Annotated in this window: 211 protein-coding genes, 2 tRNA genes and 1 pseudogene; 108 read left to right on the forward strand and 106 right to left on the reverse strand. The window is 54.1% G+C overall.

Going from position 1 to position 228968, the window contains the following annotated elements; translation table 11 throughout:
- Window positions 1-214: SRPBCC domain-containing protein (locus TH30_RS11635; protein WP_181850253.1), on the forward strand; the 214-nt coding region annotated here is incomplete at its 5' end.
- A gap of 142 nt (window positions 215-356) precedes the next feature.
- On the opposite strand, the gene TH30_RS11640 is transcribed toward TH30_RS11635, so the two are convergent.
- From TH30_RS11640 to cysE, 14 genes are all read right to left on the reverse strand, one after another.
- Window positions 357-785, reverse strand: a complete 429-nt coding sequence (locus TH30_RS11640) for a hypothetical protein (protein WP_114098277.1) — start codon at window positions 783-785, stop codon at window positions 357-359.
- Between the two features lie 378 nt (window positions 786-1163).
- Window positions 1164-1240 (reverse strand) — tRNA-Met (locus TH30_RS11645).
- Window positions 1241-1407: 167 nt separating this feature from the next.
- Entirely contained in the window at window positions 1408-2553 is a 1146-nt protein-coding gene (gene mnmA, locus TH30_RS11650; RefSeq protein WP_114098455.1) for a tRNA 2-thiouridine(34) synthase MnmA, read from the reverse strand.
- A gap of 116 nt (window positions 2554-2669) precedes the next feature.
- Entirely contained in the window at window positions 2670-3374 is a 705-nt protein-coding gene (gene tenA / locus TH30_RS11655; RefSeq protein WP_114098278.1) for a thiaminase II, read from the reverse strand.
- A 140-nt stretch (window positions 3375-3514) separates the two neighbouring features.
- Entirely contained in the window at window positions 3515-3712 is a 198-nt protein-coding gene (gene iscX / locus TH30_RS11660; protein WP_068518522.1) for a Fe-S cluster assembly protein IscX, read from the reverse strand.
- Window positions 3713-3768: 56 nt separating this feature from the next.
- Window positions 3769-4104, reverse strand: a complete 336-nt coding sequence (locus TH30_RS11665; RefSeq protein WP_101247649.1) for a ferredoxin family 2Fe-2S iron-sulfur cluster binding protein — start codon at window positions 4102-4104, stop codon at window positions 3769-3771.
- Between the two features lie 154 nt (window positions 4105-4258).
- Window positions 4259-6157 (reverse strand): Fe-S protein assembly chaperone HscA, encoded by a 1899-nt coding sequence (gene hscA, locus TH30_RS11670; RefSeq protein ID WP_114098279.1) that lies wholly within the window; start codon window positions 6155-6157, stop codon window positions 4259-4261.
- A 31-nt stretch (window positions 6158-6188) separates the two neighbouring features.
- A complete protein-coding gene (gene hscB / locus TH30_RS11675; RefSeq protein WP_114098280.1) occupies window positions 6189-6809 on the reverse strand; it encodes a Fe-S protein assembly co-chaperone HscB in 621 nt (206 codons plus the stop codon).
- 143 nt (window positions 6810-6952) lie between these two features.
- Window positions 6953-7294, reverse strand: coding sequence for a HesB/IscA family protein (locus TH30_RS11680; protein WP_068518526.1), 342 nt, complete (start codon window positions 7292-7294; stop codon window positions 6953-6955).
- Between the two features lie 44 nt (window positions 7295-7338).
- Window positions 7339-7737, reverse strand: coding sequence for a Fe-S cluster assembly scaffold IscU (gene iscU / locus TH30_RS11685; protein ID WP_114098281.1), 399 nt, complete (start codon window positions 7735-7737; stop codon window positions 7339-7341).
- Window positions 7738-7797: 60 nt separating this feature from the next.
- A complete protein-coding gene (locus TH30_RS11690; RefSeq protein WP_114098282.1) occupies window positions 7798-9021 on the reverse strand; it encodes an IscS subfamily cysteine desulfurase in 1224 nt (407 codons plus the stop codon).
- A gap of 28 nt (window positions 9022-9049) precedes the next feature.
- On the reverse strand, window positions 9050-10177 hold the full coding sequence (locus TH30_RS11695) for a cysteine desulfurase family protein (protein WP_114098283.1): 1128 nt from the start codon (window positions 10175-10177) through the stop codon (window positions 9050-9052).
- A gap of 49 nt (window positions 10178-10226) precedes the next feature.
- Window positions 10227-10709, reverse strand: coding sequence for an Rrf2 family transcriptional regulator (locus tag TH30_RS11700; RefSeq protein ID WP_114098284.1), 483 nt, complete (start codon window positions 10707-10709; stop codon window positions 10227-10229).
- 87 nt (window positions 10710-10796) lie between these two features.
- On the reverse strand, window positions 10797-11534 hold the full coding sequence (cysE, locus tag TH30_RS11705) for a serine O-acetyltransferase (RefSeq protein WP_114098285.1): 738 nt from the start codon (window positions 11532-11534) through the stop codon (window positions 10797-10799).
- 245 nt (window positions 11535-11779) lie between these two features.
- Here cysE and TH30_RS11710 point away from each other — a divergent pair, with 245 nt between their 5' ends.
- Entirely contained in the window at window positions 11780-12418 is a 639-nt protein-coding gene (locus TH30_RS11710; protein WP_114098286.1) for an alpha/beta hydrolase, read from the forward strand.
- A gap of 43 nt (window positions 12419-12461) precedes the next feature.
- On the opposite strand, the gene TH30_RS11715 is transcribed toward TH30_RS11710, so the two are convergent.
- The gene (locus TH30_RS11715; RefSeq protein ID WP_114098287.1) at window positions 12462-13589 is read right to left on the reverse strand and encodes an anhydro-N-acetylmuramic acid kinase; all 1128 of its coding nucleotides are present in this window, start codon (window positions 13587-13589) and stop codon (window positions 12462-12464) included.
- Window positions 13590-13776: 187 nt separating this feature from the next.
- Between TH30_RS11715 and tyrS the strand changes: the two genes are divergently transcribed.
- The gene (tyrS, locus tag TH30_RS11720; RefSeq protein WP_114098288.1) at window positions 13777-15030 is read left to right on the forward strand and encodes a tyrosine--tRNA ligase; all 1254 of its coding nucleotides are present in this window, start codon (window positions 13777-13779) and stop codon (window positions 15028-15030) included.
- Between the two features lie 77 nt (window positions 15031-15107).
- Here tyrS and TH30_RS11725 read toward each other — a convergent pair whose 3' ends face one another.
- A complete protein-coding gene (locus TH30_RS11725) occupies window positions 15108-18653 on the reverse strand; it encodes a YhdP family protein (RefSeq protein ID WP_114098289.1) in 3546 nt (1181 codons plus the stop codon).
- A 273-nt stretch (window positions 18654-18926) separates the two neighbouring features.
- On the opposite strand from TH30_RS11725, the gene TH30_RS11730 reads away from it, so the two are divergent.
- The 5 genes from TH30_RS11730 to adhP all read left to right on the forward strand — a co-directional run bounded on the left by TH30_RS11730 (window position 18927) and on the right by adhP (window position 25660).
- Window positions 18927-21905 carry a bifunctional [glutamine synthetase] adenylyltransferase/[glutamine synthetase]-adenylyl-L-tyrosine phosphorylase gene (locus tag TH30_RS11730; protein WP_114098290.1) on the forward strand — a complete coding sequence of 993 codons (2979 nt, stop codon included), beginning with the start codon at window positions 18927-18929 and terminating at the stop codon, window positions 21903-21905.
- A 131-nt stretch (window positions 21906-22036) separates the two neighbouring features.
- Window positions 22037-22501, forward strand: coding sequence for a thioredoxin-dependent thiol peroxidase (gene bcp / locus TH30_RS11735; RefSeq protein ID WP_114098291.1), 465 nt, complete (start codon window positions 22037-22039; stop codon window positions 22499-22501).
- Between the two features lie 238 nt (window positions 22502-22739).
- Window positions 22740-23510: a response regulator gene (locus TH30_RS11740; RefSeq protein ID WP_114098292.1), complete on the forward strand. Its 771-nt coding sequence runs from the start codon at window positions 22740-22742 to the stop codon at window positions 23508-23510.
- A gap of 157 nt (window positions 23511-23667) precedes the next feature.
- On the forward strand, window positions 23668-24492 hold the full coding sequence (locus tag TH30_RS11745; protein ID WP_114098293.1) for a ferritin-like domain-containing protein: 825 nt from the start codon (window positions 23668-23670) through the stop codon (window positions 24490-24492).
- A gap of 145 nt (window positions 24493-24637) precedes the next feature.
- A complete protein-coding gene (gene adhP, locus TH30_RS11750; RefSeq protein WP_114098294.1) occupies window positions 24638-25660 on the forward strand; it encodes an alcohol dehydrogenase AdhP in 1023 nt (340 codons plus the stop codon).
- A gap of 88 nt (window positions 25661-25748) precedes the next feature.
- On the opposite strand, the gene TH30_RS11755 is transcribed toward adhP, so the two are convergent.
- The 5 genes from TH30_RS11755 to TH30_RS11775 all read right to left on the reverse strand — a co-directional run bounded on the left by TH30_RS11755 (window position 25749) and on the right by TH30_RS11775 (window position 29577).
- Window positions 25749-26381 carry a glutathione S-transferase family protein gene (locus TH30_RS11755; protein WP_114098295.1) on the reverse strand — a complete coding sequence of 211 codons (633 nt, stop codon included), beginning with the start codon at window positions 26379-26381 and terminating at the stop codon, window positions 25749-25751.
- Window positions 26382-26514: 133 nt separating this feature from the next.
- Window positions 26515-27036, reverse strand: coding sequence for a methylated-DNA--[protein]-cysteine S-methyltransferase (locus tag TH30_RS11760; RefSeq protein ID WP_114098457.1), 522 nt, complete (start codon window positions 27034-27036; stop codon window positions 26515-26517).
- Complete coding sequence (locus TH30_RS11765) at window positions 27036-28526, reverse strand: DNA-3-methyladenine glycosylase 2 family protein (protein WP_114098456.1); 1491 nt, start codon at window positions 28524-28526, stop codon at window positions 27036-27038. Before TH30_RS11765 ends, TH30_RS11760 begins: the two co-directional genes overlap by 1 nt.
- Window positions 28527-28599: 73 nt before the next feature.
- Entirely contained in the window at window positions 28600-29205 is a 606-nt protein-coding gene (locus TH30_RS11770; protein ID WP_114098296.1) for a nucleoside deaminase, read from the reverse strand.
- A gap of 117 nt (window positions 29206-29322) precedes the next feature.
- The gene (locus TH30_RS11775; protein WP_114098297.1) at window positions 29323-29577 is read right to left on the reverse strand and encodes a hypothetical protein; all 255 of its coding nucleotides are present in this window, start codon (window positions 29575-29577) and stop codon (window positions 29323-29325) included.
- A 296-nt stretch (window positions 29578-29873) separates the two neighbouring features.
- On the opposite strand from TH30_RS11775, the gene TH30_RS11780 reads away from it, so the two are divergent.
- Window positions 29874-30773 carry a TIR domain-containing protein gene (locus TH30_RS11780; RefSeq protein ID WP_114098298.1) on the forward strand — a complete coding sequence of 300 codons (900 nt, stop codon included), beginning with the start codon at window positions 29874-29876 and terminating at the stop codon, window positions 30771-30773.
- 63 nt (window positions 30774-30836) lie between these two features.
- Here TH30_RS11780 and prfB read toward each other — a convergent pair.
- The 4 genes from prfB to TH30_RS11800 all read right to left on the reverse strand — a co-directional run bounded on the left by prfB (window position 30837) and on the right by TH30_RS11800 (window position 37858).
- A protein-coding gene (gene prfB / locus TH30_RS11785) for a peptide chain release factor 2 (RefSeq protein ID WP_114098299.1) occupies window positions 30837-31965 on the reverse strand; the annotation gives its coding sequence in 2 pieces (ribosomal slippage) (window positions 30837-31895 and window positions 31897-31965; 1128 coding nt in all).
- A gap of 169 nt (window positions 31966-32134) precedes the next feature.
- Window positions 32135-33694, reverse strand: coding sequence for an alkaline phosphatase D family protein (locus tag TH30_RS11790; protein ID WP_114098300.1), 1560 nt, complete (start codon window positions 33692-33694; stop codon window positions 32135-32137).
- Between the two features lie 255 nt (window positions 33695-33949).
- A complete protein-coding gene (locus TH30_RS11795) occupies window positions 33950-36376 on the reverse strand; it encodes a penicillin-binding protein 1A (protein ID WP_114098301.1) in 2427 nt (808 codons plus the stop codon).
- A gap of 267 nt (window positions 36377-36643) precedes the next feature.
- Window positions 36644-37858: an N-acetylmuramoyl-L-alanine amidase gene (locus tag TH30_RS11800; RefSeq protein ID WP_258548698.1), complete on the reverse strand. Its 1215-nt coding sequence runs from the start codon at window positions 37856-37858 to the stop codon at window positions 36644-36646.
- 714 nt (window positions 37859-38572) lie between these two features.
- On the opposite strand from TH30_RS11800, the gene TH30_RS11805 reads away from it, so the two are divergent.
- The gene (locus TH30_RS11805) at window positions 38573-41575 is read left to right on the forward strand and encodes an Rne/Rng family ribonuclease (protein WP_114098302.1); all 3003 of its coding nucleotides are present in this window, start codon (window positions 38573-38575) and stop codon (window positions 41573-41575) included.
- A 118-nt stretch (window positions 41576-41693) separates the two neighbouring features.
- Complete coding sequence (locus tag TH30_RS11810; RefSeq protein WP_114098303.1) at window positions 41694-42089, forward strand: hypothetical protein; 396 nt, start codon at window positions 41694-41696, stop codon at window positions 42087-42089.
- On the opposite strand, the gene TH30_RS11815 is transcribed toward TH30_RS11810, so the two are convergent.
- A complete protein-coding gene (locus tag TH30_RS11815; RefSeq protein ID WP_114098304.1) occupies window positions 42061-43212 on the reverse strand; it encodes a pyridoxal phosphate-dependent aminotransferase in 1152 nt (383 codons plus the stop codon). The genes TH30_RS11810 and TH30_RS11815 overlap by 29 nt on opposite strands.
- 78 nt (window positions 43213-43290) lie before the next feature.
- A complete protein-coding gene (locus TH30_RS11820) occupies window positions 43291-44679 on the reverse strand; it encodes a gamma-glutamyltransferase (protein ID WP_114098305.1) in 1389 nt (462 codons plus the stop codon).
- On the opposite strand from TH30_RS11820, the gene TH30_RS11825 reads away from it, so the two are divergent.
- The 3 genes from TH30_RS11825 to TH30_RS11835 all read left to right on the forward strand — a co-directional run bounded on the left by TH30_RS11825 (window position 44666) and on the right by TH30_RS11835 (window position 47563).
- Window positions 44666-46021 carry a M48 family metalloprotease gene (locus TH30_RS11825; RefSeq protein WP_258548699.1) on the forward strand — a complete coding sequence of 452 codons (1356 nt, stop codon included), beginning with the start codon at window positions 44666-44668 and terminating at the stop codon, window positions 46019-46021. The genes TH30_RS11820 and TH30_RS11825 overlap by 14 nt on opposite strands.
- Window positions 46022-46113: 92 nt before the next feature.
- Entirely contained in the window at window positions 46114-46725 is a 612-nt protein-coding gene (locus TH30_RS11830; protein ID WP_258548700.1) for a hypothetical protein, read from the forward strand.
- Window positions 46726-46801: 76 nt separating this feature from the next.
- On the forward strand, window positions 46802-47563 hold the full coding sequence (locus TH30_RS11835; RefSeq protein WP_114098307.1) for a DsbA family protein: 762 nt from the start codon (window positions 46802-46804) through the stop codon (window positions 47561-47563).
- Window positions 47564-47692: 129 nt separating this feature from the next.
- Here TH30_RS11835 and thiS read toward each other — a convergent pair whose 3' ends face one another.
- On the reverse strand, window positions 47693-48688 hold the full coding sequence (gene thiS, locus TH30_RS11840) for a sulfur carrier protein ThiS (RefSeq protein ID WP_114098308.1): 996 nt from the start codon (window positions 48686-48688) through the stop codon (window positions 47693-47695).
- Between the two features lie 286 nt (window positions 48689-48974).
- On the opposite strand from thiS, the gene TH30_RS11845 reads away from it, so the two are divergent.
- From TH30_RS11845 to TH30_RS11865, 5 genes are all read left to right on the forward strand, one after another.
- On the forward strand, window positions 48975-49343 hold the full coding sequence (locus TH30_RS11845; RefSeq protein ID WP_114098309.1) for a type II 3-dehydroquinate dehydratase: 369 nt from the start codon (window positions 48975-48977) through the stop codon (window positions 49341-49343).
- 11 nt (window positions 49344-49354) lie between these two features.
- On the forward strand, window positions 49355-49807 hold the full coding sequence (gene accB / locus TH30_RS11850) for an acetyl-CoA carboxylase biotin carboxyl carrier protein (protein ID WP_114098310.1): 453 nt from the start codon (window positions 49355-49357) through the stop codon (window positions 49805-49807).
- Window positions 49808-49824: 17 nt separating this feature from the next.
- A complete protein-coding gene (accC, locus tag TH30_RS11855) occupies window positions 49825-51174 on the forward strand; it encodes an acetyl-CoA carboxylase biotin carboxylase subunit (protein ID WP_114098311.1) in 1350 nt (449 codons plus the stop codon).
- A 214-nt stretch (window positions 51175-51388) separates the two neighbouring features.
- Entirely contained in the window at window positions 51389-52036 is a 648-nt protein-coding gene (aat, locus tag TH30_RS11860; protein WP_114098312.1) for a leucyl/phenylalanyl-tRNA--protein transferase, read from the forward strand.
- 72 nt (window positions 52037-52108) lie between these two features.
- Complete coding sequence (locus tag TH30_RS11865) at window positions 52109-52591, forward strand: GNAT family N-acetyltransferase (protein ID WP_114098313.1); 483 nt, start codon at window positions 52109-52111, stop codon at window positions 52589-52591.
- An 81-nt stretch (window positions 52592-52672) separates the two neighbouring features.
- Here TH30_RS11865 and serA read toward each other — a convergent pair whose 3' ends face one another.
- Window positions 52673-53914 carry a phosphoglycerate dehydrogenase gene (gene serA, locus TH30_RS11870; RefSeq protein ID WP_114098460.1) on the reverse strand — a complete coding sequence of 414 codons (1242 nt, stop codon included), beginning with the start codon at window positions 53912-53914 and terminating at the stop codon, window positions 52673-52675.
- Between the two features lie 242 nt (window positions 53915-54156).
- Here serA and TH30_RS11875 point away from each other — a divergent pair, with 242 nt between their 5' ends.
- Complete coding sequence (locus TH30_RS11875; protein WP_114098314.1) at window positions 54157-55317, forward strand: GNAT family N-acetyltransferase; 1161 nt, start codon at window positions 54157-54159, stop codon at window positions 55315-55317.
- Between the two features lie 70 nt (window positions 55318-55387).
- On the opposite strand, the gene TH30_RS11880 is transcribed toward TH30_RS11875, so the two are convergent.
- Window positions 55388-57070, reverse strand: coding sequence for a methyl-accepting chemotaxis protein (locus TH30_RS11880; protein ID WP_114098315.1), 1683 nt, complete (start codon window positions 57068-57070; stop codon window positions 55388-55390).
- A gap of 11 nt (window positions 57071-57081) precedes the next feature.
- A complete protein-coding gene (locus tag TH30_RS11885; RefSeq protein ID WP_258548702.1) occupies window positions 57082-57735 on the reverse strand; it encodes a hypothetical protein in 654 nt (217 codons plus the stop codon).
- Between the two features lie 120 nt (window positions 57736-57855).
- Between TH30_RS11885 and TH30_RS11890 the strand changes: the two genes are divergently transcribed.
- Window positions 57856-58122, forward strand: a complete 267-nt coding sequence (locus tag TH30_RS11890) for a hypothetical protein (protein ID WP_114098317.1) — start codon at window positions 57856-57858, stop codon at window positions 58120-58122.
- A 103-nt stretch (window positions 58123-58225) separates the two neighbouring features.
- Here the strand turns inward: TH30_RS11890 and TH30_RS11895 are convergent, their stop codons facing one another.
- The 5 genes from TH30_RS11895 to TH30_RS11915 form a co-directional block, all read right to left on the reverse strand.
- Entirely contained in the window at window positions 58226-58765 is a 540-nt protein-coding gene (locus TH30_RS11895) for a hypothetical protein (RefSeq protein ID WP_114098318.1), read from the reverse strand.
- A 102-nt stretch (window positions 58766-58867) separates the two neighbouring features.
- Window positions 58868-61189, reverse strand: a complete 2322-nt coding sequence (gene clpA / locus TH30_RS11900) for an ATP-dependent Clp protease ATP-binding subunit ClpA (protein ID WP_114098319.1) — start codon at window positions 61187-61189, stop codon at window positions 58868-58870.
- Between the two features lie 3 nt (window positions 61190-61192).
- A complete protein-coding gene (clpS, locus tag TH30_RS11905) occupies window positions 61193-61519 on the reverse strand; it encodes an ATP-dependent Clp protease adapter ClpS (protein ID WP_008890601.1) in 327 nt (108 codons plus the stop codon).
- 293 nt (window positions 61520-61812) lie between these two features.
- Window positions 61813-63078 (reverse strand): phasin family protein, encoded by a 1266-nt coding sequence (locus tag TH30_RS11910; protein WP_181850255.1) that lies wholly within the window; start codon window positions 63076-63078, stop codon window positions 61813-61815.
- A gap of 382 nt (window positions 63079-63460) precedes the next feature.
- A complete protein-coding gene (locus tag TH30_RS11915; protein WP_258548703.1) occupies window positions 63461-64213 on the reverse strand; it encodes a hypothetical protein in 753 nt (250 codons plus the stop codon).
- A gap of 180 nt (window positions 64214-64393) precedes the next feature.
- On the opposite strand from TH30_RS11915, the gene TH30_RS11920 reads away from it, so the two are divergent.
- Entirely contained in the window at window positions 64394-65695 is a 1302-nt protein-coding gene (locus tag TH30_RS11920) for a D-alanyl-D-alanine carboxypeptidase family protein (RefSeq protein ID WP_258548704.1), read from the forward strand.
- A 110-nt stretch (window positions 65696-65805) separates the two neighbouring features.
- On the opposite strand, the gene pgmG is transcribed toward TH30_RS11920, so the two are convergent.
- The 6 genes from pgmG to TH30_RS11950 all read right to left on the reverse strand — a co-directional run bounded on the left by pgmG (window position 65806) and on the right by TH30_RS11950 (window position 72154).
- Window positions 65806-67221, reverse strand: coding sequence for a phosphoglucomutase/phosphomannomutase PgmG (gene pgmG / locus TH30_RS11925; RefSeq protein ID WP_114098321.1), 1416 nt, complete (start codon window positions 67219-67221; stop codon window positions 65806-65808).
- A gap of 8 nt (window positions 67222-67229) precedes the next feature.
- Complete coding sequence (locus TH30_RS11930; RefSeq protein WP_114098322.1) at window positions 67230-68546, reverse strand: UDP-glucose dehydrogenase family protein; 1317 nt, start codon at window positions 68544-68546, stop codon at window positions 67230-67232.
- A gap of 81 nt (window positions 68547-68627) precedes the next feature.
- Complete coding sequence (gene galU, locus TH30_RS11935) at window positions 68628-69515, reverse strand: UTP--glucose-1-phosphate uridylyltransferase GalU (protein WP_114098323.1); 888 nt, start codon at window positions 69513-69515, stop codon at window positions 68628-68630.
- Window positions 69516-69627: 112 nt separating this feature from the next.
- Window positions 69628-70464, reverse strand: coding sequence for a J domain-containing protein (locus TH30_RS11940; RefSeq protein WP_114098324.1), 837 nt, complete (start codon window positions 70462-70464; stop codon window positions 69628-69630).
- Window positions 70464-71186: a VWA domain-containing protein gene (locus TH30_RS11945; RefSeq protein WP_114098325.1), complete on the reverse strand. Its 723-nt coding sequence runs from the start codon at window positions 71184-71186 to the stop codon at window positions 70464-70466. The genes TH30_RS11940 and TH30_RS11945 overlap by 1 nt, the downstream gene beginning before the upstream one ends.
- Window positions 71187-71254: 68 nt before the next feature.
- Window positions 71255-72154: a division plane positioning ATPase MipZ gene (locus tag TH30_RS11950; RefSeq protein ID WP_114098326.1), complete on the reverse strand. Its 900-nt coding sequence runs from the start codon at window positions 72152-72154 to the stop codon at window positions 71255-71257.
- Between the two features lie 194 nt (window positions 72155-72348).
- Here TH30_RS11950 and TH30_RS11955 point away from each other — a divergent pair, with 194 nt between their 5' ends.
- From TH30_RS11955 to TH30_RS11970, 4 genes are all read left to right on the forward strand, one after another.
- Window positions 72349-73374 carry a hypothetical protein gene (locus tag TH30_RS11955; protein WP_114098327.1) on the forward strand — a complete coding sequence of 342 codons (1026 nt, stop codon included), beginning with the start codon at window positions 72349-72351 and terminating at the stop codon, window positions 73372-73374.
- 51 nt (window positions 73375-73425) lie between these two features.
- Entirely contained in the window at window positions 73426-74562 is a 1137-nt protein-coding gene (locus TH30_RS11960; protein ID WP_114098328.1) for an NAD(P)/FAD-dependent oxidoreductase, read from the forward strand.
- A 32-nt stretch (window positions 74563-74594) separates the two neighbouring features.
- Window positions 74595-75770: a hypothetical protein gene (locus TH30_RS11965; protein WP_258548705.1), complete on the forward strand. Its 1176-nt coding sequence runs from the start codon at window positions 74595-74597 to the stop codon at window positions 75768-75770.
- A gap of 146 nt (window positions 75771-75916) precedes the next feature.
- Window positions 75917-76507 (forward strand): 2-hydroxychromene-2-carboxylate isomerase, encoded by a 591-nt coding sequence (locus TH30_RS11970; protein WP_114098329.1) that lies wholly within the window; start codon window positions 75917-75919, stop codon window positions 76505-76507.
- A gap of 110 nt (window positions 76508-76617) precedes the next feature.
- On the opposite strand, the gene TH30_RS11975 is transcribed toward TH30_RS11970, so the two are convergent.
- Window positions 76618-76851 (reverse strand): hypothetical protein, encoded by a 234-nt coding sequence (locus tag TH30_RS11975; protein WP_114098330.1) that lies wholly within the window; start codon window positions 76849-76851, stop codon window positions 76618-76620.
- A 586-nt stretch (window positions 76852-77437) separates the two neighbouring features.
- Here TH30_RS11975 and TH30_RS11980 point away from each other — a divergent pair.
- Window positions 77438-78496, forward strand: coding sequence for a Glu/Leu/Phe/Val dehydrogenase dimerization domain-containing protein (locus tag TH30_RS11980; RefSeq protein WP_114098331.1), 1059 nt, complete (start codon window positions 77438-77440; stop codon window positions 78494-78496).
- 93 nt (window positions 78497-78589) lie between these two features.
- Here TH30_RS11980 and TH30_RS11985 read toward each other — a convergent pair whose 3' ends face one another.
- From TH30_RS11985 to putA, 3 genes are all read right to left on the reverse strand, one after another.
- Window positions 78590-78823: a (2Fe-2S)-binding protein gene (locus TH30_RS11985; RefSeq protein WP_114098332.1), complete on the reverse strand. Its 234-nt coding sequence runs from the start codon at window positions 78821-78823 to the stop codon at window positions 78590-78592.
- A 157-nt stretch (window positions 78824-78980) separates the two neighbouring features.
- On the reverse strand, window positions 78981-79610 hold the full coding sequence (locus TH30_RS11990) for a BON domain-containing protein (protein ID WP_114098333.1): 630 nt from the start codon (window positions 79608-79610) through the stop codon (window positions 78981-78983).
- Between the two features lie 300 nt (window positions 79611-79910).
- Entirely contained in the window at window positions 79911-83714 is a 3804-nt protein-coding gene (putA, locus tag TH30_RS11995; RefSeq protein WP_114098334.1) for a bifunctional proline dehydrogenase/L-glutamate gamma-semialdehyde dehydrogenase PutA, read from the reverse strand.
- 203 nt (window positions 83715-83917) lie between these two features.
- On the opposite strand from putA, the gene TH30_RS12000 reads away from it, so the two are divergent.
- The 7 genes from TH30_RS12000 to TH30_RS12030 all read left to right on the forward strand — a co-directional run bounded on the left by TH30_RS12000 (window position 83918) and on the right by TH30_RS12030 (window position 91278).
- Window positions 83918-84391: an Lrp/AsnC ligand binding domain-containing protein gene (locus TH30_RS12000; protein ID WP_068518581.1), complete on the forward strand. Its 474-nt coding sequence runs from the start codon at window positions 83918-83920 to the stop codon at window positions 84389-84391.
- Between the two features lie 123 nt (window positions 84392-84514).
- A complete protein-coding gene (locus TH30_RS12005) occupies window positions 84515-85135 on the forward strand; it encodes a 2-hydroxychromene-2-carboxylate isomerase (protein WP_114098335.1) in 621 nt (206 codons plus the stop codon).
- 285 nt (window positions 85136-85420) lie between these two features.
- Window positions 85421-87031 (forward strand): carboxyl transferase domain-containing protein, encoded by a 1611-nt coding sequence (locus TH30_RS12010; protein ID WP_114098336.1) that lies wholly within the window; start codon window positions 85421-85423, stop codon window positions 87029-87031.
- Between the two features lie 7 nt (window positions 87032-87038).
- Window positions 87039-87851, forward strand: coding sequence for an enoyl-CoA hydratase/isomerase family protein (locus TH30_RS12015; RefSeq protein WP_114098337.1), 813 nt, complete (start codon window positions 87039-87041; stop codon window positions 87849-87851).
- Window positions 87851-89854 (forward strand): acetyl/propionyl/methylcrotonyl-CoA carboxylase subunit alpha, encoded by a 2004-nt coding sequence (locus TH30_RS12020; RefSeq protein ID WP_114098338.1) that lies wholly within the window; start codon window positions 87851-87853, stop codon window positions 89852-89854. The genes TH30_RS12015 and TH30_RS12020 overlap by 1 nt, the downstream gene beginning before the upstream one ends.
- The gene (locus TH30_RS12025; RefSeq protein WP_114098339.1) at window positions 89854-90783 is read left to right on the forward strand and encodes a hydroxymethylglutaryl-CoA lyase; all 930 of its coding nucleotides are present in this window, start codon (window positions 89854-89856) and stop codon (window positions 90781-90783) included. Before TH30_RS12020 ends, TH30_RS12025 begins: the two co-directional genes overlap by 1 nt.
- A 3-nt stretch (window positions 90784-90786) precedes the next feature.
- Window positions 90787-91278, forward strand: coding sequence for a GNAT family N-acetyltransferase (locus TH30_RS12030; protein WP_114098340.1), 492 nt, complete (start codon window positions 90787-90789; stop codon window positions 91276-91278).
- Window positions 91279-91309: 31 nt separating this feature from the next.
- Here the strand turns inward: TH30_RS12030 and TH30_RS12035 are convergent, their stop codons facing one another.
- The 4 genes from TH30_RS12035 to TH30_RS12050 form a co-directional block, all read right to left on the reverse strand.
- A complete protein-coding gene (locus TH30_RS12035; RefSeq protein ID WP_258548706.1) occupies window positions 91310-92980 on the reverse strand; it encodes a methyl-accepting chemotaxis protein in 1671 nt (556 codons plus the stop codon).
- Window positions 92981-93204: 224 nt separating this feature from the next.
- Window positions 93205-93732, reverse strand: a complete 528-nt coding sequence (locus TH30_RS12040; protein WP_114098341.1) for a DUF934 domain-containing protein — start codon at window positions 93730-93732, stop codon at window positions 93205-93207.
- Window positions 93719-95374, reverse strand: a complete 1656-nt coding sequence (locus TH30_RS12045) for a nitrite/sulfite reductase (protein ID WP_114098342.1) — start codon at window positions 95372-95374, stop codon at window positions 93719-93721. Before TH30_RS12045 ends, TH30_RS12040 begins: the two co-directional genes overlap by 14 nt.
- A gap of 11 nt (window positions 95375-95385) precedes the next feature.
- Window positions 95386-95679 carry a DUF2849 domain-containing protein gene (locus TH30_RS12050; RefSeq protein WP_114098343.1) on the reverse strand — a complete coding sequence of 98 codons (294 nt, stop codon included), beginning with the start codon at window positions 95677-95679 and terminating at the stop codon, window positions 95386-95388.
- A 229-nt stretch (window positions 95680-95908) separates the two neighbouring features.
- Here TH30_RS12050 and TH30_RS12055 point away from each other — a divergent pair, with 229 nt between their 5' ends.
- Window positions 95909-96325, forward strand: coding sequence for a DUF1489 family protein (locus tag TH30_RS12055; protein WP_114098344.1), 417 nt, complete (start codon window positions 95909-95911; stop codon window positions 96323-96325).
- An 18-nt stretch (window positions 96326-96343) separates the two neighbouring features.
- Here TH30_RS12055 and TH30_RS12060 read toward each other — a convergent pair whose 3' ends face one another.
- Window positions 96344-97285, reverse strand: a complete 942-nt coding sequence (locus TH30_RS12060; RefSeq protein WP_114098345.1) for a transcriptional regulator GcvA — start codon at window positions 97283-97285, stop codon at window positions 96344-96346.
- 137 nt (window positions 97286-97422) lie between these two features.
- Between TH30_RS12060 and TH30_RS12065 the strand changes: the two genes are divergently transcribed.
- The 3 genes and pseudogenes from TH30_RS12065 to TH30_RS22655 form a co-directional block, all read left to right on the forward strand.
- Window positions 97423-97686 carry a DUF1127 domain-containing protein gene (locus TH30_RS12065; RefSeq protein WP_181850256.1) on the forward strand — a complete coding sequence of 88 codons (264 nt, stop codon included), beginning with the start codon at window positions 97423-97425 and terminating at the stop codon, window positions 97684-97686.
- A 240-nt stretch (window positions 97687-97926) separates the two neighbouring features.
- Window positions 97927-98964, forward strand: a complete 1038-nt coding sequence (ppk2, locus tag TH30_RS12070) for a polyphosphate kinase 2 (RefSeq protein ID WP_114098347.1) — start codon at window positions 97927-97929, stop codon at window positions 98962-98964.
- A gap of 118 nt (window positions 98965-99082) precedes the next feature.
- Window positions 99083-99955 (forward strand): annotated as a pseudogene (locus TH30_RS22655) (NAD(P)-dependent oxidoreductase); the annotation flags it as partial.
- Between the two features lie 77 nt (window positions 99956-100032).
- Here TH30_RS22655 and TH30_RS12080 read toward each other — a convergent pair.
- Window positions 100033-101502, reverse strand: coding sequence for a S41 family peptidase (locus TH30_RS12080; RefSeq protein WP_114098464.1), 1470 nt, complete (start codon window positions 101500-101502; stop codon window positions 100033-100035).
- A gap of 437 nt (window positions 101503-101939) precedes the next feature.
- On the opposite strand from TH30_RS12080, the gene TH30_RS12085 reads away from it, so the two are divergent.
- From TH30_RS12085 to rsmA, 7 genes are all read left to right on the forward strand, one after another.
- On the forward strand, window positions 101940-103712 hold the full coding sequence (locus TH30_RS12085) for an acyl-CoA dehydrogenase family protein (protein ID WP_114098349.1): 1773 nt from the start codon (window positions 101940-101942) through the stop codon (window positions 103710-103712).
- Between the two features lie 194 nt (window positions 103713-103906).
- A complete protein-coding gene (lptF, locus tag TH30_RS12090; RefSeq protein ID WP_258548707.1) occupies window positions 103907-105025 on the forward strand; it encodes an LPS export ABC transporter permease LptF in 1119 nt (372 codons plus the stop codon).
- A complete protein-coding gene (gene lptG / locus TH30_RS12095) occupies window positions 105022-106125 on the forward strand; it encodes an LPS export ABC transporter permease LptG (RefSeq protein WP_114098350.1) in 1104 nt (367 codons plus the stop codon). The genes lptF and lptG overlap by 4 nt, the downstream gene beginning before the upstream one ends.
- A 4-nt stretch (window positions 106126-106129) precedes the next feature.
- Complete coding sequence (locus TH30_RS12100) at window positions 106130-108322, forward strand: LPS-assembly protein LptD (RefSeq protein WP_114098351.1); 2193 nt, start codon at window positions 106130-106132, stop codon at window positions 108320-108322.
- Window positions 108323-108328: 6 nt separating this feature from the next.
- Window positions 108329-109609 carry a peptidylprolyl isomerase gene (locus TH30_RS12105; RefSeq protein ID WP_114098352.1) on the forward strand — a complete coding sequence of 427 codons (1281 nt, stop codon included), beginning with the start codon at window positions 108329-108331 and terminating at the stop codon, window positions 109607-109609.
- Window positions 109610-109631: 22 nt separating this feature from the next.
- Window positions 109632-110648, forward strand: a complete 1017-nt coding sequence (gene pdxA, locus TH30_RS12110; RefSeq protein WP_114098353.1) for a 4-hydroxythreonine-4-phosphate dehydrogenase PdxA — start codon at window positions 109632-109634, stop codon at window positions 110646-110648.
- A 5-nt stretch (window positions 110649-110653) separates the two neighbouring features.
- Window positions 110654-111523 (forward strand): 16S rRNA (adenine(1518)-N(6)/adenine(1519)-N(6))-dimethyltransferase RsmA, encoded by an 870-nt coding sequence (rsmA, locus tag TH30_RS12115; RefSeq protein WP_114098354.1) that lies wholly within the window; start codon window positions 110654-110656, stop codon window positions 111521-111523.
- 24 nt (window positions 111524-111547) lie between these two features.
- On the opposite strand, the gene gmk is transcribed toward rsmA, so the two are convergent.
- Entirely contained in the window at window positions 111548-112180 is a 633-nt protein-coding gene (gmk, locus tag TH30_RS12120; RefSeq protein ID WP_114098355.1) for a guanylate kinase, read from the reverse strand.
- 23 nt (window positions 112181-112203) lie between these two features.
- Window positions 112204-113088 (reverse strand): YicC/YloC family endoribonuclease, encoded by an 885-nt coding sequence (locus TH30_RS12125; protein ID WP_114098356.1) that lies wholly within the window; start codon window positions 113086-113088, stop codon window positions 112204-112206.
- A 194-nt stretch (window positions 113089-113282) separates the two neighbouring features.
- On the opposite strand from TH30_RS12125, the gene TH30_RS12130 reads away from it, so the two are divergent.
- Complete coding sequence (locus TH30_RS12130; protein ID WP_114098357.1) at window positions 113283-114074, forward strand: SDR family NAD(P)-dependent oxidoreductase; 792 nt, start codon at window positions 113283-113285, stop codon at window positions 114072-114074.
- Between the two features lie 79 nt (window positions 114075-114153).
- On the opposite strand, the gene mltG is transcribed toward TH30_RS12130, so the two are convergent.
- The 6 genes from mltG to TH30_RS12160 form a co-directional block, all read right to left on the reverse strand.
- Window positions 114154-115128 (reverse strand): endolytic transglycosylase MltG, encoded by a 975-nt coding sequence (gene mltG / locus TH30_RS12135; RefSeq protein WP_114098358.1) that lies wholly within the window; start codon window positions 115126-115128, stop codon window positions 114154-114156.
- Window positions 115129-115161: 33 nt separating this feature from the next.
- Window positions 115162-116421 carry a beta-ketoacyl-ACP synthase II gene (gene fabF, locus TH30_RS12140; protein WP_114098359.1) on the reverse strand — a complete coding sequence of 420 codons (1260 nt, stop codon included), beginning with the start codon at window positions 116419-116421 and terminating at the stop codon, window positions 115162-115164.
- Window positions 116422-116508: 87 nt separating this feature from the next.
- Window positions 116509-116745 (reverse strand): acyl carrier protein, encoded by a 237-nt coding sequence (locus TH30_RS12145; protein ID WP_007090351.1) that lies wholly within the window; start codon window positions 116743-116745, stop codon window positions 116509-116511.
- Between the two features lie 170 nt (window positions 116746-116915).
- On the reverse strand, window positions 116916-117656 hold the full coding sequence (gene fabG, locus TH30_RS12150) for a 3-oxoacyl-[acyl-carrier-protein] reductase (protein ID WP_114098360.1): 741 nt from the start codon (window positions 117654-117656) through the stop codon (window positions 116916-116918).
- Window positions 117657-117698: 42 nt separating this feature from the next.
- On the reverse strand, window positions 117699-118640 hold the full coding sequence (gene fabD / locus TH30_RS12155; RefSeq protein ID WP_114098361.1) for an ACP S-malonyltransferase: 942 nt from the start codon (window positions 118638-118640) through the stop codon (window positions 117699-117701).
- A 265-nt stretch (window positions 118641-118905) separates the two neighbouring features.
- Entirely contained in the window at window positions 118906-120597 is a 1692-nt protein-coding gene (locus tag TH30_RS12160; RefSeq protein ID WP_220150310.1) for a chloride channel protein, read from the reverse strand.
- 548 nt (window positions 120598-121145) lie between these two features.
- On the opposite strand from TH30_RS12160, the gene rpsF reads away from it, so the two are divergent.
- The 12 genes from rpsF (at window position 121146) to TH30_RS12220 (ending at window position 132380) form a co-directional block, all read left to right on the forward strand.
- Entirely contained in the window at window positions 121146-121523 is a 378-nt protein-coding gene (gene rpsF / locus TH30_RS12165) for a 30S ribosomal protein S6 (protein ID WP_068518611.1), read from the forward strand.
- 22 nt (window positions 121524-121545) lie between these two features.
- Window positions 121546-121779: a 30S ribosomal protein S18 gene (gene rpsR / locus TH30_RS12170; protein WP_114098362.1), complete on the forward strand. Its 234-nt coding sequence runs from the start codon at window positions 121546-121548 to the stop codon at window positions 121777-121779.
- Between the two features lie 47 nt (window positions 121780-121826).
- A complete protein-coding gene (locus tag TH30_RS12175) occupies window positions 121827-122765 on the forward strand; it encodes a DUF2232 domain-containing protein (protein WP_114098467.1) in 939 nt (312 codons plus the stop codon).
- A complete protein-coding gene (rplI, locus tag TH30_RS12180) occupies window positions 122765-123373 on the forward strand; it encodes a 50S ribosomal protein L9 (protein ID WP_114098363.1) in 609 nt (202 codons plus the stop codon). The genes TH30_RS12175 and rplI overlap by 1 nt, the downstream gene beginning before the upstream one ends.
- A 220-nt stretch (window positions 123374-123593) precedes the next feature.
- The gene (locus TH30_RS12185; RefSeq protein WP_114098364.1) at window positions 123594-125132 is read left to right on the forward strand and encodes a replicative DNA helicase; all 1539 of its coding nucleotides are present in this window, start codon (window positions 123594-123596) and stop codon (window positions 125130-125132) included.
- A gap of 49 nt (window positions 125133-125181) precedes the next feature.
- Window positions 125182-126303, forward strand: coding sequence for an alanine racemase (gene alr, locus TH30_RS12190; protein WP_114098365.1), 1122 nt, complete (start codon window positions 125182-125184; stop codon window positions 126301-126303).
- 59 nt (window positions 126304-126362) lie between these two features.
- Complete coding sequence (locus tag TH30_RS12195; protein WP_114098366.1) at window positions 126363-127136, forward strand: MlaE family ABC transporter permease; 774 nt, start codon at window positions 126363-126365, stop codon at window positions 127134-127136.
- Window positions 127137-127153: 17 nt separating this feature from the next.
- Complete coding sequence (locus TH30_RS12200) at window positions 127154-127930, forward strand: ABC transporter ATP-binding protein (protein ID WP_114098367.1); 777 nt, start codon at window positions 127154-127156, stop codon at window positions 127928-127930.
- Between the two features lie 66 nt (window positions 127931-127996).
- Entirely contained in the window at window positions 127997-129409 is a 1413-nt protein-coding gene (gene radA, locus TH30_RS12205; RefSeq protein ID WP_114098368.1) for a DNA repair protein RadA, read from the forward strand.
- A gap of 49 nt (window positions 129410-129458) precedes the next feature.
- Window positions 129459-130145, forward strand: a complete 687-nt coding sequence (locus tag TH30_RS12210; RefSeq protein ID WP_114098369.1) for a CvpA family protein — start codon at window positions 129459-129461, stop codon at window positions 130143-130145.
- Between the two features lie 64 nt (window positions 130146-130209).
- Window positions 130210-131670 carry an amidophosphoribosyltransferase gene (purF, locus tag TH30_RS12215; protein ID WP_114098370.1) on the forward strand — a complete coding sequence of 487 codons (1461 nt, stop codon included), beginning with the start codon at window positions 130210-130212 and terminating at the stop codon, window positions 131668-131670.
- Entirely contained in the window at window positions 131667-132380 is a 714-nt protein-coding gene (locus TH30_RS12220) for an SDR family NAD(P)-dependent oxidoreductase (RefSeq protein WP_114098371.1), read from the forward strand. Before purF ends, TH30_RS12220 begins: the two co-directional genes overlap by 4 nt.
- A gap of 50 nt (window positions 132381-132430) precedes the next feature.
- On the opposite strand, the gene TH30_RS12225 is transcribed toward TH30_RS12220, so the two are convergent.
- Window positions 132431-133336 carry a LysR family transcriptional regulator gene (locus TH30_RS12225; RefSeq protein ID WP_114098372.1) on the reverse strand — a complete coding sequence of 302 codons (906 nt, stop codon included), beginning with the start codon at window positions 133334-133336 and terminating at the stop codon, window positions 132431-132433.
- Between the two features lie 106 nt (window positions 133337-133442).
- On the opposite strand from TH30_RS12225, the gene TH30_RS12230 reads away from it, so the two are divergent.
- Both TH30_RS12230 and TH30_RS12235 read left to right on the forward strand, forming a co-directional pair.
- Window positions 133443-134480 (forward strand): aldo/keto reductase, encoded by a 1038-nt coding sequence (locus TH30_RS12230; protein ID WP_114098373.1) that lies wholly within the window; start codon window positions 133443-133445, stop codon window positions 134478-134480.
- A 138-nt stretch (window positions 134481-134618) separates the two neighbouring features.
- The gene (locus TH30_RS12235; RefSeq protein WP_258548708.1) at window positions 134619-135107 is read left to right on the forward strand and encodes a c-type cytochrome; all 489 of its coding nucleotides are present in this window, start codon (window positions 134619-134621) and stop codon (window positions 135105-135107) included.
- Between the two features lie 83 nt (window positions 135108-135190).
- On the opposite strand, the gene der is transcribed toward TH30_RS12235, so the two are convergent.
- The 3 genes from der to TH30_RS12250 all read right to left on the reverse strand — a co-directional run bounded on the left by der (window position 135191) and on the right by TH30_RS12250 (window position 138891).
- Entirely contained in the window at window positions 135191-136717 is a 1527-nt protein-coding gene (gene der / locus TH30_RS12240; RefSeq protein WP_114098374.1) for a ribosome biogenesis GTPase Der, read from the reverse strand.
- Window positions 136718-136834: 117 nt separating this feature from the next.
- Entirely contained in the window at window positions 136835-138127 is a 1293-nt protein-coding gene (locus tag TH30_RS12245; RefSeq protein ID WP_258548709.1) for an outer membrane protein assembly factor BamB family protein, read from the reverse strand.
- 113 nt (window positions 138128-138240) lie between these two features.
- Window positions 138241-138891 (reverse strand): DUF2659 family protein, encoded by a 651-nt coding sequence (locus TH30_RS12250; protein ID WP_114098376.1) that lies wholly within the window; start codon window positions 138889-138891, stop codon window positions 138241-138243.
- 533 nt (window positions 138892-139424) lie between these two features.
- Between TH30_RS12250 and TH30_RS12260 the strand changes: the two genes are divergently transcribed.
- The 3 genes from TH30_RS12260 (at window position 139425) to TH30_RS12270 (ending at window position 141178) form a co-directional block, all read left to right on the forward strand.
- Window positions 139425-139850, forward strand: a complete 426-nt coding sequence (locus tag TH30_RS12260) for a hypothetical protein (RefSeq protein WP_114098378.1) — start codon at window positions 139425-139427, stop codon at window positions 139848-139850.
- A gap of 171 nt (window positions 139851-140021) precedes the next feature.
- Window positions 140022-140378: a DUF2794 domain-containing protein gene (locus TH30_RS12265; RefSeq protein WP_114098469.1), complete on the forward strand. Its 357-nt coding sequence runs from the start codon at window positions 140022-140024 to the stop codon at window positions 140376-140378.
- Between the two features lie 23 nt (window positions 140379-140401).
- On the forward strand, window positions 140402-141178 hold the full coding sequence (locus TH30_RS12270; RefSeq protein ID WP_258548710.1) for a tetratricopeptide repeat protein: 777 nt from the start codon (window positions 140402-140404) through the stop codon (window positions 141176-141178).
- A 62-nt stretch (window positions 141179-141240) separates the two neighbouring features.
- On the opposite strand, the gene fliN is transcribed toward TH30_RS12270, so the two are convergent.
- Window positions 141241-141543: a flagellar motor switch protein FliN gene (gene fliN / locus TH30_RS12275; protein WP_114098379.1), complete on the reverse strand. Its 303-nt coding sequence runs from the start codon at window positions 141541-141543 to the stop codon at window positions 141241-141243.
- A 225-nt stretch (window positions 141544-141768) separates the two neighbouring features.
- Between fliN and TH30_RS12280 the strand changes: the two genes are divergently transcribed.
- Together TH30_RS12280 and TH30_RS12285 are read left to right on the forward strand one after the other, a co-directional pair.
- Window positions 141769-142881 (forward strand): PLP-dependent cysteine synthase family protein, encoded by a 1113-nt coding sequence (locus TH30_RS12280; protein WP_114098380.1) that lies wholly within the window; start codon window positions 141769-141771, stop codon window positions 142879-142881.
- Between the two features lie 148 nt (window positions 142882-143029).
- Window positions 143030-143806 carry a hypothetical protein gene (locus TH30_RS12285; RefSeq protein ID WP_114098381.1) on the forward strand — a complete coding sequence of 259 codons (777 nt, stop codon included), beginning with the start codon at window positions 143030-143032 and terminating at the stop codon, window positions 143804-143806.
- Window positions 143807-143872: 66 nt separating this feature from the next.
- On the opposite strand, the gene TH30_RS12290 is transcribed toward TH30_RS12285, so the two are convergent.
- Window positions 143873-144316 carry a hypothetical protein gene (locus tag TH30_RS12290; RefSeq protein ID WP_114098382.1) on the reverse strand — a complete coding sequence of 148 codons (444 nt, stop codon included), beginning with the start codon at window positions 144314-144316 and terminating at the stop codon, window positions 143873-143875.
- A gap of 146 nt (window positions 144317-144462) precedes the next feature.
- Window positions 144463-144966, reverse strand: coding sequence for an Hsp20/alpha crystallin family protein (locus tag TH30_RS12295; RefSeq protein ID WP_114098383.1), 504 nt, complete (start codon window positions 144964-144966; stop codon window positions 144463-144465).
- 306 nt (window positions 144967-145272) lie between these two features.
- Between TH30_RS12295 and TH30_RS12300 the strand changes: the two genes are divergently transcribed.
- Window positions 145273-146367, forward strand: coding sequence for an NADH:flavin oxidoreductase/NADH oxidase (locus tag TH30_RS12300; protein WP_114098384.1), 1095 nt, complete (start codon window positions 145273-145275; stop codon window positions 146365-146367).
- A gap of 129 nt (window positions 146368-146496) precedes the next feature.
- Here the strand turns inward: TH30_RS12300 and groL are convergent, their stop codons facing one another.
- The 3 genes from groL to TH30_RS12315 form a co-directional block, all read right to left on the reverse strand.
- Window positions 146497-148149 carry a chaperonin GroEL gene (groL, locus tag TH30_RS12305; RefSeq protein WP_114098385.1) on the reverse strand — a complete coding sequence of 551 codons (1653 nt, stop codon included), beginning with the start codon at window positions 148147-148149 and terminating at the stop codon, window positions 146497-146499.
- A gap of 60 nt (window positions 148150-148209) precedes the next feature.
- The gene (groES, locus tag TH30_RS12310; RefSeq protein ID WP_181850257.1) at window positions 148210-148497 is read right to left on the reverse strand and encodes a co-chaperone GroES; all 288 of its coding nucleotides are present in this window, start codon (window positions 148495-148497) and stop codon (window positions 148210-148212) included.
- A gap of 320 nt (window positions 148498-148817) precedes the next feature.
- On the reverse strand, window positions 148818-150293 hold the full coding sequence (locus TH30_RS12315; RefSeq protein ID WP_147251982.1) for a hypothetical protein: 1476 nt from the start codon (window positions 150291-150293) through the stop codon (window positions 148818-148820).
- A gap of 101 nt (window positions 150294-150394) precedes the next feature.
- Between TH30_RS12315 and rfbC the strand changes: the two genes are divergently transcribed.
- Entirely contained in the window at window positions 150395-150952 is a 558-nt protein-coding gene (gene rfbC / locus TH30_RS12320) for a dTDP-4-dehydrorhamnose 3,5-epimerase (RefSeq protein WP_147251985.1), read from the forward strand.
- Window positions 150953-151003: 51 nt separating this feature from the next.
- Here rfbC and TH30_RS22100 read toward each other — a convergent pair whose 3' ends face one another.
- The 5 genes from TH30_RS22100 to glmU form a co-directional block, all read right to left on the reverse strand.
- On the reverse strand, window positions 151004-151153 hold the full coding sequence (locus TH30_RS22100; RefSeq protein WP_181850259.1) for a hypothetical protein: 150 nt from the start codon (window positions 151151-151153) through the stop codon (window positions 151004-151006).
- A gap of 66 nt (window positions 151154-151219) precedes the next feature.
- Window positions 151220-152143 (reverse strand): dTDP-4-dehydrorhamnose reductase, encoded by a 924-nt coding sequence (gene rfbD / locus TH30_RS12330; protein ID WP_114098389.1) that lies wholly within the window; start codon window positions 152141-152143, stop codon window positions 151220-151222.
- Window positions 152136-152369 (reverse strand): NAD-dependent epimerase/dehydratase family protein, encoded by a 234-nt coding sequence (locus TH30_RS12335; RefSeq protein ID WP_114098471.1) that lies wholly within the window; start codon window positions 152367-152369, stop codon window positions 152136-152138. The genes rfbD and TH30_RS12335 overlap by 8 nt, the downstream gene beginning before the upstream one ends.
- 239 nt (window positions 152370-152608) lie before the next feature.
- Window positions 152609-154432 (reverse strand): glutamine--fructose-6-phosphate transaminase (isomerizing), encoded by a 1824-nt coding sequence (glmS, locus tag TH30_RS12340; protein WP_114098390.1) that lies wholly within the window; start codon window positions 154430-154432, stop codon window positions 152609-152611.
- 85 nt (window positions 154433-154517) lie between these two features.
- Complete coding sequence (glmU, locus tag TH30_RS12345; protein WP_114098391.1) at window positions 154518-155864, reverse strand: bifunctional UDP-N-acetylglucosamine diphosphorylase/glucosamine-1-phosphate N-acetyltransferase GlmU; 1347 nt, start codon at window positions 155862-155864, stop codon at window positions 154518-154520.
- Window positions 155865-156117: 253 nt separating this feature from the next.
- Between glmU and TH30_RS12350 the strand changes: the two genes are divergently transcribed.
- Window positions 156118-156795, forward strand: a complete 678-nt coding sequence (locus TH30_RS12350; RefSeq protein ID WP_114098392.1) for an HAD family hydrolase — start codon at window positions 156118-156120, stop codon at window positions 156793-156795.
- Window positions 156796-156839: 44 nt separating this feature from the next.
- Window positions 156840-157388: a hypothetical protein gene (locus tag TH30_RS12355; RefSeq protein ID WP_114098393.1), complete on the forward strand. Its 549-nt coding sequence runs from the start codon at window positions 156840-156842 to the stop codon at window positions 157386-157388.
- Between the two features lie 70 nt (window positions 157389-157458).
- On the opposite strand, the gene araD is transcribed toward TH30_RS12355, so the two are convergent.
- From araD to chvE, 4 genes are all read right to left on the reverse strand, one after another.
- A complete protein-coding gene (gene araD, locus TH30_RS12360; protein ID WP_114098394.1) occupies window positions 157459-159207 on the reverse strand; it encodes an L-arabinonate dehydratase in 1749 nt (582 codons plus the stop codon).
- 153 nt (window positions 159208-159360) lie between these two features.
- A complete protein-coding gene (mmsB, locus tag TH30_RS12365) occupies window positions 159361-160545 on the reverse strand; it encodes a multiple monosaccharide ABC transporter permease (protein WP_114098395.1) in 1185 nt (394 codons plus the stop codon).
- A 10-nt stretch (window positions 160546-160555) separates the two neighbouring features.
- A complete protein-coding gene (mmsA, locus tag TH30_RS12370; protein ID WP_114098396.1) occupies window positions 160556-162079 on the reverse strand; it encodes a multiple monosaccharide ABC transporter ATP-binding protein in 1524 nt (507 codons plus the stop codon).
- Between the two features lie 227 nt (window positions 162080-162306).
- Window positions 162307-163386 (reverse strand): multiple monosaccharide ABC transporter substrate-binding protein, encoded by a 1080-nt coding sequence (gene chvE / locus TH30_RS12375; RefSeq protein ID WP_114098397.1) that lies wholly within the window; start codon window positions 163384-163386, stop codon window positions 162307-162309.
- Window positions 163387-163615: 229 nt separating this feature from the next.
- Here chvE and TH30_RS12380 point away from each other — a divergent pair, with 229 nt between their 5' ends.
- The 5 genes from TH30_RS12380 (at window position 163616) to msrB (ending at window position 167559) form a co-directional block, all read left to right on the forward strand.
- On the forward strand, window positions 163616-164602 hold the full coding sequence (locus TH30_RS12380; RefSeq protein ID WP_114098398.1) for a LysR family transcriptional regulator: 987 nt from the start codon (window positions 163616-163618) through the stop codon (window positions 164600-164602).
- 104 nt (window positions 164603-164706) lie between these two features.
- Entirely contained in the window at window positions 164707-165753 is a 1047-nt protein-coding gene (locus tag TH30_RS12385) for a hypothetical protein (protein ID WP_114098399.1), read from the forward strand.
- Between the two features lie 184 nt (window positions 165754-165937).
- Complete coding sequence (locus tag TH30_RS12390) at window positions 165938-166492, forward strand: AAA family ATPase (protein ID WP_114098400.1); 555 nt, start codon at window positions 165938-165940, stop codon at window positions 166490-166492.
- Window positions 166493-166502: 10 nt separating this feature from the next.
- Complete coding sequence (locus TH30_RS12395; protein WP_114098401.1) at window positions 166503-166979, forward strand: thermonuclease family protein; 477 nt, start codon at window positions 166503-166505, stop codon at window positions 166977-166979.
- Between the two features lie 139 nt (window positions 166980-167118).
- Complete coding sequence (msrB, locus tag TH30_RS12400) at window positions 167119-167559, forward strand: peptide-methionine (R)-S-oxide reductase MsrB (protein ID WP_114098402.1); 441 nt, start codon at window positions 167119-167121, stop codon at window positions 167557-167559.
- 62 nt (window positions 167560-167621) lie between these two features.
- On the opposite strand, the gene TH30_RS12405 is transcribed toward msrB, so the two are convergent.
- Genes TH30_RS12405 through TH30_RS12430 form a run of 6 tightly spaced genes read right to left on the reverse strand, consistent with a single transcriptional unit; the run spans window position 167622 to window position 173628 of the window.
- Window positions 167622-168122 (reverse strand): phosphatase domain-containing protein, encoded by a 501-nt coding sequence (locus tag TH30_RS12405; protein ID WP_258548711.1) that lies wholly within the window; start codon window positions 168120-168122, stop codon window positions 167622-167624.
- On the reverse strand, window positions 168119-168709 hold the full coding sequence (locus TH30_RS12410; RefSeq protein ID WP_114098403.1) for a histidine phosphatase family protein: 591 nt from the start codon (window positions 168707-168709) through the stop codon (window positions 168119-168121). Before TH30_RS12410 ends, TH30_RS12405 begins: the two co-directional genes overlap by 4 nt.
- Before the next feature lie 44 nt (window positions 168710-168753).
- On the reverse strand, window positions 168754-169842 hold the full coding sequence (locus TH30_RS12415; protein ID WP_114098404.1) for an MBL fold metallo-hydrolase: 1089 nt from the start codon (window positions 169840-169842) through the stop codon (window positions 168754-168756).
- Window positions 169842-170927: an ABC transporter ATP-binding protein gene (locus TH30_RS12420; RefSeq protein ID WP_114098405.1), complete on the reverse strand. Its 1086-nt coding sequence runs from the start codon at window positions 170925-170927 to the stop codon at window positions 169842-169844. Before TH30_RS12420 ends, TH30_RS12415 begins: the two co-directional genes overlap by 1 nt.
- Window positions 170915-172651: an ABC transporter permease gene (locus TH30_RS12425; protein WP_114098406.1), complete on the reverse strand. Its 1737-nt coding sequence runs from the start codon at window positions 172649-172651 to the stop codon at window positions 170915-170917. Before TH30_RS12425 ends, TH30_RS12420 begins: the two co-directional genes overlap by 13 nt.
- The gene (locus TH30_RS12430) at window positions 172651-173628 is read right to left on the reverse strand and encodes an ABC transporter substrate-binding protein (protein WP_181850262.1); all 978 of its coding nucleotides are present in this window, start codon (window positions 173626-173628) and stop codon (window positions 172651-172653) included. Before TH30_RS12430 ends, TH30_RS12425 begins: the two co-directional genes overlap by 1 nt.
- A gap of 199 nt (window positions 173629-173827) precedes the next feature.
- Here TH30_RS12430 and TH30_RS12435 point away from each other — a divergent pair, with 199 nt between their 5' ends.
- Window positions 173828-174610, forward strand: coding sequence for a DeoR/GlpR family DNA-binding transcription regulator (locus TH30_RS12435; RefSeq protein ID WP_114098407.1), 783 nt, complete (start codon window positions 173828-173830; stop codon window positions 174608-174610).
- 19 nt (window positions 174611-174629) lie between these two features.
- Here the strand turns inward: TH30_RS12435 and TH30_RS12440 are convergent, their stop codons facing one another.
- Complete coding sequence (locus tag TH30_RS12440; RefSeq protein WP_114098408.1) at window positions 174630-175406, reverse strand: class II glutamine amidotransferase; 777 nt, start codon at window positions 175404-175406, stop codon at window positions 174630-174632.
- 197 nt (window positions 175407-175603) lie between these two features.
- Here TH30_RS12440 and TH30_RS12445 point away from each other — a divergent pair.
- The 8 genes from TH30_RS12445 to TH30_RS12480 all read left to right on the forward strand — a co-directional run bounded on the left by TH30_RS12445 (window position 175604) and on the right by TH30_RS12480 (window position 181589).
- A tRNA-Thr gene (locus TH30_RS12445) sits at window positions 175604-175679 on the forward strand.
- A gap of 287 nt (window positions 175680-175966) precedes the next feature.
- The gene (locus tag TH30_RS12450; protein ID WP_114098409.1) at window positions 175967-177622 is read left to right on the forward strand and encodes a hypothetical protein; all 1656 of its coding nucleotides are present in this window, start codon (window positions 175967-175969) and stop codon (window positions 177620-177622) included.
- Entirely contained in the window at window positions 177622-178107 is a 486-nt protein-coding gene (locus TH30_RS12455) for a hypothetical protein (protein WP_114098410.1), read from the forward strand. The genes TH30_RS12450 and TH30_RS12455 overlap by 1 nt, the downstream gene beginning before the upstream one ends.
- A gap of 291 nt (window positions 178108-178398) precedes the next feature.
- Window positions 178399-179727, forward strand: coding sequence for an RNA polymerase sigma factor (locus TH30_RS12460; RefSeq protein WP_181850264.1), 1329 nt, complete (start codon window positions 178399-178401; stop codon window positions 179725-179727).
- 230 nt (window positions 179728-179957) lie between these two features.
- On the forward strand, window positions 179958-180281 hold the full coding sequence (locus tag TH30_RS12465) for a RebB family R body protein (protein WP_068518667.1): 324 nt from the start codon (window positions 179958-179960) through the stop codon (window positions 180279-180281).
- 236 nt (window positions 180282-180517) lie between these two features.
- Window positions 180518-180853: a RebB family R body protein gene (locus TH30_RS12470; RefSeq protein WP_114098412.1), complete on the forward strand. Its 336-nt coding sequence runs from the start codon at window positions 180518-180520 to the stop codon at window positions 180851-180853.
- 125 nt (window positions 180854-180978) lie between these two features.
- The gene (locus TH30_RS12475) at window positions 180979-181278 is read left to right on the forward strand and encodes a RebB family R body protein (RefSeq protein WP_114098413.1); all 300 of its coding nucleotides are present in this window, start codon (window positions 180979-180981) and stop codon (window positions 181276-181278) included.
- An 11-nt stretch (window positions 181279-181289) separates the two neighbouring features.
- On the forward strand, window positions 181290-181589 hold the full coding sequence (locus tag TH30_RS12480) for a RebB family R body protein (protein WP_114098414.1): 300 nt from the start codon (window positions 181290-181292) through the stop codon (window positions 181587-181589).
- Here TH30_RS12480 and TH30_RS22105 read toward each other — a convergent pair.
- Window positions 181586-181741: a hypothetical protein gene (locus TH30_RS22105; protein WP_181850266.1), complete on the reverse strand. Its 156-nt coding sequence runs from the start codon at window positions 181739-181741 to the stop codon at window positions 181586-181588. The genes TH30_RS12480 and TH30_RS22105 overlap by 4 nt on opposite strands.
- Before the next feature lie 59 nt (window positions 181742-181800).
- Here TH30_RS22105 and TH30_RS12485 point away from each other — a divergent pair, with 59 nt between their 5' ends.
- The 4 genes from TH30_RS12485 to TH30_RS22560 all read left to right on the forward strand — a co-directional run bounded on the left by TH30_RS12485 (window position 181801) and on the right by TH30_RS22560 (window position 183421).
- Window positions 181801-182025, forward strand: coding sequence for a RebB family R body protein (locus tag TH30_RS12485; protein WP_114098415.1), 225 nt, complete (start codon window positions 181801-181803; stop codon window positions 182023-182025).
- A 107-nt stretch (window positions 182026-182132) separates the two neighbouring features.
- Window positions 182133-182456 (forward strand): RebB family R body protein, encoded by a 324-nt coding sequence (locus tag TH30_RS12490; RefSeq protein ID WP_114098416.1) that lies wholly within the window; start codon window positions 182133-182135, stop codon window positions 182454-182456.
- Window positions 182457-182515: 59 nt separating this feature from the next.
- Window positions 182516-182782 carry a RebB family R body protein gene (locus TH30_RS12495; protein ID WP_114098417.1) on the forward strand — a complete coding sequence of 89 codons (267 nt, stop codon included), beginning with the start codon at window positions 182516-182518 and terminating at the stop codon, window positions 182780-182782.
- 87 nt (window positions 182783-182869) lie between these two features.
- Window positions 182870-183421, forward strand: coding sequence for a hypothetical protein (locus TH30_RS22560; RefSeq protein ID WP_258548712.1), 552 nt, complete (start codon window positions 182870-182872; stop codon window positions 183419-183421).
- Window positions 183422-183507: 86 nt separating this feature from the next.
- Here the strand turns inward: TH30_RS22560 and TH30_RS12505 are convergent, their stop codons facing one another.
- The 3 genes from TH30_RS12505 to TH30_RS12515 all read right to left on the reverse strand — a co-directional run bounded on the left by TH30_RS12505 (window position 183508) and on the right by TH30_RS12515 (window position 187374).
- Complete coding sequence (locus TH30_RS12505; RefSeq protein ID WP_114098418.1) at window positions 183508-184812, reverse strand: adenylate/guanylate cyclase domain-containing protein; 1305 nt, start codon at window positions 184810-184812, stop codon at window positions 183508-183510.
- Window positions 184813-185008: 196 nt separating this feature from the next.
- The gene (locus TH30_RS12510) at window positions 185009-186652 is read right to left on the reverse strand and encodes an ATP-binding protein (RefSeq protein ID WP_114098419.1); all 1644 of its coding nucleotides are present in this window, start codon (window positions 186650-186652) and stop codon (window positions 185009-185011) included.
- Window positions 186649-187374, reverse strand: coding sequence for a response regulator (locus tag TH30_RS12515; RefSeq protein ID WP_114098420.1), 726 nt, complete (start codon window positions 187372-187374; stop codon window positions 186649-186651). Before TH30_RS12515 ends, TH30_RS12510 begins: the two co-directional genes overlap by 4 nt.
- A gap of 207 nt (window positions 187375-187581) precedes the next feature.
- On the opposite strand from TH30_RS12515, the gene TH30_RS12520 reads away from it, so the two are divergent.
- Together TH30_RS12520 and TH30_RS12525 are read left to right on the forward strand one after the other, a co-directional pair.
- The gene (locus TH30_RS12520) at window positions 187582-188262 is read left to right on the forward strand and encodes a hypothetical protein (RefSeq protein WP_114098421.1); all 681 of its coding nucleotides are present in this window, start codon (window positions 187582-187584) and stop codon (window positions 188260-188262) included.
- A 211-nt stretch (window positions 188263-188473) separates the two neighbouring features.
- Window positions 188474-188938, forward strand: coding sequence for a GNAT family acetyltransferase (locus TH30_RS12525; protein WP_258548713.1), 465 nt, complete (start codon window positions 188474-188476; stop codon window positions 188936-188938).
- Between the two features lie 5 nt (window positions 188939-188943).
- Here TH30_RS12525 and TH30_RS12530 read toward each other — a convergent pair whose 3' ends face one another.
- The 4 genes from TH30_RS12530 to TH30_RS12545 form a co-directional block, all read right to left on the reverse strand.
- On the reverse strand, window positions 188944-190737 hold the full coding sequence (locus TH30_RS12530; protein ID WP_114098422.1) for a Na/Pi cotransporter family protein: 1794 nt from the start codon (window positions 190735-190737) through the stop codon (window positions 188944-188946).
- Window positions 190738-190936: 199 nt separating this feature from the next.
- Window positions 190937-192481 carry a glycerol-3-phosphate dehydrogenase gene (glpD, locus tag TH30_RS12535; RefSeq protein WP_114098423.1) on the reverse strand — a complete coding sequence of 515 codons (1545 nt, stop codon included), beginning with the start codon at window positions 192479-192481 and terminating at the stop codon, window positions 190937-190939.
- A gap of 255 nt (window positions 192482-192736) precedes the next feature.
- Window positions 192737-194677 (reverse strand): asparagine synthase (glutamine-hydrolyzing), encoded by a 1941-nt coding sequence (gene asnB, locus TH30_RS12540; protein ID WP_114098424.1) that lies wholly within the window; start codon window positions 194675-194677, stop codon window positions 192737-192739.
- A gap of 239 nt (window positions 194678-194916) precedes the next feature.
- The gene (locus tag TH30_RS12545) at window positions 194917-196815 is read right to left on the reverse strand and encodes a sigma-54-dependent Fis family transcriptional regulator (protein WP_114098425.1); all 1899 of its coding nucleotides are present in this window, start codon (window positions 196813-196815) and stop codon (window positions 194917-194919) included.
- Window positions 196816-197179: 364 nt separating this feature from the next.
- Here TH30_RS12545 and exaC point away from each other — a divergent pair, with 364 nt between their 5' ends.
- Window positions 197180-198700, forward strand: coding sequence for an acetaldehyde dehydrogenase ExaC (gene exaC / locus TH30_RS12555; protein ID WP_114098427.1), 1521 nt, complete (start codon window positions 197180-197182; stop codon window positions 198698-198700).
- Between the two features lie 74 nt (window positions 198701-198774).
- Window positions 198775-199182, forward strand: a complete 408-nt coding sequence (locus tag TH30_RS12560) for a DUF779 domain-containing protein (RefSeq protein WP_114098428.1) — start codon at window positions 198775-198777, stop codon at window positions 199180-199182.
- A gap of 164 nt (window positions 199183-199346) precedes the next feature.
- Here the strand turns inward: TH30_RS12560 and TH30_RS12565 are convergent, their stop codons facing one another.
- A complete protein-coding gene (locus TH30_RS12565; protein WP_114098429.1) occupies window positions 199347-200357 on the reverse strand; it encodes a YeiH family protein in 1011 nt (336 codons plus the stop codon).
- A gap of 109 nt (window positions 200358-200466) precedes the next feature.
- Here TH30_RS12565 and TH30_RS12570 point away from each other — a divergent pair, with 109 nt between their 5' ends.
- The 4 genes from TH30_RS12570 (at window position 200467) to TH30_RS22465 (ending at window position 204074) form a co-directional block, all read left to right on the forward strand.
- The gene (locus TH30_RS12570) at window positions 200467-201360 is read left to right on the forward strand and encodes a LysR family transcriptional regulator (RefSeq protein WP_309471221.1); all 894 of its coding nucleotides are present in this window, start codon (window positions 200467-200469) and stop codon (window positions 201358-201360) included.
- A gap of 211 nt (window positions 201361-201571) precedes the next feature.
- Window positions 201572-202957 carry a cytochrome ubiquinol oxidase subunit I gene (locus TH30_RS12575; RefSeq protein ID WP_114098430.1) on the forward strand — a complete coding sequence of 462 codons (1386 nt, stop codon included), beginning with the start codon at window positions 201572-201574 and terminating at the stop codon, window positions 202955-202957.
- 2 nt (window positions 202958-202959) lie between these two features.
- Window positions 202960-203952 carry a cytochrome d ubiquinol oxidase subunit II gene (cydB, locus tag TH30_RS12580; protein ID WP_443082643.1) on the forward strand — a complete coding sequence of 331 codons (993 nt, stop codon included), beginning with the start codon at window positions 202960-202962 and terminating at the stop codon, window positions 203950-203952.
- The gene (locus tag TH30_RS22465) at window positions 203952-204074 is read left to right on the forward strand and encodes a DUF2474 domain-containing protein (protein ID WP_220150312.1); all 123 of its coding nucleotides are present in this window, start codon (window positions 203952-203954) and stop codon (window positions 204072-204074) included. The genes cydB and TH30_RS22465 overlap by 1 nt, the downstream gene beginning before the upstream one ends.
- Before the next feature lie 92 nt (window positions 204075-204166).
- On the opposite strand, the gene TH30_RS12585 is transcribed toward TH30_RS22465, so the two are convergent.
- The 5 genes from TH30_RS12585 to TH30_RS12605 all read right to left on the reverse strand — a co-directional run bounded on the left by TH30_RS12585 (window position 204167) and on the right by TH30_RS12605 (window position 209005).
- Window positions 204167-205384: an aminotransferase-like domain-containing protein gene (locus TH30_RS12585; protein ID WP_114098432.1), complete on the reverse strand. Its 1218-nt coding sequence runs from the start codon at window positions 205382-205384 to the stop codon at window positions 204167-204169.
- A gap of 156 nt (window positions 205385-205540) precedes the next feature.
- Window positions 205541-206356 (reverse strand): hypothetical protein, encoded by an 816-nt coding sequence (locus TH30_RS12590; RefSeq protein ID WP_114098433.1) that lies wholly within the window; start codon window positions 206354-206356, stop codon window positions 205541-205543.
- A gap of 153 nt (window positions 206357-206509) precedes the next feature.
- Window positions 206510-207349, reverse strand: coding sequence for a hypothetical protein (locus TH30_RS12595; protein WP_114098434.1), 840 nt, complete (start codon window positions 207347-207349; stop codon window positions 206510-206512).
- 8 nt (window positions 207350-207357) lie between these two features.
- On the reverse strand, window positions 207358-208194 hold the full coding sequence (locus TH30_RS12600; RefSeq protein ID WP_114098435.1) for a hypothetical protein: 837 nt from the start codon (window positions 208192-208194) through the stop codon (window positions 207358-207360).
- Between the two features lies 1 nt (window position 208195).
- Window positions 208196-209005 (reverse strand): hypothetical protein, encoded by an 810-nt coding sequence (locus TH30_RS12605; protein ID WP_114098436.1) that lies wholly within the window; start codon window positions 209003-209005, stop codon window positions 208196-208198.
- 347 nt (window positions 209006-209352) lie between these two features.
- On the opposite strand from TH30_RS12605, the gene cysD reads away from it, so the two are divergent.
- The 3 genes from cysD (at window position 209353) to TH30_RS12620 (ending at window position 213163) form a co-directional block, all read left to right on the forward strand.
- Window positions 209353-210246 (forward strand): sulfate adenylyltransferase subunit CysD, encoded by an 894-nt coding sequence (gene cysD, locus TH30_RS12610; protein ID WP_258548718.1) that lies wholly within the window; start codon window positions 209353-209355, stop codon window positions 210244-210246.
- Window positions 210246-212165, forward strand: coding sequence for a sulfate adenylyltransferase subunit CysN (cysN, locus tag TH30_RS12615; protein ID WP_114098438.1), 1920 nt, complete (start codon window positions 210246-210248; stop codon window positions 212163-212165). Before cysD ends, cysN begins: the two co-directional genes overlap by 1 nt.
- A 278-nt stretch (window positions 212166-212443) precedes the next feature.
- Window positions 212444-213163, forward strand: coding sequence for a GNAT family N-acetyltransferase (locus TH30_RS12620; RefSeq protein ID WP_114098439.1), 720 nt, complete (start codon window positions 212444-212446; stop codon window positions 213161-213163).
- 68 nt (window positions 213164-213231) lie between these two features.
- Here TH30_RS12620 and TH30_RS12625 read toward each other — a convergent pair whose 3' ends face one another.
- Window positions 213232-213687: a TRAP transporter large permease subunit gene (locus TH30_RS12625; RefSeq protein WP_258548714.1), complete on the reverse strand. Its 456-nt coding sequence runs from the start codon at window positions 213685-213687 to the stop codon at window positions 213232-213234.
- Here TH30_RS12625 and TH30_RS12630 point away from each other — a divergent pair.
- From TH30_RS12630 to TH30_RS12645, 4 genes are all read left to right on the forward strand, one after another.
- Window positions 213671-214024 (forward strand): aspartate/glutamate racemase family protein, encoded by a 354-nt coding sequence (locus TH30_RS12630; protein WP_181850271.1) that lies wholly within the window; start codon window positions 213671-213673, stop codon window positions 214022-214024. The genes TH30_RS12625 and TH30_RS12630 overlap by 17 nt on opposite strands.
- A gap of 129 nt (window positions 214025-214153) precedes the next feature.
- The gene (locus TH30_RS12635; RefSeq protein ID WP_114098442.1) at window positions 214154-215089 is read left to right on the forward strand and encodes a glucosaminidase domain-containing protein; all 936 of its coding nucleotides are present in this window, start codon (window positions 214154-214156) and stop codon (window positions 215087-215089) included.
- 105 nt (window positions 215090-215194) lie between these two features.
- Complete coding sequence (locus tag TH30_RS12640) at window positions 215195-215830, forward strand: CDP-alcohol phosphatidyltransferase family protein (RefSeq protein ID WP_114098443.1); 636 nt, start codon at window positions 215195-215197, stop codon at window positions 215828-215830.
- A 109-nt stretch (window positions 215831-215939) separates the two neighbouring features.
- Entirely contained in the window at window positions 215940-217043 is a 1104-nt protein-coding gene (locus tag TH30_RS12645) for an ABC transporter substrate-binding protein (RefSeq protein ID WP_114098444.1), read from the forward strand.
- A gap of 75 nt (window positions 217044-217118) precedes the next feature.
- On the opposite strand, the gene TH30_RS12650 is transcribed toward TH30_RS12645, so the two are convergent.
- From TH30_RS12650 to TH30_RS12660, 3 genes are all read right to left on the reverse strand, one after another.
- Entirely contained in the window at window positions 217119-217466 is a 348-nt protein-coding gene (locus tag TH30_RS12650) for a hypothetical protein (protein ID WP_114098445.1), read from the reverse strand.
- Window positions 217467-217582: 116 nt separating this feature from the next.
- Window positions 217583-217858 (reverse strand): GIY-YIG nuclease family protein, encoded by a 276-nt coding sequence (locus TH30_RS12655; RefSeq protein WP_114098446.1) that lies wholly within the window; start codon window positions 217856-217858, stop codon window positions 217583-217585.
- A 150-nt stretch (window positions 217859-218008) separates the two neighbouring features.
- Window positions 218009-218788, reverse strand: a complete 780-nt coding sequence (locus TH30_RS12660) for an SDR family oxidoreductase (RefSeq protein ID WP_114098447.1) — start codon at window positions 218786-218788, stop codon at window positions 218009-218011.
- Window positions 218789-219089: 301 nt separating this feature from the next.
- Between TH30_RS12660 and TH30_RS12665 the strand changes: the two genes are divergently transcribed.
- Window positions 219090-220733 carry an inverse autotransporter beta domain-containing protein gene (locus TH30_RS12665; protein WP_114098448.1) on the forward strand — a complete coding sequence of 548 codons (1644 nt, stop codon included), beginning with the start codon at window positions 219090-219092 and terminating at the stop codon, window positions 220731-220733.
- 78 nt (window positions 220734-220811) lie between these two features.
- On the opposite strand, the gene TH30_RS12670 is transcribed toward TH30_RS12665, so the two are convergent.
- Together TH30_RS12670 and TH30_RS12675 are read right to left on the reverse strand one after the other, a co-directional pair.
- A complete protein-coding gene (locus tag TH30_RS12670) occupies window positions 220812-221471 on the reverse strand; it encodes a 2-dehydro-3-deoxy-6-phosphogalactonate aldolase (protein ID WP_114098449.1) in 660 nt (219 codons plus the stop codon).
- 4 nt (window positions 221472-221475) lie between these two features.
- Window positions 221476-222447, reverse strand: a complete 972-nt coding sequence (locus TH30_RS12675; RefSeq protein WP_258548715.1) for a 2-dehydro-3-deoxygalactonokinase — start codon at window positions 222445-222447, stop codon at window positions 221476-221478.
- 489 nt (window positions 222448-222936) lie between these two features.
- Between TH30_RS12675 and katG the strand changes: the two genes are divergently transcribed.
- From katG to TH30_RS12695, 5 genes are all read left to right on the forward strand, one after another.
- The gene (gene katG / locus TH30_RS12680) at window positions 222937-225120 is read left to right on the forward strand and encodes a catalase/peroxidase HPI (RefSeq protein WP_114098451.1); all 2184 of its coding nucleotides are present in this window, start codon (window positions 222937-222939) and stop codon (window positions 225118-225120) included.
- A 281-nt stretch (window positions 225121-225401) separates the two neighbouring features.
- A complete protein-coding gene (locus TH30_RS22110) occupies window positions 225402-225593 on the forward strand; it encodes a hypothetical protein (protein WP_181850268.1) in 192 nt (63 codons plus the stop codon).
- Window positions 225594-225640: 47 nt separating this feature from the next.
- Complete coding sequence (locus tag TH30_RS12685; RefSeq protein ID WP_147251987.1) at window positions 225641-226234, forward strand: ABC-three component system protein; 594 nt, start codon at window positions 225641-225643, stop codon at window positions 226232-226234.
- Window positions 226231-226746 (forward strand): ABC-three component system middle component 5, encoded by a 516-nt coding sequence (locus tag TH30_RS12690; protein ID WP_114098453.1) that lies wholly within the window; start codon window positions 226231-226233, stop codon window positions 226744-226746. The genes TH30_RS12685 and TH30_RS12690 overlap by 4 nt, the downstream gene beginning before the upstream one ends.
- Entirely contained in the window at window positions 226733-228649 is a 1917-nt protein-coding gene (locus TH30_RS12695) for an AAA family ATPase (protein ID WP_114098454.1), read from the forward strand. The genes TH30_RS12690 and TH30_RS12695 overlap by 14 nt, the downstream gene beginning before the upstream one ends.
- Window positions 228650-228968 lie beyond the last annotated feature (319 nt).

Consider the following 228968-nt stretch of genomic DNA (forward strand, 5'->3'; position numbering starts at 1 on the left):
CTTTACCGATGAAACCGGCATCGCAAATCCTAGTTTGCCACGTTCTCACGTCACCATGACCTTCACCGATCAGGGCGAACATACGCTTACCGAGACAGTGGTGGCCTATAACTCTGCAAAAGACCTGCAAACGGTCATTGACATGGGTATGGAGGCTGGCCTGGCCTCAACGCTCGAACGGCTGGATGAGTTGTTGTTGAAATTAACGGCCTAAGCTGCCGTCCAAAACGCAAAAAGGACCGGAAATGCCCGGTCTTTTTTGTTTCGTGCCGCATAATATCGCTCGGGTTTCACTGCCCGTGCTAAGAGTTACAGGAAACAGCTCCCTTCTTTAAGAGTCTTGTTATGGACTACCTCTACCCTTTTTGACACCGCTCTTCACCTCTACCTGAAATCACAAATAAAACCGCATACGTAAAATAGGACACGCTATACACGAGGAAAATTTCTGTTAAATCCAATATAAACAACCAACAAAGGATACAAATAAAGCCACCCATTGATGATATAAGAGTCCGACTATCTACATTTCTGTATCCGCGACCGTTACTTAGTGAAAAAACAAGTCCATCGTACTTCTCGGGGTCTCTCATCATGAATTCAACATGCAAGACAGACAATACAAGAGCAACAAAACCAATTAATTTTCCAAGCGCCCCATACAAAATCGCTAGATTAAAAACCAGAACGTCTAAAATCCCAAAAACAAATGAAAACAGCAAAAAGCTGTAGACGACCACCTCTTTCCCTACGATTTTCTTAAATATTTTCAATATTTTACCCATTCACAACCACATCACTGCAGAGGATCAAGACAATACCGGACAAGAACTCATCTGCCTAACAAGCGAGAACTTTGAGAATCTTATTTATTCCCATTCTGACGCTCTTGCCCAAACCAATCCAGACCCAAGCAAGACGCGAGACAAACTCTGGAAGGTCAAGTTCACGACTTGATTAGCTGGAAGCCGAGGAGGGAATTGTAAAAACCAGCCTTTGGGCTGCTTTTTATCCTTGGGCTTTGCCCTGCGGACCATCGCCCGGAGGGCGATGTCTCTCGAAAGCTGCGTACCTCGCTTTCTCGCGAACCAGGGGGTTCAAGCCCGATCCTTGGCGTAAAAATTAAAGAAGCCCCGTACCGAATGGTACGGGGCTTCTTTAATTGGTAGCCGAGGAGGGACTTGAACCCCCGACACGCGGATTATGATTCCGCTGCTCTAACCAGCTGAGCTACTCGGCCACAGGATATTCTGTGGTGTTCCGCAATGTTCGGAACGAGGCGGTTTTTAAGTCAGGGAGCCGTCCCCGTCAAGCGCCTTTTTGACGTTTTTATCAAAAAAGATTTCCACAAAACCAGCGGGCGAGGAACATGCACCCTCGCCCACCACACTCGTTGATCAGGCCACCTTAGGCAGCAGTCGCCGAATTGGCCAGAAGCTCTTCACGGGTGATCCAGCCGCCACCAAGGACACGTTCCCCCTGATAGAACACACCCGCCTGCCCCGGTGCGATCCCGAACTGGGCATCGTGAAGCTCGATCCGGGCTTCACCGCGGGCTTCGGGGAAGACGGTTGCCGTGGTCGGCTGCATGGCCGAGCGCAGTTTGACTTCGACCTCGACCCCCTTTTCATCGATCTGGTCGCCATCAAGCCAGTTGAGGTCTTTGACATAGACCATTTTCTTGGCAAGGGCGGCTTTGGGGCCAACCACGACCTGACGTTTTTCCGGCACCAGCTTGACCACATAAAGCGGTTCTGCCGTGCCACCGATATTAAGCCCGCGACGCTGCCCGACCGTGTAATGGATCAGGCCCCGGTGATCGCCCATGACATTGCCATCAATATCAACGATCTGGCCCGGCTCTCCCGCCTCGGGACGGAGGCGTTCGACCAGACGGGCATATTTGCCATCCGGGACAAAGCAGATGTCCTGACTGTCGGGCTTGTCGGCAACTTCAAGGCCGAACTTGGCCGCAAGGGCACGGGTTTCGGCCTTGCTCATCAAATGGCCCAGCGGGAAGCGCAGGAAATCGAGCTGTTCCTGGGTGGTGGTGAACAGGAAATAGCTTTGATCACGGTTCGGATCGGCGGCACGGTGCAACTGGGCACGGCCATCGGCACCAAGTTTGCGCTGCACGTAATGGCCGGTCGCCATGCAATCCGCGCCAAGATCATGCGAGGTTTCCAGCAGATCACGGAATTTGACGGTCTGATTGCATTTCACACACGGGATCGGAGTTTCGCCGCGCATATAGCTGTCGGCAAAATCATCGATCACTTCTTCGCGGAAGCGTGATTCGTAATCAAGCACGTAATAGGGAATGTCGATATCCTCGGCCACTTTGCGCGCATCATAAATATCGCGCCCGGCACAGCAGGATTTCGCACGGGTCGGTGCATTGGCACCCATATCATAAAGCTGAAGGGTGATGCCCACCACGTCATAGCCTTCTGATTTCAGAAGGGCCGCGACCGCGGAGCTATCGACACCGCCCGACATGGCAACAACCACGCGGGTATCTTCGGGGGCTTTATCAAAGCCAAGAGAGTTCATTTTTCCCACCCATCTGCGGGTCAAGGCCGCAGCGACAAGAAGTTGATCCAAAAAGCAACGGGCGGCATTGCCGCCACCCGCACGTTATATTTCGAGCTTATATAGGCGATGTTGGCCTATTTTGCCAGATCAAGTCCCATCTGCCAGAAATCGGCTTCAAGGCGGCTTGCCATGGCAAAGGTATCCACCAGACCGTCGATGCGATCATGACCGCCACGTTTGGCAACGGTATGTTCGAGCAAGTCGATCTCGGCCCTGGCCACGTCCTGGAATTCGGCGGACGCATACATTTCAATCCATGCCCGGTACGGATTGTTATCAAGCCTTGTATCAGAACTTGCCATCAGGCGGTTTGCGATTTCGGCATAGCCAACCATACAGGGCATCAGGGCAACCTGAAGATCAACCACATCGCCCTGCATGCCGCGATCAAGCACATAGCGGGTATAGGTGACACAGGCGCGCGCCTCCGGTTCGGCGATGATGTCGGCTTCAGTCAGGCCCCAGCCTTTGCAGAAATCAAGATGCAGGCTCATTTCCATATCAAGGATGGCATGCACTGTGCCCGAAAACTGGCGCATGGCGGTCAGGTCTTCGGCCTTGTAGACCGCAAGGGCATAGGCGCGCGAAAACTGGATCAGAAACAGGTAATCCTGAATAAGGTAATGTTTGAAGGCGGCCTCGGGCAGGGTTCCATTGCCAAGCTGTTTTACGAAATCATGGCAGACATAGCTTTCCCAGGCGTCACTTGCGCGTGCGCGCAATTTGCCAAACAGGCTGTCGGCCGGAATGATGTCGGTAAAGGTGGCGGTCTGGCTCATGGATATTTCGTCCCGTTTTATGGTTTTGGCAGGCCGGTTTTGGCACAAACAAAAACGGACCAGCCCGCAGATGCAGGCTGGTCCGTCATTTTTCTGGTCAGGGTGCAGGCCGCAAGGCGCACGTCTCAACCCTTCCGAAATCAGTCTTCGCGTTCGTCGATCCAGGCCATCTGGATGGCTTCGAGAATCTTTTCGTTCGATTTCTCGGGATCGTCTTCGAAACCTTCAAGCTCGCAAACCCATTTATGCAGGTCGGTAAAGCGAAGGTTGAGGTTATCCTTGTCTGGATGTGCTTCCTCAAGCTCGATCGCGATGTCCTGAATATCTGTCCAACGCATATTCGTCTCCTTTGACGCCCGGCATGCAAACGCATCCGGACAACAGAAGGTCAAACTTACTTGTCGACCATCATGTTGCGGGTCGCAGCCGGCAGCTTGACGCGCAGGCCGTCGAGTTCGTCGCTCATGATGATCTGGCAGCCAAGACGCGAGGTCTCGGTCAGGCCGAAAGCAAGATCAAGCATGTCTTCTTCGTCTTCAGACGGCTCGTCCAGTTTGTCGAACCATTCTTCGTCCAGAACGACGTGACAGGTCGAGCAAGCCAGCGAACCTTCGCATGCACCTTCAAGGTCGATGCCGTTCTTATGGGCAGCTTCCAGAACGGACAGGCCGTCGGCAACTTCGAATTCCTTTTCGGTGCCATCGGTCTCAACAAAAACGATCTTAGGCATCTGTGCCTTTCTCCTCGGTAATACTTTTCGTTCGATCTCTGTTTGATGCGCTGCCCCGGATACCCGAAAGCAACACATTCGTCCGGCCCTGACCTTGGCGGTTGTTCGGGACAATCGCCGCAGATGACCGGTTTGTCAATTCCACCGGTGTCGATTAATTCACTTCATCAACATTCTGGCCGGCAAGTGCCTGCCGGATCCGGCTATCCATTCGGGCTTCGGCGAAGGGACGCGATGCATTTTCAAGGGCCTCGGCGGCCTCGTTGATGGCATCACGGTCATCGCCCGCCATTGCAGTTTCAAGGGTGGCAATGGCGTTATTGATAGTCTCCTCATCCTCAGGCGCCAGTAACGCCCGATCCGCTTCCATTGCCGCACGTACAGCCAGGATATTGCGCCGCGCTTCAACGCGCGCCTCGGTCAGGACGCGCAGTTCCATATCTTCACGGGCATGCACCATACTGTCGCGCAGCATATTGGCCATATCGACTTCGTTGATGCCATAGGTCGGCTTGACGGCGACTTCCTGTTCGGTGCCGGTGGTTTCCTCGCGGGCCGAGACGGTCAGAAGACCATCCGCATCCACATTGAACTGTACGCGGATACGGGCCGCCCCGGCGGCCATCGACGGGATACCGGTCAGGACAAAACGGGCAAGCGATCTGCACTGATCAACCATTTCGCGTTCGCCCTGCACCACATGGATCATCATGGCCGACTGGCCATCCTGATAGGTGGTGAATTCCTGTGCCTTGGCGACCGGGATCGGGGTATTGCGGTCAATGACCTTTTCAACAATCCCGCCCATGGTTTCCAGACCAAGCGACAATGGCGTGACATCCAGAAGAAGGTTGTCAGAACCACCCGTGAGTGCCTCGGCCTGAAGGGCGGCACCAAGGGCGACAACCTCGTCCGGGTCGATATCAGACAGCGGCTCCTGTTCAAACAGGTCTGCCACCGCCTTGCGCACGGCCGGAACACGGGTTGAACCGCCGACAAGCACCACGCCCTTGACGTCTTCGGGCAGGATATCGGCATCGTCAAGAACCTGTTCGGTGATCGCGGTTGTGCGCGATAACAGCTTGGCGATCATCGCCTCGAACGCGGCACGCGTGACGGTGTGGGTGGTTTTGCTGCCATTCAGGTCAACAACGACTTCTACCGCATCCTGATCGGTCAGGCCTTCCTTGACCTTGCGTGCGGTTTTCAGAAGGCGCTTGGCATCGGATGCGTCAATCGCATCAGCCGCCCCGCCATCCTTGCGCTCGGCCAGAAGATGTTCGGCAATGGCATGATCGAAATCGTCACCGCCAAGGGCGGCATCACCGCCGGTTGCCTTGACCTGGAAAACGCCCTTTTGCATTTTCAGAAGCGAGATATCAAAGGTCCCGCCGCCAAGATCGTACACGGCGTAAAGCCCTTCTGCCCCGTTATCAAGGCCATAGGCAAGGGCAGCCGCAGTCGGTTCATTGACCAGACGCAGGACTTCAATCCCGGCAAGCTTGGCCGCATCCTTGGTCGCGGTACGTGCCGCATCGTCAAAATAGGCCGGAACCGTGATCACGGCCTTTTCGACCGTCTTATCAAGGCTTTCCTCGGCACGTGCCCGCAATGCCCGCAGGATATCAGCCGAAACTTCAACCGGGGTCAGAACGCGCCCCCCGACATTAAGGCGCACCATCATCGGTTCGCCCGCGCCGTCTTCGGTACCTTCGGGAACTTCGACGTCATAGGGCAGTGTACCGGCCACCGATTTCACATCCTCAAGACCACGGCCCATCAGGCGCTTGACCGAGGACACGACGCGATTGGCATCGGTATTGATATGTTCGCGGGCTTCTTCGCCGACCACCGGAGTACCATCGCCATAATAGACAACCGACGGCACGATGGCGTTGCCACCGGATTTGTCGCGGAGCACTTCGGGCTTTTCATCGCGTGAAATCGCAACGACCGAGTTGGTGGTTCCAAGATCGATACCAACCGCGATCTGGCGCTCGTCCTCATGGGGGAGCGGCGTTTCGCCCGGTTCGTGGATTTTAAGCAGAGCCATGAATTCTATCCGTATCGGTTATTTGAAATGATCAGGCAGCGGCAAGGCGCGATTTCTTCGCGCGCGCTTCCTCGGTCATTTTCATGAGATATCTCAGACGGGTGGTAAGCTTTTTGGCCGTATCAAAGGCATTGCCGTCAATCGCATCGCCAAGGTCCTTTTCGCAGGCACGGGCCTGCTTGCGGGTATCCTTGATCATCGCATCAATGGTGCCCTTGTCTTCGGCATCATGAAGCGCTTCGCGCATTTCCATCGCTTCCATCAGAAGTTCCGGATCATTGACGGTATGGCCTTCGCCACCTTCGGGTTCGATCCCGGCCAGACGCAGCATGTAATGGGCACGCGCCACCGGATTTTTAAGGGTCTCGAAAGCCTCGTTCAGGCTGGCAGCCTGTTGCGAAGACAGGGCCTGCTCACGGCCGGATTTCGACGCAAAGCGGTCGGGGTGCAACAGCTGCTGCTGTTTGAGATAGGTGGCCTCCATCGCGTCAATATCAACGACAAAGGACCGTTCCAGACCAAACCGTTTGAAATGGTCGAGCTGACCCGGGGCCTGAATGGCGTTGCAGGTGTCACAAAACAGTGCGCTGACTTCAACCGGCCCCTTGCAGGACCAGCAAGCTTTGTGTGCCGGATGTTCTGTATTGCTCACGCGGTGCACTTCCGAGGATTAAAATCAAAAAACAAATAGCAAGGCAGTCGGACTTGATGCGATCCGACCACCCTTTTCAGTCGATGGCCCCGGCGATGAAGCCGGGGCCATGACCAATCAGAAAGCAGGGAAAGCCCGGCCGATCAGACGTGGAAGGATTCCCCGCAACCACAACGACCTTTTTCGTTGGGGTTCCGGAAAACGAAACCTTCTTCCATTTTATTGACCTCGTAATCCATCTCGGTGCCGAGCACGAACATGATGGCTTTTGGGTCGATCAGGATTTTCACGCCGTCTTCCAGCTCGACAACTTCTTCGAAGCCGCTGGCATCGTCAGCATATTCAAGCGTGTAAGACAGGCCCGAACACCCTTTACTGCGCACACCCAGACGAATGCCATGCGACGGTTTGCCGCGGCTATCGAGCAACGCCTTGATATGATCAAGCGCAACTGGTGTGACAGAAATCGGTGACGGTAGAGCCATGGTATTCTCCCAAATTCCGGAAAACGCAGCGGTAGGGACGTTGCTTATTCAGCAGCGTCCGCCACACCGTTTTTGGATTTGTAGTCGCTGATAGCAGCCTTGATGGCGTCTTCAGCGAGGATCGAGCAGTGAACCTTGACCGGCGGAAGAGCCAGTTCTTCGGCAATCTGCGAGTTCTTGATCGAGCCGGCTTCATCAAGCGACTTGCCCTTGACCCATTCGGTGATCAGCGAGCTTGACGCAATCGCCGAACCGCAACCAAAGGTCTTGAACTTTGCGTCTTCGATGATGCCTTCCGGGGTGACCTTGATCTGCAGCTTCATCACGTCGCCACAAGCCGGTGCACCAACAAGACCGGTACCAACGGACATTTCGTTTTTGTCCATGGAACCAACGTTGCGCGGGTTTTCGTAATGGTCGATCAGCTTTTCACTATAAGCCATGATTTCTCTCCAATATTCTTTTGGTCTCTCGCGAGACAATGACGTTAATTCAGGCGCTTCTTAGTGCTCAGCCCACTCGATCGACTTGATGTCGATGCCTTCCTGGGCCATTTCCCAAAGCGGGCTCATCTCGCGGAGACGCTCCACCGCGGTGCAGATTGCATCTACAGCGGTGTCGAGTTCTTCCTTGGTCGTGAAACGGCCAAGGCCGATACGCAGCGAGGTGTGTGCGAGTTCTTCGTCAACACCAAGCGCACGCAGAACGTAAGACGGTTCAAGCGATGCCGACGTACATGCCGAACCCGAAGAAACAGCAATGTTCTTGATGTCCATCAGAAGGCTTTCGCCTTCGACATAGGCAAAGGAAACATTGAGGTTACCGCAAACGCGGGCTTCTTCGTCACCATTCAGATAGATGTCGTCAAGACGATCGCGGAAACGTGCCAGCGTGTAGTCACGCAGTTCGGTCAGGCGTGCATTTTCTTCTGCCATTTCGTTCGACAGAATGTCACATGCCTTGCCAAGACCCACGATCAGCGGGGTCGGGAGCGTACCCGAACGCATACCGCGTTCCTGACCACCACCGGTGATCTGGGCGATAACGCGAACGCGCGGACGACGACGGACAAACAGCGCACCGATGCCTTTCGGGCCATAGATCTTGTGGCCGGAAATCGACATCAGGTCGATATTCATGTCTTCAACATCAAGGTCGATCTTGCCAACAGCCTGTGCGCAATCGGTGTGGAAGAACACCTTGCGTTCACGGCAGATGGCACCGATTTCCTTAAGCGGCTGAATGACACCGATTTCGTTGTTCACGCCCATGACGGAAACAAGTGCAGTTTCATCGGTGATCGCAGCTTTAAGTTCTTCAAGGTCGATCAGGCCATTATCCTTAACGCCAAGATAGGTCACTTTGTAACCTTCCTGCTCAAGGTGACGGGCACTGTCGAGCACGCATTTATGCTCGGTCACGACCGTGATCAGATGCGGCTTTTTCTTGCCATAGAACTTCATCACACCTTTGAGTGCGAGGTTGTTCGATTCAGTCGCACCCGAGGTAAAGATGATTTCTTTTGCCGATGCGCCAATGATCTTGGCAACCTGACCACGTGCAATTTCAACCGCATCTTCGGCTTCCCAGCCAAAGCTGTGGTTACGCGAATGCGGGTTACCGAACTTCTCGGTGAAATACGGCAGCATCGCTTCGACGACACGCGGGTCGGTCGGCGTCGTGGCCTGGTAGTCCAGATAGATCGGCTTTGCTTTAAGCTCGTTCATATTAAAGGCTTCCTCACTCACTCTCTTGTCAGGCAGCGTGACGCGCTTTCTTACGCGCTGCATTGCCCCTCATCCGGCTCCAAACACGGATAAATGTATCAATATCCTCGTCGGTGGTTTCCAGTCCCAGACTGACCCTGATGGCCGATCCGGCATCCGAAACCCCCATTTCCCTGAGCACGTGGCTTTCACGCACCTTGCCTGACGAACAGGCTGATCCCGAACTGATGGCAACACCTGCCAGATCCAGCGCCATAACCTGGGTTTCCCCCGGCATTCCCGGCAAGATCAGGCAACTTGTATTCACCAGTCGCTCCGTTCCCTTACCAGCGATCAGAAGCTCAGGCGCCTCTGATGCCAATTCCGTTTCAAGGCGATCACGCAGGGCTGCGACATTCGCCATGTTTGCCATTTTGGCCTCTGCCCGTTCGGCTGCGGCGGAAAAGCCTGCAATACCCAGAACGTTCTCGGTGCCGCCACGGCGGTATTTTTCCTGTCCGCCCCCGCGGATCTGCGGCACCAGCATCACGCCGGGCGCGATCGCAAGTGCGCCAATTCCCTTGGGTCCGCCGATCTTATGGGCCGAAATCGACACCATATCAACCAGCAAGCGCCCCATATCCACCGGCATCCGGCCCAATGCCTGAACGGCATCACAATGGACCTTTGCCCCGTATTCGCGGGCCAGCAGGGCCACTTTGGCCACCGGCTGGATCACACCGGTTTCATTATTGGCCAGCATGACCGAAACCAGAACCTTCTGCCCGGCGTCCGATGCTTCCTTGAGCATCGCTTCAAGGGCATCAAGATCAACCACACCGTTGCCATCCACCGGGATGCGTTTTGCATCAACGCGCCCTTCGATCACCGAGGGATGTTCAACCGCGCTTGTGAAGACAGTGACGTCTTCAAGACCGTTCAGCGCGAGGTTGTTGGCCTCGGTACCGCCACTGGTGAAGATGATCCGTTCTGAATCACCACCGACCAGTTCGGCAATGGTGCGACGTGCATGGTCGACAATCTTGCGTGCAGCACGGCCGCTGGCATGAACCGATGACGGATTACCTGCAACATCCATCGCAGCGATCATGGCCTGCCGTGCTTCGGAGCACAGCGGCGCGCTTGCGTTGTAGTCGAGATAAACCTGGTCGGCCATCAGTTTGTAATCATCCTTATTCGCATCTACCCTCGATATAGAGGAGCATTCACTGTGCCGCAACCTGCGACGGTTCTTCTATTTGCGTTGTTTTACCCGGAAAAACCCGAAGAGAACCGGTCACGTTGCGATCCACCACATCAGCAAGGCTGACAGAAGCCAGATAAAGATAAATCTGGTTGCCCAGTTCTTCCCACAATTCATGGGTCTGGCAGCGGCCCTTGTTGGCCTTGCAGCCCTTGGGGGAACCTGATTTGCAACGGGTTGCACGGATCGGTTCATCAACAGCAAGAATGACATCGGCCACACGGGTTTCGCTGGCAGTTCTTGCCAGCAGATATCCACCACCCGGGCCACGCACGGAACGGACAAGCCCGCCCTTGCGCAATTTGCCAAACAGCTGTTCAAGATAAGACAGCGAAATTTCCTGACGGTCCGCAATATCGGCAAGTGCGACCGGTCGGTCCTTGCTGCTTTCAGCGAGATCGACCATCGCCATAACGGCATAGCGGCCTTTGGTACTCAGCTTCACGGTGCGTCCTCCTGCCTTGCTGGTTCGGTTCTGTTGCTCATGAACCTGACAGCGGGCTGTTCATTCAAGTTGCGCGATACGCGCAAATTATTCCGATGATGCGACGATACGCGGTTTTTCCGGCGTCGCATCCCCGCCCGGCTTTCCTGCAGCACCCGACTTTTCGGCTTCAAGTGCGGTGACCTGATTGCGCAGCGCCTGTACTTCGCGACCGAGTTCTTCAAGAGCGCGCGCCACCGGATCGGGCAGATCGCCAAGCGGCGTACCATAAGCACAGAAACGATCATCGGTCTCGCGGCGAACGATCTTGGCCGGGATACCAACCACAGTCGCCCCTTCGGGCACTTCGGAAAGCACAACGGCATTGCCGCCGACACGGGCATTCTTGCGCACGGTGAACGGACCAAGAATCTGCGCGCCCGAACCAACGATCACACCATCTTCAAGTGTCGGATGGCGTTTGAGGCCGCGCTGGCCATCGCTGTTTACGCTGGGCGATGTTCCGCCAAGGGTAACCCCCTGATACAGGGTCACATCGTCGCCAATCTCGGCGGTTTCACCAATCACGACACCCATGCCATGGTCGATAAAGAACCGCTTGCCGATCTTGGCACCCGGGTGAATTTCAATCCCGGTCAACCAGCGGAAAATCTGGGAAAAGAAGCGTGCTGTAATGCGAAAACCACGCTGCCAGAGCCAGTGTGTTGCGCGGTATCCCATGATCGCATGAAACGCCGGATAACTGATCACGACTTCCCAACGGGATCGGGCCGCGGGGTCGCGGGCAATCATCGCGTCAATTTCCTGACGAATTATCTTGAACATGGGGCGGTCCACTGTGTAATTAGTAGCTTCGATTCCCGGCAGCCACGTCCACGCCCGGCCCTGCATCACCTGCAAGATCGGGTTAAGTCGGCACCAACGGGTTAGCCGGAATATAGGATAACCGAGTAACTTGGTCAAGTATTTGCCCAAAGCAATTTATGCGCAAACACGAAAAAACTTACAAAAACACTCGGATATTTTTGTTGCACACATCATTCCATTCGTGGACAGGAGCAGTCTGATCCATGCCTGAGGTCATTTTTAACGGCCCCGAAGGTCGCCTTGAAGGTCGCTACCACCATAACGGCGCTGACGATTCGCCCATCGCACTTATCCTCCATCCGAACCCGCAACAGGGTGGCACAATGAACAACAAGTTGTGCTTCAACATGTTCAACATGTTCAAGGATCGTGGCTATTCTGTCATGCGGTTCAACTTCCGCGGTGTCGGTCGCTCGCAGGGCGTTTACGATCAGGGAATCGGTGAACTGTCGGATGCGGCATCTGCGCTTGACTGGATGCAGACCTATAATGCCAATGCACGTGCAACCTGGGTTGCCGGTTACTCGTTCGGTTCCTGGATCGGCATGCAGCTTCTGATGCGCCGCCCGGAAATCGACGGATTTATTTCGGTTGCAGCACCGGCAAGTGAATATGACTTCACCTTCCTTGCCCCCTGCCCGTCGTCGGGTATCCTGATCCACGGATCGCAGGACAGCAACATTCCGGTATCGTCGGTTAACAAGCTTGCAGACAAACTCAATGCCCAGAAAGGCATCGAAGTTGACATGTGCACGATTGACGGTGCCGATCACTATTTTGCCAAACAGCAAGATGACGTGATCAAGCATTCGATCGCCTATCTGGACAAGCGCGGCGCATAATTGCCCGCCAGCATGTCAGACAATCACGAAAAAGGCCGCCTGATCAGGCGGCCTTTTTCGTTGTATATAATTTACCACCACAACATGGCGCGGGCACGCCCGTCGTCCCGGGAAAACTTAGCGGCAAGCCATGCAGGTGACGCACGGCAAGATAGCCGAAACATTCTGCCTCGACCGCATCCCCGTCCCAGTCCAGTTCATCAACCGAACGCACCGGAACCCCAAGACGGCTTGCCAGCGTTTCCATGACATAATGATTGTGTCGCCCGCCACCGCAGACAAACCAGCTTTTGGGTGCAACCGGCAGATGGTTCACCCCGGCAACAATGGCGGCGACCGTGCAATTGGCAAGGGTTGCCGCCCCATCTGAAACACCAAGCTTTGCCTCGGTCACCAGACTATCAATCCGGGCAGCCATATCTTCGCGATCGAGTGATTTCGGCGGGACACGATCAAAATACGGGTCTTCAAGGAATTTGACCTCGACCATCAGGTCCCCCTTACCTGACGCCGCCGTTGCACCGTTCAGATCTACCGGATTGCCGGTATGGCGCAACATCCAGTCATCAAGACGTGCATTGCCCGGCCCGCAATCGAAGGCAAGGATATCATCGCCCTCGCCGATCCATGTGACGTTCGAGACGCCACCGATATTAAGCACAGCAACAGGCACTTCCACTCCTGCACTTTTCATCAGGGCTGCGTGGTAAACCGGAGCCAGCGGTGCGCCCTCGCCGCCTGCGGCAACATCAGCAAGACGAAAATCTGCGACCACCGGAATACCGGTTTTATCAGCCAGCATATCTGGCGTGCCAATCTGACGGGTCAGGCCCGACGCCGGTTCGTGAAACACGGTCTGGCCATGAAAACCGATCACCCCGATATCACCCGGCGTCATGCTGGTTTTCTCCAGCAGCATGTTAACAGCATCAACATGAACCTGCGTCAGATCATCGGCGACCACATGTTCGGAGTTGGTCGCACTGCGGTTGCCAAAACAGGCCCGCATTCTTTCGCGTAATTCCGGCGCATAAGGCACAAAAACAGACTGATCCAGACGCCTAACCTCGACACCATCGGTTTCAATCAGCGCCGCGTCCACGCCATCAAGCGAGGTGCCGCTCATCATTCCAATTGCCGTGATCCAGCCCGGTGTCCTGCCCTGTGTCATATCTTGCTCCGCCTGATCTTTTTGTGGTTGCAAAAGCAGGTTAGATCGAAATTCTGGCGAAATCGTTACCCTGATTGCATATCTGTTCGCCGATGCGTTGCCCAGCGCATGTTTTCTGTGCTAGATCATCGCCTCCGCACATTATGCGGCCCGAATTTTCTATCACAACCAACATAGCGCAAAAACCATGACTGAACTGAAGTCTGATTTTCTCCGCGTCATGAATGACCGCGGTTACATCCACCAATGCACTGATCTTGAAGGCCTTGATGCCTATGCATCGGAAAATACGGTGGTGTGCTATGTCGGTTATGACTGCACCGCAGACAGCCTGCATGTCGGATCGCTTGTCTCGATCATGATGCTGCGCTGGTTGCAGAAAACCGGTCACAAGCCGATTGTTCTGATGGGTGCCGGTACGACGCGCGTTGGCGATCCGACCGGTCGTGATGATGCCCGCCCGGTTCTGACCGATGAAGTCATTGCAGCCAACATGGCCGGTATCAAAAAGGTCTTCCAGCAGTTCCTGACTTTTGGCGACGGCCCGACCGATGCAGTTATGGTCAACAATGCCGACTGGCTCGACAAGCTGAACTATATCGAATTCCTGCGTGATTTCGGTCGCCATTTCTCGGTCAACCGTATGCTGAGCTTTGACTCGGTCAAGCTGCGTCTGGAACGTGAACAGTCGCTGAGCTTCCTTGAATTCAACTATATGATCCTGCAGGCCTATGACTTTGTTGAACTGAATCGCAATTACGGCTGCATGTTGCAGATGGGCGGTTCGGATCAGTGGGGCAATATCGTTAATGGTGTTGAGCTTGGCCGTCGCGTTGACGAGAAATCACTGTTTGGCCTGACCACACCGCTCATGACCACCGCGTCAGGTGCCAAGATGGGCAAAACCGCCGCCGGGGCGGTATGGCTGAACGAGGAACGCCTGTCGTCCTATGACTATTACCAGTTCTGGCGCAACACCGAAGACGCCGACGTTATCAAGTTCATGCGCCTGTTTACCGAAATGTCGCTTGAGCAGATTGACGCGTTCGCCAAGCTTGAAGGGTCGCAGATCAACGAAGCCAAAAAGGTTCTGGCATTCGAAGCCGTCAAGCTGTGTCGTGGCGAAGAAGCGGCCCTTGCCGCAGCCGAAACGGCGCGCAAGACCTTTGAAGAAGGTGTTCTGGCCGATGACCTTCCGACCGTTGAAGTCGCAAGGGCCGAACTTGATGCCGGTATCCCGGCCTTCGATCTTTTCCGCCGTGCAGAGCTGGCCAATACGGGTGGCGAAGCCCGTCGCCTGATTAAAGGTGGCGGCGCAAAAATCAATGACGAGAAAGTCAGTGATGAAAACGCCAATATCACATCAGACGCCCTGAACGCCGATGGCGTCATCAAGGTTTCCGCAGGCAAAAAGCGCCACGTACTGATCAAACCGGTCTGATCAGGTCGCCCCCTATCAAATACAAAAGCCCCGCAGCTCAGGCTGCGGGGCTTTTTGTTTGTCGATAACAGGCATGACTAGCCGGGTTCGGCCCCGGTGATCAGATTGCGAAACACGCCGGGCACAAAGGTCGAAAGCGGATTGACCGTGACGTCCGGTTCGCCCAGATCACCCTCAATCGTGTAGGTCGGGGCAAAGATACCGCCACCTTCCTCACCAACCAGAAGATCACCAAGGATCGGGATCACCCCAAGTGCCGAGTTGATCGCATAGATCGGCACAATAGACCCGGCAAGACGGATTTCCGATTTTGCCAGATCAATTGATCCGTTTGCTGTTACGCCAACCGCCGTTCCATTTGCGGCGACCTTGGCCAAGGTCAAAACGTCATTCACATAGGTGAAATCACCATTAAGTTCGGCAAAGGCGATACCATTGCCTTGCAGCACGTCGTTCAGGCCCGATAGCGATGCTGCGCCAAGAACACGGGCGGCAATCGGGGCATTAACAACCCGGAATTCGGTGATATTGACCTTTCCGGCAAAGGGTTGTGCAACGTCGCTTTCATCGACCGTGCCTTCGATCGACATGTTGCCGCCCAGAAGGTTGTCATACATATCAAGCGCGCGCAGGAACTTGCCTGCATCTTCGGCGGTCAGCATGACTTTGCGGGTCGCGAAATCTTCGCGGCTGACTTGTGCGAAAACGGTCGCGCGATCCGCCAGCGACCCGTTTAACACCAGACGATCCCATTCCTGCCCGACTACATGGATCGATCCTTTGACGTCACTGAACAGCTCGCCATTGGCCATAACCAACTGTTCGATATTCAGGAAGATTGCAGTTGAACCGCCCTCGCGGCTGGCGCGCTGACCGATACCGCCACTATTGGGGGCCGCACTTTCCCCGGATTTGGGACTGTCGGTCTCATCATTGACAATCCAGGGCGTTGCAATCAGCTGACGTGCAGAAATTTCGATTTCGCGGCTGTCATTCGCCTGATTGAATGTGACTTTGCCGTCATTAAGAAGCGGGTCGGCCCCCTTAAGCAAGAAACTGTCCCCTGTCAGGGTGACAATAACATTGCGCAGATCAGCCTTGTCATCTCCAGTCACCTCAGCAGGTTCGGATGATGTGTCCTTTTCAACGAAGGGACGCAGATCAAACTGCGCGCCACGAAGATCAACCGTCAGCTTGTCATCATTGGCAAGGCGGATAGAGCCTTCGAGCCCGGTATTTTCGCGAAAACGTGTATCTTCGATCTCGAACGCCCATTGATCGGCAATCGGATTATCGCCGCGCCAGTTCCCGCGCCCGGAAGCCTCAAGTGCCGGCGCCGTAATCGCAAAGGATTTCAGTTGCCCGCCCCCCTCATAGAGGACTGCAGCATCGAACTTTGCGTTTGCCTCTGCCCCGGCCTGTTTGACATAGGCGAGTTCCTCAAGCGGGAGCGAAATCGCGACATCCTTAAGGCCGACATCGCCTTTAAGCTCTACCTGGTCGGGCAAGACCCTGATATCAAGCTTGCCCTTGCCCATTCCGGAAAGATATGGCGACACATCAAGTTCGACATCGGGTAGAACGGCCAGGTCCAGGTCACCCGAAAGGGTGTAATGGCTTCTGACCCTGGCCGCGGTATCGAAACTTTCGACCCAGTTGATTGCCGTCTTGCCCTTACCAACGGATGCCGTACCGTTCAGTTCAAGCCCCTTGGTGTTGACCTGCAATTCGAAGCTGCCGTTTTTGACATCCAGCTCGCGGAATGCATTGGTGATACTGGCCTTCTCGATCCGCGATGCTGCGGCGACCTCGACATCATCGAAAGTCACAGCGCGAAGCAACGGGAAATGCAAACGAACACGGGTTGCCTGTTCCCCTTCAATCTGCGCGGGATCAATACCAAGACGGGTGGCAAATCCAAGCGGCTGTGCCTCGATCAGTTCAAGTGCCTTGCGCGCACTGCCATTGGCAACAACCTCGATATCGGCCGAGGGAACCGGTTCATCAAGCTTGGTAAACAGGATACTGGCATCGGTCACGGTCAAGCCATCCGCCTGTCCGCGATTAGCATAAATCCTGAAGCTGGTTTCATCGAATTCGGCATGGCCGGCTGCATCAAGCACCTCGGGCATGTCACCAAGATAATGCACTGTCACACCCGACATGGTCATTTGACCACCCAACGCGTCAAGAACCACCTCGCCTGCTTCATCCTGATGAAGTTCGGTATGCATGGTTGCCTGATGGACGATGCCTTCGGACAGGTTCGTGACAACCCATGTCCGCGCATCGATGCCGACATTTTCCGGCCACAGGCGATCAAGATCATTGGTGGCCACATCGGTCGCCCGCGCGTCAAGACTGACCCGCCATTGCCCGAACGGATCAAGAACCACCCCGGTAACTGTCGCGGTTGCGTCGCCGACATTCAGGGTCACGTCATCAACACTGAAGCGGCCCGGCACAAAGCTTGTCACAATGCGCCCGTCGGTCACGCGATAGGTTGCACGCATCTCGTCCGGGAAGGAAATCACACCGCTCCCGACCACAAGATCGGTTGCCGCAGAGACCAGTGTACCATCGACATCGTACCGGGCCTTGATCGCACCCGACACCGGCACATAGGCATCGCGCAGTGGCTCAAAGATATCGGAGATACTGACCAGATCTGAAAGTTCGACCTCGCCCAATCGCGCTTCAAGATCGATTTCACCTGTCCTGGTGCTGTAATCGCCGGTGATATTGACACGCGTTGACAGGGCACCTGCACTGACCTGCAAGGATGCCTCGGCACCAATGCCAAGCGGCTTGCGCGACAACAGAATATCAGCCTGTGGTGCGGCCCAGACAACGCCAAGCTGTTCGTCGCGCACCTGCAAGTCGGCATTCACGATGCCAAAGCTTTCAAAATAGGCTGCCGCCGGAAAGTCCGTCCGTTCGCCCGACAGGATTGAGACAACATCGCGCAGCATTTCGCTACCGGATCGTTCAATCGGCTCGCCTGCCTGTTCCAGCCCAGTCTTTCCGTCAGACCCCGTTGTTGCTACCGGGGTGTTTTGCTCAATTGGCGCAGATGGCTGGGCATTCTGACCAGCTGGCAGATCAATGATTACGGATGTGCCGCGTCCGGACTCATAGGTTTGGTCAGGCGGATTACCTGAGTTGTCATCTGATACGGCCTCGCCGGACGCAACATTATCCGTCACATAACCGATATCGATCTGACCATCGGCGCGACGTTCAAGGCGAATACGTGCCCCGATCAGGTTCATTTCGCGCAGGGCAAGGACACCTTCAAACAAGGCCTTGCTGGAAAACACCACGTCGGCTTCGGGGATGTGCAGCAATTCACGGTCATCACCACCGATGATGACAACATCTCGAAGCCCGACATCAAACTTTTCCGCCCAGCCGCGCCAACGCAGAACAACGTCACCGACCGCAAGCCGGTTGTCGCCCATCGACTTGTTCAAATGATCAACGATATAGGGAGTGATGCGGTGCAGGGACACAGGTTCCTGTGACAGTCGCCAGATGGTGACTGCTGCAAATACGCCAACAAACAGGACGACCGCCGATAAGGTCAGCGCCAGCCATCCAGCGAAGATTTTAACAAGGCGCACTCTTATTTATCCTGTCTTCCCGATAACATATGCAGCAATAGCAACAATCAGCGCAGTCTGGTATTCATATCGACCATATGAACAGCACATACTTGGTCAAAAGTACCAGACGCTTACCGATCTAATCTCTTTTTGTCCGATCACAGAAAAGCTAAATATAGATCGTCACCCTTTTGAGCGGGGCTTCGAAGTTCTTGCCGGAAGTATGCGATCACGCACAGTTCTGTGCATAGCCCGTTTCGTTACCGTTTCGCAATACAAGGAACGCAAAAAGTGTCTCTTTCCTGGATTTCACAGGACCTGCCCCAACCCTTTGATGCCGAACGTGTTCGCAATGCGTTTGAACGCTGGAACATATTAGGAGAACGTCCGGCATTCGAAAATCTTGCATCAAAAATTGGCGACATTGCGTCCGATCCCCAAAGCAGGACCGTTCTCGCGGCACTTTTTGGCAACAGCCCCTATCTGACCAATCTGTGTTTGCGCGATCCCGATATTGTCTGTGATGTCTTTGATAACGGGCTTGATCATGCCTTTGGTGTGGCACTTGATCCGGTCCGGGTCAGTGCAGAAGCGCGCAACATCGATCAGGCAACAACCATGACCATCGTGCGCAAGGCCAAACGCCGTGCAGCACTGGTCATTGCGATTGCCGATATCTGCAAGGCATGGCCACTGGCCAAGATAACCGCTGCGATCAGTGAAACCGCCGAATGCACCCTTGATTTCACCATGGCCCATTGCCTGTCAGCCATGGCGCGTCAGCGCAAATACGACCTGCCCAACCCGGAAAATCCGCTGGACGGGTCGGGTATCTTTGCGATTGGCATGGGAAAGCTTGGTGCTTGCGAGCTGAACTACTCGTCCGATATCGATCTGATCTTCCTGTATGATCAGGATGTTGTGACCTATCTTGATCCGGATCGCCTGCAACAGGATCTTGTCCGAATGGTCCGTGACATCACGCGCGTCATGGAAGAACGCACAGGCGACGGCTATGTCTTTCGAACCGACTTGCGTTTGCGCCCCGACCCTGCCTCAACCCCGCCGATCCTGTCGATGATTGCAGCGGAAACCTATTATGAGACGGTCGGGCAGAACTGGGAACGTGCGGCCATGATCAAGGCCCGGATCGTCGGAGGCGATCGCCCGGCCGGCAATGCATTTCTGGAAATTCTGCGTCCGTTTGTCTGGCGCAAGCATCTTGATTTTCTGGCCATTCAGGACATTCATTCGATCAAGCGCCAGATCAATGCCCATAAGGGCGGCAGCAAGATCAATGTGCCGGGCCATAACATCAAGCTCGGTCGCGGCGGTATCCGCGAAATCGAATTCTTTGCCCAGACCCAGCAATTGATATGGGGGGGACGTGAAGTTGCCCTGCGTGGCAAGGCAACCTGCGACACCTTGCATACGCTGACCAAATTCGGGCAGGTTTCAGAAAAAGTCCGCGACGAAATGCTTGCCGCCTATGCGTTTCTGCGCACGGTCGAGCATCGTCTGCAAATGATCAATGATCAGCAGACCCAGACATTACCGGAAACCGACGAGGGATTGCTCGCCCTTGCCACCTTCCTTGGCTATGCGACCCTTGATGATTTCAGGGCCGATTTGCTGCTTCATCTGCGCAATGTCGAAAACAATTATGCCGAACTGTTTGAAGACGACACACCGCTAACCGGTGACAGCAAGACGGGCAACCTTGTCTTTACCGGCACCGAAGATGATCCCGATACCCTTTCGAACCTGCGCGAGATGGGGTTTGAGAATGCCGAAAATGTATCGGTGACAGTACGCGGATGGCATCACGGGCGGTATCGTGCGACCCGGTCACGCCGTGCGCGTGAAATCCTGACCGAACTGATGCCGACATTGCTTGGTGCGCTTTCCAAAACCACCAACCCCGATATGGCATTCCGTGCCTTCGACGAATTCCTCAAAGGCCTGCCTGCCGGAGTTCAGTTGTTCTCGCTGTTTACAGCCCATCCCGAATTGCTGGAATTGCTGGCACAGATTGCCGGAACAGCACCACGCATGGCGAAATATATCGGACGCAACGCATCGGTTCTTGATTTCGTTCTGATGTCAGGCTTCCACGAACAGCTTCCCGATGCCGAAACCATGCTTGCCGATCTTGACGCCCGCCTGTCGCGCGAAGACATGGTCGAAGACTGGCTCGATGCCGCACGGCGCTGGGCCAATGATCAGAAATTCCAGATCGATGTTCAGACCATCCAGAATCGCCAGACCCCGCATGAAGCAGGCCGGGCCCTTGCCGATGTGGCCGATGTGGCGATCCGCGCCCTGTTCCCGCGCATTGCCGATGATTTTGCCGCCAAGCATGGCACGTTCACAGATGGTGGACTGGCCGTGTTTGCCCTTGGCAAACACGGCGGTCAGGAACTGTCGCCGGGGTCGGACCTTGATATGGTCTTTATCTATGATGTTCCCGAAGAGGCTGAAGAATCAGATGGCGAAAGGCCACTTTCGCCCGGTCATTATTTCATCCGGCTCAGCCAGCGCTATATCAACGCCCTTTCCGCCCCGACGGCCGAGGGGGTTCTGTTTGAAACAGACCTGCGCCTGCGGCCAAGCGGATCTAAAGGCCCGCTTGCAACCCATTTCAAAAGTTTCGAGACCTATCAGAATAATGAAGCCTGGACCTGGGAGCATATGGCACTGACCCGTCTGCGCGCGGTCTTTGGTCCGCAATCGCTGTGCGACAAGGTTCTTGCGACAACCAATGCCGTCCTGCGCAAACCACGCGACCCCGACCAACTGGTCCGCGAAGTATTTGACATGCGAAACCGCATGGATGCCGGCAAGGGTGACAATCACCCCTGGGCCATCAAGATGCGCCGTGGCGGACTGGTCGATCTGGAATTCATTGCGCAATATTTGCAGCTGCGTCACGCGCATGAACATCCCGAAATCCTGTCACCGACCACGCGTGAAGTATTCAAACGCCTTGGCACTGCGGGCATTCTTGATGCAGAGGAGGCAGAATTTCTTGCCAATGCCGGGGCGTTCTGGCTGGCCCTTCAGGCGATGTTGCGCCTGACGACCGAGGGACCGTTTGATCCCGAACGGGCAAGCACCGATTTGCAGCAGATGTTGGCCCGGGCCGGAAAATGTGACGATTTCGCCAGCCTGAAGGAAAAGATCGAAGCCACCGCCACCCGGATCAAGGCAATCTATGACCGCATCATTGCAGAACCGGCTGAAAAGGTCGCCCCGCCAGCCGAAGCATAAAACCCGAACGGACAACACAGCGAATAAGTGTTCGTGCCAATGATCCACGTGATCTTGCCATCCTTATAAAGGATTGTATTTTCAGCGCGGATACGGATCGCACGACAAACCGAACAGATAAAGGATGGAACATGACCCTCAATGTAGGTGACAAGGCCCCTGATTTCGAACTGCCGACCGATGGTGACAACAGTGTCAAATTGTCTGATCTGGCAGGAAAACCGGTGGTGATCTATTTCTATCCCAAGGACATGACCCCGGGCTGCACCACTGAATCCTGCGAGTTTCGTGACGCCGAACCTGATTTCAGCGCCGTCAACGCCCAGATCATCGGCATTTCCAAAGACAGCGTCAGTCGCCACGACAAATTCAAAGCCAAGCACGACCTGAATTTCATTCTGGCATCCGACGAGAACGGCACTGTCTGCGAGGAGTTCGGTGTCTGGCAGGAAAAAAGCATGTATGGCAAGAAATTCATGGGGATCGAACGGTCGACCTTTGTCATTGATGGCGATGGCGTGATCCGCAATGCATGGCGCAAGGTCAAGGTCAAAGGCCATGTCGCCGAAGTTCTTGAAGCAGTACGCGCGCTTTGAGCGCCGCAGAGAACTGATTTTTCAGAACATATGCCAGGCCCGGCAAGTATTTGCCGGGCCTTTGTTTTTGGCATTTTCTGACTTCAAAATTTCATACCGATGCGCATTGAACAACGCATTGAATTTGTTGCCTTGGGTTACATGTCAGGATAACAATTTACATATGGGAGTATGGGTGAAGAGGCTTTTCACCTGTTAAGACAAAACAAACCGGCACGCCGGCAAAGCAGGTATTGCAATGAACAAGAATGTTGTTGATCTCGACGATCAGATGCTTGCGGACTTTCGCGATGAAGCAAATGACATCATCAATTCGATTGATGTCCATCTGCAAAATGCCCGAGGCAAAAGCGACCCCGCCCATCTGACCGCCATCCAGCGCGAAGTTTTCAATCTGCGTTACAAAGGCAAGTCGGTTGCAGCGCCGCTGATCAATCTGACCAGCCATCGTCTGGCAGATTACGTCACCACCTGCAAGGAACTGAACGAAGGTTCCATTGATGATATTCAGGCCTTTGTCGACAAAATCCAGACCCTGCTTGAAGGCGACATGACGGCGGGTGGTACGGATACCGCCGAATTTGTGCGTGAATTGCCTTCAAAGCGTGCACCTGACATCGATCCCAACTGGTTGAAACAGGCCAATGTCGAAGCATTGCTGGTCATTCCGCAGCGCTCCATGGCAACGATCCTTGAACGTGAACTGGCGGCTTGCGGATATCGCAGCTCGGTTACGCAAACGTCGTTCGAAGCGATTGAACTTGCCGTTCGCACCCGTCCGGATTTCATCATTGTTGCCAAAACCATTGATGAGCTCAGCGGTGTTGATCTGGCCAATGCATTGCAAGCGATGCCCAAAACGCGTGCAATTCCGACCGCTGTTCTGACATCGGATGCCCCCAACCACCCGTCTCTTCAGGATTTGCCATGCCGCACGGCAATCATCCGCAAAGGCAATGCGTTTGGCGAAGATCTGGCCGAGGCACTGGCGCGATTTAACATCACCTGATGAAGCGTCCGGAACGCCGAACATCTCCGGGCATATTCAAATCCCAAAGGGCGATCAGGCATGTTATGGCGGATCGCCCTTTTCCTTGCCCATTGACCGGGTGCCCGGCAAATGGCAGACACAGGCACCAGACATCTTCACAACCACCCGGACAATCATGACCAAGCTCACCCTCGCCGAAGCCGCCAAACGGGCGCTTTTGACCGAAGACGCCACCGAGAAAGCCGATATCACGGCCGAACTCGCCGCAATGTGGCGCAATGGCGAGATTACCGAAATCGGATCAACCGATCTTCCTGATCGTCCCGGACGTCCGGCAAAGCCGGAATTGCTGGCCCCCAACAAAATGCCCAAGCGTAAAAAGGGCAGCGTTCAGGGCCGCATCGGGCTTTTGCATGCGTTGGCCCATATCGAGCTTAATGCGATTGATCTGGCGTGGGATTTGTGTGTGCGCTTCCCCGAAGCAGACATGCCGCGCGATTTCCATGATGCCTGGGTTCAGGTTGCCGATGACGAGGCGCGCCATTTCAAGATGATCAACAAGCGCCTTGGTGAAATGGGTGCGGCCTATGGTGATCTGCCTGCCCATGACGGCCTTTGGCAGACGTCAATGGATACGGCCTATGACATCCTGCCGCGCCTTGCCGTCGTACCGATGGTGTTTGAGGCCCGCGGCCTTGATGCCACGCCGCCGACCATCGAACGACTTCTGGCCCATGGCGATACGGAAAGTGCGCGCATCCTTAAAATCATTGCCCATGATGAAATCGCCCATGTGGCAGCGGGCCGCAAATATTATGAATATGTCTGCGATCAGCGGGACCTGCCCTATTACACCACCTGGCATGACATGCTGCGCAAACATTTCCGCGGGCCCCTAAAACCGCCCTTCAATGACGAAGCCCGGTATGAAGCAGGCATGCCGCCTGATTACTATCAGGATTATGTTCTGGAACTTCCCGGAGAAGCCGACGACCTCTGAGTCGTTCAGGGTTGGTACGCTGATTCAGATTTAGCGAATTTGACCCACCGCAATGCGTGCATAAGAAAACAGGTTTATTCCTTTTGCGAGAATGAGACAGCCGCGACAAGGCGGCTATTTTTGCATTCCGTCAGGAGGCACGATCATGCCACGCACTATGAAGGCCGCCGTCGTTCGCGAGTTTGGCAAACCGCTTTCCATCGAAGAAGTCACTGTTCCCGAAGTTTCACCGGGCAAGATACTTGTAAAGATCGAGGCATCCGGTGTCTGCCACACCGATCTTCATGCCGCCGAGGGGGACTGGCCGGTCAAACCAAACCCGCCTTTCATTCCGGGCCATGAAGGTGTCGGCATTGTTGCCAAGGTTGGCGAAGGTGTCACATCCGTCAAGGAAGGCGACCGGGTTGGCGTGCCCTGGCTGCATTCGGCCTGCGGGCATTGTCATCACTGCATTACCGGCTGGGAAACGCTTTGCGGTGAACAGCTCAACACTGGCTACTCCGTTAATGGCGGCTTTGCCGAATATGTTCTGGCTGACCCGAACTATATCGGGCATCTGCCACCCGCCCTTGAATTTGGCAATGCAGCCCCTGTGCTATGTGCCGGGGTAACGGTCTATAAGGGGCTTAAGGAAACCGAATGCAAGCCGGGCGAAACGGTTGTGATTTCGGGCATTGGTGGTCTGGGCCATATGGCCGTGCAATATGCCAAGGCCATGGGCATGAAGGTGATTGCGGTCGATATCGGCGAGGACAAACTGAAACTTGCCCGTGATCTTGGCGCGGACTGGACACTGAACGCTGCCGAAACCGATGTCATATCCGAAGTGCAAAAGCAGATGGGCGGCGCCAATGGCGTGCTTGTCACGGCGGTATCGCGCGCGGCCTTCAAACAGGGCGTTGGCATGCTGGGCCGTGGCGGGACCATGGCGCTGGTCGGTTTGCCACCGGGAACGTTCGAGCTTGATATCTTTGATACGGTTCTGTCGCGCAAAACCATTCGCGGTTCCATCGTCGGCACCCGTGCCGATCTCCAAGAAGCCCTTGAATTCGCAGGCGATGGCAAGGTGCATTCACACTTCACCACCGAACCGATGGAAAACATCAATTCGATCTTTGATCGCATGCGCGACGGCAAGATCGATGGCCGCATCGTGATGTCGATCTGATTTTCGCTTTGCATGATTTGCATATTGTTCCCTGTGTCCGAGGCCTGTTTCAAATGTGCCTTCAGACACAGGGAATTTTTTCTTGGCGCTAAAGATCATCTGTGCTGTGAGGATCTTCGGCGTAATAGCGCACTGGCACCTCATTCCCGACAATGGTGTGAACCCGGTCGATCCAGCGCCTAATCGCTGCGTACGGTGCCATATCAATATCTGCCTCGTGGGCCAGGTGGACATATGCATAAACGGCGATATCAGCGATGGTATAGCGATCACCAACAAGGAAGCTTTTATCAGTGAGGTACCGATCCAGATTTCCCAGAACCCCGATGGCGCCAAGCCGTCGCTTTTCAAGTTGATGCTGATTGCGCGCGTTCTTTCCGGTCAAGTTCCAGTAGCGCAGGGTTGCGATTGTTGATTGCACGTAATCGGCTTCGAAAAATAGCCACTGGTGGACCTTGGCACGTTCATAGCGATCATCTGGAAAATAGGCACTGCCCTCGGCCAGATAAATCATGATCGCGTTGGATTCAGCAATACAGCGCCCGTCCTCAAGTTCCAGCACCGGCACAGCGCCCGCCGGGTTGCGTTCAATGAACGCATCGGTGTGGCTTTGCCCTTCAAAAATAGACAGCCATTCCGCATCATATGCAATTGACAAATGCGCGCATAGTTGCCGAACTTTCCAGGCATTTTGCGATCCGGGATAATCATAGAGCTTCATGGTACTTGCTTTCAAAAAGGCAACGAAATGGCGTTCTGACCAAGACGCTGGTCAGTTGGCAGTCTCCGGTTTTGCGTGAATTTTCGTTGGGGTAGCCCACGCGCGCAGGGCTTATGGGCCGTAGCTAAGAGGATCAGAAGGTGCTTGCGGCAATGGCGGCTTCGTGATCAAGCAACCATTTCTTGCGATCCAGCCCACCGGCATAGCCGGTCAATGTTCCGTTTGATCCGATCACCCGGTGGCATGGCACAATGATCGAAACCGGGTTCAGTGCATTGGCGCGTGCAACCGCGCGAACGGCATTTGGCTTTCCAAGCTGAACCGCCAGTCCGGAATAGGACACGCTTTTGCCATTGGGAATGGTAATCAGGGCATCCCAGACAGATTTCTGAAAATCGGTCCCGATCATGGTAAGAGCATCTATCGGCGGTTTGATCGCCGCGCCCTCGAAATAGGCATCAAGCCAGTCAATCACCGATCCGGGCGCAGAGCCACCTTCCATCCAGTCGAGCTTTTTAAAACGCCGCGTCTGAATGGTTTTCAGACGATCATCGTTATCTTCAAAATCAAGATGCACAAGCTTGCCATCGACCGAGGCAAGCGACAGTTTGCCAATCGGGCTTGGATAACGGATCACATTGATCGTGGTTGTCATCATCCTTCTCCTTCCAATGCAGACCAAAGATATTGCGCGGCATAGGCCCGCCAGGGTCGCCAGCTTTCCGACAGGGCATCAAGTGCCTTGGCCTTGTCCGGGCCGCCGCCCATGCTTGATGCCTTGAGGATGCCAAGATCGGCCGCCGGAAAGGCATCCGGGTCGCCAAGTCCGCGCAGGCCGAAATAGTTCAATGTCCATGGACCTATTCCCTTGATCGCGGTCAGATCGGCAATCAGGGTTTCACCCGCCTTCTGATCGCAACCGGGATCGGCAAAAAGATCAGTCACATCGGCCAGTGTCTGCGCACGGCGGGTTGTAAGCCCGATGGATATCAGTTCCTGATTGGCAAGTTGTGCCGGGGCGGGAAACAGATGCGTGACACCGGTTCTGGCAACCAGATCATCGGGCAGTGCCTTGCCAAAGCGGGCGACAATACGCCCTGCCAGTGTTCTGGCCGCAGCAACCGATACCTGCTGTCCCAAAACGGCGCGCATGGCCAGTTCAAACCGGTCCCAACACCCCGGCACACGAAGGCCCGGGCGTTTTTCAATCAGTGGCGCAAGCAACGCATCATCGGAAAACTGTGCCGTGATGGACGGAACATCCGCATCAAGATCAAACAGGCGCCGGACCCGCGCACCAATTTCAAGCACGGCTTCACGCGCCGGGCCGCGCAGGATCACCTCCACCCCGCTTTGATCCGGGCTGAAATGGCAGATCATCAGGCCAACCTGATCGCCCATGGCAAATCCGCGTGCATAGATGCGATCACGGACTGCTTCCAACCCCGGAATGGCGCGCGCCCGGAAAAAGGCCAGAAGATATTCCGCATCAAACGGCTGTCTGGCACGCAGACGCAAAACAAGATCATCATTGCGCGGGGCAAATGGATCGTCGTCCTTTACCGGGCTCGACGTTCTGGGTTTTACGCCGCGCCGGAATGCCGTCGGTGCCTGACCATAGGCCTGCTTCATCGCATCGTTGAACCGCCGCAAGCTGCCGAAACCGGCAATATCAGCAATCTCGATCATCGACAGGTTACTGTCCACAATCAGCTGGCGCGCCCGCAAAAGGCGTCTGGCCTTGGCGTGTTCCTGCGGGGTGACGCCGGTATGTTCCTTGAAGATACGGCGCAGATGCCGATCCCCGACACCAAGCCGCTCGGCCAGATCAGCAATCGATCCGGTTTCAAGCACGCCCTGATCAATCAGGCGCACAGCACGGGCCACGGTTGCATGAACACCGGCACTGGCAGGACTTCCGGGGGCAGCTTCGGGACGACAGCGCAGGCACGGCCGGAAGCCATGGGCAATTGCCGCCTCCGCACTGGGATAGAATTCCACATTGGCACGTTTTGGCGTGACTGCGGGGCAAATCGGGCGACAGAAAATCCCGGTGGTCAGAACGGCGGTATAAAACCGCCCGTCAAACCGACGGTCCCGGGTTTTGAGTGCCTGATAGCATATATCGTTATTGAGCTGTTCCATGCCCGGCAGTTTACCAGAACCGGCAATCAAAACTCGCCAGATTCGGACTCAAACGTAAAATCGTCTGATTGCCCTAGTTCAGGGGAATGTCGTTATCGGATTTACCATCCTGATATTGCGCCGACAGACGATCATATTCGTCTGAAATCGCCTTGGCCCGGACAAGGTACCCTGCCCGCGTGTCTTCCGGCAGTTCGGCGACCATGCCCATCATCGAATGACTGTCCCAGAATGCGTTGGACTTGTTGTATTCGCCGTCATCAAGCGTGAAGACCTCCTTCATGATTTTCAAATCATGGGGAATGGCAAAGGCATCGCGGGAATCTTCGTAGGAAAAGAAATAATAGAAATTATCAAACCCGGCCCAGGTAATTGCCGACAGGCACATCGAACAGGGTTCATGGGTTGAAAGGAATATCAGCTCCGAGGTTACCGGGCGCTGATCAGCAGGAATTTCATAAAACCGCTTAAGACAATGGACTTCCCCATGCCAAAGCGGGTTTTCGGTTTCATTGTTGGTTTCAGCAATGACCAGAGAATGATCGGATTTTCGAAGGATCGCTGCCCCGAACAGCTTGTTGCCACCCGCAACACCTGCGCGCGTTTTGGGAAGAATGTCGTTTTCCAGAACGGAGAACAGCTTTTCCAAAAGGTTCGGGCTGGCGGTGGTCTCTGGCATGATGGCGGCCCCTGAAGTACTGATATTTGTTTGTACCATTTCACCGTGTCAGGGCCGCCATGCCAACCTGTTTTTCATCTCGCAGGTTGCAAAACAGTCTGCTGCACTGCTTTACAATCAGATACCGCGTAATATCCCGTCATTGTCGGGCATCTGGCGGTTTTCCGGCGCAACCGGAAGATAGAAGTCACGATTTAAAAGGGTGGTCACCGCGATCAGTGTCGGGGATTTGGTATCGCGCACTTTGGTGATCAGGGCATGATCGACCGGTGCCATCTGACGGATTTTGACAACCTCGAAAACCGGACCGTTCGGAGTTGCGAGTTTGAACTGGTCGCCGACTGCGACCGGACCAAGAGAGTTCTGGGCCATTTGGGACTACCTGACAAAAGATGTTTGCTCTGAGGCAAGCCTGCCAGTCTCCAGCCATTGTCTGGGGTTTGTTATTGCTTGGCAGGTCTCGCTTGACCTCACCATGGCAAAGCTATCCGGCAATTGTGTGACAGAAATGGGACTTTTGGGGGCAAGATGTCCGACATAGCTCAAAACACTGGGCAAGGCACAACCACTGGATGTACGTTAAGGAAAATTGATGTCTGCCCATCGTGTGAAGGTCAACAATGCAGCAATGTCCCTTTTGCGGAAATACACTCAACAATGACATTAGAATGATCGGTACCGCTGATCGCTATTTGTTCGATTGCCCTTTTTGTGGAAAATATCAAGTTTCTGGTCTGGTTAAGCATTTTATTTCTTCACCGGACGAGAATGCAGAAAAGTCATACGCATTTTTTCCTTACGCCTTGCATAAGATGCGTTCACCACAACAACCACTCCCCTATCTAAATCAAGAAATCTATGAAAAGCTGATTAAGAACCCAATAAAAGCAAACCCAAAAGAGATATCAGATAATCTTATTCTTTTACTGGGAGACCAACAAACGTCCGCCGGATCATGGGTTCATTTAAGTTTTGAAGTTGATGGTGGAAGCCTTGGCTGCGTCACAGAAGATGACTTGGAATTTGTATTAAAATCTTTGGAAGATAAGGGACTAGTTGAAGGACGGGCACCACTAATGTACCGCCTGACTTTCTCGGGTTGGGAACACCTTCATCAAATTATCCAAGGCGAGGAATCCGTTGACACAGTTTTCATCGCAATGAGTTTCGGAGACACAGAACTCAATAGAATTGTGGATGAGCACATTCGCCCTGCTATTACACGCACAGGTTTGAAACTACGAAAGCTAAATGATCCCGATGGTCAAAAAGCTGGCCTAATTGATGATAGACTTAGGCTCGAAATCAAGATGGCAAAGCTTGTTCTTGCAGACCTTACACACGACAACAACGGTGCATACTGGGAAGCTGGCTACGCCGAGGGTATTGGAAAACCTGTAGTTTACTTGTGCGAAGAGAATACTTTCAACAAACGCACTGGAGGTACTCATTTCGATACGAACCATCATCTCCACATTTTATGGTCCTCTGAAAAGATTGACCAAGCCGTGGAGCAACTCGTTGCGTGCATTAGAGCAACCCTACCAGATGTAAAACAAATCGATTAGAAAAAACACCCCGCCGAATAATCAGCGGGGTGTTCTAGATTTCAAGCAGTTATCGGCAACCGATCAATCGATGTCTTCGATCTCGCCAGCCGAACCGGTAACCTTTGCGGCCAATGCAGCTGCCATGAAGGCATCAAGATCGCCGTTCAGAACACCCTGGGTATCGGATGTTTCGGTCCCCGTACGCAGGTCCTTGATCATCTGATAGGGCTGCAGAACGTAGGAACGGATCTGATGCCCCCAACCGATGTCGGTTTTGCTGTCCTCAACCGCCTGTGCCTCGGCTTCGCGCTTTTTAAGCTCGGCCTCATAGAGGCGGGCTTTGAGCATCTTCATCGCCGTATCGCGGTTTTTATGCTGCGAACGGTCATTCTGACACTGGGCAACGATGCCGGTCGGAATATGGGTAATACGAACAGCGGAATCCGTCCGGTTAACGTGCTGACCACCGGCACCTGATGCACGGTAGGTATCGACACGAAGATCCTTATCAAGGATTTCAATCTCGATATTGTCATCAATGACCGGATAGACCCAGACCGACGAGAAGCTCGTATGGCGGCGCGCAGAACTGTCATAGGGCGAAATACGCACCAGACGATGCACACCCACTTCGTTCTTGAGCCAGCCATAGGCATTATGCCCGGTGATTTTGTAGGTAACCGATTTGATACCGGCTTCCTCGCCATCACTTTCTTCGAGCATCTCAAGCTTGTAACCCTTGGACTCCGCCCAACGGTAATACATGCGTGCCATCATCGATGCCCAGTCCTGTGCTTCGGTACCACCAGCACCGGCATGGATTTCAAGATAGGCATCATTGGCGTCGGCTTCGCCCGAAAGCAGGCTTTCGAGTTCGCGCTGTGCGGCAATCTCGCGGATTGCGCGCAGGCCTTCTTCGGCCTCGGCAACCGTTTCTGCATCGCCCTCGGCTTCGCCAAGTTCGATCAGTTCAATGTTGTCTTCAAGCTCCTGGGCGAGCTTTTTATAACCATTGATGGCATCATCAAGCTGGGTACGTTCACGCATGACTTTCTGCGCATTGGCGGCGTTGTCCCAAAGGGTCGGGTCTTCGGCCAGTGCGTTCAGTTCGTCCAGGCGTCTAAGAGCGTTATCCCAGTCAAAGATGCCTCCTCAGCAGTACCATCGACTGCTTGATTTCATCGACCAATGCCTGTGCTTCGGCGCGCATTGATGTCTCCGTTATTCATCTGAAATTTGTGGCCACAGTTTGACTGCGGCAAACTCGGCGCCGCTTATAGCAGTTTTTGCCGCAGTTGAAACCCCTGCAACCATGCAAAAACCCGGCAGCGGGTTGCTACCGGGTTTCGCATCAAAGATAAGGCAGGGTAATTCAGAGATCACTCCAATACCGGATCGAGTGTCACGGTATAAAGTTCATCGTCAGCAACATCGCGCAACGAGACCCGGAACTGTTCGGTTTCGGCATCAATATCGACCAGACCAAAGAACTGCAAACCAAAGGATGGCGGCAGATTAACGCCCTGTTCCTTGGTCGGGTGTTTGGTGAATTTTACCTGCGGACCAAATGTGTTGTCCATCTCGCTGGGACCGAACGTTCCGGCGTGGAGCGGACCGGAAACAAATTCCCAGAACGGATCGAAGTCCTGGAACTGGGCCTTGTTCGGATCGTAATAATGAGCTGCGGTGTAATGAACATCGGCTGTCAACCAGACCGTGTTGCGGATTTTGGCGGTTTTGATGAAACGCAGCAGTTCCGCCATTTCCAGTTCACGCCCCATCGGCAGACCATCGCCATTGGCACCGTTCTCAAAGTTGTCGCCGTCACGCACGATCATGCCAATCGGCATGTCAGCAGCAATGACTTTCCAGGTCGCTTTGGAATTCAAAAGGCCACGTTTGAGCCACTCGACCTGCGTGCGCCCGAGGAAATCGGTATTGTCGGTTGGCACCGGGCTGTTATTGGCATCATTGGTGCCACGATAGGTGCGCATATCAAGGAAGAAGATTTCCAGCGACGGTCCATAGGACACCTTGCGATATACACGGCCGGGTTCGGATGCATGTTCGGTAATCGGCAACATTTCCCGGAATGCACGGTTGGCACGGGCAGCCAGAATAAGCGCCGATTTTTCCGTGTAGCGATCATCATTGACCAACATTTCGCCCGGATACCAGTTATTGGTCACTTCGTGGTCGTCCCACTGGTAATAGACCGGGATCAGGCGATTGAATTCGCGCACATTGCGATCAAGCATGTTGTATTTGTAGTTGCCGCGAAACTCGTTGATGGTCTCGGCCACCTTGGCGGTGTCATCGGTCGTGATGTTTTTCCAAATTTGCCCGTCGGGCGTTTCCTTGGTCTCGGCAAACGGTCCATCGGCATAAATCGTATCGCCGGAATGAATGAAGAAATCAGGATTGTGTTTGGTGATCGTGGCATAGGTTTTCATGCCGCCGCGATCTTCGTCAATCCCCCAGCCCTGACCACCGGTATCGCCGGACCAGCCAAAGCGGATGTTGCGTTTCGCCGCAGGTGCCGTACGGAAATGGCCGATCACCGGTTCGGAAGACGCGCGACCATCATCAAGGTTCTCGAAATGGATCTTGTAGAAAATATCCTGACCAGCTGGAAGATCATTCAATGCGAGCTTGCCGGCAAAATCGCGCTGGGCCAGAACATCGACATGGGGAATACGGACCGAATTCCTGAAGCCTTCAGTGGTTGCGATTTCGGTTACCATACGCGAAGCCCGATCTGCACGTCCCCAGATGCAGGCGGTGTTGGCAGTCACATCACCACTTTGAACACCATGCGTGATGACCGGACGGTCAGCCGCACGCGAGATTGACGGCATAAAGAAACCACCCATGGCCGTTGCGGCACCGGCGGTCGCACCTGTTGCAAGAAACTTTCGGCGGGAAAGACGAAATGACATCTCTGGAACCTCTTTAATGCATGAACTAAATCCCTGGAGATCATGACAAATTCCGATGACAGACCAATGTCATCGCGTTGATTCTTTTGTCACTGTTTGATGACAGATCATCTTTCCAAATGGCCTGATCTGAAAACAGAAAGTTTCAGATGAAAGACCCCATGGTCAAAAAAAGCCGGATGCTGATTACATCCGGCTTTTATCACATTTGGACTGCAATATTTGGATCATCGCAATTAAGTATATCGGGGTTGATCAGTAAATCCCGCCCGGTCCGGAAACAGCACCGCCATTTCTGCTGTCAGAGCCGCCAAACTCGTTATATCCACCATCAATAACATTGTCGTTTGATGCCGGAATGGTGCCGGGTTTGAAGGCTTCCCAGATCACGTCCTTATCGCCCGGACGAGCCGGAATACCGGTGCGGGCCTCGACACGGACCATGCGAATGCCCGGTGGAGTACGGAACGGAATGGCTTTGGTTCCTGCAAGGGCACCACGCATGAATTCTTTCCAGATCGGAGCCGCAGCACTGGCACCCTGCTCCTTGTCGCCAAGCGATCTGTTATCATCAAAGCCGACATAAACCCCGACCGCCAGATCCGGCGAGAAACCGACAAACCATGCATCACGTGAATCATTGGTCGTTCCCGTCTTGCCTGCCAGCGGGTAGCCAAGTTCGGCAATGGTCCGGCCGGTACCGCGTGACACCACACCTTCCATAATATGAACCATCTGGAAGGCACTGGTCGGATCGGTCAGCTGTTCGCGGGTATCGGGAAGATCAGGCGGCATCTGATTGCGGAACGCCACATCCTGACACTGCGCACAATCGCGCTCGTCCCGACGATAGATCACATTACCGCGACGGTCCTGAATACGGTCAATCAGGGTCGGTGTGATTTTCTTGCCCCCATTGACCAGTTCGGCATAGGCCGCCGTCAGGCGCATGACGGTCGTTTCCGCAGCGCCAAGCGACATCGAAAGCACTTCTGGCAGCTCATCAACAATGCCAAAGCGCTCGGCATAATCGGCAACAGTAGGCATTCCGATGGTCTGTGCCAGTCGCACCGTCATCAGGTTACGGGACTTCTCGATCCCGAGGCGCATGGTCGATGGGCCATAGAACTGGCCGCTATAGTTGCCCGGCTTCCATTTCCCAAGCCCCGGTCCCTGATCAATCACGAAAGGCGCATCAAGCACCAGCGTTGAAGGGGTAAAGCCCTGATCAAGGGCGGCCAGATAGACAAATGGCTTGAATGCCGAGCCCGGTTGACGGCGGGCCTGGGTTGCGCGGTTGAATTTCGACAGATCGTGCGAAAAACCGCCAGACATCGCAAGAACACGGCCCGTATGCGGATCCATCGCCACCAGACCACCATTCACATTGGGAATCTGGCGCAGGCCATAGGTGTTTGGTGGCAGTTTCTCGCCATCAAGTTCTGCGAAATGTTTGACATAGACAACGTCGCCCGGATTAAGCACATCCGACGGACGGTTCACCACAGCACCCAGTGTCTGGCCCTTTTGCCACGGACGCGCCCAGGTCAGGAAACGCAGCGGAATACGGCCCTGCTCGCCTGATTGCAATCCAAGGGTCGCTTCGTTGGCATCTGTTTTAAGTACAACAGCCAGATCCCATGGAATGTCACCGGGCTTTTCAACTTCGCGCAGTTTCTGCTGCCAGTTGCCATTCAGGTCAATCTGTGTGATCGGGCCGCGCCAGCCGTGGCGACGGTCATAGGCAACCAGACCTTCAAACAGCGCCTTGTCCGCAACCGTCTGCATGTTCGGATCAACGGTTGAACGTACCGAAAGACCGCCATCATAAAGCATGCCTTCGCCGTAACGGTCGACCAGCTGACGACGGACTTCCTCGGCAAAGAAATCGGCCTGATAGGTATCAACCGACTCACGCGATTTGCTAACCAGTGGTGCTGACCATGCGGCCTGTGCTTCGGCCTCGGTCACGTATTTTTCCTCGAGCATCCGGCCAATCACCCAGTTACGGCGCGCCTTTGCTTCGTCGTGATTACGGACCGGATGATAGTTCGACGGGGCCTTTGGCAAGGCCGCAAGATAGGCTGCCTCTTCGACGTTAAGTTCATCAAGCGACTTGTCGAAATAACGCAGCGATGCGGCAGCAACCCCGTATGCGCCACTGCCGAGGTAAATCTCGTTCAGGTAAAGCTCAAGGATATGCTCCTTGGAGAACGCACGCTCGATACGGAACGACAGGATCGCTTCCTTGATCTTGCGTTCATAGGAAACTTCGTTGGTCAGAAGGAAGTTCTTGGCGACCTGCTGGGTGATGGTCGATGCCCCGACCGGACGACGTCCGGTGCCAAGATTGACCACGTTGGTCACTGCAGCACGGAGAACCGACGCAAAATCAATCCCGGGATGGGAGAAGAAGTTTTTGTCCTCGGCTGCAACAAAGGCATCAATTACCTTGTGCGGGATGGCAGTGATCGGAACGAATACACGTTTCTCGCGGGCATATTCAGCAATCAGCGCACCATCGGATGCATGAACACGCGTCATGACTTCGGGTTCGTAGTTTTCAAGCTGGGTATAGTCGGGCAAGTCCTGACCAAAATGCCAGAAGATGGCCAGAACACCGGCACCGCCTGCGATCCCCATCAAAAACAGAAAGCCGAAAATACTTAGTAAAATGCGCATGTAAGCAGGTCTTTTTCGATTTGTTGGCCTGATCCGACGAGGGCGCATATTCATGCACAATCACCGGAAATGCAATGTCCCAGCAGATTATCGACCTTGTCTGGTCGATCTACCGCAGTTATGCCGACTATAGCGGCAAAAAAGTGACAAGGTTGTGACGACACGCACGCTGCGTATCTTTTTGTTCATTCCGTGCGAATATACGCATCAAACTGCCCTGCCCCAAACATTGGAAATGCGGGGCAAAGCCTTTGCTGCGTTCCAGTTCTAGAATTTGTGTTTCTCGAAATAGATATCAATTGCCCGCAAGACTGCTTCGGCAATCTTTTTACGATGGGCCGGGCTTTGCAGGAGCTTGGTATCTGTTGCATTGGACAGATACCCCATTTCAAACAGGGCAGACGGAATATCAGGCGCCTTGAGAACCGCAAATCCGGCAAAGCGATGGGTTCTGCGTTGCAGTTCGATGCTTTGTGACAACTGGCTTACCATGTTGGCAGCCAGCGTTGCCGACAGGTTCATGGTTTCGCGCTGAGCCAAGTCGATCAGAATGCTTTGTACCAGCGAGTTTTCATCAGAGAGATCAATACCGGCAATGACGTCGGCCTTGTTTTCCTTGGAAGCAAGGGCTGCTGCCTCCTTGTCCGATGCGTTTTCAGACAGGGTATAGACCGATCCGCCGCGATGCTTCGGATTGGCAATAGAGTCTGCATGCAGCGAGATGAAAAGATCGGCACCATTTTTACGCGCAATTTCAACACGCTGGCGCAATTTAAGGAACACATCCTTGTCGCGTGTCAGAAGCACACGATAACGCCCCGACGCGGTCAGGGTATCTGCAAGCTGACGGGCTGCGGCCAGCGTCAGGTCCTTTTCATAGACATTGCCAACCCCGATGGCACCGGGATCAACGCCACCATGTCCGGCATCAATGGCGATCAGCGGCTTTTCCTCGCCGCCACGGCCGGATTTTACACCGACATCAACACTTTGTTCTGTGGCACTGGTATCATTGCGGCTGCGCGCGGAATAGGCTGCCATGCTATCGCGCGATGCATCCAGAAAAGCCTGACGTTTTGCCGGTTTAAGGTCGACAACCAGACGATTGGGCTTCCCGCCGGATGCCGGTAATGCAAATATCTTGGACACCAGCGATGGTTCGGCAACATCAAGCACGACACGGAATGTACCGGGCTTGAACAGGCCATAGCGCAGCCCGGAAATCAGCCCCCCGCCCGAGGTCACCTTGCCCGGAGGGGCGCTCCAGTCGATTTCCGGCATATCGATAATGATGCGATACGGATCAGGCAGCAGGAAATAGGTAAAATCCACATCCCGGTCGAGATCGATTACGAAACGCGTATAATCGGGATAGACGCCAAGTCGCGCGCCAAGGACCTTGGCGGCCTGTGCATTGGCCGTCGACGTAACCATCTGGGCAGAAAAAAGCAGCAAAAACAGCGAGATCGCAAATCTTGTCAATTTACGATACACCGTAACCCACGGTGCAGGTCGCATATTGGAATGTGATGTTGCATGCGGTGAATTCATCTGTCGTGCTTGCGCCTGTTTACCCTGCCAGAGCTGAGATCAAAGGTTATAACAACGCGTTGGTTAACGGGCAATTGACCAAAGCAAGAAGTTAGACGCACCCCTGATCAACCTGCCTTTAATGGTCGCGACACAGCCAGCAGGTCAAAAGCTTTGCTTTTTCATATATTTGACAGCAATTGATCGTCATAGGCGAAAATGCGCGGAAATCTTCGCCTTTTGACAGGCCGGTGTCAGAAAGTCATCGTCTGATGTAACAAAACTGTTTGTCGCAGGCGAATAAACCGGATATGTTGCACCCGAGATTCCTATGCTTTGTGGTATGTACCTAAAACGCCACCAGGCTGAGGACGCGACTAGATCAGTTCTTACGGTCGGTGTCTCGGTGACGCGGCAATTCCCGCTCCCGATAGAGCCCTCCTTAAAAAGGCTGCCTTGGCGCGCTCGAAAATACACAACCTATTTTGTTTCAACATCAAAACCAGGTCCGAACCGGAAGAGCAGCCGACACGCGATGAACCAGAGACAAACAGGACATATCGCGACCCTATTGGACGGCGCCTCCGGTCACGCCGGTTTGTTTGCATATCAGCGCAGTAATGCGCGTAGCATTGAACTGGCGGGGCCTCCAGGAACAGGTTCCGAATGGTTAAACGCATGCTTATCGATGCAACGCACGCGGAAGAAAGCCGTGTCGTTGTTATTAATGGAAATCGCCTAGAAGAATACGATGTCGAGACTTCGACAAAAAAACAAATCAAGGGAAACATCTACCTCGCGAAAGTGACGCGTGTAGAACCCTCTTTGCAGGCGGCCTTTGTTGATTATGGTGGAAACCGCCACGGTTTTCTTGCCTTCAGCGAAATCCACTCTGACTACTACCAGATCCCGGTTGCCGACCGCGAAGCCCTGAGTCAGGGCGGCGCACAGGTCAAGGACGCTGAAATTGTCGAAGACAATATCGGCGAAACCGAAGACAGCCCTAAAAAAGAAAAGAAACCTGCCCGTTCACGTTCGCGTCGCAAACCGCGCGCAAAGGACAAGGACGAAACGGCTGAACCGACCGAAGGTGATGCAGCCGAACTCGAAGCAGGTGCCGAGGCAGAAACCCCGGCCGATGCTGCTGACGCAAGCGATGCACAGGCATCTTCCGAGGAAGAAGACGCCAAGCCGCGTCGTCGTCGCACCCGCAATCGTCGCAAAAAGTCCGATGATGTCGAAGCATCAGCAACCGAAGCGTCATCTGATGATGCCCCGGCCGCAGAAAGCAATGATGGTGACGACAACGGTTCTGACGACACCCCGACCGGCGGTAATGCCGCAATGTCGGCAGAAGTCGCAGAACTGACCGTTGACATTGATGCCGACGGTGAAGGCGACGACAATGATGACGGGGCACCGTCTGCGGATGCCGGTGGCGAAGAAGAAGAAATCGAAGACCTTGGTGGCGACGATGCCGACGAATTCGTCGAATCACACAGCCGTCAGCTTCAGAAACGCTACAAAATTCAGGAAGTGATCAAACGCCGCCAGATCATTCTGGTTCAGGTCGTCAAGGAAGAACGCGGCAACAAGGGTGCGGCACTTTCGACCTTCCTGTCGCTGGCGGGCCGTTATTGCGTTCTGATGCCAAACACCCCGCGTGGTGGCGGCATTTCGCGCAAAATCACCAATGCCCAGGACCGCAAGCGTCTGAAATCCATTCTGGCCGAGCTGGAGATTCCGGACGGCATGGCCGTGATCGTTCGCACCGCCGGTGCAGAACGGACCAAAGCCGAAATCAAACGCGACTTCGACTATCTGATGCGTCTGTGGGATCGTATCCGCGAAACCACCCTTCAGAGCCAGGCACCTTGCCTGATTTACGAAGAAGCCGATCTGATCAAGCGTTCCATCCGTGACCTTTATGCACGCGATGTTGATGAAGTTCTGGTCGAAGGTGACGAAGGTTACCGGATCGCCAAAGACTTCATGAAAATGCTGATGCCATCACATGCCAAGCGCGTGCAGCCCTATAAGGATCAGGGCGTGCCACTGTTCCACCGTTTCCAGGTGGAAAGTCAGCTTGATGCGATGCTCAACCCGGTCGTACAGCTTAAATCCGGTGGTTATATCGTCATCAACCCGACCGAAGCACTGGTCGCGATTGACGTGAACTCCGGCCGCTCGACCCGCGAACGCAATATCGAAGAAACCGCATACAAGACCAACCTTGAAGCGGCCGAGGAACTGGCACGCCAGCTGCGCCTGCGTGACCTTGCCGGTCTGATCGTTGTCGACTTCATCGACATGGAAGATCACCGCAATCAGGCATCGGTTGAACGCAAGCTTAAAGAAGCGATGCGCAATGACCGTGCACGTTTGCAGATTGGCCGTATCAGCCCGTTTGGCCTGCTTGAAATGTCGCGTCAGCGCCTGCGTCCGTCGCTTGTTGAAAGCGCGTTCGAGGTTTGCTCGCATTGCCGTGGTGTCGGCCTTGTCCGTTCGATAGAAAGTGCAGCCCTTCATCTGCTGCGTGTCATCGAAGAAGAAGGCATGCGCCGTCGCTCTGGTGCGCTCACCGTTCATGTCGCCAGCGAAGTCGCCCTTTACATCCTGAACCGTAAACGTGATTCGCTTGCTGAAATCGAACAACGTTACGGCTTCACCGTGATGATCTTTGGCGATGACAGCCTGATTTCCCCGGATCACCGTATCGAGCGCACCCGCGCGAAAAAAGGTGACGAGCAGGAAGAGGTAAGCCCGGTTCTCAATACCGACAGCGTGTCGCTGACGGCAATTGAAAGCCCGGTTGAAGACGACGAAGACGAAGATGAAGACATTGTTCGTGGTGATGATGACGATCAGGGTGGCAAACGCCGCCGTCGTCGCCGTCGTCGTCGCGGTCGCAACGATGATCGTGATGATCGCAACGATACCCAGCAGGAAGCGGCAGATACCGACGCCGAAGATGCTGATGGTTCGGATCACGGCAACCTTGATGACGATGATGAAGAAAGCCAGCGCAAGCGTCGCCGTCGTGGCAAACGTGGTGGCCGTCGCCGTTCGCGTCGTCAGGATTTCGATACCAACCGTACCCGTTCGCCCAATGATGATCCGGCCCTGACATCTGCGCGTCGCAACCGTGATCACGAAGCACCGGATGGTTCTGAAGAAAACAGCGTGATCGACGCCGAAAGCGACGGTCAGGATGCTGACAGCTTTGATCAGGAAGGCGTTCGTGTCGGTCGTGTGCGCAGCACCACGGCACCGGCCCCGGCCCGTCCGCGTCGGGATCGCAACGACAACCGTCGCAACCGCCGTGACCGCAATCCGCGCTCGGATCGCCCTGAAGGCAGCAATGATCGTGGTGATGTGAAAAATATCCCGATCCAGAGCGGCCCGGCACCGGAGGCCGTTGCTGAAAGCAAACCGGAAACCACCGTTGCCGCACCGGCAGCTGCCCCGGCAGAAGTCGCAGCACCGGCACCGAAAGCAGAAGCACCAAAGGTTGAGGCACCTGTCGAAAAACCGGCAGCACCAAAACCGGCTGAACCGGCCAAAACCGAGGCCCCTGCCCCGGCACCGGAAGCAGCCCCTGCAGCCGAACCGGCAAAGGACGAAAAGCCCAAGTCGAAAAAACGCGGCTGGTGGAGCCTTGGTCGCTAACCCGATCAAAGTCGCTAAAAGAAAAAGACCGCTGAAATTCAGCGGTCTTTTTTTTGTTTAAACCTATAAAGGTTTTAGCAATGATAACTGTCAGCGTTGAGGGATCAGATCGGTCACAATGAGCAAAAAACTATTCCATCCTCAGATGACTTACAGACGATGGGGTAAAATTATCGGCATCATCGTTGCCCTAGACATCGCTGCCGCTCTCATTGTCTATGGCTTGCTCTCAATGACGGCAGCAACCATCAAGAACTTCTCGATACCGATCACAATTCTTGTCTTTGCGACGCTATCATCACTTTTCTTGTGTTTGGGTTCGGTGCTGCACAGTCACTTCTATGCGTTTTTCTCCAGACGTGGCATCCACTCGATGACTGACAAAGTTCGACAGACACCTCTCACACTGTATCTCATCAAGGATGTTGTCGAAAACGCCGACAGAAAAGGACTAGATGGTCGCTACCAGCGGAATGCAACGTCGTCTAGCGTTTCCAATTCTGCAACGCCTTGACGGCACCGATCATGGTTGCCTCGCTATGCGCGAAAGAGAAACGTACATAGCCCTTGCCACGCATCCGGTCAAAATCCGTGCCCGGTGTGGTGGCCACACCGGTTTCCTCGAGCATCCGGCGACAGAAAACTTCGCTGTCATTCGTCAGCTCGCGGACATCGGCATAGAGATAAAATGCACCATCCGCCGGGGCGAATTTGGTGAAGCCTGCCTTCGGCAGACCTTCAAGCAGGATTTCGCGATTGCGCGCATAGGCCGCGATATTGGCCTGAAGTTCATCTTCGCAATCAAAGGCGGCGACGGCTGCAATTTGCGACAAAGCCGGGGCGGAAATGAACAGGTTTTGCTGCAAGCATTCCACCGCACGCATCAGATCAGGCGGCACAATTGCCCAACCCAGACGCCAGCCGGTCATCGAGAAATATTTCGAAAAACTGTTGATGATGATGGCGTCATCCCCGAATTCAAGGGCGGTGCATTCCTTGACATCCCCGAACGAGATACCCTGATAAATCTCGTCACTGATCAGGCGAATGCCGTTTTCGCGGCAATAGGTTGCCAGCTCACGATAGGTTTCGACATCGATCATGCTGCCTGCCGGATTGGACGGGCTGGCAACGATCAGGCCATCAACCGGCTCTTCAAGATCACGGAGCATCTGAACGGTCGGCTGATAATGGGTTTCCGGGCCCGCAGGCAGGTTGACCGTATCAATACCAAGCGCGCTGAGAATATTGTGGTAGGCCGGATATCCCGGTGCTGCCATCGCAACACGGTCGCCCGCATCAAAGGCCGCGAGGAACGCCAGTACAAAGATCGACGACGATCCACTGGCAACGCAAACGCGCGACGGATCAACCGACACACCAAATTTTGTTTTGTAATGTCCGGCAATGGCTTCGCGTAGCGGATCGATGCCCATGGCGTTGGTATAGCCGATCAGGTCGGCTTCAAGCGCCTTGGCAGCTGCTTCGCGGACCTTGCGCGGGGCCGGTGTCCCCGGCTGTCCGACTTCAAGATGATAAACAGCTTTTCCCTCGGTCTCGCGCGCATTGGCTGCACGCATCACATCCATGACGATAAAGGGCGAAATTGCGCCGCGCAGGGATTGTTTCAAAGCCATTGTGTGGGGTCCCAATTCGTTTTAACTACGATTAAGTGCAACAGGGCAGGATGATCCCTGCCCTGTTGAAATGTCCTGTTAGCGAACACCGGCCATGCCACCGCCCGCCGGATCAGCCACGAACTGACAACTTTCCGGATGAGGTGGCACGCCTTCAAGGCAGCGGATCACATTGACAGAAGACGCACCCTGGGAATTAAGGGTAATTCCCGATGCCGCCCCGGCACCAATCAGATCTTCGGCCATGGTGGCAATTTGTTTGGTTGCACCGGCCGGTGTGCCCGTCCCGGCAATGCCATAATAATATTCCCAGACAAACGGGTTCACCATCAGGGCCGGGCCGATCAGTGGCGTAGCCGCCTGTGCGGCATCACCAGTGGCAAGGTTAAGACCAAAGGCATCTGCACCAAGGCCCGCACCAAACGGCGTATTCATGGTCATCATACAGGCAACAGCATTGGCAGCACGATCGACGACAACAAAGCCACTGCGACCCGAAAGTGCCTGCCCGGACAAATCCCCAGACGCGATATCGGCAAGATAACGGTTCAGGATTTCGGCAACATCACTGCCATCGGTAATGACGGATGGTCCGCTTGCTGAACGCGGCGGATAGGCAAGATAGACAATTTCATTGCCATGTTTGACTTCGGTCGCCGCTTTCCATTCCGGACGATAATTGCGCAAATCGTCAGCCGTAAGCGTGCCACCGGCATTCTGGACGGCTGCGGCAATATCTGCACCAAGCGCACCGTTATAGAAATCACCTGGTCCCTTGACACGCAGCGATGTCAGCAGTGCTGCAAGATTGACCGAACGGATACGATCACCAACTTCAAGCAACTTGCCGTCGGGCATGAATGTCTTGCGCAAGGCCGGGCTAGCTTCGATGCGCGCACGGTTGGCCTGAATATCGTTCACAAGTGAGCGCGATACCGGCACACCAAGGCGGGCATATTGTTCAGCCGCACTTAGAAGTGACGCCCATTGCAGGCGCCCAAAGCGCGCACTAAGTGCATATAGACCACGCGGAACGGCCGGAATCGTGGTTGCGGTTTGACCTGCACTGGTTCGAGTCCCCGGACGCGGCCAGAAATCAAGAACCTCGACCTTTTTGCCTGCGCGTTCGTGAACGACACACACACCGCCGCCGCCAATTCCGGCAACAGATGGTTTGGTTACTGTCATGGTCGCATACAGCGCGACAGAAGCATCCGCAGCGGTACCGCCAGCAGACAGGACGTCGCGCGCAACCCTTACTGCCCGCGGCTCATCGGCGACAACACCACCGAAATATCCGGTAACTGCCCCTATTTGACCAAGATTTTCTGTATTAGTACTACTGCAGGCAGCAAGTCCGGCAGTCATTGCGATTGCAAACGCGATCCGCCATGATGGCTTGCGCGTCGGCACGGAACCGACATCAGTCGAACGAAAATATGGAACGCACATTTTGCTCAGACGCATTTTAACTCTCACTGCCATTTTCCTTGTTGCCCTGCCTAGCATGGTTTTGGCGCAGGGTCGTTCTTTTATCCGCGATACCGAGATCGAGGATACCCTTCGTCTCTATGCCACACCTATCTTCAAGGCAGCGGGGCTCGATCCGAACGGTGTGTCTGTTTATATCGTTTCTGACAACAGCTTGAACGCATTTGTTGCCGGTGGACAAAAGCTTTTTATCAATACTGGGCTGTTGTTAAAAGCAGAGACTCCAGAACAGGTTATCGGGGTCATGGCCCACGAGACCGGTCACATCACCGGCGGCCACCTTTCGCGCGTGCATGATCAACTGCGCAATGCCTCTGCAATCTCGATCCTGTCGACCATTGCCGGTGTTGCTGCCGGTGTTGCCGCGGGCAGATCCGATGTGGGGACGGCGGCGATTCTGGGCGGTCAGAATATTGCGACGCGTAACTTTCTGGCCTATTCCCGTACACAGGAAAGCAGTGCCGATCAGGCCGGTGTAAAATATCTGACAGCAGCAGGCATCTCTGCGCGTGGCATGATGGAATTCATGGAAACGCTTGAAGGTCAGGAATTGCTGAGCACGGCAAGTCAGGATCCGTATATGCGCAGTCACCCGCTGACCACCGAACGTGTCGAGTTTCTGGAAAATTACGTTGCCAATTCATCACTGAAAGATGCCAGGGTCAGCCCCGAGTTTTACGAGCGCCATGCCCGTATGCGCGCCAAACTTTATGCCTTTACCAACCATATCCAGAACACGCTGCGCATCTATCCTGAAAGCGATACCAGCATTGCCGGCCAATATGCGCGCGCCATTGCCTATTACCGGAATTCCGAACTGGATCCGGCACTTGAGATCATTGAAAAACTGATCGCGGTTGAGCCGTCCAACCCCTATTTCGAGGAACTCAAAGGTCAGGTTCTTCTGGAATTCGGTCGCGCCAATGACGCAATAGCGCCGCTTGAAAAATCGGTCGAACTTTCGAACGGCGCCCCTCTGATACGTCTTTTGCTGGCGCATGCGATGATCGAAACCGGTGATAATGCGTTTCTTGAGCCAGCGAAAACCACCCTGATGGGCGTTTTGTCGCGAGAGCGTGGCAATGCATCTGCCTGGCGTTTCCGTGCAATTGTTGAAAGCCGTCTTGGTAATGAGGGCGAGGCATCGCTGTCACAGGCCGAATACAGCCTTCTGACCGGTGACCGTCAGGCTGCAAGCTATCACGCGGTACAGGCCGACCGGAAACTTGAAAAAGGAACCGCAGCATGGCTACGCGCACAGGATATCTTGCAGGCGACCAATCCTGACGGAACACCGGGCAGGGATGCGCCGAAGTGATCGGTCGTCTGCTGCGTCGCGCAGGATTCAAAATATCTTTGGCAAGATTCACGGCATTTAGACGCATAACATATTTATCATGCTCGATATTTGTGTCTGCATCAGTCGCCGGATGTTCGCTGCCCGATGCCGGGGTTGATGCCGCAGGTGATCTGAAACTGTTATATGCGCCCTTCTCGCTTGACCGTCCGCCGCCTTACTGGACCGTCAGCCAGAAAATCAACCCGGGACAGCTTTCCAGCGCCGATACACCGCTTCAATGGGTCGATAAGAACGGGAATATCGCCCTGGCAGTGCGTCCGGGCGTCGGATCATTCGAGATCGGACGCAGAACCAATGTGGTTGTTCTGGCTTCACCCTATTTGTCGTTTGACTGGCAGTTCAACAGCACAGCACAGGTCGGGGACATTGAGCTTGAGCTTGGTTTTCGTAAACAGGATCAGGGCAACTGGAATGAAAGCGATCTGGGATCGGGCAAACCGTTCATGGATCAACTTGTACGTATTCCGATTGGTCAAAGCACCGTACAATATGGAGAATGGCAGCGCGAATACTTCGACCTTTCAACCCTTTACCGCCACTACTGGCCGGATACCCCAAATGACGAAGTCCGGCTGGTCTGGATCGGTATTGTGCCCGGTCGCGACCACAGGGCGTCTGTGAGTGGGATCACCTATCTGACGCAAATTTTACTTTCCCGTTAGACACCTGATCACGTATCACAGAACCAACACACTAATTCCAAGGCCATAAGCGGCCACAGTCACAGAAGGACTCCCGATGAATTCCCAGATTGTTAAACGCTTCCTTGGCTGCAGCGCGATTGCAACGACCATGCTGTTTGGTGCATCGATTGCGCAGGCTGACGAAGCCCTTAATGCAGGTCAGAAGGCCGAAGTCGAAAGCGTGATCGAAGACTACCTGATGAAGAATCCCGAAGTTCTTCTGCGCGCCATTCAGAATGTCCAGATCTGGCAGGCAACCGAAAAAGCCCGCCAGCAGGCAGAGGCCATCACACCTGTCTGGGATGCACTGGTTGCCGACAGTTCTGTACCGTCTATCGGCCCGGTTGATGCACCCGTTACAGTCATCGAGTTCTTTGACTATCATTGCGGATATTGCAAAAGTGCATTCGATGGCGTGATGGACATTGCCAAGGAACATGACGGCAAGGTTCGTACGATTTTTGTCGAATTCCCGATCCTGCGAGAAGAGAGTGCCACAGCCGCGCGTGCTGCGCTGGCGGCCGACAAGCAAGGCAAATACATGGAAGTCCACGAAGCCTTCATGAGCAACCGTGGTCTTCTTGATGATGTCCGGATTGACGAGCTTGCTGCTGGTGCTGGCGTCGATGTGACCAAAATGCGCGAAGATATGAAATCGCCGGAAATCGGCGGCATGATTGCCCAGTATGCCGCAATGGCACGCACCGTTGGCATCAGTGGCACACCGGCCTTTATCATTAATGGCAGTCTGGTCTCCGGTGCGGATATGGAACGTGTCAATGCGCTTGTGAAAGCCGGTCTCGAAGAGGCATCGTGATTGTCGCAATGATCACGCGCGACAGAGACGGACTACATCTGTAGTCACGCCATTTCGGTCTGCGAACAAAAAACAAAGGCCCGTTTCGATTTCGAAACGGGCCTTTGAGCTATTTGCCAAACTCGAAGATCAGATGATGCCTGCCAAGGGTGAAGATGGGTCGGCATATTTCTTCTTGGGCATCCGGCCGGCAAGGAAGGATTCACGGCCCGCAATAATTGCATGCTTCATCGCGCGAGCCATTCGGATCGGATCCTTTGCCCCGGCAATCGCGGTATTCATAAGAACCCCGTCACAGCCAAGCTCCATGGCAACCGCGGCATCAGACGCCGTACCAACTCCGGCATCGACGAGAACCGGCACATTGGCATGTTCCTTGATCAGGGCAATATTGACCGGATTGAGAATCCCCATGCCCGACCCGATCAGTGATCCTAGCGGCATGATGGCGCAGCACCCCATGTCTTCAAGCATCTTGGCCTGAATGGGATCATCGCTGCAATAAACCATGACATCAAAGCCATCCTTGATCAGGGCTTCAGCCGCCTTGAGCGTTTCGGGCATATTGGGATAAAGCGTTGCCTGATCCCCGAGCACTTCAAGTTTTACAAGGTTCCAGCCACCTGCTTCGCGCGCAAGGCGCAGGGTCCGGACGGCATCATCGGCCGTAAAGCAACCCGCTGTATTGGGCAGATAGGTATATTTCTTCGGATCGACATAATCGACCAGCATCGGCTGGTTGGGATCGGTCAGATTGACACGACGCACAGCAACCGTGACGATTTCGGCCCCTGATGCCTCAATTGCGATTTTGGTTTCTTCAAAATCCTTGTATTTTCCGGTACCGACCAGAAGACGCGAGGAGAACTTCTTGCCCGCAACGACGAACCCGTCGTCATCCGCTGCGGCAAGATCCGCCTCCTGCGAACCGCCACCAATGAAATGGACGATCTCGAGCTTGTCACCATCAACAAGAGGCGTCTCGCCATAGGCTGTTTTGGGAACGATTTCGAGATTGCGTTCAACCGCGACCTTGGTTGCAGCAATGCCCAGCTCACCAAGCAATTCGGCAACGTTTACGGCATTCTCGATATTGCGGTCTTCACCGTTGATCGTCAGAAGCATCTTTTTCGTTCAATCCCTGTGGTATTAAAATCTTCATGATTGCCGCGCAGTATGCGCAGCGACCCGGCCTGAGGCAAGTCGTCATCCAAGGCTTTTAAGCATTCATGTGCGGAAAGTCATCCCGAAGACGATGAAGAATGGCAAACCGGTTATGCAATGCTGCATTGCCAAGACTATTGCAAAGTTGCGTCAGACTTTGGTCGTGTTATAAACGCAACACCAAAAGTTGGACATAAGGTGCCAGATCGGAACCGGATGCGATAACCGAATGGATGTCTGAGGTAAGATGACATTGCACGTGATCAACGATCGATGTGAAGTCAATGACACGGCTGAGCGCCTTAGGGCCATCTGCCATGAAGACAACAAAGAAGGTGAACTGGTTGACTGGTTTCAGGAAACCCGACAAGAAGAGTCTGGCATTCTTTGCAATGCTGGGGCATATACGCACACATCGGTTGCGATCCTCGATGCGATTGGGGCATCAGATATGCCGATGATCGAGGTCCATCTGTCCAATATTCAAAAGCGGGACGCATTCAGACTAGAAGCAAACGTCTCGAAAGCTGCAAACGGTATGATCTATGGCTTTGGCTCCCAGAGTTATAAACACGCCCTGGATGCCATGCGCGAATTGATCCACACACCATCATAAAAGATATCGAAATGAGCAAGTTCAACATCGACAATGACGCCATTCGCCAGCTCGCCGAGCTGCTGGACGACACCAATCTGACCGAAATTGAAGTTGCCGCTGGTGACAACCGCATTCGCGTTGCCCGCCAGGGCACCATGGTTGCTGCGGCTCCTGCAGCCCCGGTTGCGGCGGCTCCGGCACCGGTTGCTGCCTCTGTTGCAGCGGCTCCGTCTGATGCAGCTTCGCATCCGGGCGCTGTAAAATCACCGATGGTCGGTGTTGTTTACTTCGCACCGGAACCGGGCGCTGCTCCGTTCATCTCGGTCGGGTCGAGTGTTTCCGAAGGTCAGACCGTGATGCTGATCGAGGCGATGAAAACCTTCAACCCGATCCGTGCGCCGAAATCAGGCAAAGTAAGCCAGATTCTGGCGACCGACGGCCATCCGGTCGAATATGACGAACCGCTGATCATTATTGAATAAGCCGGGGTAAGAACCGCATGTTCGACAAAATCCTGATTGCCAACCGCGGCGAAATCGCGCTCCGTATTCAGCGCGCCTGCCGTGAAATGGGCATCAAAACTGTTGCGGTGCATTCCACCGCCGATGCTGACGCAATGCATGTGCGTCTGGCCGACGAATCGGTTTGCATCGGCCCGCCTGCATCCAAAGACAGCTATCTGAATATCCCGGCCATTCTTTCGGCTGCTGAAATCACCGGCGCCGAAGCCATCCATCCGGGTTACGGCTTCCTGTCGGAAAACGCCGATTTCGCAGCCATGGTCGAAGAACACGGCTTTGTCTTTATCGGCCCGACCGCGGAACATATCCGCATGATGGGTGACAAGATCACGGCAAAACAAACCGCCGAAAAACTTGGCATTCCGTGCGTTCCGGGCTCTGATGGTGAAATCACTACCGTTGACGAAGCCCGCACATGCGCCAAGGAAATCGGCTATCCGGTCCTGATCAAGGCATCGGGCGGCGGCGGCGGCCGTGGCATGAAAGTCGTTGAACGCGAAGAAGACCTTGCAGAAGCCTTCTCCATGACCCGTAAGGAAGCATTGCAGAACTTTGGCAATGCTGCCGTTTACATGGAAAAGTACCTTGGCAAACCGCGTCACATCGAATTGCAGGTCATTGGTGACAGTCACGGTAATGCTGTTCACCTGTTTGAACGCGATTGTTCGTTGCAACGTCGTCACCAGAAGGTTCTCGAAGAAGCACCATCTCCGACCCTGACGGTCGAAGAACGCCAGCGGATCGGCTCCACGGTTGCCAATGCCATGATCGGCATGGGCTATCGCAATGCCGGTACCATCGAGTTCCTCTATGAAAATGGCGAGTTCTATTTCATTGAAATGAACACCCGTCTTCAGGTGGAACACCCGGTCACCGAAATGATTTCCGGCGTTGACCTTGTGCGTGAACAGATCCGCGTTGCTGCGGGCCTTGAACTGTCATTCAAACAGGAAGACCTTGAAATTCACGGTCACGCCATTGAATGCCGCATCAACGCAGAAGATCCGCAGACCTTTGTCCCGTCACCGGGCAAGATCAAGGAATATCATGCACCGGGCGGCCTTGGCGTACGCGTCGACAGTGGTATCTATACCGGCTATTCGATCCCGCCCTATTACGACAGCATGATTGCCAAGCTGATCGTTCATGGTCGTGATCGCGAAGAATGCATGATGCGCCTGCGCCGTGCACTGGCTGAATATGCGATTGGCGGTATCAAAACCACCATTCCGCTGCATCAGACCCTTCTTGCCAACCCAGACATCCAGAAAGGGGATTATGACATCCACTGGCTGGAAAAGTTCATGGGCATGAGAAAGACCCTCTGATCACAAATGATACAGATTTCAAACGGGAACCTTCGGGTTCCCGTTTTTTTGTCTGCATATTTCATCAAATCAGCATCAAAAAAATAATCGATCCGGGCCTAACCTGATGGTATCGCGCGTCTAGATTTGACAAGATCCCTTGTCTGGCTTGCCCGCGTTCTCATATGTAAATTGACCCCAGATAGACAGGACAGAAACAATTATCACTGCGATCATGTCGAACCAGCTGACCCCTGATCTTTTGATCCGCGCTTATTCCGTCGGTCTGTTTCCCATGGCCGAAAGCCATGACGATCCAACCCTTTACTGGATTGATCCGGAATGGCGAGGCGTATTGCCGCTTGACGGGTTTCATGTCCCGCGCAGCCTCAAAAAGGCTGTGCGCAAAGGCACTTATAAAATCCATGTAGATCGCGCCTTTCCCGATGTCATCCGCGCCTGCGCAGAACAAACCGAAACCCGCGATGACACATGGATCAACAGCAATATCCTTGAAGCCTATTGCGCGCTTCACAAAATGGGCTGCGCGCATTCGATAGAGGCATGGAAAGACGGCGAACTGGTCGGCGGACTTTATGGTGTCAGTCTGGGCAAGGCATTCTTTGGCGAAAGCATGTTTTCGCGCGCAACCAACGCGTCCAAGGTTGCCCTTGTCCATCTGGTTGCCCTGATGCGGCAGGGCGGCTTCAGCCTGCTTGATACACAGTTTGTGAATGATCATCTCAAGCAGTTTGGCGTTCTGGAAATCCCGCGTGAAAGATATCGCAACGAACTTGCCAAGGCCTTGGCAGGGCGGGCAAATCTTCCGTTCGAGGTCGAACCGGAATTCCTTGAACAAACCCTTTCAGGCGGCGATAGTTAAGCTGCCCGCACCTTGCGAAATCAGCGTACCTGCAAGCACCCTGCTCCACATATCAAACGAGCCACCCGCATCATGAATATCCGCCCCGCCACCAGGCAAGATATCCCGGCCATTCTTGAGATCGTTGCCCCGACCCTGCGTGCCGGTGAAACCTATGCCATCGACAGCAATATGGATGATGATCAGGTCATCGCCTACTGGATGGGGCCGGACAAGGTCACGCTGGTCGCCGAAGAAGACGGCGAGATCGTTGGCACCTATTACATCCGCAAAAATCAGGGCGGCGGCGGATCGCATGTATGTAACTGCGGTTATATGACATCCCCCAAAGCAACCGGACGGGGCATAGCCCGACGCATGGGCGAGGATTCGTTTGTACGCGCCAGAGAACTTGGCTACCGCGCAATGCAATACAACTTCGTAATTGCCAGCAACGAAGCCGCCGTGCATCTGTGGCCAACGCTTGGCTTTGAAATTGTCGGACGCCTGCCCGGTGCTTTCATGCATCCCAAACTGGGCGAAACCGACGCACTGGTGATGTATCGCAAGCTCTAGGATATTCAGTCTGAAAAGAACAAGGGCGGGTACCATCTGGCACCCGCCCTTTTCATGTTTTTTGTCTAACGGCTCTGAAAATCAGAACAGGAAGCGGACACGCAGCGTCCCCTCGATAGCCGCGAGTTCCTTGCGAACGCCGGCTCCCGGTTTGATTTCCTCGTCGACTTCGACGACGACATAACCAACACCACCTTCAGAACGCAGATACTGACCGCTGATATTGATGCCGCGCGATGCGAAGACATCGTTGATTTTCAACAGCACGCCCGGAACGTTGCGGTGAATATGCAGGAAACGGGTGTGCGAGCGATCCTTGACCGGAAGCGAAACTTCCGGGAAGTTGACCGCACCGAGAGTTGATCCGTTATCGGAATAGGTGATCAGCTTGTCAGCAACCTCGATCCCGATATTTTCCTGTGCTTCCTGGGTGGAACCACCGATATGCGGGGTCAGGATGACATTATCCATACCACGCAGCGGGCTTACGAATTCTTCGTCCTTGCCTGCCGGTTCAACCGGGAATACGTCAAGGGCAGCGCCGGCCAGATGGCCGCTTTCCAGGGCCGCGGCCAGATCATCAATGACGATGACATTGCCACGTGCAGCATTGATCAGATGCGCACCCTTTTTCATTTTCGCGATTTCGGCTGCGGTGATCATGTTTTTGGTCTGCTCGTTGGCCGGAACATGCAGCGACACCACATCGGATTTCGCAAGCAGTTCATCCATTGATGCACAGGCCGTCGCATTGCCCATCGCAAGCTTGTTGATCACGTCAAAGTAAATGACGTTCATGCCAAGCGATTCCGCCAGAACCGACAGCTGCGAGCCGATATGACCATAACCGATAATACCAAGGGTCTTTCCGCGGGCTTCGTATGAACCCTTGGCATTTTTAAGCCATCCGCCCTTGTGGGCTGCGGCACTACGCTGCGGAACACCGCGAAGCAGCATGATGATCTGACCAAGAACCAGTTCAGCAACCGAACGGGTATTCGAATATGGTGCGTTAAATACCGGAATGCCACGCATGGCCGCGGCCGTCAGGTCAACCTGATTGGTACCGATGCAGAAACAGCCAATCGAGGTCAGCTTGGAAGCAGCTTCAATAACTTCTTCGGTCAGTTTGGTGCGGGAACGGATGCCCAGGAAATGCGCATCGGAGACAACGGACTTGAGTTCGTCCGCGTCGAGCGCAGCTGGGTAGTGGTCGACATTAGAGTAGCCGGCCTCTTTGAACATCTTTACAGCGTTTTCATGGATTCCTTCGAGCAGGACGATCTTGATCTTGTCCTTCTCCAACGAAAGTTTGCTGTTCACGGCGCACCATCCTTTTCTTCGCGAGGGCGACACGGGATCATCCCCGAGCCGTTTGTCAGGCCGTTCCATAACGGCCCGTGGACCAATGAAATAGGGCCTTGAAGCGCGTCCGTCAAAGGCTTTCCCTTGCGTAAATATGCATTGCCCCTATCTTCTGAACGCATATACCGGCTAATGCGTACAAAAACAAAGGCCCGCCAGGGGGTCACTGCCAGATCGTTGCCTGTTCAGGGGATAAAATCTTGTCTGCCGAAATCAAGACCGTCACCGATATCCACGCAATCGGCCAAGCCCAATGGGACAAATGCGCAGGCACAGACAATCCCTTTGTCAGCTTCGCATTCCTTTCGGCAATGGAAGACAGCGCATCGACGACCGCCCAGACTGGCTGGCAACCGTTTCATCTGGTTTTGAATGATGAGGCCGGTCAGGCGGTTGGCATTGTGCCGCTTTATGTCAAAGCCCATTCCTATGGCGAATATGTTTTCGACTGGAGCTGGGCAGAGGCATATGAGCGCACCGGGGGGCGTTACTATCCCAAACTGCAATCATCCGTGCCCTTTTCCCCGGTGCCCGGCCCGCGCCTTCTGGTCGCAGACGATCACCCGGATCCTGATCGTGTGCGTCGTATCCTGATTGATGGCCTGGCGATGCTGCCCGAAAAACTCGGCATGGCGACGTTACATGTGACCTTTTGCAGCAGTGACGAGAGCCGGTTGATGGAGGATGCGGGTTTCCTGCGTCGAACCGGCATCCAGTATCACTGGCATAATCGCGGCTATCAAAGTTTTGATGACTTCCTCGGGGCCTTGAATTCGCGTAAACGCAAGAACCTGCGCAAGGAACGCAAGCAGGTTCTTGACGCCGGTTACCGGTTTGAAGCATTGCGCGGGGATGACCTTAAACCCCGTCACTGGGACCGATTTTATCAGTTCTATCGCGATACATCCGACCGAAAATGGGGACAGGCCTATCTGAAGCGTGAGTTCTTTGAACTTATCCATGAACGGATCGGCGATAAAACCGTTCTGGTCGCTGCATTTCGCGATGAGGACATGGTTGCGGGTGCCTTGAATCTGATCGGATCAAACACGCTTTATGGGCGCAACTGGGGGACGATTGATCGCACCCCGCTTCTGCATTTCGAGACCTGCTATTATCAGGCGATTGATATTGCGATTGCCCATGGCCTTGCAACGGTCGAGGCCGGGGCACAGGGCGAACACAAGATCCAGCGCGGCTATGAACCGGTGATCACACATTCAGCCCACCTGATTGCTGATGAAGGCCTGCGACGTGCCGTTGCCCAGTTTCTCAAGCAGGAACTGAGCCATATCACGCAAGACCGCGACTATATCCTTGCCGAACACAGCCCCTACCGCAATGCAGAGCCAAACAAGTAGGCAGGCCGTTCAGATATGAAAAAGGCGCAAGGTTTATACCTTGCGCCTTTTTTCTGGATGTTTTCAGCAATCAGACGGCACGGACGTCATCAAGGAAGCCATTCACATGGCTGCGCAACTCGTCATTGGCCGCGGCAAGCTTGCCAACACTGTCAAGCTGGCCATTGGAAAGATCACCGCTTTCAGTTGTCGCATCGGCAACATTTTTGACCGCATTTGAAATGGCGACATTACCGTTTGCCGCCCCTTCTACACTGCGCGAGATTTCCTCGGTTGCTGCGCCCTGTTCTTCGACCGCACTTGCGACCACCGACATCAATTCATCGATTTTTTGAATTGTTTCGGCAAAGCCGCGAACTGCTTCGGACGCAGCACCGGTTTCGCTTTGCATTTCGGCGATCTTGGCCGTGATCTGTTCGGTCGCCTTGACCGTCTGGGAGGCAAGATTTTTAACCTCGCCAGCCACAACGGCAAAGCCTTTGCCCGCTTCGCCGGCACGGGCAGACTCAATGGTTGCGTTTAGCGCCAGAAGATTGGTCTGATCGGCAATGTCACTGATCAGGTTGACAACCTCGCCAACACTTTGTGCCGCATCATTAAGCTTCTCGACCCGTTCATTGGTCCGTTCGGTTTCACCAACAGCAAGCTGGGTGATTTCGGTAACCCGTGCGATCTGCGACGAGATTTCCGAGATCGATGCCGAAAGCTGTGCCGTGGCCGAGGCCACCGTTTCGATATTACTTGATGATTCCTGTGCCTGTTCGGCCACGGACTGGGCATCCTGATTGGCGCGAACCGCATGCGATGTCAGGGTTTCCGAAGCAGAACGGACCTCATCAAGGGCGGCATTTACCGAGGTCAGAACATCCTGGATTTTTTCATCAAATCCCTTGGTCAGGACTCCCATGCGTTTACTGCGCGCGACCTGGCGTTCGGCCTCGACTTTTTCCTGCTCGGCCATACGGGCACGTTCACGGGCATTTTCCTTGAAAACCTCAAGCGACTTGGCCATCGCACCGACTTCGTCGTTGCGCTTCATGTCAAGGGTTTCAATATCCAGATTACCTGAGGCAAGGCTTCCCATCGCTTCGGTCATCTTGCGGATTGGCGTTGCGATCATTCGTGACAAAGTGCCCCCGAACAGGGCCGCCATCGCAATCAGCAAAACCACTCCAACCCCGAGCGTTACCTGGAAAATCCGCATGGCCTGATCGACCCTGCTTTCGACATCTAGGACCATTTGGTCAATCACTTGCGCCAGCTGGCTTGCAAGAGCACTCACCTGATCAGAGAGTTCGCGGGGCTCACCTGATGCTTCAATCGCACGCGCATGGTTGACCGTCAGATAATGGCGCATCAGCTTTGCCTGCTGACCGGCGATTTCTTCCCAACGATCAATTGCCCCGTCCATTGCTTCAATCAGACCGGCGACTTCGCTGTTGATTGAAGCATAGGTTTTAATAACGTCCGTGCGGGTGTCGATTTCCTCAAGCGACTTTTCATAGCTCACAAGACCGGCACGATCACCGGTTGTCAGGAAATAGATCAGTTCCTGACGTGCCATGAGATATGCGCGATCAAGGTCTCGATAATCCCGTTCAAAGGTTGACAGGTAGTCACGTTGCTCGTTTGCGGATTTGACCTGCATCGTCGCAAACATGCCAGCCGCTGCAACCATAAGGATCACAGCGATCATGATCGCAAAGCAGGTCGTCAGCTTGGCAGGAATGGAAAGGTTCTTAAAGAAGTTCATGACGTTTCTCCCTACTGGCCACCACGACGCGCAAGTTCATTCAAATTGACCTCAATGGTCACGGCGCCGATGGGCTGCCGGTTCTCATCGCTCATGGTCATGTTCAGTTGCGATCGCCAGGTATCTGACTCTTCGTTATATTCGGCTTCATCAATGAAAACCGCGCTGGGACCGTTGGGATAAGTATTCTGGAACTTGCCTTCATCTCCTTGCCAGAAGTCCGACGTAATCGAGCTTTGCCCGACATTGAGTCCCTTTGAATCCATGACAAAAATCTCGGCATACAGCCCGCCTGAACGGGCCTGCACCTGTGTCAGATAACTCGATAACGGGTTGGTCAGGATCGCGGCAACAAGAGGCTGATCATCCGCTTCGCGCTCAGCCCGCCATTGCGCATCTGCTGCATCAATCTGATCCTGTGTCATATCTGTTCTCAGACGGTTCTGGGAATTGATCGACAAAGAAACAACAGGATTTGCAAGCCATTCCCGAATATCTTTGATCATCTTGTCGGTTATAAGGACATTCGGATCACCAGGTAGCTCTGCCTTGGCCATTGCTGCATGCGGTGCCGCAAACAAAGCCGCCGCGAAAAAGCCCGTCAAAACCTTACTTTTGCAGGACATCATCGGTCTCTCTCCCGAATTTTGTTTTTCTTGCGTCAAGGGGAACTAACTTAAAGTATAGGTTTTTATACCAAAGTAATAATTCCCATACAACTAATTTTAGAAACAGACCCTTGACCGCAGCGCACAAGGGCAGCTCCACACAAGTTCATATGTGGATTGCGCGCGCAGCAACAAGACCGCAACTGGAATGATTTGAAATCCGGGAAAGAAAAAAGCGGCGGTAAAACCGCCGCTGAGTTTGGTTGGGACACGAGCAAACTGCAGAAGATTACGTTGTTCCAGGCGCAAAGCGCCCCTGCAAAGAACAACTGTCCACAATCCTATAAGCAGGAAGCGTGCCAACTTTTTAAATCCATGAAAAACCATATTTTCTTAGGGGATTTAGCCAATCCAAAACCTGAACGAATAGACAGCTTTAAATGATCTTTGCATTTCAAAACGCAAAAATTGCAAAACGCAAAGATCCTTTGTTGCATTTTGCAAATTGCAATTCTGTCAGAAGACCAAGGCCTGCGCAAAAACCGGTTTACTGGCGGCGCTTTTTCTTGCGCGCCCCGAAATTCAGCAAGGCGGGAGCCTTCTCAATGATCTCTTCCAGGATGGATTTTGCCGTATCAAGATCCTCGCGCGCTGTCTCGTCAAGCTGACTGATATAGCGCGGGTCAGAGATCATGCGCTCGGCTTCGTACAGGGTTCGAAGTTCGCTCTGGAACATTTCGCGCGCACCAAGCGGCAGATGTTCCTTGGCACTCATGACAAAGAAGAACTTAAGACTGGTTTTGATGACAAGACGCAACATAAGAACCTGAAGCTTGTGAAACTGTCCTTCCAGCTCTTCCTTTTTCGGATGTTTTTCAAGCCTCTTGAGGCGCTCGGAAATCACAAGTGACAGAGCCTTGAAATTATCAACCTCCTCGCGGAATGGCCGATATCCGGTCACGTCCATTTTGTCCGTGGTCTTATCCATATTATCAGCCAGCGCAACCAGCTTGCGCGCACGTAATTCAAGCCGGGACAGAAACTCCTCGACCTCTGTTCGATATTGTCGTTGTGCTGCTTGGCTCATTTTGCTCTGGCGTTCTTATTCTAAAATCGTGCCCGGGGAACAACTCCCCGGGCACAATCTAACCGCCAATGATTAACAACACCCCAAGTCCGGGGCAAGACATCAACCTTCGACCATCTCGGGGCTCTTTTTGGCCTGCTTCTTGTCACCATCCTCTTCGGGATAGCGGAAGACAACAACGTCATCCTCGATATCCACAAGAACCGCACCACCCTTGGAAAGCTTCCCAAACAGAAGTTCTTCGGCAAGCGGCTTCTTGACATATTCCTGAATAACACGACCAAGCGGACGCGCCCCGAAGGCCGCATCGTAGCCACGCTCGGCAAGCCATGCACGGGCCGCCTCGGTCAATTCAATTGACACATTCCGGTCAGCAAGCTGCACCTCAAGCTGCAAGATGAACTTGTCGACCACCATCTTGACCACTTCCGGCTGCAGGTTGGCAAACGGAATAACAGCATCCAGACGGTTGCGGAACTCCGGCGAGAAAGTGCGTTTGATCGCCTCCTCGTCTTCTCCGATACGCATTTCGCGCTTGAACCCGATTGGCGGCTTGGCCATGTCAGATGCACCGGCATTGGTCGTCATTACCAGCACAACATTTCGGAAATCAACCGTCTTGCCGTTATTGTCGGTCAGCTTGCCGTGATCCATGACCTGCAGCAGAATATTGAACAGGTCCGGATGGGCCTTTTCAATTTCATCAAGCAGAACCACCGCATGCGGATGCTGATCAACGGCATCGGTCAGAAGACCACCCTGGTCAAACCCGACATAGCCCGGAGGGGCACCGATCAGGCGTGAAACGCTGTGGCGTTCCATATATTCCGACATATCGAACCGGATGAACTCGATACCCATAACGGTTGCCAGCTGTTTGGTGACCTCGGTTTTACCAACCCCGGTCGGACCAGAGAACAGATAGCTACCAATCGGCTTTTCAGGTTCGCGCAGACCGGCACGGGCGAGTTTGATCGCACTTGCGACCGACTCAATGGCCTTGTCCTGACCAAACACAACGGTTTTAAGGTCACGCTCAAGATTTGCCAGCGCCTTGCGATCATCGGTCGAAACCGATTTTGGGGGTATACGGGCAATTTTCGCGACGATTTCCTCGACATCGCGCTTGCCCACCGTGCGTTTGCGCTTGCTTGGTGCCATCAACATGCGCGATGCCCCGACCTCGTCGATCACGTCAATCGCACTGTCAGGACGTTTGCGGTCATTGATGTAGCGCGATGCAAGCTCGACCGCCGAACGAATAGCTTCGTTGGTGTATTTGACCTTGTGATGGTCCTCGTAATAGGGCTTCAGCCCCTTGAGGATTTTCACGGTATCTTCTTCGGACGGTTCCTCGACATCGATTTTCTGGAAGCGACGCACAAGGGCGCGGTCCTTTTCAAAGTGGCCACGGAATTCCTTGTAGGTCGTCGACCCGATGCACCGCAACGAACCACTTGCCAGCGCCGGTTTCAACAGGTTGGAGGCATCCATTGCCCCGCCTGACGTTGCCCCGGCACCGATAACAGTGTGGATTTCATCAATGAACAGAACAGCACCTTCATACTCTTCAAGTTCCTTGACCACCGCCTTGAGACGTTCTTCAAAGTCACCGCGATAGCGGGTTCCGGCCAGAAGTGCCCCCATATCAAGCGCAAAGATCGTTGCATCGGCCAGAACTTCAGGCACATCACCGTCATTGATCCGACGTGCAAGACCCTCGGCGATGGCGGTTTTACCAACCCCGGGATCCCCAACATACAACGGATTGTTTTTGGTACGACGGCACAGAACCTGGATCGTGCGCTCAATTTCACTTTGACGCCCGATCAACGGATCAATCTTGCCTTTTTGCGCTTTGACATTGAGATTCACACAATAGGCCTTAAGCGCCTCGCCCTCGGCCGGGCCGCTATCATCCCCTTCTGGCGGAATACCGGCAACCGGTTCTTCGTCTGCCCCCCGCGGGATGCGACGTTCATTAAGCTCGGACGCCTTGGCAATACCATGCGAAATGTAGTTGACCGCATCAAGACGGGTCATGTCCTGAAGTTGCAGATAATAGACAGCATGCGATTCCCGCTCAGAGAACAGGGCAACCAGCACATTCGCACCGGTAACTTCTTCGCGGCCGGACGATTGCACATGGATTGCGGCACGCTGGATAACGCGCTGGAACCCGGCAGTTGGTTTGGGATCAATCAAGCGTGCGCTGATCAGGCCGGACAGCTCACTATCTGCAAATTCCAGCAAATCCGATCGCAACCGATCAATATCGACCCGGCATGCCTTAAGCACAGCAAGCGCGTCCTGATCTTCGGTCAGGGACAACAGAAGATGTTCAAGAGTGGCATATTCGTGCCGACGCTCCGACGCATATGCGAGCGCACGGTGCAGGCTTTCCTCAAGATTGCGCGATAGCATATGTCACTCCTTCTCTAAGGTACACTGCAGCGGATGCTGATTCTGGCGGGCCAGGTCCATGACCTGGTTAACCTTGGTTTCCGCAATTTCGTAAGTGAACACACCACATACTCCAACGCCCTTGCGGTGAACCTGAAGCATGATTTCGGTGGCTTCTTCGCGACCCTTTTCAAAAAACCGTTCCAATACGTGAACAACAAACTCCATCGGAGTGTAGTCGTCATTCAGTAACAGCACCTTGTACATGGACGGCTTTTTCGTCTTGGGCCGTGTTTTTGTTACGATCCCCGTGTTCGGCAGATCAGTGCCGTCATTATCCTGTTCAGTCATTGTTTACTTACCGGAACCCTTATTTCCTGCATGAACTTCATGATAGGTCATTGTCAGGCTCTTTCAAAGGCCGCAGCTTAAAATCGTGTCACTAATTTATCGTCTATCTTCAATTCATTTAGGCTGCGATTGAGCCGCTGCAAGATCAATCCGTAAACTTCGTGCGAACCCGCGTGATCGCGGCACTCGAAACCCGAACAAACCGGCCATCGCGCCAAAAGAAAACGGGCACAACCAATGTCATGCCCGTTTCCATATTCAAAGCAAGGTCCGAAAAACCGGTTGATCTGCCGTCATTTCATGACAGCACTGGCGGCTTTGGACATTGCGTTAAAGCTATCTGACATTGCCGAGAACATGATTTCCTGAATCTTTTCGCCCTCGGCAACGCTGCTTTCGACATAGCGCGTCAGAATTTTCGATTGCAGTTCCTGAATGTCGGACAGGCTTTCAGCCTTGGTTAGCGCATCAAGATCATCCTGAGATGCCTCGATCTCGCGCTGCATCCAGGCTGCAAGCTCTGCACCAATACCACCAGTTTTCTCGAACACAGTCCTGGAAGCCAGCCAAGTTTCTTCCAGATTTTTCTGGTGCATATCGACCAATTCTTCACATTGGGCCGCAATGCGCGATCCGGCATCAGAAATCACGTCCGACTGCCCGGTCATTGCATCAAACAGCTTGGCAAACGCATCGTTTGCGACAGCTACGCTTTCTTCAAGCGCATCATTTCCGGCTTCGACGATCGCGTCAATTTCGGGCGCTTTCCAGAGCTCCAGATAACTTTCCATCGCATCGGGCGCCATGAACATCTGACCAAACCCGAACAGATCATCCCCTTTTGGCGCAGCGGGTTTCGAAGCCTGCTTCGGCGCCTCCTCCTTGCTTGCAACCGGCTTTTCGGCCGACTTGCTAGCAGATTTTGCAACAGACGGGGCCTCTGCGGGAACCTTTTTCGGGGCCGTGGCTTTTTTCGGGGTGGTCGAGGCTGTTGCTTTCTTGGTCTCAGTTGCGGACTTGCTTGTCGTAGTCACAGTGCTGGCCCTTTCAGTTTCAGAAGACGTTACCGGCTTGGACGAGGATGCAGCGGTGGCTGTTGCAACCGGTTCCGGTTTGACATCAGATTTCGCCTGAACAACGGCTGGTTTCGACGCTGGCCTGGATGACGACTTGGGAACAGCCGTCACAGGGGCAACCTTTTTGGTCGCCGACGTTACTTTTGAGGCTGCCACCTTGCTCGGCGTAGCCTTCACGGCGGGCTCGGGCACAGAAGGTGCATTTTCAGTCAGCTTGACTGGCGCTGGCGCTGGCGCCCCTGCCTCATCAATCGTGGTGCCCGATACCGAAGCACCATCCTTTGCCGTTACCGGGGCGTTCTTTGGCGTCGAAACATCTTCCACAACGGCATCGCTTTTGGGCACAGGAGCATCATCTACCTGCTTTGCCGCGGCTTCTATCTCTGACGAGGTCATCACCACCCGCTTGGCTGGCAGCTCTGCACCTGTCGAAGCAGTACCGGTGGTCGATTTTGATACTTGCCCGGAAGCTACAGATGACACCGGTGCTGCGGGCGCTGTGGCCCTGGCGGGAGCAGGTGCTTTTTTACCTGATTTCCCAGAGGTCTTTTGTTTTGAAACAGCCATTGTCTCCAACCTCATACTTGCCGGGGCGAACGCCCCAAATTCATGCTGCATCGCAACATAACCCTAGATGGAATTCCCCCCAAAGGTCAAGCACAGTTTGGTAACAAAACAGCGACCCAGTCACAGCATCCGTATTTGGAAACGTTACAAATTCGTGCCCGGACGTTGCTGCGCCGACAAAAGATCAGCAGCAACAAAGTTCTAGCGACAAACTTGATTTCGCAATGCGGCATAAATGCAAACGGGGATGCATCTTCATGCATCCCCGTTTGAAGACATTTCCAATCCGGTCCACGCCTTAGCGCAGCATATTTCCACGCACAGTCCGGTAAAATGTACCAGACTCGCTATTTTGAATGGTTTGAAGCTGTGCAGCTGATTGCGAACGCGCTTTATCCTTCGCTGGCGGCTCCGGCAGCTTTGTTTCGATGCTCGACAAATTCGTTAACACGGCCGGGAACGTAAGTGCGCGCAAATCATCAACGCCGGACATCCATGTCCCCAGCGTTACGTAGCCAGATGAGCATCCAAGTGCGACCCAGTAAAAATCATCGGAATATAATCGGACACCATCGCGGCCCTGCTGGGTTCCAAATCCGTCCTTTTGCAAGGCATCGGTGACCGCGAGATAGTCATCGCGTCCGATCACATCAACACTCTGCTCTCCCCCGAACACTCCCAAAGGCGCATTGATCTCGACATTGATTTCACTGACCTGAGCAGGTCCGAACACACGCGTTGTCAGATCGAATTGCTGGTTGCCAGCTTTGGGCTCAAGCTCGAAGACACGAACTTCTTTATAGTAGTCGGCATTATAGATGATGCGAATCCGGCCCTCTGCATCACCGGCAGAACAGGCCGTGCGCAAATCATCTGCGTTCAAATACGAAAACCAGGCCGACTTGCGCACCAGCGGATTACTGACGTCACTATTTTCCGTGAAAGCGCACCCGGCCAGCCCGACGGCAGCAAGTGTAAACACCCCCACCCCTGCCAAACTGGCACGTTTCATGCTTATCGTTTTGAGAAGTGGGGCAATTCTTTTCACCATTCGATCCTCGATTTTTTGCCGATCAGGAGATATAAAAGTGACATTGGCGCAGAAAGATGGTCACAGAATGGCCGCGATTAGAAAAGCCGAAAATTGACGGTCTTAAACATTTGTTTAAGTCTGTGATGCCAGATTGGTCATATTTAGTTCTTGGGGACTACCGAAAGCCGAGCCCGAATAATGCGTTTAATGACCCCTTCCGGGCCAAATGCGTTGGCCAAGACACCGCTTTTGACACGCAGCCGTTTTCTGCGTGCCTGTTTGGCTGCGTTTTTGTGTCTGACAGCAATCACGCTTTCTGCGACCCTTGTCCCGAACAAGGCGCTGGCACGAACCTATACCGCCATGGTCATCGATGGTGATACGGGCGACGTACTGCATGAATATCGTGCAGACCATAAAGTGTACCCTGCGTCCCTGACCAAAATCATGACGCTTTATATGCTGTTTGACGCCCTTGATAGCGGAAAGGTATCGCTTTCAACTCCAATGAAAGTATCCAAGCGTGCATGGGGACAGGCGCCGTCCAAACTGGGTGTTCAGCCCGGTGACACCATTTCAGTCAAGGACGCCATTCTTGCACTGGTAACGAAGTCGGCCAACGATGTTGCCGTCGTTGTTGCTGAACATCTTGGCGGCACAGAAATCAAATTTGCCCAGATGATGACGGCCGAAGCGCGTCGGATTGGCATGAAACGGACGACCTTCCGCAATGCATCGGGCCTGCCCAATCGCGGCCAGATGACTACAGCGCGTGATATGATCACGCTTGCAGTTGCGCTTCGCAAGAATTTTGGCAGCTACTACCACTATTTTGCCACCCAGAAGTTTCGTTTCGGTGACCGTACCTATGGCAACCACAACAACCTTCTGGCGTCCTATTACGGAACCGACGGGATCAAGACCGGCTATATCAATGCTTCGGGCTTTAACCTTGTTGCATCGGTCAACCGTAATGGCAAACGCCTGATCGGCGTCGTGTTTGGTGGCAGAACCGCCCGTACCCGTGACGATCAGATGAAAAAGCTCCTTGATAGCGCCTATGTCGAACTGACGAAGGAAGGCGAAATCAGGGTTCCGCGTCCACGCGTCAGCCCGGAAGATAAAATTCTTCCCGCCGATGCCCAGCTTTTGATGGCCAAGCGTGAAACCATGCGTGAAGCAGAGCAACCCGGCCGCATTGATACACAGACCGTGGTGACCCGTATGAAGCCGGAAACCAATGGAAGCTGGGCCATTCAGGTTGGTGCGTTCAGCGATCAGCGTCGGGCACAGGAAGCTGTTCTTGCAGCCGCCCGTACGGCCCCGGATGTGTTGCGTTTGACCCGCGCGGCTGTTGAACAGCAGGCAAGCGGAACCGGTGTCGTTTACCGCGCACGTCTTCTTGGTTTTGACGGTGAAAGCGAAGCCCGCGCCGCTTGCGCAGCACTGCGCCGTGAAAAACTGGCGTGTATCCCGGTTAATTCCGGCGGCGCTGGTTAAACAACTCGCACAATATCAAGATACAACAAAGGCTGTCAGAGCAATCTGACAGCCTTTGTTTTTGTCCAAAATCCCGTGTCGACATCAAGCCGTCGGGGGTTATGGCCGGATCAATGCCCGCCACCGGGGGCAAAGAAGTCATCTAATGCCAGTCCACTTTTAACCAGCTGATCTGTTACCTGGGCCTTGAGCCGGATCAGGCCATCGTTATCTGCTGCCTCGCAGCGCGCAACGATGGCTGGCTGGGTATTGGAGGCACGCAGCAACCACCAGCCATCCACAGTACTGACACGTACGCCATCAATGCCGCTAACCTCTGCACCAGCCTCGGCAAGGCGCGCACGCACTTCTTCGATCAGGGCAAATTTGCGATCATCCGGACAATCAATCCTGGTTTCCGGTGTATTGACTGCAACCGGCATAGCTTCGCGCCATTGCGCAAGACTCTTACCGCTTTGGACCAGAATACGGTACAGACGAACCGCCGCGTACGTTGCGTCATCATAGCCATAATAGCGCTCAGCAAAGAAGATATGGCCGCTCATTTCGCCTGCAATCGGGGCTTTTGCCTCGATCATTTTGGTCTTGATCAACGAGTGACCGGTCTTCCACATAATGGCATTGCCACCAAGGCGGGTAACCTCGTCAAACAGGGTCTGGCTTGCCTTGACATCGGCAATAATCGACGCACCTGGCTGCCGTTCAAGAACATCGGCGGCATAGATCTGAAGCAACTGATCACCCCAAAGGACATTGCCCTTGCCATCAATCACACCAATACGGTCGCCATCACCATCAAAGGCAACACCCCAATCAGCATTATGCTTGGCCACGGCGGCCTTGAGATCAACCAGATTGGCTTCAACCGTCGGATCAGGATGGTGGTTGGGGAAAGTGCCATCAATGTCGTCAAACAACAAATGATGCGTTCCCGGAAGCTGGGCCGTCAGCTTGCGAACAACATCACCGGCGGCACCATTGCCACAATCCCAGACGATGGTCATCGGATCGGGAACGTCACAATCAAGTTCCGCCAGAAGACGGGCAACAAACCGGTCCTCGACATCAATTTCGGTTGCGGTTCCCTGCCCGGTCTCGAAATCCCCGGCAGCGGCAATTTTACCCAGTTCCTGAATGGCGGCACCAAAAACAGACTTGCCGGCATTGAGCATCTTGAACCCGTTATAGTTTGACGGGTTATGCGATCCGGTAACCATGATACCTGCATCGGTTTTTTCGTCATAAACCGTGAAGTAAAGCATCGGGGTCGGGCCGCGGCCGACAAGCACGACATCACAGCCGGTCGAAAGAATGCCGTCTGCCAGCGCCGAAGCAAGTTCGGGCGAGCTCAGACGCCCGTCACGCCCCAAAGCGACGCGCTTGCCTCCTGACCGACGCACCATGGTCCCGAACGCCTTGCCCAATGCATTGGCATCTGCTGCATGAAGGGTATCCCCGACAACCCCGCGTACGTCGTATTCACGCAATACCGAACTGTCAAACTTGTGTGCTGCGGAATTCGTCATAGCCTGGGTCAGCCTCCAATAGTTGCACGTCCGACGCAGGAATAGCTAAAACCGTTTTCAGCCATTTCGGTCGGGTCATAAACGTTACGCAGATCAACCACGGTCGGGTGAACCAGCGCATCCTTGATACGATCAAGATCCATGCCGCGGAATTCGTTCCATTCGGTCAGAACGACCATGGCATCAGCACCGGAAATCGCGTCGTACGCGCCATCGCAATATTCGATGCCATCAAGAAGCTTTTTGGCCTCGCCCATGGCTTCGGGATCGAATGCCTTGATCTTTGCACCCGCTGCAATCAGGGCCGGAACGATATCAAGGCTCGGTGCATCGCGCATGTCATCGGTGTTTGGCTTGAATGCCAGACCGAGGATACCGATGGTCTTACCAGCCACAGAACCACCACAGGCAGAAATCACACGATCAGCCATGGCTTTCTTGCGTTTGGCATTCACGTCAACAACCGTCTCGATGATACGAAGCGGGCTGCCATGTTCCTGTGCGGTACGCACCAGCGCAAGCGTGTCCTTCGGGAAGCACGATCCGCCATAGCCCGGACCGGGATGCAGGAATTTTTTGCCGATACGGCCATCAAGACCAATGCCGCGGGCAACGTCATGCACGTCTGCACCGACCTTCTCACAGAGATCGGCGATCTCGTTGATGAAGGTAATCTTGGCAGCAAGGAATGTATTGGCCGCATATTTGATCATTTCCGAAGTTTCACGCGTGGTGAAGACAATCGGTGTTTCAATCAGATAAAGCGGACGATACAGATCAGACATGACTTCGCGAGCACGCTCGTCGCTCGTACCGATAACGACACGATCCGGGCGCATGAAATCGCCAATCGCCGATCCTTCGCGCAGGAATTCCGGGTTGGAAACCACTGCAAATTCGGCATCAGGACGCTTTTCACGAATAATGCGCTCAACTTCACGACCGGTTCCGACCGGAACCGTCGATTTGGTCACAATGACGGTAAAACCTTCCATTGCGTCTGCGATTTCTTCGGCAGCAGCATAGACATAGCTGAGATCAGCATGACCGTCGCCACGACGGGTTGGTGTTCCTACCGCAATAAAGACAGCATCAGCCCCTTTGACCCCTTCCTTGAGGTCGGTGGTAAATGTCAGACGACCTGCCTTGACATTGTTTTCGACCAGAACATCCAGACCAGGCTCGTAGATTGGCATGATACCGTCTTCAAGACGGGCGATTTTTTCCACATCCTTGTCGACACAAATAACATCCGTGCCAAACTCGGAGAAACAGGCACCGGAAACAAGTCCAACATATCCGGTCCCGATCATTGCTACGCGCATGGAGGTTTAATCCTAGTAAGAGGAGACTGACCAAAACAGATCATCGAACCATTTCGGTCAGTTATCGTTGAAATCAAATGATTATTCTGCTGCTTCGCCTTCGGCGAATTCGTGAATGAGCTGGCGGACATCGTCCTTCATGTCTTCGCGCGCCAGGGCAAATGCCATTGTCGCCCGAAGAAAACCGATCTTGTTGCCGCAATCAAAACGGCGGCCTTCAAAACGATATCCGTAGAACGGAACTTTACCGATCATCGCAGCCAGTGCATCGGTCAGCTGAATTTCGTTACCCGCTCCACGCGGAATATTTTCGAGAGTTTCGAAGATGCCCGGATCCAGAATATAACGGCCAATCGCCGACAGCGTTGAGGGTGCGTCTTCGGGTTTTGGCTTTTCCACCATCCCGCACGCACTGACCAGACGGCCGTTGGTGCCTTCGACTTCAAGAACGCCATAGCGCTGGGTTTCTTCACGCGGAACATCCATGACGGCAACCATGTTACCGCCTGTGCGACCATAACTTTCGACCATCTGCTTCATGCAAGGTGTCTTTGCCTGAATAAGGTCATCGGCCAGAAGAACCACAAACGGCTCATCCCCGACCAGCGATTTGGCGCACAAAACAGCATGACCAAGGCCCAGCGGATTGCCCTGACGGGTATAGGTCACACGACCATTTTCCGGGATCATTGCAAGGGCCGTCTCAAGCGCGTCGGTTTTTCCGCGTTCGGTCAGGATCGCTTCAAGTTCGGCAGAGCGATCAAAATGATCTTCAATGGCAGTTTTGCCACGGCCGGTTACGAAAATGAATTCTTCAATCCCCGCAGCAATGGCCTCTTCGACAGCGTATTGGATAAGGGGCTTATCAACAACCGGAAGCATTTCCTTGGGCATTGCCTTGGTTGCTGGCAAAAAGCGGGTCCCCATACCTGCAACCGGAAATACAGCCTTCTTGATTTTTCTCGACATTCAAACACTTCCCTTTTCAACCGCTGCACGCCCAGTCTGATCGAAAGTACGGCATGTATGCTTCTGCCACATTTCCGGAACTCCGATCAAGCGAGCGTAAGAATAATTCACGCTAATCTTTACATAGCCGTAACAAAAGGCTGCGCGCGGTGTTGAGTTTTGCGGCCAGATAATCTGATCCACCATGATCGGGGTGCACCGCCTTGATCTGGATCTTGTAAGCACGATTAATCTCTTCGCGTGATGCATTCGCATCCACACCAAGGATTTTTCGCGCTTCCTCCGCACTCATGTCAGCCGCGCTTTTGCTCCTGCTATTGCCATGGTTCCTATCGCCATTGTTGCGGTCGTTTCCTCCGGAATGTGCATCCTGACTGCCAGTATCGTTGCGGGACCATTCCTGCCATCCCCTACAGTCGGGACGACGTTCAAGATAAGCCTCAAGAACCGTCTGGCTTTGGTCGGTTGCGTAACAACAGTCAACAAAAAGCAACTGCAGGTCGTCAACCCCCAAGCTGTCCAAATCTGCACCGGCATAGGTTCCGCTTATGACAGAGCCCTTCATTTGTCCGGTTTCAAGATCAAGCAGCATATGCAGAATTTCCGTTCGAATTTCCGATGTCCTGCCAGAACCGGCAGAACCATTTGAACTCCCCCCCATGTTGCCCGGCCGGGCACGACGGCGGGAATAGGCAAACACCCGTCGAAACAATGGCCATAAATAACCAAGCTTCATCATCCGAACTAAAAATGGCGATGTTACGGCCAAAGCCGCCGACATTGCGGCAATTTTGCCAGTCAAAAGAAGCCACAACGCCAACAGGATCAGAAGGCCGACAATAAGGAACAATCCGACTTTTCGGACATCCTTCGGTTCAGCCTCGCTCATCCAGCGGATGAAAAAGCCCACACCAACAAAAAGCGCAATCCCGATCAGAACCCACTGCATTACCGGGGCTTTCGCAATTGATGACCAAGACGCAAAACTTCTTGCGATCCGGTTTTCTGTTGATAAACGGAAAGACCGTTATCCCCGCCAACCGCATAACTCGCCACCGCGCCGAGCAAATCCCGAAGTCTGGATGCGGAACTCGCATCAAATTGCATGAATGCGCCGCCAGTTATGCGTGCAATCTCGCCAAAGGCAAAGCTGGCATCCCTGTCATAGCCCTCCTGAAACATGAAGGCCTTAACACCTTTGAGTGCAAGGTTTCCTGCAATCGGCGCCAAATGATCGGGGTTCTCTTCAATGCAATCACCAACATAAATCAGTGCATCAATTTTTTTGCTGCTGGCTTCTCGTTCGACATGCGCCAGCACACGCTCGATCTGAGTATGCCCGGCATGGCAACTGACCTTGGAGATATAATCGCGGAGCGCCTTGGCATTGCGGCACCAACCGCTTGCCTTGCACTCGGACAGCCCGCGAAAAAACACAAGCTGGATATCAAGCGCACCTATTCCGTCAACCGCATCAAACATCTCGGCCTGAATTTCGGCCGCCCGGTCCCAGCTTGGCTGGCGACTGGCTGTCGCGTCCATTGCAAAGACCAGTCGCCCCATTGCCGGACCAGATGTCGGCGCACGCACAGAAAGACCACGCGCACGATGCAGGAAGTCATCGACTTCCTGTCTGCTCGATGTATCCGAGATGATGTCTTTGCGTCCCAAGAAAACCTGCCTGCTTCATATACTGTGTGGGCACGAATAGCGCCCCTTAAGATATAGGCCGCAGGCAGTCAGATCGGCAACTCTTCACCTTCGGCCGGTTTGAACCCGATCACTTCAAGCAGGGATCGAACTTCCTGACGGGCAGCCATGTGGGACATGCTCATCGGAATGCCGACCCCTTTTTCACGCAAGTCAAGAAGGGTCAGACCTTTGAGGAAAAGTTCGCGATAAATGACACGTTCGCCAAAGCCCGGCGCAGAACGGAAACGGATACGCTCGCCCAGTTTTTCAACGATTTCAGCAATGTCGCGCTTGTTGCGGGCATCAAGATGCGACAGGCGGTTGCGCATGACAATCCAGTCAATTGTGCCACCATCGATGGCGGCACGGCGTTTGCGCGCATCCCAGACCATTTCGGCATAAATACTCGGCCCCTTGATCGCAAGGCTGTCAGGATCAATCCGCGCAAGCATATCAAGATCAATGAAGCTGTCATTGATCGGCGTAATAAGCGTATCGGCACAGGCATGGGCAAGGCGCGACAGATAATTGTCACTCCCCGGACAATCCATCACCACGAAATCGCACGCCAGCACCATCTCACCCAGCGCAGTCGTGAAGCGTTCGCGCTCGTCAAGCTTGGCCTCGTTGGCATCGGGAAGTTCACTGCGATAGATCGGACGATGATCGGGCACAGGAAGTTGAAGACGTTTTTTCTCGTTGAATGCTTGCCGGTTCTCGACATAACGGGTCAAAGTTCCCTGCCGCGCATCGATATCAAGCGATCCGACCCGAAATCCCATCTTCATCAGGGAAACAATCAGATGCATCGCCGTTGTCGATTTGCCTGATCCCCCCTTCTCGTTACCGATCACGATCACATGGGCGCGTTTGGACGACGGCTGTTTTTCCGTCGCGGTCTGCTGGCCTGCGCTGTCCCCGTTTGCGCTGGTCTCGTCCACCGTCATGAATGTCTGCTCCGTTATTCAGGCTTATTGGTTGTGTCCCCATGACCAATCTCCCCCAATGAGCCACTTTACCAGTAAAAATCAAGGTAAAAGAAACCCATCTGACTGAAGTCGTGTGACTGATCACTAGCCAATCTATGAGCACAAAGGTAAAGATAAGGGTAGCGCAGCACCAAAATGCGCATGAAAACAAGATGAAAGGACGCAATGTGAGGTATCGGGCGGCGGCGGTTGGCGGCATATTGGCCAGTTTGATGATGATGGCCACATCTACGGCCTTTGCACAGCAAGCAGCCGGGTTTGAACAGATTCCCGACGATCAGAGCCCCGTCTCATATACAACCCGCATTGATGGCCAGCGCGCGTTCCTGCGTCAATATCGCGATAACAGCACAGTCTTTGTCGCCCGTTGGTTTGCGCCGCGCACTGAAAAGGAACCACAGAACACAGCAAGCGACCTGTATCTTGAAGCCGTCTATACGACGTCCGCTCCGGGTTTTCGGTTTAGTACCGCGATGGCCCCCGAAAATTTGCTTGAGATGTTCCAAAGCTTGAAAGACCGCACCAGCATTAATGGTCAGGGATTTGTACAGGATACCCGCTTCGGCCCTGTTGCCCTTACCCCGTTTGTTCGTCAGGGTTCCCAATGTATTGCCTTTGTCGGGCAATGGGACCCTCAAACACAAACACAGCGCGGCAGCCGAATTCTTGGCTATTACTGCACTCCCGCACTACTACAAGCGCAAACGGGTGCAGTATCCCCGCAAAACAGTCTTCCCGTGATTGATGCCCAGGAATTTGCCGCTGCCTTCTTCAGTCGCCTGGCAATTAAGCTGCTGGAAAACTCACCGGTCACGGCAGAGGTTGCCGCAACCGTGGATACACCCGTGTCAACAGATTCCGTTGCCCCGGCACCGGCTGATGGCATTGCAATCACCACCAACTGGCAGGGTGTACGTGGCACCGGTAAACTGCATTTTGATCAGCCATCTGGCGAAGGCACCATGATCCTTGATGACGACCAACGCCATTGCGAGGGTATCTGGCGCCACGAAGGCGGTGCATATCAAAGTGGCACATTGCCCTTTGGCAGCTGGTATGTGTACTGCAATGACAGCAGCTTTGCCCGCGGTCACTATACCAGCGAAACGACTGCAACCGTTACAGGTGACGGACAGGACAATCAGGGACAGGCAGTCTATTTCCGCCAGGCCAACTGATCCCGAACGACCGAAAACCCAACTCATTTTGCCCCAAAGAATCAAACGAATATGACCGCAGATATCCAGACCATTGTAATTGGCGCAGGCGTTGTCGGACTTGCATGCGCACGTTCGCTTTCCCGAACCGGCCGAGAAGTTCTGATCATTGAACAACATGATGCGATCGGCACCGAAACCAGCGCACGCAATAGCGAAGTCATCCATGCCGGTATCTACTACCCGAAGGGCAGCCTGAAAGCCAAATTGTGCGTTTCCGGTCGCGAAATGCTGTATCGCTATTGTGCCGAAAACGGCATCAGCCACAGACGCACCGGCAAACTGATCGTTGCAACAGCACAGGATCAAATCGAAGCTCTTCATGGCATCGAAAGCAAGGCACGTGAAAACGGGGTGACCGATCTTGTGTGGCTAAGCCAGCAAGAAGCACTGGAACGTGAACCGGCACTGAACTGTGTTGGCGCATTGCACAGCCCGTCGACCGGCATAGTCGATTCTCACCAGTTGATGGTGACCTTGCTGGGCGAGGCCGAGAATAATGGCGCGACACTGGCCCTTAACACCAAGGTCGTCTCGGTCGATCACGCAAACGGTCTCTACACACTCACCACCCGCGACGCCGATGGCGAGGAAATGAGCCTGACCTGCGCAGAACTTGTCGTCGCAGGCGGTCTTCACAGCCAGACCCTTGGCCGGAACTTTGCGGGCTTGCCGCAAGATACCGTCCCGCCACAACACTACGCGCGCGGTTGTTACTTTACCCTGTCGGGCAAGGCACCATTTTCGACCCTGATCTATCCCGCCCCTGAGCAGGCCGGCCTTGGGATTCACCTGACCCTTGATCTGGGGGGACAGGCACGTTTTGGTCCGGACGTAACATGGGTCGACCAGCCCGACTATGACGTCCCGGAGGAACGCCGGGCGGCCTTTGCCCAAGCCATTCGCAAATATTACCCCGACCTCAATGAGGATGCGCTTCAGACCGGCTATGCAGGCGTTCGCCCCAAAATTCAGGCACCGGGAGAAGCCGCACGCGATTTCATGATTGCTGATGAAAAGCTGCACGGTCTTAATGGACTTGTAATGCTCTATGGTATTGAATCACCTGGTCTGACGGCATCCATAGCCATTGGAGAACGCGTTTCAGACCTGATTACGCAACAGGGCAATTTTCAAGCGGCATCTTGATGTCGTTCTCTGAGAACAGCGACGAGTGGAACATGACCAAGTCACGCCGCAACATGACGACACATAGCCAGAACGAGATTGCGACACCCAAACCCGCGCAATCAGTTGGCGGTCTGTCGCGGCGACGTTTCCTTGCGGGCAGCATGCTGGGATTGGGCGGTGCGGTTCTGGCATCCAGCCCGCTTGCCCTTCATGCCCAGCAACTTGAACCCTTTACTCTTGCACCGAACAGTCTGACCACAGGACGCGGTCTTGGCAGCGATAGCAGCAAGCCCAAAGTCGATTTTACCGACAAGATGCGGGAATACGTTATTGCGCTTAGCCGGTGGGCGAAAAGTTATCGCAGCGACTTTTCCATCGTCGCGATGAACGGGTTGGAGTTGACCGAGTATCTGGAAACCACGTTATTTGCTGCTCGCGGCACGGCAGAGCCGGCACGGGATTATCTGCGCGCCCTTGATGGCATCCTGAGCGAAGCCCCGTTTTTCGGCTATGAGAATTACGGCGAGCCAACCAATGGCGAGGAAAGCAAATATATCCTTGGCTATCTCGACCGTCTGAAGCTTGAGGGCCTGAAATATCTGATCGTCGATTACACCAACAAGATCGAGAACATGCAGGCGGCTCGCAAGCAACTTTCCGGGCTTGATGCCATTTACTATGCTGCCCCGCCACCGGGAATGCAGTTATCGACCCTTGCCAAGGTCCCGCGGACGCCAATCGGGTCAAACCCGCACGTGATCGACAATCTGCGTCAGGCAAAGAACTTTGCCATGGTGCTCGACAGTTCTCCTTATGGCACCAAAGACGCCTATATCAATGCGCTGGCCGAAACCAATTACGACACGTTGATCATTGATCCGTTCCACCGCGGCACCATCCCGCTGACCTATGACGATATGAAACGGTTGCGCTACAAGAAGACCGGAACACCCCGGACACTGATGGCCTATATCAATATCGCCACAGCCGAAACCTATCGTTATTACTGGAAAAGCAACTGGCGCACCGGATCACCCGATTTCATCGGTGAAGGCAATTTACTTGCCCGCTGGGGGCAGGAACATCATGTCCATTACTGGACACCGAAATGGCAGAGCCTGATATATGGCAGCGAAGCAAGCTACCTTGGCGGCGTCATGAAACTCGGCTTTGACGGTGTCCTTCTGGGTGGGTTGGATGAACATTCCTGGTGGCTTGATTACTGACCCGGTCAGATCTCCTCACGACCATCACGAATTTATGATCACATGCCCGAGCAACCATATGACTGGTTATTTGACGACCTATCTGTGCTTGGGCACTGTAGCTCATTGATAAAAGACAATCTGCGCTGCAGAAACAGGAGGTCATCTTGTCCGAGCCCATCATTCATTATTTCTTTGTCCAGTCACCCTGGTCATTCTTCGGATTTCGGCGTGTTGTCGAAATTGCCCGCAAACATGGTGTCGATATCATTCATAAACCCTGCCGGGCAGCGGATGTGTGGGAACATGGTGGCGGTGTCCCGCTGGCCAAACGTCCCAAACCCCGTCAGGACTATCGACTGGTCGAACTCAAACGCTGGTCTGAATTCCTGAACATTCCGATTAACCTGCATCCCAAATATTTCCCGGTTGATGAAACACGCGCAGCGCGGACCATCATTGCGGTTCAGGAAGATGGCAAGGATGTATTGCAACTGACCGAAACCCTGATGGGTGATATCTGGTTGCGAGAACGCGACATCGCAGATGCAGCCGTCATACGCGAAGCTCTGATCGCAAACGGACTGTCCGCAGAATACCTTGAAAATGCCGACCTGCCCGAGATCGCCAATATTTACGATGGCAATTCCCAGTCCGCACGTGATCACAACATTTTCGGAGTCCCGACCTATTTTATCGGCAACGAGATGTTCTGGGGCCAGGACCGGCTCGATTTCGTTGACCGGGCACTCGGCTGATCTGCCCCGACAGTACTGAACGGATTGCTTAAAACGAACGGGGCGGGAAAATTTCCCGCCCCGTTCGTTTTGGTCTTTGATCAGATCAATAAACCAGAATTCCTGTTCCCCTAGCCAAGGCGTTTGACGTGATCGACAACAAACCCGTCAGATGACGGATAAGTGTTTTCGATCATGGCAAGGGCCTTATGCTCGTCACTTGCGGCGACTTCATGGGTCTGCACATCTGCCCAGCGATCGTCAAAAATCTCGTGGGAACGATTTTCTTTGACACATTCGCGAACGGCTTGGTTGTGCAGTTCAACTTCGAAAACGGTCTGGCGATGGTCTGTGAATGCAGACATTTCCGCCGATCTCCTTACTTTTTGTCCGGCGGCGCCGCCCAGACGCCGTCGTGTCCTGAACCGGGAATCTCAACCACAAGACACCCAACCTCCAGCTTACGTTTCGCGCCTTAACGAGCCGTAAATTGTCCGGTTAATTTGTATTTCTAGATTAATTGCTCCGGTTTCAAGTGCGAATTTGTCATAGCTGCATCACCGGCAAACGCCGGTCAGGCGCCGGTCAGCACAAATCACGCCGGGATCGCTATTCTGCGCAATAAATCGTCTGTTTTAAATGCCACACAATACCAAGTTGCTGCTTTTATCGATCCTCGACAGACGCATTAAGAATCATCCTGCCCGGGGTTTTGCACCATTTTGATCATTTGCGGTTATGTTGCAGCGCACAGGTCGCGCAATAATATTACAAAGCTTTTCTGCAGTGATCATAAAATTCCACACTGTCGCCCCCACCCCAACCGAAACGTTCTTTTTTAAGCATGTGATGAATTTGAAATTGATCGGACGAGCAATGCATCAAACATAAAAGGATAAGCAGGCATCAGCCTGCATCAGAACAATGATGCTGCCAGGAGGCTGCAAGAGGATGAACGTCTTTTCCGATACCGCATTTGATGGCCATGAACAGGTCGTGTTTGCCAGTGACGAAGCCACTGGTCTGAAAACCATCATCGCCGTCCACAATACCAATCTTGGTCCGTCGCTTGGCGGGTGCCGCATGTGGCCCTATGCAAGCGAACAGGAAGCCATTCATGATGTGCTTCGTCTGTCGCGCGGCATGACCTACAAGTCAGCTCTTGCCAATCTTCCGCTTGGCGGCGGGAAATCCGTGATCATCGGCGATCCACGCAGTCAGAAGACCCCTGAACTGTTCCGCGCCATGGGCCGCGCTGTCGAACAGGTTGGCGGCCGCTACATCGTCGCCGAAGATGTCGGAACCAGCCCCGAAGACATGGAACAGATTGCAAGCCAGACCAAACATGTTGGCGGGATCAATGATGGCTCGGACCCGGCCCGGACAGGTGACCCGTCCCCCTTCACCGCCTATGGGGTATTTATAGGCCTGAAGGAAGCTGCTCGTTTCAAATACGGCACCGACGACCTTAAGGACCTTCGCGTTGCCGTTCAGGGACTGGGACATGTTGGCTATCATCTGTGCCGGATGCTGTTTGCGGCAGGTGCCAAGCTTATTGTCGCTGATCTCAACAAGAACAGCGTGATGACCGCTGTGAACGAGTTTGGCGCAACTGCGGTATCTGTGGATGAAATCCTGTCAGTCGATGCCGACATTCTCGCCCCTTGTGCGCTTGGCGGAGTGATCAACGACAGAAGTATCGAAAAGCTCCGTGTTGGCATTATTGCCGGTGCGGCCAATAACCAGCTTGAACATGACCGGCATGGCGACATGCTGCGCGAAGCGGGCGTCCTCTATGCGCCGGATTACGTGATCAATGCCGGTGGCGTCGTCGAGGTTCATTATTGCCGCGAAGGCAAACCGGTTAGCGAAACCAATAAACATATCGAGGGCATCGCTGGCACCGTGCGCGAAATCTTTGATCGCGCCAAACAGCAAAACCTGTCGACCGGCTTTGTCGCCGACCGCCTTGCCGAGGAACGGTTCGGCCTGGTTCGCAAGGCAGCCTGACGGCCACAAAATCCACAAAAACAAAAAGGCGAGGCCCACATGGCTTCGCCTTTTTCATTTAACCGATTGTATGCATTCAGATCAGAGAGACGGTTATTCTGCCGCGATCGGCGCAACATTTGCGGTCACAGCCGCTGCATCTTCACAATCACAATTGCCACAGGTTTTCGACTGAAGCAATTCTGCGCGCATGTGACAGGCACATTTGCCGCATTGAGGTGCACAGCCATGGAAACGAAATACTTCCGCCGGACGCGTGGCACCACCTTCCTCGGCGGCACGACGAACGTCTTTTTCCCTTAACGCATTACAAATGCAGACATACATAGGTGCGATTGCAATCAGTTATTAATTACGTGCACACAGATGTAGGATAAATGCGAATAGTTTTCAAACACTTTTGCAAACACCAGATCAAAAAAAATCCCCTGCAGGTTTGGATTTCTGCAGGGGATTTTGGGAAAGCTGTTTACTTACAAGAAGATCAGGCAAGACTTATGTGACTTACAACCTTTGCCACACCTTTGATACGACGCACGATGGATAGCACTTTATTGAGCTCCTCATCGGTCTGTGCTTCGCCCATGATGTAGACAATGTTCTGAACAGACTGCCAACGATAGTTGACCGAACTCACGCCTTTTTCGGCCAATAACAATGCCTTGATCTGACTTTCGATCCAGACATCGGAAACAGATTGGGTCGCCGAATCCGCCGGTACGGCATTCTTGCCATATTCGTCTTCGGCCCGGTGATAGGCGTCAATGGTTTCCTGATCGGCAATCACAAGGTGATCATAAACGGTCTTGATCCGGTTATCCTGTCTGACCAGCGACATCACGTCATAATATTTACCTTTGGAATCAACCAGACCGGTGACCATGACATTCTGTTTCCAGATGTCGACATTCACATCGAGCAAATAGGTATGATCCACTTTGGAAAACTCGCCAAGGATGCCTGACTTGATCTGTGTATCAAGCCACTGATCATTGCCTGTGCGGTCTTCAAGCGGCATTTGAAGCGGCCCGCATGCGGCAAGAGGTGCTGCCAAAACTGCACAGATGGAAAGCGTCTTGAACACACTGCGCAAGCCTCGGTTAACCTTGATCATCAATGTTCTCCTTTTCATGCCCGTGTGGCATGGTTCAAAATATTTGGCGACCGGCAATTATCGCTGCTTTATCAGTGTTTCTGATCAAACGCGCAAAATCCTGATCGGTTCCTGTCTTTATCTATTACAGTGAATTTTGACAAAAAAAAGCCCGACGCAAATGCGCAGCGGCGCATCTTACATAAAAGAAAGTGAATGAAAGAAAAATGGACCGAAAATTTCTTTCCGGTCCAAGGTCTGGATATTGCTATCTCGGGGGCTCATCGTCCGGCTTTCCGGACACGCCGTGCTCCTTCGAACTCAATTCTCCTCCATCGACATCAGGGATGCGTTACCCCCTGCGGCCGTGGTGTTGATGGTGATGGTTTTCTCGGTGGCAAAGCGATGCAGGAACGCTTCATCAGGAAGCGCACCGTCATCCTCAGCCCCGCTATCGGAAATCAGCGACAGGATCGCGCCATCACGCTTGGCAAGCAGCTGTTTGAACGATGTGACGCGATCAAGCGGCGCGATACAGGACACACCGGCAATATCGCCATCATACATCGCGCCCAGACCGGTATTGGCACCAACAACCTTCACCAGTCTGGCCGGAAGTCCGGCTTCGTTCGCCAGCGCGGGAATGTCAGCAAACCATTTCAGATCACCGGCAAGGATCACAGAGTTCCCTGCTGCCAATGCCGCACCAAGATGGCGGATCACACGGGTCGGCTCGGCATCCTTGTCGGCCTGCACCAGATAGACACCCCGTCCCAGACAATAAAGATCGTTGGTTTCACCAGTCGGCCCGGGCATCCGTTTGGGGGCAACAAATCCGTTTTCCGACAGGGCTGCAAAGCTGGCCACATGGTTTGCACCCGCCACCAGCTCATCCTTGCCAGACTCATTGAGCTTTGCCGCAAGCGTCTCAAGAATCCGGACGCGTTCATTGCCATCAACCGCCTGCCACTCTTCCTGCGCGGACAGCATCGCGGCATATTCGGCGGTCGGTATCACATCCTTGACGATGATCGGCGCACGATCCTCAAGGACGGCATCATGAGCCGCACCATGTGCAACAGCAATCGGCTTGGCAAAGCGTTCGACATAGTGCGGCCCACCGGCTTTCGGACCGGTACCCGACTTGCCCTGACCACCGAACGGCTGAACACCGACAACGGCTCCGATCATGTTACGGTTCACATAGCAGTTGCCGACACGCAGCTTCTGCGAAATCTGGCGAACCGTGCCGTCGATACGCGAATGAATCCCCATCGTCAGGCCGTAGCCAGATGCATTGATCTGATCAAGAATCTTGTCGAGATCACGGGCCTTGTAGCGAACCACATGCACGACCGGACCAAACACTTCGCGTTCAAGAACGTCAATCGACGGAATCTCAAAGCAATGCGGGGCAAAGAAAGTACCGTCCTTGCATTCCGGCAGAACGTCACAGGCATGAAGCAGCTTGGCTTCTTTCTTCATCCGCTCTGCATGTGCTTCAAGCGTCTTGCGCGATTTTTCGTCAATGACCGGCCCGACATCGATATCAAGGAATTTCGGATCACCAACGCGCAGTTCCTTCATCGCACCGACCAGCATGTGGCACAGCTTGTCTGCGATATCTTCCTGAACAAACAGGACACGCAGGGCCGAGCAACGCTGACCAGCGGACTGGAAGCCGGAAATGATCGCATCCTGAACGACCTGCTCGGGAAGCGCGGTCGAGTCAACGATCATGGCATTCTGCCCACCGGTCTCTGCAATCAACGGCAAGGGCACACCCGGACGCTTCGCAAGCGCCTGATTGATGACCTGTGCGGTCTCGGTCGAACCGGTAAAGGCCACACCGGCAATCCGCGGATCATTGATCAGCTGATTCCCAATCACCCGACCCGGTCCGGGAACCAGATTGAACGCAGCACCGGGTACACCCGCTTCAAGGATCAGTTCTGCGGCACGGGCCGCAACCAGAGAAGTCTGCTCTGCCGGCTTGGCAATGACAGCATTGCCTGCTGCCAGTGCGGCAGTCACCTGACCAAGGAAGATCGCAAGCGGGAAGTTCCACGGACTGATACAGACAATCACGCCACGGCCTTCAAGTGCTGTTCCCTCGCGGAAGGTTTCCTCGGCACGGTTTGCATAGTAACGGCAGAAATCAACGGCCTCGCGAACTTCGGCAACACCATCGGAATAAAGTTTGCCTGCTTCGCGCTGACACAGCGCGATGAACTCGTCCATATTCGCTTCAAGCAGATCGCCCAAACGACGCAGAGCTGCTGCTCGATCAGTAGCCGGTGTTTTGTTCCAGATGCCATATCCTTTGACAGCAGCAACAACTGCTGCTTCCACGTCATCACTGGTGGCCTGCACCAGATTACCGACCTTCTCAGCCAGTTTTGCCGGATTCACGACATCAACCGGGGTTCCGGAAACCAGTTTGCCGTCGATCAGCGGGGCCGCGTTCCAGGTCTTGCCCTGAATTTCGGCAAGCTTGGCATTAAGCGGCAGCAACATATTGGTATCGGTCAGGTCAATACCACGCGAATTGACGCGCCCTGCACCATAAAGATCGACCGGTGCCGGGATCTTCGGGTGGCCCTTACGCGGAAGTGCCGCCATCTTTTCAATCGGATCGGCGATCATTTCCTCGATCGGCAGCTGTTCGTCCTGAATACGGTTCACGAAGCTGGTATTCGCACCGTTTTCCAGAAGACGACGCACCAGATAAGCCAGAAGGTCTTCATGTGTGCCGACGGGGGCATAAACGCGACACGGAACATTTTCGCCAGCCTTGTCGACGATCTGCTCATAAAGGGCCTCGCCCATACCGTGCAAACGCTGGAATTCAAAGGTACGGTCATTGCCCGCCATTTCAAGGATGGAGGCAACCGTATGCGCATTGTGGCTTGCGAACTGGCAATAGAATGCATCGCGACGTGACAGCATCAGTTTGGCGCATGCCAGATAGGAAACGTCGGTTGATGCCTTGCGCGTGAAGCACGGATAGCCTTCAAAACCGTTTTCCTGACTGAATTTGACTTCGGTATCCCAATAGGCCCCCTTCACAAGGCGCACCATCATTTTGCGACCGACCTTGGTCGACAGGTCTGCCAGCCATTCCAGCACATAATATGCACGTTTCTGATAGGCCTGAACCGCCAGACCATAACCTTCCCAGCCATCAAGTTCAGGGTCGGCAAAGACCGCACCAATCACATCAAGTGACAGGTCAAGACGGTTGGCTTCCTCGGCATCGACGGTGAAACCGATGTCATATTTCTTGGCAAGCAGTGCGAGCTGTTTCAGACGCGGCGTCAGTTCGTTCATGACGCGGTCATAATTGGCGAAATCATAACGCGGATGGATCGCCGACAGCTTGACCGAGATACCCGGGCTGTGGATCGGACCACGACCATTGGCGACACGGCCAATATCGTTGATCGCGTCTTCATAGGCCTTGTAATACCGATCTGCGTCTTCCATCGTACGGGCTGCTTCGCCCAGCATGTCGTAGGAATAGCGATAGCCCTTTTCCTCGTTCGCCTTGGCACGAACGGCGGCCTCGTCAATGGTGCGGCCCATAACGAACTGGCGCCCCATGATGCGCATCGCATGGTTGAATGCCTTGCGAATGACCGGCTCGCCCGACCGCGCAATCATGCGTTTCAGCAAACGGCCCGGATCGGCCTTTTCCGCCTTGCCAAACTTGATGACCTTACCGGTCAGCATCAGCCCCCAGGTCGAGGCATTCACAAAGAAGCTGTCTGAATGTCCCAGATGGCTCTGCCAGTTTGCGTCGAACAGCTTGTCCTGAATAAGCTTGTCAGCCGTCACCGCATCGGGCACGCGCAGCAGCGCCTCGGCCAGACACATCAGAATGACGCCTTCCTTGCTTGAAAGCTCGTATTCGTGCAGCAGCGCATCAATGCCGCTTTTGCCGTTATCGGCCTTACGGACATTGGCGACCAGCTGATAGGCCTTGGCCTGCACACGTGCAGTCTGTTCGGGGCTCAGACGCGCCTTTTCGATAAGGCGCTCGACCGCGGCTTCTTCGTCGGCACGATAGGCATCACGGATCTGGCTACGGATGGCATTCGGTTGGGGCAATTCAGTGCGGAACATCTAGTTCGACCTCTCCCTGCAGTATTGACTTTCACGGGCTCCGTCACAGGACAAAGTGCTGTTTTCAGAGCCTGATGGCACCTCTATGACGACAGACATTATTATTTCACCCAAAAAATGTGCTGCCAATTTTCGGTAAAATACGATATATCATCCAAACAATTCGACTTTAAGCAGTCACAAACACTGGTTAGTTTATTATTATGCAGAAGAACCAAAAGAGCCTCGACAAGATCGACAAGCAGATCCTGCGGGAACTCCAGAACGACGGACGGATGTCCAATGTGGAACTGTCGCGCCGGGTCAATCTCAGCCCGACGCCCTGCCTTGAACGTGTACGTCGCCTCGAACAGCACGGCTTTATTACCGGCTATATGGCGACCCTTGATCCGCGCAAGCTTAACCAGTCTCTGGTCGTCTTTGTCGAAATCACCCTGGATCGCACCACCCCGGACGTTTTTGACGTATTTGCCGCCGCCATTCGCAAGCTGCCGGAAATTGAAGAATGTCATATGGTCGCTGGCGGCTTCGATTACCTCGCCAAACTGCGAGTTGAAGACATGTATGCCTATCGCGAGTTTCTTGAACGCCTGTCATCAGTGCAGGGTGTGAGCCAGACTCATACATATGTCGTCATGGAAGAAGTAAAAGTCCGTCCGGGCATCACGATCCCCTGATCGACTGTTTTTTGGTTGCTTTGCAATAGCTTAATGCGCACAATCCGTGAAATTCAAACAGGATGAAAACCTGTTAGGGTCGGCTATTGCCCAAAAGAAACCAAACAAGTCAGGCGCAGGAAAATGTCAGAAGTCAGTTTCTATTTCGATTTTTCTTCACCCTACGGTTATCTCGCTGCCGAGCGAATGGAAGAATTCGAATCGCGTGTCGGGGTTACGGTCATCTGGCGTCCCTTCATGATTGGTGCTGCCTTCAAACAGACAGGACAAAGCCCGCTGCTTAGCCAGCCGATTCGTGGCAAATATTTCCGCCACGACATGGAACGATGTGCGCGCCTGCAAGGTACTCCCTTCAATATCCCCGACAACTTCCCCTATTCGGCACTTGTTCCAACACGGGCATTCTACTGGCTTGAGTCGCGGTCCCCGGCCCTTGCCCGGCGTTTTGCCAAGGACATCTATCGCGGCTATTTTGCCGACGGGCTTGACATGGCAAACCCGGAAAACGTTTTTGCCGCGGCCACACGTCATTCGATCAATCCCGGTGAAATGCGTCTGGCCGTTGAGTCGCAACGCTGGAAAGACCGCACCCGTGAAGTCACCGACGAGGCCATTGCCCTTGGCGCATTCGGATCCCCCTTCTTCTTTTACGAGGACGAACCGTTTTTCGGGAATGACCGCCTTGATCAACTCGAACAGTGGATTTCATTGCGCCGAAGCACAGCAAACAGCCTGCCTGGCTAACCAACCGTGATCTTTGCATATTGACCTTTCCAGATGCCGGATTTGACAAAACCCGGCTGAATATTGATGCGAACAGATACGCTTTCGCGCGAAACAGGCAGCGCCAGAGAGCATATAAAACCGCAGAATACTGCGCATAAATCGTGATCACGCCTCATATATACAAATCCGGTACTGAAATACCGATTTAATATTGACGTTTACGTAAACTTCACCCATAACAACAGCCATAAACACCACTCACTCGGGCGACCGATTGCCCATAACAAACGGTGCAGACGGACAATGACGGTACTGAAATCTGCGGTGAATTCCCGTTCCGAAGAGTTCCGCAACAATGCCGAACACATGGAAAAACTGGTTGCTGATCTTCGTGAACAGATCGCGACGGTAAAGCTGGGCGGCGGCGAACGCGCCCGCGAGCGTCACACAAGCCGCGGAAAGCTGCTGCCACGCGAACGTATTCGCCAGCTTCTTGATATCGGATCGCCGTTTCTCGAACTCTCCCAGCTTGCGGCATATGGCATGTATGGGGATGAGGACGTCCCGGCAGCCGGCATTATCACCGGCATTGGGCGGGTTTCCGGCATCGAATGCGTGATTGTTGCCAATGATGCGACGGTCAAGGGTGGTTCCTACTACCCGATGACGGTTAAAAAGCATCTTCGCGCTCAGGAAATTGCGCTTGAGAACAATCTGCCCTGCATCTATCTGGTTGATAGTGGCGGTGCCAACCTGCCGCGTCAGGATGACGTATTTCCTGATCGCGATCATTTCGGGCGCATCTTCTTTAATCAGGCAACCATGTCGTCGAAGGGCATCCCGCAGATCGCCGTTGTTATGGGGTCTTGCACCGCGGGCGGTGCCTATGTTCCGGCCATGTCGGATGAAAGCATCATCGTGCGCAAGCAGGGCACCATCTTCCTGGGTGGTCCGCCGTTGGTAAAAGCTGCAACTGGTGAAGTTGTTTCAGCCGAAGACCTTGGTGGTGCGGATGTGCATTGCAAAACGTCCGGTGTCACTGATCATTACGCACAGGATGACAATCATGCGCTTTCGATTGCGCGCGATATCGTCAAGAACCTGAACTGGACCAAGAACCCCGGCCTGACTTTGACCGAGCCCCGTGCGCCTTCCTACGACCCGCGCGAGATTTATGGCGTGGTGCCAACCGACACCAAGAAACCCTATGACGTGCGCGAAATCATTGCCCGCATCGTTGATGGCTCGGACTTTGATGAATTCAAGGCGCAGTACGGGACAACCCTTGTCACCGGCTTTGCCCGTATCTTTGGCTATCCGGTCGGGATCATCGCCAATAACGGCATCCTGTTTTCCGAAAGCGCGCTTAAGGGGGCGCATTTCATCGAACTTTGCGCCCAGCGCGGCATTCCCCTGGTGTTTCTGCAAAATATTACCGGCTTCATGATTGGCCGCAAATATGAAAGCGGCGGAATTGCCAAGGATGGCGCAAAGCTTGTCACCGCTGTTGCCACCGCCAATGTGCCAAAATTCACCGTTCTGATCGGTGGATCATTTGGTGCTGGCAACTATGGTATGTGTGGTCGTGCCTATAGCCCGCGCTTCCTGTGGATGTGGCCAAATGCCCGAATCTCTGTGATGGGCGGCGAACAGGCCGCAAATGTTCTGACCCAAATTCGTGCCGATGCCGCCGAGAAACGCGGGGAAACCTGGCCCGAGGCCGAACAGGAAGCATTCAAGGCCCCGATCCGCGATCAGTATGAAGAACAAGGCCATCCCTATTACGCCTCTGCCCGCTTGTGGGATGATGGCGTGATTGATCCGGCTGATACCCGCATGGTTCTTGGCCTTGGCCTGTCGGCAGCACTGAACAAACCGGTCGAAGAAACCCGGTTTGGCGTGTTCAGAATGTGAGGCCGCCATGACCAATGTAAACACCAATAACATTTCTGATGCCGCCATCTGCGAAATTGCGGAAAACGGCGTTGCCACCATCACGCTCAACCGTCCTGACATTCATAACGCCTTTGACGATGTTCTGATTGCCGACCTGACAGCAAAGATCGAAACCCTTGATGCCGATCCGCTGGTACGCGCGATCATCCTGACCGGAGCAGGCAAAAGCTTCTCTGCCGGGGCCGATCTGAACTGGATGAAACGCATGGCCGGTTACAGCCATGCTGAAAACCTTGCTGATTCACGCGCCCTTGCAAAACTGATGAAGGTTTTGAACTTCGCATCAAAACCGACCATCGCACTGGTCAACGGGGCTGCCTTTGGCGGCGGGGTTGGGTTGGCTGCGTGCTGTGACATCGTGATTGCATCGGATCGTGCAAGTTTCTGCCTGTCTGAAGTCAAGCTTGGCCTGATCCCGGCTGTCATTTCGCCCTATGTGGTCGAAGCCATCGGGGTTAATCAGGCACGCCGTTATTTCCTGACCGCCGAACGGTTTAACGCCGAAACCGCCAAACAGATCGGACTGGTTCACGAAATCGTTTCCGGCGATGAATTGGCTGCGCGCGGCGATGAAATAGCAAATATACTGCTGGCCAACGGTCCGGCTGCCATGCATGCCGCCAAAGACCTGATCTATGCGGTTGCCAACAAACCGATTTCGGACGCCGTCATTGACGATACCGCGCACCGCATTGCCGATCAGCGTGCAAGCGATGAAGGCCGCGAAGGCGTTGGTGCCTTTCTGGAAAAACGTCCCGCGAACTGGAGCAAGAAATAATGCCCCGTAAACTATTGATCGCCAACCGCGGTGAAATTGCATGTCGTGTGATCAAGACAGCCCGCCGCATGGGCATTACGACTGTTGCTGTTTATTCCGATGCGGATACCAATGCGCTCCACGTCAAACATGCCGACGAGGCCTATCACATCGGTGCTCCGGCCCCCAAGGACAGCTATCTGCGCACCGACCGTCTGCTTGAAGTCATTGCGCAATCCGGGGCTGATGCGGTTCATCCCGGTTATGGTTTTCTTTCGGAAAATGCCGGTTTCGCCGATGCGCTTGAAAAGGCAGGCTGCGTTTTTGTTGGCCCGCCAGCCAGTGCCATTCGCGCCATGGGGTCAAAATCCGAAGCCAAGAAAATCATGGGCAAGGCCGGCGTGCCGCTGGTCCCCGGTTATCACGGTGAAGATCAGGACCCTGACCTTTTGGCAGCAGAGGCCGATAAAATCGGCTATCCGGTTCTGATCAAGGCATCGGCCGGTGGTGGTGGCAAAGGTATGCGTGCCGTTGAAAAAGCGTCTGATTTCAAGGATGCCCTGATCAGCTGCAAACGTGAAGCTGCCAGCAGCTTTGGTGATGACCATTGCCTGATTGAAAAGCTGATCGTCAAACCGCGCCATGTCGAAATTCAAGTCTTTGCCGACAGTCATGGCAACGCGGTCTATCTGTTTGAACGTGACTGTTCGCTTCAGCGTCGCCATCAAAAGGTGATCGAAGAAGCCCCTGCCCCCGGAATGACCGAAGAATTGCGTGCCCAAATGGGTCAGGCCGCCGTCGATGCAGCGAAGGCCATTGGCTATCAAGGCGCTGGCACGGTTGAGTTCCTTCTGGATGCGTCGGGCAGTTTCTATTTCATGGAAATGAATACCCGTCTTCAGGTCGAACATCCGGTGACCGAGAAAATCACCGGCGAGGATCTGGTGGAATGGCAGTTGCGTGTGGCCGACGGTGAAAAACTGCCCAAGGCACAGGAAGAACTGTCGATCAACGGGCATTCCTTTGAAGTCCGCATTTATGCCGAAGATCCGCAGAATGATTTCCTGCCCGCCACCGGCAAGCTTGTTCATATGCGCATGCCACGCGAAACCGAACATGTTCGTGTTGATACCGGCGTCTATGAAGGCGGCGAGGTATCAATCCATTATGACCCGATGATCGCCAAGCTGATCACCTGGGATGTCGATCGTAAATCGGCCCTGCGTCGCATGGCATCCGCCCTTGATGATGTACAGATCGTTGGCGTCACCACCAATACCGGTTTCCTTGGCAATATTGCCCGCCATCCGGCCTTTGAGCGCGGTGAAGTCGAAACCGGCTTTATCCCGCATTATCAGGATGCCCTGATCCCGGCCCCGGCAACCCCGGATAACGAGGCACTGGCATTTGCCGCCCTTGATATCCTGCTGACCCGCGATGCCGAGGCTGCCCGTCACGCTGCGCAAAGCAACGATCCCTATTCCCCCTGGAACAGCACGGCCGGTTTCCGTCTGAATGACGATAACCACCATGATCTGATCCTGCGCCACGAAGGATCGGATATTGCGGTCAAGGTCCATTACCGCGACCAGGGTTATGTCATCGACATGCCTGACGGAAACGCTGTCATCGCATCTGCCGAACATGACGAAAACGGCGCGATTGTTGCCAAGCTCGATAATGTCCGCAAACGGGCAACCGTCCTGCGCGATGGCAATCGTATGACAATATTCCGGGCCGGTCGTCTTGATCGTCTCGACATCTTTGATCCGCTGGCAGCAGCCGGTGGCAATGAAGGTGCCGGTGGCGGCCTAACCGCCCCGATGCCCGGTAAAATCATCGCCGTGATGGCCGAGACAGGCCAAACCGTGACCGCCGGGGACAAGCTTGTCATTATGGAAGCCATGAAGATGGAACACACCATTTCCGCTCCTGTTTCGGGCACGGTCAGGGAAGTGTTCTTTGCCGTAGGTGATCAGGTTGACGATGGTGCAGAACTGATCGCGATCGAGGAGGCCGAATAATGGCCGCGATTTCCGATCTTCCCAGCCGGGTCAAAATCGTTGAAGTCGGCCCACGCGACGGGCTTCAGAACGAAAAGACCATGGTCGCGACCGCCACCAAGGTTGAACTGATCAACCGGCTTAATAATGCCGGTTTGTCAGTGATCGAGGCCACCGCCTTTGTCAGCCCGAAATGGGTCCCGCAAATGGCCGATGCACCCGATGTCATGGCACAGATCACCCGCAAGGCCGGTGTGACCTATCCGGTTCTGACCCCAAACCTTAAGGGGCTTGAAGCCGCCATAGCCAGCGGCGCAACCGAGGTTGCGGTATTTGGTGCGGCATCAGAAAGCTTCTCGCAAAAGAACATTAACTGTTCGATTGCCGAAAGCCTTGATCGTTTTCGTCCGGTAACCGATGCCGCACGCGAAGCGGGTCTTGCCGTGCGTGGTTATGTATCCTGTGTTTTGGGTTGCCCCTATGAAGGCGAAATTGCGCCTGCAAAGGTCGCCGAGGTTTCAAAGGCCCTTTATGACATGGGTTGCTATGAAATCAGTCTGGGCGATACCATTGGAACCGGCACACCGACCAAGGCACAGGCGATGATTGACGCCGTTGCCAAGCATGTTCCGGTCGAAAAACTCGCTGCGCACTTCCATGACACCTATGGCCAGGCACTCGCCAATTTGCTGGCCGTGCTTCAGATGGGTGTTGCCACCATCGACAGTTCGGTTGCCGGTCTTGGCGGCTGCCCCTATGCCAAGGGGGCGAGTGGCAATGTCGCAACCGAGGACGTCGTCTATATGTTGAACGGCCTTGGCATCGACACCGGCATCGATCTTGAAAAGCTGGCCGAGACAGGAAGCTGGATTTGTGATCAGATAGGAAGATCAAGTGCTTCGAAGGTTAATCTGGCCTTTGCGGCGAAACGATCCACTGCCGGGGAATAATTGATGGGCCCGTCAAATTACAGCTTCCGACGGGCCACCCCAAATGATCTGCCAATGATTGGCCGCTGGTTACACGTCCCGGAAGTTGTCCGCTGGTGGGGCGACCCGGCCGAACAGATTGAACTGATTTCCGAAGATGTCGAACTGCCTGAAATGGCGACCCTGATTGTGTCATACCGCAATCGGCCATTTGCCTTTGTGCAGCATTACGACGCCCATCAATGGCCACAAGCCCATTTCGATCCCCTGCCCGAAAACACCCGTTGTCTTGATGCCTTTATCGGGGTGCCCGACATGATGGGATGTGGGCATGGTCAGATGTTTTTAAAAACGCTGACAAGGATGCTGTTTGAACGCGGCGCGCCAATGATCGGCATTGACCCGGACCCGGAAAACGAACGCGCCATTCGCTGTTATGAGGCCATCGGCTTTGTTGCCGGACGCGAATATGAAACCGCCAAGGGGCCGTGCCTTTTAATGACACTGGCCCCCTGACAATCCAATTCAAATTGATCAGCAATCCTGATCAGGCCGCGCGAACCGAATTCAGGAATTGTTCGACCTTGGTGCGCAGGATTTCGGATTCCTTTGACAGTTCCCCCGCCGCCCCCAGGACCTGTTCGGCTGCTACACCGGTGGATCCGGCGGCTTCGTTCACACTGACGATGTTTGTCGTGACATCTGATGTACCCACCGATGCTTCCTGAACATTGCGGGTGATTTCAAGGGTTGCAGCCCCCTGTTCCTCAACGGCACTGGCGATGGCAGATGAAATTTCGCTAATTTCGGCGATGGTGGTCGAAATCGCTGCGATGGCTGTTACCGCACCCTCTGTTTCATTCTGAATGCCGGTGATCTGCGCAGTTATATCCTCGGTCGCACGTGATGTTGCCGTGGCAAGGTTTTTGACCTCGGCGGCAACAACCGCAAAGCCCTTGCCAGCATCACCCGCACGGGCGGCTTCAATCGTCGCATTCAGCGCCAGCAGGTTTGTCTGTTCGGCAATGTCACTGATCAATCCGACAACATCGCCAATTTTCTGCGCAGCCTCTGCCAGTCCACGGACCTGTGCATTGGTTTTTTCAGCGTCATCAACCGCACGCCCCGCCACCGCGGTCGATTGGCTAACCTGTTGATTGATCTCGGCAATGGAGGCACTAAGTTGTTCGGTCGCACTGGCAACCGTCTGCACATTGGTCGATGCCTGTTCTGCAGCGGCGGCAACGATACCTGACTGTCGGCTGGTTTGTTCCGCCGTGCTGCTCATACCGGTTGCCGTTGCCTGCATTTCAGTAGCAGCCGATGCCAGTGTTTTAAGAACCTCTGAGATATCGGCATCGAACCCGGATGTCAGTTCGCTGATTTTGCGCGCACGTTCTTCGCGCTTACGCGCCGCTTCAACTTCCTGAGCCGCAAGTTCATCGGCCTTGATCATGTTTTCCTTGAAAACCAGTACGGCCCTGGACATCTCGCCGATTTCATCTCCACGATCCTGACAGGGAATGTCAGCTTGCTTATCCCCACCGGCCAGGTCATTCATGGTCGCCGTGATCAGGCGGATTGGCTTTGATATTCCAGCTCCGATCAACCAGGCAGCAAAGCACCCCAGAGCAACAGCAATCACTGACAATATTGTTGTCAGTAGTTCTGACTGAAGGGCCGCCTTCGTCGCATGTGGCCCCAGTTCATCCTGCTCGGCCTTCACCGAAAGCTTCAGGTTCTCAAGGTCAGCAGCAATAATTGGTCCAACCCGATCCAGCGTGCCGTTTACAAGATCAATACGGTTCGGATCGTCAGCAGGCATGGACAGGATCCTGTCAAAGGTCTCTGCATATATTTTGAGATTCTTTTCCGCGTCCTCGACGACTGCCTTGCGTTCCGGCTCCGATAAATGAGCAAAGAGCTCTTCATTAAGTGCCAGCGTCGATGCAAGACGTTCCTTCACCTTATTGGCGGAAGCCGCACTGCCCGTTAGCAGATAATCTTTGACTGAAACCCGTGCCTCCAGAAGATTAGCTTGTACACGTCCTGCCTGATTTGATTGCAAGGCAACCTGACGATAACGGACGAAATCGTCGCTGACGCTGGCAATAGACAAAACACCAAGCAAAGCGATACCGGCAAGCAAAAGCAATACCATGCCAAAGCCACCGAAAACCTTGGTCGATATTTTAAGATTATTGAATGCCCCGATCATGAAAAGCCCCCGACAAGCAACGTTATCAGAATAAACTTCGATAAGTTGAATATAAGCAGCACCATAGGCCTCGTCACAAAATGTGTGACCGATATCACAACCGCAGCCTCTGAATTACACCAAAGAGCCATCCATCAAACAACACAACAACCAAAGATTGCAGCTCCGCCAATGAAAAAGGGCACCAACCTTGGTGCCCTTGACGTGATACTGGGATCAAGTGGTCAGGAAGCTTTCTGATCCAATGCGACACGACGACGTTCGCGCAGCGACTGTGCTGTCACGCGACCATCGCCAGTCGGCTGGTAATAGACAGACATTTCCTTCAGGGCCGCGCGCACCTTGGTCAGGGCTGTTTCCCCATCGACCTTGAGGTCATAGGAATCGAAGCCGCAGCGATGCATATAAAGAATTTGGTCACGAAGCACGTCGCCAATCGCGCGAAGCTCCCCCGTAAAGCCCATCCGTTCTCGTAACACACGACCATATGAATAGCCGCGTCCATCCGTGTAGGCGGGGAAGTTCACCGTGATGATCGACAGGCGATCAAGGTCATCTGCCAGATCTTCGGGCACATCACCGGGATTAAGCTGCACGCCCAAACCACCATTGCGCCCCAAAAGGTGGTCACGCTCTTCCATGAAGCGTGCCAACGGTACAATCAGGTTTTCATCGCTGGATGGAAGATCGCCCTCGGCACCAACCGTGACCCATTCCTGTTCGATCACGCTGTCATTCTTAACGATCGCCATAAAGCACCTCCTTGAACGGGTCCATGCCGACACGACGATAGGTGTCGATGAAACGTTCGCCGCTTTCGCGGATATCAATATATTTGGTCACCAGACTTTCGATGGCATCAACGACTTCGGCTTCGGAGAAACCGGCACCGGCGATCTTGCCGATCTCGGCATTCTCGCTGGCATCGCCGCCAAGAGTGATCTGATAGAATTCCTTGCCGCGTTTATCGAGGCCAAGAATACCGATATGCCCCACATGGTGATGCCCGCAGGCATTGATGCAGCCAGAAATCTTGATCTTGAGTTCCCCGATATCGTGCTGACGATCCAGATCGCCGAAACGCTCGGAAATACGCTGTGACAGCGGGATAGACCGCGCGGTTGCCAAGGCGCAGTAATCAAGCCCCGGGCAGGAAATGATATCGGTCACGTAACCGAGGTTTGCCGTACCAAGACCCGCTGCATCAAGTGCAGTCCAAAGCGCAAACAGATCGGCTTTCTTCACATGCGGCAGAACAAGGTTCTGTTCATGGGTCACGCGGACATCGCCAAAGCTGTATTTTTCCGAAAGATCGGCAACCAGTTCCATCTGGCTATCAGTCGCGTCACCCGGAATACCGCCAATCGGTTTCAGCGATACGTTGGCAATCGCATAGCCCGGCTGTTTGTGTTCGATCACATTCGAACGCACCCAGTTAAAGAAGCGACGGTTTGCAGCCTTGTGAACTTCAAAATCGGCGTCATCATCAGACAGGGTTTCGAAGGCAGGCGGAGTGAACTGCGCAATGTAATGTGCAATTTCCTCGTCACTGACACGAAGCGATCCGTCCCTGATCTGTGCCCATTCCTCTTCGACCAGATCGCGGATTTTATCGATACCTTCCTCGTGAACGAGGATCTTGATCCGTGCCTTGTACTTGTTATCGCGACGGCCAAAACGGTTATAAACGCGCAGGATGGCTTCGAGATACGAGAACAGGTCGTTCTTGCCGATGAAGTCACGGATGGTCTTGCCAACAAATGGCGTACGGCCCAGGCCACCACCAACGATCACTTCAAAGCCGGTCTCGCCAGCCTCGTTCTGATGCATGCGAAGGCCGATATCGTGCACCTTCACCGCTGCACGGTCATTGGGCGAACCGGTGACAGCGATTTTGAACTTACGCGGCAGATAGGTGAATTCCGGATGGAAGGTCGACCACTGACGGATCAGTTCGCAATAGGGACGCGGATCTTCGATCTCGTCAGCTGCCGCACCGGCATACTGGTCTGTCGTGGTATTACGAATGCAGTTGCCCGACGTCTGGATCGCATGCATCTCGACATTGGCAAGATCAAGCAGCGCATCCGGGATTTCATCGAGCTTCGGCCAGTTGTACTGGATGTTCTGGCGCGTGGTGAAATGGCCATAGCCCTTGTCATATTTACGCGCAATCGAACCAAGCTCACGCAGCTGATCGGCGCGCAGGGTGCCATAGGGAATGGCCACGCGCAGCATATAGGCGTGCAGCTGAAGATACACACCGTTCATAAGACGCAGCGGGCGGAACTGTTCTTCGGTGATGTCACCGGCCAGACGGCGTTTTACCTGTTCACGGAACTGCTCGGTGCGTTCCTGAACAAGCTGGCGGTCAAAATCGTCGTAACGATACATGGGGTCTCTCCTTATACCGCCTGATAGCCAAGGTCTTCACGGACACTTGGGCCTTTGGTGCGCAGAACTTCGCGGTATTTTGTCGGAACCAGTCCGCCGTCCTGCTGTTCGACATCAATCAGATACGGCCCGACGATCACAACGTCGAGCTCAGGGGCGCTTGCCTGGGCAAGGATCGCCTCGGCGGCATCTTTTCCGTCGGCAACGCGGGAATCATTGATGTTCTCGCTCCAACCACCATCAGCGGTCAGGAACACCACCAACCCGTCACCCAGACGGTTTGCCGTGACAACTTGCAGGGACATTCGGTTCTCTCAGCCTGTATATCTCTCGGGTTTGGTCCTATGGCGGGACCTTTTCTGCACAAGAATTTGTCTGATTAACCTCAAATGGTCAAGTTTTTTTGTTAAATATACTTAATTACACAATTTTATGTGTTTAATTAATCCACCCTTGACCCCTGATCGTACTGGTTCTAGGTCAGGACACAGAATATTGCCCCGCGATGAAACGACCTCAAAAGAAGCCTGAAAAATGCCCCTTCACATCATCAAGCTCAGCGTCGGAACAGAAACACCGGAAGGTTTGCGCGAATGGCAAACATGGTTCCAGTCTGCCTATGGCCGGGTTTATCACACCACGCGGATGACCCCGAAACGCCGCGACGAGATTCTTGATGGCGGATCGATCTATTGGGTTTTCAAAGGGGCTATACGATGCCGTCAGCGCGTCATCGACCTGGAAGAGTTCGTCAATGAGGAAGGCACAAAATACTGCCGCATCGTGCTTGATCCCGAACTGATTGAAACCCGTCCCTATCCGCATCGCGCATTTCAGGGATGGCGCTATCTGACCGCCGACAAATGCCCGCCCGATGACAAGCAGGGGGGCGGCACCGAAACCCTGCCCGACGACATGGCCGATGAATTGCGAGATCTTGGTTTGATTTGATCGCGCCCCTTTCGGCGTTCAGACCGGGGCCATGGCCCCGTCATCGTCAATCTCGCGCAGGGTTGCTGCGACTTCCTGCTTAAGCCAGTTGACAAAGGCCTGCACACGCGGCCGCCGCAGATGTTCTTCCGGATAAACCAGATAATAGGCCCCGTTTGACGCCACGGTTTGTGGAAAGGGCCGAACAAGATTTCCGGCCTTAAGATCAAGGGCGGCAAGACTTGTCCGCGCCATGCCGATCCCCTGCCCCATCAGTGCTGCCTGAATAACCATGTCTCCCGAATTAAATCGAAGGCCGCGACTGACATCCACGCCGCTGACGCCAACTCCATCAAGCCAGAATTCCCAGTCTGCGGCATGGGGATGGTCAAGCACCGCCGTTGCGTCATGAAGCAGCTGATGGCCCGCAATGTCCTTGGGGGTTTTCAGGCCGGGATTGCTTGCAAGATAGGCCGGGCTGCATACCGGAAACGATTCATCGCGCATCAGCATTTCACAATGCAGGTTCGGATATTTGCCATTCCCAAACCGCACGGCAAGATCAATGCCCTCGGTGCGCAAATCAACCATCCGGTCATCGGCATGAATACGCACATCGATGTCAGGATAGGCTTCACGGAAATATCCCAGTCTGGGCACCAGCCATTTCACGGCAAAACTTTGAAGAACACTGACGGTGACCACACCGGTTTCCTCGACCAGCATCAAACGTTCGATTTCATCAGAAATTCGCGAAAAGCCGGCTGTTGTGGCATGGGCCAGCTGTGCTCCTTCCTCAGTCAGATAGATCTGACGCGGCAAACGGTGAAACAGTTTGAAACCAAGATAATCTTCAAGCTGCCGCACCTGCTGGCTGATCGCGCCCTGCGTCACAAACAGCTCCTCGGCCGCTTTGGTAAAGCTGAGATGGCGGGCAGCGGCATCAAAGGCACGCAGGGACTGCAATGGCGGAAGTCGCATCTGGCTTCTCCGAATTCATGAATTAGTTGAACTAATCCGATTGATCAGAAATCGTCGTTTGTCATCAACCAAACATATCAGCAATATGGTTTTCACAGCAAACATTGCATTAGCAATATTAACTCATGGAGAAGATCATGGCTTACACGGCTTGCCCTGCTCCTGCGTCACGGGAGTCTCACCAGAACGCGCAAAATACGCTTTCAATCGTTGCAACCATGCTGCGTCCATCACATCTGACCGCAGCCCTCAACAGCCTCTCAGACCGGTACTCCCGGTTTGTCGAAATCCGCCGTCAACGCAGAACCCTTATGTCGCTGTCTGACGCACAACTTCTTGATATCGGACTGACGCGCGCCGATGCCGAGGAAGAATACCGGCAGTCTTTCCGGCTGCTTTAACACCAGTCGGACCTGCTGTGCTTCCGCCCCCACGGATTTCACAGTCAGAACAGGTCCGCCCTTCGCGCCACCAGCACAATCCGCCAAAACCCGGTTGATCCCCTGATCGACCGGGTTTCTTTTTTTTAGCGATCAGACGATATACGGCCTACCCGGATAAATTGATCCAGTTCATTGCAAGTTACTGCTTTATCGCGCAAACTTTTCAAAGTGGTCTTCAAGAACTTTGGATTTCCGGACATGAGTGAGAGCAAAAAAACCCACCAAAAGTCGACGCCATCCTCGAACAGGAATGAATCCGAGCCGGTGCGCGCAGCAACCCGTCATACAGGCAAAAGCCGTGCTGCCGCCAACAAGACGGCCGCTCTTACCAGGCTTGACAAGGAAACCAAGGATCGATTTTTGCTTGATGCCGAGAACATGACAATGGACCGCCTTGACGACAAACCATCAAAGGCTGACTTTGTCATCACTGCTCCCAACGGTGATCTCCCGCCTGATATCAGCGCTGATCCCATGGCACGCGCCAAGAAGATGCCTGGCAAACAATATCTTGAATTGATCGCCCCGCTTCATATCGAACTTCTGAAATTGCAAAACTGGATCAAGGCCGAAAACCTTAAATCCCTGATCATTTTCGAAGGACGTGACGCCGCCGGAAAAGGTGGCACCATCAAACGGTTCACCGAACACCTGAACCCGCGCGGGGCGCGCATTGTCGCTCTTGGCAAACCCAACGACCGGGAACTGACCCAATGGTATTTCCAGCGTTACATTGAACATTTGCCAAGTGGTGGCGAAATGGCGCTGTTTGACCGTTCCTGGTACAACCGGGCCATGGTTGAACGGGTGATGGGTTTTTGCAGCATGTTTGATGTCAGCGAATTTCTGCAATCTGTCCCTGAACTTGAAAGAATGCTGATCCGGTCGAACATCCGCATGACCAAATTCTATTTCTCGGTCAGCAAAAAAGAACAGGCCAAACGGTTCAAACAGCGCAAGAACGATCCGTTGAAACAATGGAAACTCAGCCCGGTTGATCTGGCATCCCAGAATCTTTGGGACTCCTATACCGAAGCCAAGCGCGACATGTTCTTCCACACATCAACCACCGACAGCCCGTGGATCATTGTCAAATCCGACGACAAGAAACGTGCACGCATCAATGCCATGCGATTTTATCTGTCCCAGTTCGACTATCCCGGAAAGCGGCCAGAAATTCTGGTCTACGACCGGCGCATCATCCATAGCGTCGCCGAAGAGCTTGACGAGGACTAGAAGCTATCACGGCCTCTGGTCTTCCAGATCGTGAAAACATTGTCGCGGTAACATTTGCCTTCATTGACATTGCCCGCCTCGCAACCTTTACTGGTGACCATCAGTATTTGGGAGGCAAACAATGGCAAAATGTGCATTTATCGGTCTGGGTGTCATGGGATACCCGATGGCCGGTCACCTGCAAAAAGCAGGTCATGACGTAACTGTTTATAACCGTACGGCAGCCAAGGCAGAAAAATGGGTATCCGAATATGGCGGATCATCTGCCGCGACCCCGGCCGAAGCGGTCAAAGGGGCCGAATTCGTCTTTTCCTGCGTTGGCAATGATGACGATCTGCGCAGTGTCATGCTGGGCGATGGCGGCATGTTTGCCGGCATGGACAAGGGTGCGGTTCTGATCGACAACACCACCGCGTCAGCCGACGTTGCCCGCGAACTTTATACCGCGGCAAAGGAAATGGGCATTTCCTTTATCGACGCACCGGTTTCCGGTGGTCAGGCTGGCGCAGAGAACGGAGTTCTGACCGTCATGTGCGGCGGCGATCAGGCGGCTTTTGACCGAGCTGCCCCGGTTATTGATGCCTTTGCCCGTTCCTGCAAACTGATGGGCGAAAGTGGCGCTGGCCAGCTGACCAAAATGGTCAACCAGATTTGCATCGCCGGTCTGGTTCAGGGCCTTTCCGAAGGTGTTAATTTCGGTGTGAAAGCCGGTCTTGATATGGAAAAGGTTCTTGATGTGATTTCCAAGGGTGCCGCAGGCAGCTGGCAGATGGAAAACCGTGGCAGCACCATGGTTCAGAACAAATTCGACTTCGGCTTTGCCGTTGACTGGATGCGCAAGGATCTTGGAATTTGCCTTGAAGAATCCAAACGCAATGGCGCACGTCTGCCGGTAACGGCCCTTGTCGATCAGTTCTATGCACAGGTGCAGGAACGTGGCGGCAATCGCTGGGATACATCAAGCCTGATTGATCTGCTTGCCCGCGGGTAATCATATCGACATAGCCAAAAACAAAAGCGCGACCCATTCGGGCCGCGCTTTTTTTATACCTCAGAAACCCGCTTGCCTTACAGACCGGCGCGCAGCAGCGGCTCCACCTGATTGCGATAGGATGCCAGCGGACCATCATTGAAATAGCCGACCGCACATTCAAGGACAGAATCCCGATAGGAGTCATCGCCTTTTGGCATTTCTTCCTGAAGATTCTCGCGATTGTTTTTGCCAAGCCGCTCAATCACGATGTCCTGTTCACAGCTTTTGGCATCAAGCTTTGCCAGTGACTGGCGCGGATCACGACGACGCGATGGCAAGGCATTGGCAAGATCCACTTCACGTTCGAATTCGTCGTCATCGGCACGATTGACTTCGATATCAGGGATCACACCATTGCCCTGAACGATATGATTTTCGGGCGTCGTGTAATATCCCGTGGTGATTTTAAGACCACCACCCGATGTCAGAGGCATGATCCGCTGCATCGACCCCTTGCCAAACGAACGTTCGCCGATGATCACCCCGCGTCCGTTTTCACGCAGGGCTGCCGCCATAAGCTCCGCCCCGGATGCCGAGCCGCGATCAAGCAGAATTGCCATCGGCACCTTTTCAAAGTAATCGGCCCGATCTGCTTCGTAGCTGCGCAATTTGCGTTCTCCCCGGCCCTCGGTCGCAACGATCAGCCCGTCGGTCAGAAACTGATCAGCAATATCGGCCGCGCTATCAAGCAACCCGCCCGGATTGCGACGCAAGTCAACGATGATCCCGCGCGGATTGGCGACCTTGTCTTCAAGCTCGGCAAGATATTCCTGTGTCTGATCCAGTGTGGTTGCATCAAAACGCGATACGCGGATATATCCGATATCCTGATCAATAATACCGGCACTGACAGATGGCACTTCGATCCGTGCGCGTTTGACGGTGACATCAAAGCTGTCCTCGACACGCTGGATTGTCAGGGTAACCGGATCCCCGACCCGCCCGCGCATCCGGCGCACGGCCTCGGAAATCGGTTCGCCCGTCATCTGATAACCATCAATATGGGTAATACGATCGTCGGGACGCAAACCGGCCCGCGCGGCTGGCGTATCATCAATTGGCGATACGATCCTGATGCGTTTTTCATCATCAAGCGCAATGACAATCCCGACCCCGGCAAAGCTGCCTTCTGTACTTTCCTGCAGGCGACGGAACATGTCGTCCGTCATATAGGCGCTGTGGGGATCAAGATTGTGCAAGCTGTCATCAAGAACTGCACCGACAATACCGACCGGTGTTTTATCCTCTGTCTCGATATCACCCAGCATTGCGATGCTGTTTTCGACAAAGGCAACGCGATCGATTTTTTCGACATACTGTTCGGAAAGAACCTGAAGGGCCTCGACATAAAGCTTGTCTGCATGGGCAAATTGCTCGTCTGTCGCACCGGCGGTTACGCTGTCACGGTAGGCATCCAGAAACTTGCGTTCTTCATCACTTGGCCAGGCAGGCCCGGCACAGGCGACCAACCTCGTTCCGGCAAACGAAATCAATACCGCAAACAAAATTGGCAATAATCCTTTGCGCAGCAATAGCCTACTCCTGTCTTGCAACTTCAGTTCCGGATCGAAACCCGCATTCTTCCCGATGGTACATATGCACTTGTTTTCGAGGTTAATCGAATATGAATGCGACTTGATTGCGGCAAGTCTAGCCTGCCTTTTCGTGATTGGCGACCCCTCGGCGCGGATTTCCCGACGGAATTTGATCAACTGCTGATCAATCTTGTTTGAACTCACATATCGGAAGCTTTTGGGCGTTTTGCCAGTGGGGCAGCACAAACAGCCTTCAACCAATTTCGAAGACGGTTTTTTCATCACCGGGTCGAAACAGACTCGATCTTGGTGCATTGCAGCGTTATGCTGCGTCCAAACAATCAAAGTCGGCACAAAGCCGACTACACCGAGCGGGCGGCTCACAATTCAGGGAGACGTCTTTTTTCATGAGCGATTTTACGCCGCCAGTTTCCGATTTTCGGTTTTTGATCCATAACGTAATCGGCCTTGATACGGTTGCCGACCTTCCGGCCTTTTCCGAAACCAGTCCTGACCTTGTCGACGCCATCCTGGAAGAAGCAGGAAAGTTTGCGTCCTCAGTTCTCGCGCCAATCAACAGAACTGGCGATCAGGAAGGCGCCCGGCTTCTTGAAGACGGCACGGTGCGCACTGCATCTGGCTGGAAAGAGGCCTATGCGCAATTCTGCGAAGGCGGATGGCAGGGCATCTCCGCCCCCGAGGCCGAAGGTGGCATGGGGCTTCCGATCCTTCTTGGTGCCGCTGTTGCCGAAATGTGGCAAGCATCGAACATGGCCTTTGCGCTTTGTCCGATGCTCACCGCCGGTGCGATTGAGGCACTTGGCGCACATGGCTCGGAAGATCAGCGCGTCCTTTATCTGTCACGCATGATCAGTGGCGAATGGACTGGCACCATGAATCTGACCGAACCACAGGCAGGGTCGGATCTTTCAAAAGTTCGCAGCATGGCAGTGCCGACTGGCGACGGAACCTACAAAATCACCGGACAAAAGATTTTCATCACCTATGGCGACCACGATATGACCGAGAATATCGTGCATCTTGTTCTGGCCCGCACACCGGATGCCCCCGCCGGAGTTAAGGGCATTTCGCTGTTTATTGTGCCGAAATTCATTGTATCGGACTCTGGTGAAATCGGTGCGCGCAATGATGTCACCTGTGTTTCGCTTGAACACAAGCTTGGCATTCATGCCAGCCCGACAGCGGTTTTATCATTTGGCGATCAGGGAGGTGCCACCGGTTACCTTATCGGGGAAGAAGGCAAGGGCCTGGCATATATGTTCACCATGATGAACAATGCCCGTCTGGCCGTTGGTCAGCAAGGTGTTGCCATATCAGAACGTGCCTACCAGCAGGCACTTGAATATGCCCGCAACCGCAAACAGGGACGCGATCCGCAAACCGGCGACGATGCGCCGATCATCATCCATGGTGATGTTCAACGTATGCTGATGCGCATGCGGTCCTCGACCGAGGCGGCACGTGCTCTTTCGCTTTATGCAGCAGCACAGCTTGATCTTGCCCATCATCTGGAAGATGACAAGGCACGTGCCAATGCACAGGCGCGTGCTGATTTGCTAATCCCGCTGGTCAAGGCGTGGTCAACAGATCTTGGCGTGGATAATGCGTCTTTAGGTGTTCAGGTGCATGGCGGCATGGGCTTTATCGAGGAAACCGGTGCTGCCCAACACCTGCGTGACGCCCGCATAGCCCCGATTTACGAGGGAACCAACGGTATTCAAGCGCTTGATTTCATTGGACGCAAAGTCACGCGCGACAAGGCAGGGGCACTTGGCGCGCTGATCGCGGACATGCGCGCAACCATTGCCGATGTGACGAACGGAGATGCCAAACAGGCTGCAGGAACGCTTTCGAACGCGCTTGATGAGTTGGGAAAAAGCACTGCAATCGTCATTGAAAGGTGCAGTGCCGATGACAGGATGATGCAGGTGCTTGCTACACCATATGCTCGGCAGGCCGCTTTGTGTATTTCGGGATGGTTGATGTTACGCGCCATGAGCGTTGCGTCACAAAACGGTGTTTCTGACAGCTTCCAAGCTGCCAAACTCAAAAGTTGTCAGTTCTTCTTTGACCAGTTGCTTCCCGAAGCGACCTTTATGGCAACGCAGATTAAAAATTGTACTTCGATTGAGTTGCACGAAACCCAGCCACTATTTTGACAAACTCTTTGCCGAGATTGCCGTGCGCCATTGTTCTCTTTAGATGACGATGGCGCACCCTTTTCTACCTCACCTATCGGCCCACATCATCGAAGCGTTCATAAACGCCAACATTCGGAAATTCCGTACGGTTTGTCCCTATTTGGCGATAATTTCCTGTTTCGGTTTTTGATTGCTTCTCTATAATCCGCCCGATGAATCGCTTAACCCGATATATGCTTAAACAGCAGCTGATTATGATGGTGTTTGTGACACTGGGGCTTCTCTGTGTCATTTGGCTATCGCAAAGTCTGCGTTTTGTCGAAATGATCGTCAACCGGGGCCTGTCGATCTCGGTGTTTTTGCAGCTGACCTCGTTGTTGCTGCCAAGCTTTTTGACGATCATCATCCCGATTTCCTTGTTCTTCGTGATTGTCTTCACCTACAACAAGCTTATTCAGGATCGTGAGCTGATCATCATGCGATCAGCCGGGTTAAATCAGTGGGCGTTGGCCAAACCGGCACTGATGGTAGCGTTGATTTCGACAGCCGTCTGTTATTTCCTGACGCTGTTTTATCTGCCCTATAGCTATCAGCAATTCAAAGAGTTGCAGTTTTCGATCCGCAATGACTTTTCTTCTGTCCTTTTACAGGAAGGCAGCTTCACGGAACTTGATGGTTTGACCGTCTATGTGCGCGAAGTCGGCCGTGACAATGAATTGCTCGGTATTCTGGTTCATGATTCTCGCAATCCGGATCAGCAAACAACCATGATGGCCAAGCATGGTGCGCTGCTACGTACAGATGATGGCCCGCGCATTGTTCTCCTTGATGGCAACCGTCAGGAAGTGAACCCGGAAGACGGCACCATGTCGATCCTGTATTTCGACCGTTATGCCGTCGATATCGCGCAAAGCTCGGAAGACCCGGCAATGCGTTATCGCGAAGCACGTGAGCGCGACGTCTACAATCTCCTGACGGCCACGACCCCCGATGTTAATCCAAACGACATTGATGCTTTCCGGGCGGAAGGGCATGATCGTTTGATATCGCCATTGAATGCTATTGCTTTTGCCAGCATTGCGCTTGCGGTTCTGGTCTCAAGCAGCTTTTCACGTCGCGGACAGACTGGTCGGTTGCTCATCGCGATCGGTGTAATGGTGCTTTGTCAGGCCCTTGGTATTGCGATGAAAAACCTTGCTGCTAAAAACCCGGCACTGATACCCCTGATGTATGTCAACGCCTTCCTGCCGATCATCCTGGGGCTTTACTGGACATTCCGCGGACCTCAGATCCGCGCCAAACGCGCGACCGCAGAAGAGGCCGAAGCATGAGAATTTCACCGCTTCTGACATGGTATTTCGGCAAGCATGTTCTGTTGTCTATTCTTGCTATTCTGGCCCTTCTGATTGGCCTTATCCTGATTGGCGACACGATCGAACTTCTAAGGCGTGCTGGCGGCAAACCGGACGCGACAGTCGGCATCGTTTTGCAAATGGCGACCAGCCGCATTCCCTTCATGACGGAAAAAGTTCTGCCCTTTGCCGTCCTGTTCGGATCGATGTTCTCCTTCTGGAAACTTACCGGTAATCAAGAACTGGTAGTTACACGTGCAGCCGGCGTTTCGGCCTGGCAGTTTTTATTGCCGCCGATCCTGTGCGCCCTGATCCTTGGCAGCATTCAGGTCGGAGCGCTTAATCCACTGTCATCGATCCTTCTACAGCGCTATGAAACGCTCGAAGCACGCTACTTGCAGAATAACGTCAATGTGATGAACCTGTCTTCGAGCGGACTTTGGCTGCGTCAGGGCACGCAGGACGGGCAAGCCGTCATTTATGCCCGGGCCGTACGCAGTCAGCAAGGCGACCAGATTGATCTGCGAAATGTAACCATTTTTCGTTTCCAGAATTCTGATGACTTCACCACACGAATTGATGCTGCACGTGCAGTTCTCGAGCCCGGTACCTGGCATTTTTATGATGCATGGACATTCACTCCGGGGAAGGCTAGCGTGTTCTCGAACAACCTGAAACTTCCAACCAACCTGACAGCGCGCAAGATTCAGGATAGTTTTGCATCACCTGAAACCATGTCTTTCTGGGATTTAAGACCATTTATCAATTTGCTTGAGCGTGCAGGCTTTAACGCGACCCGACACCGAATTCATTTCCACAGCCTGCTATCACGACCTCTCCTTCTATGTGCGATGGTTCTCATTGCTGCGGCTTTCTGCCTTAAATTTTCTCGACGCAGGCGGGCATCCCTTGTTATCGGTGGTGGGGTGACGACAGGGTTCATTCTTTATTTCTGCACAGATGTCATCTCGGCACTTGGTGTGTCGGGTGGCATTCCACCAATATTGTCCGCTTGGGCACCTGCCGGTATATCTTTGCTACTGGGGATTTCGACATTGCTACATCTTGAGGATGGCTAGACAGATGGCCATTGCGGGGGGAATGATAAAAAGACTGGCAACGAGTACCATACTGGGTTGTGGCGTATTTTTGATGGCCGGGCACTTCAGCCTCAACTACGCATATGCCCAGGGCGCAGCCTCAGAGCAACCAGAGCAGCAGGAACCAGCTATTCTGTTTAGTGCTGATGAAGTCGACTATAATCGCGAGCTGCAAACTGTGACTGCACGCGGCAATGTCGAAATTTCACGCGACGGTCGCATACTTCTTGCTGACACCGTCAACTACGACCGAAGTCAGGATGTATTGACAGCCTCTGGCAATGTCAGCATCACCGAACCAACCGGGGAAGTTACGTTTGCAAGCTATGTTGAACTTAGCGGTGACTTCAAAAACGGTATCGTTAAAGATATCTATGTTCTGCTTGATGAGAACACCCGTATCGCCGGAACCGGAGCGCGTCGAAGCGCTGGTAACTACACTGAAATCGCCAAAGCCGTCTACTCGCCCTGCAAAGTCTGTCAGGAGGACGATGGAAGTGCTGGCACACCTTTATGGCGAATCCGGGCCGCGCGTGTTTTGCACGATGCTGAAAACAAAACGGTAGAATACAAGGATGCCCGACTGGAAGTAGCAGGTGTACCTATCATGTACACCCCGTATTTGCAGCATCCCGATCCAACCGTAAAACGTCAGTCTGGCCTATTGGCACCATCATTTGGTAGCACCAGCTATGTCGGTTCGTATTTCAGTCAACCCTATTACTGGGTTATCGACAAAAGTACCGACATGACATTCACACCAACATACACCACGAATGATGGTCCTTTGCTTGCAACCGAGTACAGACAACGTTTTGACACCGGAGAATTGAAAGCACTTGGTAGCGTCATATTAGACAACAAAGACAAATGGCAAGGGCACATTGATGCCGAGGGGCGTTTTGACATTGATCCTACCTGGCGCTGGGGTTTTGACGCTGAACAAGCAAGTGAAAAGACATATCTTTCCAGATATGGCTTTGAGTCTCCGTCGGTATTGACGTCAAACCTGTTTACAGAAGGTTTCCGGGGCGCCAGCTACACACGCGTTGACAGCTATTACTTCCAGGGTTTGAAATCCAGTGATGACAGGGATACAACACCAGTTGTCCTGCCGCACATGCAATTCCATGGACAAACCCAACCGGCAAAATATGGCAGTGTTACGACACTTGACCTGGATGGCCTGTCACTCACACGTAAGGAAGGTACAAATTCTCATCGCGCGTCCGCAAAAGTCGGGTGGGAACTTCCTCATGTTGGATCCATGGGAGATGTCACCAAACTGAGTTTGTCTGTTCGTGGCGATAGCTATATGGTTTCCGATGTCGAACGTGACGGACAAGACAATTACAGCGGATACACTGGGCGCGTGCTTCCGGTAGCGGCACTTGATTGGCAGATGCCGTTCGTCAATGATCAGGGACTTTATCATCAGGTCATAACACCAATTGCCATGGTTGCCTGGTCCCCCAACGGCGGAAACCCCGGAGAAATTCCCAATGAGGATTCTCAGTCTTTCGAATTTGACGACATTAATCTGTTCTCCCACGACCGCTTCGGCGGCATCGACCGCGCAGAAGATGGCTTAAGAGCAAGTTACGGTGTCGAATGGGGTGTCTATGGACCGAATGGTGGTTATACCAGCGCCATGTTCGGGCAAAGTTACCGCGCAAATAAAAACGACACATTTGCCAAAGGCTCCGGCCTTGATGAGCATTTGTCTGACTATGTGGGCCGGGTCACGATCTCGCCTAACAGCTATCTTGATCTCACATATCGCTATCGCCTCGATAACGAAAATCTGTCCGCACGGCGTAATCAGGTAAGTGCGACTGTGGGCTCATTTGAAACCTTGCTTCTTAATACATCTTACGTTCATTTCTCCGACGATGCCGGAAGTGAAGAATTCAATGAACGAGAAGAACTATACTTCCAGGCACAGCGAAAGTTCTCGGACTACTGGTCAGGACTGGCATATAGCCGTTATGACATTGATCAGTCTGATCCACTGGAGTATGGCATCGGTTTTGTGTACGAGGATGAATGCTTTATCTTTGATGGGCTTATGCGCCGTACATTCTATCAGGATCAGGATCTTGGCGAGTCTGATGAATTCCTGTTCCGTCTGGTATTCAAAACCCTTGGTGAAGTCGCCTCCGCAGCCGGATTGTAAGAAAACATGATTTCCAAACTTCCAATTTTCAAATTTGCAAACGTCTGCGCGACTTTGGTTCTGTCCATGGGTTTTGCTCTGGGTACACCAGCCAAAGCCCAGTCGCCTGTCGGCGTTGCAGCTGTTGTCAATGATGACCCGATTTCGATCATTGATCTGGTCGAGCGCATCAAGCTTGTTGCCGTGTCCTCAAATATTCAGATGACACCTGAAAAAAGTAACGAGATCGCGCCCCAGATCCTGCAGCAACTGATCAATGAGACCCTGCAGATGCAGGAAGCAGAGCGTCGCGGTATTGAGGTTACGGATGCTGACATCGCACGCGGTAAATCCATGATCGAGCAAAATGCCGGGCTTCCGGATGGAAAGCTTGATGCCTTCCTGGAACAACGCCGGATCGCACCAGGCACGATCGAAAACCAGATCCGCCCACAGGTTGCCTGGCAGAAACTGCTTGGCTCCATGCGTAGTCAGATCGAAATTTCCGATGCAGAAATTGACGATAACCTGGAAAGGATTATCAGCAATCAGGGAAAACCGCGTAACCGCGTTCAGGAGATATTTCTTCCGGTCGACAATCCGCAAGACAGCACACGTGTTTACCAGACTGCCCAGGAAATTCTCGATGCTTTGAACCAAGGGGCTGATTTCAGTGCCCTTGCCCGCCAGTTCTCGGCAAGTGCAAGTGCTGCCACCGGTGGTGATCTTGGCTGGTTGTATGCTGGCGAGCTTTCAGGCGACCTGCAACAGGTCGTCAACCAGCTTGAACCGGGAAAAGTCAGTGCCCCGGTACAGACGATCCGAGGCTATTACATCATCAAGCTGCTTGATCGTCGGGTTGGCGATGAAGGTGCCGTTACAGATGTCAGGCTTGATCTTTATCAGTTGTTCGTGCCTCTGAGCGCTGACATGCCCAAAGATCAGATTGATGCAAAGCTGGCTGTGCTGAGAAACACCAGGGAAACAGCGGATAGCTGTCAGACTCTGGCAAATGTCGCCGTTGATCTTGGCTCGGACCTTAGCGGTGAGATGAAAGGCATTTCTCCAAGCGAACTTTCCGGTCCGGTCGCACAGGCCATCACAAACCTCAAGCCTGGACAACCGTCCAATATTGTTCAGGTTGATGGCGGAGCCCTTCTGGTCATGATCTGTAACAAGACCGAGGAAAGCAATTTGCCAGACCGCAGGGATATCGAGAACCGGCTGATGATGGAGCGCCTTGACATTCTTGCCCGTCGCAAGCTTCGTGAATTGCGCCGACAGGCCTTTATCGACATCCGCATGTGATCATTGCGAAGATGGAAACCAGATGACCAAGATCGCACCGATTGCCCTGACCATCGGTGAGCCTGGCGGTATCGGACCAGAGCTTAGCCTGAAGGTATGGCTGCGTCGTCATGATGACGGACTGGCACCTTTTTGCGTTCTTGCCCCGCTTGGCATTCTTGAGAATGCTTGCCGGGAACACGGTAAAAACGTTCCCCTTAAGGTCATTTCAGACATCGCTGAAACCGCGTCGGTCTTTGATCACGCATTACCTGTGCTTGCAATTGCCGACGCAGAAAGCCCGGTCGTCACCGGTATTGCTTCGGCCAGCACCGCGAACGTGGTAATCGAAAGTATCACCAAGGCCGTGGATCTCGCGCGCAATGGTGCTGCGAGTGCTGTGGTTACCAACCCAATTCAAAAAAGTGCGCTATATGCGGCGGGTTTCAAGCATCCGGGGCATACCGAGTTCCTTGCCGAGCTCGCCGGACCGGGTACAATACCCGTGATGATGCTGGCTAATTCCAAGCTTCGCGTCGTGCCGCTGACCATCCATATCGCCCTAAGCGATGTCATGAACTCTCTGACACCGGAATTGATTATTGAGCAGTGCGAGATTACTGCTGCCGCCCTTCAGCGTGATTTTGGCATCGCGAACCCACGCCTTGCCGTTGCGGGGCTTAATCCGCATGCAGGAGAAGACGGGACAATGGGAACAGAGGAACAAACGATCATGGCCCCCGCAATTGCAACATTGCGGGCAAAGGGGCTGGACGTTATTGGCCCTATGCCAGCCGACACGATGTTCCATGAAGAAGCCCGCACGAATTACGACGTCGCCCTGTGCCCCTATCACGATCAGGCCCTGATACCGGTCAAGACGCTTGATTTCCATGGCGGTGTAAATGTGACGCTCGGATTGCCATTTATCAGAACATCGCCCGATCACGGCACGGCATTGAATATTGCCGGCCAAGGTATTGCGCGCCCGGACAGCCTGATTGCAGCCCTTAAAATGGCTGCGGAAATGGCCGAGAAACGTCTTTTGACAGGAGCCTGACCCACGTGTCAGAAGAAACCACCCAATCGGGGACACTTGCCAATGACGGCCTGCCGCCGCTGCGCGAAGTCATTGCTACACATGGCCTGTCTGCCCAGAAAAAATTCGGTCAGAATTTCCTGTTTGACCTGAACCTGACCGGACGTATTGCGCGCGCTGCGGCACCGCTTGACGATGCGACGGTGATCGAGATCGGACCTGGGCCTGGTGGTCTGACACGCGCCTTGCTGTTTAACGGCGCCAAGAACCTGACCGTTATTGAACGTGACCCGCGTTGCCAACCGGTGCTGGAGCAAATCAGCAATCATTACCCCGGTGCATTACATGTCATTGATGGTGATGCACTGGAAGTCGATGTCACCAAACTTGGCCCTGCCCCGCGCAAGATTGTCGCCAACCTGCCCTATAATGTCGGAACCCAGCTTTTGCTGGGCTGGCTGATGCAAATTGATCAGTTTGCCAGTCTGACCCTGATGTTCCAGAAGGAAGTCGCCGAACGCGTTGTCGCAGGTCCCAAAAGCAAGGCCTATGGCCGCCTGTCCGTACTTTGCCAGTATCTCTGTGACTGCGACATATTGTTTGATGTCCATCGCAGTGCCTTTACACCACCGCCCAAAGTCACATCAGCTGTGGTGCAGCTGCGCCCGAAACCGGACCGTGGTACGGACATTAATCTGGCCAGTCTTGCCAAAATCACACAGGCCGCGTTTGGCCAACGCCGCAAGATGTTGCGTGCCAGTCTCAAGACACTAAATGTCAATGTCGGTGAATTGCTTGCGAAGGCCGAGATTACCGAAACGGCCCGCGCAGAAGAACTCAGTGTCGCGGACTTTGTTCGCCTGACCCAGGCTCATGATGAAATGGCCGCTTTGTAAAGCGGCCATTTTCCTGTTTGCGGCTCAGTCGGTCAGAAGCTTTTTGACAAAGCCCGGCAATCCGGACTGCCTTGTGCGCTTCATGCGCTCTGCACCAATGATATGCTGCACGTCGGCGAGGCAACGTTCCAGATCATCATTGATCAGAACATAGTCGAATTCTTCCCAATGGCTGATTTCTGCGCCGGCCTTTGCCATGCGTTTCATGATGACATCATCCGCGTCCTGCCCCCGATCACGCAGGCGACGTTCAAGTTCGCCAGAAGACGGTGGCAAGATAAAGACCGAAACGACATCGGCTCCACCCTTGTCACGAAGCTGGCGCGCACCTTGCCAATCGATATCAAACAGAACGTCATGCCCCTCTGACAGGGCCTTTTCGACCGGAGCAACCGGGGTGCCATAATAATTGCCAAAAACCTCGGCCCATTCGAGCAATTCATCATCGGCAATCATATGTTTGAATTCATCAACCGATTTGAAAAAGTAGTGTGTGCCTTCTTCTTCGCCCGGTCTGGCGGCGCGGGTGGTTGCCGAGACTGACAGCGAAATCTTGTCGTCTTTTTCCAGAAGCTGACGGGTGATGGTTGTCTTGCCTGCACCCGACGGAGCACAGAATACCAACATCACGCCACGGCGATTGTGAGGATCAATCATATCGTGTTTCCTTCCCTGCCCGCTTATTCAACGTTCTGGACCTGCTCGCGGAGCTGATCAATGATGACCTTAAGCTCCATCCCGCAATTGGTCAGTTCGATGTCATTGGCCTTGGAGCACAAGGTATTGGCTTCACGATTGAATTCCTGACACAGGAAATCAAGCTTGCGCCCGATGGCACCGCCCTTGGTCAGCATGTCGCGCGCAGCCGAGATGTGGGCCTTGAGGCGGTCAATTTCCTCGCGGATATCGGCCTTGGTCGCAAGCAGGGCAGCTTCCTGATGCAGGCGTTCCGGATCGAACTTCCCGGCATCCATCAATTCTTCTATCTGACGTTTCAGGCGTTCCTTGATCGCGTCCCCGCGCGCAGAAGCACAATTCTCGGCCCGCGTCACAGTTTCTTCGATATTGTCGACATGCCCGCGCAGCATCGCATCAAGCTTCTGTCCTTCTTCGGCACGATGATCGGCCATCTGCTCAATCGCATCTGCAAGGCTGGCAAGCACGGCATCATCGCGTGCGTCACGGGTTGCTTCATCTTCCTGCGTTTCAACCGCCTCAAGAACACCCCGCACATTAAGAAGGTCGGCAATCGTGCCGGAAGACAGACTGCTGGTATTGTCGAATTCTTCGGCAATTGAAACAAGCTCTGCGAGCAATTCACGATTAACGCTATACGCGCCGGTGTCCGCCGAGCGTACAACATTAAGCGTCACACCCATATTGCCGCGTTTGAAACGCTGGGACACCGCATCACGGACCTTGGCTTCAAGCCGCTCGAACCCGCCATTCAGGCGCACACGCACATCAAGCCCCTTGCCATTGACGCTGCGCAATTCCCAGGTCCAGCCAAATCCATCGGCCGCACCATCAGTGCGGGCAAAGCCGGTCATGCTTGAAACGGTCATATTCCCATCCAGTATAATTTCATGTTTGCGCGTTTATAACGTTTGCCCCCGGTAACGCCAAGGGCCAACACTTGCAGACTGTGCGATATCAACAATATGGTATCGGTTGCATGTATTTCATAATGCTGCCCTATTGCTGCATCATGGTCCGCAAAATTCGATAAACCGCATTTCAGAACTGTATTCGAGCAACCATGTCCTTTCAGTATCACGCCATCCTGATTACCGGTGCCAGTTCCGGTATTGGCGCCGCACTTGCCCGACATTTTGCCCGCACTGGGGTGACTTTGTTCATCAGTGGTCGGGATGAAACACGCTTGCGGCTTGTTGAAAATGAATGTCGTGCTGCCGGTGCCAATGTCTATGCCGATATTCTTGATGTGACCAACCGCGAAACCATGAACGCCTATGTCACCCATTGTGACGAGCTGGCCCCACTTAGTCTCGTGGTCGCCAATGCCGGTATATCCGCCGGGACAGGCGGCCGTGGCGAAAGCCCCGAACAGGTAAGGGATATTCTGGCGACCAATGTCGCGGGTGTTCTGAACACCATCGATCCGGCAATCGCGGCCATGCGCGTCCGTGGGCGTGGTCAGATCGCGCTGGTGTCCTCGCAGGCGTCCTGGCGTGGCTTGCCTTCTGCCCCGGCATATTGCGCCAGCAAGGCCGCTGTGCGCGTCTATGGCGAAGGTTTGCGGGGCGCCCTGGCTCCGACAGGGATCAAGGTCAATGTCATCTGCCCCGGCTTTGTCAAAAGCCGCATCACGGACGCCAATGACTTTCCCATGCCGTTCTTCATGCAGGCAGAGAAGGCCGCACGCAAAATCGCCCGCGGACTGGAACGCAATCGCGGCATGATCGCCTTTCCCTGGCAAATGAACATGATTATCGGCTTGCTGAAAATAACCCCGCAATGGGTTCTTGATCTGGTCGCCAACCGGGTTCCACGAAAGGCATCCTCCCGCAATCAGGATGCTGAAGCCTGAGTTGTCAGGATCAATGAAAAACAAAGGCGGCAACCCAATCGGATTGCCGCCTGTTTTGTATCCGGATTGAAAATCCCGGTCACTGACCGTCGCGGATGCGCCGCCATTTGGCGACATTGCGGTTATGTTCCTTAAGGGTCCGGGCAAAGGCGTGCCCGCCCGTACCATCAGCCACAAAATAAAGCTCTTTCGTGGTTGCCGGATGCAGAACCGCATAAAAGGCTTCACGTCCAGGATTGGTGATTGGCGACGGAGGCAAACCCGCGGTCACATAAGTGTTATAGGGGCTTTCAAAACGCAGATCCTTGCGCGTCAGCGACCGTTCAAGACGTTTATCCGGACTGATAGCATAGGCAACCGTCGGATCGGACTGCAAACGCATGTTGATCCGAAGCCGGTTGATGAAGACACCAGCCACCCGGGCGCGCTCGGCAGCAACACCTGTTTCCCGTTCGACGATGGAGGCCAGAACAAGGGCCTCCTCGATTGTATCAAACGGCAGATTGGCATCGCGCCCCGGCCAAAGTTGCTCGACCATCTCGTCATGGGCAGCCCGCATCCGGTCAAGGATACTTTGCTTGGAATCGCCATAAGAGAATTGATAGGTCTCGGGCAACAGAGTGCCGTCTTCGGGAATTTCGGTGATTTCGCCAGTTAATCCATCGACCAGATTGATTCGCGCGACAATTTCACCCGACCGAAGACCTTCGGGAATGGTGACAAACCGGTTAACTGTTTCACCATTGGCCAGGATTTCGGCAGCCTGCTTCGGGCTTACCCGTTTGGGGAAGTGATATTCCCCCGCCCGGAGCGAACGATCCAGCCCGCTAGCCCGCACGCCCGCCATAAAGATCAGCGGCTCATCAATAATCTGTTCGCGTCGAAAAATCTCTGCAATGCCGCGAACACCGGTCCCTTGCGGGATAATGATGTCACGGTCCTGTACAAGTTTGCTTGGCGATGTGTATTGCACATAAACATACACCGCCGCCCCACCAATGGTGAGTGCGGCGGTGATGATTAGCAAGCCAAGAACAAGCAGAAAACGCTTCAAGGGATAGCTCCCGTTAAGGTTGGCTCTGCTGTTTTAAACGGCCTTGAATACCAGCGAGGCATTGGTGCCGCCAAAGCCGAACGAGTTCGACAGAGCAACATTGACCTTGCGCTGTTTTGCTTCAAGCGGAACCAGATCGATACCCTTGCAGGCTTCGGACGGATTGCGCAGGTTCAGGGTCGGCGGAACGACACCTTCGTGGATCGCAAGGATCGAGAACACTGCTTCAATCGCACCCGCCGCCCCCAGAAGGTGACCGGTTGCCGATTTGGTCGAAGACATGGACAGCTTGGTTGCCTGGTCACCAAACAGGCGCTTGACCGCACCCAGTTCGATTTCGTCACCCAACGGAGTCGAGGTACCATGTGCGTTGACATAGTCGACGTCTTCCGGGTTCACGCCCGCATTGCGAAGCGCATTGCGCATCGAGCGGAAGCCACCATTGCCATCTTCGGCCGGTGCGGTGATGTGATATGCATCGCCCGACATGCCATAGCCGCCGACTTCTGCATAAATCCTCGCACCGCGTGCCTTGGCATGTTCGTATTCTTCAAGAACGACACAGCCAGCACCTTCGCCCATGACAAAACCGTCACGGCCCTGATCCCACGGACGGGATGCCTCGGTCGGGGTGTCGTTGTAACCGGTCGAAAGCGCACGCGCAGCAGCAAAACCAGCCATGCCAAGACGGCAAACAGCAGCTTCTGCACCACCGGCAACCATTACGTCCGCATCGCCAAGCATGATCATGCGCGATGCGTCGCCAATGGCATGTGCACCGGTCGAACATGCAGTTACCACCGCATGGTTCGGACCTTTGAGACCGTGTTTGATCGAAACTTGGCCAGAAACCAGGTTGATCAGGCATGACGGAATGAAGAACGGACTGACACGGCGGGTCTTGCCGTTATTCACGAGATCCGAAGCTTCGGCAATTTTCGGAAGGCCACCGATACCAGAACCAATCAGAACGCCAGTGGCTTCCTGATCTTCGTCGGTTTCCGGTTTCCAGCCCGAATCAGCCAGTGCCTGATCTGCAGCGGCAATCCCATAGACGATAAAATCGTCCATTTTCTTCATGTCTTTGATCGAGACATGATCTTCCGCGTTGAAAAGTCCGTCACCCTCACCGCGCGGCACGAGGCCTGCGATTTTGGCAGGGATATCGGACACATCGAAAGTATCGATGGCTTTGATGCCGGATTGGCTGTTCAGCAATTTCTGCCAGGTATTCTGTGCACCGCTAGCAAGCGGCGTTACAGCACCAAGTCCGGTAACAACTACGCGTCTCATCCCGCATTACGCCTTTATTTTATGAATCCAGCAAAGACGAAAAGGGCGCCTGAGGATGCCCTCTGGCGCCCATGTCTCACGGCAAGATTAGCCGTTCGCCTTTTCGATGAAGTCGATCGCGTCTTTGACGGTCAGAATTTTTTCAGCCGCGTCATCAGGAATCTCGCAACCGAATTCTTCTTCAAACGCCATAACCAGCTCAACGGTGTCCAGGCTGTCTGCGCCCAGATCATCGATGAAGCTTGCGTTTTCAGTGACCTTGTCTTCTTCAACACCGAGGTGCTCGACAACGATCTTCTTCACGCGATCTGCGACATCACTCATAGCTCAAATCCTTCAATAGGTTTTCTGTCAGTTAGTGTTTACGTGGTGCCCGTTTATTCCCCCTATTGAAGGACTTCCCGGGAACCGGAAACCGACAACAAACAATTGCCGGTTTCAATATTTGGTATAGCGGCCCCTTTTAAGCAGAAAAGTAGGCAACCCGCAACGGGTTAAATCATCGCCATTCCGCCGTTCACATGCAAGGTCTGTCCCGTGACATAAGCAGCTTCGTCACTTGCGAGATACAGAACCGCTGCTGCGATCTCTTTGCTGTCGCCCATGCGACCTGCCGGAATACCACCCAAAAGCTTTTCTTTCTGAGCGTCTCCGAGTTCTTCTGTCATGGCCGTGGTAATGAAACCTGGTGCCACACAATTTACCGTGATGCCACGTGCGGCAACTTCCTGTGCCAGCGATTTTGACCAGCCGATCATGCCAGCCTTGGCCGCCGCATAGTTGGTCTGCCCCGGGTTACCGGTCACACCGACAATCGAGGTGATGTTGATGATGCGGCCATGACGGCGCTTCATCATGCCACGCAGCGAATTGCGCGCAAGCTTGAAAGCCGAGGTCAGATTGACATCAAGAACCGCCTGCCAGTCTTCGTCTTTCAGACGCATGGCAAGCTGGTCACGGGTGATGCCCGCATTGTTGACCAGAATATCAAGCTGACCACCAAGGGCCTCTTCGGCATTCTTGATCAGACCATCAACCGATTCAGAGTCCGAAAGGTTGGCCGGAACAACAACGGCATTTTCACCGATGTCGGCAGCAACCGCTTCGAGGCGTTCCTGACGGGTACCCGACAGAGCAACCTTCGCACCGGCCTGCGCCAGAACCTTGGCGATTTCGCCACCGATACCGCCGGTCGCGCCCGTTACGAGTGCTGTTTTCCCTGCAAGATCAAACATTAACTTTAATTCCCTTTGGGTTCGTCTTTTCTCGGAACACTCTTAAAGAGTGCCAAGGAATGCTTCGATATCTGCCGGACCATTTACGGCAGTGCCGCTCAGATCACGATCAATACGGCGGACCATACCGGTCAGAACCTTGCCTGCGCCGATCTCGACCAGCTCGGTGATGCCCTGTTCTTTCATGTAAAGAACAGACTCACGCCAGCGCACCGTGCCGCAAACCTGCTCCACAAGGAGTTTACGAATGGTTTCCGGATCATCAGTTTTTTCTGCTGTCACGTTCGCAACAACCGGTTTTGCCGGCGCATTCATGGTGACAGTACCAAGGGCCTCGGCCATACGATCCGCAGCCGGCTGCATCAGCGGGCAATGGAACGGTGCGGATACCGGCAGAAGAACTGCGCGTTTCGCGCCCTTGCCCTTGGCGATCTCGATCGCGCGCTCGACAGCCGCCTTATGGCCCGAAACAACAACCTGTCCGCTGGCATTATCGTTGGCCGCGGTGCAGACTTCGCCCTGTGCGGCTTCTTCTGCAACCGCAACAGCATCGGCATAATCAAGACCAAGAAGGGCCGCCATCGCGCCAACACCAACCGGAACAGCGGCCTGCATGGCCTGCCCACGGATTTTCAGAAGACGGGCGGCATCGGCAATCGCAAAGGTCCCGGCCGCAGCAAGCGCAGAATATTCACCCAGCGAATGGCCCGCGACCAGATCGCATTTGTCGGTCAGCATGAAGCCACCTTCTTTTTCAAGAACGCGGGTAACAGCAAGGCTGACGGCCATCAACGCGGGTTGCGCGTTTTCAGTCAGGGTCAGTTCGTTTTCCGGACCTTCGAACATCAATGCGCTCAGTTTTTGGGAAAGTGCGTCATCGACTTCCTGGAAAACTTCGCGGGCAACCGGGAATGCTTCTGCCAGCTCTTTCCCCATACCAACCGCTTGCGACCCCTGACCGGGGAAAACGAGTGCGCGTGTCATTATATCAAATATACCCTTGTCCGCTTCTACGAAGGCTGTGCCGAATGATCGGCCTTAAAATTGAGCCACCCTTGATAACGTGCCCGCCTCCGCTGTCAAGGACAGATGCGGTTTTTTGGCTGTCATATCCAAACCTTGCAAACAAGGTGGCACGGAAATTCATGATTTCAAGTTAAAAGGCAGCAAACATGTATGACATGTTTGCTGCCTTTCATGAAGGACTCCCTATCGTGCAGCGCACAAATTCGTCCATTGTTCTTGGAACTTAGCCAATATAGTGCTGCATGCTCGAAACCACGCTGTCCGCAATATGCGACTTGGTAATCACACCGCAAACATCATCCTGACGCGGCACACCACGGCACGGCTTCACCACAACAGCGGCGCGCGCCTTGCGGCGTTCCATACGTTTGATCACGTCATACATGTTCATGTCATCGACAACGACGACGAAATCTTCGCCGATCAATTCCTTAAGCGTCTTGTTGCCCTTGTCACCAACGACCGAGAACAAAGCTGTCACATCAGGAATAACACCGGCAATCCTGTCTCCTTCGAGGACAATCATCGGATTTGGTTCCGGGGATGAGCCGACCTTGTCGATGATTTCCGAGACCCGAAGCGCCGCGTCGGCATAAAGCTGTCTGGTTGTCATGACCTCGCGGACCGGATGGACCATGAACATGTTGCTATGACGCTCTTTGGGGATATGACGGCCACGCAGAACCAGCTTGGACGTATAGATCGTCTCGCTGATGATCATGCGACGGAAACCAAGCGCAATGGCAACGGCGACGATCAGCGGTACAATTATATTATAGTCGCGCGTCATCTCGAAGATCATGATGATCGCGGTCATTGCCGCACCAGTACCAGCCGCAACAACCCCACCCATCCCGACAAGTGCGAACTCGACAGGCGTAATGCCTGCTTCGGGGAAGATCATATTGCCGACCACGCCGCAAGTTGCGCCAAGCGTTGCCCCAACAAACAGGGATGGCGAGAACACACCACCCGACGCCCCGGAACCGATACTGACCGAGGTTGCATAGAGCTTGGCAAAGAACAGGATCACCAGCAGCGGCAAGGAAGTCATCGCTCCGCGCAGGATATGCTGGATCGTGCCATAGCCAACACCGTCAACATAATAATTGCCACCCGTCAGCATCAGGACATACATCAGAATACCGACCGAAAGCATGCCAACCGCATGACGGGTGTAATCATTTCCCGGCATTTTCCTGAAAAATGCCCCAGTGATCAGCATCGAGCGGATCAGCATCCAGGCCGCAACACCACACAGAAGACCAAGCACGACATAAACAACAAGCGCCTGAAGATCGATTGCCGACACTTGCGGAACGGCAGCAAGGGGCACATCAAAGGCTGGTGCCAAACCAAATGAGATCCGTCCGATATAGGTCGCAGCCCCGGTTGCAATCACCACCGGCAAAAATGTACGGGTGGAAACTTCGGGCATCATCAGCTCGATGGCAAACAGCACGGCACCAAGTGGTGTATTGAAGGTCGCCGCAATACCTGCGCCCGCCCCGGCCGCAAGCAGCGTTATGCGCTGGCCGGTCTGCAGCCTGAAAATCTGGGCGATACTTGAACCCAGCGCCGATCCGACCTGAATGATCGGGCCTTCGCGACCAACCGATGCGCCAGTGCCGATTGAAAGCGACGACGCGATTGATTTGACCAGTGCGACCGTCGGGCGAATACGGCCCTGTTCGAAATAAATGGCGTTCATCACTTCGGGAACGCCATGGCCTTTGGCCTCGGGGGCGAAATTATTGACCAGAAAGACCACGAACATCCCGCCGATGACAGGCACCAGAATGAATAAAGGCCCCCAGCTGCTCGGCTCGGTCAAAAGGTTGGCATCATATTCAATAGAGAAGACGCCAAAATACGCGATGTTATGGATCAGGGCGACCAGAGCACGGAACGCCACTGCTCCGTACCCGGTGACGATACCGACACATAACGCAAGTAAACATAAATTGAATAACGATGCCCGGCGTGAAGACGCAGCATCAATAGAAGGCTCTGGCATTACAAATCCGCGTGTCATGAAACTTGGGACTGCAGAACCGGTATTCGGGACAAGAACGCTCGATACGCGTCACCCGGCCCGTCCCTGTAGCTGAACAGGAATAATCAACAGGGCGCGTCAGTTACCGGCACAACGAATACAACAAGGCCTACTCGCTTGAATTTTTCGTTTCAAGTGTGAACCAGTTCACGCATATCGGCTTCCTGAAAAGTGCAACACTGACAATATGCCCCCAAATGGTCACAACCCGATACAAACCAACACGCATTGAAGTTTTCGCGCTCTGTGTGCCTGCCTGTGGAAAACGTGCATTTGGCGTTGCACTAATGGGCGAAAAGTGTATATTCCGCCGTCTCACGGCTCCTTGCCGGGATTGCCCGGCTATGCCTGCATGACATGAGGTCATGTACGGAAGAGATAAGCCACAAGGAGTGATTAGGAGTATTATGAGCAAGTACGAAAGCGTGTTTATCGCACGTCAGGACTTCTCGACCGCACAGGTCGAAAGCCTGAACGAAAAGCTGACCCAGACCATCGAAGGTCTCGGTGGCAAGATCGCTAAAACCGAATATTGGGGTCTGCGTTCCCTGGCATACCGTGTCAAAAAGAACCGCAAAGGCCACTATACTCTCTTCCAGATCGAAGCTGAAAAAGATGTGATCGCGGAATATGAGCGTCAGATGCGCCTGAACGAAGACGTTCTGCGTCAGATGACTGTCAAGGTTGACGAGTTCGAAGAAGAACAGTCTGCCATTCTGCGTAACCGCGACGAGCGCGGCGGTCGTGGCGGTAATCGCCGTGGCGGTCCCCGTCAGCACGGCTAACAGATAGCGAGGAGATAATATCATGGCTGGACGTCGTCTGTTTTTCCGTCGTCGCAAATCCTGCCCGTTCTCGGGTGATGATGCGCCGAAGATTGACTACAAAGATGTCAAACTGCTGCAGCGTTTCGTTTCCGAACGCGGCAAAATCGTTCCGAGCCGTATCACTGCGGTTTCGGCCAAGAAGCAGCGCGAACTGGCAAAAGCCATTAAACGTGCACGCTTCCTGGCGCTGCTGCCCTACGCAGATCAGGTCTGAGGCAGTCGGCAAGAGACCCTTTTGTGGTCTCGGGCCGGGAGTAAATGATGCAACGTGACACCCTAATAGCGATTGGTTCAGGACTGGGCAGTGCCGTTCTGTTCCTGTTGGTTCTATCAGGAAATCCGATTGCGCTTTTGCTCTCATATTTCGGGCATTTGCCGCTGTTCCTTACGGGACTTTGGCAAGGACCCAAACGCCTGCTGGTTGCGGCAGTAGCCGCATGCAGTGCCCTCGTTCTTCTGGGGGGATTGCTGCCTTTCACGGTCTTTATGATCGTGTTTGCCGGACCGGCGATGTTGTTGACCCGCATGGCGCTGGTCATCCGGAAAGATGAAAATGGCAATGTTGCCTTTCTTCCATCCGGAATTGTCGTAAGTGCCATGGCCGTCATGGTCGCAACGGTGATGATCTTCATTACCGGGACTTTGACGGCGGAAGGTCTGGACATTCAGGAACTCATTTCGAAGCTCCTGAGCCAGATGTACTCGGAAATGGGTGTTCCTATGACATCCGATGTTCAGGGTCTGATTGGCATGTTCCAGGTTTACTTCCCGGCGATTGCTGCGGTGAGCTGGCTGATGATGCTGTTCGCCAATGCGGCAATCGCACAGGCAATTCTGGTGCGTGCAGGCAAAAACCTGCGTCCGACACCAAGAATGGCGACTTTCGCCTTGCCTGGCTGGTCACTGTTTGCGTTCGCCCTGGCCGGGTTTACGGTCGGCTTTGCCGATGGTTCTCTGGCCTATGTGGCGCGAAACGTCGCGGTGGTACTGGCAGTGCCGTTCCTGTTTCAGGGATTGGCACTGGTGCATGGGCAGGCAGCCCGATGGCCGCAAAAACGTATGATACTGACGGTGTTTTACATCGTCGCGGTTCTGTCCAGTTGGTCCTTTGTTGCGATCACCGGACTTGGAATTATTGAGCATTTAATCAGGCTGCGGGGGAAAGAACCGATGACCCGTAGCAATGAGGAGGATCGGTGATGGAAGTTATTCTGCTCCAGCGGGTAGAAAAACTCGGTCAGATGGGTGACGTAGTCTCCGTCAAGCCGGGCCACGCCCGCAACCGCTTGCTGCCGCAGGGCATGGCCCTTCGTGCAACCAAAGCAAACCTTGCTGTGTTCGAAGCACAGAAAGCACAGCTCGAAGCTGACAACCTTGACCGCCGCAAAGACGCCGAAGCGGTTGCCGAGAACATGGGTGAACTCGCTGTTACCCTCGTTCGCCAGGCATCCGACGTCGGTCAGCTTTACGGTTCGGTAACTGCGCGCGACATCGCAAACGCAGTAACCGAAGCCGGTTTCACTGTTGCTCGTACCCAGGTTGTTCTTGATCAGCCGATCAAAAACCTTGGTCTGCACCAGGTCAAAATCAACCTGCACCCGGAAGTTGCTATCGAAGTAACTGCCAACGTTGCACGTTCTGAAGAAGACGCTGAAGAACAGCTCCGCAAAGGCGGCGCAGTTCTTGGCACCATCGACGAGATGGAAGCTGAAGAAGCTCTGGAAGCTGCTGAAGAACTCTTCGAAGAAGACGTTCCGGCTGACATGGCTGACGAAGCTGCTGAAGGCGAAGAAGAAACCAACGCTTAATTGCAGGTTTTCTTCCAAGACCATTCAAGAGACGGCATATCCGCAAGGATATGCCGTTTTCTTTTGTCCGGTGCGGTCATTGGACCGTTGTCGGGACAGATTTCCCGAACGGGATCAAAAACCTGCGCTGCGGTCGACCTCTGCGCTTGCGGAATACCCGCTATGAGTTATACCGATTAACTCTTTGCGGCCAACCGGATGACTGATACCTTTTCCGCCCATGACAGATCCCAATCTTGACGCCCTTTTCGCTCCTCTGGATATGAACCACGGTGCCGACACCGACATGGTGCTCGAACGCATGGCTCCTCATAACTTTGAGGCAGAGGCTGCCCTTCTTGGCGCGATCCTGAACAATAACGCTGCCTATGAGCGCGTTTCAGACATCCTGCGACCGGAACATTTCGCAGATGCCCGGCACGGCCGCATTTTCGAAGCCTGCGGCAAGCAGATCGAACGTGGCCAACTGGCCAACCCGGTCACGCTCAAGGCGTATTTCAAGCAGGATGAGGAACTTGCTGAAATCGGCGGGGCGCAATATCTGGCAGAACTGTCAAACAACCTTGTCTCGGTGATCAATGCCGGTGATTACGGCAAACTGATCTATGACCTTTATCTGCGGCGCGAGCTTATCGAGCTTGGCGAAGATGTGGTCAACGAGGCCTATAAGCACGAACTTGATACCGATGCCACCACCCAGATCGAAAAGGCAGAACAGAAACTGTTCTCGCTGGCGACGGCAGGGGCTGCTGAATCGGGCTTTGTGGCCTTTGGTCCTGCACTGGCCAAGGCTTATGAGAATATCGATCACGCCTATAAGAACGCCGGTCGCGTTGTTGGCGTGACCACCGGCTTGCGTGACATTGACCGCAAGCTGGGCGGTCTGCATCCATCAGACTTGCTGATCCTTGCGGGTCGTCCGTCGATGGGTAAAACCGCCCTTGCGATGAACATTGCCTTTAACGCCGCCATCGCATCGCATCAGAACCGCGCAGCAGGTGAAGACCCCCGTGACGAGGTCCGTACAGGTGCGGTTGCCGTCTTCTCGCTTGAGATGGCCGCCGAACAGCTTGCCGGTCGTCTTCTCTCGCAGGCCGCCGAGGTATCGGGCGACAATATGCGCCGTGGTGACCTGAACGAACAGGATTTCGAACGCCTGCTTCTGGCGACACAGGAACTCAATACTGTTCCGCTTTATATCGACGATACGCCTGCCCTTCCGGTATCTACCCTGCGTACCCGTTGTCGCCGACTGAAACGTCAGCACGGCCTGGCGATGATCGTCGTCGATTACCTTCAGCTTCTGGCACCGCCAACCAACTTCCGTGGTGATGGTCGCGTGCAGGAGGTCTCGGAAATTACCCGTATGCTCAAGGCGATTGCCAAGGAACTCGAAGTTCCGGTTCTTGCCCTGTCACAGCTTTCGCGTGCGGTTGAACAGCGCGAAGACAAACGTCCGCAGCTTTCTGACCTTCGTGAATCGGGCTCGATCGAGCAGGACGCCGACGTCGTCATGTTCATCTATCGCGAACAATATTATCTCGAACGTGCCGAACCGGCCCAACGCCCGGAAGAAGCCACCGACAAGTTCGGTGAACGCTATGCGCAGTGGCAGGAACGTTTGAACCATGTCTACAACACCGCTGAGGTAATTGTTGCCAAGCAGCGTCACGGCCCGGTGGGCAATGTCCGCCTGTTCTTTGACGGGAACTACACCAAGTTTGGCGATCTTGATCACATTGAAGAAGAATATGAGTAAGGATTGGGGTAACGCCCATCCGTAACTGGATTCCACGGGGTATTTACGAATGACCGTTCTTCCCGCCGTCGGCCGTGCTGCCGAGTGCGCGGAACTGCAGATCAATCTGAAAGCAGTTGCCGACAACTACAAGATCCTGACCAAACGTTATACCGGGCGCACCTGTGGCGCTGTGGTAAAGGCAGATGCCTATGGTCTTGGTGCAAATACCATTGTTCCGGTTCTCAAAAAGCAGGGATGCCGGTTGTTCTTCGTCGCACAGGCCAACGAGGCCGCCGAACTTTTTCCGGTTCTGCGGGGCGGCGGACGGATCGCAGTTCTCAATGGCGTGCTGCCCGGCGACGAGGAATTCTTCATCGAGAATGATGTCATTCCGGTCCTGAACGATCTTGAACAGATTGAACGCTGGTCAAATCTGTGCCGCGAATATGAACGCCCTGCCCCGGCCTTCATTCATCTTGATACCGGCATGAGCCGCCTTGGCTTGACCCCGCTTGATGTCAGCCATCTGGTTGATCGCTATTCATCCCTGCTTTACGGGTTTGAAAAGGCCGGTTACATGACCCACCCGGTCGCAGCAGACGAAGCCGGAAACCCGATCACCAAGGAACAGTATGACCTGTTCATGAAATGGTATCGCAGGCTTCCGCCTGCCCCGCGCGGCTTCTGTAACTCGTCGGCCATTTTCCGCGACAAGGAATATCATCTCGAATTCTGCCGTCCGGGCTATGCACTTTGGGGGGGCAACCCGACACCCGAAGCAGCAAACCCGATGCGCGCTGTGGTAAACCTTAAGGTCAAGGTTCTGCAGGTTCGCGAAATCAACGAACCACAGACTGTCGGCTATGGCGCGACATGGCAGGCCAAACGCAAATCCAGGATTGCAACCATTGCTCTTGGTTATGCTGACGGCTGGCTGCGCTCCTTGTCCAATGCCGGAAAATTGCTGATCAAAGGACACGAAGTTCCCTATGTCGGGCGTGTATCGATGGATGCGATCACAGTTGATATCACCGATCTTCCGGGCAAGCCCCTCAAGGCCGGTGATATGGTATCGCTTCTGGATGACAAGATGACGGTTGACGATGTCGCATCTGCTGCTGGTACAATCGGTTACGAGATACTAACTTCGCTTGGACATCGCTATCGGCGGGTCTATACAGAAAGCTGATCCATAAAAACTGGCCAGACTATGTTGGCAGGCCGATAACAGGGGACTTCGAAGTACAGATGCCGATCTTTGCGCCGGTTGGCCATATCTTTCTGACCTTTCTGGCCCTTGTTGGTCGCGTGACGGTGTTTGCAGGTCGGACGGTTGGCCATATGGTTACGCCGCCGATCTATTTCCGTCTCATTTTCAAACAGATGCGCGAGATCGGCTATTTCTCGTTGCCGGTGGTTGCCATGACCACCCTGTTTGCCGGGATGGTTCTGGCCCTGCAATCCTATTCGGGGTTCTCGCGCTTTTCTGCCGAAAGTGCCGTTGCCACCGTGGTTGTCATTTCTATGACCCGCGAACTGGGTCCGGTTCTGGCCGGTCTTATGGTGGCTGGCCGTGTCGGTGCAGCAATTGCAGCTGAAATCGGCACCATGCGGGTTACCGAACAGATCGACGCGCTTGTCACCCTTTCGACCAATCCGTTCAAATATCTGGTGGTTCCGCGCGTTATTGCCGGCCTGATCACCCTGCCGGTTCTGGTTCTGATCGGGGATATTATCGGGGTTCTTGGCGGCTATCTGGTTGGTGTGAACAAGCTTGGCTTTAATGACGGGTCCTATATCCGCAACACGTTCCAGTATCTTGAACAGCTTGATGTTGTCTCGGGTCTGGTCAAGGCGGCGGTGTTCGGCTTCATCATCACGCTGATGGGCTGCTATCACGGGTATCATTCGCGTGGCGGTGCGCAGGGCGTTGGTCAGGCGACGACGAATGCGGTTGTATCAAGTTCCATCCTGATCCTGATTTCGAACTATATCGTCACCGAACTCTTCTTTTCGCGATAAGGGCCGGTGAACGCATCATGACCAGCCCTGCCAAAATATCGCTTCGCAATGTTCACAAGGCCTTTGGCCCCAAACAGGTGCTTCAGGGTGTAGATCTTGACGTTGCGCCGGGTGAATCCGTTGCCATCATCGGCGGATCGGGCACCGGCAAATCGGTAACGCTGAAATGCGTGCTGGGCCTTCTGAACCCGGATCAGGGATCGATCACCGTTGACGGTGTCGAGATGACCGATGCCAGCCAGGCAGAACGCGACGCAATGCTTGCGAAAACCGGCGTGCTGTTTCAGGGCGCTGCCCTGTTTGATTCCCTTTCGGTCTGGCAAAATGTTGCCTTTGGCCTGATCGAAGGACGCGGCATGAAACCGCGTGACGCACGTGACGTTGCCATTGCACGCCTTGCCGACGTCGGGCTGGGTCCGGAAATTGCCAATATGTCACCGGCATCTTTGTCAGGTGGCATGCAAAAACGTGTCGGTCTGGCCCGCGCCATTGCGACCGAGCCGGAAATCCTGTTCTTTGACGAACCGACCACCGGCATTGACCCGATCATGGGCGACATCATCAATGACCTGATTGTCAAATGCACCCGCGAACTTGGTGCCAGTGCGATGACCATCACCCATGATATGGCAAGTGCGCGCAAGATCGCTGATCGCGTCGCCATGCTCTATCAGGGCAAGATCATCTGGGATGGTCCGGTCAGCGAAATTGATCAGTCCGACAACCCCTATTTGAAGCAGTTCGTTGCCGGTGATATCGAAGGCCCGCTGGAGCTTGATCTCAAGCATCTCTAGTCCGCCTGAAGCCCCGAACACCTGCAAAGCATTTACTGACCACCTTAACGACCATCGGAGCATTCTGTGGCCAAAACCCAAAGCCGTTTCATCTGTCAGAACTGTGGTGCCGAATACCGCAAATGGACCGGCCGTTGCGATGGATGTGGCGAATGGAACAGCATCGAGGAAGAACGCGTTGAAACCGGCCCGAAGGCCGCAGGTGGCATTGCCGGTGGTGCCAAGGGTAAAACCATCGAATTCGTCGCCCTTGAGGGCGAAAGTGCCAGTCCCAAACGCATCATAAGCGGCATCACCGAACTTGATCGCGCCTGTGGTGGCGGACTTGTACCGGGATCGGCATTGCTGGTCGGTGGTGATCCGGGGATCGGGAAATCGACAATCCTGCTTCAAGCTGTTGGCGCGATGGCCGCCCGGCACAAATGCGCCTATATCTCGGGCGAGGAAGCGGTTGACCAGGTTCGCATGCGTGCGGCCCGTCTGGGGCTTGAGAAGTCCAAAGTCGATTTTGCTGCTGCGACCAGCCTGCGTGATATCATAACCACCCTTGAATCCAGCAGCCACGAAGTCGTGGTCATTGACTCCATCCAGACCATGTATGCCGACACCCTTGATAGCGCGCCGGGCACAGTGTCACAGGTCCGCGCCTGTGCACTGGAACTGATCCGCCTTGCCAAGCGCAAGGGCTTTGCCGTGCTTCTGGTCGGTCACGTCACCAAGGAAGGCCAGATCGCAGGACCGCGCGTTCTGGAACATATGGTCGATACGGTTCTGTATTTCGAAGGCGAACGTGGCCATCAGTTCCGCATTCTGCGCGCGGTGAAAAACCGTTTTGGCGCCACCGATGAAATTGGCGTGTTTGAAATGGGCGATGCCGGTCTGGTTGAAGTTCCGAACCCGTCTGCCCTGTTTCTTGCCGATCGCGAAGCACCGGTCAGTGGCACGGCGGTCTTTGCTGGGCTGGAAGGCACCCGTCCGATGCTGGTCGAGATCCAGGCGCTGGTCGCGCAATCGGCCCTTGCGACACCACGCCGTGCGGTTGTTGGCTGGGATTCTGCGCGCATGAACATGATCCTTGCTGTCCTTGATGCCCGTTGCGGATTGCCGCTCAGCCAGTTTGACGTTTATCTTAATGTCGCTGGTGGCCTGCGGGTTGGCGAACCGGCCGCCGATATGGCGGTTGCCGCCGCCCTTATTTCGGCCGTGGCAGATGCCCCGGTTCCTGCCGAGACCGTGATTGTTGGTGAAATCGGTCTTTCGGGCGAAGTTCGTCCGGTCGGACAACTCGAATCGCGGCTCAAAGAAGCCACCAAACTTGGCTTTGGCAATGCCTATACCCCCAAAAACGGGACACAGGGCAAGAAGAAGCTGTCGATCAAGGGCCTCAATCAGACCGAAATCGGCCATCTTCAGGATTTGGTAAATCTATTCGGCGACGATGTCCGCGACAAGGTACGCCCGCGCGAAGGCATGTATTGAGCCCGCCCGTGCGTCCCCAGACTGATTGACTGACAAGGTTTAAGAACAGATGGATTTCTCCGCCCTACCCGATCTTGGCGCACGCGATGTGTTTGACCTGATTGTTGTCGGCATCTTGCTGATCTCGGGTGTGTTTGCCTTTTTCCGTGGCTTTATCCATGAAACCTTGTCGATGATGGGCTGGCTGGGGGCTGGTCTGTGCGCGCTTTATGGCTATCCGGTTGCCAGACCCTATGTGCGCGATCTGATCCCGTCCGAACTGATTGCCGATCTTGCAACCGGTGTTGGCCTGTTTCTGATCACGTTTCTGATTTTCTCGTTCATCAGCGGCCGGATCGGTCGGGCTGTTCAGAATTCCGGTCTTGATAGTCTCGACAGCACGCTGGGCTTTGTTTTTGGTCTTTTGCGCGGCGCCCTGATCGTCTGTATCGGCTTTTTGGCATTGTCCTGGCTTCTGCCCGCAGATTCGCAACCTGACTGGGTTCGCGACGCCCGCACACGCCCGGTTCTTGAGGAAGGTGCGTTCCTCATTATGCGCATGGCTCCTGACGAAATTTTCGATACCACGGCCCAAGAGCTTGAGCGCGCTCAGCGCAAGGCCGATGCAAATGAGCAAACCTATCGTCAACTTCTTGGTCCGGAACCAAAAGGGACTGGACCCAAGCCCCTAAACGGGTATACAAGGCCCTCGCGCGATGATTTGGATCGCCTGATTGAGGCGACCACTAACGAGTGAGGCGTGTGGGTTTCGTAGAGAATACGTTGTCCGTGCGCCACCGGCGAGAGAGCGGAACCCACTCATGCTGACCACCAATCCATTTGATGACGACAAGCTACGTGAAGAATGTGGCGTCTTTGGCGTTTTTGGCTCCCCCGATGCGGCGGCTCTGACGGCTCTTGGCCTTCATGCCTTGCAACACCGCGGACAGGAAGCTGCTGGTATCGTTTCCTATGACGGCGAAGATTTTCCTGCCCACCGGGCTTCTGGCCAGGTTGGTGATATCTTTGGTTCGGAAGACGTAATCAAAAGCCTGCCCGGCCAGCGTGCCGTCGGCCATGTGCGGTACTCCACCGCAGGCGGCAAAGGCCTTCGCAACGTTCAGCCGCTTTTTGCCGATTTTGAATTTGGCGGTTTGGCGATTGCCCATAACGGTAACCTGACCAACTCGCTTGCGGTACGTGACCGTCTGGTCAAACGCGGGTCGATCTTCCAGTCGACCTCGGATACCGAAACCTTTATTCACCTGATCGCAACCAGCCTGTACGAGAAAATCATTGATCGCCTGATCGATGCGGTTCGTCAGGTCGAAGGTGCCTATTCTCTGGTCGTGATGACCCAGAAGAAACTGATCGGTGTACGTGATCCGCTTGGTGTCCGCCCGCTGGTTCTCGGCAAGCTCAATGATGCCTATATCCTGTCGTCGGAAACGGTCGGTCTGGATATTGTTGGCGCGGAATTCATCCGCGACATCGAACCGGGCGAGATCGTCGAAATCACCGATGAAGGTCTTCGTTCGATCAAGCCGTTCAAACCGGTCAAATCACGCTTCTGCATTTTCGAGCATGTCTATTTCGCCCGCCCCGACAGTATCGTCGAAGGCACAAGCGTTTATGACGTGCGCAAGAATATCGGTCGTGAACTGGCCCGTGAGTCTGCTGTTGAAGCCGACGTTGTCGTGCCGATCCCCGACTCAGGTGTTCCGTCCGCCCTTGGCTACGCCGACGAAAGCGGTATCCCGTTCGAACTGGGCATCATCCGCAACCACTATGTCGGCCGTACCTTCATCGAACCGACCGATCAGATCCGCCATCTTGGCGTGAAGCTGAAACATAACGCCAACCCCGGCAAGCTTAAGGGCAAGCGCGTTATTCTGGTTGATGACTCGATCGTGCGTGGCACCACCTCGACCAAGATTGTTGATCTGGTCCGTCAGGCCGGTGCCGCCGAAGTCCATATGCGCATCACCAGCCCGCCGACCATGAACCCGTGCTTCTATGGCGTTGATACCCCGTCCAAAGACAAGCTGATGGCGGCCAATCACGACATCGAAAGCATGGCAAAGATTATTGGTGTGGACAGCCTTGCCTTTGTCACCATTGACGGTCTGTATCGTGCGACCGGTCTTCCGGGCCGCGACAATGACAGCCCGGCATTCTGTGATGCCTGCTTTACCGGCGACTATCCGATCCGTCTGACGGATCACAATGCCGAAAACAAGGATCGCAAGCTGAGCCAGCTGGTTGAAAGGCAATCTGCATGACCGAAACCAAACGTCTTGAAGGGCGCGTGGCACTGATTACCGGTGCCTCGCACGGGATCGGTTATGCTGTTGCCAAACGCTTTGCCGCCGAAGGCGCACATGTCATCGCGATTGGTCGCAATGTCGGCGCGCTTGAAGAACTGAGCGACGAAGTTACCGACGCAGGTGGCAAGATTTCGCTGCTTCCGATTGATCTGACCATGTTTGAAAAGGTTGATGCCATTGGCCCGACCATTTTTGAACGGTTCGGCAAGCTTGATATCGTTGTTGGCAATGCCGCCCTTCTGGGGGAACTGGCACCGGTTGGCCATATCGACACGCAGATTTTCGACAATACCGTTGCAACCAATGTGACGTCGAACTTCCGTCTGATCCGTACTGTCGACAAGCTGCTGCAGCTTTCCGATGCTGGCCGTGCGATTTTCGTGACCTCGAACGCATCGGCAAAGGGCCGTGCTTTCTGGGGGCTTTATGCTGCCACCAAGGCGGCCCTTGAGGCCCTTGTGCTTTCCTATGCGCAGGAGCTTGATGATAGCAAGGTCCGTGTCAATCTGGTCAATCCGGGGCGTATCCGCACCAAAATGCGTGCAGAAGCCTATCCGGGTGAAGATCCGCAGTCGCTTCCGACACCTGACAGCATCACCGACGTGTTTGTTGATCTGGCAGAAGCCAGTTGCACCAAACATGGCGAAGTGGTTGACGCTTACTAAGCTTCAAACCAGCGCAATTTTCAAAGGCCGGGTATTTTGCCCGGCCTTTTTCAGTTCAGATCGACATTCTCAATACAGAAATCAAGGAATGCCCGGACGCGCGCAGGCATAAGCCCGCCCTGCCCGACATAGACAGCATGAATATCAACGCCGCCGCCGGGGTTAAACGCCTCAAGCAGCACACATAGCCTTCCTGCATCCACATCGTCTCTGACATGAAAAGCCGCCAGACGGGCAACGCCACCACCCGCAACGGCCAGCTGACGCGCGCTTTCCGCATCCCCGACACAGACCTTGCCACCGGGCATGACTGTCTTGATCGTCCCGTGATCATCAAACGACCATTCACTGATCGCACGCGGAAAGTTATAGCCGATCAATTGATGCTCACTTAAATCCTCGACATTACGGGGCGTACCAGCCCCATCCAGATAATCCGGCGAGGCGACAATCACCATGCGGCATTGTCCCAGCTTGCGCGCAATCAGGCCGGATGACGGCAAAGGACCACTGCGAATGGCGACATCTGCCCGTTCCTCGTACAAATCAACAACCTTGTCACTGACGGTGATATCAAGATCGATATCGGGGAAGCGCGCCTGAAAAACCGGAACAAGCGGCAAGATGCGATACAAGCCGACCGGCATATTCACACTGACGCGAAGCTTGCCACGCGGCTGAACGGCCCTTGCCGCTTCGTCCTCGGCATCACTCAGTTCCGCCAGAACATTGACCGCACGGTCGTAGAACCGCTGGCCTTCCGGTGTCAGTTGCAATTTCCGCGTCGACCGGTTGAGCAGCCGCACGCCAAGGCGGCTTTCGAGCCGCCCGACAAGTTTGCTGACGGCAGATGGTGTCATCTTGAAGTCACGCGCCGCGGCAGAAAACCCGCCCCGTTCGACCACACGGACATAGACTTCCATTTCCCCGGACCGGTTTGTGTCAAGACGCGCCATTTGGAATTCAACTCACAAATAATGTTCCTTAGGTCGTACTAGTTGAAAATTGATCCCCTGTCCATATTCGCACCAGTTCAAACGATCACCTCTCAGGAGACTGAATATGGAATACAGGCAACTGGGCCGGTCCGGCCTTCGGGTTCCCGCCCTTTCGCTCGGCACGGGCACCTTTGGCGGACAAGGTCCGCTGTTTTCGAACTGGGGCACAACGGATGCCCGCGAAGCCGCATCCCTGATTGATATCTGCCTCGAACATGGGGCCAGTCTTTTTGACAGTGCCGATGTTTATTCCGATGGCGCATCCGAGACCGTTCTGGGTCAGGCGATCAAGGGACGGCGCGATCAGGTCATGATTTCAACCAAACTCGGCCTGCCGATGGGTCAGGGCCCCAATGACTATGGCACCGCGCGCAGCCGCCTGATTGCCGGGACCGAACAGGCACTGTCGCGCCTTGGCACCGATTATATCGATCTGCTGCAACTTCACGCCTTTGACGCCCATACACCGATCGAGGAAGTTCTTGTTACCCTTGATGATCTGATCCGGGCCGGGAAAATCCGTTATATCGGGGTTTCAAACTTTGCCGGATGGCAGATCATGAAATCGCTTTCGATTGCTGAGCGCCACGGTCTGTCACGCTATGTTGCCAATCAGGTTTATTATTCACTGGTTGGTCGGGATTACGAATGGGACCTGATGCCCCTTGGCGAGGATCAGGGACTTGGCGCACTGGTCTGGAGCCCGCTTGGCTGGGGACGGCTGACCGGCAAGATCAGCCGTAACAAACCCGCCCCGACCCAAAGCCGTTTGCATGAAACCAGTCAGTTCGGCCCGCCCGTCGATGACGCAAAACTTTATGACATCATTGATGTTCTTGACGAGATCGCGGTCGAGACCGGCAAAACCGTTCCGCAGGTTGCCATTAACTGGCTGTTGCAACGCCCCACCGTTTCCTCGGTGATTATCGGGGCACGCAATCAGCAACAGCTGATTGATAATCTTGGCGCAATCGGCTGGTCGCTCGACAAGGGTCAGATCGCCCGTCTTAACCGGGTCAGTGATCGCACACCGCCCTATCCGCATTATCCCTATTACACGCAGGATGGCTTTGCGCTGCTTAATCCGCCTGCCCGACACTAGGCCGTTTTCCCGGGTGATGATCCCCACTCATGACCCGGGAGACCATTTAAAATTTGCCTGCACCATCAATTGATTGCATTTACCCGCCCCGGGTCGTTAGCATGGCCGCAACCCGCAACAAACAATCTGGGAATAGCCATGAAACAGGCGCTTCGTAACTGCATTCTTTCTCCTTTGGGGACTTTTGGCCTGGCATTGATCATTGCAACACCCCTGACCCTGCCAAATGCCACAGAGGCGCAAGCAGCCGACAACGGCTCCACGAGCGCCGCCATAAGCGAAATGGATGCAGAACGCGGCAAGGACCTGTTTGCGGAGCGTGGCTGCGTGGTTTGTCATGCAGTCAACAATGTCGGGGGCGATATCGGCCCCGGACTTGATGCATCCAACATGAATATCGCGCGTGAACCGTTCGAGTTCTTTGCACGCATGTGGCGCGGTGCAGAATCAATGCTTCATCTGCAACAGGCCGACCTTGGCTATCAGATTGATTTTTCCGGACAGGACATCGCCGATATCTTTGCCTTTGTGCAGGATGGTGACATTCAGGAAAGCTTCACCGAAGAAGACCTGCCCGAACATATCCGCGAAATCATCGATAACGGTCCGTCGATCCCCAAAAACTGATCAGTCCGCGATACAGACGGACAAAAAGCCGCCCCTGTTGACCAAGGGCGGCTTTTTCATGTGTTGAACAAGAAGTCCCGAAACTAGCGTTTCTTTTTCTTCTTGGCATAAGGGTTATCACTGCTGCGCAGATAGATACGGATCGGAACGCCGGGCATGTCGAAATCTTCGCGCAAGCCATTGATCAGGTAACGCGTATAGCTTTCGGGCAGTTCAGCCGCCTTGGAGCAGTTGATAAAGAAGCTTGGCGGACGCGATTTCGCCTGGGTCATATAGCGCAGGCGAATACGACGCCCCGAAATGACCGGCGGCAGATGCCGTTCGGTGGTTGCTTCCAGCCAGCGGTTAAGCTGTGAAGTCGGGATACGGCGGCTCCAGATATCGTGAAGATCAAGCACGGTTGGCATCAGGCTGTCGGTGCCGCGCCCGGTCAATGCCGAGAATGCCAAAACCGGAATACCCTTGGCCTGTGCAAAAGACGTATCAAGCTTGTCACGCAGGGCCTGCATCACTTCTGCCTTGTCGCGGACAGCATCCCACTTGTTGACCGCGATGATCAGGGCACGACCTTCTTCAAGTACCATACGGGCAATCGTCAGGTCCTGCTTGTCCAGGGTATTGGTCGCATCAAGCATCAGAACAACGACCTGCGCATACCGGATGACGCGCAGGGTATCGGCAACCGAAAGCCGTTCGACACGGTCATCGATCTTTTTCTTGCGGCGCATACCCGCTGTATCGACCAGACGGATCGGACGACCTTCATAGGACCAGTCAACCGCAATCGAATCACGGGTCAGGCCCGCCTGCGGGCCGGTCATCACACGATTTTCACCCAGAAGCTGGTTGAGAAGTGTGGATTTTCCTGCGTTCGGGCGACCAACGATTGCCAGCTGAATTTTCGAATTATCGCGCGATCCTTCGACGATCAGTTCACCATCTTCGTCTTCGTCATCTTCGTCAAATTCGATTTCAAAGGACGGGAAGACCTCGCCCTCGTCATCGGCAAAGCCATCTTCGTCAATCAGATCGTCGCTATCGTCATCTTCCAGACCAGCCGCCTCGGCCGCCGCTTCGCGGGCATGCTGTTTGGCGACACGTTCGCGGTCTTTCCATTCTTTCCAATGGGGTTCGAGCAAATCATACAGAAGCTCGATGCCAAGACCATGTTCGGCTGAAATTGGTGCGACATCGCCAAGACCAAGGCCATAGGCCTCGTAAAGACCCGGATCCTGATCCTTGCCTTCGTGTTTGTTGGCAATGACATAGACCGGTTTATGGCGCTTGCGCAGCCAGTCGGCAAAATGGTTATCAAGCGGGGTCAGGCCTGCACGGGCATCGATCAGGAACAGCGCAACATCGCATTCCTCGAACGCCTTCTCGCTTTGCTGGCGCATCATGCCTTCGACCGAATCATCGAATGCTTCTTCCAGACCGGCGGTATCGATAATGTCGAACGACATATCTCCCAGACGCGCCTTTCCATAGCGGCGATCACGGGTCACGCCAGGCTGGTCGTCCACCAAAGCCAGCTTTTTGCCGACCAGACGGTTAAACAGGGTCGACTTCCCGACATTGGGGCGACCGATAATGGCAACTTTAAGCGACATCTGACTTTCAGACTCTCGTTATAAAAGGCGTTATGCGCCGACGGCTTTCACTGCCCTCGGCGCATCGCAAATCCTGCAAGGAAACCTTGCGAAAAACTCTATGTTCGAACTGACTGATCAGCGATATGCGATTAGATCGGCATCCGCAGTCAGGAAGTAAAGGCTGTCACCCGCAACCGATGGCGGCAATGTGATCGGCCCGGATACCTCATCCTTGCCGAGAATGTCACCGCTATAAGGGGAAACAGTCATCACTTCGCCCTGCTCGTTACCTACGATCAACCTGTCACCGACCAGTACCGGACCTGTCCAGACAATCGGCTCTTCCTGGTCTTCGGGATCGACAAAACGTGGCAGAACCGTCACCCATTTAACCTGTCCGGTCTTCCGACGCAAGGCAATCAGATCATTTGTGTTGGTTAGCAGGTATACGTAATCGCCGGCCACCCATGGCGACTGGATGCCACCGGCCTCCAGTTCCCAGACCCGATAGCCGGTACGAAGATCAATCGCAACGGTCAGACCGGAGTTACTTGTCGCAATCACAAGATCATCATCAATGACCGGAAGACCGCGAATATCGGCGATTGCCGACACCGCATCGGTACGTCCTGCACCAGCCAGTGCATCCGACCAGATCACCTGACCGTTTTCAACACGAAGGGCATAAATCTCGCCCGTCGAATAGGCCGAAATCACCACACCCTGATCAACCGCCGGGCTTGCACCACCGATAAAGGATGCGCCTTCGGCTGCACCACGATGGTTCCAAAGCGTTTCACCGGTCATCGCATTGAGCGCGATGGTCTGGTTATCAATGGTAATGGCAAAGACACGACCACCGCGCACTGTCGGCGCCGAACGCATCGGTGCACTGACCTGGCTGCGCCACAGAACCTTGGCACTTGGTGCATCAATGGCAACGATCTCGGCAAAGCCGGTGGTGGCATAGATGATCCCGCGCTCATAGGCCAGACCACCGCCAAGAAGCGTGCTGTCCTCTTCGTCTTCGGGCGCCAGTTCAAGTGACCAGATTCGTTTGCCGTTATTGGCAGCAAAGGCACGCACTTCGGCACTGGCATCAATGGTAAAGATCACACCGCGCGCAATGATCGCCTGATTAAGCAAAAGGTTGTCATCCATTGACCCCTCGCCGATATCAATCGACCAGTCCTGCTTGAGAACGTCATTATCCAGACCGACATGATGCAGGGCATGGCTCGGATAGCCGCCATTCTGCGGCCAGTCGACCATCGGTTCGGGTTCGGGAAGGATCACACGCTGGTCAGACAGTTCGACATCGGGTTGAACTGTGCTTTGCAGGGCAAGAACCGAAATGCGTTCACCCGGCAATGGCGGTTCTTCTTCGCCACCAAGCCAACCCGAACACCCGGCCAAAAGGCCTGTCATTCCCATTACGCACAGAACTGACTTAATACCGCGTGTGGTCAAAACCGTTTCCCCTGATTCAAGCTGTCGTCACGGTGGCCGGGTTTGTTCCCGGCCATCCTGTCTGGACCTTGTTAGGCACCAACGGCCTTGAGAAGTTCACTTGCGCGTGCGCGCATGCCTGACGGTGCTTCATTGTCATCGGCAATTTCCGTCAGAAGCGGTTTGGCTGCATCAACTTCACCCGAGGCAACATGCAGCAAGGCAATCATCTCACGCGCTGAATAGTACCAGGCGTTTTCCGGAACCGCGATCGGTTGAAGACGCGTGATCAGGTCCTTGGCATTGGTTTCATTTGCGCTGTTCATCGCAATTTGAACCACGGCAAGATCACGGTAAACGTCATCAATTTCGGAGTTGCCAGCAATCGCTTCAAGTTCGGTTACTGCGGACGGAACGGCACCGGCACGCAGGTAAACTGCGGCTTTCTGGAAATGACCAAGGGCAACAAAACCGGCATTTCCGTCGGCAATAATCGCATCAAGCGCCTCGAGCGCGGCATCCTGTTTGTCGTCACCTGCATTTGCCAGTTCGACAGCATTGGCAAGGCGGGTGCCATTTTCGATGCTGGTGGTGTGTTCATAAGTTTTCCAGCCTTCACGACCGGCAACCCCCAACACAATCACAGCAGCAGTGCCGATGACATATTTCCCGTATTTGCGCCACAGTTCTTCTGTGCGTTCGCGCTTCAGGTCTTCTTCGACTTCCTGGAAAATATCAACCACGAAAACGGCTCCAATCCGGTCACAATAAAGCGGGCAACCTGCCCGCTTATCTGAATTAATTCTGGCAAGGATTTAACGCGCCAGCACGTACAGGGTCAAGTCTGCTCGAAGCCAAACCCGGCAATCGGCCAATTATTTTGCCCGATTGCGGCTATATGGCCGGCATGAAGCAGGTATCTGGCCTGTATCTGGCCAGTGCAAAGCTTGTTTCCGTACTTTTTCATCCAGCAGTTAAGTCCGCATTTTGGGCAAAATCGGGGCAAATTTACCGATGCAGGGAAAGAATTGCCTGTTCCCGCGGACCGATCAGGCGGATTTAAACCGGTTTGAAAGATTTTCCACACATCATCAGCACCATAAAATGATCAGCGAAAAGCTCCAAAACGACTGAAAACAAACCTAACCCTGCCCATATGACAAGAACAGGGACAGATGACGACAAATCCGGCACGGGGCTTGCTTTGTTAACAGTCAAGGGAACAGATTTCACAATGCTATCGGTCAAAATTGCCCGGTAGATGGACGGAGACACCATGGAACGTCGTCAGAAAGTGTATAGCCGGCATGATGCCAAGCGTGTCATTCGACAACGTATTCTGGCCGGGCTGTTTGCAACATTGTTGGGAACCGGCGTTTCTGGCTGCAGCACCACAATGTCTGACATTGCCGGAACCAGCATCTTTACAGGCGGGGAATGGTATCTGGCCTTTGACGTTGTCAGTATCATCAATACCGACAAAACCCTGATTGACCATGTGGTGTCGCTTTCGACCGGTCAGGATTGCTCAACCATCCGCAAGCTTGACGGCAAATCCTATTGCAAAAAGGATCCGGTCCCCGAAACCCCGCTTTATTGCTATCGTACGCTGGCAGCCGTCAATTGCTATCGCACGCCTGACCCCTATAATACCGGGGCACAAACCGTTGACTGGCCGCCGACGAGATCACGCAGCCTTTAACAGCCAATCACCTGATTTTCCTATGATATTCAAACCGGTCACACGCGTTGTGAACCGGTTCATGCCCATTGAAACTTGAGACGAAAGTCAATCCGCGCTACCGTGTCATATGGCTGTCATGTTCTGCTTTCAGGTCAGGGCAACCAGACGATCACATTGTCGGAGAATGACATGGGAACACTGTTCGATTTGGCAAAATATCGCAAAGCCAAAAGCTTTGTACATTTTGACCGGTCCGAACTGATGCGGCTCATGAATACCTATTCCCGCCAGGTTGCAAGTGGTGCCTGGCGCGACTACGCGATTGACCATCTTGACGGCATGGCAATGTTTTCGATTTTCCGTTCCACGCATGAAACACCGCTTTTCACCGTGATCAAGCTGGGCAGCGAACACAAGAATGCCGGACAATATCTGGCACTTCATAGTGGCGAGCGAATCAAGCAAAGTTCTGATATCACCAACGTTCTTGAGGCCATCGAAAAGCGCGCGCGTAAAGTCGTCCCGCTGTTTAAAAACAATTCCTGATTACAAAAAAAGCGGACAAAAAAGTGCGTCTCCCTGTTTCGACTGCCATCAGGCTCGCAACATTTGCGGCCCTGATCAGCTCAGCCTTCTTGCTGGCCCTTACGCCTACCCCCGCCCAAGCCAGCAAAATGAGCCGCGAATATCAGACCGGCTATTACGCCTATCAGTCCGGGGACTTCAGCGAAGCCAGACAGCAGTGGGAAATCGCAGCCCTGAATGATGACCCTTATGCACAATATGCGCTGGGACTTTTGAACTATCGCGGAGACATGGGACGCCCCGATTATCCGGAAGCCGTCAAATGGTTTCAAAAGGCCGCGCGCGCCAATCATAGCGGCGCGATCTATTATATCGGGCTTTTGTATTACAACGGGCACGGCGTGAATTATGACCAATTCCGCACCACTGAATATTTCAAGCGCGCCTTGCAAGCTGATCCCGGAAACGGGGATGCTGCCTTTCTGACTGGCACGCAATATTTCCACGGGCGCGGTGTGCGTCAGAACTTTGTAGAAGCGGCCCACTATTTCGAACTTGGCGCAAAGGCCGACAATCACGCCGCCCAGTTCATGTATGGCGCCCTGCTTGAACGCGGCTGGGGGCAGGAAGAAAACCAGGCAGAAGCCTATTACTGGCTAAGGCGCGCCACACTTGGCCCGATCACCTTGCCGCCGGGCCTGAACCTTGAAACCCCGATGGACCCGATGGCCGCGGTCTCGGCACTTGAAGCCCGCCTGCGTCCTGAGGAAATCACGCGCATCGACAAACGTCTTCAGACGGAAGGATTCATTCCAAATTAAAAGGCCGCATCATGCGGCCTTAAAACTTCTATCCCGTGCCTGTCTGTCTGGCAGTATCGCGTCTAATGATGGGTCTCGATGATTGTGCCGGTCTTGACCACTTCGGTAATCGTCACACCAAGATTTTCGTCCACCACCACCAGCTCGCCACGCGCAACCAGCCGGTTATTGACATAGATATCAACGGGTTCCCCAACCCGACGGTCAAGTTCAAGAACCGCACCACGGGTCAGACGCATCAATTGCGCGACCTGAATCTGGCTTTTGCCAATCACCGTCGAAACGCGCACCGGCACGTCATAGGCCGCACCAATTTCTGATGCACCATGTCGCTTGGAAAACGGGTCTTTATCGTCAACAGCCATGATTTAGCGCCATCCGGTCTGGTCGAAGGAATCGGGAACCTTGAATTATAAAGGTTAGCTTTGAAAAAAGTGTTAGCAAGCCCAATCTCTTAAAAATTGTCAGATCGCCAAAATGTATCGACACAATTTCACTGTAGTTTTTTGTATTATAATCCCCTACACAAGTGCCCATTCGCGATTTTCATGATCGCCATGATGTGATCCAACCTGACGCCAGGATGTTAAATGACATATGACCGCCAATGGGTGGCTGACGCCATCAGCAAGATCGAAGCTGATTTCAACCGGTCGGCAGACACCCACCTGATCCGCCTTGATCTGCCGAAACTTGACGGGATTGGCTTGTATCTTAAAGATGAGTCGACCCATCCTTCTGGCAGTCTCAAGCACCGTCTGGCGCGCTCGCTGTTTCTCTATGGCCTGTGCAACGGCTGGATCACCAGGGACACGCCGGTTATCGAGGCATCAAGCGGATCAACCGCCGTGTCAGAGGCCTATTTCGCACGCCTGCTTGGCCTGCGTTTTATCGCCGTGATGCCGAAATCGACCTCGCAACAGAAAATCGACCAGATCGCATTTTATGGCGGTGAAAGCCATCTGGTAGATCACAGCGGTCAGATCTATGAAGAATCCCAACGCCTGGCGCGCGAACTTGACGGCCATTACATGGACCAGTTCACCTATGCCGAGCGCGCAACCGACTGGCGCGGCAATAACAACATTGCCGAAAGCATCTTTGATCAGCTTAAACGTGAACCCCATCCGGTTCCGCGCTGGGTTGTCGTCGGTGCGGGTACGGGCGGCACATCATCGACCATCGGTCGCTATGTCCGTTATGGCCGGACATTGGGGCAAGGCTGCGAGCTTTGCGTGGCGGATCCGGAAAACTCGGTCTTTTATGATGCGTATGAAACCGGCGACTGTTCGGTGACCGGCACCAAGGGATCGCGCGTCGAGGGCATTGGCCGTCCCCGTGTCGAGCCAAGCTTCAATCCGACCGTTGTCGATCGCATGTATCGCATTCCCGATGCCGCAAGCTTTGCCGCCCTGCATTATCTTGAACGTCATCTTGGCCGTCGCTGCGGCGGGTCAACCGGCACCAACCTGATTGCCACCCTGTCGCTGATCACGGAAATGAAAAAGGCCGGGCAAACCGGATCGGTCGTGACCTTGTTGTGTGATGGCGGGGATCGCTATTGCGACACCTATTACAATCCGGAATGGATCAAGGCACAGAATATCGACCTCGCCCCCTGGACATCAGCACTTGAACAGTTTGATGCGACCGGGCTTCTTGACATGCCGCTAGATCACAAGACCGGGTATCGCAAAGCCTGACAGGCTCCAGCCGTTTCCTGAATTCAAATTAAGGCCGGGTGATCACATACCCGGCCTTTTGCTTTTGTCCAGACCCGGTTTACCCGTTTCTCACAGCTTCATTGTCTCACCGTCGGAATGCATCGGAGTGATTTAAACGAGGCATGACATGACAACAGAGAAAATCGGCGGTATCGAGCTTTATATCGAGAATGTGGATCTCGAAAATTCTGGCCAGACACAAAAGGTTTACGGGACAAATTGCGCAGATGATTTCTGGGCTTTGCTGTCAAATGAACGTTCTGTATTTGCCTATGTCGACTATCTTTGGGTGCCACCCGATCTGAAACGTAACACATCCCAAAGCAGCCGGGCCCTTTATGCATGGCGCGGGGATACGCGCCCCCCCGATGAAATTTTCGGCCACGGCTTTTCCCGGCGCGGGACATCCCCCGCAACCCCGGCCATTGTTTATCGCAAGGCGGATCAGGATCTTGCGCATTATACGGCCGTGTGTCTGTCAGGTACGCATGAAATCGGTGCCCTCTTCCCGCCAAAGGTTCCTGATCAGCCGGATCCTGCTGCCGAGACATGGGTTTACTGCGTGCGTTTGCGTGGATACTGGTGCCCCACCTATTCCATCCAGCAACGGGTCTATGGCAATGCTGCCAGGTTTGGCGCGACCGAACGCCAGATGGCACGCCAGAACCTTTATGCGCGCGAGCTTGCGGTCCTTAATGTCGCTTATAAGGACGTGGTCGCGGCCATTCGGGTACGGCGCGACTGGGCTGGCGAGGGATATGATGCCGGTGGCACCTTCACCTATCTCGAACTCAGGAAAAACCAGTGGGCTGCATCAGATAACAAGGCCTTTGCTGATCGCATCGAGAACTGGTGGAATACCAATAATCTGATCAACACCCAAAACGCCCTGCCGACCCCGTAATGACAAGAATAAGGCCGGTCCCGACAACACTGCACGGGACCGGCCTCAATGAATGCGCCGTCGGCGTTAAGAAGCCACCAGCGCGCCGGATGCAAGCGTGTCTTCAAATCCTTCGACCGATTGCTCATAACCGCTATCGGTTGCGCCGGTGCCTTCAAGCTTCTCCGACAGTTCCTTGAGACTGGACAGAAGGGTCAGGTCACGTGCCTGCTGTTCTTCGGCCTTCTTGCGCAGATCGGTCTGACTGACAGCAGCCTGCCGTGCAATCCAGGCGGCATCATCCTTGGTAAGCTTTTTCGCGGTTGCCTCGCCGATGATGATCGCACCGGAAATCTCGCTTTGCGCAACTGAAACAGGCTTGCTGCTGGTTTCAACGGCCGAGCAGCTTTGTGCGACGCGCGTGGCAATGGCGCAAAGCTGTTCGGTTTGCGTTTCAGTTCGAAAGGACGCGATATCGGCCTTGTATGCGGCTGCATAATCATTGGCCAAATCGCCAAGCGTACTGCTCATCGGGCTTTCTCCTCTGATAATCCGGATGCACCAGAAGACGGGGAGCCTCATCGCATGTGAGCAGCCAGACAAAAAAAGACGGGCGGTAAGTACCGCCCGTCAGGCAAGACAGGGAAAGCTTCTCAGGGAGGAGAGACAGACAAGTCCTAGCCGTTCACAGCAATCTTGCGCGGCTCGGGCTTTTGTTCTGCTACTTTGGGGAGAGTAAGCACCAGAACACCATTCTTGAACGACGCCGTGATGTTATCGACATCAATGGTATCATTCAGACGGAATGACCGTTTGAAGCTGCCAAAGCTGCGTTCAACAACGCGGGCACCTTCGTTGGTTTCACGGGTGGATTTCTTTTCACCGGTGATGGTCAGAACACCGTCGAGAACCGACACATCCACATCATCCTGCTCAACGCCGGGAAGTTCGGCAGACAGTTCGATATGATCTTCGGTTTCGTGGACATCGATACGCGGGCTCAACAGAGTTTGAGCTGCTTCCTGACCATCTGCAACCGCCTTTGATGCAGTTGCACGATCACCAAAGATCGAGCCAATCATACGATCGAAATCACGGGAAAGAAGCGAGAAAGGATCACCATAGGTCGGTGCAGTTGCAAGACGACGTGCGGATCCATTAAGAGTCTGAAGACCAGTCATTAGTACCCTCCATTACAGACGAGTATTCTTGCGCCATCAGTCCAGACCAGGCTGCAACCTTGACGCGTATCAGGGCACCATGCCCCTTTGCAAACTTGAGATAGAGCACAGGATTTTTTCCGCAAGTGGCGTCATGCATTTTTTTTGTTTTTTTTGCATTCCGCCGACCTGAATGGCCAATAACACATTATCCGGACGAACTTTTTTCGAAAAATCAAATCAGAGACTGGCACTCATCCCCTGACCGGATTAGCTTCTTCTCATTGTTTGTCGGCTTATGGCCGACCTCCCTAACAAGGAAGATCCATGAGTACCCTTTTCTCACCATTGTCACTGGGCAAGCTTGCCCTGGACAACCGCGTCATCATTGCGCCGATGTGCCAGTATTCAGCTGAAAACGGCAAAACCTCGGACTGGCATCCGATGCATCTGGGCAACCTTGCCCAGTCGGGCGCAGGACTTTTGATTATCGAAGCAACAGCCGTTGAACCCGAAGGTCGCATCACCTATGGCGATGTAGGTCTGTGGGATGACGAAACCGAAGCGTCCCTTGCCAGAACCATTTCTGCGGTACGCAGCCACTCTGACATGCCGGTCGCCATTCAACTGGCCCATGCCGGACGCAAGGCATCGTGCGAGAAACCCTGGCTGGGTGGGCATGCACTGTCACCGGATCATGCCAATGGCTGGCAAGTTTGCGCACCGTCGGCTGTTCCGTTCCGCGAGGGCGACCCGATCCCCGAAGCCCTTTCAAAGTCGCGCATTTCCGAAATCGTGCAGGCCTTTGTCGAAAGCGCAAAACGCTCGATCCGTATCGGTTTTGATGCCATCGAAATCCACGCTGCCCATGGCTATCTGCTCCATCAGTTCCTGTCCCCCCATTCGAACAAGCGTGACGATGAATATGGCGGATCGTTTGAAAACCGCGTGCGCATCGTTCTTGAGATTTATGACGCCATCCGCGCAGAAGTCGGCACCGACTACCCGCTGGGTATCCGTATTTCGGCCACCGACTGGGTTGATGACGGCTGGGACATTGATCAAAGCGTCGAACTTGCCAAACTGCTTCATGCACGCGGTTGCGATTTCATTGATGTTTCGTCCGGCGGTCTGCACATTGATCAGAAAATCCCGCTTGGCCCGAACTATCAGGTTCCGTTTGCAGCCCGTATCAAGGCAGAAACCGGCATGACCACCATTGCGGTTGGCCTGATCACCGAGGCCGAACAGGCAGAAGCCATCACCTTTACCGGTCAGGCCGATGCCATCGCTCTTGCGCGCGGCATCCTTTATGACCCGCGCTGGCCCTGGCACGCCGCAGCAACCCTTGGGGCCGAAGTCAAAGCTGCCCCGCAATATCTGCGCTGTCAGCCGCGCAGCCTTAAAAAGCTGTTTGGCTGATCTGAACCACCAAAAGCCCGGCACAACAATGTGCCGGGCTTTTTTTTTATTTCTCTGAGCTGCATGCAAAAAGGGCCCCGCAATTGCGGAGCCCTTCCTGTAGTGCAAAGGTCGGTTGGTTGGTAAGGCTTAGAAGCCCATGCCACCCATGCCGCCCATACCACCCATGCCACCCATGTCAGGTGCGCCAGCCGGTTTGTCTTCGGCTTTCTCGGCGATCATGCATTCGGTGGTGATCAGCAGACCAGCGACCGAAGCTGCGTCCTGCAGGGCAGTACGAACAACTTTGGCCGGGTCGATGATGCCAGCTTTGATCAGGTTGGTGTATTCGCCCTTCTGAGCGTCATAACCGAACTCGATGTCGTCCTGCTCAAGCAGTTTACCAGCAACAACCGCGCCGTCTACGCCAGCGTTGGTTGCGATCTGACGAACCGGTGCCTGAAGGGCACGGCGAACGATGTCAACACCGATGGTCTGGTCATGGTTTTCACCTTCGAGACCGTCAAGCGCACGGACAGAGTACAGAAGAGCCGTACCGCCACCAGCAACGATGCCTTCTTCGACAGCAGCGCGGGTCGCGTGCAGAGCATCGTCAACACGGTCTTTGCGTTCTTTAACTTCGATTTCCGAAGCGCCACCGATCTTGATCACTGCAACACCGCCTGCGAGTTTCGCGAGACGTTCCTGCAGTTTTTCACGATCGTAATCAGAGGTGGTTTCTTCGATCTGAGCGCGGATCTGGGCAACACGGCCTTCGATCTGTGCTTTCTCGCCAGCGCCATCAATGATGGTGGTTTCTTCTTTGGTGATGGTAACCGATTTCGCGGTACCGAGCATGTCAAGCGTAACGCTTTCAAGCTTGATGCCGAGATCTTCGGAAACAACCTGACCACCGGTAAGGATCGCGATGTCTTCGAGCATTGCTTTACGACGGTCGCCGAAGCCCGGTGCTTTGACAGCAGCGATTTTCAGACCACCGCGCAGCTTGTTGACAACCAGGGTTGCCAGAGCTTCGCCTTCGATGTCTTCAGCAATGATCAGAAGCGGCTTGCCGGTCTGAACAACAGCTTCGAGCAGCGGAAGAACCGGCTGCAGCGAGGAGATTTTCTTGTCGAAGAGCAGGATGTACGGAGCATCCATTTCTGCAACCATTTTCTCCGGGTTGGTTACGAAGTACGGAGACAGGTAACCACGATCGAACTGCATGCCTTCGACAACGTCGAGTTCGGTGTGCAGGCCTTTTGCTTCTTCAACGGTGATAACGCCTTCGTTGCCAACTTTTTCCATGGCTTCAGCGATCATGTCGCCGACTTCACGGTCACCGTTAGCAGAGATGTTACCAACCTGAGCGATCTCATCGCGACCAGCAACTTTACGTGCACGGCCCTGGATGGATTCGATAACCTTGGAGGTCGCGAGGTCGATACCGCGCTTCAGGTCCATCGGGTTCATGCCGGCAGCAACAGCCTTGTTGCCTTCACGAACGATTGCCTGTGCCAGAACGGTTGCGGTGGTGGTGCCGTCACCAGCCAGATCGGCGGTTTTCGACGCAACTTCGCGAACCATCTGTGCGCCCATGTTTTCGAACTTGTCAGAAAGTTCGATTTCCTTGGCGACAGAAACACCGTCCTTGGTTACGCGCGGAGCGCCAAAGGACTTCTCGATAACAACGTTACGACCTTTCGGGCCGAGGGTCACCTTGACAGCATCTGCCAGGATGTCGACACCGCGCAGCATCTTGGCGCGTGCATCGGTGGAGAATTTTACTTCTTTAGCAGCCATAATATTCTTTCCTCTCTATGAGACGGATGAACGTGGACTTAAGTCACCCAAAGGGCTGACTTATTCCATGATGCCCATGATGTCGGATTCTTTCATGATCAGCAGCTCTTCGCCGTCGACCTTGACTTCGGTACCCGACCATTTGCCGAACAGGACTTTGTCACCTGCCTTGACGTCGAGGGCTACGACCGAGCCATCTTCTTTGCGAACGCCAGAACCAACAGCGACGACTTCGCCTTCCTGCGGTTTTTCTTTGGCGGTATCCGGAATAATGATGCCACCGGCAGTTTTGGTGTCAGACTCGACACGACGTACCAGTACTCGATCATGCAGCGGACGGAACTTCATTTTAGACAACTCCGTGTTAAAGCTAAGGCTCGTTAATAACTAAGACTAACCGGGATGAGCCCGTATTAGCACTCACCCCCGGCGAGTGCTAACAGCATTTATTGGAGTGCCTGTTTAAAGTCAATAGGAAGATGTAAAAAGACGCAGAAATGTCACGATTTTTACGCATTTCCGGTGATTCAAACCGAACAAAAAACCGTCTTCCAGGAAGGGCTGCTGATCACACCATTTTCTATCAACCCGCACAACCCTGCCGTACAAAAATATTTCGCTGCGAACCGACCCACATGCCCTTGCAATTACAAGATCGCAACATTCAGTCAGCGAAGTTCGAAATAGCGCTCATACAATGCTGGCTCATCAAAATGTCGGCGTCCGACAAAGGCGGTTGCATGATGCCCCCACTGGCGCATTGCGCCGGGCCGGTCCACCCCCATTGGCCACAGGATGAAACGTTCCATTCTTTCGGTGCCCGGGACGAAACCGTCTTCATCATAAAGGCTTTCATATCCGCTGCCATCTTTGAGCGGAATGCTCGCAAGTGATTGCTCTGGCTGCATTGATGCCTTTATGGGCGCCAGGGTCTTCACGTCTGAATTTTCCGGAGTCACGGCCAAAAGATAGTGACTGATCGCATCAACCCACAGCACCGGACGGGCAAGGGTCGCCGACGGTACAGCACCGGCCGGGCTTTCAGCCGTCTCGCGAATATCACCATCTTCGGGTGCCACAATTCGCTGCAATGACGATGTCGGGAAGAACATATGATAGCAGCCACACCCATGAATGCTGTCCGCAATCAGAGGATGCCCTTCTCCATCAAGGGTGACGCGCCAGATCAATGCATCAAGATGCCCGGCGAGAATATCAAACATTCCCTGTGCCGGTCGCTCGGGGAACCAGACCGAATAGATGATTTGCGGACGCCATTGGTTATTAAACCAGGTATGGCTGAGCCGGTAATAGATTGCAGGGCGATCAAGATCGACAATCGACAAGCCCTCACGCGATGGCAGAGCCGGTGTACCGATACGATCACTGCTTGTCAGCGTGCGTATCCGAAATTCCGGCGCATAGCGTTCGGCAAGCGATTTGAGCTCGGCATGCGTTGGTATGATCCGGCCAAAGGCATCTTCTTCAATTGCTTTGATCGCAATGGCGTCTTGCCCTGCATCTCCCTGCCCGTCTGCACGATAGCGCTGCCAGGGACCAGAAGCCTGCAAGGCCTCTTCGGACAGATCAAAGCTTCCAAAATTATCACGCTTCCAGCTTTCATAGCCAAAATGCGCGGCAAAGGCTGTAAGCGGATAAAACCCGGCAATGCGTTGAAAATCCAGATAGTCATCAGGCACGAAAACCGCCTTGGACAACGACGCGTAATCACCAATGGTCAGTCCCGCAGCCATTTGACTCGCACAGTTTTCGACTTCTGTCAGAGACAGTTCCGCAGCAACAGGAAGATTGCGCAGCTCGTCTGCCCGCGCGTCACGATCAAGTGCGCGCATCTGCGCCACCCAGTCGGCAAACAACAGCTCGCCCTGAGCGCCTTGCGCTATGGCGGTCCCGACCTGCTTGCCCATCAGCACCGAATTTCGGTTGGCCCGCAGAAACCGGTATCCGGCAACAGGTGCCGCACCGATGTTTCGTTGTCCCTGATCAGTAATCAACGCATCGAACTCGCGGAGCTGCTGCGAACAACTTGGTGACGAGACCACAGAAACGCCACTTTGATGGCTACTACATGCTGAGAGAAAACCAGCAAGAAGCACCGGAACATAGCGCAAACGAAATTGCATCGACTGCCCTTTCATATCCGGACAAAACGCGAGCGGCTGGACCAGCAACACCTTTGAGCCAACCTTCATCTGACGACAAAACACAGCATAGGGTCGAAACATTGCAGATTGAAACACTTGATATCACCGACATTAAGTTGCTCTTTCCGCGAAAGTTTGGTGACGAACGGGGTTTCTTCTCCGAAACCTACAGTCAGTCACGCTTTAACCAAGCAGGCATTTCAGTCGAATTTGTTCAGGACAATCATTCACTTTCGCGCGAAGCCGGGGTTTTACGCGGCCTTCATTACCAATGCCCGCCCTTTGCCCAGGACAAACTCGTCCGCGTTGTTCATGGTCGCATCCTTGATATCGCCGTCGATATTCGCAAAAATTCGCCGACCTTTGGCAAATGGGTTTCTGCTGAACTCAGCGCTGATGACTGGAACCAGATCTTTGTTCCCAAGGGATTTGCCCACGGTTTCGCAACGCTCGAAGCTGATACAGAAGTCATTTACAAGGTGTCTGCTCCTTACGCGCCTGAAAGCGAACGGGCAATCATGTGGAACGACCCCGACATCGGTATTTCCTGGCCATTCGGTGCTGATGACGTGACCCTGTCTGCCAAGGATGCGGCGGCAATGAGCTTTGCCGATTACTGCAATGACCCGGATTTCTGACGACCCTCGATCTGATCGTAGTTTTTCAACACGGCTTGCAGATACGCCTTGTCATCCGCTCGTGATTTCGAACTCGTCACGGGTGGATGGCCTTATAGACCGGTTAACATCAATGACATTGTGATCGAACTCGACGACGCCATAGCGTTCCGGGTCTTGGGCAAAACAGGCAAACATCAATGTTGTCAGTCGGCTTGCCATAGACAGGCTGGAATTGCTTTGTCACAACCAGCACCGACAAATCAAGACACTATCTGGTGCCGCCAGTCAGAAGATCCTCTTGCGCGTGGCAGTCACCTTATTAAGATCGGTCAGCACACGTCCGAGGCTCTCAGTCATCGAAGGAAAATTGACGCCCAAGGCTTCCCGGACCTTCCGGTTTGACAAGACGGAATAGGCCGGTCGCTTGACCTTGCTTGGAAACTGATCCGTGCTAATGGGTGTGATGCGACGATCCCCCCCCGGCCATTCAGGTCCGAATACATCTGCGCCAAGGACCTGAATGCGACGGGTAAAAGCGCACCAGCTTAATGGTTGATCCGATACAACATGATAGGTGCCAAATGCGGGAGACCTCTCCGTAACGAAAGCAGGCAGGACCTGCAAGACGCCGTGCGCCAGATCATATGCGCTTGTCGGGCACCCGATCTGGTCATCGACCACTTTGACTTCATCGGTCTCGGCCAAAAGGCGGCACATCGTTTTCACGAAATTCTTGCCAAACGGGCTATAGAGCCATGAAGTTCTGAAAATCACATGTCTTGGGTTCAGATCGCGAACCGCTTGTTCTCCGGCAAGCTTTGTTTGCCCATAGATTCCCAGTGGCGCAACGCGATCCGTCTCGACATAGGGCTTTACGGCACTCCCATCAAAAACATAATCCGTCGAAAAATGAATGAATGGAATTGCATGTTTTGCTGTTAGCTCGGACATTACTTTCACAGCCGTAGCATTGACGGCAACAGCCCGATCAGGTTCGCTTTCGGCAAGATCAACCGCAGTATAGGCCGCAGCATTGATCACAATATCCGGGCGCATTTTGTCGATGATTTCCGCTATGTTCCATGGATATTCAAGATCACAGCGACTGCGCCCGACAAAGTTCAACTCAATATTTGCGAAGCAGGTTGCCTCTTGTGCTAGACATCTTGCCAACTGGCCACTTTGCCCGAATACAAGTACCCTAATCATTGTGATGCTCCGTCCCAAGACCGGATCGTTCAAGCACATTGTGCTTTCTCAGGATGGATTCCCGCGAGGATTGGTAATCGGCATGCAACCAGTCGCGCGCTTTCATTCCCCTCACGTAAACTGGCTGCCTGTCGATATTGAGAATTGCACAGTCATCCCGACCGGCCAGAAGCCGACAAACTGCCGAACCGATGAAACCGGCACCGCCTGTTACAATAATTCTCATCGTGAACTCTTTGTCTGCAAGCTGCGTGTAATTCAGTGCAAGGCACTGCAATCATTCATGGAAAACTTGCGAACTGTATTGGCGGTTCAATCCGTCAATTTAATGGCGCGTTCCAACGCATTCATGCCACTTTTCATGCCCGGCGTTGCTGCGACCAGCGTACACACATGAGAGCCGCTCAATAAAAAAGCCGGATGCAAAGGCATCCGGCTTGATGGTGTCTGATATGAAAAGTGGGCTTATTCGACCGTTACCGACTTTGCAAGATTGCGCGGCTGATCAACGTCGGTGCCCTTATGGACTGCAACGTGATAGGCCAGCATCTGAACCGGGATGGTATAAAGGATCGGTGCGACGAAATCGGCAACCTTGGGCAGTTCCACCGTTGCAGATGCCATATCACCAAGTTTCGAAAGCCCCGGCGCGTCCGAGATAAAGATCACGCGCCCACCTCGTGCGGCGGCTTCCTGCATGTTTGAGGCGGTTTTTTCAAACAGCTCGTCAGACGGCGCAATGACAATGATCGGAACCGACTGGTCAATCAGGGCGATCGGACCATGCTTCATCTCGCCCGCAGCGTACCCTTCGGCGTGGATATAGGAAATTTCCTTGAGCTTGAGTGCCCCTTCCATCGCAATCGGATAGCCAAGCCCGCGCCCGAGATACAAAACATCGCGCGCATCGGCAATATCAAGCGCCAGTTTCTTGAGCGCCTCGTCATGATGCAGGACCTCGGCCGCGTGTTTTGGCACTTCGGTCAGGGCATTGACGATGGCAGCTTCCTCGTCCTTGGCAAGGGTGCCGTTTTCGCGCCCGATGGTCACTGCAAGGCAGGCCAGAACTGTGAGCTGCGTGGTAAATGCCTTGGTCGATGCAACGCCGATTTCAGGTCCGGCATAAGTCAGAAGCACCACGTCGCTTTCACGGGCAATCGTGCTTTCGGGCACATTGACGATCGAGACGATCTTCTGGCCTTTGGACTTCGCATACCGAAGGGCCGCAAGGGTATCGAGCGTTTCACCGGACTGCGAAATGAACAGTGCCACACCGCCTTTGGGCAGCGGCGGACAGCGATAGCGGAACTCGGATGCAACATCGACATCGACGCCAAGACCGGCATAACGTTCGATCCAGTGTTTTGCCACCAGACCGGCATAGAAAGACGTGCCGCAGGCAACAATCGTCAGGCGGGTCGCATCGGCAAACGAAAACGGCATATCAGGCAGTTTGATGGTCTGGGTCGCCGGGTTGATGAACGCGTGCAGGGTGTCGCCGATCACCGCAGGCTGCTCGAAGATTTCCTTCTGCATGAAGTGATTGTAATTGCCCTTGCCCATCATCGCGCCAGAAACGGCCGACAGTTTGGTTTCGCGGGTCACATCAACATCATTTTCATCGCGAACCTGAACAGAATCACGGGTCATCTCGACCCAGTCACCCTCTTCGAGGTAAATCAGCTTGTTGGTAAGATGCGAAAGCGCCATGGCATCCGAGCCAAGATACATCTCCCCCTCACCGAGCCCGACAGCAAGCGGAGTACCTCGACGCGCACCAAAGATCACATCGTGATGACCGGCAATCATGATCACCAGCGCAAAGGCGCCTTCGATCCGGTGCAGGGTGGCAGCAACGGCGTCACGCGGTGACTTGCCCTGATCGAGGAAATCGGACACCAGATGGACAACCACCTCGGTATCGGTATCGGTGGCAAAGACGCGCCCTTTGGCAGAGAGCTCTGCCTTGATTTCCTGATAGTTCTCAATGATGCCGTTATGAACGACAGCAACCTTGCCATCGGTATGCGGATGGGCGTTGTTCTCCGTCGGAACGCCATGAGTCGCCCAGCGGGTGTGACCAATCCCGACGTCTCCTGCAAGCGGGCTTTGTTCCAGACGGTTGGCAAGATTGATCAGCTTGCCCTCGGCACGACGGCGTTCGATATCGCCATTAACCAGCGTTGCGATCCCGGCACTGTCATAGCCACGATATTCAAGGCGCTTGAGCCCCTCAAGAATACGCTCGCTAACACTGTCACTGCCGATAATCCCGATGATACCGCACATATTCGTTTATTCCTGCTTCAAATCGCTTCAGTTTTGGTCGGACGTGCTCGTTCGTCACATGACCAGTTCGATATCGGAGTTACAGTTATTTCTTGCCGGTGAGCGCGTGCATTTTCTCGCGAAACTTTGCCGCCCATCCTGCTTTTTCAATGCGCTCTGCCCGGGTCAGTGTCAGGGCATCGGCTTCAACCTTTCCGGTAATCGTGCTCCCGGCGCCGACAATCGCGCCATCACCAATTTCAACCGGCGCAACAAGCGCCGAATTTGATCCGATAAAGGCCCCCGCGCCGATATCTGTATGCTGCTTGCGATAGCCGTCATAGTTGCACGTGATCGTACCCGCGCCGATATTGGCCTTTGCCCCGACGCGTGCATCACCGATATAGCTGAGGTGATTGACCTTGGCGCCATCTTCAACAATGGCTTTCTTGATCTCGACAAAATTGCCAACCCTGGCACCTGCGCCGATTTCGGCTCCCGGACGCAAACGGGCGTAAGGGCCGATATCGGCAGCCTCGCCAACGACACAGCTTTCAAGATGGCTGAACGCCTTGATCACGACGTTATCGCCAACCGTGACCCCCGGACCGAAAACCACATTCGGTTCAACTATAACGTCTCGACCAAGTTTGGTATCGGCACACAGAAATACTGATGCCGGATCAATCAGGGTCGCACCGTCTTCCATGGCAGCCTTGCGCAAACGATCCTGCATGATGACTTCGGCAACGGCCAGCTGGGCACGGGAATTAACGCCAAGTGTTTCTTGCTCGTCGACTTCGATGGCAACACAGCTTTTACCATGCGCACGAGAAACTGCGACGGCATCGGTCAGATAGAATTCACCCTTGGCATTGGCATTATCAATCGCCTCAAGAGTGGTCAGCATATCTTCGGCGCGGAAACACATCACACCGGAATTGCAGAAGTTAAGTGCCCGCTGGGCCGCATCGCATTCCTTGTCTTCGACAATCGCCAGCAATTCACCAGATGCAGGATCCGTCACCAAGCGACCGTAACCGGCGGGATCATCCGGTCGGAAGCCAAGAACAGCAACCGCGTGATCGCCAGCTTCGCGGGCGGCCACCAGACGTTCAAGCGTCTCGGCGGTAAAAAGCGGGCTGTCGGCATAAAGAACAAGAACGTTGCCACTGAGCCCGGCCAAACCATCCTTGGCGGCAAGAACGGCATGGGCAGTTCCCAGACGATCGGTTTGCTCAAACGTGGGATGCGGGGAAACCGTCTCAATCAGTTTGGGCATATCGGGGCCAACGACGACCATTGTCTTGGCCGCACACAGCTTGGCTGCCGTATCAATGACATGATTGACCATCGGCTTGCCGGCAACCTTGTGCATGACTTTGGGCAATGCGCTTTTCATACGCGTGCCCATACCGGCAGCCAAAACGATAACACTTAGCTCAAGTGACATTTATCAATCCGCTTGCCGCATTTTTGATGCAGCATCCCCTGTTCCTGCTTCGCGCATGTCGGTTACAACAGCACGGGTAATCTGATTTGCAGCAAGTCTTAGAACATATTCTTTTGCTGCAAAAGCCCATAAAGAATCACGTTTTGTTACCGCCTGTTAGCGGATGTTACCGTTTGTTAATGGCACAAACTCGGTTAAGTTCCTCTGAATCAGTCACCACACTCAAACCACCCCCATACGGAGCCCCGCCCAAATGGCAAAATTCATCATGTTCGACCTCGACGGCACCCTGATTGACGGGGTCGAGGATTTGTTGGTTGCAATGAACGGATTGCTTGATGCGCACGGATTATCCGCCATCACTCGACATGATATCGAAGCCATGCTGGGTGATGGCACCTGGATGCTGACCAAACGCGCCTTTGCCAAACGCGATCAAACGCCGGACGATGCCACACTTGATGAACTTAATATCGACTTCAACAATCGTTATGTTGAAACCGGTTATGCCTATACACGGCTTTACGAGAATGCCGAAAACGTGTTGCGCCAACTTAAAGCTGACGGCTGGACCATTGCGCTTGCATCAAACAAACCCGAAGGCCCCTGCAAGGCGATTTTGAACAAGCTTGGCATTGCCGAGCTGTTTACCGTGATTGCAGGCGGCAATTCATTCGAAGTCAAAAAACCCGATGGTCGCTTCCTGCGCTTTGTACTTGATCAGATGGGCTATAAACCCGGCACTGACGACATTGCCCTCATGGTTGGCGACCATGCAAATGACGTGAATTCGGCCCGTGATGCCAATGTCCATGCCATCGCCGTCGCCTTCGAAGTTGATGACACCCGCGCAAATTCCCTGGGTGCCGATGCCGTCGTCACGGCCTATGAAAATCTGCCCGAAGCCATCAAATCCATCACAGGACTTTAAGCGGTCTGAAACGCCCCAACATCAAGCTTCTCGGAGCATTGCCCATGCACTCATTCCTGCGCACCGGATGTTTTGGTCTGTTCACCTACGCGATGTTGGCATTTCCTTTGGCCGCATTTGCAAAGCAACCTGATCAGGGAAACCCGGCCAAGGGCGGACTTGTGCTGGACGAGGCATCCAGTCGTCAGGGGGAAGTGCAGGATCAAACCGTCATTGTTCTGCATACCCCATACCAATGGGAACTCAGCACCAAACAGGGGAACCAAACCCTGTTTATCCGCGACTGGAACACTGGCGACGAAATTGCCGAGGATCTTGGTTGCTTCATGTGTGAAGGCGACGAAGATAATTGCAATCAGGACGGCATCTTTGTCCTCACCGAACCCGATGTCAGAGACACAACCGCCTTCTTGCTGGTCTGTCACAAAGGCGCGCATTCACAACGTGCCCGCCTGATTGCCCCGGCACAGCAATCAACACCCGTCATTGATGTGACCGGTGCCTATTTCGTGAATTGGGAACTGGTCGACGGCAAACTCCTGATCACCCATGACGGTGATGCGCCCAACAACGTCATCTGGCCTTTGCCATAACCTGAAACAAAACCCGGTCGACCTTGTTGCCGACCGGGCTTTGATTACGGGTATGATTGAACCCTGAATCCTAGTGGCTGTCTTTCGGGATTTCCTTGCCACGGTGACCGACAAGGAAGTCAAAATCGGCCCCCTTGTCTGCGCCGATAACGCTCTTGTAATAGAGCGATGCATAACCACTGGCCGGAACCGGGACTGTGTTTTTCCAGTCCTTAAGGCGCTGCGCCAGTTCTTCGTCGCTGATATCAAGATGCAGACGGCGATTGGGCACATCAAGCTCGATCATGTCACCGTTCCGAACCACGGCAAGCGGTCCGCCTGCCGCGGCCTCTGGCGAGGTATGCAAGACCACGGTGCCATATGCCGTGCCGCTCATGCGCGCGTCTGAAATACGCACCATATCGGTGATCCCCTTGCGGAGCACCTTGGGCGGCAGGCCCATATTGCCGACTTCTGCCATGCCCGGATAGCCTTTCGGACCGCAGTTTTTCAGAACCATGATGCAGGTTTCATCGATATCAAGGCTTTCATCATAGATCTTGGCCTTGTAGTCGTCGATATCCTCAAATACCACCGCACGACCACGATGGGTCAGCAGAGCCGGTGTTGCCGCCGAAGGCTTAAGGACCGCGCCGTTCGGAGCAAGATTGCCTTTGACCACCGCGATACCGCCACTTTCGGTCAAAGCTTTTTCGAACGGACGAATAACATCGTCATTCCAGTTCTGAACGTCCTTGACCTGGTCCCACATGGTTTCGCCCGAAACCGTCAGCGCATCATTATGCAGCTTTCCGGCCTCGGCCAGTGCCTTGATCACCACAGGCAAACCACCGGCATAGAAGAATTCTTCCATCAGATATTTGCCAGACGGCTGAAGGTTCACAATGGTCGGAATATCACGGCCAAGGCGATCCCAGTCATCAAGGCTCAGGTCAATGCCAACACGTCCGGCAATCGCCAGCAAATGGATAACCGCATTGGTCGAACCGCCAATTGCACCATTGACGCGAATGGCGTTTTCAAATGCTTCCTTGGTCATGACGTCAGACGGTTTAAGGTCATCCTTGACCATCTGAACGATACGACGGCCGGTGATATGCGCCATCACGCGGCGACGGCTATCGACCGCCGGAATGGCCGCATTACCCGAAAGCGCCATCCCAAGGGCTTCGGCCATGCTGGCCATGGTTGATGCTGTGCCCATGGTGTTGCAAGATCCGGGCGAACGCGACATGGCGATTTCGGCTTCAAGGAAATCCTCGGTGCTGATCTTGCCTGCCTTGCGGTCTTCGGAAAGTTGCCAGAGCGAGGTTCCCGAACCGATATCCTGACCGCGCCATTTGCCATTAAGCATCGGACCACCGGTGACCACGATTGCCGGGATATCGACACTGGCAGCGCCCATCAGAAGCGATGGCGTTGTCTTGTCACACCCAACCATCAGAACCACACCGTCAAGCGGGGTTCCACGAAGGGCTTCTTCAACATCCATGGCGGCCAGGTTGCGGAACATCATTGCGGTCGGGCGAAGTGTGCTTTCGCCAGCCGAGAAGACCGGAAATTCAAGCGGCAGACCGCCTGCCTCGTAAATGCCGTGCTTGACCCGTTCGGCAAGATCGCGCAGATGGGCATTACACGGGGTCAGTTGCGACCATGTGTTGCAAATACCAATCACCGGACGGCCATCAAACAGATCCGAGGGCAGCCCCTGGTTCTTCATCCAGCTGCGATGATAGATATTGTCCTTGCTGGTTCCGCCGAACCAACCTTCTTGTGATCTTAAAACCCGCGGCCAGGGTGCCGGTTTGAACTTCGTCATGCCCGTTTTCCTTTTTGACTTATTATCGAGACGGGTCCGGAAATGTACGACCCCAAAGACCGCACAGGGGACTGTGAACGACACAAACTGGCACCCAACCGGCTTTGTTGGCTGTTTTCACCCAGATCTGCGTCGTTCCGCGTCATGGTATTGTTAAGCCTTGTTCTTGTTGTAGACGTCGAAGATCACTGCTGCGAGCAGCACCAGACCCTTGATCACCTGCTGCCAGTCAATACCGACACCAATGATCGACATCCCGTTATTCATCACGCCCATGATCAGGGCGCCAACCACCGCACCAATCACCTTGCCGACACCACCCGACATGGATGCGCCACCGATAAACACCGCCGCAATCACATCAAGCTCGAACGCAAGGCCGGCTTTCGGTGTGGCTGTATTCAGACGTGCGGCAAAAACCAGACCGGCAAGGGCCGCAAGCATGCCCATATTGGCAAAGGTAAAGAAGGTCAGGCGTTTGGTATTGATCCCTGAAAGCTTTGCGGCTTTCTCGTTACCACCCAGCGCATAGATGCGACGACCAAGGGTCGTGGAGTTGGTAATAAAGGTGAAGATCGCAATCAGAAGTGCCATGATGATCAGAATGTTTGGCAGACCGCGATAGGTCGACAGCAGATAGGTGACATACAGGATCGCCACACCGGCAACCGCATGTTTGGCAACAAAGAACGCCATCGGTTCGTCAACGGCTGCAAACTTCGCCTGCTTGGCACGCGAACGCAGACCGAGGATCGGCAAAAGAGCAGCCAGAACCACACCAATCGTCATGGAAAAGACGTTAAAGCGGCCTTCGATCAACCCGCCAAAGAAGTCCGGCAGGAAGCCCGAAGACATCGCCTGGAATTCAGACGGGAACGGCCCCACCGACGCACCACCCAGAAGAGCCAGCGTCAGGCCCTTGAACACCAGCATCCCGGCAAGGGTCACGATAAAGGACGGAATGCGCCAATAGGCCACCCAGTATCCTTGTGCAGCACCAATGATCGCACCAACCACAAGACAGGCCGGAATTACAAAGACTGTCGGCAGATCCCAGTTCACGATCATCACCGCAGCCAGCGCGCCGACAAAACCAACGACCGAGCCAACCGAAAGGTCGATATGCCCACCGACAATCACCAGCAACATGCCAACAGCCATGATGATGATGTAGCTGTTCTGAAGGAACAGGTTTGTCAGGTTAACCGGCTTGAGCATGATGCCATCGGTCAGAACCTGGAAAAAGGCCAGAATGGCCACCAGCGCAACAACCATCCCGTATTCGCGGATATGGGTGCGCAAGTAGTAACCAATTGATTTGTTATCAGTATCCGTCATTGTCTGTTCCTCACGCTTTCAGGATCATGCGCATGATTGCTTCCTGGCTTGCATCCTTTGCTGCAAGCTGTCCCTTGATCTCACCCTCGTTCATGACGTAGATGCGATCGCACATGCCCAGAAGCTCCGGCATTTCCGACGAGATCATGATGACCCCCTTACCGTCGGCAGCCAGCTGGTTGATAATCGTATAGATTTCGTATTTCGCACCGACATCGATGCCGCGCGTCGGTTCGTCAAGGATCAGGACTTCGGGTGCTGCAAACAGCCATTTCGACAAAACGACTTTCTGCTGGTTCCCGCCCGAAAGATTGACAACCTTCTGCCCGACATTGGGCGTGCGAATATTGATTTTCTGGCGATAATCCTCGGCGACGGAACGTTCCGCCCCGTCATTGAGCACACCACGTTCCGATACCCCGCCAAGATTGGCCAGCGTGATATTCGTCGTAATGCTTTCCTCAAGGATCAGCCCCATTTCCTTGCGGTCTTCGGTGACATAGGCCAGTCCCGATGCAATCGCCTTCTCCACGGTCGAAACATCAACCGGTTTGCCCTTGATCAGAACTTCACCCGAAATGTCGGTGCCATAGGATTTGCCGAAGATGCTCATGGCAAGTTCGGTACGGCCTGCCCCCATAAGACCAGCAATCCCGACAACCTCGCCCGCAGCAACATCAATGCTGACATTGTCAACGACCTTGCGTTCGGGATGCAGCGGATGGGTTGCCGACCAGTTGCGGACTTCCATAAGTTTTTCGCTGCTGATATTGGGCGTGCGTTCCGGATAGCGGTGCGCCATGTCACGCCCGACCATGTCCTTGACGATATCGTCTTCGGTAATCTGTCCTGCACGGGCATCAAGGGTCGAGATCGATTTACCGTCACGAATAATCGTGATGCGGTCTGCAACACGGTTGATCTCGTTAAGCTTGTGCGAAATCAGGATAGATGTAATGCCCTGCGCCTTGAACTCCAGCAGCAGATCCAGAAGCTTCTGGCTGTCATTTTCCTGAAGACTGGCCGTTGGCTCGTCAAGGATAAGAAGCTTGACCTTTTTGGACAGCGCCTTGGCAATTTCGACCAACTGCTGTTTGCCGACACCGATGTTGGTCACAAGCGTCGCCGGATTTTCCTTCAACCCGACTTTTTTAAGCAACTCCCCCGTGCGCGCAAAGGTCGCCGGCCAGTTTACAATGCCGTTTTCGGCAATTTCATTGCCCAGAAAGATGTTCTCGGCGATCGACAGTAACGGCACCAGCGCCAGTTCCTGGTGGATAATGATGATGCCGCGTTCTTCGCTATCGCGGATATCTTTGAATTCCTGTACGCCGCCATCGTAAAGAATATCGCCTTCATACGTACCGTGCGGATAAACCCCGCTCAGAACCTTCATCAGGGTGGATTTACCTGCACCGTTCTCGCCGCAAAGCGCGTGGATTTCACCACGTTCAACCTTGATGCTGACATCATCCAGCGCCTTTACACCCGGAAAGGTCTTGGTGATGTTCTTCATTTCCAGGATGGTATCCATCCGGTCCTCCCACTGCTGTCAGTCGCCTGACAACGCCTCTGTCTATTTTGGTCTTTGCTGTCTTGGTTTTCTTTGGGGAAACCCTTCGGGTATCACACCTGTTTGTAGTGTGCTGTATTTTCAGGCTACAGCAAAACAGGACCCGTTCGCAGACATTCTTCGAGACGATAGAACCCGGTAGATTGCCCTATCAGACAGCACACCGGGTTCCATACGAATGTCGGGACTTACTTCACTTCTTCTGCAGTGTAGTAGCCAGAGCCAAGAATGATTTCTTCCCAGTTGGACTTGTCAACCATGACCGGCTCAAGCAGGTAGGAAGGAACAACCTTGACGCCATTGTCATAGGTTTTGGTGTCGTTGATGGTCGGCTCGCGACCGGCAAGAACATCGTCAACCATGGAAACGGTTACACGTGCAAGTTCACGGGTATCCTTGAAGATGGTGGAATACTGTTCGCCAGCAAGGATCGACTTGATCGACGGCAGCTCGGCATCCTGACCGGAAACGACCGGCATTTTCATGTCGCCAGAGCCGTAACCGACCCCTTTGAGCGAGGAAAGAATACCAATCGACAGACCGTCATACGGCGACAGAACACCATCGACCTGTTCGTCGGTGTAATATGCCGAAAGAAGGTTATCCATACGTGCCTGTGCAACCGCACCGTCCCAACGCAGGGTACCAACTTTGTCCATGCCCATCTGGCCGGATTTGATCACGACATCACCGCTGTCAATTAGCGGCTGAAGAACGGACATGGCACCATTATAGAAGAAATAAGCGTTGTTATCGTCCGGCGAACCGCCGAACAGTTCAACATTGTAAGGCGGATTGCCCGCAGCAGCCAGACCGTCAACCAGTGAGGTCGCCTGCTGAACACCAACCTTGAAGTTATCGAAGGTCGAATAGTAGTCGACATTGGCACTTTCGCGGATCAGGCGGTCATAGGCAAAGACCTTGATGCCCGCAGCAGCAGCATTTTCCAGCGCGTTCGAAAGAGTTGTGCCATCGATTGCGGCAATCACCAGAACATCAACGCCCTTAACGATCATGTTTTCGATCTGCGAGAGCTGGTTCGGAATGTCGTCTTCTGCATATTGAAGGTCGGTTTTGTAACCGGCTGCTTCAAACTGCTCGACCATCGAGTTGCCATCAGAAATCCAGCGTGCCGAAGATTTGGTCGGCATTGCGATCCCGACATAGCCTTTTTCGGCGGCATGTGCATAACCGCCAGAAATCATCGGGCTCATCATTGCGGCCGCACCAAAGGCGACCCCTGCCATTACGGCACTGAGACGTTTCATAGCTATCCTCCCTACAAGACACGGCATATCAGCCATTTTTGGTGCCCGACTTTCTCAGGCAAATTGCGCCTGAACATGTCGTGTCTTTGTTTTCAATTGATAATGCATCCCATTTCCCAAAGGACACGGCGCCATTATTCAGAGGCACAACATAACAATCAAATAAGTAATTTCGAAACTTGCATATCAAAATTGATATAATACAATCCCCACCAAGGGAGGAACAACCATGTCCGAGTTTCGAAATAACCAGCCACTGAGCTCTGCCAAGTCCTTGCTTTTTCGATCAGGAAACCTGTTTCAACGCGGGCTCAAGCTCAGCCATCTGCGCATGATCGTAGCCATGGAAGAAACCGGGCAGATCAGTCTGGCTGCCGACATGCTTAAAACCTCCCAGCCAGCGGCATCACGACTGCTTTCGGAAATGGAGAACATCCTTGAAGCGCGGCTGTGCGTGCGTAGCCCGCGCGGGATCGAGATGACCAATGCCGGCCGCGCCCTTGCCCGGCGAGCACGCAGCATGCTGATCGAAATCCGCGAGGCCGAACGCGAAATCGAAGACATCAAGCATGGCGGCGGAACGGTTTTTGTCGGTGCGGTGACGGCAGCGGCGGTGGATCTGGTCGTTCCGGCCATTCGCAGCGTGCAGGCGGTCAACTCGTTACTGGAAGCCCATGTCAGTGTTGGTCCGTCGCATTTACTGATCAAGGATTTGCTGGCGGGCGATCATGACTTTGTCATTGGTCGCGTGCCCGAGGACATGAATCCACGGCAATTCAACATCCGCGAAATTCGCAGCGAAAAAATCCGCCTGATGGTGCGCACGGGACACCCGTTGCTTGAAGCCAACAAGCCGATCACCCTTGCCCGACTGGCCAAGTTCGAATGGATATTGCCCCCGCCGGGCAACCTGATGCGTCGAACCATCGAAGACGTATTTATTTCGCGCCATCTTCCCTTGCCGCATTCAAGCCTGAACTCGGCATCCTTGCTGGTGACGCTTGCAACGCTTGCCGATACCGATGCCATAGCACCGATGGCCGAGGAAGTCACAACCCTTCTGGCAAGCGGCGGGCTCATTACCGAACTTCCGTTTGACGGGATGATTGAAATCAAACCCTACAGCCTGATCACCGCGCGTGGTCATCGTCTGTCCCCGTCTGCCCAGCTGGTATCGGATCATGTTCTTGCCCGTATAGAAAAACCGCTGCTTTAGGCCAATATATCCGGATCGGTTATTTGGTTAAATTCTGTGCGTTACAGCCAGACTGACGTAAGCTACTGTCATACAACAAAATATATTCTGGTCGAGAATCATATATGCCGCGCATCGCACACTATCTGGGGACCCTGATCGCTGTTTGCGGTCCGTTTGTCGCATCATTTGCGATGGCAACGGAATCCGAAGAACCGCACCCGGAAGGCCCGACATTTGCGTTGATGGATTTGCGTGGTACCACCGCATGGGCAATCACGCAGTATCAGTGGCTTGAACCCGGTGAAGATGCCCTTGACGCCGTAATTTCCGCAGCAGGCAGGGACAGCATGCGCCTTGATTTCGCAATGGACAGCATCGTTCCGTCCTATTGCGAATTGCGTCCCGATCCGGAAATCTGTGACGGTTCGGGCATTCCGGTGAGCTGGATGGAAGATATTCCGCAAACCATCTGCATGGATATTCCGTCCCCGGTGCGCGCCCGCCACAAGGACGTGCTTGGCAAGGCCGATCAGCTGTGCCTTGAACCGACCAGCAATCTGGCCTTTCCAAAGGACTGGCCGGAAAACACACAATGGACGCAGCTCCATCTCCATCAAACCGTAGAACCCGGCAAGGTACGCATCCAACACGGCACAGCGATTATTGATCTGGAAATATCGGATGCCATCGCGACCCGCCTTGCTTCTCTTTCAGAGCAGGGATACGGGCCCGTCATGATTGGTTGGGATCAGGCAACATTGCGTAAAACGCTTGGTCCGCAGCTTGACCAGTTTATCGCCGGTGACGATGAAAATTGCACCTATCTGCAACGCAACCTTGATCCATCCGGATTGGGATATCTGGTACTTGATGGCAAGCTTGCCCGGATTTCGCTTTATGCTGATGAATATGACGTGGCGACCAGTCTGGTCAAAACCGTCAACGGCATTGCCCTTGGCGCAACCCGTGACGACGTTTTTGCCGCCTTTGGCGACAAGGATCTGATCGAGGAAGATCACGAATATCTTGGTGCCGATGCCCGCTACATCACCTGGTGGGCGGACACAGCCAAATCACGAGGCATTCGTTTTGAACTGAATGAAGATGGCCTTGTCACGGCCATTCATGCCGGAACGGATGCGATCACGCTGCTTGAAGGCTGTTCCTGAGCCTGTGACCCGCCGACCAATCATCTGAAAAATCACAGCTTTTCCTTTGGCGTTGACAAGGTCTGCCAACGCCGTCAAAAGCGCATTCCGCACATGTCCGGTGCGGGTCAAAAACCAACAACAATATTGCCATCACCTTGCCGCAAAGCATGACCAAAAGGCGTGCTCGCGGAGACAAACACGAATGCAAACGCCTATAACATCCAACCTTGTTGTCATCACCGGCGGCCCCGGTGTCGGCAAAACCACTTTGATCAATCATCTTCATGAACGGGGCTTTGACACCAGTCCCGAGGTTGCGCGTGCGATCATCGAAGAACAGCAGGAACGCGGGGGCAATGCCCTGCCATGGGGGGATAATGACGCCTATGCGGGATTGATGTGCCGCCGCTCGATCCGCGCCTGGCAAGAAGCCATTCAATCCCATCCGCGAACCGTTTTTTGTGATCGCGGTCTGCCCGACACCCTGGCCCATCGCAGGTTATCGAAACTTCCCGAAGATCAGGGATTGATGAACGCGATCCGGACCTATCGCTATCACAAGACGGCATTTGTTCTGCCGCCTTGGTCGGAAATATACAAAACCGACAACGCGCGAACACAAAGCTTCTCTGAAGCCGTCAGAACATATGTCGTGCTGTGCCGGACCTATCATGAATGCGGCTATGAACTGGTCGAAATTCGCAAGGGCCCGGTCGAACAGCGCGCCGCCCAAATACTGACCCGCCTCAAACTGTAAGTACGGCCATATGATACCCCAACCCTCTCCAAATCCGCGACTTGCCAAGCGCGCACTCATCACGCTTGTTGCCATCGGCACAGTGGTGACCGCCATCCCGGCCAGCGCTGCATGCTATGGTTGGCCGCTACGTGAACATAAGGGCGAATATGCCTATGACGGCGATACGATCTATGTCGCCATTCCCGGTCTGCCCGGCGAGATCGCCAATATGTCGGTGCGTGTACGCGGTGTTGATACACCCGAAATCCGCGGAAAATGTGAAAGCGAAAAGCAACTGGCGCAAAAGGCCCGTGATTATGCACGTGACCGTCTGAAAACAGCCAAATCAGTTGAATTCTGCGAACCTGAATGGGGCCGGTATGGCGGACGCGTCGTGGCATCTGTACGTATTGACGGCAGTCCGCTTGATCTTGAACTTATCCATAACGGCCTTGCCCGCCCCTATGACGGCAAGACAAAGCGTCAGCCATGGTGCCAGGGCTAAGCTAAGCCAAGACGCCCGCCGGATGTAACATCCCCCCGTCACATTGGTGTGAAGCCACTGGACAATCGCGATAATCCGACCATCTTTGGGAACGAGAAATTCAGCTATCCCGATGACCAAAGATGTGAAGTGACCGAATATGAGCAAATATCACAAAGACCCGGACGCCATCGCAGACCTGTCCCCGGAACAATATCATGTGACACAGGAAAGCGGCACAGAGCCGCCGTTCCGCAATGATTTCTGGGATCACAAGGAAGATGGGCTTTATGTGGACATCGTCTCGGGTGAGCCGCTTTTCACATCGCGTGATAAATTTGATTCCGGCTGTGGCTGGCCAAGCTTTGTAAAGCCCGTTGAGTCCGATCACGTCATTGCCCGCGAAGACAACAGCCATGGCATGCGCCGGATCGAAGTCCGGTCCAAACATGGTGACAGCCATCTGGGCCATGTTTTCCCGGACGGGCCGCGTGATCGTGGTGGATTGCGTTATTGCATCAATTCCGCATCGCTGCGCTTTGTCACCGTCGATGATCTTGAGGCCGAGGGATATGGCGACTATCGCCACCTTTTCGATTAATCAGAAATAAAAAGACCGGCGCAAAGCCGGTCTTTTTATTTGTATGAGGATTTTCCACAACCTTAGAAATCACCCGGCGCACATTGCAAACAGGTCAGGCCCATATCGCGCCATTTATCGACCACGCGCCTGCGATCATCGACCACAAGCCATGGATTAAACCCGTCGTCGATGATCTTTGCCAGAAGGTCTTCCTTGACCTCTTCATCGGTGCGGTGATCGGCGTCGACGGGGCGCAGATACATGCCATCAAACGGAATATTATGCGCACGCAGCCAGGATTCTGATCGATGCTGCCAGCCTGCCGGGCGGCCCGAACAGATCAAAATCGCATGGCCCGACGCATGCAGGATACGCAAAAGCCGTTCGATATTTTCAATCGGCTTTGCATGGTCCATCGCGTCAAAAAACGCATCCCACTGTTTTTCCACACCGTGAACCAGATGCCCCAGGGCATCGGCATCGAAATGCGCGAGTGTTCCATCCATATCAAACACCACCGCATCCCGTGCAGTCACAGAAGTCGGTCGGGTTTGTTGCGCATCGGCGTTTGCGTTGGTCACGCGGAGATCTCCTTGATCAGGGTTTCAGTCAGATAGTCATATTCCCATCCGGTCGGAACCGGACGGAACAGGATCGGGGTGGCATTGGGGACACGCGGCCCGTCGGCCTCGAACCCGGTCATATAAAGAATGCAGCGCGCCACACCGGAATGGGCAACAACAACGGTCAGGTCGTCGCTGACTTCTGCCAATGCCTGTTGCATGGCAAAGGAAACGCGCTGGCACATGGCATCAAACCCTTCGCCATTGGGCGGGGTTTCAAAGCGCGGGCACAATTCCGCAATCGGACGTCCTTCAAGATCGCCCCAATGCCGTTCGCGCAGACCATCAAGTACCTTGGCCTCATAGTCGGGCAGAACAAGGCTTGCCGTTGTCCGCGCCCTGTCTTGTGGACTGACATAAACCGCCCGCCATCTTGCCTGCGCCATCAGGGGCGCAATCGCGGTTGCCTGTTCGCGGCCGGTGTCATTCAGGGGCGGTTCGTTGGAACCTGCAATGATACCTGCGCGGTTGGCATCGGTTTCCCCATGCCGGATGAAGACAAACGGCAATTTGGGAAATTCGAACTTCTCAGCAGCATAAATCATGATCAGGCATCACCCGTTTGAATATCGAAATGGATCGCAACCCATTACAAATAGAACCGATCAGCAAGCTGTAGCCGTCCGTCGAACCCGTCGACAAGACCAAAATCCTCGGGACAACTATTGAAAAGCGGGACCACCTGCATGGCATGGCACTGATTGGCGAGTTCAATGACATGACGTGCCAGTGGATGAACGTTCCAGCGCCGGAAATGCGCATGGCCCTTTTCGACCATCTTGCGGGCTTCAATCGGCATGAAGCCGGTAAAGATCACATGGGCACTTGCCCCAAGTCGTCCGGCATCACGCCATTTATCAATCAGTTCGCGCGCCTTGCCATAGGTCGCACACGGTGCATGACATAACAGCAACCGGGCATCGGGATTGAAATGCTTTGCCTTGTCCTTAAGCCCGCGCAGACGCCGGATGGCATCGGCATTCACATAATCTGATCCATGGGCATCAAGCACCTGCTTGACCTGCCCATAGCAGCGATCATCCATCGACCAGTCGGTCAGGCCGTGACTTTCAAACAAAAGCGCCATTTCCGCAGCCCGGCCACTTGGCGGCACAGGAAACAGGATTTGACCATCCAGCTTGGTCATGGTGGTCAGAAGACTGTCAATCCGGACCTGCTGGCTGAGTTGTTCCATGCCATATGATGCATCAAGCATCACAGTCGCGGCATCCGGGGGACTGTCATACAGGAAGTAATCGGATTCCTGACAGAAATCGCCGGAATAAAGCAACCCGCCCCCCAGTTCGAAATGCAGCCACACCCCGCCAAAGGAATGACCGGTACGCCCGGTGGTCACCGTAACACCATCGACCTGAATTTCCCCGCAGGGCGGCAAGGGAATGACATTTGCCCCCTTGGGCAAGGATCGTGCGGTAACTTCGGTACAATAGATCGGAAGGCCAGCCGCCACGATCTCGTCAGCAGCTCCGATATGGTCGACATGGTCATGGGTAATGAAAACGGCGTTAACTTTGTTAAGCCATGCCGGATCAAAACCCTGATCACTTTCCGGGCCGACGCCGCAATCAAGCATCCAGCGCCGGTTAAAGAATTCCAGTCGCAAACAGGCCGGGCCTTTTTCGCCAAGCCCGGAAAGAACACGCATGCGGGCAGACATCAGGCAACCTCACCTGCTAGCCGGTCAAACACCCATCCGTCGGCGACTTTAAGCCCGACCGGTTCGCCAACCCTGGCACGGCGGCTGGCATAAACCGGCAAGGTGTGGTCGTCATCAATCCGGACCGACAAACGGAACCGCCCGCCCAGATAAACGCAATCCTCGACCTTGCCACGCAAGGGCGCACTGTCTTCGACCCAGACATCTTCGGGACGCAGGCACAACCCCGCCTGCCCGTTGATATGACCGCTATTGGCCAGTTTCGGACAAACGCGCGCGGCAATCCGAGTATCGCCCAGCCTGACTGAACATGTCCCGCCATCTTCGACCTGAACACCGGTTATCGGCAGGACCGACCCGGCCCCGACAAAACCCGCCACCATATGATCGGCAGGTTCACGATAAAGCGTTTCAGGGGCGGCCATCTGGCGAATATGGCCCTTGTCCATCACCGCAATCCGGTCGGCCATTGCCATGGCTTCGGCCTGATCATGGGTCACGTAAATCATCGTGGCCCCGGTGCGACGATGGAAATCAAGAAACGCCTGCTGCATGGTTTCACGCAGATGCACATCAAGGTTTGCCAGCGGCTCGTCCAGAAGCACCGCACGTGGTTCCATCACCAGACACCGTGCCAGTGCCACACGCTGACGCTGCCCGCCGGAAAGTTCGGCAGGACTGCGATCCGCATAGGGACCAAGGGCAACGATATCGAGCGCTTCAGAGATGCGGCGATCACGTTCGACACGGTTCATGCCACGTACTTCAAGCGGATAGCCGACATTGCGCGCTACCGACATATGCGGCCACAGGGCATAGGATTGAAACACAATGCCAAGATTGCGGTCTTCGGGACTGACCATCAGACCTTTGGCAGGATCGGCAACCGCCTGCCCGCCAATTGAGATTTGCCCGTCATCGGGTTCTTCAAATCCGGCAAGCAATCGAAGCAACGTCGTTTTGCCACAGCCCGACGGGCCAAGCAGGGCGACGAATTCACCATCGGCGATATCAAGCGACACCTGATTAAGGGCACGATAATCACCAAAGCATTTTGTAATGCGCGAAAGATTTATGTCTGCCATGGCACAACTCCCTTGGGCAAACGACGCGAAGCCAGCTGAAAACAGCTCATCAACGCGATCACAACCAGCACGACCAGAACCGCCACGGCCGAGGCCAGAACGGTGTCGCCACTGTCATCAAGATTGAAAATCAGAACACCCAGCGTTTCATTGCCCGCCGACCACAAAAGGGCCGAAACGGTCAGTTCGTTAAACGCGGTCAGGAACACCAGCAACGCTCCGGCTGCCGCCGATGGTGCCGCCAGCGGCAACAACACATCACGCAAGCGCCGCCAGATACCGGCACCGCAGGCCTGGGCTGCTTCTTCAAGAGCCGGGTCAAGCTGGGTGAAACTGTTCATCACCGGGCGCAGCGCAATCACAAGGAAACGTGCGAGATAGGCGATAAAGATAATGCCCAGCGTGCCATAGAGGCTGATCTCGATCAGCGGGATCTTGATGAACAGCAAGATACAGGCAATCGCCAGAACCACACCGGGCAGCGCATAGGGCACTTCGACCAGAAGATTGATCAGCTTGGTCAGTTTCGAAGGTTTGCGCACCATCACATAGGCCAGCGGCAAACAGACCAGAACCAGCGTCATCGCCGCGCCCACCGACAGCATGAAGCTGTTATGAAAGGCACGGATCGTCGAAGGCTGAACAAACAAAACTTGGTTAAAGGCATCAAAGCTGAAATTGCTGAAATTAAGCTTCACACCAAATGCCGGAACCAGCGACGTGGCAATTAGCGCCATTAACGGCACCACCAGAATGGCAATCAGAACCGCCCAAAGAACGGTTTCAATCAATGAACGTCGCGCCCCCAGGCGGATATCAAGCGGACGCCCGACCATCCCCATCAAACGGTAATCACGGTTGGCAAGCAGCCGGTGATGGATGGCGACACCACAAATCGCAATCGCCCCGATCAGCATGGCAAGAACCGATACCTCGCCCAGAACTGACGGGCCGAACCCGGCCAGTTTCTGATAAATCAGGGTCGGCAAGGTGGGATAATTGGCCGGAATACCGAGCATCGCCGGAATGCCGAAATTACCAAGGGCCGTGACAAAGGCCATCGCCGTTCCGGCAATCAGCCCCGGACTGGTCAGCGGTAAAATGATCTGCCACCACAAGCGCCCGCCACGCGCACCGGCAAGCCGGGCGGCTTCGATCTGTTCGCTCGGGATCATGCGCAGATTGGCGCGCAATGTCAGGAACACGATGGAGGCATGCTGGATCCCCAGCAAAAGCGCAATACCCTCGGCCGAATAAAGCGGCTGTGGCGATCCCATGGGTGGTGCGATGCCAAAGGCGTTTAACAGCGCACTGCTTGGCCCGGTCAGCTGAACCCAGCTCAGGGCCGTGATCTGCGGCGGTATCATCATCGGGATCATGAAACAGAACACCAGTGCTGCCTTGGCGCGCACGTCGGTCAGCGCGACCAGAAAGGCAAATGCCCCGCCAATCACCAGCGAAATGACCGTCCCAAGACCCGCCGTATAAAGGCTGTTGGCGGTTGCCTGCCATGTTGCGCCCGATCCCAGAACATCCCGGAAATAATCAAGCGACGGCACACCACCGACAAAAACGCCCTCAAAGGCAAGCCGGACAATCGGTAAAATGGAAATCACAAAGACCGGCAACAGCAACCAGTAAAGCAACCGGTCCGAAGACCGGTTGCCTGTGGATCTGGTCATGATGCCAGGCAGAGCGCCACGAAGGCGACCTGTAGCCTGCATTACTCAGCCCCGAAGATGTCAGCGAATTTCTTTTTGTTCGCTTCTGCCTGTTCAAGAGCGATAGCCGGATTGAAGTCCATCAGTTTGATGTCCTTGCGGGCCGGGAAGCCTTCTGGCAGGGCCATGTCATTGCGGGCCGGGATATAACCCATATCAAGAACCAGCTTCTGACCCGCATCAGACAGGACGAAGTCAACGAACTTGTGCGCAGCATCAACGTTCTTGGCGTCTTTCATGATCGCAACCGGCTCGGTCACATAGGTTACGCCTTCTTTCGGGAAGACGAAATCAACCGGCGAACCTTTGGCTTTGCCACGGATGGCAAGGAAGTCGACAACCACACCATACGGCTTTTCGCCCGATGCAACGGCCTTGAAGACGCCACCGTTACCGCCCTGTGCGCGGGCTTCGTTGGCGGCCAGTGCCTGATAGTAATCCCAACCCAGATCCTTGTTCTCGGTCAGGGTCGAAAGATGGATAAGAGCCGCACCGGAATAAAGCGGGCTTGGCATGACGATCTTGTTCTTCGCATCTGCATTCGACAGATCCGTCCACGAAGTCGGTGCCTTTGCCGCGGTGTTGTAAACAATACCGGTGGTGATCAGCTTGGTGGAATAGTAATAGCCTTCGGCATCGTAAAGCGCGTCTTCATAGGACTTGGCTTCGGCCGATTTATAAGCCTGAAGCAGACCTTCCTGTTTCATGCCTTCGAGCGTCACGGTGTCAGCAATCAGAAGAACATCCGGGCGCGGGTCGCCTGCGGCAATCTCGGCACGCAGCTTGGCCATCAGTTTGGTGGTGCCGTCACGGACCCACTCAACTTCAATATCCGGGTTGGCAGCCATAAAGGCATCAACAGTGGTCTGGGCATCCTGGTTGGGCTGGCTGGTATAGACAACAAGCTTTTCAGCAGCCTGGCCAACAACCGGCAGCATCATCGCAGCAGTCGCGACAGCAGCAAGAAGAACGTTACGCATGATCGGCATCCCTTGGTCGAAAATAAGGTTTCGTTCGAAAACGTTTCGACCCGGAAGCTATATGGATTTCGATAACAGTTGTGTGACAACACCAAGAATTAATTGTTTCAATAGGTATACCGGCCTTTCCAGCCGCAATCTGGCCTGTTTATAATCACGACACAAACGAAACCACGACTTTCGAACGAAAGAAACAATAGTGTCAGAAATTCCTGATCCCGTGCCGCTTGACCGTCGCCGTGACCGCATTGTCACCCTTGTTAAATCCTGTGGCTTTATGGCGGTCGAGGAACTTGCACGCCGGTTCAATGTATCGGTCCAGACCATTCGCACCGACCTGCGCGATCTTCAGGAACAGGGGCGTGTGTTTCGCCGTCACGGGCTGGCGGGCCCGGCACCCGATCCCGATAACTCGGCCTATGAAAAACGCGAAGTGTGGAACCGGTCGGGCAAGATGGCGATTGCCGCCAGGGTCGCCGAACTGATCCCCGAGGGCTGCACGATTGCCATCGGCACCGGCACCACTGCCGAACTCGCCGCCCAGCATTTATCATCGCACCGCAATCTGACCGTGCTGACCAATAACCTGCATGTGGTCCTGACATTACAAAATGCGCCAAACGTCACGCTGCGTCTGGCGGGCGGCACGGTACGCACCCGTGATCTTGATATCATCGGGGCGGATAGTGCCGATTTCTTTGGGGGTCTTCGCGCCGATTACGGAATTGTCAGTGTCGGCGGCATGACGGATGACGGTGATCTGCTTGATTTCAACATGGATGAAGTCCGCGCACGCCGCGCGCTTGTAAGCTGTTGCGATCACGCGATCCTGATGATCGACGAGAAAAAGGTCGGCCGCAAGGCGCTCTGCCGCGATGGCCATGCCAGCGATTTTCAAACGGTTCTTTTAAACACCGCACCGGGCGACGCCCTGCAACGCGCACTGGTCAAGGCACGCAGTCAGATTGTCGTTGTAACGTAAGGTCCTGGCACGCAATGGCTTAATGACAGGCCAGTGTAGCGTCTTCGGTCACGACCAGATCACCCTCGACATGCAGGGTGTGGTTCGGCGCAACCGCCGTCCAGCTTGCGGTTTCGGTATCGAGCGGTTCGGAGACCACAATCACGTGGTCGTCGCGTTTGCGCCAGTAAAGTGATGGCGGTTTGTCGTCACTGGCATGCCGGATGGCGCAGACACTTTTGCCATTGGACAGGCAGGCGGTGAAACGGAACGGGGCGGTCGCGCCGCGTACCTTCATTTCATTTTCGACGACTTCAATCGTGCGGCGGATGGCACGATGCGGATCGTCTTTCAGGCCAAGTGTCAGCATCAGGCAAAAGATCAGCTCGCTATCAGTTGATCCCTGACGGCCTTCGTAAAATTCGTCTTCGATCATGCCTTCGAGCGACCGGCGCACCAGCGGGTAATCGCCGATCTGGCCGTTATGCATGAACAGGTAATTGCTGTGCGCAAAGGGATGACAGTTGGTGCGGCTGGTATGCGTCCCGGTCGAAGCCCGGACATGGGCAAAGAACAGACCCGAACGGATATGATGAGCCAATGCGCGCAGGTTCGGATCATTCCATGCCGGAAGGATTTCACGATAAAGCCCCGGTGTCGGGCGTTCGTCGTACCAGCCAATGCCAAAGCCGTCCCCGTTGGTGGGTGTTTTGGCCTGTTCGGCATGCAGGCTTTGCTCGACCAGTGAATGGCGCGGCTCAAAGACCAGCTTTTCGAGATAAACCGGATCACCAACGTAACTTAGCCAACGGCACATATCCTGCCCCCCAATGCGCGAATTCGGACGGCGCACATCTAAGCCGTATAATTACAGCGTGGTCAATGTGATATTATGTCTTCCTGCCCTGATTTTAAGGTATGGCTGCGCCGCAGCCGCTTGTGGGCAAAAAGAACAATAAAGCACTTGCCAAGCCCGGTGATTGTCCGTATTTTCCGCGCCACAAAATGAATCGTGCTGGTGTAGCTCAGCTGGTAGAGCGGCGCATTCGTAATGCGTAGGTCGTAGGTTCAAATCCTATCACCAGCACCATTTTGTAAAACCCAAGACCCGCCAAGACGCAGTTTAGTGTATCTTCGGCGGGTTTTGTGTTTTCCGGGCCAGGTTGCATCCCCCGAAATCCCGGTTTTCTGCCGTTGATTACGACTGATTTACGAAATTGCAGAAATCAGCCCCGTTTCCCCGCAAAAGTGCAATCTTTGTCACATTCCCCGGCCCTGCACGTCTGAATGCATGGAACCGTTTAAATCCTTGCAGATAGAGGTGGCCGTTTATCCGGCACAAGACCCGCTGCAGGGGCAACACTGGGGAATGCATGCATGACAGACAGTGACGCGCCCAAACCCGATCAGACAAAACCGGCATCAGGCACAACTGATCGCAGTGCGAATTTGCATGAAGCAGGCCCGGCAGCAGCCGAGAACGGCCTGACTGAACCGGTCGAGGCCCAGGACGGGCTTGGTCAGGGTCCGCTTAACGAACCGCAGGCCGCACTCGATATCATGACGGCATTGTGCCACGAATTCGGCCTTTTGGGCACGTCGCCGCAAAGTGCGGATGCATCATCCCCGTCACATCCGGTAAATCAGGACGCGGGTCTGTCCCAACCCGGTGAAACGGCCTTTGAAATCATTCAACGATTTCTGTTCGACGATCCGGGTCGCCCCGGTTCGACCACCCCGCGCCCGAATTTCAACGATGCCATCCCGGACCCGACCAGCGTGATCGCCGGGACAGCCCAGACAAATTCCCCGCCCGGCAAACCGTCTAACAGCGAGGCACCCGCAATGAATAATCCGTTCTTTGACACGTCATCGACTGGCGAAACCTCGACACAGGCGCAGTGGGGGGTGACGATCACCAATCGTGATGGCAGCAGCACCGATCTGAACGGACCGGTCATTGCCGATGACATGTTCAGAACGTCAATGCCCCGCCTGAGCGGTAATACATCGGACGCAACCGGTGACCCCGACTGGACAATTTCGATGGCACAGGGCCATCCACTTTCGGCGGGGCGGACAAGTGCGCAAACTGCCGTCGGCGCACGGCTTGTTGCTGATGATCTGCCGCAAAGTCTGAAAGGCTGGCGCTTGCGGGTCGGTCAGTCGGCGGATGCGCAATCTGAATTGTCGGTCTCGGTACCAACATCGGCGCCATCGCAGTTGCGCGCCCTGATGTTTGACAGCACGGCCAAGGATGACGCACAGAACCGGGTTTCCGAGGTTCCGGTTTATGGTGGCGGGCCGCTTGCCCTGCATCTTGAACAATCGGTGGGATCGATTGCAAGCGGCACGGTTCCCAACCTTGCCCTGATCCGGTTGATCTTTGCCGATCGCGCTCCGATCCCTGTGCAGTTTGAATATACCGGCACCCTGCCCAGCCCGATTGTCGGCGGCAATATTCTGGCCGGTCCCAACTATACCATTCCGTTCCGCGTTCAGATCACACCGCCCAGCGAAGGAGACAAGGGGGCCAGCCTTGTTGCTTTGGTGCGCTATGATCAGGAAACAGGCTTTAACGTCACGGCACAGCTTCTGACCGAGGCGCGCACCTGCACACCCACCGCCATCCTGACCTGTGCCGGACAAAGCGATAACTCTGCCTGCAAGGCCGCAAGCATGGTGTCCAACAGCAATGGCCGACTTGAAACCTGTCTTACAGGACTGGCCACAAGCCCGGACGAAGGTGATCTGGCGCAATATGGCTTTGTCCTGACCGATCCGGCGACGATCACGACACAAACCGACGCCAAGCCGGACGCCACCGCCAGCACGGCCAAAACCGGCACATCCAAGGACAGCAGCCCGACGGCCGATGCATCGACCAAGGGTGCTGCCAGCGATCCAGACAACAGCACCGACAAATCCGGGTCGTCAGACACCGGCAACGCGGCCGCCAAATCGTCCGGCCGGGCAGCAAAGGGCAGTAGTAGCAATACTGACAATAACAACAGCACCAAGGGAGGCACCTGATGTCGGATCAGGCGCACAGGGATATTGCCACGGCCAGTGACCGCAAGGACGCGGTCAGGAAGGCCTTCAACCAGGAATATCTGGCAACGCAGAAAGCCATGACACAGGCCGCCGAGCGCGCCCGTGAACAGGTTCTTGATCAACGCTATACGATTTCGAACCACACCGACCAGGTCAGATCAGGTGCCACAAGCCCCCGCCCCCCGGTCGGCGCCCCGGTCCCGCAAAACGGTTATCCCGCACAAGGTGCTCCGCAAATGTCATCACAGGCGAACCTTCATGGCGATCAGCAGATCATGTTTGATATCGCCAGCGAAATTCGAAACATCATTACCCGCGAAATTGATTTGCGGATGCAATTGCTTTCAGAAAAGGTCGAAGCTGCCCTTGCCGATGCCTTTCCGGCACAGGATCAATCCACAGCATCGAACATGCCCAAAGGCAAAGACAGTTCCGGAAATTCACGATCTCCAAAGAAAGGTTGATCACTATAACAGCGGAGCGGACCCGGAAGATGGTCCGGCATCCCTGATGCGCGCCTGAAATGTGGATAGAGCGACACAAAGCAGCGCTCGGAAGAAACGCACAATCAGGCAGAAACAAGCGCCTTAAAATTCTCTTGGGCCGGAAGAATCAGGCTGCAAGGATATGCACCATTACACAACCTATAATTGCACTATAACTTTTATTCACAATCACTTAGCTTTCACGTCATAATAAAGGCCGCATAACTTAAACAGCCTATGGTTGCAATCTATCAACTGGAGGGGTCCATAGTGCAGAACGAAAAAACCAACCAACAGGAAGAGGCAGGTCTGACCGAGGTCGAGCTGCATTTCGTTCATAGCCTTGAACAAACTTTGGGTCAGGCGATGGCAGACGGCGATAACGTCACATCCATCTGGTCGCGGTTAAAACCCGATCAACGGGCGCGCATCGCCGAAGACTATCTCGACAGGCTTCGCACAACCGACCCTGCAGCTTGCAGCGCGGGCGACAACGATGGCGAGTTCGGCACCCGAAAGAACCCTGCCCTGTCCCCTGCCCGACAGGACAGACAAACTGTCGATGGCAACGAAGATATATCTTCTTTTGCCCTTGATCCCGCATCGGTTATCCAGCGCACGACACAAATGTCCTTTGGATCAACGGTGGCAGCCGATCTGGCAGCAGCGACAGAACGTCAGGCGCAGCAAACACCTGTCCATCCGACAGAAATGCACATACCGACTGCGCAATCGGAAATACCGGCCCCCCGACACAGTCCCCCGCCCGGTTATCCGGCCGATTTCAACCCGCTTGCGGGTTTCCCGGGACTGGAACCGTCAAATATCGGCCCGCGCCCCGAAGATATCATTGCTGGCGCACTTCCCGGTTTTAACGGATCGGGCAGCAACCCGATGGATGTTTTGCGCGGGCTTCTGCCAGGCGGCCTTGTTCAACCGGATTTGCGCCAACCCATGCCGGGCACAACCGACATTCCGCCCCATTCCCCGACGGGAACCCCCGACCACAGCCGATCAGACGCGTGGCCAAATCCCGCCCGACATCCGGGTCCGGATCTCGACGGTGATACCGGCCCAGCCGCCCCCAATTTCTGGCCGCTCTGGATTGATCAGCAGGACAGTCTTTTAAAACAGTGTCTGAAACTGATGTCGGGCAATATGGATGATGCGCAGGATGCGCTGTCCGAGGCGATGGTCAAGGCATCCACCAAGTTCGAAGATTCCATGGACGAAATCCGCAACCACCGCGCATGGCTTTCACGGATTGTCCATAATGCCTGTATTGATCTGCACCGCCAGAACCGCCGCAAGGCCGAATATCGTGAAGAAACACATGGCAGCGCCGATACCCCGGCTTCCCCGATGACAGCGCCGATCATTCCAAGCCCCGAGGAATCCTATCTGGCAGGTGAACAACTTGACCAGCTGGAAACGGCCCTTCTGGCGATGCATGAAAAATTGCGCAAACCGCTTTTGATGCGATGCGTTCAGGATCGCAGTTACGACGAGATTGCCGAGGCCCTTGGATTAAGCAATTGCGCGGTGCGCAAGCGCGTCCAGCTGGCCCGCGAACATCTCAGAGGGGCGGGCATTCAATAATCCGTCTGCCCTGCACCGATCAGAACCGGTCTGGACCGAGCAAACCTTTTTCAACCCCGGACAAACACGGGGACAGCCCCACGGGCACTGAAAAAACCGACGATAAAATAAAAAGACGCGTCACAACCCAACAGGGCCAACGTCTTTAGACTGAAAACGGGACGGCGAAACCCCGTCAGGATCACAACAGCAAGCAGCACACAGCACAAGCACACGAAGGAGACTTTACAATGGCGATTCCGACCCCGGTAAATGGTCAGATCACTGATGCAGTCACCCAGGCTAACGTGAAAGTTCTGGGCGACGCCCCGGCAATGGCAATGGGCTCGATCTTCCAGTCCCTCGCACATTCCACCGGCATTCTTTATGAAAACGCCGTCAGCGCACAGCAGCAGATCGGCATCACCTCGCAGGCCGCCACCAATCAGGGCGTCATCCAGATCTATTCGGTCGATACGATGGCAGACTCGGTCGCGACCTCGAAGATTGCCAAAAGCGATGTTCCCGACAACATGCTTTCGCTTCTGACCGCCCTTCAGGCCGTCAAAAGCTGATACCAGGCACCCTGTATCCCCCACACAGGTCTTCCTCAAATCGGGCGGTTGCTTCCATCGGCGACCGCCCGATTTTTATTGGGAAACCGGGCTTTGACCCACCGAAGTTTTTACGCGCTTTGTGTCACAACACCGGGCGCGCCGCGTCAAAAGTCTGACCGCAAGACATGCGGAAAGGGCCGGTCACGAGGGTCAACTTCCTTCCGGCACTTCTTTAGGCAACCAGGAGATACACAATGGCTGATAACACTCCGGTCAATGGCATGATTACCGACTCAGTCACCCAGGCCAATGTAAAGGTTCTGGGCGATGCGCCGGCAATGGCCATGGGCTCGCTTTACCAGTCGCTGGCGCATTCTCATGGCATTCTCTACGAGAACGCTGTCAGTACCCAGCAACAGGTCGGCATCTCTTCGCAGGCAGCCACCAATCAGGGCGTCATTCAGGTTTACTCTGTCGACACCATGGCTGGTGCCGTTGCGACGTCAAAGCTGGCCGCAAGCGACGTCCCCGACAACATGCTTTCGCTTTTGTCGGCTCTCAAGGCAACGACCGGAACGTCCGTGTCGTAATTCCATATTGGTTTCGCCGCCGAACCCGCCCGGCATGCGCAAGCTTGCCGGGCTTTTTCTTTCACAAACCTCAAAGCCCCGCGTCATACCGGTAAGTACAAATCAGGTCAGGCAAGGAGACGGACATGCCATCGACACCTTCAGCGCAAGACGGCAACAGTTCCCAGCAAACCCAACTCGCCGCCGAGGTCGAACCGCATCAATGTGCGGTTTCCGATCAGATCACGGACTGTGTCGCACTGACCAATGTCGCGACACTGGGTGCCGGACCGGGTTACGCCGCCTTGCAATCAATGCTGGGCCAGACCCAGTCCCAGAACATTCTGATGGCGAACATGGTGTCCGCCCAAAAGCAGAACGCCATGATCGGCATGACGACCATGACCCAAAGCGTTCTGCAATTGATGAATCGTCGTAACTATTAAGGATCACTGCGATGAGCACCCAAAACGAAGTCGACGAACAAATCACCGACAGCGTGACCCAGACCAACACCTCGGTCATTGCCAATGGTCCGGCAATCGGGGCGATGCAGTCCTATCTGTCACAGGCCCAGGCACAGGGCATCCTGTTTGCCAACATGGTCAATGAACAGCAGCAGCAATCGGTCGCAAGTCTGGCCACCACCATGGAATGTGCCAAGGCCACACTTTCGGTTCAGGACAACAAGCCAAATTTTTTTACGGCTCCGCAGGGTGGCACGTCCAGGAAGAAAAAGGATCCCTCGCCGACCTAGACGGTTATGGCGGCGCGGAGGGTCTTGATGACGGATCGGACGACCCTGACGATGACGACGACGAAGATCAGGACGACGGTAAAAACAATCTGCCCTGGTATGGCAAGCTCGATCCGCGATTTATCGGCAACGGAACCGGCTTCAAGGAACATTTCGATTATGGCAGTTCCGGTTCCGGCGAAGAAGACGATGAAACGACAGAGGACGAACCATGAGCAACATCGTCAATCCACAAATCACCGATGCCGTTACCCAGACCAACGTAAAGGTGCTTGGTGAAAGTCCGGCACAGGCGGTTTCCATCGCATTGCAATCACATTCCCATGCCACGGGACTTGCCATGGAAAATGCCACACTCACCCAGGGCAACATGCAACAGGTCGTCAATACCGCCACATCAAAGCTTGTCGCCCTGATTACGGCACAGGCGGGTTAGGACACATTTTTCACGGGACGGTAAAAGGCCCGCGAAACAGATCACAAATCCCTGCAATACGCGTCTAAAGATGTGCGGTCATCCGGACCGCCTTTTCGGAGGATATCATGGCTATTCCAACCCCGGTGAACGGTCAGATTACCGATGCTGTTACACAAAGCTCGGTCAGCATTCTTGGATCCGCGCCCGCCAATGCGATGGGCTCGATCTATCAAAGTGCCGCACATTCGACATCCATCCTGTTCCAGAACGCGGTTCAGGCCCAGCAACAGGCATCGATCTGCTCGCAGGCCGCTACCAATCAGGGCGTGATGCAGCTTTATTCGGTCAATACCATGGCCGGAGCACAGGCCACCGCCAAGCTTGGCCGGTCTGACAATGCCGATACGCTTTTGACACTTCTGGTAATTTTGGCAGCAACCCGCCGCTAGGCATCTGACCTGCCCGGTCTTTCTGCGGCCAGGCAACGGTCCAAATATGAGGGCGTGACATGGCAGACAACACCCCTGTAAATGCACAAATCACGGACGCCGTGACCCAGACCAACGTCAAGGTTCTGGGCGAGGCACCGGCACAGGCCATGGGCCTTGTCTATCAGACGATGGCCCATTCCATCAGTCTGTCGATGCAAAACGCCATGCAAACCCAGGGCGGACTGCAACAGATTGGCAATGCCGTCACGTCAAGCGCATGCCGCATGATCCTTGACAGTACCGGCGGCGGCATGGGTGGCAAAGGCGGCGATAGCACGTCCTGAGCACCGATAGTTCTGATGCCAAGGCACTAAACACGGCAACGGCGCGTTTATACGCCCCGCGCACATATACCCCGCAAGAGGTCCATGATGGCAGATGATGACAACACCAATCCCGATGCATCCGGCAATGCCGATAACGCCGCCCCTTCGGAAAACGCCGAGGGCAGCGATCCTTCCGGCACCAAGGCGGCAGCAGGCGGTGCTGATGACAGCAAACCGTCCAGTGATGCAGACAGCGCAGGTGACAGCACCGGTGCGGCTGCCAACACATCAAGTCCGGCCAGCACCCCGCCCCTTAGCACCGCATTGAACCCGCAAATCGTCCAGGCGGTTGGAACCACCAATCACGCTGTCCTTAACGGGGCCATTCCGGGCGCAAATGGTGTTGCCTATCAAAAGGTCGCGCAGGCAGCTGCCTATGCCGTGCAGGATTCAACCGATTATCTGCGCAACATCATGTCGATGGCATCAGCCACCACCGGTGTCGCCATGCAACAGATGCTGGTCAAAAAAGAAGTCGACCCCTATGCCAACATCATCAAGGCCGCGACCCAGGCCGTAACCGATGCGCAAAAGACATTCGCAAGTGTGGGTGAGTCGGCCAGCAGCGTCGTAAAGGATTTTGACAGTCTGGCGTGAAGAGTAATCCGGATGTCACCGCAATCAAAAAGGCCGGTCCTTTTTTCAAGGAACCGGCCTTTTTGATTGTCGTTCTTCTGGCTTGATTAACCGGCCCGCATCAGTTCGATCCGGTGGCAAGCCTCGGAGAAGTCAGGGGCGAACAGTTTGACGCTGACTCCGGTTCCCTGAAGCTCATAGGCGCCCATTTCCTGCGTCGGGCAGGAAATGAAGCTTGCGACCGTCTGGCTGACCAGAACGCGTTTGCCAAGTTGCTTGGTCAATTGTTCAATCCGGGCGGCTTCGTTTGCGGCCTGCCCGACCACGGTAAAGTCGACACGCTCGGACACTCCGACATTACCGTAAATCACGTCGCCAACATGCATGCCAAGGCCATAGTCAAATGGCGGTTTGCCGGACTCTTCGCGCGTGGCATTCAGCGCATCAACATTAAGCTGCGCCTCGGCTGCGGCATAAAGAGCGGCAAGGCAGGCTTCTTCGAGATTGTTTTCGTCTTCGCCAATCGGGAAAATCGCAAGTGTCGCATCCCCGATATAGCGCAAAACCTGTCCACCATGCTTAAGCACAGCCCCCGCAGTGGCTGCAAAGAAATCATTCATTTCCCCAAGAAAGGCATCATCGCCAACATGGGTCGCAACCGATGTCGAATTGCGCATGTCCGAGAACCAGATCACCGCACGGGTCTTGGTACTGTCACCAAGCTTGATCTGGCCGTTGCGCACACGGCTCCCGGCGTCCGAACCCAGATAGGTTTCGAGAATGGTACTGGTTTCTTCATGATTGATACGCATCTTGCACGACACGGCAAAACGGCGCTGAATACCCGAAAGGATCGCCAGATCCTCGTCCGAGAAACCGCTGGGACGACGGGTCAGATAGGTCATGAAAATGCGGTTGCTATCAAGCGTGCTGTCACGGTCGGTAACAAACGGGGTCATCAACGCATAATAGTCCGTCCCGCGGTTGCGGCGGAAACTTTCAAGAACCGGAAAATCGATCACCGCGCTTGGCCCGATCAGATGTCGGCGCATGAAGCTGACATCATTATCGAGCATCCATTTCATCGGGCTTTCGGCCCAGTCCTGATCCTGATCACCAACCCCCATATGGGTTGAACGTTCGACCTGTCCGCTTTCCTTGTTCCAGATATAGGAAACCCCTTCGTAAAGGGGATGAAGGGTCTTGAAGGCGACCATCACGCGGTCAATCGGGATGCCCGATGCGACAAGGCGGCTGACCATCCCTGACAGAAGTTCGCTGATATCGGTATCATCAAGCGCACATTCCATCAGCCAGTCATTGACAGAACGCACAAAGCCGCGCGCTGCCTGGGCATTGTTGGTGCCCGGTAGCGAGGTCACGACTGCTGAGTCCTGGCCGTTATTGTTCATTGTTCGCTCCGTCCATTTTCGCGTTTATTTTTGCATTGCATAGATAGAACAGCAATGCCAATTCGCAATTATTGATTTGGAAACAATCTATTTCCCGGCACACAAATGACCATTAGTCATTAAAAACGCAAGGGCAAGTTGTCAAAAATTCTTAACCTTATGATTTTGCTGAAAACTCACCAAAACCGGACGTAATCTACGCTTTGGTATCCAACCTTGCCGGTGGAAGGTATATCCGCGCCAAAAGCCCGCCTTTCGGGGACTCTTCAAGGTAAATCTCCCCGCCATGGGCACGAATGGCGGTGCGCGCGATGGCCATTCCAAGGCCGATACCCCCGGTGTCACGATTGCGTGATTCTTCAAGCCGGAAGAACGGTTCAAACACCTGTTCGCGTTTATCAACCGGAATCCCCGGCCCGTCATCGGCAATTTCAATCCACAAGCCATCATCATCGGCGTCGCGCACATTCACCTCGACATGATCGCCAAACCGCAATGCATTGGATACCAGATTGCCAAAGGCCCGTTTGACCGAAAGCGGTCGACATGGATAAATCCGCGCGGCACCGTCTCCGACAAAGGAAATCGGGCGACCGGTTTCCGCCAGATCCTCGACTGCGGATTCAACAAGGGCGGTGATGTTGATCTTGCGGGTATCTTCATTTGCCGTTTCTTCGCGGGCAAAGGCCATTGCCGCTTCGACCATCTGTTCCATTTCGTCAAGCGTCTCGATGATCCGCGAACGGTTTTCGGGATCGTCGACAAATTCAGCCCGCAGACGAAGCGACGTGATCGGCGTGCGCAGATCATGGGAAATGGCAGCCAGCATCCGCGTGCGGTCTTCGACAAACCGCTTAAGACGTGCCGTCATGCGGTTAAAGGCCTTGGCTGCACGTCGAATTTCAATCGGGCCGGTTTCGGGTACCGGTTCGGGATAATCCCCGCGCCCGACCCGGTCGGCGGCATTGGCCAAAAGCACCCATGATCGCGAGATGCGCCGCGTGATAAAGAATGTGATCACCGCAATCACCAGCGCGGACAAGGCAACGCGCAGCACATTGTCAAAGACAAACCATGGCGGCGGCATCACACCGCCAATCATTGCTTCGAGCCAGACTTGTGGCTGGACATCGGTGCTGTTGCGGTTCGAGGGTGCCTCCGCCGGACCATTACCATCAAATGATCCATCGCCCGGAATACCGCCCGAACCATCACCAGATATCGGGATGATCGGAACAGCAATCTGCATCACGGGTGCGACATGGCAGTCAAAGCGCTCCATATAGCGGAATTCCCACGGTGCTGTGCGTTTATCATGGTCATCATCATGTTTATCGCGATCATCGTGGTCAGACGTACGCTTTGAGCGTTCCTCGCGGTATTGGTCCAGAAAGGCTTCCTTGGCGTGTCGCAGGGATTTGCGTTCGGCCCAACAGTCATCTTCTGTCAGGATTTCCACCCGCGCAGAAATCCCGGGAACACTTCCTGCCCCCGACGTCAGAGCTTCGTTCAGTTTGCCTGTAAGCTTGTCAGATATCTGCCCGTCCGAATGTGCGACTTCGGTCTTGTCGACCAGTCGCAAACGGGTTTGCGGTGACTGGGCGACACGCAGGACATCGACCCAGTTATCCTGCGGTGTTGTCGTCAAAATACGTGAAATTGCCGCCACACGTGACAATGCATTTCCGCGCCGCTCGGAGGCCAGCGCATCACGGCGTTCATCGGCCAGCATCACGCCCAGCACAATATGGGTCAGGATAATTGCACCAAGCAGAAGACAGACAAGCTGCCCGGTAAGACTTTGAGGCCAAAGACGTTTGATCAGGCGGCGCTTGGTCATTTCTCGACCACCTCGCAGGTGAACATATATCCCCCGCCCCAGACAGTTTTGATCAGGGTCGGGTTTTTGACATCGGTTTCGATCTTTTTACGCAGACGGCTGACCTGGTTATCAATGCTGCGATCAAAGGGAACGGCTTCGCGTCCACGGGTAAGATCCAGCAACTGGTCACGGTTAAGCACCATGTTGGGATGTTCGACAAAGGCGCAAAGCAACCCGTATTCCCCGGCACTCAGCGGCAGGACCACATCATTGGCATCGCGCAATTCATGGCGCGTGCGATCAAGTATCCATCGATCAAAATGGACTTCCCCACCGGGAAGCGGTCCCTTGCGCCCGACCGGAAGACTTTGCGCCCGGCGTAGCACCGCCTTGATCCGCGCCAGTAGTTCGCGTGGATTAAACGGCTTTGCCAGATAATCGTCCGCCCCCATTTCCAGACCGATGATGCGATCCGTCTCCTCGCCAAGGGCGGTCAGCATGACAACCGGCACATCATAGTTCTCGCGCAGCCAGCGACACAAACTTAGCCCGTCTTCACCAGGCATCATCAGGTCAAGCACAATCAGATCAGGCGAGACGTCATCAGCCATCATCTTGCGCAATTCGCGACCATCAGACGCCAGTGACACACGATATTCATGCTGACGCAGATAACGCCCCAGAAGATCGCGAATATCACGGTGGTCATCGACAACAAGAATATGGGGCTGGTCGCTCATTTGCGGTCCTGTCATTGGAACGGTCTGCTCAGTGTAACTTAGCGCGTTGGCATTTGGGGCAAAAACGGCAATTTGTATCAAATTGTCGCATTTCGGACTTTTGGCAAATCTTGCGACCAATTTGCCGGTTCTTCGGGATCATTTCGCGACAATCATCGGCGATAACAGACCTCAACAAGCGATCCCCCCAACCGTAAGAGGTTTACGATGAAGCCCACCAATAAAATCAAGATTGCAGCTGCCCTGTTTGCATCAACCCTGATTGCGACCCCGATTGCAGTAGCCTATGCATCACCTGGCGATCGTGGCGCACCAAGTGAATGGGCGATGTTTGGCGGCGACCATCATCGTGGTGACAAATCCGGCGGTGAATGTGCTGAGCGTGGCAAGCGTGGCGAACATGGCAAAGGCGGCATGTTTGGCAGCCAAGCCCGCGAACGTGCAACCCCGCTGACCCCGGCCGAGGCCCGCATTCTGGTCGATGCCATGCTTCTGAAATCCAGCTCGGCTGATCTCAAGACCGGAGATGCCCTTACGGCAGAAGAACCGGGCAAGATCGACGTCCTTCTGGTCAATGCCGAGGGCGACGTTATTGAAGTCATCTCATTTGATGCCAAATCCGGCCGCATGGACCGCGAGGAACGTCGTGACTTGCGAAAACTGATGCCACGCCCGGATAAGGCAGAACGCTACAGCCAAAAATTCACCGCCGATCAGATGAACCTTCTGGCCAATGCCATGGTCATCCGGTTTGGCAATGGTGAACTTAAACTCGACAAACTGGCAGAAACCCCGCGTGGCACCTATACCGCGACGGTTACCAATCAGGCGGGTGACATTGTCCGTGAAATGGAACTCAGCAGCGTGACCGGCCGCCCGATCAGCTAAGATCAGCCGAAACGAACCCCTGACACAATCCCCACCCCGGTCCGGGGGCTTCATTCCCAACCGATACCCCGGACACTCCCCAGTGCCTCCAAGGTTTCCCCCTTGGGGGCACTTCTTATGTGTCGTTGATTTTTCATGTTTTTTTGGTTTGACGACCACAATCCTGATCATCATTCTTGGCGATTAAAAACTGCGCCCCGAAAGAAAAACAATGACGAACATGACCGCCCCAAACGACAGCCCAAGAACAGCCACCCTTGATGACATCCCCGCCCTGACACAACTTTGGCAGGATACCGGCCTTTATCGTCCCTATAATCCGCCCGCGTGGGATATCGGCTTTGCGGTCAATGCGACCGATGCGACCCTTCTCGTCTGGGAAGATAACAGCGATAACATTATCGGGTCCGTGATGGCCGGTCACGATGGTCACCGCGGATGGGTCTATTATCTGGCGGTTGCTCCGACGCTTCAGAAATCCGGGCTTGGTCGCAGACTTATGGACATTGCCGAAAGCTGGTTACGCGATCAGGGTGTCTGGCGCATGCAATTGATGGTGCGCTCGGAAAACAGCAAGACACAGGATTTCTATCGCCATCTTGGCTATCGTGCGCTTGATGTCACCGTGATGCAGAAGGATATCGACACTCCCCCGCTTGAACGTCAAACCTCCTAGGACGATCAGGACCCGGTGGCAGCATCGGCAACGGTTTGCATGTCCTGACCGTTGTCCGATGGCGCCTTGTCATCAATCACGGCAATCGTCGCGTGGGCAATGCGACGCGCACGCTCAAACAACCGATAGATGCGTTCAACCAGCGCCACATTGATGCGATAGCACCGGATATCCACATCACGCGGACCGATGGCATCGCTGATCCGGCGCAATGTCAGCTCCATCTTGTCGGTGAATTCGGCCTTGCGTGCCAGAACGGCCATGGCCGTTTCGCGATCTTCGCTTGAATAGGCGGTAAGTGCCTGTTTGAGACAATCCTCGCCGATCTGAAACAGCTCGGCCAGCTGGGTGCGCCGTTCCTGGGACGGGATTTGCCCGATATCCATCAGCTCCGAGACCATATCCACCATTTCCTCGGCAACAAGATCCCCCACCGCTTCAAGGTGGTTGCTGACTTCAAGTTCGTTTTGCAGCCTTCTTTGTTCCGAAGGCAAAAGCTCTGACCGGCGGACCTTGCTGGCAAACAGTGCAATCGCGTCCTGAAGACTATCGACACCGTCATCAAGCTCGGCAATGTGTTGCAGTCTGGTACTCGTCGGCTTCCCCAGATTTTCGCGACCGCGACGGACAACATCAGTCACGATATCCCCCATATGGATGACCTCGTTGCGCAAAAGCGCAATTGCCGCTGCAGGCGTGTCGGTCACTTCATGCATCAGATATTTCGGGCTGGGATCAAGCGGCGGGTCAATGACGGTTTCAAGCGGCACCAGCTTTTCGATCAGCCGGGCAATCCACGGCACGAAACCGATCATCAGGATCACATTGGCAATGTTGAAAATGCTGTGTGCATTGGCAATTTCGCGCGCAATATCGGTACTGCCGCCATTGGTCACATACGTGATGTCAGACACGAATTCCGACAATTGCGAAATAAACGGAAGCCACAACAACACACCGCCAATGTTAAACAGCACATGTCCAATTGCGGTCCGCAAGGCATCCCGGCCCTTGCCGATTGTCACCAGAAGGGCGGTAAAGCAGGTCCCGATATTGGCTCCGAAAATCAGGGCTATCCCGCCATCAAGACTGACAAGGCCCTGCCCGGCCAGAACAATGACAATCCCCGTTGTCGCGGCACTCGATTGCACAAGGGCGGTAAAAACGGCGGCGACAATGATGGCAAGTACGGGGTTTTGCATTTGGGCCATCAGATCGATAAAGGGCGGATAGGTGCGCAGTGGTTCCATCGCGTCGCTCATCATGCCCATGCCAAAGAACAGCATCCCCATGCCAAGGATCGCCTTCCCGGCAAGGGCAACACGCTTGCGTGTTCCCATCATGGTCATGGCAAAACCGATCGCGATCACCAACGGCGCGATGGCCTCGACCTTGAATGCGATGATCTGAGCGGTCAGGGTACTGCCGACATTGGCCCCCATGATCACGGCAATTGACTGGGCAAAGGGCATTAACCCCGCCGACACAAAGCCGACCACCAGAACCGTCGTGACACTGGAAGACTGCACAAGCCCGGTCACCAGCGCACCCGATATCGCCGCCATAAAACGGTTGCGCGTCATTTTTGACAGGATGAAGCGCAGCTTTGCACCGGCAAGGGTCTTAAGCGCACTTGCCAGATGATCCATCCCATAAAGGAACAGCGCAAGGCCCCCGACAAGCCCGACCGCCATCCAGCCCGCTTGCAACGTTCCCCCGTCCTCGGCTGCCTGTGCAGTCGAAAGATCAAGAACGAAGAAGGACAGACTTAACAGCAATAGGCGAAGGAACCCGGACATTCAAAACCCGCCGCAATCAAGGACAACCAGCCCACAAGCATTACTACAGCCCGCAATAATTGTCAGGATTTTCAGAAACCTAGGCACACACATTTCGCAAGACATCCGGACGCATAAAACAACAGGGGCAGCGCACGATATGGATCGGTGCACTGCCCCTGTTCTAAATTTCCAACCTGTCTGACGACAGATATCGCATCTATTGCGCGGCGATCACGCGTTCTGACTGCTTTTCCGGTGCCAGACGGGTTTCAAGTGCAGCAATCTGTTCCGCACTCAGACGCAGGCCAAGCTTGGAACGTCGCCAGATCAGGTCATCAATCTTGCGAACCCATTCATGATCAATCAGATAGCGCAGTTCCGCTTCATAAAGGTCATGACCATAGCATGTGCCAAGGTCGGTCATTTTCGATGCGGTTCCGACAATCAGTTCAATCCGGGTGCCATAGGCACGCAGCAACCGTTTCAGCAACCCGCGATCCATCCAGCCATATTGACCAGCATAAAGCGCAAGCGCCTCATCATAGGATGCATTGGGGAAATCGCCACCGGGCAGGGTTTCACGTGCGGTCCATGGCGCATCGCGGGTGCCAAGCTGCTTGGTGATGATCTGAAGCGCATGTTCCGCCAGCTTGCGATAGGTGGTGATTTTCCCGCCAAACACATGCAGTGCCGGGGCAACCCCGTCATTGGCTTCAAGTTTAAGGGTATAATCACGCGAAACCTTTGATGCATTTTCGCTTTCGCCATTTCCGGCATAAAGCGGACGCACACCGGAATAGGTCCAGACGACATCGTCGGACGATATCTGTTTTTTGAAGTAACCGCTGGCAAGCTTGCACAGATAATCGATTTCGGTCTGATCGATTTTGACCTTGGCCGGGTCACCGGCGAAATCAACATCGGTGGTTCCGATCAGGGTAAAATCATCCTGATAGGGAATGGCAAAGACGATGCGCCCATCGCCATTCTGGAAGATATAGCAATAGTCATGGTCAAACAGCTTGGGCACGACAATGTGGCTGCCCTTGACCAGACGAATATCGGCCTTGGTATCAGATTGCACCACACCGTTTTTCGGATTGATCAGATCAGCACACCAGGGCCCCGCCGCATTGACCAGCATCCGGCCCGACACCTGCCGTTCTGCGCCGGTTTCCTCGTCGCGCAGGGCAACCTGCCACTGATCTTTGATGCGCTTGGCACCGACACATTTGGTGCGCGTCAGGATTTCCGCGCCAAAGCCGTTGGCATCAATGGCATTAAGCACCACCAGACGCGCATCATCGACCCAGCAATCGGAATAGACAAAGCCCTTTGTCACGCCATCACGAAGCGGCGCACCCGATACATGCTTGGCAAATGAAATGCCCTCGGACGCCGGAAGTTTTTTGCGACCACCAAGATGATCATAAAGAAACAGTCCAAGACGGATCATCCATGCCGGGCGCAAATCCTTGCGGTGCGGCAACACAAAGCGCAACGGCCAGATGATATGCGGCGCATTGCCAAGCAACACTTCTCGTTCGGTCAAAGCTTCGCGTACCAGCCGGAATTCATAATGTTCCAGATAGCGCAAACCACCATGGATCAGCTTGGTACTGGCTGACGAGGTTGCGCTGGCCAGATCATCCTTTTCACAGAGCAGAACCTTAAGGCCGCGGCCCGCCGCATCACGGGCAATGCCGGCACCGTTAATGCCACCACCAATAATGATCAGATCGTAATGTGCAGTCGTCGCCATGCGGGGCCTCTTTCAGCCAAAGGAATCTCTCTTTGATCTCAAAATAGTTCATTTTCGAAAATTTTCAAGTTTCGAATTGTGACATTTATTCGACACAGCCATGTCTCCATCGCATGCGCCAACTGCCAGATGCAGGTCAGACAGCATGAAAATTTTGAAAAGTTCATTTTTGAAATAAATTGAAAAACCCCGCCTGATATTCAGGCGGGGCGTTCATGGATGCAATGAAATTGGAATGTCGGGTTTGTCAGCCCGTCAGGCCAGCCAGCGTTTCTGCCAGTCCGAGAGCATGGAAATCGTCCAGAGCTGATGACCCCAGTTGCGTTTGCCGCTCATATGTTCGTTCTGCAGCTTTTCGATTTGACGGCGGTCCAGACCAAAGTCCTGATAAAGTGCGTCATTGGCCAGAAGATCGCCCATCCATTCACGCAGCGGCCCGCGCAGCCATTGCGCCAAAGGCACGCCAAAACCGGTTTTCGGGCGATCAATCATTTCGCGCGGCACATATTTATAGAGAATCTGGCGCAGGGCATATTTGCCGGTCGACCCATTCATCTTGAGCCGTGCGGGAAGACGCCAGCCAAATTCGATCACGCGATGATCGATAAACGGCACCCGGACCTCAAGCGAATTGGCCATCGATGCACGGTCAACCTTGGTCAGAACATCATCAACCATATACATCATCGTATCCATGATTTGCATGGACGAGACATAGTCAAGATTGCGGTTCCGACAGAACATCTCACCCGGAACGCGGAATTTCTTGCGCGAGGAACGGCTGCCCAGAAGCTTGTCGCTATCAAACAGCGACAGCAGCGCATGATACCGGTCGAGATCATCCCTGATCGCCAGAAGCGGGGCAGCCTTATGGATTTTATCGCCAATCGCACTGGTCGAAAGCTTGCCCGGAACCAGCCCGACAAGATTGTCCCATTGCTCTGGTGACAGCATGGTCAGACCACGCGACACAAGTGACGCACCAAACGGAATACTGCCTGCTGCGGCACTCAGCTGCTTGGCCCAAAGATAACGGGTATAGCCGCCAAATGTTTCATCCCCGCCATCACCGGAAAGCGCAACCGTGACTTCCTTGCGGGTCAGGGCCGAAATCAGATAGGTCGGAATGGCCGAGCTGTCAAAGAACGGCTCGTCATAGGTTTCCGAAAGCTTCGGCACCAGATCAAGCGCATCCTTGGGCGTGACATAAAGTTCGGTATGATCGGTTTTAAGATGGCGCGCCACTTCACCGGCAAAAGCCGCCTCGTTAAAGGCTTCGTCTTCGAAACCGACCGAAAATGTTTTGACCGGACGATCCGAAACCGACTGCATCAGGGCAACAATGGTCGATGAATCAATCCCGCCCGACAGAAATGCACCCAGCGGTACATCGGCAACCATGCGGCGCTGAACAGCATCGCGGAGCAAATCTTCAAGCGCATCAATCGCGCTTTGATCATCGCCGCTCCATGCATGTTTTTGCCCGTTGAGGACCGCATCCTCAACCGACCAATAGGCCGTCTCGGTTGCCTGGTCGTGCGAGGTTACCTCAAGAATATGACCGGGCTTGAGCATCTTGGCATGCGCATAGATCGAAAGCCCCGATGGCACATAGCCAAAGCGAAGATAGGCCTCAAGACCAGCCTGATTGACTTCGCGTGAAATGGCACCACCGGCCAGAAGCGCTTTGACTTCGGATGCAAAGCCTATATTGCCCTCATAGCGAGACCAGTAAAGCGGCTTGATGCCAAGACGGTCACGCACAAGCGTCAGTTTCTTTGCTTCCTTGTCCCACAGGGCAATCGCAAACATGCCGATCAGGCGCTTGATCGTATCGCGCACGCCCCAATGGGCAATGCATTCAAGGATGACTTCGGTGTCGGAATGCCCGCGCCAGGCAACATTGATATTGGCCGCAGCCAGCTTCTCGCGAAGTTCCGGCGCGTTATAGATCTCGCCATTATAGACCATGACATAACGGCCATTGGCCGAATGCATCGGCTGTTTACCGGCATCAGAAAGATCAATGATCGCAAGGCGGCGCTGGCCAAGTGCCAGACCATTATCGGAATCAACCCAGACATCGCCGCCATCAGGGCCGCGATGATGCAGTGCCGCATTCATGCGCGATACAGCATCGCCCAATCCGCTTGCGTCACTTTGTCCAGACAGCCATAAACCGGCAATTCCACACATAAAATAATCCTGTAAAACCCTGCCGTTACTTAAAACAATAACGGCACATTCTACAATGAAAACATTCTGCAAACCCGATGCTGCACACATAAAAATGCCCGGATGAGGCAATCCGGGCAATCTGGCAGGTCGGCATTCGGATCAATCACACCTGAAACGCGCCAAAGCCGCCCTGCAAAAGGATAAGGGCAGGCTCTTTGGACGAGACATAAGCGACCAAAAGGGTATGACGCGGCAAGTCAGCGCCTCTCGATTCCCAGTCGCGCCATCCGGCGATAGAGCGTGTTGCGTCCGATACCAAGCGCCTTGGCCGTGTTGCTGATATGCCAGTGATGATCGTCCAGAAGCTGGCGCAGCGCGCCTTCTTCGGCCCGTTCAATCGCATCGCGTGCCGATGTTGCGGGTTTGATTGTCTCGATGCGGAAATCGTCCGGAAGATGATCGCCTTCAATCACACCGTTTTCGGCAAAGACACTGGCATATTGCAACACATTGATCAGTTCGCGCACATTGCCCGGCCATTGATGACGGGTCAGAAGTCTGATCACTTCATCACTGCATTCGACATAATCATTCGACAAAGCAGCCAACAACCGCCCGATCACATCGACAATATCACTGCGCTCACGCAAGGGCGGAACGGCAAGACGCGCGCCCTTGATCCGATAGAGCAAATCTTCGCGGAACTTGCCATCCGCTACCGCCTGACCAAGATCGACATTGCTTGCACAGATCAGGCGGAAATCGACCGGTACCGACTTGGTACTGCCAAGCGGTTCGACCTTGCGGCTTTCAAGAACACGCAACAGCCGTCCCTGAGCGGCAAGCGGCATATCGCCGATCTCATCAAGAAACAGCGTTCCACCATTGGCTTCGCGGATGCGCCCGCCAAATCCGTCTCTTGCTGCCCCGGTAAAGGCCCCACCAGCATGGCCAAACAGTTCGTTTTCAATCAATCCTTCGGGCAGGGCTGCACAATTGATCGCAACAAAGTTTCTGGATTTTCCAAGGGTTGCTTCATGGATATGACGCGCCAGATATTCCTTGCCACTGCCGGTTTCACCCGACATCAGGATATTGATATCGCGCGCATGCAGACGCGTTCCGATATCGTAAATCCGGCGCAATGCCGGATCACGATCCGCAATCTGCGCAATCTTCCTTGCTGGTGCGGGCGTTCTGCTGGCAATCGGGGTAGATCGCCCGACATAGTGACGGCGCATCCGTTCCGGCATCGTCACAGAGCCAAACAGAACCCCGCCCCCGGCAATATTAAGCGCCATGGCCGATGAATTCCCGCCGTCCTGTGCGGTGAATTTCGACAACAGGGCATCGACATCCATCTCGAACATATCGGCGATGTCAGTGGAATTGTTGGCTGCGGCAAGAATGCGGCGCGCTGTTGACGTCGCCCCGTTGATCTTGCCATCCGGGGCGATTGAAATCATCGCATCGCGGGTCGATCCGACATGCCGGGCCTCGGGGTGAAGATGAAGGATCACATCGCCAGCCCGTTCATCAAAAAACAGGATGCGTTCAAGTGCATCGGCGTAATCGGCCACCATGCCGCGCACGCGCAGGCAATCGGTGCGTTTGATATCATCGCGCACAGCCGATACATCAAGCACCGAGCACACCTTGCCATCGGGATCAAAGACCGGGGCAGCTGTGCAGGTCAGCACGGAATGCTGGGACAGGAAATGTTCATCCTTATGGATGGTGATCGGGCGTCCTTCGACAATACAGGTGCCAATGCCGTTCGTACCTTCACGCTCCTCGCTCCAGACAGCGCCGGGCAACAGGCCGTTGGTCCGAAATGATGGCAACAGGGAATGGGCGGCAACACTGTCAAGGATCACGCCGCTATTATCGGTCAGAAACACCGCATAACCCGACGCATCAATCTTGCGATAAAGGGTCCGGACGAGATCATGGGCATGGTGATAAAGCCGCCCGTTGCGATCACGCAATTGACGGGTCTGGCTTTCGGGCATGACTTCGGGACGGCGCAAGGTGTCATGAGCCAGACCAAAGCGTTCTTCACACCGTTGCCAGCTTTCAAGCACCGCACGATTTTGCGCACCACCGCTAAGTTGCAATGCTGCTTCTATCCGTCCGCCGGGAAGGTTTCCTGACATAGACGCTATCTCCCTTGTGTCGGTGTTTTACCCGGAATTTTCCGGTGGCGCGGCTTGTGCCGCATCCGATCACAATGGCAATCGTACCATATCGGGGGCCCTTCACGCCAAACAGTTTCGCGGTAAAAAATCCGTTCAATCCGGACTGTTCCATTTTTGGAACAATTTGCGCCGTTTGTATCGGACTGTTCGCCGTCCGTCTTTGCCTGGCGACCTTTTCGGCATCCCGGTAACCGCATGAAAACCGGTCATTTTTCGCCCCTATCCCTAAACGTGACCAAAGTGGCATGACCTTTGCGGATAAGGCACCGTCACAATCAAAAAGCGGGCGAAAAAATCGCCTGTCGATCTCGGAGGAACCAAAATGATCTACAAGAATCCAAATGACGCCGGCAGTCCGGTAAGCTTCAAAGGCCGTTACGAGAACTTCATCGGCGGCGAATGGGTCGCTCCGTCCAAGGGCCAGTATTTCGAAAATGTCTCGCCGGTGAATGGCAAACCATTCTGCGAGGTAGCCCGTTCATCAAGCGAAGATATCGAAAAAGCACTTGATGCCGCCCATGCCGCTTTCCCGGCCTGGGGCAAAACATCGGTGACCGAGCGTGCCAACATGCTCAACAAGATCGCTGATCGCATGGAAGCCAATCTGGAAATGCTGGCTGTTGCCGAAACCTGGGACAATGGCAAGGCCGTGCGCGAAACGCTGGCCGCTGACATTCCGCTGGCGATCGATCATTTCCGCTATTTTGCCGGTGCCATTCGTGCACAGGAAGGGTCGCTTGGCGAAATTGATGACAATACGGTCGCCTATCACTTCCACGAACCACTTGGTGTGGTTGGCCAGATCATTCCGTGGAACTTCCCGATCCTGATGGCGGTCTGGAAACTGGCACCGGCCCTTGCCGCAGGCAATTGTATTGTTCTGAAACCGGCCGAACAGACCCCGGCTTCGATCTGCGTCCTTCTGGAACTGATTTCCGATCTGATCCCGGCAGGTGTCGTCAACGTCGTGCAGGGCTTTGGTGTCGAAGCCGGCAAGCCGCTGGCACAAAGCAACCGCGTGGCCAAAGTCGCCTTTACCGGTGAAACCACCACCGGTCGTCTGATCATGCAATACGCATCGGAAAACATCATTCCGGTGACGCTTGAGCTTGGTGGCAAGTCACCGAACATCTTCTTTGAAGACATCATGGCAGCAGATGACGATTTCCGTCAGAAAGCCGCCGAAGGCATGGCCATGTTTGCCCTTAACCAGGGCGAAGTTTGCACCTGCCCGTCGCGCGCCATCATTCAGGAAAGCATCTATGACAAATTCATGGATAGCGTTCTGTCGCGTGTTGCAAACATCAAACAGGGCAACCCGCTTGATACCGACACCATGATGGGTGCACAGGCCTCGACCGAGCAGATGGAAAAGATCATGTCCTATCTCGATATCGGCAAACAGGAAGGGGCAGAAGTCCTCTGTGGTGGCGACAAGGCGGATCTGGGCGGCGACCTTGCGGGCGGCTTCTATATCCAGCCGACCATCTTCAAGGGCCACAACCGCATGCGCATCTTCCAGGAGGAAATCTTTGGTCCGGTTGTTTCGGCAACCACCTTCAAGGACGATGCCGAAGCCCTTCATATCGCCAATGACACGCTGTATGGCCTGGGTGCCGGTGTCTGGACGCGCGATGCCAACCGTTCGTACCGCTTTGGCCGTGATATCAAGGCCGGTCGTGTCTGGACCAACTGCTATCACCTCTATCCGGCCCACGCGGCCTTTGGTGGTTACAAGCAGTCGGGCATCGGTCGTGAAAACCACAAGATGATGCTCAACCATTATCAGCAAACCAAGAACCTTCTGGTTTCCTACGATCCGAAACCGATGGGCTTCTTCTGATCGCGCAATGACCGTGACCGGGCGCATCTCCTCCCGGATGCGTCCGGTCGCCTTTCGCGAAAAGGAGGCAGAATATGACCGGATCAGAAACCGTTCCAGTCAGGGTTACCGCCACAGATGCGGCGATTGAACTGATCAGGAAGCTTAAATCGATCCACGGGCCGGTGATGTTTCATCAGTCGGGCGGGTGTTGTGATGGCAGCGCGCCGATGTGCTTTCCCGCTGGCGAGTTCAAAACCGGTGATCAGGATGTGTTGCTGGGCGAAATTGAAGGCAGTCCGTTTTTCATCGGGCGGGCGCAATTTGAATATTGGCAGCATACCCAGTTGATCATTGATGTCGTCAATGGTCGCGGCGGAATGTTTTCGCTTGAAGGGCCCGAGGGCAAACGCTTTCTGACCCGATCCCGGATTTTCAGTGACGATGAATGGAATATCCTGAAGAAGGCGGAGGAAAAGAAACCGATCATCTCCGACATCTAGGTTTCACAGGCTTCAGCTGTTACCCGCGGCGTTTCGTTCCGGGCGTCATCCCCCATGATGCCTTCTCCCCGAAACACCAGAAGGTGCTGATGGCACTGCAAATCTTTCCGTAGCTTCTTCTTCCTGGCCCGCTGCCTCCCCCATTCAGGTGGCGGGCTTTTTTTTTATGCGGTGCCCAGAACCACAATCACAAGCCCGCTTAGCATGCACAGAAACATCAGCGACAACAACGCTGCAACAACCACCCGCCCGCCGACATGCATGACATTGCGGATATCAACACTTAATCCCAAGGCCGCCATGGCAAGGATCGTCAGGAACGACGATGCGGTTTTCATTGAGCCCAGCGCAAATTCCGGCAAAAGCCCGAATGACCGTGCAATCATCATGACGATAAATCCGATGATGAACCAGGGCACTACCTGCGAAATCGGAAGTCGGGTTTCACGTGCCCGCCCGCCAAGCAGTGCGAGGGTAAAAATCACCGGTCCCAGCATCAAAACCCGGATCAGCTTGACCAGCGTGCCCACCTGCACAGCAAGCGCGCCTGCCGGGGCGGTTGCGGCAAGAACCTGTGGCACCGCATAAACGGTAAGACCCGAAAAAATGCCATACTGGGTAGCGGACAAGCCAAGCCCGGCATGAAGCAGCGGCAGGACAAACACAAACAGCACGCCAAGTACCGCCGTAAAGGAAATTGAGGCCGCCACATCATCGGACCGGGCCTCGATCACCGGAGCGGTCGCAGCTATCGCCGAATTGCCGCAAATCGAGTTTCCACAGGCCACCAGCGTTGAAAGATGCTCTGACAATCCCAAGGCCCGACCGATATGATAGCTGACAAACAGGCTGATACAGACCACAGCCACGATGGCAACCACCAGCCCGCCCCCCGCAGATCCGATGGCCTGCGCACTGATCGACCCGCCCAGCAAAACAATCGCGATCTCAAGCACTGTCTTGCCGCAGAACCGCACACCGGCAAAATAACGCGGGGCCAACCCAAACACCGATCGCACCACCACCCCGATCAGAATAGCAAAGACCAGACTTTCCACCCAGCCACGCCCGAAAAACACGCGCTCGGCATGTTCGGCAAGCTTGGCAGCCAGTGCGACAAGCAATGTCACGGCAAGGCCTGGCAGGATCGGTTTGATGCGGGCGTTAAAAAACATGATTTTCCTGTGCTTTGATCACATCGGGAAAATCTCACGCCAGACCATTTACTTCCATCTAATAAAAACTCATATTTCATTCGATTAAATCGAACGATTGAGCTTTGCCATGATGACGCTTGAACAATTGCAGATCTTTGTTGCTGTCGCCGAACGCGAACATCTGACCCGCGCGGCCGAGGCAATTGGTCTGACTCCCTCGGCGGTCAGCTCGGCGATCAAGAACCTTGAAGGTTTTTATGGTGTGGCGCTGTTTAACCGGGTCGGACGGCGGATCGAACTGACCCAGACCGGGCGCTTGTTCCTTGATGAAGCCAAATCAACACTGGCCCGCGCACGTGCTGCCGAACTGACACTGGCCGAGCTTGGCGGGATGCAGCGCGGGGATTTGAATGTTTATGCCAGTCAAACGATTGCCAGTTACTGGCTGCCACCGTTCCTGATGAAGTTCCATGATCAATATCCCGGCATTGAAATCCATCTGACCATTGGCAACACCAAGACCGTATCTGATGCGGTACGCGGCGGGGCGGCCGACATCGGCTTTATCGAAGGCGACATTGACGAACCTGCCCTTGCCAAACGCGAAGTTGCCGAAGATGCGCTGGTGATTGTGGTCGGCCCCAAGCATCCCTGGGCCGATGGCAGGCCCTTGACCGCACAGGCCCTTGTCACCCAGACCAACTGGATCCTGCGCGAAGCCGGATCGGGCACCAGATCGGAATTCGAAAATGCATTACGCGACCTTGGTGTTGACCCGGCACGGCTTAAAACCGCACTGGTCCTGCCCAGCAACGAGGCCGTCATTACCGCCGTTGAAACCGGACTTGCCGCCACCGCCGTTTCGCAATTCGCCGTCAGCTCCCTGATCGCCCAAGGCCGACTGGCCCGTGCAAGCTTCCCGATCCCGCCCCGCAAATTCATGGTGCTCCGCCATAAAGAACGCCAGCAAACTCGAAGTTCTCTGGCGCTGGAAAAGTTGTGCCTTGACCAACGACATTAAGCCGCATTCAACGCGTATTTGGAAATTTTCCAAATGTAAATTGCGAATGCGCAATGCAGCATTTCGGACAAGCTTCTATCGAAAAGCTTACACAGAACGGCCCCTGATCGTCGGTTTGCTCCACAATCAGGTCAATCAATGAACGACTTCGCAACGCAGCGAAAAGCGTGGCCGAACAGGAAGGCTTTGCCTGATAGAAGGACCAACGCCAATGCTTGATGCAGAAATATTGGCACGCATACAGTTTGCCTTTACCGTTTCATTCCACATCATTTTCCCGTCATTTACCATCGGGCTTGCGAGCTTCCTGTTCGTGCTTGAAGCGCAGTGGTTGCGCACCCGTGATGACACCTATCTTGCGCTGTACAAATTCTGGCTCAAGATCTTTGCGCTGGCCTTTGGCATGGGTGTGGTTTCCGGGATTGTGATGTCCTATCAGTTTGGCACCAACTGGGGGCCGTTTTCGGAATTTACCGGCGGCGTCATTGGCCCGTTGATGGCCTATGAGGTTCTTAGCGCCTTTTTCCTGGAGGCAGGTTTTCTTGGCATCATGCTGTTTGGCCTGAACCGGGTCGGACCAAAACTTCACTTCCTTGCCACCACCATGGTTGCCGTCGGCACACTTTTTTCGGCCTTCTGGATTTTGTCAGCCAATAGCTGGATGCAGACGCCAGATGGCTTTGTCATCGAAAATGGTCGGGCGGTTGTCACCAGCTGGATTGATGCGATCTTTAATCCAAGCTTCCCCTATCGCCTTGTTCACATGGTTCTGGCGGCTTATCTGACCACCGCCTTTGTGGTGGGTGCGGTTGGTGCATGGCATTTGCTGCGTGATCGGGAAAATCGGGCGGCACGGATCATGTTTTCCATGGCCATGTGGATGGCGGCCATTGTTGCCCCGATCCAGATCGTGGCAGGCGATATGCACGGGCTCAATACTCTTGAACATCAACCGGCCAAGGTCGCGGCAATGGAAGGCCATTTTGAAACGCAAAATGGCGCGCCACTGATCCTGTTTGGCCTGCCCGATATGAAGGCCGAAGAAACCCGGTACGCGATTGAAATTCCCAAGCTTGGCTCGATGATCCTGACCCATGACTGGGATGGCAAGATCACGGGGCTTAAGGATTTCGCACCGGAAGATCGCCCAAATGCCACCATCGTCTTCTGGACCTTCCGCATCATGGTCGGCGTTGGCGTCCTGATGGCATTGCTTGGCATTGCGAGCCTGATCGCGCGGTTCCGTCACAAGCTTTATGATTGCAAATATCTGCATCGCTTTGCCCTGATCATGGGACCAAGCGGCTTTGTCGCCATTCTGGCGGGCTGGTTCACCACCGAAATCGGACGCCAGCCATGGGTGGTGTATGGATTTATGCGCACATCAGAAGCAGGCTCGCCGGTCACCGCCACCGCAATTGCCGGATCGCTTCTGGCCTTTGTCGTGGTCTATTCAATCGTGTTTGGGGTTGGCACGGCCTATATCATCCGCGCCATGAACCATGATCCGCGCAAGGCGCATGTCCCGAGCGGAGAATTCCTTCGTGCCGGTGGCCGCCAGCTGGCCGCACATAACAATCCGCAGGCAGGAGAATGATCATGGATTATCAACTGATCTGGGTTCTTTTGATCGCGGTTGCGGTCTTTGCCTATGTCACACTCGATGGCTTTGATCTGGGCATCGGCATTCTGTTTCCCTTCATCAAGGATCCGGTGAAACGCGGGCGCATGATGAATACGGTTGCGCCGATCTGGGATGGCAATGAAACCTGGCTGGTGCTGGGCGGCGGCGGGCTTTATGCCGCCTTCCCCAAAGCCTATTCCCTGCTGATGACGGCCTTTTACATTCCGGTTTTTGTCATGCTGCTTGCCCTTGTGTTTCGCGGCGTGGCGTTCGAGTTCCGGTTCAAAAGCCAGAACCATCAGAAACATTGGGACATCGCCTTTTCTGCTGGATCAATCATTGCAAGCGCCATGCAGGGCGCGATGCTGGGCGCTTTTATCGAAGGCATTGCCGTTGAAAATGGCCGCTTTGTCGGTGGCGCGTTTGACTGGCTCAGTCCGTTTTCATTCTTCTGCGCCACGGCGGTTATTGTCGGCTATGCCCTGCTTGGCACCGGCTGGCTGATCATGAAGATGGAAGGCGATTTTCAGGGCAATCTGCGCCGTCTCGCCAAACCCGCCGTGATCTGGATGGCGGCAAATCTTGCTGTGGTGTCGCTGATGACCACTTATATCAACCCGGCCTATGCCGACCGCTGGTTTGACATGCCCAATCTGGCATTCATGGCACCGATCCCCTTGATCACGGCCGGGCTTCTGATCTGGCTGTGGCGGGCGGTTTCACATCGGGAAAAGACGGTTTTCGGCATTACGCTTGCGATCTTTTTCCTGTGTTATCTTGGTTTTGGCATCACGCTTTATCCCAATATCGTCCCGCCGATGATCACGTTCAGGGATGCCGCCGCCCCGGACAACAGCCTTTCCTTCATGCTGGTCGGGGCCGTGATCCTGCTTCCGGTGATATTTGCCTATACCGCTTATGCCTATTGGGTGTTCCGCGGAAAGGTCAGTGACGAGGGATATCATTGATGCCCAGGATCACATCGGAAAGAACCAGACGTCTGCTTTGGTTTGTCGGGCTTTATGTCGGCGGGATTGTCGTCATAGGTACTGCTGCCATGCTGCTTAAGGCCATGTTGGGTCAGGCATAAAGCACATCGCGGCTCCTGAAATGACGCCTCGCCGAGATGCGGGGCGTCAGCACCCGGCAGCAAATTCCCCCACCCTGCTGCCGGGTTTTCTTTTACTGGTTGTCCTTGCGCCGGATCAGATCAGCAAGGCGTTCGATCCCGGCGCGAATGCGTTCCGGCTTTTCGGTGGCAAAGCTGAACCGTGCAGTATTTTGCCCCGACTGGTCACAGAAAAATGCCTGACCGGGGACAAAGGCGACCTTGGCATCTTCCATCGCCTCGACCAGAAGCGCCCGGCTGTCGATATTTTCGGGCAATGTTAACCAGACAAACATGCCGCCCTTGGGCCGTGAATAACTGACATCATCGGGCATGAATTCATCCATAGCACCCAGCATCGCATCACGCTTTGCCCGATATGCATCGCGAAGCGTTTCCAGATGGGCCGGAAACAGTTTGGTTGCGGCACGCAGCGCGATTTCCTGATTGATGGTCGACACATGCAGATCACCCGCCTGCTTCATCAAAACCAGCTGACGGATCACCGGACGCGGTGCTGTGACCCAGCCAATCCGCAAGGCCGGGGCGAGTGTTTTGGAAAAAGTGCCAAGCTGAATGACCGTTCCGGCATCGGGATCACTGCCGACCTCGTCCAGGGCCAGAAGCGATGGCAGGCTTTCGCCTTCGTATGACAGTTTGCAATAGGCCGCATCCTCAAGAATGACAGCGCCATATTTGCGGGCCGTTTCGAGAACTGCCATGCGACGATCAAGCGTGTAGGATCGACCCGTCGGGTTCTGGAAATCCGGGGCCAGATAGGCAATGCGCGCACCGGCCGCAAAGGCCGCATCAAGTTCGGCAATGACCGGGCCGTCCTCATCCATATTGATGCCGACATAGTTGGGACGGCGCATCGAAAAGGCCTGCATCGCGCCAAGATAGCTTGGCTTTTCCATAACGATTTCGCGCCCGGGTTCGAGTAACAGGCGCGCAATCATATCAAGGGCCTGCTGCGCCCCGCAGGTAATCAGAATATTGTCGATGTCACGGGTCGCACCACTTTTGGCAAGATCATCGGCAATCCATTGCCGCAATCCCGGCAGACCTTCGCTGATCGAATATTGAAGACTGCGTCGCCCCGCGGTTTCGTCGCTGGTCAGGCCGTCAAACATGTCGCGAAAATCAGCAAGCGGGAAAAGATCGGGATCAGGCACCCCGCCCGCGAACGAGATAATCTCCGGGCGTTCAGCAACTTTCAGCAAATCACGAATTTCCGATGCACGCAGCGCACGGGCATCAGGCACAATCATCTCGTTCCATTGGATCGTCATGGCTTCCTCATTAGGTCAGTCTTCTTGACGTTATTTGGCAAGCAACACTGACCTAAATCAAGTTTATTTTTCAAACGACAAGCATTTTGAAATAAAATTACCCATCAAGCCCGTAACACACCGATAGTTTGCAAACCCTGCATTAAAGGGATTCCGTCATGATTTCAAAGAGATGATAAAAGCGCGGGAAAAAATCACCGAAAGCAGCACAATGACAAAGCATGTCGTTGCTCCGTTGAAAATTGCTGAAATCACCAGCAATCCGGTATCAGCGGGAATTCCGATTGCCTGCACAATCGCGACCACCTGCCCCGTTACAGGTATGAAAAGCGCTGCGATCACCGGCAGAACAAGGAAGACGGCAATCATCCGCCAAAGAACGAACCGGAATGTTGCTTTTCCACGGGACCATGTCGCGACTAATGATGGGTCAGCGCCACAAATCACGGCTCCACCCCATGTGGCTGCCACCGCAACCAGACACAGAAAAGCCATCACGACGACAACACCAATCCCGAGCCCGGTATTGGCTTCCGCGTCATCATTGCCCACTAACAACCGCAGAATATCGGGGACAAGAAACAGCTGATAGATCAGAATCATCACCGCCATCAGCAGTGCCAGTAACATCATACCAGCAAAGAACATTCCGGCAGCCCTGCGGTCGATGATGCTAAACGCGGACCATCCGGCCAATCTGGTCAGCACGGAAACATGTGCACAGAATGCAACACTGACCACGGCCACCGCATCGATCAGAAAGCGGGCAACGAACCAGATTCCACCCCAAACAGAAATTGCCCCGTCCGGGCCAAGCACACCCGAACGCGGCAATATCGCATCGAATGCCGCAAACAGAACCATCCACAGCAACGCCGCCGCAATGACAGACCGGCATTGCCAGAACACGTCCCATGCGTCCTGAAGGATCCAGGCCTTGAAGTCGTTGTGCGCTGTAATCTTGGCCCCCATCTCTCACCCGTCTTTTCCATCAACAGACCGGTATATGGCGATGAACAGGGCGCTTGTTCAATCATGGTTATATAGCGATTGCCGGTTTGCCCCGAAAACGCGGTCACGACATCACGCCGCCCCGACATTCTGGGTTCTGACGAAGGTATTGCGTTATCGGGCCGACAGACCTAGCCCGTCCCCGCCCGGTATGTGATCCTTGCGCAGCCGCTCTTCTCCGAGAATGAGGGTCCGGGATGCAACGGTGCCAAGCAGAACATTTACAATCAGTAACTTGCCTGCACCAAGTAATGCCCCCAACACGAAAAGAAGATGAAGCCGAGTAAGCCCACCACCCGTTTCGACCAATAATCCTATCGAAAGGTCGCCCAGCAAGAGATACGTCACATCCACAATCAGTGAAAACAGAAACGGACCAATCAAAAGCCCCATAAGACCAAAGGCCAGTGTTCTCCATCCTCGTTTGACAGCCCGCAACAGCCCCTTGTCAAATTTCAAAATGACAGCAGGCACCCAAGTCGCCCCGAACAGAAACACAATCAGGGCGAAGATCGTCCTGATCAGACCTCCGACAAGTGTCATTGAATGCTCCAGAGACGTGTTGTCGCCTGCCAGATCCCTGATATCGCTTGTGGTTAAAATCAACGTCCCGTCAACAGTCAGAAAGTAAAGAATGGACGGCACAGAAACCAGCAGACTCAAAAATAAGTAGCGCGGAACAAACCGCAGCAGGCTGCGCATTCCTAGCTTGGAGGTTCCAGTTATCAACCAGAAGCACGTGACATATAGAACGGCACATTCGAATGCGAATTCCAACCCGGCATTGATCAGATCGACCATACCCCCGCCGACATAGAGCAAAGGGTATCGGATCACAGCGAATGCGCCACAAAGAAACATGAACCGACGCCAGTTCGCCCGGATCACTTCAATGCTCTTAGTCCAGATACCAGCTGTATTAATCGCCAGTAGCGCCATATCATCTGTCGCCATTCACGACGTCATTCATATGCAAGCGATTGGTTTTCAGCGATATTCTTTTCTTCTGTTAAACGCTTTTCGCCGCGCTGATAGGCACGCGATACGATCACCACAATCATGGCTGTAACGATAACATATTGAAGGCTGCTAACGACCATGGTTATGACCGAGGTCGTGTTGAGGACCAGCGTACCCTCACCTGATATCAATGGCTCTCCACCCGCGGTCTGCACCAGATTTACAATCATCGAACCCAAAAACATCATCAGCAACGGACCAAGCAAAATCCGCCCGGTAACGTACCATACAGTCTTCCTGCCACGCGCAATAGCACGCCCAACCCCGCTACCATCCCCGGCAAGGGCGGCAGGCAGCAATGTTGCAAAGAACACCAGAACGATCCAGAGAACCAAAAAGGTAATGATGCTGGTGATACCGATGGCAGACAGGTTCGAAACCTTGGCCATGTCTTCTGGCGACAAAAGGAAATGTCCGGTCAGAACAAACAGGCCCAATGATGAAGGCAAGGTATCAAGGAGTTGGAGCGCAAGGTAACGCCCGGAAAAAAGCCGGACCCGCGACCTGTCGATTTCCCTGAATGCGAAAACGCCAGCATGTCCATTTTGCAACCAGACAAACAGGGACAGCGCAAAATACCCCGAGATGACAAGCCCAAACACAAAGATGACATAGACCTGCCCGGAAAAGGGTGCCGCCCACTGCCACAAGGCAAGCCCTATCAGTGAAACCGCGACAACTACAACATTAGCCCAACATTGCGAAAGCGCGACAAAGCTCGTTTTCCAGATACCTGGCTGCTTTTGGCCCGGTTTCGCCGAAGCCTGTTCCTGTACCATCTCAGATGGCCTCCATCTGTTTGAGTTCGGCGTCCTGCAGGCTGGCCTCTGACAAGCGTGCCTCGCCCAGTTGATAGGCACGCGACAGCACCACCGCCACAAGAACAATGCCGGTTGCCCAGACCAGATATCCCAGTCCGTTCATGACAATATCAAAGGGAACAAATTTCAGTTCACCTACCTGAATGGTGTAGGCCCGCGTCGCCACGGAAAACTGTCCGGGCAAAAGGAACAGGGTTGCAAAGAACAAAACGATGTTTGCGCCCGGCCCGACAATCAATCGTGATGTGACATAACCGAATGTTTTACGCCCGCGCGCGAAGGCACGCTTTAACGACGATCCATCGGCAACAAGTGCGGACGGCAGCCACGTACCGACCAGACTGAGGACGATCAGCATTGCTAGTCCGTAAAAGGCAAGCACAGCAGAAAAGACAAGAACATATTGAGCCTGCTGGCTTGCAGCTTTGATTTCCGGAACTTCAAAAAGCGGAATCATGACAAGGAGTGCGGGGATCATCGTGATGAAGCCAATGGCCAAGCCGCGCATACAGAATTTGAAGAACGCCCATTTTGGGAGTGCGCCTGTGGCGGTAAATCCACTGACATTACGCAAAATGGTCATATGGGAGGCAATAGCCAGATAGGCACCGACAATATAAGTCGGCAACTGGGGTGACTCCGCCTCTGGCTTCAATGCGTAAATCGCAATATCGACCAGCAGCAATGCCGCAACAGCGACTGTGAATATGACAAGGTTTTTACGGATTACATCCCTTGCCTCTCCCCAGATTGTAATATCGAATTTCATTTTTGCCCCGCCTCGTCAAAATTGAGTTCCCTCAAATTAATGCTACTTGCGGGCAACATGACTTCCTGTGACTTTCGTCACACCTATCCGCATGCGACAAAGCCCCTCCCAATGAACAGGTCCCGCCTGCCATGTTCTGACTTAACTGTTGGCTTTGATCATTGCCGCCGATAAATTAAACACAATGAATGTGTGAAAATTAATTGGACCACAAAATTTTGTGTAAAAATAGAAATCACACTTGCTTTGCGGGGCATTCCATATTACCCATCAAAGCTAAGTGAAATACAATTATAAACACAAAAATTTGTGTTGATATACCGTCAGGAAAGAGAATGCAGCCTAATCTGACCCATCTCCGCCAGCTTGAGGCAGAGAGCATCCATATCATCCGCGAGGTTGCGGCATCGTTTGAACGACCGGTGATGCTTTATTCCATCGGCAAGGATTCATCGGTTCTGCTGCATCTCGCCCGCAAGGCGTTTTATCCGGCACCGCCACCCTTCCCGCTGATGCATGTCGATACCACCTGGAAATTCCGCGAGATGATCGAATTTCGCGACCGGATGGCGGCGGAATACGGCTTTGATCTGATTGTTCATATCAATCAGGACGGTGTTGAACGCGGCATTGGCCCCTTCACCCATGGGTCCAGCCTGCATACAGATGTTATGAAGACGGAATCGCTTAAACAGGCGCTGAACAAATACAAGTTCGATGCGGCCTTTGGCGGTGCCCGCCGTGATGAGGAAAAGGCGCGCGCCAAGGAACGTGTATTTTCGTTCCGGACCGAGACCCATCGCTGGGATCCTAAAAACCAGCGCCCGGAATTGTGGGATATCTATAACGCCCGGATCAATAAAGGCGAAAGCATCCGTGCCTTCCCGATCTCCAACTGGACCGAGCTTGACATCTGGCAATACATCTATCTCGAACAGATCCCGATCGTGCCGCTGTATTATTCGGCAAAACGTCCGGTGGTCGAACGCGATGGCATGCTGATCATGGTTGATGACGACCGCATGCCGCTTAATCCGGGTGAAAAGCCGGAAATGAAGTCGGTGCGTTTCAGAACGCTGGGCTGCTATCCCCTGACCGGTGCCGTTGAGTCCGAGGCAGCCACCCTGCCCGACATTATCCAGGAAATGCTTCTGACCCGTTCAAGCGAACGTCAGGGCCGTATGATTGACCATGACCAGGCCGGGTCGATGGAGAAGAAAAAGCAGGAAGGGTATTTCTGATGGCACACCAGTCCGACCTGATTGCCGAAGATATCCTCGGCTACCTGAAATCGCAGGAAGAAAAAAGCCTTCTGCGTTTCATCACCTGCGGCAGCGTAGATGACGGCAAATCGACCCTGATCGGGCGTTTGCTTTGGGATTCCAAACTGATTTTCGAAGACCAGCTGGCTGCTCTTGAATCTGATAGCCGCAAGGTTGGCACACAGGGCGGCGAGATTGACTTTGCCCTGCTGCTTGATGGTCTGCAGGCCGAACGCGAACAGGGCATCACCATTGATGTGGCCTATCGCTTCTTCTCGACCGACAAGCGCAAATTCATCGTCGCCGATACGCCGGGCCATGAACAATATACCCGCAACATGGCGACCGGTGCCTCGACCGCCGATGTTGCGGTGATCCTGATCGATGCGCGCAAAGGCATCCTGACCCAGACCCGCCGTCACAGCTTCATTACCTCGCTTCTGGGGATCAAGCACGTGGTTCTGGCCGTCAACAAGATGGACCTGATCGATTATGATCGCACCAAATTTGACGAGATCGTTGCCGCCTATCAGGAATTTGCCGCCCAGCTGAATTACAGCTCGATCACTGCGATCCCGCTTTCCGCCCTTCGAGGCGACAACATGATCGAAGCCAGCGCCAATACGCCCTGGTATTCCGGCCCGACGCTGCTTGCCCATCTTGAGACCGTTCAGGTCGAACAGGATGCGATCAACAAACCGTTCCGCCTTCCGGTCCAGTGGGTCAACCGCCCGAACCTTGATTTCCGTGGCTTTTCCGGCACCATTTCATCGGGCCGGGTCAAGCCGGGTGACGAGATTGTCGTCACCGCATCGGGTCAGACCAGCAAGGTCAAGGATATCGTCACCTTCGATGGCAACCTTGAAGAAGCCATTGCCGGTCAGGCGATCACGCTGACCCTTGAAGACGAAATCGACATCTCGCGCGGCGACGTTCTGGCCCCTGTTGAGGCCAAACCGGATTTCGCTGATCAGTTTGAAGCACGCATCATCTGGATGCATGAAGATCACCTTCTGCCCGGTCGCCCCTATATTATTAAAATGGGCGCACAGGTCACCAACGCGCAGATCAGCGACCTGAAATACAAGGTCAATGTCAATACGCTCGAACATGTGGCGGGCAAAACGCTTGAACTCAATGAAGTCGGGATTGCCAATATCTCGACCGACAAGGCACTTGCCTTTGATCCCTATGATGACAACCGTCACTCCGGTCGTTTCATCATCATTGACCGCTTTACCAACGCGACCGTTGGTGCAGGCATGGTCAACCATTCCCTTCGCCGTGCGACCAATATCAAATGGCAGGAAATGGACATCAACAAACAGGCGCGCGCCTATCAGAAAGGCCAGAAATCGGTCATTCTGTGGTTTACCGGCCTATCGGGTGCAGGGAAATCCACCGTGGCCAACCTGGTGGAGAAAAAGCTCCATGCGCTTGGCAAGCATACCTACACCCTTGATGGTGACAATGTCCGTCACGGCCTGAACAAGGATCTTGGCTTTACTGATGCCGATCGCGTCGAAAACATCCGCCGCGTTGGTGAAACCGCCAAGCTGTTTGTCGATGCCGGTGTTATCACGCTGGTCTCCTTTATCTCGCCATTCCGAAGCGAGCGCCAGCTGGCGCGCAGTCTGGTTGGCAAGGACGAGTTCATCGAAGTCTTTATCGATACCCCGCTTGAAGTCTGTGAACAGCGCGACGTCAAGGGCCTTTACAAGAAGGCCCGTGCGGGCGAGATCGCCAACTTTACCGGCATTTCCAGCCCCTATGAGCGTCCGGAAAATGCCGAGATCGTGGTGAACACTTCGGACCAGAGTGCTGAAGAAGCAGCGGAGGCAATCGTCGCCAAGCTTGAAGAGTTCGGCGTTCTGGGTGCCTGGTACCCTGAAATCTGATCCCTGATCTGATCCCTCAACAGATCAGCCGCAAGAAACCCCGGCATATGACGATGCCGGGGTTTCTTGCTTCAAATACAAAGCTTCAATCCAAACAAGTCACTCAACAATGCCCCACCAGTTCGATCAATATGACAGGCGGCCACCTCAAACGGCCGCCTGAAATTTACCTGACATCAAAATCGATATTGGTACCATCACATTTACAAAACTGGCACTGGAATCAGGGGCCAATTTAACCATTCTTGATCTATAACCCTGACGAACAAGGATGTTTCATGAGCTCACCTTACAAGGATAATTTTGGCAAACCGGTTGGTCATCCGGTTGAGAACTGGACTGGATGCAAGCTGCCCCCACGCAGTGACATGACCGGTCAACATGTGATTGTCAGCCCGGTCAACGTTGCGCGCGACGCCCGTCAACTGTTTGATGCCAACAATTCGGCCGCCGACGGATCGCGGTTTACCTATCTCTGGACACATGCCTTTGATGATTTTGACGCTTACCGCGCCTGGCTTGAGGGCATGGTAGCCAATAGCGACCCGATTCTGCATGCCATCATCGACAAATCGACCAATATGGCGGTCGGTGTGGCCGCCTTCATGCGGATTGATGCAACCAATGGCGTGATTGAAGTCGGCAATATCAATTATGCCCCGGCCCTGTCCAAAACCATCGGCGGGACCGAGGCGATGTATCTGATGATGAAGCGTGCCTTTGATGAACTGGGCTATCGCCGCTATGAGTGGAAATGCGACGATCAGAACACCCCCTCTCGCGCCGCCGCCGCCCGATACGGCTTTACCTATGAAGGCACCTTCCGCAATCACATGGTCTATAAGGGACGCAACCGCGACACCGCCTGGTTTTCGATCACCGATGAAGAATGGCCAGCTGTTCGGGCCGGGTTTGAAGCCTGGCTGTCGCCCGATAACTTCGATGAAAATGGCACCCAACGCCATTCACTTCAGGCCCTGATGCACCCTGTCTCGTGATCCGGGGCTCCTCGCTTGGTCTTACGCCGACAAACCCCGCATATGCGGGGTTTGTCGGCTTTACCGATTTAACGATTGATCATCATACCTGGCAGGAAAGTCGCGATTTCCGGCCACACAGTGATAAGCACCAAACCAAACAGCATCAGGAAAAAGAAAGGCAGAGAGGCCTTGGTAATGGTCAGAATGTCACGACCACTCATGCTTTGAAGAACAAACAGGTTAAAACCGACCGGCGGCGTAATCTGCGACATCTCGACAACCAGAACCAGATAGATACCAAACCAGATCGGATCAAGCCCGGCACTCTGGATCATTGGCAAGGCTACGGACGATGTCAGAACGATCATGGATGTGCCCTCAAGGAAACATCCAAGAACGATATAGATCAGTGTCAGGACAACAATCAGCATGTAAGGCGACATGCCCATTTCGTTGATCCAGTTGGTCAGGGCCACCGGAATGCCCGTAAATGCCATTCCAACTGACAGAAACGCAGCCCCCAGAATGATCAAAACAATCATGCATGTGGTTCGGGTTGCCGACATCAGGCTTTCAAAAAAGTCCCGCCCGGAAAATGCCCCCGTCAGCTTTGCAAACCAGGGCGTTCTCGGGGCTCATGCGGATTTTTCAGGTACGGTTACAGCCTTTCGGAAACTGATCCGTCAAGCCGTTAGGAATGACGGTGCGGAAATCGTCATTCTTGGCGGTGCAGTCACCGCAGGCATGAAACAGCAGCTCGAAAATGAAAGCCCGGCCCCCATACTCGAAGGCGTGGATTGCGCCGTCCGGCTGGTCGAACAGTTATGGAACGAGAAATCCGCCCCCAGCCACGACACACGACAGCTTGATGCGCCTTGATGCCCCGGATCAAATTCCGCCCGGCCAGAACACAGCCATGGGTTGATTTAGAAATCCATTCCCGGAACAAAACATGATAGGTTCAAATCGTCCCGGCGCGCCGCCGCAACGGATCAGGAAAGAACCATCATGCCCCGCAACAGCTTGTTCCGGTCTCTTGTCGACCGGGCCAGAATGGCCATCATGATCATCATAGCCCTGCCGGGCCTTGCCAAGGCCGACATCACCCTTCCGATCCCCACGGACGATGATATCATCCGGGTCGAGCTGCACAGCTATAAACAACTTGCCAGCTTCTTTGATGATCTGGGCTATACACCGGAATCATGGAATGCCGGGGAACGGATTATTCCGCGCCTGTTCTTACAAACCATTCCCGGCCAATGGCGTGATGAAATCGCCGACCAGCTTACGGTCACAGCAAAAAAACGCACATTTTTCCGTACCCTTGGTCCACTGACCTTGCTGGCAAACGAAGAAATCGCCTTTCAGCAAAAAGCACTCAGCGATGCGATTGCCAATAACGACACCGCTGTCATTGCCGAACTGGCCGGTCAATATCGCGTCAGTACAGCACCTGATGATCCGGCAACCATTGCTGAATTGCAAAAGCGGATCGCCCCCGTCCCGCCGTCCCTTGCCATGGCGCAAATGGCAATCGAAAGCGGCTGGGGAACATCACGCTTCGCGGCCGAAGGGAACGCGTTGTTCGGACAATGGACCTATGACGGTGAAGGGATCACCCCGGAACAACAGAGAAGCCACCTTGGTGACTATAAGATCGCGGCTTTCAAAACACCGTTCGGCTCGGTCCGGGCCTATATGATCAATCTCAATACCGGTTCGGCCTACGCGGAATTTCGCGATATGCGCGCAGGCATGACTAAACGCAATGAACCGCTTTCGGGGACATCACTTGCCGAAACGCTGACCCGTTATTCAGAACGCGGCAACGTCTATATCAAGGAAATCCAGGCCGTCATCAGACAGAACAATCTGGCCCATGCCGATGAGGCTGTTCTTGAAGACAATCCCTATTATCACCTGATCCCGCAAGACGAATGACCGCCTTCCAACAGTATTTCAAACCTTCTGACGAACTGGTGATTTTGAATTATCCGGTAGCAGAACTATAGTCGGCAAGAAACACGCTAACCGGATGATATCACAATGTTTGACGCTCGCCTGCGCCCCCTGATCGACAAGCCGCTCATTGTGGTTGCCAGAACCCTGTCCGGGACGGGTATTACACCAAACATGATCACCGGATTTGGTTTTGTACTGGGGTTTCTCGGTGCTGCTTGTCTGGCCTTTAAGCTTGATTATGCCGCCCTTGTCCTGATCCTGGCATCAAGAATAATGGATGGACTGGATGGTGCGGTTGCCCGCCATGCCGCCCCGCGATCCCGCCATCCCGGCGCCAAAACCCAGGAAAGCGATCTTGGCGGATATTATGACATCGTTTCTGACTTCCTGTTTTATTCGGGGATTATTCTGGGCTTTGCCATCGGACGCCCCGAACACGCATTAATGGCGGCCTTCCTGATTTTTTGCTTTGTCGGTACGGGGTCGAGTTTTCTGGCCTATGCCATCATTGCCGCCAAGCAAAACCGCAATCATGACAGGCAGGGCAAGAAGAGCTTCTATTTCCTGACCGGTATTACAGAAGGCAGTGAAACCATCCTTGTCCTGTGCCTGATTTGCGTCTTTCCACACTGGTTTCCCCAAATCGCAGCGATCTTTGGTGTGCTTTGCCTGATGACGACATTCGGGCGTGTATTGCAGGCCCGTCGGGACTTCGGATAAGGTCTGTGATCCGCCTCAACGTCTTGAAACATCTTTGGTTCAAAACCATATCGCTGTCATGACACCATGATGCATTACCGACCGTTTTTCATACGCAGTAAGGAACAAGATGCGGCCTCGTTCATTGCTTTCTGCCATCTTTCTTGGGTGTTTCCTCCTCGTTGCCTGTGATCAGACAGGCCCGATCAAGATAGGCTTTATTGCCCAACTGAGCGGACCGGGTTCCGATACCGGCACAGATTCCCTTAATGCCCTGAAACTTGCGGCCCAACAGATCAACAATTCGGGCGGCATCAATAGCAGAATGATTGAAATCATCCCCCGTGATGATGAAAAATCCCCGGAACTTGCACAGAAATTTGTCCGCGAATTCGGCGAACTTGGCGTTGAAGCCATTGTCGGCCCGATCATCAGTTCAATCGGGATGGCGATGCTTCCAGTGATTAACGAGCTTGGCATTGTCACGGTTTCGCCCACAATATCGGCAGCCGAATTTGCCGGATTTCGTGATTATCTGTTTCGTATGAACACAACGACCCGGGAAAATGCGCGTGCTTATGCCAAGCGCAGCATCAGTCTTGGACGCAAACGCGTATCGCTTGCCCTTGATGGCCAGAACGAAGCATTCGCCGACAGCTGGTATCGCGAGTTTCTGTTGGAGTTTGACGAACTTGACGGGCGGGTTATTTCCAAGGTCTGGATCAATAATGATAACGGCACACATGCTGATGCTGCATCCCGGCTTCTTGAAGATGCGCCCGATGCCATTGTCCTGATCACCAACAGTGGCGACAGCGCCACCATGGCAAGGGAAATCCGCAAACTGAATGCGGACATACCGCTTTCCGCTGCCGAATGGGCCGGATCGGATTCCCTGATTGAAGTCGGAGCCGATGCCGTAGAGGGCATGGAACTTATCCAGGCTTATGACCGCTATGACACCAATCCGCGCTTTCAGAAATTCGTCGCTGACTACAGCTTGATGTTTGATCGCGAACCCGGCTATAGCGCCGTCCTGACCTATGACGCGGCAACCATGCTGTTTACCGCTTTAAGCACCAAGCATCCTGACCAGTCTCTTGCCAACGCCATGACCACCTTGCCCCCTCAGACCGGTTTGCATCAGGAATTGATGTTTGACCAGTTTGGCGATGGCAACCGCAACATCTATTTCGTGGTGATTGAGAACGGGAAGTTCATCCGCATACAGTGAAATCGCGCATCACCCAAAACAAAAGCCCTGCAAATGCAGGGCTTTTGTTGATTGCAGACCAGCAGGCAACAAAACCTAGTGGTCGCTTTCTTCAAGGAAATGATCGCCAAGGCCGGTATCATATTCCATGCCTTCCTTGGTCAGAACGATGCTGGCCGGATAACCATCCTTGACCAGACCTTTACGGGCCAGCGCCACCCAGACAGCCGGGTTTTCAAAACCGCTGGCATCACGGGCCGATACCGTGAACTGGCCGACATGCACGTGATCACCATGTGCATGCGGTACACGCAAAAGCGTGCCTTCGCCACTGGCTTCGTCAATCCGGCCCGAATTCGGGTCCTTGGCGATGACCTGCGCCAGCACAAGGGTACGAAGCTGCAAATTATTGAGTTTCAGCGGATTTTTGCGAACGAATGCCATATCTGGTTTCACCCCGGTTTCAATGCGTTATTTGCAAGGACATATCTGTTACTTGGCGCAATGATGCAAGCCCTGTTTTGGTCAATGCCGTTGCAACAATTGCAATGCTTGTTGTCTTAGCCACCCGCCAGCTGCTTACGCAACTTGCGATCCCGCTTGAGATGCCATTCCCGGCTCATCGCCTGCCCGAATGTACGGAACCGTTCGACATAGACCAGTTCCCACTGTCGCCCGCGGGTACTTTTGGCCCCTTTGCCGCTGTTATGGGTTTCAAGGCGCGCCTCGACATCGGTCGACCATCCCACATAAGTCCGGGGCACCTTCACCCGCGCATTTTCACCCGGATCAAAATCCAGTTCGCGCAGCACATAGACAAAGGTGAATGACGCCATTTTCGAAATACCGAGCCTTGCGACTTGGAGATGAATTCGTTTCATGCTGTGGCGAAAACGACTGACTTCGAGAACCGGAGCGCAGCGTACTCAAGTACGTGAGCACCGAAAGCGCAGAAGTCAGTCGTTTGCAGCCCGGCATGGGACGAATTAAAGGGTGGAGTTGAAGGCTCCGCCATCGAGCAAGACATTCTGCCCGACCATAAATTTCGCATGTTCGCTGCACATGAAGGCACAGGTCGCACCGAAATCAAGCGGATCGCCAAAACGCCCGGTCGGAAGACCGGCCTGGGTTTTGCTGCGCGCTTCATCAAGGCTGATCCCCTCGGCCTTTGACTTGTTGGTCATCAGCGCATTGATGCGATCGGTATCGTGCTGGCCCGGAAGCAGGTTATTCATGATCACGCCATCTTTGGCAACCTGACGCGAGGTACCCGCGACAAAGCCGGTCAGACCAGCCCGTGCACCGTTCGAAAGACCAAGATGCGGGATCGGCGATTTGACCGAACCCGACGTGATATTAACGATGCGACCCCATTTGCGCGAAATCATGCCTGGCAGAACGGCGGTCGCCAACAGGATCGGGGTCAGCATGTTCGACTGAACAGCCGCTTCCCATTCGGCCTGCCCCCAGTCAGACCAGATGCCCGGAGGCGGGCCACCGGCATTATTTACAAGGATATCGGGCGCATCAACAGCGGCCAGAACCTTGTTACGGCCTTCCTCGGTCGTGATGTCACACGCAACCGTGGTGACATTCACGCCAAACGTATCACGGATATATTCCGCCGTTTCATTAAGCGGCCCTTCGGAACGCGCATTGAGAACAAGATCAACGCCCGCTTCGCCCAGCTTGATCGCGCAACCACGACCAAGTCCCTTGGAAGATGCACAGACAATCGCCTTGCGGCCCTTAATTCCCAGATCCAATGGATCCTCCCATTCTGGAATTCATACAATGGCAGGAATGTAGACCGGCTTTCCCTGTCGGGTCAAACGCCCTTCCACGATTTGGAAACGATTGTTCCAGTTCAATCAAACAGACCGGTTTGGGTGTATTCCGCCCGCTGTGAGGTACCGCACACACAACCCATGACGATCAAAATATCGCTGGAGATTACCAAAAGTTGAGTTAGAGGAATTTTCAAGTAAATACACAGCATAAAAACAAATCATAAGCGTACCGGAACAGCGCAGTTGTCTATCCGGGACATTCGGGCAGAGCTTCACAATGAAATTCGGTTATCTCCGTGGTCTGTTGACCGCGTGGCTTGCGTTGACGGTGACTGACGGCATTCTCAATCCGGTCGCTGCTCGGGATTTATCCGCCCCCAAATGGGGACCGCATATCGACCTTGAAGGCAAGGCAGGCACAGATCGCAACCTTGGCGAAACAGACCTGTTCATTCCCCTGTCACAAGACGACGAAACACTGTTCTTCACCAATCTGCGCGCCCGCATGGATGACAATGACAGCCGCGAAGGCAACTTCGGCCTTGGCGTCCGTCATATGCTTGACAGTGGCTGGAACCTTGGCGGGATTACCTATTTCGACCGCCGAAAAAGCCCCATGGGCAACATGTTCAATCAGCTCACCTTCGGCGCCGAAGCCCTGTCCATGGACTGGGACCTGCGTGCCAACGCCTATGTTCCGGTTGGTCGTACATCACATGATGAAGATAGCCTGAGCACCGCAACCATTTCCGGTGCTTCCATCATTTTTCGTGGCGGCGAGGAACGCTCCCTTGGCGGGTTTGATGCAGAAATCGGATGGCGCGCCCCGCTTTTTGACGAGAATGCTGGTCAGCAATTGCGCCTTTATGGTGGCGGCTATCGCTTTTCCGACGATAAGGCCGGCCTGATTGCAGGCCCCCGTGGAAGGCTTGATCTGACCTTTGACGAAGTCCCGTTCCTTTGGCAGGGCTCGCGCCTTAGCCTTGGTGCCGAAGTGCAGCATGACGATCCGCGCGGCACACAAAGTTTCGCAAGTTTCCGCCTTCGTATTCCGCTTCAGGTCTTTTCCGAACGCAAGGCTGTGCGCCAGAACCTCAGCCCCATTGAAAAACGCATGACCGATCCGGTGATCCGTGACATCGACGTCGTCACCGAGGCAGGCAGCTTCGGCCCGGCTGAAACCGGCGTGACTACAATGTCAGGGGGTGTAATTTCCGTAATTGATAGCGCGTCGACGACCACGGCAAACCTTGCAACAGCCGTTGCCAATGCAGGCGCAAACTCGACCGTCATCCTGCAAGGCAACTATACGGGGATGAACAACGCCAAAATAACGCTTCAATCCGGTCAAACATTGATGGGAAGCGGCACAATGGTCGTAAAATCCCCATCCGGGCGCACGGCGACCGTGACAATGGGGTCGGCCTCCATCTCGGGCACTGGCCAGGTCGCGAGTTCGGTGGCCAGCCTGATCCAGATGGCCAATAACAGTACACTGGACAACATCACCCTTAGCAATACCGCTAACGGAGGAAACGGCATCGCAACCATTCTGGTCAAAGGTGTATCGAATGTCACAATCAAAAACAGCACGTTGACCGCTTCCACAACCGGTAACTCTTCCACACCGATCTTTATTGAATCTGGCTCCAGCAACGTCACAATTACCGGTAATACATTAAGTGCTATTGGCGGCGGGTCCCAACGCGCGGCTGGCGGCGCCATGATGAACGTCGCGAGTAATGTGACATTCTCGAATAACTCGGTATCCGCATCCAACAGTACCGACCTTGTATCACTGTTTGTGAGGGACGTCACAAACCTGTCAGGTTCCGGCAATACCAGAAATGCCGGGAACTGTGTGACTTCCGGCACCAATACCGGTTCTGTCAGCTTTACCGACAACACCACCTGTCCATAAGAAAACGGGCACCAAAATTAAAAGCGCCCGGTGCGATATCCTCGCACCGGGCGCAATCATTTTCAGTCGGTAAGTGTCTTAGCCAAACACTGCGTCATGTGCGTTGACATACCTAACCGCCGCATCCGAGACCTCGGCAACACTCATACCGGGTTTATAGATCCCCGACCCAAGACCAAACCCGTCACAGCCCGCCTTGGCATAGACGCTAAAATCATCCGGCCCAACGCCGCCAACCGCATAAACCGGCATGTTAGCGGGCAAAACCGCACGCATGGCCTTGATTCCCTCTGCCCCGATGATGCTGGCCGGGAAAATCTTTAGCCCGTCGGCCCCGGCCTTGATCGCGGCAAAGCATTCGGTGGGCGTCAAAACACCGGGCCATGATCCCATGCCAAGTTCCTTGGTCTTGGCGATCACTTCAATATCGCAATTGGGCGATACGACAAATTCACCACCGGCCTCTTTGACATTGGCAACATCATTCACCGTCAGGACCGTGCCCGCGCCTATCAGTGCCGCATCCCCCACGGCGTCTTTCATCGCCGCAATGCTTTTAAGCGGTTCGGGCGAGTTCAGCGGCACCTCGATCATGGTGATCCCGGCATCAACCAGCGCACGCACCATATCGACAGCTTCGCTCGGCTTGACCCCGCGCAGGATTGCAATCAGGCGACGGTGTTTTTTTCCCGGCGTGACGGCATCCGTGATTTGTTCTGCAACATATGATGGTGCCATGGTCCTAGATCCTCTCTGATGCGGTCTTTAAGGTATGATAGGCTTGCGTCAAACCGGCAAGGGTAATGGCGGTGCCATCCATCGGGGTGGCCTTATGACCATGGACGCCCAGGGCCGCCTGATAAAGCGATGCCAGCTTTCCTGCCCCGATAAGTGCAATTTCCTCGCCCGGCTGCAAAAGTCCCAGCACATCGGCAATCTCCGCCCCGATGACGGTGCCCGACAGCACGGCACCGCCGGGGGCAACCGCCGCCCCGTCGCGCGCAACAAGGGCGCGTGCGCGTACCGTGAAAAGACTGTGCAGGAAACTGGCCGGTTGCACCTTGGCCGCGCGCACGGCATCGGCAAAGGCCCCGTCATCCCAGCCCTCTTTGACCGAATGACGCAGGATCGAGTTTTGCGATAAAAGCGCAAAGACCTCGCCACTCATATAGGTACGGAAACCGCTGATCTCGCCGTTTGACACCCGCGCCCATTTCGAATGGGTCCCGGGCAAACAGACCCACCCGGCAAAACCCGGATGCGCATCCATAAACCCGACCAGCTGGGTTTCCTCGCCGCGCATGACATCGGCATCATCACGCTGACACAGCCCCGGCAGGATCGACACCAAAATACGAGGATCCCTCACATTTGGTTGTACTGCCCCTTGCGCAAGATCAGACGGCCGTGCCGGTACATCGCAATAGGGCGCCTCAAGCCAGCCCTGCCTGGCCCCGGCCATGCCGCATATCACCACGGGCACCCCACGTGCGTCTGATGGCAACCAAGCGTCTATCAGGCTGATCAGAACGCCTTCAAATGAAAGCTTCTCGTCGCCTGCAATCGCATTCATGCCAAGCGGACTTTGGGTTTCTGCAAGGATGTTCGCGCGATCATCCAGTGCCCAGACGCGCAGATTGGATGTGCCCCAGTCAACTGCGATCCAGCCCGGCACCTGTGTCGGGGTAGCCAAATGATGTGATGAAACCGTCAACGCCCTGCCCTTTGATCTTTGTTCTCGTGATGCTGTGCGGAGCGGTTTGCCTTACCCGTCAAACACCGCATCGCCGGTTTTATATCCTCATACTATTTGCAAGGAACCCGGTCAATCACAGAGCTCTCCATAAAACATCCCAATTAATCGAAAAAATCTATCAAACATACATAAAATAACTATTTCACCTATTATTGTGCCGCTTGTTAGGGTATCCAGAGCGATGGGGAAACCCGTCACTTCGGATTTTGTGACCCGGCGCGTTGCTATCCCTGAGTTGAACATTATCTGCAACATGAAAGCTTCACGTAGAAATACTGGCGCCTTCAGAAGGGTTTTGTTTAAATCATAACCTCAGGGATACGAACCACAGGCCGATACAAGACAGCGGGTCGGGACTTGCTGTCTTGTCATCATGACCTCTGGCGCAAGGCAATACGGGTCAAGGAGCTGTTTTAAGAACATCTCAGCCATTACGGAGAGAGAGAAATGGACGGAAAACATACTGCAGGGAAATGTCCGGTTATGCATGGCGGTCAAACCGCACTGGGCACCACTGTCACCGACTGGTGGCCGAACGCACTGAATTTCGACATTCTGCATCAGCACGACACCAAGGTTAACCCGCTTGGCAAGGATTTCAACTATGCCGAAGAGCTGAAAAAACTTGATGTCGAGGCGCTTAAAAATGACCTCCGCGCCCTGATGAAAGACAGCCAGGACTGGTGGCCGGCCGACTGGGGCAGCTATGTCGGCATGTTTGCCCGCGTTGCATGGCACGCAGCAGGCTCCTACCGTCTGGCCGATGGCCGTGGTGGCGGCGGCACCGGCAACCAGCGTTTCGCACCGCTGAACTCCTGGCCCGATAACGTCAATACCGACAAGGGCCGTCGCCTTCTCTGGCCGATCAAAAAGAAATATGGCAACAAAATCTCCTGGGCCGACCTGATGATTCTTTCAGGCACCATTGCCTATGAAGTTGCCGGTCTGAAAACCTTTGGCTTTGCCTTTGGCCGTGAAGACATCTGGCACCCGGAAAAGGATATTTACTGGGGCGCTGAAAAGGAATGGCTGGCCCCAAGTGACGGTCGTTACGGCGATGTCTCCAAACCCGACACCCTTGAAAACCCGCTTTCGGCCGTTCAGATGGGCCTGATCTATGTGAACCCCGAAGGTGTCAACGGTCAGCCCGACCCGATGAAAACCGCCGCACAGGTGCGTGAAACCTTTGCCCGTATGGCGATGAATGACGAAGAAACCGCCGCCCTGACCGCCGGTGGCCATACCATCGGCAAGGCACATGGCAATGGCGATGCCGCCAACCTTAGCGCCGAACCCGAAGCCGCCGATGTCACCGCACAGGGCATGGGCTGGATGAACACCAAGGGCCGCGGCATTGGCCGTGATACGGTTGTGTCGGGCATCGAAGGTGCCTGGACCAAAAACCCGACCCAGTGGGATATGGGCTGGTTCGATCTGCTGTTCGGCTACGAGTGGGAGCTTAAGAAAAGCCCGGCTGGTGCATGGCAGTGGATGCCAATCGATATCAAGGAAGAAGACATGCCGGTTGACGTCGAAGACCCGTCAATCCGTTGCATGCCGATCATGACCGATGCCGATATGGCGATGAAGGTTGACCCGACCTATAACGCGATCTGCCAGAAATTCATCGCCGATCCGGAATATTTCTCTGACACCTTTGCCCGTGCATGGTTCAAGCTGACCCACCGTGATCTCGGTCCGAAATCCCGTTATCTCGGCCCGGACGTCCCGTCCGAGGACCTGATCTGGCAGGACCCGATCCCGACCGTTGACTATAGCCTGTCGGATGCCGAAATCGCTGATCTCAAGTCCGAGCTTCTGGCATCGGGCCTGACCAGTGCCGAGCTGATCAGCACCGCCTGGGATAGTGCGCGCACTTTCCGCGGCTCGGACATGCGTGGTGGTGCCAATGGGGCGCGCATCCGTCTTGCCCCGCAGAAGGATTGGGAAGGCAATGAGCCCGCCCGCCTTGCCAAGGTTCTCAAAACCCTTGAAGGCATTCAGGCCGGCCTTGCCAAGAAAGTCTCGATTGCCGATCTCATCGTGCTTGGCGGGACCGCAGCGGTTGAAAAGGCCGCCAGGGATGCCGGTGTCAATATCACCGTGCCGTTCGCACCGGGCCGTGGGGACGCCACCGACGCCATGACCGATGCCGCGTCGTTTGACGTGCTCGAACCGCTTGCGGATGGTTTCCGCAACTGGGTGAAGAAGGACTATGTTGTCAGCCCGGAAGAAATGATGCTCGACCGTGCCCAGCTGATGGGCCTGACCGCACCGGAAATGACCGTCCTGGTCGGTGGCATGCGTGCGCTTGACACCAACCATGGCGGCACCAGGCACGGTGTCTTCACCGATCAGGCTGGCAAGCTGACCAACGACTTCTTCGTCAATCTGACCGACATGGCCTATAGCTGGAACCCGGCGGGCGACAACCTTTACAACATCGTTGATCGCAAAACCGGCGCAACCAAATGGACCGCCACCCGCGTCGATCTGGTCTTCGGTTCCAACTCGATCCTGCGCGCCTATGCAGAGGTCTATGCCCAGGACGACAACAAAGAGAAGTTTGTTACGGACTTCGTTGCCGCCTGGACCAAGGTCATGAATGCGGATCGGTTTGATCTCGCCTGAGGCGCTCAGACGCTAGTTTGATTTTGATTGGGGCTTTTGGGCTCTGAAAGAGGAACACCCCCGGTCGAGAGGCTGGGGGTGTTTTTTGTTTCGACCATCAAATTGCTAAAAATAGCTTGCTCAGCCCCATATCAAATACAAATCACACGATGGTAACCTAACGAAACACAATTCCACTTTTAATTTATCTGTGGAAATATTCGGTTACCTTGAGTAGCATCCCTCATCAGGAAAGCTTAATATTAGCAAACTGGTCAAAGTGCTTTTTTTTTGGGGGGGAGATGGAAGCATATGTCTCTGAAATAGTTTCGAGTGTACTGGGCGCGTTTGCAGGTGCTGCAATCAGCGTTCCAATCACTATCCGTTTTTGTCGTAATACAGCTACAGGCAGCGCCACTCAGACAAATCAGTCTGGAGCTACAAGCGGGCAGGATATGGTTGGTCGAGATAAGATTACCGGCAAAGAAAGCTAAGACTCAGTCTAGCCTCGATATTGTGACATAAAATCTGGTTAAGTAAATTGTCTACGAACATCACGAATTCGGATAACGCCTCCAGCGTTAATCAATCTAATGCATCTGCACAAGGTGACATGATTGGGCGCGATAAGATAACCAATACTACAAACCAGTTCGAGCGGCGAAAAAGTCAGATCGAGTCTTGGATGGAAAAACTTGCGCAAGAAATATCCAGCAATGAAAAAACGCAAGAGATGGTTGATAGCCTCCAATACTTTAAGAAGAAGTATTCCGTTGATGGGATAGATGGCCTAGAGAATAAATTAGAACATGCTGGTCGAGGGAAGGAACAGATCGCCAAGGCCCTAATGCGCAAAGAAGAATTCTCAAAACTTTTAGATAAGTACGGACTATATGGATCAGCTCAAGAAATTTTTGCCTTTTTATTATCGAGAGTTGAGCATTTATTTGAAGTTGAGGTAACGCCTCTTATTGGCCATGTGGACGATACAGAGATAGAGAAGCTAATACAACACAAGGTCGTTTCACCTGTGCTAGATGAAATGAGCCAAGGTGTGTTTGCTGTAAATAACAACCATGCCTCTGGCATGGTCTACTGGCTTGCAGAACAGTGCTTCATCAGGTGGCACAAATGATCCAGATTGCATATCATCCCGCATATGACACTTTTCACACAACGTTTAGGGTACTCCGAATTCTGTCATGCATTCCAGAGGAGACCATTAAAGTCGACAAATTAAAAATACTCGATTTTTACATGGCATTTCCGCGACTTACGACAGATATCACGGGTCTTCAACGTCAACACAAGAAGTACAAACTAAATAGTTTTCCAAAACCCTACGGCGAACTTCCCTCACCAATAACCATATTCAATCAAATGGGTCCGATCCAAGATGCCGCGATCCAAACACTTTGTCTTCAAGGCTTTCTCGACTTCGACATAGAGTCATTAATGCATGGAGAGATACAACTTTCCGAACTCGGGATTCCCGAAGCATTGACTGCTTCTATCAGCTTGCGAAATGAAAAAGAAGCGTCGCTCATAGAATACCTAATTGAAGTATTACTCCCCATCCCACTTGATGGACCAAAGGGGTTGAAGGCAAGAACCGGCTTAATGGAATACAGATATGACTATGCTTAGGCCAAATATCGAAATACGGAAACTCGTCGTAAGTGCCAATGGAAGAAGCGTCTTCAGCGCGGACTTTCATAAAGGTTTAAATATTTTACGTGGTGAGAATAGCTCCGGAAAATCTACGATTATGGATTTTCTGTTTTACGGCCTTGGCGGCGACCTTACCGAATGGCGAGAAGCTGCTCTCCAGTGCGACGAAGTCACCACTGAAGTCTTGCTAAATGGAATGCCTGCAACATTTAAGCGAGAAGTTCGCGACACCAGAATGCAACCTATGCGCATTTATGAGGGGCCATTCGCAGAAGCCGATGTATCTTCTTCTGATGGATGGAAAATCTACCCCTACAAAAGAAGCTCTGAAAAAGAGAGCTTTTCGCAAGTTTTGTTCAGATGGCTAGATTTACCCCAAGTCCCAGGGCACGAGACCAGCAACATTACAATGCATCAGTTGCTTCGCCTCATCTACTCAGACCAAGTAACACCAATTCAAAGAATATTCCGGTTAGAAAACACTCCATTTGAACTCCCATTGGTTCGGCAGACCGTAGGCAACATGCTATGCGGCGCCTATGATCGTGGAATGTTTGAAGCCCAGCTTAGACTACGCGATGCAAAGAAAGAATTCGAAAGCTACAACTCTGAACTGAGAAGCATTTACTCGACCCTTGGAACGGTGGCTCACTCTCTAACCTTAGACTGGGTATCCGAACAACGGAAAAACATAAATACCGAAATGCTTGAGGTACAAGACGAGATTGTTACCCTTGAGGAGAAAATCTTTAATGGCGAGGTCAGTGATGGCTTGTCAATCCAAAGTCAGAAAGAAGCATATGAAGCAGTAGTAGATGCGCAGACTAAATTGGCTGAAACACGCTCAGAGTTAGATGAAATTCAATTCGAGATCGCAGACTCGCAACACTACATTGAAAGCCTGATTGAAAAACGAGAATCACTTCAGGATGCTTCGCTAGCAGCGAACGCGCTTGGTGCGGTGTCGTTTTTATATTGTCCGGCTTGCTTTGCACCGATTGAGTCTCCTGACAGTGAGCATCACTGTTCTCTATGCAAGGCTCCCTTTGATCGAGATAAAGCTCAATCAAGAGTTCTAACTCTACTAAATGAAGTTGGACTACAGCTCAAGCAGTCCGAGACGTTGCAACGCTACAGAAAAGAACGAGTTGCACTGCTGGAAAAACAGTTATCCGAAGCTTCCACAAGATGGGAGAGCATAAATAGACGGTACAAGTTAATTAATCGAGTACCGTCGACCGAACTGCGCACACGCGCACGCGAACTCCATCGCAGAGCAGGTTATTTGGAGCGTGAGCTTGAAGACTTAAATGAGAAAGCTGCGTTAATTGGACGCCTAGATGATATCTCCCGGAAAAAAGCGGACGTACAAGCTGAGATATCTATGCTAACGGACCGAATTAGTGCAGGTGAAAAATCAAGCAACCGCAAAGTACAGAGTGCATACAAAGCTATTTCTGAAAACGTAAAATGGCTTCTTAAAAGAGATCTTGCTAGACAAGATACTTTCGAACGAGCTAACCGCATTGAATTCAGTTTTGAAGGCGACTGGCTCAGCGTAAATGGAGAGAGTTATTTCTCGGCCAGCTCAATGGTCTATTTACGCAATAGCTTCTTTGTGGGTTTTTGGAAAGCTTCACTAGAACAAGAAAGCATTAGATATCCGCGATTTTTGTTAATGGATACTATTGAGGACAAAGGCATGGAACCTGCGCGCAGCCATAATTTCCAGAACATATTGGCTGAAATCTCAGAAGCTTCCAACACTGACCATCAGTTAATCTATGCCACTTCAATGATTTCTCCGAAGCTTGCCGATACCGACTATGTAGTCGGAAGGTACTTCACCCACGACAAGCGAACACTAGAACTCAGCTAGTATCTGAACAAAAAGGGAGAGCCCCCTCGAAGGGTTAAGCCGTGGATAGTTTGATACGTATTTCCCTGCGCAGTCTGCGCGCGGCCTATCGGCCGTGCTCGACCTTCCGCTTAAAATCGCTCCACTGGAGCGATTTCTTCACAGCGTCAGCCTTCAAGTTATGAGCACAGGCTCATACCGCAGGAACATCAGAGGTTTGAAGTCTCTTCACGTGATCAAATAGAAAAAGCGGCCCCGCGAGGGACCGCTTTTTCTATTTGGTTGCGGGGAGAGGATTTGAACCTCTGACCTTCAGGTTATGAGCCTGACGAGCTACCGG

It is taken from the genome of Thalassospira profundimaris (assembly GCF_003326795.1).
Lineage (GTDB): Bacteria > Pseudomonadota > Alphaproteobacteria > Rhodospirillales > Thalassospiraceae > Thalassospira > Thalassospira profundimaris_C.

Bases quoted from the DNA above. Each gene is read 5' to 3' on its own strand.
- clpS (WP_008890601.1), bottom strand. From the start codon at position 61,519: ATGACTGAACAGGATAATGACGGCACTGATCTGCCGAACACGGGGATC.
- TH30_RS11980 (WP_114098331.1), top strand. From the start codon at position 77,438: ATGAACGTCTTTTCCGATACCGCATTTGATGGCCATGAACAGGTCGTG.
- TH30_RS12650 (WP_114098445.1), bottom strand. From the start codon at position 217,466: ATGGCATTCGTTCGCAAAAATCCGCTGAAACTCAATAATTTGCAGCTT.
- TH30_RS12695 (WP_114098454.1), top strand. From the start codon at position 226,733: ATGACTATGCTTAGGCCAAATATCGAAATACGGAAACTCGTCGTAAGT.
- gmk (WP_114098355.1), bottom strand. From the start codon at position 112,180: ATGATTGATCCTCACAATCGCCGTGGCGTGATGTTGGTATTCTGTGCT.
- TH30_RS11955 (WP_114098327.1), top strand. From the start codon at position 72,349: ATGAAAGGACGCAATGTGAGGTATCGGGCGGCGGCGGTTGGCGGCATA.
- TH30_RS12645 (WP_114098444.1), top strand. From the start codon at position 215,940: ATGCGGCCTCGTTCATTGCTTTCTGCCATCTTTCTTGGGTGTTTCCTC.
- TH30_RS11865 (WP_114098313.1), top strand. From the start codon at position 52,109: ATGAATATCCGCCCCGCCACCAGGCAAGATATCCCGGCCATTCTTGAG.
- TH30_RS12130 (WP_114098357.1), top strand. From the start codon at position 113,283: ATGTCCTTTCAGTATCACGCCATCCTGATTACCGGTGCCAGTTCCGGT.
- groL (WP_114098385.1), bottom strand. From the start codon at position 148,149: ATGGCTGCTAAAGAAGTAAAATTCTCCACCGATGCACGCGCCAAGATG.
- tyrS (WP_114098288.1), top strand. From the start codon at position 13,777: ATGACTGAACTGAAGTCTGATTTTCTCCGCGTCATGAATGACCGCGGT.
- alr (WP_114098365.1), top strand. From the start codon at position 125,182: ATGACCGTTCTTCCCGCCGTCGGCCGTGCTGCCGAGTGCGCGGAACTG.
- TH30_RS12465 (WP_068518667.1), top strand. From the start codon at position 179,958: ATGGCGATTCCGACCCCGGTAAATGGTCAGATCACTGATGCAGTCACC.
- TH30_RS12040 (WP_114098341.1), bottom strand. From the start codon at position 93,732: ATGGCGATCGTTAAGAATGACAGCGTGATCGAACAGGAATGGGTCACG.
- asnB (WP_114098424.1), bottom strand. From the start codon at position 194,677: ATGTGTGGAATTGCCGGTTTATGGCTGTCTGGACAAAGTGACGCAAGC.
- TH30_RS12530 (WP_114098422.1), bottom strand. From the start codon at position 190,737: ATGTCCGGGTTCCTTCGCCTATTGCTGTTAAGTCTGTCCTTCTTCGTT.
- TH30_RS22560 (WP_258548712.1), top strand. From the start codon at position 182,870: ATGGCAGATGATGACAACACCAATCCCGATGCATCCGGCAATGCCGAT.
- putA (WP_114098334.1), bottom strand. From the start codon at position 83,714: ATGTTCCGCACTGAATTGCCCCAACCGAATGCCATCCGTAGCCAGATC.
- TH30_RS12585 (WP_114098432.1), bottom strand. From the start codon at position 205,384: ATGACGATCCAATGGAACGAGATGATTGTGCCTGATGCCCGTGCGCTG.
- iscX (WP_068518522.1), bottom strand. From the start codon at position 3,712: ATGCGTTGGACAGATATTCAGGACATCGCGATCGAGCTTGAGGAAGCA.
- bcp (WP_114098291.1), top strand. From the start codon at position 22,037: ATGACCCTCAATGTAGGTGACAAGGCCCCTGATTTCGAACTGCCGACC.
- TH30_RS12385 (WP_114098399.1), top strand. From the start codon at position 164,707: ATGCCGCGCATCGCACACTATCTGGGGACCCTGATCGCTGTTTGCGGT.
- groES (WP_181850257.1), bottom strand. From the start codon at position 148,497: ATGAAGTTCCGTCCGCTGCATGATCGAGTACTGGTACGTCGTGTCGAG.
- TH30_RS11640 (WP_114098277.1), bottom strand. From the start codon at position 785: ATGGGTAAAATATTGAAAATATTTAAGAAAATCGTAGGGAAAGAGGTG.
- TH30_RS11990 (WP_114098333.1), bottom strand. From the start codon at position 79,610: ATGATCAAGGTTAACCGAGGCTTGCGCAGTGTGTTCAAGACGCTTTCC.
- TH30_RS22465 (WP_220150312.1), top strand. From the start codon at position 203,952: ATGCCCAGGATCACATCGGAAAGAACCAGACGTCTGCTTTGGTTTGTC.
- TH30_RS12285 (WP_114098381.1), top strand. From the start codon at position 143,030: ATGACAACAGAGAAAATCGGCGGTATCGAGCTTTATATCGAGAATGTG.
- TH30_RS11895 (WP_114098318.1), bottom strand. From the start codon at position 58,765: ATGAGCCAAGCAGCACAACGACAATATCGAACAGAGGTCGAGGAGTTT.
- TH30_RS11975 (WP_114098330.1), bottom strand. From the start codon at position 76,851: ATGTCTGCATTCACAGACCATCGCCAGACCGTTTTCGAAGTTGAACTG.
- mnmA (WP_114098455.1), bottom strand. From the start codon at position 2,553: ATGAACTCTCTTGGCTTTGATAAAGCCCCCGAAGATACCCGCGTGGTT.
- TH30_RS12480 (WP_114098414.1), top strand. From the start codon at position 181,290: ATGAGCACCCAAAACGAAGTCGACGAACAAATCACCGACAGCGTGACC.
- ppk2 (WP_114098347.1), top strand. From the start codon at position 97,927: ATGAGTGAGAGCAAAAAAACCCACCAAAAGTCGACGCCATCCTCGAAC.
- TH30_RS12065 (WP_181850256.1), top strand. From the start codon at position 97,423: ATGGCTTACACGGCTTGCCCTGCTCCTGCGTCACGGGAGTCTCACCAG.
- TH30_RS12185 (WP_114098364.1), top strand. From the start codon at position 123,594: ATGACAGATCCCAATCTTGACGCCCTTTTCGCTCCTCTGGATATGAAC.
- TH30_RS12100 (WP_114098351.1), top strand. From the start codon at position 106,130: ATGGCCATTGCGGGGGGAATGATAAAAAGACTGGCAACGAGTACCATA.
- TH30_RS11960 (WP_114098328.1), top strand. From the start codon at position 73,426: ATGACCGCAGATATCCAGACCATTGTAATTGGCGCAGGCGTTGTCGGA.
- TH30_RS11755 (WP_114098295.1), bottom strand. From the start codon at position 26,381: ATGAAGCTCTATGATTATCCCGGATCGCAAAATGCCTGGAAAGTTCGG.
- TH30_RS12420 (WP_114098405.1), bottom strand. From the start codon at position 170,927: ATGGCAGACATAAATCTTTCGCGCATTACAAAATGCTTTGGTGATTAT.
- hscA (WP_114098279.1), bottom strand. From the start codon at position 6,157: ATGGCTCTGCTTAAAATCCACGAACCGGGCGAAACGCCGCTCCCCCAT.
- TH30_RS11790 (WP_114098300.1), bottom strand. From the start codon at position 33,694: ATGTCATTTCGTCTTTCCCGCCGAAAGTTTCTTGCAACAGGTGCGACC.
- TH30_RS12600 (WP_114098435.1), bottom strand. From the start codon at position 208,194: ATGGTACAGGAACAGGCTTCGGCGAAACCGGGCCAAAAGCAGCCAGGT.
- TH30_RS12565 (WP_114098429.1), bottom strand. From the start codon at position 200,357: ATGTTTTTTAACGCCCGCATCAAACCGATCCTGCCAGGCCTTGCCGTG.
- iscU (WP_114098281.1), bottom strand. From the start codon at position 7,737: ATGGCTTATAGTGAAAAGCTGATCGACCATTACGAAAACCCGCGCAAC.
- TH30_RS12560 (WP_114098428.1), top strand. From the start codon at position 198,775: ATGACCGGATCAGAAACCGTTCCAGTCAGGGTTACCGCCACAGATGCG.
- TH30_RS22110 (WP_181850268.1), top strand. From the start codon at position 225,402: ATGGAAGCATATGTCTCTGAAATAGTTTCGAGTGTACTGGGCGCGTTT.
- TH30_RS11810 (WP_114098303.1), top strand. From the start codon at position 41,694: ATGAGCAAAAAACTATTCCATCCTCAGATGACTTACAGACGATGGGGT.
- aat (WP_114098312.1), top strand. From the start codon at position 51,389: ATGTCGAACCAGCTGACCCCTGATCTTTTGATCCGCGCTTATTCCGTC.
- TH30_RS11845 (WP_114098309.1), top strand. From the start codon at position 48,975: ATGACATTGCACGTGATCAACGATCGATGTGAAGTCAATGACACGGCT.
- TH30_RS12260 (WP_114098378.1), top strand. From the start codon at position 139,425: ATGGAACGTCGTCAGAAAGTGTATAGCCGGCATGATGCCAAGCGTGTC.
- TH30_RS12520 (WP_114098421.1), top strand. From the start codon at position 187,582: ATGAAGCCCACCAATAAAATCAAGATTGCAGCTGCCCTGTTTGCATCA.
- TH30_RS12495 (WP_114098417.1), top strand. From the start codon at position 182,516: ATGGCAGACAACACCCCTGTAAATGCACAAATCACGGACGCCGTGACC.
- TH30_RS12000 (WP_068518581.1), top strand. From the start codon at position 83,918: ATGCAGAAGAACCAAAAGAGCCTCGACAAGATCGACAAGCAGATCCTG.
- TH30_RS11835 (WP_114098307.1), top strand. From the start codon at position 46,802: ATGAATTCCCAGATTGTTAAACGCTTCCTTGGCTGCAGCGCGATTGCA.
- mmsA (WP_114098396.1), bottom strand. From the start codon at position 162,079: ATGGATACCATCCTGGAAATGAAGAACATCACCAAGACCTTTCCGGGT.
- TH30_RS12590 (WP_114098433.1), bottom strand. From the start codon at position 206,356: ATGGGGGCCAAGATTACAGCGCACAACGACTTCAAGGCCTGGATCCTT.
- chvE (WP_114098397.1), bottom strand. From the start codon at position 163,386: ATGAAACGTCTCAGTGCCGTAATGGCAGGGGTCGCCTTTGGTGCGGCC.
- TH30_RS12635 (WP_114098442.1), top strand. From the start codon at position 214,154: ATGCCCCGCAACAGCTTGTTCCGGTCTCTTGTCGACCGGGCCAGAATG.
- galU (WP_114098323.1), bottom strand. From the start codon at position 69,515: ATGTCGAGAAAAATCAAGAAGGCTGTATTTCCGGTTGCAGGTATGGGG.
- TH30_RS11920 (WP_258548704.1), top strand. From the start codon at position 64,394: ATGCGTTTAATGACCCCTTCCGGGCCAAATGCGTTGGCCAAGACACCG.
- TH30_RS12050 (WP_114098343.1), bottom strand. From the start codon at position 95,679: ATGTCCCTGCAAGTTGTCACGGCAAACCGTCTGGGTGACGGGTTGGTG.
- TH30_RS12525 (WP_258548713.1), top strand. From the start codon at position 188,474: ATGACGAACATGACCGCCCCAAACGACAGCCCAAGAACAGCCACCCTT.
- TH30_RS12105 (WP_114098352.1), top strand. From the start codon at position 108,329: ATGATTTCCAAACTTCCAATTTTCAAATTTGCAAACGTCTGCGCGACT.
- TH30_RS12145 (WP_007090351.1), bottom strand. From the start codon at position 116,745: ATGAGTGATGTCGCAGATCGCGTGAAGAAGATCGTTGTCGAGCACCTC.
- TH30_RS11745 (WP_114098293.1), top strand. From the start codon at position 23,668: ATGACCAAGCTCACCCTCGCCGAAGCCGCCAAACGGGCGCTTTTGACC.
- TH30_RS11795 (WP_114098301.1), bottom strand. From the start codon at position 36,376: ATGCGCATTTTACTAAGTATTTTCGGCTTTCTGTTTTTGATGGGGATC.
- TH30_RS12020 (WP_114098338.1), top strand. From the start codon at position 87,851: ATGCCCCGTAAACTATTGATCGCCAACCGCGGTGAAATTGCATGTCGT.
- TH30_RS12265 (WP_114098469.1), top strand. From the start codon at position 140,022: ATGGGAACACTGTTCGATTTGGCAAAATATCGCAAAGCCAAAAGCTTT.
- TH30_RS12625 (WP_258548714.1), bottom strand. From the start codon at position 213,687: ATGATTGTTTTGATCATTCTGGGGGCTGCGTTTCTGTCAGTTGGAATG.
- TH30_RS12355 (WP_114098393.1), top strand. From the start codon at position 156,840: ATGCACTCATTCCTGCGCACCGGATGTTTTGGTCTGTTCACCTACGCG.
- TH30_RS12505 (WP_114098418.1), bottom strand. From the start codon at position 184,812: ATGAACAATAACGGCCAGGACTCAGCAGTCGTGACCTCGCTACCGGGC.
- rplI (WP_114098363.1), top strand. From the start codon at position 122,765: ATGGAAGTTATTCTGCTCCAGCGGGTAGAAAAACTCGGTCAGATGGGT.
- TH30_RS12315 (WP_147251982.1), bottom strand. From the start codon at position 150,293: ATGCAATTTCGTTTGCGCTATGTTCCGGTGCTTCTTGCTGGTTTTCTC.
- TH30_RS11915 (WP_258548703.1), bottom strand. From the start codon at position 64,213: ATGGTGAAAAGAATTGCCCCACTTCTCAAAACGATAAGCATGAAACGT.
- TH30_RS12570 (WP_309471221.1), top strand. From the start codon at position 200,467: ATGATGACGCTTGAACAATTGCAGATCTTTGTTGCTGTCGCCGAACGC.
- TH30_RS12620 (WP_114098439.1), top strand. From the start codon at position 212,444: ATGAGCTCACCTTACAAGGATAATTTTGGCAAACCGGTTGGTCATCCG.
- pgmG (WP_114098321.1), bottom strand. From the start codon at position 67,221: ATGACGAATTCCGCAGCACACAAGTTTGACAGTTCGGTATTGCGTGAA.
- TH30_RS12655 (WP_114098446.1), bottom strand. From the start codon at position 217,858: ATGGCGTCATTCACCTTTGTCTATGTGCTGCGCGAACTGGATTTTGAT.
- mmsB (WP_114098395.1), bottom strand. From the start codon at position 160,545: ATGACGGATACTGATAACAAATCAATTGGTTACTACTTGCGCACCCAT.
- TH30_RS12450 (WP_114098409.1), top strand. From the start codon at position 175,967: ATGACAGACAGTGACGCGCCCAAACCCGATCAGACAAAACCGGCATCA.
- lptF (WP_258548707.1), top strand. From the start codon at position 103,907: ATGAATCGCTTAACCCGATATATGCTTAAACAGCAGCTGATTATGATG.
- TH30_RS11775 (WP_114098297.1), bottom strand. From the start codon at position 29,577: ATGGCCCAGAACTCTCTTGGTCCGGTCGCAGTCGGCGACCAGTTCAAA.
- TH30_RS12235 (WP_258548708.1), top strand. From the start codon at position 134,619: ATGAAACAGGCGCTTCGTAACTGCATTCTTTCTCCTTTGGGGACTTTT.
- TH30_RS12440 (WP_114098408.1), bottom strand. From the start codon at position 175,406: ATGTGCCGTTGGCTAAGTTACGTTGGTGATCCGGTTTATCTCGAAAAG.
- TH30_RS12640 (WP_114098443.1), top strand. From the start codon at position 215,195: ATGTTTGACGCTCGCCTGCGCCCCCTGATCGACAAGCCGCTCATTGTG.
- thiS (WP_114098308.1), bottom strand. From the start codon at position 48,688: ATGCTTCTGACGATCAACGGTGAAGACCGCAATATCGAGAATGCCGTA.
- TH30_RS12010 (WP_114098336.1), top strand. From the start codon at position 85,421: ATGACGGTACTGAAATCTGCGGTGAATTCCCGTTCCGAAGAGTTCCGC.
- TH30_RS12175 (WP_114098467.1), top strand. From the start codon at position 121,827: ATGCAACGTGACACCCTAATAGCGATTGGTTCAGGACTGGGCAGTGCC.
- TH30_RS12045 (WP_114098342.1), bottom strand. From the start codon at position 95,374: ATGTATCGTTACGACGATTTTGACCGCCAGCTTGTTCAGGAACGCACC.
- TH30_RS12300 (WP_114098384.1), top strand. From the start codon at position 145,273: ATGAGTACCCTTTTCTCACCATTGTCACTGGGCAAGCTTGCCCTGGAC.
- TH30_RS12470 (WP_114098412.1), top strand. From the start codon at position 180,518: ATGGCTGATAACACTCCGGTCAATGGCATGATTACCGACTCAGTCACC.
- TH30_RS11740 (WP_114098292.1), top strand. From the start codon at position 22,740: ATGAACAAGAATGTTGTTGATCTCGACGATCAGATGCTTGCGGACTTT.
- TH30_RS11710 (WP_114098286.1), top strand. From the start codon at position 11,780: ATGCCTGAGGTCATTTTTAACGGCCCCGAAGGTCGCCTTGAAGGTCGC.
- TH30_RS12195 (WP_114098366.1), top strand. From the start codon at position 126,363: ATGCCGATCTTTGCGCCGGTTGGCCATATCTTTCTGACCTTTCTGGCC.
- TH30_RS11690 (WP_114098282.1), bottom strand. From the start codon at position 9,021: ATGAACGAGCTTAAAGCAAAGCCGATCTATCTGGACTACCAGGCCACG.
- TH30_RS12510 (WP_114098419.1), bottom strand. From the start codon at position 186,652: ATGACCAAGCGCCGCCTGATCAAACGTCTTTGGCCTCAAAGTCTTACC.
- glpD (WP_114098423.1), bottom strand. From the start codon at position 192,481: ATGGCGACGACTGCACATTACGATCTGATCATTATTGGTGGTGGCATT.
- TH30_RS12670 (WP_114098449.1), bottom strand. From the start codon at position 221,471: ATGGCACCATCATATGTTGCAGAACAAATCACGGATGCCGTCACGCCG.
- TH30_RS11950 (WP_114098326.1), bottom strand. From the start codon at position 72,154: ATGACGGTGGACGAGACCAGCGCAAACGGGGACAGCGCAGGCCAGCAG.
- TH30_RS22105 (WP_181850266.1), bottom strand. From the start codon at position 181,741: ATGTTCCTTGAAGCCGGTTCCGTTGCCGATAAATCGCGGATCGAGCTT.
- TH30_RS12575 (WP_114098430.1), top strand. From the start codon at position 201,572: ATGCTTGATGCAGAAATATTGGCACGCATACAGTTTGCCTTTACCGTT.
- TH30_RS12005 (WP_114098335.1), top strand. From the start codon at position 84,515: ATGTCAGAAGTCAGTTTCTATTTCGATTTTTCTTCACCCTACGGTTAT.
- fabF (WP_114098359.1), bottom strand. From the start codon at position 116,421: ATGAGACGCGTAGTTGTTACCGGACTTGGTGCTGTAACGCCGCTTGCT.
- TH30_RS12395 (WP_114098401.1), top strand. From the start codon at position 166,503: ATGATACCCCAACCCTCTCCAAATCCGCGACTTGCCAAGCGCGCACTC.
- TH30_RS12025 (WP_114098339.1), top strand. From the start codon at position 89,854: ATGGCCGCGATTTCCGATCTTCCCAGCCGGGTCAAAATCGTTGAAGTC.
- lptG (WP_114098350.1), top strand. From the start codon at position 105,022: ATGAGAATTTCACCGCTTCTGACATGGTATTTCGGCAAGCATGTTCTG.
- TH30_RS12430 (WP_181850262.1), bottom strand. From the start codon at position 173,628: ATGCGTAACGTTCTTCTTGCTGCTGTCGCGACTGCTGCGATGATGCTG.
- TH30_RS12665 (WP_114098448.1), top strand. From the start codon at position 219,090: ATGAAATTCGGTTATCTCCGTGGTCTGTTGACCGCGTGGCTTGCGTTG.
- TH30_RS12290 (WP_114098382.1), bottom strand. From the start codon at position 144,316: ATGAGCAGTACGCTTGGCGATTTGGCCAATGATTATGCAGCCGCATAC.
- TH30_RS12630 (WP_181850271.1), top strand. From the start codon at position 213,671: ATGATCAAAACAATCATGCATGTGGTTCGGGTTGCCGACATCAGGCTT.
- TH30_RS11760 (WP_114098457.1), bottom strand. From the start codon at position 27,036: ATGACAACCACGATCAATGTGATCCGTTATCCAAGCCCGATTGGCAAA.
- TH30_RS12035 (WP_258548706.1), bottom strand. From the start codon at position 92,980: ATGATCGGGGCATTCAATAATCTTAAAATATCGACCAAGGTTTTCGGT.
- TH30_RS11940 (WP_114098324.1), bottom strand. From the start codon at position 70,464: ATGCAGTGGGTTCTGATCGGGATTGCGCTTTTTGTTGGTGTGGGCTTT.
- rpsR (WP_114098362.1), top strand. From the start codon at position 121,546: ATGGCTGGACGTCGTCTGTTTTTCCGTCGTCGCAAATCCTGCCCGTTC.
- TH30_RS11695 (WP_114098283.1), bottom strand. From the start codon at position 10,177: ATGGCCGACCAGGTTTATCTCGACTACAACGCAAGCGCGCCGCTGTGC.
- TH30_RS11665 (WP_101247649.1), bottom strand. From the start codon at position 4,104: ATGCCTAAGATCGTTTTTGTTGAGACCGATGGCACCGAAAAGGAATTC.
- TH30_RS12055 (WP_114098344.1), top strand. From the start codon at position 95,909: ATGCCCCTTCACATCATCAAGCTCAGCGTCGGAACAGAAACACCGGAA.
- glmS (WP_114098390.1), bottom strand. From the start codon at position 154,432: ATGTGCGGTATCATCGGGATTATCGGCAGTGACAGTGTTAGCGAGCGT.
- TH30_RS12455 (WP_114098410.1), top strand. From the start codon at position 177,622: ATGTCGGATCAGGCGCACAGGGATATTGCCACGGCCAGTGACCGCAAG.
- TH30_RS12245 (WP_258548709.1), bottom strand. From the start codon at position 138,127: ATGACAGGCCTTTTGGCCGGGTGTTCGGGTTGGCTTGGTGGCGAAGAA.
- TH30_RS12220 (WP_114098371.1), top strand. From the start codon at position 131,667: ATGACCGAAACCAAACGTCTTGAAGGGCGCGTGGCACTGATTACCGGT.
- TH30_RS11715 (WP_114098287.1), bottom strand. From the start codon at position 13,589: ATGACACAGGGCAGGACACCGGGCTGGATCACGGCAATTGGAATGATG.
- TH30_RS12605 (WP_114098436.1), bottom strand. From the start codon at position 209,005: ATGAAATTCGATATTACAATCTGGGGAGAGGCAAGGGATGTAATCCGT.
- glmU (WP_114098391.1), bottom strand. From the start codon at position 155,864: ATGTCACTTGAGCTAAGTGTTATCGTTTTGGCTGCCGGTATGGGCACG.
- rfbD (WP_114098389.1), bottom strand. From the start codon at position 152,143: ATGATTAGGGTACTTGTATTCGGGCAAAGTGGCCAGTTGGCAAGATGT.
- TH30_RS12280 (WP_114098380.1), top strand. From the start codon at position 141,769: ATGACATATGACCGCCAATGGGTGGCTGACGCCATCAGCAAGATCGAA.
- TH30_RS11780 (WP_114098298.1), top strand. From the start codon at position 29,874: ATGATCGGTACCGCTGATCGCTATTTGTTCGATTGCCCTTTTTGTGGA.
- TH30_RS12595 (WP_114098434.1), bottom strand. From the start codon at position 207,349: ATGGCGACAGATGATATGGCGCTACTGGCGATTAATACAGCTGGTATC.
- TH30_RS12490 (WP_114098416.1), top strand. From the start codon at position 182,133: ATGGCTATTCCAACCCCGGTGAACGGTCAGATTACCGATGCTGTTACA.
- TH30_RS12350 (WP_114098392.1), top strand. From the start codon at position 156,118: ATGGCAAAATTCATCATGTTCGACCTCGACGGCACCCTGATTGACGGG.
- accB (WP_114098310.1), top strand. From the start codon at position 49,355: ATGAGCAAGTTCAACATCGACAATGACGCCATTCGCCAGCTCGCCGAG.
- fabG (WP_114098360.1), bottom strand. From the start codon at position 117,656: ATGTTTGATCTTGCAGGGAAAACAGCACTCGTAACGGGCGCGACCGGC.
- TH30_RS11815 (WP_114098304.1), bottom strand. From the start codon at position 43,212: ATGGCTTTGAAACAATCCCTGCGCGGCGCAATTTCGCCCTTTATCGTC.
- cysE (WP_114098285.1), bottom strand. From the start codon at position 11,534: ATGTTCAAGATAATTCGTCAGGAAATTGACGCGATGATTGCCCGCGAC.
- TH30_RS12015 (WP_114098337.1), top strand. From the start codon at position 87,039: ATGACCAATGTAAACACCAATAACATTTCTGATGCCGCCATCTGCGAA.
- TH30_RS12230 (WP_114098373.1), top strand. From the start codon at position 133,443: ATGGAATACAGGCAACTGGGCCGGTCCGGCCTTCGGGTTCCCGCCCTT.
- katG (WP_114098451.1), top strand. From the start codon at position 222,937: ATGGACGGAAAACATACTGCAGGGAAATGTCCGGTTATGCATGGCGGT.
- TH30_RS11820 (WP_114098305.1), bottom strand. From the start codon at position 44,679: ATGCGTCTGAGCAAAATGTGCGTTCCATATTTTCGTTCGACTGATGTC.
- TH30_RS12545 (WP_114098425.1), bottom strand. From the start codon at position 196,815: ATGTCAGGAAACCTTCCCGGCGGACGGATAGAAGCAGCATTGCAACTT.
- cysN (WP_114098438.1), top strand. From the start codon at position 210,246: ATGGCACACCAGTCCGACCTGATTGCCGAAGATATCCTCGGCTACCTG.
- pdxA (WP_114098353.1), top strand. From the start codon at position 109,632: ATGACCAAGATCGCACCGATTGCCCTGACCATCGGTGAGCCTGGCGGT.
- TH30_RS11880 (WP_114098315.1), bottom strand. From the start codon at position 57,070: ATGAACTTCTTTAAGAACCTTTCCATTCCTGCCAAGCTGACGACCTGC.
- TH30_RS12225 (WP_114098372.1), bottom strand. From the start codon at position 133,336: ATGGCGCGTCTTGACACAAACCGGTCCGGGGAAATGGAAGTCTATGTC.
- fabD (WP_114098361.1), bottom strand. From the start codon at position 118,640: ATGACACGCGCACTCGTTTTCCCCGGTCAGGGGTCGCAAGCGGTTGGT.
- TH30_RS12690 (WP_114098453.1), top strand. From the start codon at position 226,231: ATGATCCAGATTGCATATCATCCCGCATATGACACTTTTCACACAACG.
- purF (WP_114098370.1), top strand. From the start codon at position 130,210: ATGCTGACCACCAATCCATTTGATGACGACAAGCTACGTGAAGAATGT.
- TH30_RS12335 (WP_114098471.1), bottom strand. From the start codon at position 152,369: ATGAGAATTATTGTAACAGGCGGTGCCGGTTTCATCGGTTCGGCAGTT.
- TH30_RS12475 (WP_114098413.1), top strand. From the start codon at position 180,979: ATGCCATCGACACCTTCAGCGCAAGACGGCAACAGTTCCCAGCAAACC.
- TH30_RS12125 (WP_114098356.1), bottom strand. From the start codon at position 113,088: ATGACCGTTTCAAGCATGACCGGCTTTGCCCGCACTGATGGTGCGGCC.
- TH30_RS12485 (WP_114098415.1), top strand. From the start codon at position 181,801: ATGAGCAACATCGTCAATCCACAAATCACCGATGCCGTTACCCAGACC.
- adhP (WP_114098294.1), top strand. From the start codon at position 24,638: ATGCCACGCACTATGAAGGCCGCCGTCGTTCGCGAGTTTGGCAAACCG.
- TH30_RS12060 (WP_114098345.1), bottom strand. From the start codon at position 97,285: ATGCGACTTCCGCCATTGCAGTCCCTGCGTGCCTTTGATGCCGCTGCC.
- TH30_RS11965 (WP_258548705.1), top strand. From the start codon at position 74,595: ATGACCAAGTCACGCCGCAACATGACGACACATAGCCAGAACGAGATT.
- TH30_RS12515 (WP_114098420.1), bottom strand. From the start codon at position 187,374: ATGAGCGACCAGCCCCATATTCTTGTTGTCGATGACCACCGTGATATT.
- TH30_RS11770 (WP_114098296.1), bottom strand. From the start codon at position 29,205: ATGCCAGAGACCACCGCCAGCCCGAACCTTTTGGAAAAGCTGTTCTCC.
- TH30_RS12085 (WP_114098349.1), top strand. From the start codon at position 101,940: ATGAGCGATTTTACGCCGCCAGTTTCCGATTTTCGGTTTTTGATCCAT.
- araD (WP_114098394.1), bottom strand. From the start codon at position 159,207: ATGACGAAGTTCAAACCGGCACCCTGGCCGCGGGTTTTAAGATCACAA.
- TH30_RS11930 (WP_114098322.1), bottom strand. From the start codon at position 68,546: ATGCGCGTAGCAATGATCGGGACCGGATATGTTGGACTTGTTTCCGGT.
- TH30_RS11805 (WP_114098302.1), top strand. From the start codon at position 38,573: ATGGTTAAACGCATGCTTATCGATGCAACGCACGCGGAAGAAAGCCGT.
- TH30_RS12295 (WP_114098383.1), bottom strand. From the start codon at position 144,966: ATGACTGGTCTTCAGACTCTTAATGGATCCGCACGTCGTCTTGCAACT.
- TH30_RS12210 (WP_114098369.1), top strand. From the start codon at position 129,459: ATGGATTTCTCCGCCCTACCCGATCTTGGCGCACGCGATGTGTTTGAC.
- rpsF (WP_068518611.1), top strand. From the start codon at position 121,146: ATGAGCAAGTACGAAAGCGTGTTTATCGCACGTCAGGACTTCTCGACC.
- TH30_RS12030 (WP_114098340.1), top strand. From the start codon at position 90,787: ATGGGCCCGTCAAATTACAGCTTCCGACGGGCCACCCCAAATGATCTG.
- TH30_RS22100 (WP_181850259.1), bottom strand. From the start codon at position 151,153: ATGGCAAGCCGACTGACAACATTGATGTTTGCCTGTTTTGCCCAAGAC.
- accC (WP_114098311.1), top strand. From the start codon at position 49,825: ATGTTCGACAAAATCCTGATTGCCAACCGCGGCGAAATCGCGCTCCGT.
- msrB (WP_114098402.1), top strand. From the start codon at position 167,119: ATGAGCAAATATCACAAAGACCCGGACGCCATCGCAGACCTGTCCCCG.
- TH30_RS11985 (WP_114098332.1), bottom strand. From the start codon at position 78,823: ATGTATGTCTGCATTTGTAATGCGTTAAGGGAAAAAGACGTTCGTCGT.
- TH30_RS11765 (WP_114098456.1), bottom strand. From the start codon at position 28,526: ATGGAACAGCTCAATAACGATATATGCTATCAGGCACTCAAAACCCGG.
- tenA (WP_114098278.1), bottom strand. From the start codon at position 3,374: ATGAGCCAGACCGCCACCTTTACCGACATCATTCCGGCCGACAGCCTG.
- TH30_RS12425 (WP_114098406.1), bottom strand. From the start codon at position 172,651: ATGCAGGCTACAGGTCGCCTTCGTGGCGCTCTGCCTGGCATCATGACC.
- clpA (WP_114098319.1), bottom strand. From the start codon at position 61,189: ATGCTATCGCGCAATCTTGAGGAAAGCCTGCACCGTGCGCTCGCATAT.
- fliN (WP_114098379.1), bottom strand. From the start codon at position 141,543: ATGGCTGTTGACGATAAAGACCCGTTTTCCAAGCGACATGGTGCATCA.
- TH30_RS12415 (WP_114098404.1), bottom strand. From the start codon at position 169,842: ATGTCTGCCCGCATGCGTGTTCTTTCCGGGCTTGGCGAAAAAGGCCCG.
- TH30_RS12200 (WP_114098367.1), top strand. From the start codon at position 127,154: ATGACCAGCCCTGCCAAAATATCGCTTCGCAATGTTCACAAGGCCTTT.
- cydB (WP_443082643.1), top strand. From the start codon at position 202,960: ATGGATTATCAACTGATCTGGGTTCTTTTGATCGCGGTTGCGGTCTTT.
- TH30_RS12380 (WP_114098398.1), top strand. From the start codon at position 163,616: ATGTCCGAGTTTCGAAATAACCAGCCACTGAGCTCTGCCAAGTCCTTG.
- TH30_RS12390 (WP_114098400.1), top strand. From the start codon at position 165,938: ATGCAAACGCCTATAACATCCAACCTTGTTGTCATCACCGGCGGCCCC.
- TH30_RS12410 (WP_114098403.1), bottom strand. From the start codon at position 168,709: ATGATTTATGCTGCTGAGAAGTTCGAATTTCCCAAATTGCCGTTTGTC.
- exaC (WP_114098427.1), top strand. From the start codon at position 197,180: ATGATCTACAAGAATCCAAATGACGCCGGCAGTCCGGTAAGCTTCAAA.
- der (WP_114098374.1), bottom strand. From the start codon at position 136,717: ATGTCGCTTAAAGTTGCCATTATCGGTCGCCCCAATGTCGGGAAGTCG.
- TH30_RS11680 (WP_068518526.1), bottom strand. From the start codon at position 7,294: ATGGCTCTACCGTCACCGATTTCTGTCACACCAGTTGCGCTTGATCAT.